We start from the raw sequence: 222,210 nt of genomic DNA on the forward strand, positions 1-222,210 counted from the left end.
TGGCGCTCCAGCAGGCGATGCTGCTGGCCGCCCTGTGGCCCCTGGTCCGGTCGGGCGGACGTTTGTTGTACTGCACCTGTTCGGTCTTCCGCGAAGAGGGGACGCACCAGATCGATGCGTTCCTTGCACACAACACCGACGCCCGTTTGCTGCCCTCGCCGGGGCATTTGCTGCCGCAAAGCGGGGGGATTGCCCGTGGCGTCCCGGACAATGCCTTGGGTGACCACGACGGATTTTTCTACGCCTTGCTCGAAAAGCAGCCGCGCTGAACGGCGGGGTTCGGTCTGGCTCGCCGCGCTGGCGGTCCTCGCCCTCCTTCTGGCGTGGATGCCGGCCCTGGCGCAGTCGCGCAGCGCCACGGTCAGCCAGCTCCGGCTCGAGCAGGCCGACGACGGTGTCTACCTCAGCGCCCAGGTGCAGTTCGAGCTGCCCGGGCTGGTCGAGGAGGTGCTCGACAAGGGGATCGCGATCTATTTCGTGGCCGACGCCGAGCTCTACCGGGAGCGCTGGTACTGGACCGACCTCAAGGTGGCGCAGGCCACGCGCCACATGCGGCTCGCCTACCAGCCGCTCACGCGCCGCTGGCGGCTCAACGTCTCTCCGGTGCCGATCACGAACGCGGGCTTCGGCGTTTCGCTGAACCAGAATTTCGACACCCTCGAGGATGCGCTCGAAGGCGTGCGGCGCGTGGGCCGGCTGCGGCTGGGCGACATCGCCGAGATCGGTGACGATCACGTGCATCCCGTGAGCTTCCGCTTCCGGCTCGACACCTCGCAGCTGCCGCGGCCCTTCCAGATCGGCGTGGTCGGCCAGGCCGACTGGAACATCTCGGCCGAGCGCAGCGCACGCCTGCCGCTGGAGAAGGCCAAGTGAGTACCGATCCACGCGGCGGCGCAGCAGGGGCGCCGCCACCGCGCCGCCGTTCCCGCGCCATGCGCTGGGCGATCGGGGTCGGCGCCTTCCTGGTCACGGCCATCGGCCTGGTGCTGATGTTCCTGCTCGCGCAGTCCACCAACAACCGTGCCTTCTACGAGGAGAACTACGCGCGTCTGTTCGGCATCAACGTGGTGGTCGCGGTGGTACTGCTGCTGGTGCTCGGATGGGTCGCGTTCCGGCTGCTGCGGCGCCTGCGCCAGGGCAAGTTCGGCAGCCGCCTCCTGATCAAGCTGGCCGCCATCTTCGCGCTCGTGGGCGTGGTGCCCGGCGCGCTGGTGTACCTCGTCTCCTACCAGTTCGTTGCGCGCTCGATCGAGAGCTGGTTCGACGTCAAGGTCGAAGGCGCGCTCGACGCCGGCCTGAACCTGGGCCGCGCCACGCTGGACTCGCTGTCCGACGACCTGGTGAGCAAGGTGCGCAGCGCGAGCAACCAGCTGGCCGAAGTGCCCGACGCGAGAGCGGGCCTGGTGCTCGAACGCATCCGCGACCAGCTCGGCGCCACCGACGTGGTGCTCTGGACCGGCAACGGCCAACTGGTGGCCGGCGCGGGCGCTTCCCGCTTCCAGCTCAATCCCGAACGGCCCACGCCGCAGCAGTTCCGTCAGGTGCGCGCCGACCGCGCGATCGCGCACATCGAAGGCCTCGACGAGACGCCCGCGCCCGGCGCCGCGCCGCCGCCGCCCGCCAGCGTGCGGGCGCTCGCGCTGGTGCAAAGGCCGGGCTTCGAATTCAACACCGAGCCGCGCTTCCTGCAGGTCACGCAGCCGCTGCCGCCGGCGGTGGTGGCCAACGCGCTGGCCGTGCAGGAAGCCAACCGCGAGTACCAGGAAAGAGCGCTGGCGCGCGAAGGGCTGCGCCGCATGTACATCGGCACGCTCACGCTGACGCTGTTCCTCGCCGTGTTCGGCGCGGTGCTGCTCGCGGTGCTGTTCGGCAACCAGCTCGCCCGCCCGCTCCTGGTGCTGGCCGAGGGCGTGCGGCAGGTGGCCGGTGGCGATCTGCGCCCCACCGCGGTACTGCAGGGCAAGGACGAGCTGGGTGGCCTCACGCGCTCCTTCGCCGTCATGACGCAGCAGCTGGCCGATGCGCGCGGCGCGGTCGAAAAGACCATGGGCGAACTCGATGCGGCGCGCGCCAACCTGCAGACCATCCTGGACAACCTGACCTCGGGCGTGATCGTGCTCGATCCCCAAGGCACCGTGCTGTCGACCAACCCCGGTGCCACGCGCGTGCTGCGCGCGCCGCTCGCGGCCTACGAAGGCCAGTTGCTGGCCGACGTGCCCGGCCTCGCCGAGTTCGGGCAGAGCGTGCAGCAGCAGTTCGACGAGTTCCAGGTCGAGCGCCTGCAGCACGGCCTCGACCACTGGCAGCATGCCTTCGAGCTGCATGCGAGCGGGGAGGGCATGTCGCAGGACGCCATCAACATCGTCGCGCGCGGCGCGGAGCTGCCGGGCGATGCCAGGCTCTTGGTGTTCGACGACATCTCCGAGATCGTGTCGGCCCAGCGTGCCCAGGCCTGGGGCGAGGTGGCGCGGCGCCTGGCGCACGAGATCAAGAACCCGCTGACGCCGATCCAGCTCTCGGCCGAGCGCCTCGAAATGAAGCTCACCGGCAAGGTCCCGCCGGCCGAGGAAGCGGTGCTCGCCAAGTCGGTCAAGACCATCGTCGACCAGGTGGACGCGATGAAGCGCCTGGTCAACGAATTCCGCGACTATGCGCGCCTGCCCGCGGCCGACCTGAAGCCGGTGGACCTCAATGCGCTGGTGGCCGACGTGTTGCAGCTCTATGGCGGGGAGAACGCGCCCATCGCGCTGCGCTCCGAACTGGACGAGCGCTGCCCGCCGATCCGCGGCGATGCGCAGCAGATCCGGCAGGTCGTTCACAACCTGTTGCAAAACGCGCAGGACGCGGCTGAGGCTGCCGCCAGCGGCAGCGAGCGGGCCGGCGAGGTCGTCATCCGCACGCGGCTCGGCGACTCGGGCCAGCGCGTGCGCCTCACGGTGCAGGACAACGGGCCGGGTTTCGCCGAGAACATCCTCAAGCGGGCCTTCGAGCCCTACGTCACGACCAAGACCAAGGGCACCGGGCTCGGCCTCGCGGTGGTCAAGAAAATCGCCGACGAGCACGGCGCCCGCATCGAACTTTCGAATCGCATCGTTGATGGGGCTGTGGCTGGCGCACAAGTCTCGTTATCATTCGCGCTGGCAGGCGAGGCGCAGGGAGCGCTCGCACACACCGAAGATTCGAGGTCGCCGTCCGCCTGAGCGCTCCTGCAGTGCGCGCGGGCCGGCAAGCGAGCCCTCTCTATCTACACAGGCGCACAACACAAGCATTCATGGCAAACATCCTCGTGGTCGACGACGAGCTGGGCATTCGGGACCTGCTCTTCGAAATTCTCAATGACGAAGGCCACAACGTGGAACTCGCCGAGAACGCGGCCGAAGCGCGCGCAGCACGGCAGCGCGCGCGCCCGGACCTGGTCCTGCTCGACATCTGGATGCCCGACACCGACGGCGTCACGCTGCTCAAGGAATGGTCCACCGCCGGTCTGCTGAGCATGCCGGTCGTCATGATGAGCGGGCACGCCACCATCGACACCGCGGTCGACGCCACGCGCATCGGCGCCTTTGCCTTCCTCGAAAAACCCATCACCTTGCAGAAGCTGCTGAAAGCGGTCGAGCAGGGACTTGCGCGCGAAAGCGCACGCCGCGCCGCGGCGAGCGTGGTGCCGGCCGCCGCCAACAATCTCTCCGCGGTGGTCACCACGATCGGCGAGAACGCGCTGGTTCCATCGGCGCCGCAAATACCTGCGGTCGACACCGGCCCGCAATCCACGCAGAGCTTCGACCTCGACCGTCCGCTGCGCGACGCGCGCGACGGATTCGAGAAAGCGTACTTCGAATTCCATCTCGCGATGGAGAACGGCTCGATGACGCGCGTGGCCGAGAAGACGGGCCTCGAACGCACCCACCTCTACCGCAAGCTCAAGCAACTTGGCGTCGACCTGTCGAGAGGCCGCCGAGGCACTGTATAATCGCGGGCTGCACACCAAGGCCCGGTAGCTCAGTTGAGTCACACAAGACCAACTGATCAGCCGCAAGTCGAGGCGTACATGGCCCGGTAGCTCAGTTGGTAGAGCAGCGGATTGAAAATCCGCGTGTCGGTGGTTCGATTCCGCCCCAGGCCACCACCCCCTCTTCTCGTACGATCCCAAGACAGCTCAAGAGTCCTTGTAAATCGAGGACTTAGCCTGAAAAGGCGGCTCAGGCGGTATCGTCAAATCCCACAGCGTCCCGTTTCTTGCGCAGCGAGAGCCTAAAGCATCAATGTTGTCTTGCGAAGCGCCGACGTGAACGCGCATTGGAGAGCAGTTGACGTCGCTGCGGCTGGCTGAACGCAGCAGCTAGGGTTCGGACCGTAGAGGGCCGTCGCGATTCCTGGGCCCACTGTCGTCGGGCAGCCATCGAAATTGGCTGGCTCAAAGCGTCATTGCAACGGGCCGGCTACCTGGGAGGGATGCGACACGGATTGCATCAATGGGCGGCGTTAAGCCGCGGACGCGTCTCCTCGCCCCACAGGTGTAGCGCAAGGCCCCGCGCAGCCGAAGAAGTACGAAAGCGTCGCGGTGTCGGTGGCCCGCAACCCGTTTGACGATCCCCAATCGTTGGACGACTCGGCGCTGCGGCCAGCGTTTTCAGTCAGGCGTCTTTGGCCGCGCGTTTGACAGTAGCCAGAAGAGCGCCGGCACCTATGAAGGTGAGACCTGATAGTCGGTTGAAGAGCTTGGCTCGCCCTTTGACCCGCAACCATGGCGCAACACGCGAGGCAAACGTGGCGTAGAACATGAGCCAGAACAGCTCGAAGCACACGAATGTGCCCCCGAGAAGCAGGAACTGCGGAAGCTGAGGCGCGGCCGGATCGATGAACTGAGGGAAGAACGCCGTGAAGAACAGCAATGCCTTCGGATTGCTCGCGCCGACCAGCAAACCCTTGACGTAGAGCGCCAGGCGGCTTGCTCGGCTAGCGACCTGGGACGGAAGGTCAAAACTCGATGTCGTGGACCGCAGCGTGCCGATGCCGATGTAGAGGAGGTAGCCGACGCCAAACCACTTGATCGCGTGGAACAGCGTCTCGGACGCGGCAAGCGCCGCGCCTACGCCGACGGCAGAGCACGTCATGATGCCGACCACCGCTGTGACGCTGCCGATGGCCGAAAAGAATGTGCGTCGCGCACCATGGTTGACTGCGTTGGTGACGCACATCAGGACGCTGGGGCCGGGCGTTACGGTCAGAACAAAGACAGCTGCGACATACAGCAACCATGTTTGGAGGGACATGCAGATTCCTAGCGAATGAAGAGGACTTCTCCGTCCCGAACTGGCCGCGATGCGGCAACCGGCATCGAAGTGCCACGATGCGACGTGCGAATTCTCGCCTCCTAAGACCGAACCGGGAAATTTCAGCGGGCTGCTGTTGCAGATCTACCGCGCGGCGCAGGAGCTGGCCAAGGCTGCGAGGTCTACTCGGCCGCGACATAGTCCGGGTACTGACGGCAGATCTCGTCCACCGCGCTGAGCGTGCCCGACAGGTGCTTGCGTAACGCGGCCTGGGCGGCGGTCGGGTCCTTCGCTTCGATGCCGCGCACGATGGCGCGGTGGTCGCGCAGGATCGCCTCGGTCTTGCCGGCAGTGGGCAAGTGCAGGAGGCGCAGCCGGTCCACGTGGCCCGAGACGCGGCCCACCAGCTCCCACAGGTCGGGCACGCCGCCGGCTTCGTACATCAGGCGATGGAAGGCGCGGTCGGCGCCGACGAAGTCGCCGTAGCGCTGTGCCGCCGACAGCGCTGCCTGCCGGGCGATGGTGGCCTTCATCTGCTCGACCAGCCCCGCGGGCGCGTCCAGCGCGAGCTGGTGTACCAACTCCAGCTCGATGGAGCGGCGCAGGAAATGCGCCTGGCGCGCCGCCGCGATGTCGATGCGGCTGACCAGCGTGGCGTGCTGCGGGAACACGTCCACCAGCCCTTCTTCACTGAGGCGCAGCAGCGCCTCGCGCACCGGCGTCTGGCTCACGCCGAAGTGGTCGGCCAGTTCCTGCCGCGCCAGCACGGTGCCGGGTGCCAGTTCCAGCGAGAGGATGGCGTCGCGCAGTTGCTCCAGCACCTGGGGCGCGGCCAGGCGGGTGCGGTCGAGTCGGATCTTGGGGAGGGCACTCATCGGGGTCGGATTGTGGCATTGACGTACTAATATATTAGTGTTTTAATCCCGTCGACGCGACCTGCGGTCCAAGAGACAACCCCCAATGAAACGCCCCTACGAATCCCTGCGCAGCGCCCGCTGGTTCGCGCCCGACGACTTCCGCTCCTTCGGCCACCGCTCGCGCGTGCTGCAGATGGGCTACAGCTATGCCGACTGGATGGGCAAGCCGGTGATCGCCATCGTCAACACCTGGAGCGATGCCAATCAGTGCCACGCGCATTTCAAGCAGCGGGTGGAGGACGTCAAGCGCGGCATCCTGCAGGCGGGCGGCTTCCCGCTGGAACTGCCGGCCATCTCGCTGTCGGAAAGCATGGTCAAGCCCACCACCATGCTCTACCGCAACTTCCTGGCGATGGAAACCGAAGAGCTGCTGCGCAGCCACCCGGTCGACGGCGCGGTGCTGATGGGCGGCTGCGACAAGACCACGCCCGGCCTCACGATGGGCGCGCTCAGCATGGGCATCCCCTTCATCTACCTGCCGGCCGGGCCCATGCTGCGCGGCAACTGGAAGGGCAAGGTGCTGGGCTCGGGCTCCGATGCCTTCAAGTACTGGGACGAGCGCCGCGCCGGCCGGCTCGGCGAGCAGGCCTGGGCCGAGATGGAGGCCGGCATCGCCCGCAGCCATGGCACCTGCATGACCATGGGCACGGCCGCCACCATGATGGGCATCGCCGAGGCGGTGGGCCTGAGCCTGCCGGGCGCCTCCAGCATTCCCGCGGCCGACGCCAACCACATCCGCATGAGCGCCGACTGCGGCCGCCGCATCGTCGAGATGGTGTGGGAAGACCTCACGCCCGCGAAGATGCTCACGCGCGCCAGCTTCGAGAACGGCATCGCCTGCGCGATGGCCATGGGCTGCAGCACCAACGCCATCGTGCACCTGATCGCGATGTCGCGCCGCGCCGGCCATGCGGTGAGCCTGGATGACTTCGATGCCTTCAGCCGCCGCGTGCCCGTCATCGCCAACATCCGGCCCAGCGGCGACGCCTACCTGATGGAGGACTTCTTCTACGCCGGCGGCCTGCCCGCGATGCTGGAGCGCATCCGCGGCCACCTGCACACCGAGGCGCTCACCGTCAACGGCCGCACCCTCGGCGAGAACATCGAAGGCGCCGAGGTCTATGACGACGATGTCATCCGTCCGCTCGCCAACCCCATCTATGCGGAAGGCGCACTCGCCGTGCTGCGCGGCAACCTGGCGCCCGACGGTGTGGTGATCAAGCCCAGCGCCTGCGCGCCCCACCTCCTGCAGCACAGCGGCCGCGCGCTGGTGTTCGACGACTACCCGGCGCTCAAGAAGGCGGTGGAGGACCCCGAACTCGACGTGACGGGCGACGACATCCTGGTGCTGCGCAACGCCGGCCCGCGCGGCGCCGGCATGCCGGAGTGGGGCATGCTGCCGATCCCGACCAAGCTGCTGAAGCAGGGCGTCAAGGACATGCTGCGCTTGTCCGATGCGCGCATGAGCGGCACCAGCTACGGCGGCTGCCTGCTGCACTGCTCGCCCGAGGCGGCCATCGGCGGCCCGCTGGCGCTGCTGAAGACCGGCGACCGCATCAGCGTGGACGTGCCGGCGCGGCGCATCCACCTTGAGGTCAGCGACGAGGAACTCGCGCTCCGCAAGGCCGGGTGGACGCCGCCGCCGCCGCGCTACGAGCGCGGCTACGGCTGGATGTTCGGCCGCCACATCAAACAGGCCAATGAAGGCTGCGACTTCGACTTCCTGGAAACCGGCTTCGGCAAGCCGGTGCCCGAGCCCGACATCTTCTGATCCGCCTTTAAACCCCACCTTCTTTCGAGAACGGAGACCCCACGTGAATCCCGCCACCCGCGAGCAGCTCATGAAGGTGAGCACCGCCACCCTGTGCACGGCCCTGTTCAAACGCGGCCTGCGCAACCAATTCATCCAGGACGTGCGACCGCTCAACCCGGCCTTGCCCAACATGGTGGGCGAGGCCTTCACGCTGCGCTACATGCCGGCGCGTGAAGACCTGAACCCGATCAGCGTCTTCCTCGACCGCAACCATCCGCAGCGCCAGGCGGTGGAGCAATGTCCCGAAGGCGCCGTGCTGGTGATCGACAGCCGCAAGGACGCGCGCGCCGCCTCGGCCGGCGGCATCCTGGTCACGCGGCTGATGAAGCGCGGCACCGCCGGCGTGGTGACCGACGGCGGCTTCCGCGACAGCCCCGACATTGCGAAGCTCGGGTTCCCGGCCTACCACTGCCGCCCCAGTGCGCCGACCAACCTCACGGTGCACCAGGCCATCGACATCAACGTGCCCATCGGCTGCGGCGACGCGCCGGTGTTTCCCGGTGACGTGATCGTGGGCGATGCCGAAGGCGTGATCGTCATCCCGGCCCACCTGGCCGACGAGATCGCCGCCGAAGCGATCGAGATGACGGCCTTCGAAGACTTCGTGCAGGAAAAGGTGCTCGAAGGCCGCTCCATCCTCGGCCTGTACCCGCCCACCGACGAACAGAGCCGCGCCGACTTCGCAGCCTGGCGCCAGGCCAAAGGCCGCTGAGGTCTTTTCCTTTTTTCACCCCCGAGGAGACAAACCATGCGCTTCACCCGCCGCGCCGCCGCGCTGCTTCTGGCCGCGCTCGCCCCTGTGGCCGCCTGGGCCCAGGCACCCGAATGGCCGGGCGCCAAGCCCATCGTCTACGTCGTGCCCTTCACGGCCGGCGGCTCCACCGACATCGTCGGCCGCACGCTGGCCCAGAAGCTGAGCGAAAGCCTCAAGCAATCGGTGGTGGTCGAGAACAAGCCCGGCCAGGCCGGCGGCATCGGTGCGGCCTACGTGGCCAAGGCCGCGCCCGACGGCTACACCCTCTTCGGCGGCACCATCAGCACGCATGCCATCAACGCCAGCCTCTACAAGAAGCTGCCCTACGACCCGATGAAGGACTTCGAGCCGGTCTCGCTGGTCGCGCGCCTGCCCAACGTGCTGATCGTCAACAGCCAGCTCGGCGTGAACTCGGTGGCCGAACTGGTGGCGCTCTTGAAAAAGGACGAGAGCAAGCGCAGCTTCGCGTCATCCGGCGCCGGCACCTCCACCCACCTGGCCGGCGAGATGTTCGCCGACCTGATCGGCGTGAAGCTCACCCATGTGCCGTATAAGGGCACGCCGCCGGCCATGACCGACGTGGCCGCGGGGCTGGTGCCCTTCATGTTTGATCAGGTGACGGCGGCGCTGCCGCTGGTCAAGAGCGGCAAGCTCAAGCTGCTGGCCGTGACCACCGGCAAGCGCATCGCGCTTGCGCCCGAGCTGCCGACCATGATCGAATCGGGCATTCCCGGCTTCGAGATGTCGTCGTGGCAGGCGGTGTACGCGCCCAAGGGCACACCCAAACCGATCGTGCAGCGCCTCAACGCCGAGATCGTCAAGGCGCTCAAGCAGCCCGACGTGCAGGCCAAGCTCTCGGACCAGCTGGCGATGGAAATCGTGGGCAGCACGCCGGAAGAACTGCGCGAGCACATGGCCCGCGAGATCCCGCGCTGGGCCGAACTGGTGAAGAAGTCCGGCGCGACCGCGGACTGATCCGAATCAACCGCGATCAGTGATCGTGGTGCAGGTAGGCCGCCTGCCGCGGCAGCCGCCAGCTCACGAAGAAGGCGATCGCCATCATCGCTGTCACGTACCAGAAGAAGCTCGATTCGTGGCCCAGCGACTTGAGGCCCAGGGCCACGTATTCGGCCGAGCCGCCGAAGATCGCGTTGGCCACCGCGTAGGCCAGGCCGACTCCGAGGGCGCGCACTTCGGGCGGGAACATCTCGGCCTTCACGATGCCGCTGATCGATGTGTAGAAGCTCACGATCGCCAGCGCCACGATGATCAGCACGAAGGCGAGCCCCGGGCTCGTCACGCTTTGCAGCGCAGTGAGGATCGGCACCGTGGCCAGCGCGCCGAGTCCACCGAACAGCAGCATGTTGTTGCGCCGGCCGATGCGGTCCGACAGCGCGCCGAAGACCGGCTGCATGCACATGTAGACGAAGAGGGCGCAGGTCATCACGTAGCTGGTGGTCTTGATCGGCAGGCCGACCGTGTTGACCAGGTACTTCTGCATGTAGGTGGTGAAGGTGTAGAAGATCAGCGAGCCGCCCGCGGTGAAGCCCAGCACCGTGAAGAAGGCCGCCTTGTGGTGGCGGAACAGGCCCGCGAGCGTGCCGGCCTCCTTGTTGCTGCGGCTCTCGGTGCTCGAAGTCTCGTGCAACTGCCGGCGCAGCTGCATCGCGACCACGGCGGTGATGGCGCCGATCACGAAGGGAATACGCCAGCCCCAGGCCTTGAGTTCGGCCTCGCTCAGCAGCTGTTCGAGAACCACGATCACCAGCACCGCGAGCAGCTGGCCGCCGATCAGCGTGACGTACTGGAAGGACGAGAAGAAGCCGCGCTGGCCGCGCAGCGCCACCTCGCTCATGTAGGTGGCGGTGGTGCCGTACTCGCCGCCGACCGAAAGTCCCTGAAACAGACGCGCGACCAGCAGCAGCGCTGGCGCCCAGGCGCCGATGCTGTCGTAGGTCGGCAGACAGGCGATCGCCAGCGAGCCCGCGCACATCATCGTGACGGAGATCACCATCGAGGTCTTGCGACCCTTGCGGTCCGCGATGCGGCCGAACAGCCAGCCGCCGATCGGCCGCATCAGGAAGCCGGCCGCGAAAACGCCCGCGGTGTTGAGCAGTTGCGCGGTGGGGTCGGATTTCGGGAAGAACGATGCCGCGAAGTAGATCGACGAGAACGCGTAGACGTAGAAGTCGAACCACTCGACCAGATTGCCTGAAGAGGCCCCGACGATGGCGAAGATGCGGTGGCGCTTTTCTTCGGCGGTGTAGTGCTGCGGCACCGTGGCGTCCGCGGCGATGCCCGAAGCGGGCGTGACTGCGCTCATGCGAGCCTCCGTGTCTTGGTGTGTTGTACGGGAGAACCCTCATGCTAAGGCCGCCGGCCACCCGGCATCGGCCAGACGCCGCGATGTCCCTAGAAATCGACCAGGCTCAGGCCGATGCTCAGCACGGTGCGCTTGCGGTTGTAGTCGACCAGCGTGTCGCCATAGCCGTGAAACAGCTGCGTGTGGAAGCGCAGGTTGCTCCTGCTCGAGTTGCCGAGGTCCTTGAGCCATTCGAGCCGCATCGAACCGCGCCCGCTCTCGCGCAGGTTGTTGCGCACCGTCAGCCCGAGCGTGTTGTAGGGGTTCAGATTCCAGCGGCCCGTGAGCTCGGCGCGGCCGATGTAGTTGGAGATGTCGGGGTTGTCGTCCTTCGCAGCATCCTCATGCAGGCGCTGCCACACGCGGCCGGTGAGGGTGAAGCGGTCGTCCAGCTCCATGCCGCCCATCAGGTAGACGCGGTTCCAGCTGCGCGAATAAGGCAGGCTCTGTCCGTTCGACTGGTGCACCAGGCCGAGGCCCGCATAGCGCCAGCGCCAGCCGCCCGCCAGCTGCACGTCGGTGGGATAGACATACATCAGTTCCGGCTCGTGGTCGGTGGTGCGGAAGGGCCGCGAGATCGCGCCGTTGAAGAGCTGCCAGGTGGACTGCTGGCTGTAGCCGAACCACAGCGAATCCTTCTTGACCGGATCGTTCAGCGTCAGCATGCCCTGGATCAGCTTGGTGCGCACCGAAAGCCCGATGCGCATCTCGTTGGCCTGGTAGGCGATGTCGCTGCCGTTGTGGCCGGCAGAGGGCGAGGTCGGCGTCTGCGGCTTGTCCTTGGCCGCCGAGGCGGACACGTTGAGCGGCCGGTAGGCGCGGAAGCTGAAGGTGCCGCAGTCGGTGCCATTCTCGAGTTCCCAGAAACGCGAGAGCGCGGAGTACTGGCGGTCGCGGCAGCCTTCTTCGGTGGCGACGGAGACCACGCGCGTGGCGGGCACGGCGGCGTCCACCGGCGCGGGCGGCTGCGTGTTGGCGAGCACGGGCGGCGCCGCCGGTACCGAGGCCGCGGGCAAGGTCTGCTGCTGGGCCCAGCGGTCGAAGCAGGCCAGCCGCGCCTCCTTACTGTCGGCGAGGCGCTGGCACTGCTGCCAGGTCAGCTGCGCTTCGGCCAGCGGGCTCTGCGGTCTCTCTGCAGGTTGCGCGTGCGCGCCTGCGATGCCGAGGCCGGCAAAGAGCGCCGCGAAAGTGGTGGTGCGTGTGTTCATCATTGCCAACTGCCCGTCTTGGTTAGTACAAAAGGACGTGTGCTGTCGTCGGCGGCGTTTCGCCAGGTTCCTTTGAACTCCTTGCCGCAGGATCCGGCCTGCAGCTCGCCGAGCCAGACGCCGCTGATCGCGCGGCCGTCCATCGATTCGTCGATGTTGAGTTGGCCCTCGTCGTCGATGTCGCCCGCGAGCTGCGCGACCGAGGGGCTTGCCGCGCCGCCGTCACGCGTGATGGTGCCGCGCACGCCGGCGTATTCAGGATGCTTGGCGAGTTGCAGCCGCGCGATGCCCGGCACGCCTTCGAAGCGTGCCTCCCATTGGCCATAGAGCGCCTCGACCGGCAGGTCGCGGCCGCTGGCGGGGCATGCCGGCTGGGCTCCGGCGCTGCCGGCGGCAATGCACAAAGCAGTGAGCAGCGCGTGGCACTTCATGGGGCTGCCGCGGCGGCCGCCGCTGCGGCAGCGTTGTCCTGGACCTTGCGCGCGAATTCGGCGCGCAGTGCCTTGAGTTTCTCGCGCGGGTCTTCCTTGATGGTCTTCTTGTCGAGCGCCATCTCGGCGATGAAGCGGCTCGGCTGCGCCGGCACCATCTCGCGGCCCTGCTTGCGTCGCTTGGTCCAGCTCACCGCCAGGCTGCGCTGCGCGCGCGTGATGCCCACGTACATCAGGCGGCGCTCTTCCTGCAGGCGCTGCAGCGTGTCCTCGCTGACCTTCTCCTGCCGGCCGCCGTCGTCGTCGAGCTTGAAGGGCAAGAGCCCCTCGGTCACGCCGATCAGCATCACGTGCGGCCATTCGAGGCCCTTGGCCGCATGCAGCGTGGAGAGCGTGACCACGTTCTGGTCCTTCTCCCGTTCGCTGATGGTGGAGAGCAGCGAGATGGTCTGCGCGACTTCGAGCAGGCTCTTGCGTTCGCTCTCGACCGTCGCTCCGGAGGCATCGTCGATCTGCCCGCCGCAGCGCTGCGACATCCAGTCGCAGAACTCGAGCACATTGGTCCAGCGGCTGGCCGCGGCCTGTTCGCTGTCCTCGCCGTCGTAGAGGTGCTTCTCGTAGTCGATCTCTTTCAGCCAGTCGGCCAGGAAGCTGCGCGCGTCCTCGGCGCCCATGGTGCGGCGCGCGCGGTATTCGAGGTCGTTGATGTAGCGGCCGAACTCGTGCAGGCCTTCCTGCGCGCGCTTCGGCATCACGCTCGGCAGCGAGGGCGAGAACAGGGCCTCGAACAGGCTCAGCTTGTACTGGCTCGCGAAGGTGCCCAGGCTGGCCAGCGTGGTGTGGCCGATGCCGCGCTTGGGCGTGGTCACGGCGCGCAGGAAGGCCGGGTCGTCGTCGTTGTTGACCCAGAGCCGGAACCAGCCGCACAGGTCCTTGATCTCGGCGCGGTCGAAGAAGCTCTGGCCGCCCGAAACCTTGTAGGGGATCTGCGCTTTGCGCAAGGCCTGCTCGAACACCCGGGCCTGGTGGTTGGCGCGGTAGAGGATCGCGAAATCGCGGAACTCCTTGTACTGCTGGCCTTGCGTGGTGGCGTCGCCGCCGCGCAGGCTCTGGATGCGCGCCACCGTGCGTTCGGCCTCGTGCGCCTCGCTGTCGGCATCGACCACGCGCACCGGCTCGCCCTCGCCGAGTTCGCTGAACAGCGTCTTCGGAAAGAGCTTGGGGTTCGGTCCGATCACGTTGTTGGCCGCGCGCAGGATCGCGCTGGTGCTGCGGTAGTTCTGCTCGAGCTTGATGACCTTGAGATTCGGGTAGTCGATCGGCAGCTTCTTCAGGTTGTCGAGCGTCGCGCCGCGCCAGCCGTAGATCGACTGGTCGTCGTCGCCCACCGCGGTGAAGCGCCCGCGCTCTCCTACCAGCGCCTTCAGCACCTCGTACTGCGTGGCGTTGGTGTCCTGGTATTCGTCGACCAGCACGTGGCCGAGCGCGGCCTGCCACTTGGCGCGCACCTCGTCATGCTGCTGCAGAAGCTTGAGCGGCATGCCGATGAGGTCATCGAAATCCACGCTCTGGTAGGCAGCGAGCCGCTCTTCGTAGCGCCCCATGATGCGCGCCGTGATGCGCTCGTTGTCGTCGGCAGCCTGGGCCTCGGCCTGGGCGGCATTGAGCCCCATGTTCTTCCACTTGCTGATGGTCCACTGCCAGATGCGCGCGGTCGCGGCGTCGGTGGTGCCGCCGGCGTCCTTCAGGATCTTCGTCACGTCGTCGCTGTCGAGGATGCTGAAGGCCGGCTTCAGGCCCAGCACGGCGCCGTCTTCGCGCATCATGCGCACGCCCAGCGCGTGGAAGGTGCACACCACCACATGCTTCGCGTCGCGTCCGATCAGCCCCTTGGCGCGCTCGCGCATCTCGGCTGCTGCCTTGTTGGTGAAGGTGATGGCCGCGATGCGCTTGGGCTCCAGCCCCGCCTGGATCAGGCGCGCGATCTTGTGCGTGATGACGCGCGTCTTGCCCGAACCCGCACCCGCGAGCACGAGGCAGGGACCGTGCATGTAGTTGACGGCTTCTTGTTGCGCGAGGTTGAGACCGGAGGACATGAGGCGAGGGGAAGGGGGCGCAAAGCGGGCAATGATACGGGGCGCCGTCGGGCGACCTCAGATGTATGGCGGTGTTAAACCCGTTCGCATTTGTGATCGGCGCCGCCGCATGAAGAAAACAAGACATCCGCTCACCATCGCCTTCTGGTCCGCGCTCGCCACGGTGGCGGCAACGCTGGTCGTGCTGAACTTCCTGCCCGGCGAAAAGAAGATCGAGCAGCACATCGAGCGCGAGTACAGCCTGCACGATGCGCAGTTCCGCCGTGCGATGGGCGTCCTGCTCGGGCCGCCGGTCACGGAGGGCAACCGGTTCGAGGCGCTGATCAACGGCGACCGGATCTTTCCGCCGATGCTCGCGGCCATCCGCGGCCATCCGCGGCGCGAAGAAGAGCGTCACCTTCGAGACCTACATCTACTGGTCCGGCGACATCGGCCGCGCCTTTGCCGATGCGCTGTCGGAACGCGCCCGCGCCGGCATCAAGGTGCATGTGCTGCTCGACTGGGTAGGCAGCCAGAAGATCGAGGAGAAGATTCTGCAATCGATGGAAGAAGCAGGCGTGGAGATCCGCAGGTTCCACAAGCCGAGCTGGTACGACATCGCGCGTTTCAACAACCGCACGCACCGCAAGCTGCTGGTGGTCGACGGCGTGGTGGGCTTCACCGGCGGCGTGGGCATCGCGCCCGAGTGGACCGGCAACGCGCAGGACCCCGACCATTGGCGCGACTCGCACTACAAGGTGGAAGGGCCGGTGGTCGCGCAGATGCAGGCCGTTTTCATGGACAACTGGATCAAGGTATCGGGCGAGGTGCTGCACGGCGAGCGCTACTTCCCGGCCATTGCGCTGCGCGGCGGCGGTGCGGCCCAGATGTTAAGCAGCTCGCCCTCGGGCGGCAGCGAGAGCATGCACCTGATGTACCTGCTGTCGATCGCGGCGGCCACCAGGACCATCGATCTCTCGAGCGCCTACTTCGTGCCCGACGATCTCGCGCGCGATGCCCTCATCGCCGCGGTGAAGCGCGGCGTGCGCGTGCGCATCATCACGCCCGGCCCGATCATGGACGCGCAGACCGTGCGCCGCGCGTCGCGCGCCGGATGGGGTCCGCTGCTCGAAGCCGGCGTGCAGATGAGCGAATACCAGCCGACCATGTACCACTGCAAGGTGATGGTGGTCGACGACCTGTTGGTGTCTGTCGGCTCGACCAACTTCGACAACCGTTCCTTGCGCCTCAACGACGAGGCCAACCTCAATATCTACGACGAGGCCTTCGCCCGGGCGCAGGTGGCGGTGTTCGAGGACGATCTCGCGAAGAGCAAGGCGGTGAGCTTCGCCCAGTGGCAGGACCGGCCATGGCGCGAGAAGTTGATGGAGCACCTGGCCGCGCTGCTGGGGCCGCAGCTCTGAGTACCGCGGCAACGACAATCGCCCGCGTGCTGCAGATCCTCTTCGTCACCATCCCCTTCTTCGCCTTGATCGCGGCCGGCTACGCAGCGGCTCGCACCGGTGCGCTGCCGCTCGCGGCAATTCCGGGGCTCAATGCCTTCGTGCTCTATTTCGCGCTGCCGTGCATGCTGTTTCGCTTCGGCGCTGCAGCGCCGATCGCGCAGCTGCTCGATGCCGGCGTGGCGCTGGTGTGGGGGGCGAGCGCGTTGATCGTGGTTGCAGCCACGGTGGCCCTGGCGCGCAGGCAGCGCATCGGTTGGAACGATGCGGCCTTCGGTGCGCTGGTGGCTGCGTTTCCGAACACGGGCTTCATGGGCGTGCCGCTGCTGGTCGCGATCCTCGGCACGCAGGCGGCGTCTCCGATGATCATCACGATCGCTTTCGATCTGGTCGTGACCTCTTCGCTGTGCATCGCGCTGTCGCGCCTGGCCGGCGCCGACGAGCACGGTGCGGCCAAGGCAGCCCGACAGGCCTTGCGCGGCATCGTGCAGAACCCGATGCCATGGGCCATCGTGCTCGGCGGGCTGGCATCGGCCACGCGCCTTGGGCTCCCGGCGCCGGTCGAACGCACGATCGCGATGCTAGCCGATGCCGCCTCGCCGGTGGCGCTGTTCACCATCGGCGCGGTACTGGCGCGCTCGTCGCTGCTGGCGCGCGAGCACCGGGCGAGCGCGCTCGTCGCCGCCGCGATGGGCAGCGCCTCGCAGCCGCTGCGAAAGGCGCCGCTTGCCGACGTGCTCTGCGTCGCGGCGATCAAGCTGCTGCTGCATCCCTTGCTGGTCTATGGCCTCGCGCGAGGCGCGATCGCGCTGGGCCTGCCGCTCGGCCAACCGGCGCTGATGGCGATCGTTCTGGTGGCCGCGCTGCCGAGCGCAAGCAACGTGTCGATGCTGGCCGAGCGCTTCGGTGCCGACAACGGGCGCATTGCGCGCGTCATTCTGTGGACCACCGTGGCAGCCTTCTTCAGCTTTCCCCTGGCGGTGAGATGGATGGCTAGTCGGGGCTAACTTCGGAAGCCCATTGCCGTCGGCAATCTCTGTTTCAGAATATTTCCTACAAGACGCCGTCACTCCTCGGTGGATAGTGTGAACTATTGCTTTTGACTAATGCTTAGGTTTGCATTCGCGCTGCTAAAGTGGCGCCAGATACCGGGGGAACGGCATGACGACTTTGACGCGCTGGGTGCTTTGGGTGGCGTGGCTCGCTACCGTCAGTTGGCTTTGGCTCGTGGGTGCGCTGGGCATCGGTAGTGCGCTCGCGACGGGCGCAGCGAGCCTTTTGCTGTTTGCATGGCCGGGTCATTCGCACCGGCGGCGCCGGTCGGAACTGCGCTATATCGAGATGGGCAAGCAGCCCGTGGGCCTGCCCTGAGCCGCACTCAGATGCTGTGCGGGTCCACGTCGACCAGCCAGCGGATCACGCCCTTGCCCTCGGGCTGCCGTCGCAGTCCGTGCAACAGCGGCTGCCAGGCCGCCAGCAGGCGCTGAAGCGCCGCGCGCGACGCGCTTTCGACCAGCATCTGCGCCCGCTCCACATTCGCCACGCGCTGGATCGCCAGCGGCACGGCCGGGTAGCGGGTCACGCGCTCGGCCCCTTCCAGCGCATCGGCCGCCTCGCTGGCGGCATTCAGAAAAGCCTGTGCCGCCTCCTGCGTCCGGGCGTCGGCCCGCAGCAACGCCTGGAAGGCGTAGGGCGGCATGCCGGCAGCGGCGCGCTCTTCGAGTTCGCGCTGGGCGAAAGCCGGGTAGTCGTGCCGGCGCAGCGCCGCGAACAGCGCATGCTGCGGATGGTGGGTCTGGATCCACATCTCGGCGGTCGCGCCCTGCGCTGAAAGATAGGCGGCGTCGCGTCCCGCGCGTCCCGCCGACTGCATCAGCAGGCTGAACAGCCGTTCCGGCGCGCGGAAATCACTCGAGAAGAGCGCGCCGTCGGGATTGACCGCGGCCACCAGCGTGATGCGCCGGAAGTCGTGGCCCTTGGCGATCATTTGCGTGCCCACCAGCACGTCGACCTCGCCCGCATGCACGGCGGCGAGCTGCGATTCGAGCGCGCCTTGGCGGCGCGTGCTGTCGGCGTCGATGCGCGCGATGCGCACCGCGCTGCCATCGGGCCGCTTCACGCTCGCGAACAGCTCGCCCAGGTGCTCCTCGAGGCGTTCCGTGCCGCGGCCCACCGGCGCGATGTCGGGGTTGCCGCAGGCCGGGCAGGCGCGCGGCACGCGCTCGGTGAAGCCGCAGTGGTGGCAGCGCAGCGTGCGGTCGATCTTGTGGAACACGCGGTAGGCGCTGCAGTGCGGGCATTCGCTCTTCCAGCCGCAGTCGCCGCAGGCCAGCACCGGCGCATAGCCGCGCCGATTGAGGAACACCATGCTTTGCTCGCCGCGCGCGATGCGCTGGCCGATGGCATCGAGCAGCGCGCCCGAAAGCACGGTCCTGGGCGGCTGCAGGTTCATGTCGACCAGCCGAACGGCGGGCAGCGCCACGGCGCCGATGCGCGAGGGCATGGCCAGCCGCAGATAGCGCCCGCCGGCATCCTCGCCCGCGGCCGGCCGGCTCTGGTGCCAGCTTTCGAGCGAGGGCGTGGCCGAGCCGAGCATCACCTTCGCGCCTTCGCGCTGGCCGCGCCACACCGCCAGGTCGCGCGCCGAGTAGCGCGCGCCTTCCTGCTGCTTGTAGCTGGGGTCGTGCTCCTCGTCGACCACGATCAACTTCAGCGCCGGCATCGACGCGAACACTGCCATGCGCGTGCCGAGCACGATGCGCGCTGCGCCGTTGTGCGCCGCGAGCCAGCTGGCCAGGCGCTGCGGATTCGTCATGCCGCTGTGCAACGAGACCACGGTGCCGTCGCCGAAGCGCTCCTTGAAACGTGCTTCGAGCTGCGGCGTGAGGTTGATCTCGGGCACCATCACCAGCGCTTGCGCGGAGGGCTCGCGCGCCAGCAGCGCCGCCACGGCCTGCAGGTAGATCTCGGTCTTGCCGCTGCCGGTGCTGCCGAACAGCAGGAAGGGGCCGGTCTCGGCATCGAAGCGGGCCAGTGCGTCGGCTTGCTCGGCAGACAGTGCCAGGCCGTCGGGCGCCGCGCCGGCGGCAGGGGAGTGCGCCGGCACGGCTTGGCGCTTGAGCCGCCGCGCCAGCTGCACCGCGCTCAGGTCGCGCAGCTGGGGCGGCAGCGCGGCCAGCGCAATCTCGCCGAGCGAGCGCTGGTAGTAGCGGGCGGCAAAGGCCACCAGGTCGCGCCAGGCATCGTTCAGCGGCGGCAACCCATCGAGCACGGCGGCGACGGGCTTGAGTTCCATGGCGGGCGCCGCGCCGTCCTCGAGCGCATGGACCGCCCATGCCACGCCCAGCACCTCGCGACGACCCAGCGGCACCCGCAGCAAGGACCCGATGGCCGGCGTTTCGGCGCTGGCGTAGCTCAGTACATCCCCTAATGCGCTGTGCGCAGGAGTCTGGACCGCGACGTCGATGCGCCAGTTCAAGGCGTGGTCCTGTTACGGCCGTTGGTTAAAGCAAGTTGTAGCAATGCGGCTTAAGTCGTTGATTTGCCTGCGCTTTGGAAGCCATCCAGAGTTTGTGTGGATAACTTTGTTGATATCCGGGCCCGACTCGCCGCCAGCCCTTGAAAATCAAGGCTCCGGCTGGAATGCCCGCAAAAAAAGCAAAGTTCAAAGTCCATATAAATCAATGACTTAGCGACGCCATCGCTTTAGGAGCAGGGATTTGCGGTCCAAAGATATTTTTGCGCAGCGCAGCAAGTGTTTTGTGCATAAGTCAGTCGGTCCTCACCCTTTCGACTTGACAAATGCGAATCGGTCGTTCTTAGGTACTTACAACCTATAACAGTCGCTTCAGACACGCAGCGCGCGCGATTGCGCATGCACCGCAGCGACCAGCGCCGCAACGTGATCGGGCGGCGTGAACTGGCTGATGCCGTGGCCCAGGTTGAAGATGTGGGTCGGCCCGGTCGAAGCGCGATCGGTGTGCGGCCGTCCGAAGCTCTGCAGCACCTTCGCCACCTCGGCCTCGATCTGCGCGGGCGCGGCGAACAGCACGTTGGGATCGATGTTGCCCTGCAGCGCCTTGGCCCCTGCACCTTCGCCCACGAGTGCGCGTGCGTGGCCGAGGTTGACGGTCCAGTCCAGGCCCAGCACCTCGCAGTCGAGCGCGCGCATGTCTTCGAGCCAGAGTCCGCCGCCCTTGGTGAAGACGATGCGCGGCACCGGCAGGCCGTCGGCACCTTCGCGCTTCAGCTGCGCGAGCACGCGCGCGGTGTAGGCCAGGCTGAAATCCTGGAAGGCGCCGTCGGCCAGCACGCCGCCCCAGCTGTCGAACACCATCACGGCCTGCGCGCCGGCGTCGATCTGCGCGTTGAGATACGCGGCCACGGCATCGGCATTCACCGCGAGCAGGCGGTGCATGAGATCGGGGCGGCTGTAGAGCAGGGTCTTGACCTGCCGATAGTCGCTCGATCCCGCCCCCTCGACCATGTAGCAGGCCAGCGTCCAGGGGCTGCCCGAGAAGCCGATCAGCGGCACCCGGCCATCGAGTGCGCGGCGGATCGATGCGACCGCGTCGAACACGTAGCGCAGCTTGGCCATGTCGGGCACTGCGAGCGCGCCGATCGCGGCTTCGTCGCGCACCGGCCGTGCGAAACGCGGCCCTTCGCCGGCCTCGAAGGAGAGGCCCAGGCCCATCGCATCGGGCACCGTGAGGATGTCGGAGAACAGGATCGCGGCATCAAGCGGATAGCGCTCGAGCGGCTGCAGCGTGACCTCGGTGGCGTAGTCCACGTTGGTGGCCAAGCCCATGAAGCTGCCGGCGCGGGCCCGCGTCGCCACGTATTCGGGCAGGTAGCGCCCGGCCTGGCGCATCAGCCAGACGGGGGTGTGATCGGTGGCCTGGCGCCAGCAGGCGCGCAGGAAAGTGTCGTTCTGAAGTGGCGCGAAAGGCATCCTGCGATTGTCGCAGGGCAGGCTCATTCGGCGGCGCGCCCGGCCTGCCCCAATGCCTGTGCGAGGAAGTCGACGAAGGCGCGCACGCGCGTCGAAAGCTGGTAGCGCTGTGGATAGACCGCGTAGATGTCGGCCCCGGGCGTGCGGTACTGGGGCAGCACCTGCACCAGGCGGCCGCTGCGCAGGTAGCGGTTGATGTCCCATTCCGCGCGCATCACGATGCCATGCCCGTCGAGCGCCCACCTGACCGCGATCTCGCCGTCGTTGGTCGTGAGGCTGCCGCGCGTCTTGATGGCCTCGGTGCGCTGGCGCGCGCCGCGGCCGGTGCTCAGGCGCCACAGGCCGTAGGCCTCGTCGCCCTGCCGGATGCCGATGCAGTTGTGACGCATCAGGTCGCGCGGCACTTTCGGCTGGCCGCAGCGCGCTAGGTAGGCGGGCGAGGCGCAGAGCAGGCGCTGGTTGGCCGCGATGCGCCGCGCGATGACGCGTGCGTCCGGCGGCTCGCCGAAGCGGATGCAGACGTCGAAGGCATCGTCGCTGAAGGGCGGCGGATTCACCGACAGCTGCAGCTGCACGTCGACCTCCGGATGGCTGCGCACGAAGCGCGAGATCACCGGCGCCACATGCGTGCGCCCGAAGCCCAGGGTCGCGTTCACGCGCAGCAGGCCCTTGGGGCTGCCTTTCGACTGGCTCAGCAGTTCGTCCAGGTCGGCGATCTCGTCGAGGATGCTGCGTGCGCGTTCGAGCAGCACCTCGCCCTCGGGCGTGAGGCTCATGCGGCGCGTGGTGCGGTTGACCAGCGTCACGCCCAGGCGGCCTTCCATCTGCGCCAGCCGCTTGCTGACGGCGGCCGTGCTGATCCCCAGGTCGCGGCCGGCCGCGCTGAGGCTGGGGGCGCTCGCCAGCGCCGAGAAGAAGCCGAGCTCGGCCGGTTGGATGCCGCTGGTCATGGGTATCGATTGTTGAACGCAGGTTAACGATGGCTTGAATCCAGGCCCGCATCGTAGAGCTGTCCGGCTCCTACAGTCAGCCCATCTTTTCAACAGGGGCTGACTCATGAAGACATACCGCATCGCCACCATTCCCGGCGACGGCATCGGCAAGGAAGTGATCCCGGCCGGCCGTCAGGTGATGGAAGCGCTGGCCGCCGCCTCGGGCGGCCAGCTGAACTTCGAGTTCGAGGATTTCGGCTGGGGCGGCGACTGGTTCCGCCAGCACGGCGTGATGATGCCGGACGACGGCTTGGCCGCACTGCGCGACAAGGACGCCATCCTGTTCGGCTCTGCCGGCGACCCGCACATCCCCGACCACGTCACACTGTGGGGCCTGCGCCTGAAGATCTGCCAGGGCTTCGACCAGTACGCCAACGTGCGGCCGACGCGCATCCTGCCGGGCATCGACGGGCCGCTCAAGCGCTGCACGCCCGAGCAGTTGAACTGGGTGATCGTGCGCGAGAACTCCGAGGGCGAGTACGCCGGCGTCGGCGGCCGCGTGCACCAGGGCCATCCGATCGAGGCCGCGACCGACGTCAGCATGATGACCCGCGCCGGCGTCGAGCGCATCATGCGCTTCGCCTTCCGGCTCGCCCAATCGCGCCCGCGCAAGCTGCTGACCGTGGTCACCAAGTCGAACGCGCAGCGCCATGCGATGGTGATGTGGGACGAGATCGCGGTGCAGATCGCAAAGGAGTTTCCCGATGTCACCTGGGACAAGGAACTGGTCGACGCCGCCACCGCGCGCATGGTCAACCGCCCCGCCACGCTCGACACCATCGTCGCCACCAACCTGCATGCCGACATCCTGAGCGACCTGGCGGCCGCGCTGGCCGGCAGCCTGGGCATCGCGCCCACCGGCAACATCGATCCCGAGCGCCGCTACCCCTCGATGTTCGAGCCGATCCACGGCTCCGCCTTCGACATCATGGGCAAGGGCCTGGCCAATCCGGTCGGCACCTTCTGGTCGGTCGTGATGCTGCTCGAACACCTGGGCGAGGCCGCGACCGCCGCGCGCCTGATGGAGGCGGTGGAGCATGTGACCGCCAACCCTGCGCTCCATACCCGCGATCTCGGCGGCAGCGCGACGACCGACGACGTGACCCGCGCCGTCTGCGGCCACATCGCCGCCGCGCAGGCGCAGCGCCGCGCGGCCTGAGAGAGCGCCGCCGAACACAACGACATGGAGACAGCATGAACTTCTTCTTCGAGCCCCGCCGCCGTCGCTTCGTGCAAGCCGGCGCCCTCGCATTCGGCCTGGCCTCCACGCTGGGGTCCACGCAGGCTTTTGCGCAGCAGCCCTGGCCCGCCAAGCCCATCAGTCTGATCGTGCCCTTCCCCTCGGGCGGCACCACCGACGTGCTGGCCCGCGCGCTGGCCGACCGGCTCTCGCAAAGCCTCGGCCAGCCCGTGGTGGTCGAGAGCAAGCCCGGCGCCGGTGCGACGCTGGGCGCCGACTTCGTGGCCAAGGCCAAGCCCGACGGCTACACGCTGCTGATGGGCGCGGTGCACCACACCATCGCGACCAGCGTCTACAAGAAGCTGCCCTACGATTTCCAGAAAGACTTGGCGCCCATCACCGTCGTGGCCATGGTGCCCAACGTGCTGGTGGTCAACGCCGCCAACACGCCGGCCAAAAACGTCGCCGAACTGGTGGCGCTCGCCAAGTCCGCGAAGGACAAGCTGGCCTACGGCTCCAACGGCAACGGCACCGCGCAACACCTGATCGGCACGCAGTTCCAGGCCAGCACCGGCGCCGAACTGCTGCACGTGCCCTACAAGGGCAGCGGCCCGCTCACCACCGACCTGCTCGGCGGCCAGGTGGCGATGTCCTTCGACACCATCACGCCGGTGCTGCAGCACATCAAGAGCGGCAAGCTGCGCGCGCTGGCCGTGACCACGGCGAAGCGCTCGTCGGTGCTGCCGGAGGTGCCCACCCTCGAGGAGGCCGGACTCAAGGGCTTCGACATCGGCACCTGGTTCGGCGTGCTGGCGCCGGCGGCCACGCCGAAGGACGTGGTGGCGCGCCTCAACGCGGAGATGGTGAAGATCATCCAGTCGCCGGACTTCGCCGAGCGCATGCAGGCCATCGGCGCGGAGCCGCTGGGCGGCAGCTCGCAGGAAATGGCAGGCCGGATCCGCGAGGAGACGGCGAAGTTCGCGAAGCTGGTGAAAGAAGGAAAGGTCGCGATCGATTAGGGCCTGAGCAGGCCCTTAGCGCCAGGGCGTTGCGCCCCTGGTGAGCCGCGAATGCTCGACCATGATGCAGCGGTCCTGCACCACTTCCAGCCCGGCCGAGCGACCCTTGGCCGCTGCTGCCTGATTGATGATGCCGAGCTGCATCCAGAGCGCCGGTGCGCCGATGGCGATGGCTTCGTCCATTACCGGCGGCACGTCTTCGGCCTGGCGAAACACGTTCACCAGGTCGATCTTCTCGTGCTTCGCGGCCTCTCTCAGCGTCGGATAGGCCTTCTCGCCGAAGACCTCGCGCGTGTTCGGGTTGACCGGCACGATCCGGAAGCCGCGCGCCTTCATGTATTGTGAGACGCCGTAGCTGGTGCGATGCGGGCTCGGCGAGAGGCCGACGACGGCGATGGTGCGCGTGCGCGCGAGCAGCGCTCCGATGTCGGTGGGTGGGGTTGCGTCTTTCATCGCGCCATTTTGCGGCGCGGCGCGCAACCGTACCGTGCTCAGGCCTTGTACTTGATCGAGCAGCCGTAGGGCTTGGTGGCCGCCGCGCTGATCGGCTTGCCGCCGAAGGCTTCGCCGAGCGCCTGGTTCACGTAGTTGGTGGCGCTCTTGATGTCCTCGGCGCGCGCCGACGCAATGCTGTCGATGCCGCCCGCGTACACCAGCACGCCCTTAGGATCGATGATGAAGAGATGCGGCGTGGTGCGCGCGGCGTAGGCGCGGCCGATCACGCCGTCTTCGTCCATCAGCACGGCCGTGGGCGCGGCCGACTGCTCCTTCATCCAGGCATCGAGTGCGGCCGGTTTCAGGTAGTCGCTGGCGGCACGCTCGGTCGAATTGAGCGACAGCCAGACCACGCCCTTGTCGGTGGCCGCCTTCTGGGTGGCAGGCATGTTGCCGCTGCCGTAGTGCTTGCGCACGAACGGGCAGCCCGGATTGGTCCATTCGAGCACCACGAACTTGCCGGCGAAATCCGACAGCCGGTGCTGCTTGCCGCTGGTGTCGACGGCGACGAAATCGGGCGCCTTCTGGCCCACGGCCGGCGCGGCCATGGCGTGGGTGCCCATGAGGAAAGTGGCGCCGAGCGCCACCGCGGCGGCCACCACGGCGCGGCGCGAGGCCCGGCTCAGGGCCGCGCGGGCATTGCGCGCGGCACGGTAGGAACGCGAGTCGGAGGATGACGATGAAGGCATGGTCAGCTTGAACTCCCAATCAATATATTCAACAACCGCCACAGCTTAGAGCGGTTTTCTCACCTGCTTGTGACAACCCGTAGAGACTCGGGGTCAAAGCGTCGCCAAGGCCGAGCGTACCTCTTCTTTGCTAAGGATTTCGGTCAGCACCACGGGCGCCTTGCCCGGCGCCTGCAGCACGTAGACCGGCACGCCGCTGCGCCCCAGCGCGGTCAGCGCGGCGGTGATCGCCGGATCGCGGCGCGTCCAGTCGGCGCGCAGCATGGCGACCTGTCTGGCATCGAACTCGGCCAGGAGCGCCGCATCGGCCAACGTGCTGCGCTTGTTGTACTGGCAGGTCACGCACCAGGCGGCCGTGAAGTCGATGAACACCGGCCGGCCGGCGGCCGCGAGTTCGCTCACGCGCGTCGCAGACCAGGGCTGCCAGCGGTCGCCGGTCGCGGCCACGGCCGGCGCCGCGCTGCGCATCACGTTGCCGCCGATGGCGCCCGCCAGCACCGCGGTGGCCGCGATCAGCAGGCTGGCCACCACGATGCGCGTGCGCCCGCGCAGCGTGAACGCCCAGACGATCGCCGCCAGGCACACCAGGAGGCCGAGCAGCGCGCCCGCGCCGTCGATACCGCTTTGCTGGCCCAGCACCCAGACCAGCCAGGCGACCGTGGCGAACATCGGAAAAGCGAGCAGCCGGCGCAGCGTGTTCATCCACGGTCCGGGTCGCGGCAGCAAGCGCGCCACCGCCGGCACGAAGCCCGCCGCCAGGTAGGGCAGGGCGAGGCCGAAGCCGAGCACCGCGAACATCAGCAGGGCCTGCGTGGCCGGCAGCCCGATCGCGAAGCCCAGCGAAGCGCCCATGAAAGGCGCCGAGCAAGGCGAGGCGATCACCACCGCGAGCACGCCCGACAGGAAGTCGTTGACCACCGGGTGCCGGGCCTGGGCGCCGCACAGCGAAGCCGGCGCCAGCATGCGGAACTCATAGACGCCCGCGAGGTTGAGCCCGATCAGCGTGAAAAGCGCGGCCAGCACGGCCACCACCGCCGGCGACTGGAGTTGGAAGCCCCAGCCCAGTTCGGCGCCGGCCGCGCGCAGCGCGAGCATCGCGCCGCCCAGCGCCAGGAAGGACAGCATCACGCCGGCCGTGTAGGCGACCGCGGCCATCCGGTGGCCGCTGTGGTCTTCGGCCTGGCGCGTGAAGCCCAGCACCTTGATCGCGAGCACCGGGAACACGCAAGGCATCAGGTTGAGCAGCAGGCCGCCGAGCAGCGCGCCCAGCAGCGCGGCGACAAAGCTGCCTGCCGTTTGCGGCAGGGGCGCCGCGGTGTTGGCTTCGAGCGCGGCCTGCAAAGCCGGCGAGACCTCCGCCCGCGGGGCCGTGGCCGGCCAGGTGCCGGCAACCGGCGCTTCGGCGCGCCAGGCAATGGGCTGGCCGGCTTGCCGGTCGGCCTCGGCCAGGGCGACCACCACCGGCATCGTCGTCGGGCTGGCGCTGCGCTGATCGGAGAGCGGCACGGTGGCGGTCCAGGCGTCGCCCTGCCAGGCCTGCGTCCAGTCCTTGCCCTGCACGGCCGCCGTGTGGATCACCTCGCCGGTCTCGGGGAAGAACTCCAGGGTCTTGCCGCGCGCCGCCGCCGGCAGGCCTTCGAGGCGGACCTGCAGCTTGTCGCCCTCGATGGCGATCGTGCCCGGCTTCGCGAGCGCGGCCGGCTGGGCGGCCAGAGCGGCGTCGAAGGCGCTCTTGTGCAGTGCGGTCGAGCCCTGCAGCGGCAGCTTGAGCAGGAACTCTCCGTCTTCTGGAATGCATTCCTTGCGGCAAACCAGCCAGGAGGCCTTGAGTTTGATGTCGAGCCCGTTGGCGCCGGCGAGGCTTGCGGCGGGCTTGAAGTCGGACGCCACGGTCAGCGGCACCGGCAGCAGCACCGTGCCTTCGTAGCCGTAGTTGGCCAGGGTGCCGATCGGGATCTTCTTCGGCACCGGCCACGCGATGTCGCCGTTGGAGATGCCGGCCGGCAGCGACCAGGCGAGCTCGGTCGGCAGGCCGGAGTCGCCGGCGTTCTTCCAGTAGGTGTGCCACTCGGGCTGGTGCGTGATCTGCAGGCCGACCCAGACCGGCGCGCCGGCGACGACGCCCTGCGGCGCATGGGCGATCAGTTCCGCCCGCACATGGGGCGTGGTGACGACGGGTCCGACCTTGGAAGCCAGCTGGCCCGCAGCCGGCAGGCAGGCCGCGAGAGTGGCGGCCAGGAAGGCCGCAAGACGAAGGGAGGGGAGAAATGCCATGCCGGTCAGTCGGAGCGCCCGCGCGGGGCGAAGTTCCGGGTGGCCCTCATGCGGCCCACCCCAGCACCACCCTGCGGGTGGTGGCGCTCTTCTTTTCGATCTTGGTCACGATGACCTGGCCGATCTCGCGTGTGTTCGCCACGTGGGTGCCGCCGCAGGGTTGGAAATCGATCTGTTCGGCATCCCCGATCCGGATGGTGCGGACCGTGCCCGTGCCGCGCGGCGGCTGCACGCTCATGCTCTTGACCAGCGCGGGATTGGCGTCGAGCTCGGCATCGGTGATGGCGCTCACGGCCAGCGGATGGCCGGCAGCGACCAGGCGCGCCAGGCCGGTCGTGAGCGCTTCCTTGTCCAGCGGATCGGTCATGTGGAAGTCCAGCCGCGCGTACTCGGGGGTGATCGAGCAGCCGTTGACCGGCTGCGGCACCAGGTGGCACAGCAGGTGGGTCGCGGTGTGGAAGCGCATGAGCTTGTGGCGGCGCTCCCAGTCGATGCGGGCCGTCACGGCATCGTCCGGCTTCAGCGTGCCCAGCAGTTCGGACTGGCCGGGCGCCGGCAGATGGACGATCTCGTCGGTCGCCCGGCCCTCGGCGTCTTTGCCCTTGCGCGTGTCGGCGATCGCCAGTTCGCGCCCGTCGGCCACCAGCAGGTGGCCGCTGTCGCCGGCCTGGCCGCCGCCCTGCGGATAGAACACCGTGCGGTCGAGCACGATGCCGGCTTCGTCGGCGCGCACGACGCGGGCCCGGCATTCGCGCAGGTAGGCGTCGGAGCGGAACAGGTCGTCGGTCATCGCCCGATGGTAGCGGCGCCACCGCGCCGGGGTGCACCCACGCCAGAAAGCGCCCACAACCGACAGCGGGAGCTTGCGCGATCCGGATGATTCGTGGCTGCATGGCCTGTAGTCGCCTGAAGGACATCCGACCCATGAAGCATTCCAAGCTTTCTTCGGCCGCTGCGCTGCTGGCCGCCGTCATGCTGCTCGCGGCTTGCGGGGAAACGGCCAAGCTGCCGCCCGAGGCCGGCATCGGCCCCACGCCGCAACTGCCCGCGCCCAACAAGACGCTGATCCCGACCGTCAACATCGCCCCGGCCACCGGCTGGACCGACACCGCCGGCCCGAGCGTGCCCAGCGGCTTCACCGTGACGGCGCTGGCCCGCGGGCTGGACCATCCGCGCTGGGTCTACCCGCTGCCCAACGGCGACGTGCTGGTGGTCGAGAGCAACAAGCCGCCGAAGCCGGAAGGCGCGAACGGCGGCGGCCTGATGGACATGATCAGGGGCGCGGTGATGGGTCAGATCATGAAGCGCGCCGGTGCCCAAGTGCCGAGCGCCAACCGCATCACCCTGCTGCGCGATGCCGACGGCGACGGCGCGGCGGAGGTGCGCCAGGTGTTCATGCAGAACCTGGTGTCTCCTTTCGGGGTCGCGCTGGTCGGCAACGAGCTCTTAATCGCCAACGCCGACGCGCTGGTCAAGGTGCCCTACGCCGAGGGTCAGACCTCGATCACGGCCGCCCCGACCAAGGTGACCGATCTGCCGGCCGGCATCAACCACCACTGGACCAAGAACGTGATCGCCAACCGCGAGGGCACCAAGCTCTACGTAACGGTCGGCTCCAACAGCAACATCGGCGAGAACAGCCTGGCGGCCGAAGAGGGCCGGGCCGCGATCTGGGAGGTCGACGTGAAGAGCGGCGAGAAGCGGTTGTTCGCCACGGGTCTGCGCAATCCCAACGGCATGGCCTGGGAACCGGAGACCAACGTGCTGTGGACGGTGGTGAACGAGCGCGACGAGATCGGCAGCGACCTGGTGCCCGACTACCTGAGCTCGGTGAAGGATGGCGCCTTCTACGGCTGGCCCTGGAGTTATTACGGCCGCCATGTCGATGTGCGGGTGACGCCGCCCCGGCCCGAGATGGTGGCCAAGGCCGTGGTGCCCGACTATGCGCTGGGCTCGCACGTCGCAGCGCTGGGCTTGGCCTTCTCCAACCCGCGCGGCATGCCGCCCGAGTTCGCCAACGGCGTGTTCATCGGCGAGCACGGCTCGTGGAACCGCAGGCCGCTGTCGGGCTACAAGGTGGTGTTCGTGCCCTTCAGCGGCGGCCGGCCCAGCGGGCCGCCGGTCGATTTCGTCACCGGCTTCCTGAGCGCCGACGAGAAGGCGCAGGGCCGTCCGGTCGGCGTGGCGCTCGACAAGAGCGGCGCGCTGCTGGTGGCCGACGATGTGGGCAACGCCGTCTGGCGCGTCGCGCGAGCGAAGTAGCTGCCTCTAGAAGCCCTGCAGCACCACCTTGCCCTGCGCCTTGCCGCTCTCGATCAGCGCATGGGCGCGGCGCAGGTTCGTCGCATTGATCGTGCCGAAGCTTTCGTTGGCCGTGGTGCGGATGCGGCCCGCATCGACCAGCGCGGCGACTTCGGCCAGCAGCTCGCCCTGGCGCGCGACGTCGGGGGTCTCGAACTTCGAGCGCGTGAACATCGACTCCCAGTGCAGCGAGATCGCCTTGCCCTTGAGCGGCATGGCATCGAACACCGCCATGTCGTCGATCACCGCGAGCTGGCCCTGGGGCTTCAGGCTTTCGACGATCTGCGCGTAGTGCTGCCCGGTCTGCGTCAGGCTGGCGACCATGTCGACTTCGCCGATGCCGGCAGCCTTGAGTTCGCCGGCGAGCGGCTTCGAGTGGTCGATCACCGCGTGTGCGCCCAGCGCCAGGCACCAGGCGCGCGTTTCGGCGCGCGAGGCGGTCGCGATGATGCGCAGCTGCGTGAGCTGGCGCGCCAGCTGGATGAGGATCGAGCCGACGCCGCCGGCGCCGCCGACGATCAGGAGCGTCTGCCCGGCGCCGCCGTTCTTCGGCACCCGGAGCCGGTCGAACAGCAGCTCGTAGGCGGTGATGGTGGTCAGCGGCAGGGCTGCGGCCTGCGCGTCGTCCAGGCGCTTCGGCGCGAGGGCTGCGATGCGTTCGTCTACCACATGCAGTTCGCTGTTGGTGCCGGGCCGGGTGATCGAGCCTGCGTAGTACACGCGGTCGCCCGGCTTGAAGCCCTTGACCGCCGCACCGACGGCCTCGACCGTGCCGGCCGCGTCCCAGCCCAGCACCTTCGCGTCGGCCGCCCCCGGCCGCGCGCCCTTGCGCACCTTGGTGTCGACCGGGTTCACGGAAATCGCCTTCACCCGCACCAGCAGGTCGCGCGCGCCGGGCGTGGGCTCGGGCAGGCTGAGGTCTTCGAGCGAGGCGGGATCGTCGATGGGGAGGGATTGGCGGTAGCCGACGGCTTTCATGGTGTGTCCTTGGAGGAATGGAATCGATGCGGTCGAATGTAGGCATCGCGGCCGGCTTTGATAAGCTGCCCGCAAAGCGCATCAGTTTCAAATGAAAATTGAAAATATCGCGGACCTCCACGTGCTGGTGCACACGGCGCGCGGCGGCACCCTCACGGCGGCGGCGCGCGCGCTGGGCATCACGCCCGCGGCGGCCAGTGCGACCTTGAAGCGGCTCGAGGCACAGCTCGGCGCACGCCTGTTCGAGCGCTCGACCCGCGCGATGCGGCTCACGCCGCAGGGCCAGACGCTGCTCGACTACGCCAGCCGCGCCTTCGAGCTGCTGGCCGAAGGCGAGTCGCTGGTGGCGGCCGATCGCGGCGCGCTGGTCGGCACGGTGCGCGTCGCCGCGCCTTCGGACCTCACGCGCAGTGCGCTTCTGCCCTGGTTCGACGACTTCCTCGATGCGCACCCGGGCCTGCAGCTCGCGCTCTCGGTCGGCGACCGGCCGCTCGACGTCACGCGCGACGAGGTCGACGTGGCGCTGCGCTACGGCGCGCTGGCCGATTCGCGTCCAGTGCCGTGCGCTTCGCCCGCCTACCTTCGCCGGCACCCAGCGCCGCAGGTGCCGCAGGACCTGCTGCAGCACAACTGCCTGACCTTCCATCGCAGCGGCCGGCGCCAGCGTGTCTGGCGCTTTGCGCGCAACGGCCAGTGGACCGAGGTGCGCGTCGACGGCGACCGCATCGTCGACGACGCCTCGCTCGCGCGCCAGTGGGCGCTCGCGGGCCGCGGCATCACGCTCAAGTCGGCGCTCGACGTGCAGCAGGACGAGGCCTCGGGTGCGCTGGTGCGGCTTCTGCCCGACTGGGACACCGAGCCCTATCCGCTGCACGCCCTGCTGCCCAACGGCCGCTTCGTGCCGGCGCGGGTGCGTTCGCTCATCGATTTCCTGGCGGCCAAGTTCGCGGCGCTGCCCTCGCACCACTAAGCTCGCACCACTAAGATTGCCTCATGACTGCCCTTGCCAGCCGCTTCTGGTCCCAACTCACGACACGCGATTTCGCCGCGCTCGATCCGGCCGCGACCGTCGCGGTGCTGCCCCTGGGCGCGACCGAGCAGCACGGCCCGCATCTGCCGCTGGGCGTGGACTCGACCCTGGTCGACGGCATCGTCGCCGCCGCGCTGCCGCTGCTGCCGGCCGAGCTGCCGGTGCTGTTCCTGCCGACCCAGCAGATTGGCCTGAGCCCCGAGCACGCGCGCTTTGCGGGCACGCTCACCCTGTCGGCTGAGACGCTGATCCGGCTCTGGAACGAGATCGGCGCCGGCGTCGCGCGTGCGGGCGTCAGGAAGCTGGTGCTTTTCAATGCGCACGGCGGACACACCGGCGCGATGGACATCGTCGCGCGCGAGCTACGTGCGGCGCACGGCCTCATCGTCTACAGCGCGAGCTGGTTCAACCTGCCGCTGGGCGATGCGGGCGCGCAGTTCAGCGCCGACGAACACCGTTTCGGCGTGCACGCCGGCGAGATCGAGACCTCGATGATGCTGGCCCTGGCGCCGGGGCAGGTGGCGATGCAGGCGGCGCGCGATTTCGGCTCCAGCTCGCGCCAGCGCGCGGCCGATTACCCGGTGCTCGGCAACGGCAGGAGCGCCAGGCTGGGCTGGGCCATGGAGGACTACAACCCCGCAGGTGCCGCCGGCAACGCCGCCGCGGCGACCGCAGAGAAAGGCCGCGCGGTGATCGACGCCGCGGCGCGCCAGCTCGCGGCACTGCTGGCCGAGGCGTCGCGCCTGCCGCTGTCGACCGCGCACACCGGGCCGTTGGGCTGAACAGCCTCAGCCGGCCACCGCCGGCCCGCCCGGCGCGGCTTCCTTGATCTTGATCGTGCCGTCGGGCCGCTCGCAGGTGCCGATGAGCAAGCCGCTGGCGACCGCATGCGCGCGCAGCGCATCTATCACCTCATCGCGCCCCGGGCTGGCCGAGAACGCGGGCGCGCTGGCCAGCGCGAAGAGCTGGAAGGCATAGCGGTGCACGCCGTGTCCCGGCGGCGGATCGGGCGGCAGCCAGGCGGCCTGGAGGTAGGAATTGCGGCCGGTGTGAACGCCGGTTCCCTCGTTGCCGGCACTGGCGATCGCGGCCTCGGGCAGGTTGCCGTCCTCCGCCGGAAGGCCGACCACGATCGCATGCACCAGCGGATGGGGCGTCGGCGAATCGGCGTCCTCGACCAGCAGCACCAGCGAAGCGGCGCCGGCCGGCACGCCGGTCCATTGCAGGGGCGGCGACAGGCCCTCGCCGTCGGCCGTGTAGCGCGGCGGCAGCGGCGCATGGTCGACGAAGGCCAGGCTGGCGACCGAGATCGAGGCCATGCCCTGGCGCAGCCCCAGGGTGTTGAAGGCGATCTCGTCGAGGCCGGCGCGCACGCCGTGCAGGGCGTGGCCGATGGCTTCGGGAAGTTTTTCGAGCATCCCGCCTGTATAGCTCGCGGGCGGCAGCAGGCGTGTAGGCAGGCTCCGCTATCATGAAACGGCGCTGCGCTCCCGCGGTCGCCTCTTCCCTCCCATTCCAATACCAAGGAAGCGTATGAGCATCGTCTGGACCATCCTGATCGGTTTCGTCGCGGGCCTCGTGGCGCGCGCCATCAAGCCCGGCGACGACTCGGCCGGCTTCATCGTGACCACCCTGATCGGCATCGCCGGCTCGCTGATCGCGACCTACCTCGGGCAGGCGATGGGCTGGTACACCGCGGGCCAGGGGGCCGGCTTCATCGCCTCGGTGGTCGGCGCGATCGTGCTGCTCTTCATCTGGGGCCTCGTCAAACGCAAGTGAGCGTGCCGGGCAGCGATGGCCCGCAAATCCAGGGCGCACCACCATGTCTACGTCGTCGAACTCGACGACCGGGTCTGGAACATCGCCCGCTTCCGGCGCGCCAACCCCGACTATCGGCTCGGCCAGCCCTTCGTCTACGTCGGCATGACGGGGCTGGATCCCGACGTACGCTTCGACAAGCACAAGGCCGGCATCCAGGCCAACGCCTTCGTGCGTGACTATGGGCTCAGGCTGTTGCCGGCCCTTTATGCGGTCTACAACCCGATGCCCTACGAGGCCGCGCGCGAGATGGAGGTCGAACTCGGCATCGCGTTGCGCGAAGCCGGCTATGGCGTCTGGCAAGCTTGAAATAAGCTCTCCCCCAGGCTTCGCGCACTGTGTGTCGCTACGCCAACCCCCTCACCGGGGGCAACACCAGCGGCCCGGCAAAGCCGGTTCCGCGGTGTTCCTGGAAGGGAGCTCGGGAACGCTTTGACGTGCAACGACAGGAGGCGCTATGGACGGTACGGCCTGCATCGTGATGACCACCGCCAGCACCGAGGACGAGGCGGAAGCGCTCGCCGCCGCGATCGTCGAGGCGGGCCTCGCGGCCTGCGTGCAGGTGCAGCGCGTGCGCAGCTTCTATGTCTGGCAGGGCACGCTGCACCGCGAGCCCGAATGGCTGCTTTTCATCAAGACCCTCGCCGCGCGCTATGTGGTGCTGGAAGCCTTCATCCGGGAACGCCACAGCTACGAAATGCCGGAGATCGTGCAGCTGCCGATCACGGCCGGGTCCGCGGACTACCTGCGCTGGCTCGCTGACGGCAGCGCGGGCGTCGCTCAGGCGTAGGTCACCCAGTCCGCCCAGGCGGGGCCGTCGAGGTGCGGCAGCGTGTTGTAGGTCACAAGCATGTGGCGCTTGGGCGTGAAGGCGAATTCGGTGACGGCGGTGTTGCGGATGCGCAGGTTCAGCTCGATGGTGGTCTCGGGGCTGGTGCCCAGCACGTGGCCGACCGCGGTGCTGATCGGGCCGCCGCTCGACACCACGAGGACCCGGGCGCCGTGGTGCTTGCCGCGCACGTGGTCCAGCGCGCTCGTCACCCCGGCCAGGAAGTCGACGTAGCTCGGCATCCCGGCCGGTGCCGTCCGGCCCTGCATCCAGGCACCCAGCCCGTCGCGCAGCAGCCGGAAGTGGTGGCGGTACTTCTCGGGTGAATCGGGCTTCTCGAGCTTCTCGGGATGGATGGTTGCAATGACCGCTTCGGCGTCGTACTCGTCGAGTCCCGGCCAGGGCAGCACGTCGTCGCGCGCGAGGCCCAATCCTTCGGCGATGCCTTCCCAGGTCTGGCGATGGCGTTTCAGGGTGCCGGTGATGACGGCATCGAACTGCATGCCGCGTTCGCGCCAGTACTCGCCCAGGCGCCGCGACTGCCGGTGGCCCAGTTCGCTCAGCTGGTCGTAGTCGGCCGCGCCGAAGCTGGCTTGTCCGTGGCGTACGAGAAAGAGGGTTCCCATGCGCGGAATTCTGCCGGCGCGCGCCGGAAAAGCGGGTCACTGCTGCGACCTTTCTGCGCTGGACGGGAGGGGCGATGGGCGCTGAAGTGTGAACTTTTTCATACAAATCATGTAATGAGTTGAATCACAAAGTTCTCATTCTGTAAGAATGCAAACTTTCGTTAACACCGATCGAGAGCCGCCGGTCCAGGGACGCCGCTTTCATAACAAGAGGACAGCAGAGCATGAACAAGTCATATCGGAGCGTCTGGAATCCCGCACTCGGGGCATGGGTCGCGGTGTCGGAAATCACGGCCGCGCGCGGCAAGCGCTCCGGCGGCCTGGGCAGCCTGCTGGTCGCGGCGGGCCTGAGCGTCCTGGCGGCATCCGGCGCCGCGCAGACCGTCGACTACAACGACGGCGACAACCTGGCGGCTGCGATCGACACGACGCCGTCGGACGTGACCCTCAACAGCCTCGGTGCGGGCACGGCCACGCAGAGCGGTGTCGTCAGCGGTACCAACGGCATCGTCAAGACCGGCGCCGGCATCATCGTCCTGGGCGCTTCCAACACGTACCAGGGCACCACGACGATCAATGCGGGCGCCTTGCAGGTGAATTCCGATGCCAACCTCGGCGCCGGCGGAGCCATCGCTTTCGGTGGCGGCACGCTGCGCCTGGGCGCCGACAACTTCTCGAGCGGCCGCGCGATCGTGCTCGGCGCCGCCGGCGGCACCGTCGATGTGGCCGGCACCCAAACCAATACGCTGAGCGGCCAGATCACGGGCAGCGGCGTGCTCACGCTGCGCAACACCGGCACCAATGCGCTAGGCAGCGAGACCCAGCGCCTGAGCATCGACAACGCCGCGAACAACTACACGGGCGGAACCGTCCTGCAGGGCAACGGGACGGCCGGCCGCCTCAATGTCTGGACGCACACGACGGGCTCCTTCGGCAGCGGCCCGATCACCATCCTCGAGAACGCCGAGCTGCGCTTCCAGGATGCCACCGCGAGCGCCGGCAACCTTGCCATCACGGTGCCGGTCGGCGTCAACACCAACGTCAACGGCAGCAACAGCGGCCTCCAGTTCCAGAACGGCGCGAACGCCGGCACGGCGACGATCACCAACAACGGTGCAGGCACCTATGTGCTGTTCGGCGGCGGAGGAGCCAGCGCGCAGCAGGCGACCCTCAACAACAACGGCGGCCGGCTGATCTTCCAGGAGAACAGCAACGGCGGCACCGCGACCCTCAACAACGGCGGCACGCTCCAGATGGCGAACACGGCGGACCTGAGCGGTGCCACCGTCGTCAATACCGGCCAGGTCTACGTCAACGACATCAGCGCGCCGGCGGCGGCGATAGGTTCCCTGTCGGGCTCGGGCAGTGTCGTACTCGGCACCGCCACGCTGCAAGTGGGGGCGCTGAACAAGAACGACACCATCAGCGGGGTGATCTCGAACACGGGCCCGGGCTCGCAGGACAAGAACGGGTCGCTCTACATCAATCCCGTGATGCTCGGCAACGGCGCCGTGGTCAAGGTCGGCGCCGGCACCCTGACGCTGACGGGCGACAACACCTACACCGGCGGCACCACCATCAGCGGCGGTGCCCTGCAGCTGGGGGCGGGCACCGCCAGCGGCAGCGTGCAAGGCAACATCGCCATCGGCAGCGGCGCTTCGCTGATCGTCAATCGCTCGGACAACATCACACTGACCAACGCGCTCAGCGGCAGTGGCTCGCTGGCGCAGAGCGGCCCCGGCACCACGACCATCGGCACGGCCAACACCTACAGCGGCGGCACCACGCTCAATGCCGGCGGGCTCACCATCACGGCCGTTGGCGCGCTGGGCACTGGCGCCGTGACGATCAACGGCGGCACTTTCGGCACGCAGGCCCAGCTGGACAACGCCGTCGTCGTGAACAACAGCTTCAATGTCGCGCCGGTCGCCTCCTCCACCTGGACCGGCCCGGTGACGCTGAATGCAGACGCCACGCTGACCCACGTCGCGCCGCTGGGCTCGATCGTGTTCGCGGGCAGCATCGGCGGTGCGCACGGCATCACGCTCGACGGGGTCGGCGGCGGCTGGAGCGGCTACGCGTACAACGCCGTCAATACCTACAGCGGCACGACCACGGTGCAGGGCAACGCCAACCTGCTGCTGGCAGCCGCGGGCACCGTGCCGGGCGACCTCGTCGTCAACGGCAACGGCAGCGTGCTCGTGAACGGCAACGGCCGCCTGGCGCCGACCGCGAACCTCACGGTCAATTCCACCGGCAATGTCGTCGCGGGGCAGCCCGTGTCCGGCGTCGAATTGCTCAACGCGACCCAGACCATCGCCCTGCTGAACGGCAGCGGCACGGTCGGGCTGAACAGCAGCGAGCTGACGGTCGGCGCCGGCAATTTCAGCGGCGCGATGTCGAACGGTGTCTTCATGCCAGGGCCGCCCCCCGGCGCTGGTTCGCTGGTCAAGGCCGGCACCGGTACCCTGACGCTCTCAGGCGCCAACACCTACACCGGCAGCACCACCGTCAGCGGCGGCACCTTGCGTGCCGGCGCGACCAACACCCTGAGCGCCGTATCGGCGCACAGCGTGGCAGCTGGCGCCACGCTCGACCTGGCGGGCTTCAGCCAGAGCATGGCCTCGCTCAACAACGATGGCACCGTCTCGCTGGTCGGCGCCACGCCCGGAACCACGCTGACGGTGAACGGCCCCTACGTCGGCAACAACGGCACCTTGCGCCTGGGCACCATGCTCGGCGCCAGCGGCCCGTCCGACCGGCTGGTGCTCGACGGCGCCACCGCCGTCGCCAGCGGCAGCACCACCTTGCAGATCACCAACCTCGGCGGCCTCGGCGGCCAGACCGTGGGCAGCGGCATCGAGGTGATCACCGCGCTGAACGGCGCAACCACCACGGCGCAGACGACCAAGAGCGCCTTTGCGCTCGGCGGAGCGGGCCACGTCGATGCCGGCGCCTTCGAGTACCGCCTGTACGCCGCCGATGCGAGCGGCGCCGGGGAGAACTGGTATCTGCGCTCGGAAGTCATTCCGCCGCCCCCTCCACCCCCGCCGCCCCCGCCACCGCCCCCGCCGCCCCCCGGCCCGCCGGCGCCTACGGCTCCACCTGCGCCTCCAGCTCCGCCGGCTCCCCCGGCGCCACCCGCTCCGGCGCCCGCGCCGGTACCGGTCACGGCCTACCGCGCCGAGGCCCCGATGCTCGCGGCCCTGCCGTCGCAGCTGCGCCGCACCGACCTCGCGATGATCGGCAGCCTGCGCAGCCGCCTCGGCGACGACGATGCGAGCGCGCGCGCGATCGCCAGCCTGACGCCGGTGGGCGGTGCGCTCTCGGCCGAGCGCCGCGCCTGGGCACGTGCCGTCTACAGCGATGTCGACATCCGCCAGTCGGGTGTCGTCAGCCCATCGACGCAGGGCCACGTCGCCGGCGTCCAGGCGGGCACCGATCTCTACGTCTCACAGCTCGGGGATTGGCACGCCGGTGTGTATGTCGGCACCCTCGACGGCGATGCCGACCTGAGCGGCTTCGCCAGCGGCGTCTATCGCCCGGTCGGCAGTACCGATCTGCGCGCCCGCTACCTCGGCGCCTACGCCTCATATGCCAACGCGACCGGCTTCTACGTCGACACCGTGCTGCAGTACGGCTCGCATCGCTTCACCATCCGTCCGCTCGGCGGCCTCGCGGCCTCGGGCAAGGGCAACAGCCTGACGGCCTCGGTCGAAGTCGGCCAGGCCTTTGCGCTCGGCGGCGGCTGGACGATCGAGCCGCAGGCGCAGCTGAGCTACCGCAAGGCGCGTGTCGACGACCTGGCGATCGCAGGCGCCCTGGTGCAGCAGGACGATTCCGGCAACTGGACCGCCGGCCTCGGCGTGCGCGTGAAGGGGGACATTTCCACCGCGGCCGGGCGGCTGCAGCCCTATGCACGCGTCGGCGTGGTTCGCGGCAGCGGCGGCAGCGATGTCGCGCGCTTCGTCAACGGCCCTTTCGTCACGCCCATCGGCAGCACGGGCAACTACACCTCGGTGGAACTGGCGGGCGGCGCCACGCTGTCGCTGAGCAGAACCGTGAGCCTGTACGGCGAAGTCGGCAAGGTCTTCAGCGCCGGCGGCGACACCAAGGTGAAATCGTCGATCCAGGGCGCGATCGGCGTGCGCGTGCGCTGGTAGCAAAGAAAACGCGGCGGGTGGAACTCGCGTGCGCCGGGCGGCTCGTACCGCCATGCGTGTCCTGACCACCTCCCCCGGTTCTCTTCCCCGGCGCACGGTCGCCGCCGCGCTGGTCGCAGCGCCCGCCCTCTGGCTCGGCGCGCGCGCGCAGCCGCAGGCGGCGCGCCTCGCCACGCCGTCGCAGACCGAAGGGCCGTTCTACCCCGTGCGCCTGCCGCAGGACGCGGACAACGACCTGCTGCGCAACGGCACGCTGAACTACCGCAGCGGCCAGCCGGCCTGGGTCGAGGGCAGCGTGACCGATCTGGCCGGCCGGCCGCTGCGTGGCGCCCAGGTCGAGATCTGGCAGTGCGACCAGGACGGCCACTATCACCACCCCGGCGACGGCGACCGCGCCGATGCCGCGTTCCAGGGCTTCGGCCGAGTGGCGGTCGATGCCGACGGCCGCTATCGCTTTCGCACCATCCGGCCCGTGGCCTACAGCGGCCGCACGCCCCACATCCATGTCAAGGTGAAGTTGGGCGCACGCGAGTTGCTGACGACGCAGCTCTATGTGGAGGGCGACCCCGGGAACGCGCGCGACTTCCTCTGGCGCAACCTGCCGGAGGCCTCGCGTGCCGCGATCACCGTGCCTTTCGAGCCGGCGGCGGATGGCGTGCGGGCGCGTTTTCCGATCGTCATCGCGGCCTGAGGCGGGCCGCTCTCAACGCTGCGACAGCACCTCGGCGAACATCGCGGCATCGACGTTGCCACCGGTCAGCGCAATGCCGACCGTCTTGTCCTGCCAGCGCGAGCGCTGCTGCATCGCGGCCGCCAAGGCCGCCGCGCCTGCGCCTTCGGCCACGTTGTGCGTGTCGGTGAACAGCGCGCGCATCGCCGCGGCCACTTCCTCGTCGCTCACCGCGACCACCTCGTCGGCCTCGCGCCGGATCACTGCCAGCGCCTCCGGCACCGGTGTGCGGCAGGCCATGCCGTCGGCCAGCCGCGTGCTGACGGGCGCCTCGATCGGACGGCCGGCACGGAATGAATCGAGGTACGCGGTCGCATGCGCCGACACCACGCCGACGAGCCGCGTCTTGACGCCGCAATGCGCACGCGCCGCCGCCGCGGCCGCGAAGCCGGAGCCCAGTCCGATCGGCACGAACAGCACCTCGGGCGGCGCATCGGCCAGCGCTTCGAAGAATTCCACATAGGCGGTCGCGACGCCGCGCACCAGCTCGCGGTGGAAGGAGGGCACGCGGTGCAGCCCGTCGCGCTCGGCCAGGTGCGCGGCATGCTCGCTCGCGGTCTGGAACTCGTCGCCGTGCTCGACCAGCGTGACGCCGAGCGCGCGCATGGCCGCGTTCTTCTCGACCGAGTTGCCGTGCGGCACCACGATGGTCGCCGCCAGGCCGTGGCGCCGCGCGGCGAAGCCGACCGACTGGCCGTGGTTGCCGCGCGTGGCGCTGATCACATGGCGCACCCCGGGCTCGTCGCGCGCCAGCGTCTCGAAGTAGGTGAGCCCGCCGCGCAGCTTGAAGGCGCCGGCCGGCGTGTGGTTTTCATGCTTGGTCCACACCGTGCAGCCCAGGCGCCCGGCCAGCAGCGGCCAGGCGTACTGCGGCGTCGGCGGCATCGCCGCGTAGACGGTGCGGCGCGCGGCGGCGATCTCTTCGCGTGTGAATCGCATCGGCTACTTGCGTTCCGGCAGCGCGATGCGCACCGCGAGCGCGGCCAGCACGCTGCCCATCACATAGCGCTGGGCGCGCAGCCAGCCTTCGCTTCGCGACAGGAAGGCCGTCAGGCGCGCGGCACTCAGCACCAGCAGCACGTTGACGGCACCGCTGACGCCGATCTGCACCGCGCCCAGCATCAGGCTCTGCAGCAGCACCGAGCCGCGCTCGGGATGCAGGAACTGCGGGAAGAAGGAGAGGTAGAACATCGCCACCTTGGGGTTCAGCAGATTGGTGACGAAGCCCATGCTGAAGAGCTTGGCCGGCGGATCGTCGGGCAGCAGCCGGGCCTCGAAAGGCGCGCTGCCGCCCGGCTTGACCGCCTGCCAGGCAAGCCACATCAGGTAGGCCGCGCCGGCCAAACGGATGGCGTCGAAGGCGAAGGGCACGGCGATCAGCAGCGCCGTCAGCCCCAGCGCCGCGGCCATCAGGTGCACCACGAAGCCCAGCAGCACGCCGGCCAGCGACATCAGTCCGGCCGCGCGGCCCTGGCACAGCGTGCGCGAGACGCAATAGATCATGTTCGGGCCGGGCGTCAGCACCAGCACCAGCGCGGCGAGCGCGAACAAGGCGAGTTCGGTGGAGCTCATCGGCATGTCAGATCCCCTCGGAGTCGAGCGTGACGGTGCCGCGCGGCGTATCGAACACCGCGCGGAGCCTGGGCGCGCCGGTGCTCACCGGCACGTTCGAAAGCCCGATGGCTTCCATCGCCGCGTCCAGGTCGCCGGCGCGCGGATGCGCGACGGTCAGCGAACGCAGCCTGACGCCGGAATCGGCCATGCCGTCGCTCGGATGCACCGGGCCCCATTCGATCAGCGTGGGCAGCGTGCCGTACATCAGGCGTTGGCCGTCGTCGCGCACCGTGATCTGCCATGCGAGCCGGCCGGCCGGCGTCTCGCGCGAGGCTTCGAGCACGCGGCCGCGGTCGATGCGCTGCCGCGCCAGGGCCTGCACGGCCGCGCCGGCATCGGGCACCTCGGCCACGAAGTGCACCAGCCGCGGCCCGCCGCGTGCCAGGCCGGCCTGCAGCTCGGCATCGTCGAGGTCGAACCAGCGATGGGTGCCGGCGGCCCGCGTCGGCCTGGCCTTGGGGTCGATCGCGATGATCTCGAGATAGGCGCGCGGGAATTTGACGGTCGCGATCTTCATCAGGCGGTTGTGTGTGCCCATCAGCGGATGCGCGCCGCCTGGGCCGGGCGCGATGCCGAAGGTGGCTTCGCACCACTGGACGCCTTCGTCGAGGTCGCCGGCGGCGATCACAAGGTGGTCGATGCGCGCTTGCACGAGGCCTCCTAGAGCGTGACCTTGCCGTCGATGCAGGTGACCGAGTCGCCGCCGATCCAGACCTGGCTTTCCGCGTCGCGCGACACATGGACGCGTCCTGCGCGGCCCAGGCACTGGCCTTGCGCCGCGAGGTAGCGTTCGGGCAGGTGCCCATCGGCGATCAGCCATTGCGCGAGGCTGGCGTTGAGGCTGCCCGTGACCGGATCTTCCTCGACGCCGATCGGCGCCGCGAAGGCGCGCACCTCGAGGCCGATGCCTTCGTCGTTCGAGCGCGCGAAGGCGCGCGCCTCGCGGTTGGAACGCGAGATCAGGGGCGAGGCTGCATCGTCTTGCGCCGCAGGGACGCCCGCCACGCCGACCTTCTGGCCGAGCTCCTTGAGCATGCGGTGGTCGGGCTTGAGCGCGAGCACGGTGTCCGCGTCGTCGAGCAGCAGGCCCAGCCACACCGGACCGTTGTCGAGCAGCTGCGCAGCCACGATCTGCTGCGACTTGAGGCCCAGCGCGGCGGCCACCTTGGCCAGCAGCGAGGGGCTCGGCGCGCTGCGCCTGAGCGGCGGCGCGGCGAAAACGAGGCGTTCGCCCTCGTGCCGGATCGGCACCAGGCCCGCGACGCACTGCTGGACGATGCGGCCTGCCGCCTTGGGCCGGCCGCCGGCCTGCAGCCAGGCATGGCAGCTTCCCAGCGTCGGGTGGCCGGCAAAGGGCAGCTCGCCGCCCGGCGTGAAGATGCGCACGCGGTAGTCGGCCGACGGCTCGGTCGGCGGCAGCAGGAAGGTGGTCTCTGAAAGGTTGGTCCACTTCGCGAAGCTCTGCATCGCGGCATCGTCGAGGCCGGTGGCGTCGAGCACCACCGCGAGGGGATTGCCGAGATAGGGCTTCGCCGTGAAGACGTCGACTTGCTTGAAGGGGCGGGTTTTCATGAGCTTCATTCCAGTGCGAGGTCGAGCACGCCGCGTGCGCCGGCGCGGCTGCGCAGATCGGCGAACCAGCGCTCGACATGCGGCCAGGCGGGCCGCGTGTATTCGGTCTGCGGCAGGCCGAACCAGCGGTGCGCTTCACAGCCCACCGGGATGTCGGCCATCGTGAATGCATCGCCGAGCATGAAGGCGCGCGTGGCGAGGTGCGCGTCGAGCAGCGCGAACAGCGGCTCGGTGGCATGCACCGAATGCGCGATCACGGCCGGGTCGCGCTGGCCCGAAGGCACGCGGACCCACTGCCTGAAGGCACCGGCGCTCACCGGATTCAGCGTGGTCTGCTGCCAGTCCATCCAGCGCTCGGCGTCGAAGCGTGCGGCCAGCGGCTCGGGATAGAGCTTGCCGGGCGAGTGCTTGGCGCAGAGGTAGCGCACGATCACGTTCGATTCCCAGAGCGTGACGCGGCCCTCGCCCTCGCCGTCGTCGATGGCCGGCACCAGCGCGTTCGGATTGAGCCTCAGGTATTCGGGCGTCTGGACGATGCCGAACTTGCCGCCGGCCTCGGTGCGCTGGAAATCGAGCCCGATCTCCTGCGCGCACCACACCACCTTGCGGACGTTGATGGAGCTGATGCGCCCCCAGATATTGAGCATGGTCAGAATCCCTTCGAGGGGCGGTCGATCAAGAGAAGACGAACGGCCAGCGCGATCATCACCGTGGCGAGCAGGCCGCGCTGGAAGCCGGCGGCGCCGCGCCGGCGCTGCAGCCAGCGGCCGATCTGTCCGCTGCAGGCACCCAGCACCGTGTTGAAGACGAGCCCGGCCAGCGAGAGCGCGACACCCAGCATCACCAGCTGCATCGGCACGCTGCCGCGCGCCGGGTCGACGAACTGCGGCAGGAAGACCATGAAGAACAGCAGCGCCTTCGGATTCACCAGGTTGTTGAGCCAGGCCATGCGCAGCACGCGCGCGAAGCCGGCGCGATCGGCGTGCGCCTGCAGGCGTGCATCGCCCGAGCGGAGCGCCTGCCAGGCGAGCCACAGCAGGTAGAGCGCGCCCGCATAGCGCAGCAGGTCGAAGGAGGGCGGCCATGCCGTCACCAGCGCGGTGACGCCGGTCGCGGCGCACAGGGTGTGGACCAGGTCCGCCGCCGCGATGCCGAGCCCGGCCGCGAAGCCGGCGCGCGGCCCCAGTGCGACGCCGTGCGAGAGCACGAAAGCCATGTTGGGCCCGGGCGAGAGGAACAGCGCCAGCACCGCCACCAGGAAGAGCGAGAGGGTCGCGAGGTCGATCATGGCGTGCGCGTCTCGAGGTAGGGCGTGATGTTCTTCATGGCGCGCGCGACATAGGCTTCTTTTTCGCCCACCGGCGCGACGTAGTGGAGCGCATCGGCCGCGGCCTCGGGGCCCTCGGTGCGCGCGATGATCCACGCAGCGAGATAGGGCGACGCGAGGCAGCCGCCCGCGGTCGCCACGTTGCCGGCCGCGAAGAAGGGCTGGTTCAGCACCTCGATGCCGGCCTCCTGCACCCAGGGCTTGGTCGTCAGGTCGGTGCAGGCCGGCACGGCGCCCAGCAGGCCCAGCTTGGCCAGCAGCAAGGTGCCCGAGCATTGCGCGCCGATCAGCTGGCGCGACGGGTCGAGCGTGAGCGCCGAGAGGATGGCCGGATCGGCCGCGATCTCGCGCGTTCGGATGCCGCTGCCGACGATCACGGCCTCGGCCTCGCAGGCATCCGCCAGGGATGCGCTGAGCTTCACCGTCACGCCGTTCATGGACGTGACCGAGGCGCTCGGCCCGGCCAGGCTGACGCGCCAGCCCGGCTTCTTGATCCGGTTGAGGACGCCGAGCGCGATCAGCGAGTCGAGCTCGTTGAACCCTTCGAAGGTGAGGATGGCGATGTGCATCGTCGTGCCTTGATTCGATGCCCGTTACACGGGACTGGCGGCGAGTTGGCGCTCGACCTCGGCAGCCGCGTTGTGCGCCAGCTGCTCGCGCACGGCCTCGCCCAGCGCGGTGATCGCGGTGTCGATCTCCTCGACGCTCGCGGTCACGAAGGACAGGCGCAGCGTACGCGGATCGCTGGCTCCCGCATAGAAGGGCGCCCCCGGCACGAAGGCCACGCCGCGTTCCACCGCCTTCGGCAGCAGCGCCACCGCGTCCATGCCCTCGGGCAGGCGCAGCCACAGGAACATGCCGCCGGCCGGCTTGTTGAACTCCACGCCCAGGCCCTTCATCTCGCGCGCCAGTGCGGTCAGCATCGCATCGCGCTGGCGCTTGTAGAGCGCGCGGATGGTCGGCACGTGGCGATCGAGGAAGCCCTCTTTCATCACTTCGGCCACCATGCGCTGGTTGAAGCCGGGGCTGTGCAGGTCGGCCGCCTGCTTGGCCTGCAGCAGCTTCGGGAAGATGGCCTTGGGCGCCACCATGAAGCCCAGCCGCAGGCCCGGCGCCAGCACCTTCGAGAAGGAGCCGAGGTAGACGCAGCCTTCGGGGTTGCGCGCGGTCAGCGGCAGCGGCGGGGCTTCGTCGAACCAGAGGTCGCCGTAGGGGTTGTCCTCGACGATCGGAAGCCCGGCCTTCGCGGCCGCGGCCGATACTGCGGCACGGCGCTCCTCGGTCATCGTGCGGCCGGTGGGGTTCTGGAAGTTGGGCAGCAGGTAGACGAAACGCGCGTCCTTCGCTTTTGCCACGAGGTCGTCGACCGACACGCCCTCGTCGTCGCTGGCCACGCTCACGGGCTCGGGCTCCATCGGCGAGAAAGCCTGTAGCGCGCCCAGGTAGGTGGGCGTCTCGACCAGCACGCGGCTGCCCGGATCGAGCAGCACCTTGGCGATCAGGTCCAGGCCCTGCTGCGAGCCGGTGGTGATCAGCACCTGCGCCGGATCGACCGGCCAGGGCAGCATCGCCGCGACCGCTTCGCGCAGCGGGGCGTAGCCTTCGCTGGCGGCGTACTGCAGCGCGGCCTGGCCGTCCTTGTGCAGCACTTCGGCGCAGGCCTCGGCGAAGGCGCTGATCGGGAAGGTCTTGGGCGAGGGCAGGCCGCCGGCCAGGCTGATGATGCCGGGGCGCTCGGTGACCTTGAGGATTTCACGGATCACCGAAGGGTTCATCTTTTCGGCGCGGGCGGCGAGTTTCCAGTTCATGTCGTTTCCTTGGATGTGCGAGTCGTTATCGTGATGCCGCTGCGAGCACGGCGGGCGTGCGCGGTTGCGAGAGCTTCTTGCCGGCCACCACGGTGGCCACCACCGCCCCCGCGAAGCCGAGGGTGACGATGTCGATCGGCTCGCCGAGCAGCGGCACCGCGGCGAGGATCGAGAGAAAGGGTTGCAGCAGCTGGGTCTGGCTCACGCGCAGCGCACCGCCCATCGCGAGGCCGCGGTACCAGGCGAAGAAGCCCATCCACATCGAGAATACGCCGACGTAGACGAAGCCGATCCAGGCCGAGACGGCCACCGGCTGCTCGGGCCACAACCACAGCGTGCCCGGCAGCGTGACGGGCAGCGCCATCACGCAGACCCAGCAGATCACGCGCTCCGCGCCCAGGGCTGTAGTGACCTGCGCGCCGTAGATGTAGCCCAGCGAGGCGGCGAACACCGCGCCGACCAGCAGCAGGTCGCCCCAGGCGAAGCCGAAGGCGGCGCCCTGGTCGCCCGCGCGCAGCACGGAGAACACGATCACCAGCGCGCTGCCTGCCAGCGCGCAGAGCCAGAAGCCGAGCCGCGCGCGCTGGTGCAGCACCCAGGCCGCGCAGGCTGCCGTGACCAGCGGCAGCAACGCCGTGACCACCGCCGCATGGCTCGCGCTGACCACGCGCAGCGCATAGGCCAGCAGCAGCGGGTAGCCGATCGCGTTGCCCAGCACGGCCATGCCAAGCGGCGTCCACTGATGGCGCTGCGGCAAGGGTGGCCGCGTGACGAGCAGGAAGATCGCCGACAGCACGCCGGCCAGCGCCGCGCGGCCCAGCGTCACGAACCAGGGCGAGAGCTGCGGCGCGTCCTGCGTGCCGGTGGCGAGCCGCGTCATCGGCAGCGTGACCGCGAAGAAGGCGACGCCCAGCACGCCGAGCCACATGCCCAGAGTCTCGTCCTTGATCTTCATACGCTCGCCATCCACCAGGCCGTGAGCACCAGCACGGCGGCCATGGCGCGGTTGAACCAGAGCAGCCGCTTTCCCTGGGCCAGCCAGTTGCGCAGCAGCGCGCCGGCCAGCGCATAGATGAAGTTGCTTGTGAAGGCATAGACCAGCATCACCGGCGCCACGATCGCAAGACGCTGCAGCGCATCGGCATGGCCGGCGATCCAGCCCGCCACCAGCGTCAGCGCCAGCAGCCAGGCCTTGATGTTGAGGAACTGCAGCAGCACGCCCTGCTTGAAGCCGACCGAGAGGCGCCGGCCGTCGGCCTGGCCCATCGTCGCGCTGCCGCTGAGTTTCCACGCCAGCCACAGCAGATAGGCGACGCCGAGCGCCTTGATGGCCCAGCGCAGCGACGGCGCGGCGAGCACCAGCGCGCCGATGCCGGCCGCGCACAGCAACAGCAGCAGGGTCCACCCCACCGGTACTGCAAAGACGAAACGCATCGCGCGCGGCAGGCCGCCGTTGGCGGCGAGCGTGGTCGACAGCGTGGTGTTCGGTCCGGGCGAGAAACTCATCGCCGTGGCCAACACCAGCAGCGCGGTGAATTCTTGCCAGTTCATGGGACACACTCTAAACTGAGGACCATTACAGTACCGATACAGATCGCCGGACAAGAGTCGAGCCTGTATCGGTCCAACGATCGACACAGAACACAGACGCGCATGCTGACACGGACCTCGACCCAGTCGCTGACGGAGCAACTCGCCGACCGTTTTTCCGAGCGCATTCGCACGCGCCTGCTGGCGCCCGGCGCGCGCCTGCCCTCGGTGCGCGAGTGCGCGCGACAACAGGGCGTGAGCCCGCACACGGTGGTCGCGGCCTATGACCAGTTGCTCGCGCAGGGCCTGGTCGAAGCCCGGCGCCAGCGTGGCTTCTATGTGCGCGACTCGATCGCGGCACAGGCCGGGCCGGCCTTGTCGACCATGGGCCCGATCTCCGAGCAGCCCGCCGCCAAGCCCGTGCCCGCCGATGCGAGCACCCTCATCCGCGGGATGTTCCATCGTCCCAGCGACAAGCCGCAGCCTGGCATGGGCGTGTTCCCGTCCGAATGGCTGGACTCGCCCTTCACGGCCGCTGCGGTGCGCCGCGTGACGAGCACCCGGGCGCTCAAGGATTTTTCGCTGCAGTACGGCGAGCCCGCGGGCGACAGCGGCCTGCGCCGCAGCCTGGCGACCAAGCTGGCGAACATCAACGTGCCGGCCGGGCCGGAACAGATCGTGACCACCGTCGGGGCGACGCACGCGCTCGACATCGTGAGCCGCACGCTGCTGCGCGCCGGCGACGCGGTGATGGTCGAGGAGCCCGGCTGGGCGCTGGAATTCGCGCGGCTCGAGGCGCTCGGCATGCGCATCCTGCCCGTGCCGCGCAAGGCCGAAGGGCCGGATCTCGAAGTGATGGAGCGTTACTGCGATGCTGGGAACGGCCACAAGCCCAAGCTCTTCGTGAGCGTGAGCGTGCTGCACAACCCGACCGGCTACAGCCTCACCCCGGGCAGCGCGCACCGCGTGCTGCAGCTGGCGAACAAGCACAACTTCCACATCGTCGAGGACGACACCTACAGCCATCTCGCGCCCGAGCATGCCACCCGGCTCAGCGCGCTCGACGGACTACAGCGCACCATCTACGTGAGCGGCTTCGCGAAGATCCTGGCGCCCAACTGGCGTATCGGCTTTCTCGCTGCCTCGCCGGCCTTGGTGGGGCGCATGCTCGAAACCAAGCTGCTCACGACCTTGACCACGCCCTCGCTGTTCGAGCGCGCGCTGGCGTGGTGTATCGACCAGGGGCAGTTGCGCCGGCATGCCGAGCGCATCCGGCTGCGGCTCGACGGCGCACGTGGACGTACTGTCAAGCTGGCGCTCGCAGCCGGCTGCACGCTGGCCTCGGAGCCGGCGGGGCTGTTCGGCTGGGTCGACACCGGTGTCGACACCGATGCGCTGACCCAGCGCATGCTCGACGAGGGCTATCTGCTGGCGCCGGGCTCGCTGTTCCATGCGCGGCGTCCGCCGAGCACCCTGATGCGGATCAACTTCGCGACGGCGCAGGACGCGACTTTTTGGAAGGTGTTCGCGCGGGTGAAGACGCAGCTCTGAAGCCGGGCGCCTCAGAGTAGCCGGTCCGGCGCGAACGGGCCGAACAGCTTCAACAACAGCCGCAAGCCGACACTGGCGTCGGGCTCGGTGGCGCTGTCCTTCAGTCCGCTGTTCTGCGGGGCACGCCATACGAGGCCGTTGTCGCCGCGCTCCACATGCCATGCGCCGTCGCGCATGGCAATCTCGATCTGGCCACTCGCGACGCGGCAGAGTTCGTCGCTGCGGATCAGGAGCGCGATCTCGGTGTTCTGCAGTTGCGAGCGCAGATCGAGGTTCATCGAACCGACCACCAGCAGCCGGCCGTCCATCACCAGCGCCTTGGAATGCAGCATCGAGCGTGATTCGCCGGGCTCGCTGCCAGCGGAGCCGAAAGCACTGCCGAGCCCAGCCTGTTCGCTGCGCATCTCGTACAGGCCGACGCCCATCGACAGCAGCTCTTCGCGGTGCCGCGCATAGCCCACATGGGCGACCGGCGCATCGTTGGAAGCCAGCGAGTTCGTCAGCACGCGGATCCGGACGCCGCGCGCGAGTGCCGCCGCGAAAGCCTGCTTCATGTCCTGCCCAGGCACGAAGTAGGGCGAGATGATGAGCAGCTCGCTCTTCGCCTGGCCGATCAGCTGCAGCAGGCCCTCGACCACCGTTTCGCCGTCGGCAGCCGTATCGGCTGCGGCCGTGAGCGAGCTGCCGCCGCGCGCTGCGGCCGAAGAAGGCCGTCGGCCTTGCTGCGTCACGACGAGGCCCGGTGCCTTCTCATTGCCGGGACTGCCGCGCGGCACATCCGCCGGGATCTTGGCCGGCTTGTCGACCAGCACCGCCGCGGGTGCCCAGACGAAGGTCGCGCTCGTCAGGTCCATCGGCTTCTCGTCCCAGGCGCGAGCGCGCCGTTCGGTCGCAGGCGCAGCATTGGGAGGGCGTGGCTCGCTATCCTTCTCCTGCGCCTTGGGCTCGGCGCGGATCTCGTTGCGAATCGCCTCGAGTTCTTCACGCGTCACCAGCGACTGCACCGGATAGGCGCGTTCGTTGTTCCAGTAGGCGTCGAAGCTTCGCGAAAGGTCTTGCACGACCGGCCCCGCGGCCAGCACATCGAGGTCGACGAAATTGCCCGCTTCGCCATTGCCGAAATAAGCATCGCCCAGGTTGCGCCCCCCGGTCACGCCGAGCACGTTGTCGGCGATGAAGAGCTTGTTGTGCATGCGCTGCTGGATGCGCGACGCATCGTCGAGCGCATTGAAGAGGCGGCCCAAGCTCGAGCCCCTCGCCCCCGCCAGCGGGTTGAACATCCGCATCTCGATGCTCGGCACGAAGGCCAGGCGCATCACCAGCGCGTTGCGCCCCGTGCTGTGAAAGTCGTCGAGAAGGATGCGCACGCGCACGCCGCGCTGTGCCGCATCGCGTACCGCCTGGAGCAACCGGTCGGTGCTGGCGTCGGCATGAATGGCGTAGTACTGCAGGTCGAGGGTCTTCTGTGCGCCTTCGGCCAGCGCGAGCCGGCTGCCGTAGGCGGCCGGCGGACCGTCGAGCAGCAGAAAGCCGGATTCGGAGCGGGCGCCGGCGGCGGTTCGGCGTTGCTGCACCAAGGCTGCGAGCGGGGTCCCGGCGGGCGAGGCCAGCGAAGTCGAAACCGGCCGTTGCACATCCTTGGGCAGTTCGGCGCAAGCCGGCAGTACCAGCGCAATGCCCACTGCCACGCACCAGCGGCGGGCGGATCGTCCGAGAGCGCGGAATGCGAACATGCAGCAATTGATGAGTTTGGGTAACTACATGTATAGCGCACCCGCGCCACGCCGCGCGTCGGACGAAAGCCCGGCTATCCCTGGCGCGCCGCGCCGAGTTCTTCCCAGCGCTCGAGCGCGGCCAGCAGTTCGTCGTCGATCTGCGCATGGCGCTCGCCCAGTTCGGCTGCGCGCGATGCCTCGTTGGCGTAGATGGCGCCGCCGTCGAGTTCGAGCATCTCCGTGATGCGCTTCTGTTCTTCTTCCAGGGCTGCGATCTGCGTGGGCAGTGTCTCGAGTTCGCGCTGCTCCTTGTAGCTGAGCTTCTTGCGGGGCGTCGCGCGCGGGGCGGCTTCGGCGGCGGGCGCCGCGGCCGCCGCCGCAGGGGCTGGAGCGGGCGCAGATGCGGCCGCTCTTTGGGCAGCGAACTCTCGTGCGCGCTTCGACTGGATCAGCCAGTCCTGCACGCTGCCTTCGTACTCGCGCCAGTGGCCGCCGCCTTCGAAGGCGATGGTGCTGGTCACCACGTTGTCGAGGAAGGTGCGGTCGTGGCTCACGAGGAAGACCGTGCCGTCGTAGTTCTGCAGCAAGTCTTCGAGCAGCTCCAGCGTGTCGATGTCGAGGTCGTTGGTCGGCTCGTCGAGCACCAGCACATTGGCCGGCCGCGCGAACAACCGCGCGAGCAGCAGGCGGTTGCGTTCCCCGCCGCTGAGCGAGCGCACCGGTGAATGCGCGCGCGCGGGCGAGAACAGGAAGTCTGCGAGGTAGCTCTTGACGTGCTTGCGCTGGTTGCCGATCTCGATCCACTCGCTTCCGGGGCTGATGAAGTCTTCCAGCGTGGCGTCGAGATCGAGCGCATCGCGCATCTGGTCGAAGTACGCCACCTGCAGGTTGGCGCCGCGGCGGATCTTGCCGCTGTCGGGCTCGAGTTCGCCGAGGATCAGCTTCAGCAACGTGGTCTTGCCGGCGCCGTTCGGGCCGATCAGGCCGACCTTGTCGCCGCGCAGGATGGTGCCGGTGAAGTTCCGGATGACGGTGTTCTCACCGAAGGCCTTGGAGGCTCCCGTGAGTTCCGCGACGATCTTTCCGCTCGACTGGCCGGAGGCGACGTCCATGTTCACGCTGCCGATCACTTCGCGCCTGGCCGCGCGGTTGGAGCGCAGCGCCTCGAGGCGGCTGATGCGGCTCTGGCTGCGCGTTCGGCGAGCTTCCACGCCCTTGCGGATCCATAGCTCTTCCTGTGCGAGCAGCTTGTCGGCCTTGGCGTTGATGACCGCTTCCTGGGCCAGCTGCTCTTCCTTCTGGATCAGGTACTGCTCGAAATTGCCCGGGTAGGAGCCGAGCTTTCCCCGATCGAGCTCCACGATGCGCGTGGCCACGCGGTTCAGGAAGCTGCGGTCATGCGTGATGGTGACGACGCTGCCCTTGAAGTCGATCAGCAGCTGTTCGAGCCATTCGATCGAATCGAGGTCGAGGTGGTTGGTGGGTTCGTCGAGCAGCAGCACGTGGGGAGCGGCCACGAGCGCCTGCGCCAGTGCCACACGCTTGCGGGTTCCGCCCGACAGTGCGCCGATGCGCGCGCTGCCGTCCAGATGCAGGCGATGGAGCGTCTCGTCGACGCGCTGCTCCCAGTTCCAGGCATCGAAGGCCTCGATCTGCGACTGCAGCGCGTCGAGGTCGAGTCCCGCGGCGCCGGACAGGTATTGGTCGCGAATGGCGATCACTTCTGCCAGCCCTGCGCTCGCCGCCGTGAAGACGTCGGCGTCCATGTCCAGCAGGGGCTCCTGCGCAACGTAGGCGACGCGCAGACCTTGTTGAAGCTGCAGCGTGCCGTCGTCGGGCTTTTCCAGCCCGCCCAGGATCTTGAGAAGAGAGGACTTGCCGGCGCCGTTGCGGCCGATCAGGCCGATGCGCTCCGATTCGATGAGTGAGAAGTCCGCGTGGTCGAGCAGCGGGACGTGGCCGAACGCGAGTTGCGCGTCGAGAAGTGTGATGAGTGCCATGTGACGCCGATTATCGGAGGACTGGCTTGCCGACCCGAAAACTTGGCATATACTCGTGGGCTCGGCTCAAAACGACCCGTTGCCTTGCTTCCAACGAAGCGCTGCGCAGGTCGATGAAGGCAAGAGCTTCGAGCGTGGCGGGTGGTTCAAAACCGTGTCATAATCGAAGGCTCCGCTCAAGACGGCGAGCAGCTTGGGATCCTGAAGGGATCCGAGGTGGCGAGGCTGGAGTGAGTGGGGTGGGGAAGGAAGAAGAGAAGATCAAAAATTCTTCCAAAAAGTTTGGCGGTTCTTTAAAAATCGTGTGATAATCTAAGGCTTCGCTGATCGCAGCGAAGTGAGTGCAAGATAGAAGATGTTTTGCACTGGGATCGTTAAAAACATACAGCCGATAAGCGTGGGCGTTTGAGGCGAGTGGCCAAGTTCTTCGGAACGAAGTCGCAAGACTTTAAACGCTCATGAGAATAGAAGTGAAGTTCACTTCAATTCCGTTTTTATGAGTTTGCCTCGAGAGAGGCGAAAAAATTCAAGATCGAACTATAGAGTTTGATCCTGGCTCAGATTGAACGCTGGCGGCATGCCTTACACATGCAAGTCGAACGGCAGCACGGGAGCAATCCTGGTGGCGAGTGGCGAACGGGTGAGTAATACATCGGAACGTGCCCAATCGTGGGGGATAACGCAGCGAAAGCTGTGCTAATACCGCATAAGATCTACGGATGAAAGCAGGGGACCGCAAGGCCTTGCGCGAATGGAGCGGCCGATGGCAGATTAGGTAGTTGGTGAGGTAAAGGCTCACCAAGCCTTCGATCTGTAGCTGGTCTGAGAGGACGACCAGCCACACTGGGACTGAGACACGGCCCAGACTCCTACGGGAGGCAGCAGTGGGGAATTTTGGACAATGGGCGCAAGCCTGATCCAGCCATGCCGCGTGCAGGATGAAGGCCTTCGGGTTGTAAACTGCTTTTGTACGGAACGAAAAGGTTCTTTCTAATAAAGAGAGCTCATGACGGTACCGTAAGAATAAGCACCGGCTAACTACGTGCCAGCAGCCGCGGTAATACGTAGGGTGCAAGCGTTAATCGGAATTACTGGGCGTAAAGCGTGCGCAGGCGGTGATGTAAGACAGTTGTGAAATCCCCGGGCTCAACCTGGGAACTGCATCTGTGACTGCATCGCTGGAGTACGGTAGAGGGGGATGGAATTCCGCGTGTAGCAGTGAAATGCGTAGATATGCGGAGGAACACCGATGGCGAAGGCAATCCCCTGGACCTGTACTGACGCTCATGCACGAAAGCGTGGGGAGCAAACAGGATTAGATACCCTGGTAGTCCACGCCCTAAACGATGTCAACTGGTTGTTGGGTCTTCACTGACTCAGTAACGAAGCTAACGCGTGAAGTTGACCGCCTGGGGAGTACGGCCGCAAGGTTGAAACTCAAAGGAATTGACGGGGACCCGCACAAGCGGTGGATGATGTGGTTTAATTCGATGCAACGCGAAAAACCTTACCCACCTTTGACATGTACGGAATTTGCCAGAGATGGCTTAGTGCTCGAAAGAGAACCGTAACACAGGTGCTGCATGGCTGTCGTCAGCTCGTGTCGTGAGATGTTGGGTTAAGTCCCGCAACGAGCGCAACCCTTGTCATTAGTTGCTACATTTAGTTGGGCACTCTAGTGAGACTGCCGGTGACAAACCGGAGGAAGGTGGGGATGACGTCAAGTCCTCATGGCCCTTATAGGTGGGGCTACACACGTCATACAATGGCTGGTACAAAGGGTTGCCAACCCGCGAGGGGGAGCTAATCCCATAAAACCAGTCGTAGTCCGGATCGCAGTCTGCAACTCGACTGCGTGAAGTCGGAATCGCTAGTAATCGTGGATCAGAATGTCACGGTGAATACGTTCCCGGGTCTTGTACACACCGCCCGTCACACCATGGGAGCGGGTTCTGCCAGAAGTAGTTAGCCTAACCGCAAGGAGGGCGATTACCACGGCAGGGTTCGTGACTGGGGTGAAGTCGTAACAAGGTAGCCGTATCGGAAGGTGCGGCTGGATCACCTCCTTTCTGGAAACAAGCCACTTAAATTGAACGCCCACACTTATCGGTTGTTGGAAGATGTCGAGTCTTCGACATGGGTCTGTAGCTCAGCTGGTTAGAGCACCGTCTTGATAAGGCGGGGGTCGTTGGTTCGAGCCCAACTAGACCCACCATTCCTTCCGATAGTCTCGTGAGGACCCGGGGGATTAGCTCAGCTGGGAGAGCACCTGCTTTGCAAGCAGGGGGTCGTCGGTTCGATCCCGTCATCCTCCACCATTCACCGGTAGTTTGAAATTCAACACCAAAGAGGCTTTGTGCGCGAGCATGAGGCTTCTTTGTTGTTGATCGAGATCTCTTGATCAATCGGCTGTTCTTTAAAAATTCATAGAGTCGAATCAGCGTTGCTGATGGAAACTGCACATTCGTAAAGGTTTAGTGCAGACCGTGCCATCAGCGACATGAATTTTTGATTGCGTCAAATGAACTTCAATTTCGAGTCAAATCGAAAGTATGAAGACGGCATAACGCGTCAGGTGAAAGACCTGACATATTCCTTGAAATGATTTTGGTTTCTGTGAAGAAACGTCAAAGTTATAGGGTCAAGTGAATAAGAGCACGTGGTGGATGCCTTGGCGATGATAGGCGACGAAGGACGTGATAGCCTGCGATAAGCTTCGGGGAGCTGGCAAATTAGCTTTGATCCGGAGATTTCCGAATGGGGAAACCCACCGAAAGGTATCGCATGATGAATACATAGTCATGCGAGGCGAACCGGGTGAACTGAAACATCTCAGTAGCTCGAGGAAAAGACATCAACCGAGATTCCGAAAGTAGTGGCGAGCGAAATCGGAAGAGCCTGTTAGTGATAGCACAAGACTTAACGGAACAGCTTGGAAAGGCTGGCCATAGCGGGTGATAGCCCCGTACGTGAAAAGACCTGTGTGGTACTGAGCTAACGACAAGTAGGGCGGGACACGAGAAATCCTGTCTGAATATGGGGGGACCATCCTCCAAGGCTAAATACTCATCATCGACCGATAGTGAACTAGTACCGTGAGGGAAAGGCGAAAAGAACCCCGGGAGGGGAGTGAAATAGATCCTGAAACCGCGTGCTTACAAAAAGTCGGAGCCTCGTAAGGGGTGACGGCGTACCTTTTGTATAATGGGTCAGCGACTTACATTCAGTGGCAAGGTTAACCGAATAGGGAAGCCGTAGAGAAATCGAGTCCGAATAGGGCGTCCAGTCGCTGGGTGTAGACCCGAAACCAAGTGATCTATCCATGGCCAGGATGAAGGTGCCGTAACAGGTACTGGAGGTCCGAACCGACTAGTGTTGCAAAACTAGCGGATGAGCTGTGGATAGGGGTGAAAGGCTAAACAAACTTGGAAATAGCTGGTTCTCTCCGAAAACTATTTAGGTAGTGCCTCAAGTATTACCGTCGGGGGTAGAGCACTGTTTTGGCTAGGGGGTCATGGCGACTTACCAAACCAAGGCAAACTCCGAATACCGACGAGTACAGCTTGGGAGACAGAGCACCGGGTGCTAACGTCCGGACTCAAGAGGGAAACAACCCAGACCGCCAGCTAAGGTCCCTAAAATTGGCTAAGTGGGAAACGAAGTGGGAAGGCTAAAACAGTCAGGATGTTGGCTTAGAAGCAGCCATCATTTAAAGAAAGCGTAATAGCTCACTGATCGAGTCGTCCTGCGCGGAAGATGTAACGGGGCTAAGCCAGTTACCGAAGCTGCGGATTTGCAATTTATTGCAAGTGGTAGGAGAGCGTTCTGTAAGCCTGTGAAGGTGCGTTGTAAAGCGTGCTGGAGGTATCAGAAGTGCGAATGCTGACATGAGTAGCGTTAAAGGGGGTGAAAAGCCCCCTCGCCGTAAGCGCAAGGTTTTCTACGCAACGTTCATCGGCGTAGAGTGAGTCGGCCCCTAAGGCGAGGCAGAGATGCGTAGCTGATGGGAAACAGGTCAATATTCCTGTACCGATGTGTAGTGCGATGTGGGGACGGATCTTAATAGGTCATCCGGGTGTTGGATATCCCGGTTTAGTTGGAAGTAGGCGATGGGTAGGCAAATCCGCCCGTCATATACCGAGGCCAACGATCGAGCCAGCTTGCTGGTGAAGTGACTGAACGAGGTTCCAGGAAAAGCCACTAAGCTTCAGCTACACACGACCGTACCGCAAACCGACACTGGTGCGCGAGATGAGTATTCTAAGGCGCTTGAGAGAACTCAGGAGAAGGAACTCGGCAAATTGACACCGTAACTTCGGAAGAAGGTGTGCCCTATTAGTGTGAAGTGAACAACGGAGCATGAATGGGTTGCAAAAAATCGGTGGCTGCGACTGTTTATTAAAAACACAGCACTCTGCAAACACGAAAGTGGACGTATAGGGTGTGACGCCTGCCCGGTGCTGGAAGATTAAATGATGGGGTGCAAGCTCTTGATTGAAGTCCCAGTAAACGGCGGCCGTAACTATAACGGTCCTAAGGTAGCGAAATTCCTTGTCGGGTAAGTTCCGACCTGCACGAATGGCGTAACGATGGCCACACTGTCTCCTCCTGAGACTCAGCGAAGTTGAAATGTTTGTGATGATGCAATCTCCCCGCGGAAAGACGGAAAGACCCCATGAACCTTTACTGTAGCTTTGTATTGGACTTTGAACAGATCTGTGTAGGATAGGTGGGAGGCTTTGAAGCAGGGTCGCTAGATCTTGTGGAGCCAACGTTGAAATACCACCCTGGTGTGTTTGAGGTTCTAACCTAGGTCCATTATCTGGATCGGGGACAGTGCATGGTAGGCAGTTTGACTGGGGCGGTCTCCTCCCAAAGCGTAACGGAGGAGTTCGAAGGTACGCTAGTTACGGTCGGACATCGTGACGATAGTGCAATGGCATAAGCGTGCTTAACTGCGAGACTGACAAGTCGAGCAGATGCGAAAGCAGGACATAGTGATCCGGTGGTTCTGTATGGAAGGGCCATCGCTCAACGGATAAAAGGTACTCTGGGGATAACAGGCTGATACCGCCCAAGAGTTCATATCGACGGCGGTGTTTGGCACCTCGATGTCGGCTCATCTCATCCTGGGGCTGTAGCCGGTCCCAAGGGTATGGCTGTTCGCCATTTAAAGAGGTACGTGAGCTGGGTTTAAAACGTCGTGAGACAGTTTGGTCCCTATCTTCCGTGGGCGCTGCAGATTTGAGGAAGCCTGCTCCTAGTACGAGAGGACCGGAGTGGACACACCTCTGGTGTATCGGTTGTCACGCCAGTGGCATTGCCGAGTAGCTAAGTGTGGAAGAGATAACCGCTGAAAGCATCTAAGCGGGAAACTCGTTTCAAGATGAGATCTGCCGGGGCCTCGAGCCCCCTGAAGAGTCGTTCAAGACCAGGACGTTGATAGGTCGGGTGTGGAAGCGCAGTAATGCGTTAAGCTAACCGATACTAATTGCTCGTGCGGCTTGACCCTATAACTTTGATCTACGATCAAGGTGTTATGCCAAGTTGACGCATTCAAAACACTCAAAGCTGATTCCAAACTCTATGAATTCGTTGTATTGACCCAGTCAATACAACAACCCTTTATGCCTGATGACCATAGCGAGGTGGTCCCACTCCTTCCCATCCCGAACAGGACAGTGAAACGCCTCAGCGCCGATGATAGTGCGGGTTCCCGTGTGAAAGTAGGTCATCGTCAGGCTCTTACAGCCCCAAAAAGCCCAACCAGAAATGGTTGGGCTTTTTGCTTTTGAGTATTCCAAAAGCAATGAATGGCTACTTGTTTCGGACTTCCGTCTCATCGGCAAAGGCGGCCCCGGCCTTGACCAATTCCGCAAGAACCTCAGCGCTCAACTCATCGAGGGACGACGAGGCAAAGAAGCGCGCACGAATGACATCGAAGTAAGGTGTGCTTCGAGCCCAGTTTTTCCATTCGTCGACGCTCGTCGTCTGCAGTTCCAGCAGCTTGAATTTCATGAGCACCTTGAGCGCATGTCGGGCGTGCTTGACGGGATCACGCGATAGAGCCTCAAGCCTGCGCCGCGCCAATGAAAGCGCTTCCGCCACCTCGCTGAAGACGCCCCCATGGCCCGGGATCACGCATACCGGATCCAGCGCTTCGATCAAGTCGAGGGTGGCAGCCACCTCATCGAAGGACGGCTCCCCTGCCAACTCGGGAAACACGATGCCGAAGCCGCTCTCCCAGAGCGCATCGGCCGAGATCAGGGTGCGTGAGCCGGGCTCGAACAGGATGATCGAATGCGGGTCGTGGCCCGGCGCGGCATGCACCTGCCAAGCCAGGTCACCCAACACCACATCCCGGCCCGGCGCCAGAAGACCGTCGAAGCGAAAGCGAGGGCACTGCTGCCCGGTCGCCCGATAGCTCAGCGCATCCTCATCCCAGATTTGCACCAGAGATGCCTCTCCCGGCGGAATGAAGGTACGCGCCATGGGATAACGCCGCTGCAGCGCCGCGTTGCCGCCGCAGTGGTCGCTGTGCAAATGCGTGTTCAGCACAAGGTCGAGCGGCCGGTCTCCGAGCGCGGCCTCGACCAGCGCCAGTGTCTGGCTGCAATGCGTCGCGTAGCCGGTGTCGACCAAGGCCGTCTCGTCACGGCCCACCAAGAGGATGTTGTTGGACGAAAGCCATCCGCGCTCAAAAACCTGGAGCTGCGCCGGCAGACCAGCGGCCGCGCTCAAGCCGTCGCGCCTGGTCGCAGCTGGCGCCGGAGGATCTTCCCGACATTCGTCTTTGGCAGACTCTCTCGAAACTCGATGTGCTTCGGACGCTTGTAGCCGGTCAGCTGATCATTGCAGTAGCGCATCACGGTCTCCTCGGTCAGCGAGTGATCCTTGCGGACGACGAAAACCTTGATCGCCTCGCCCTGCTTCTCGTCCGGCACCCCGATCGCCGCGCACTCGACAACGCCGGGGCACAGCGAGATGACATTTTCCAATTCGTTCGGGAACACGTTGAACCCGCTCACCAGAATCATGTCCTTCTTGCGATCGACGATTCGGCTGTAGCCGTCTTCCTGCATGACCGCGATGTCGCCGGTCCGCATGAAGCCGTCGGCGGTGAATGCCGCCGCGGTCTCGGCCGGCTGGTTGTAGTAGCCGGTCATGACGTTGGGTCCCTTGATGCACAACTCTCCCGCCTCTCCCGGGGGCAGCGAGCGGCCTTCGTCATCCTTGATCGCGATTTCAATGCTGGGCAGCGGCAACCCGATGGTTCCGGTGAACGCGGTGTTGGAGACCGGGTTGTTGGTCCCGATCGCGCAGGTCTCGCTCATGCCCCAGCCTTCGATCATCGGGCAGCCCGTGGCTTCGAACCACTTGCGGGCGGTGCCCTCGGAAGCCGCCATGCCACCGGCCTGCGAGACAAAGAGCGTCGAGAAGTCGATGGTCTTGAACTGCGGGTGCATCAGCAGGGCATTGAACAAGGTGTTCACCGCCGGCAGCATGTGGAAGGGTCGCTTCTTGAGCACGGCGATGAACTTGTCGAAGTCGCGCGGGTTGGGGATCAGCGTCAGGTGCGAGCCCTGGCGGATCGCGAGCAGGCACAGCGTCAGCGCGAAGATGTGATACAGCGGAAGCGCCGCAATGCTGTTGACCTTGGACCGATCGCCTGCCCGTTCCAGTGCGGGCGTGAACCAGGCTTCGGCCTGCAGCGTCGCGGCGACGATGTTGCGATGGGTCAGCACCGCGCCCTTCGACAGCCCCGTGGTTCCACCCGTGTATTGGAGGAAGGCGATCGAATCGAGCGTGCTGGGGTCCGGGGCCAGCGTACGCCCCTTGCCCTCGGCCATGACCTGGGGAAAGGGCGTGACGGTGCGCCCGTTGTCCAGCGGTAGCTTGTATGGCGGAACCATCTTGGCGAGATGCCGCACGGCCACCGTGATCCAGGTGCCGTAAAGGCCTCCGAGCAGATCGCCCATCGAGGCGACCACCACGTGCTTCAAGGGCGTCCGCTCGATCACCTGCTCGAGCGTCGCCGCGAAGTTCTCGAGGATGACGATCGCCGTCGCACCCGAATCCTTCAGCTGGTGTTCGAGCTCGCGCGCCGTATACAGCGGGTTGACGTTGACGCAGGTGTAGCCCGCGCGCAGCACGCCGCACATCGTGACGGCGAACTGCGGCACGTTGGGCAGCATGATGGCCACGCGCGCGCCGGGCTCCAAGCCACGCGACTGCAGCCATGCGCCCATCGCCTTCGACAGCGCGTCGAGTTCGCCATACGACATCCATCGTTCCATGCACACCGAAAACGGCCGCTCGGCGTAGCGCGTGAATGATTCGTCGAACAGCTGCCCCAGCGAGCGGTACTGCTCGGGATGGACTTCGTGCGGCACGCCGGCCGGGTAGTTCTTCAATATGGATGACTGCATGCGATCTCCTTTGGCGCGGATTGTCGAAGCGGGTCCGCCCTTGCCGCCAGCGGGCTTGTCCTAGGGTGGCGCCCGATCTGTCGCGCATGCGATAGTCGGCCGCATGGTTGCGCGTCTCCAGCAGTGTCTTGTGCTCGGCGGTCTTCTTGTCGCGATCGCCTGGGCGAGCTTCTGGTGGAGCCGGTCGCCGCTCGTGGCTGTGCTCAGCCTCATCGCGTTGACCTGCACCCACACGACCGTCCTTGCGATCGAGTTCGTGGCGAGCTACCGCATCAACGGCCGCGACCCTCTTCCCCGCGCCAGAGTGCCCCAGTGCATCAGGGCGTGGCTGGCCGAGAGCTGGCTCGCGCCTCGCGTTTTCTGCTGGTACCAGCCCTTTCATTCGCGTGCCGTGCCTGATCACCTGCCGGCCAACGGTCGAAGGGGCGTGGTGCTGGTCCACGGCTTTCTATGCAACCGCGGCTTCTGGAGCCCCTGGTTGCGCGAACTGCGCGCCGACGACCGTGCCTTCGTTGCGGTCGATCTCGAGCCTGTCCTCGGCTCGATCGACCACTATGCACAGACCATCGACGACGCCATCCTGCGGGTGACTGCAGCGACCTCCCTGCCGCCGATGCTGATCTGTCACAGCATGGGTGGCCTCGCCGCCCGAGCCTGGCTGCGCGACGCCGATCCAACGCGCGTGCACCGCATCGTCACCATCGGCGCGCCGCACCGCGGCACCTGGCTCGCGCGCTTCGGCCGCACGGTCAATGGGCGCCAGATGCGAGTGGGAGGCGATTGGATGCAGAAGATCGAAGGCGAGCGGGCCAGCACGCGGCAGGTTTCCTTCACCTGCTGGTACTCGAACTGCGACAACATCGTCTTTCCGACGTCGAACGCGACGCTGCCCGGCGCCGACAACCGTCTCGCCGACGGTCGTGCGCATGTGGAGATGGCCTTCGATTCCAGGTTGAGGCGCGAGACCCTGGCCCTGCTCGAGCGCTGAAGCGCGCCGGGAAAAAAAGCTAGGCCGTGGATTCGCCCGGCAGCAGCACGCCGGCCTCGATGTCGGGCTGCATCGCGAGTTCCTGGTAGAGCGGCGTGAAGTCAGGCGCCGTCAGCTCGAACAACTGCGCAAAGCTGTTGATGACGAAGTAGGTGCTCTGGTAGCTGTCGATCTTGTAGCGCGTGCGCATGGTGCGCAGCAGATCGAGCGGCAGCCGGTAGGGCTCAGGGCTGCGTACCGCGTGCCGCAGCTCGCCGACCGAGCTCAGGACGCCCGCGCCGTAGGCGCGCAAGCCGTCCGGCTGGCGAATGAGCCCGAACTCGACCGTGTACCAGTAGAGCCGCGCAAGCTTCTCGCCGGCGCCCAGCTCGTGCGCCTTGATGCCGCCCTGGCCGTAGCGCTGCACATAGTCGGCGAAGGTCGGATCAAAAAGCATCGGCACATGGCCGAACAGATCGTGGAACACGTCCGGCTCGACGATGTAGTCGAACTCCTCGGGCTTGCGGATCCAGTCCGTCACCGGGAACTTGCGGTTCGCGAGCAGCGTGAAGAAGGGCAACTCGGGGATGAGTCCGGGCACCGCGACGACTTCCCAGCGCGTCGCCTTGTAGAGCCGCTCGTTGATCTCCTCGAAGCGCGGAATGCGGTCCTTCACGCCGAGCGAAGGCAGCGACGCGATGAAGGCATCGCAGGCGAGGCCCGGCAACTGCGCGGCTTGGCGTTCATAGAGACGCCGGTAGGTGTCGTGGTCGGCCGGCGTGTAGCTGGCCCAGTCCTGCGGGCAGGTGTAGTCGGCGAGAACGGCGCCGCCGCGCGAATAGTCGCCGCGCGGCGGGCGCTCCGATTGACCGTAGACGGCGGGCATGACCGCACCTGTTGGCGTCTCCATGAAAAGCTCCGATGTTTCTTACTTGAGCCAGCGGTCCATCACGCGCTGGAACTCGCCGCCCGCTTGCGACAGGTGCAGCCATTGGTCGACATAGGCCTTGAAGGCCATGTCGTCGCGCGGCAGCATCCAGGCCATCTCGCCGTATTGCAGCGGCTTGTCGGGATTGACGGCGCACAGACCCGGCTTCAGCTTCTGCTGGGTGATGGCCTCGGCAGATTCGGTGACGAAGACGTCGGCGCGGTTCGCGAGCAGCTCGTCGAAGATCGTCACGTTCTCGCCGTGCATCGTGAGCTTGGCGCGCTTGAAGTTGGCGCGCGCGAAACGCTCGTTGCTGCCGCCCGGGTTGAAGATCACGCGCACTTCCGGCTTGTCGATGTCGGCGACGCTCTGGTACTTGGCGACGTCCGCGCAGCGTGCGATCGGCGTCTTGCCGTTGACCATGTAGGGCGCGCTGAAGAAGGCACGCTTCTGGCGCTCGGTCGTCACCGACACGCCGCCCACGGCCAGATCGCACTTGCCGGCCGCAAGATCGGGCAGCAGATTGGCCCAGGTCGTCTTGACCCATTCCGGCTTCGCATTGAGGCTGGTGCTGAAGCTGGCCATCAGGTCGACATCGATCCCTTCGTAGCTCGCATCCGGCTTCTGGAAGCTGAAGGGCTTGTAGTCGCCCGGCGTGCAGATGCGAAGCACGCCAGCCTTTTGCACCGCGTCGAGATGCGACGAGGCCGCGCCCGCACGCTGCTGCGGATTCATGGCGCAGCCGCCGAGGACGAGGACCGCGGCTGCGATCCATGACGAGCGAATCCAAAAGGTCTGACGCATTCCGCGCTCCTGTGTGTGATGGGGCGGCTATTGTGCGGCGGCCAGCACACCACGGCGCATCTGGTCGAGCTCGATGCTCTCGAACAGCGCCTTGAAGTTGCCGTTGCCGAAGCCGTCGTCGCCCTTGCGCTGGATGAACTCGAAGAAGATCGGGCCCAGCTGGTTCTCGCTGAAGATCTGCAGCAGCAGCGCGTCCTTCTTGCCGTCGATCAGGATCTTGCGCCTGTGCAGGTCCTCGACGTTTTCGCCGTGGCCCGGAATGCGCTTGTCCACCAGTTCGTAGTAGGTGTCGATGGTGTCGAGCAGCTTGACGCCGTTGGCGCGCAATGCGTCGACGGTCTTGTAGAGATTGTCCGAGCCCATTGCGATGTGCTGGATGCCTTCACCGTGGTAGAGGTCGAGGTACTCCTGGATCTGGCCGGCCTGTTCCTTGCCTTCCTCGTTGATCGGGATGCGGATCTTTCCGCACGGGCTGGTCATTGCCTTGCTCTTCACGCCCGTGACCTGGCCTTCGATGTCGAAGTACTTGACCTCCTTGAAGTTGAACAGGCGCTCGTAGAAGTCCGCCCACTCGTTCATGCGGCCGCGATGCACGTTGTGCGTCAGGTGGTCGATGTAGGTCAGACCGTTGCCCTCGGGCGCCAGCGCTTCGATCGCGCTGAGGCCGGGCAGGGCTTCGAAGTCGACGTCGTAGAAGCCGATGTTGCCGATGTCGCCGAACTGCGCGCCGTTCTTGCCGCGCCACCGGTCGACCAGGTAGATCAGGCTGTCGCCGATGCCCTTGATCGCCGGAATGTTGAGCTCGCCCGGACCGGCCTTGTCGGCAAAGCCCCAGGCGCCGAGCGCGATGGCGCGCTCATAGGCGGCCTTGGCGTCCTGCACGCGGAAGGCGATGGCGCAGACGCTGGGCCCGTGCTGGCGCGCGAAGCGCTGGGCAAAGGAGTCCGGCTCGGCGTTCACGATGAAATTGATCGTGCCCTGGCGGTACAGCAACACGTTCTTGTGACGGTGCTTGGCCACGGCCTTGAAGCCCATGCGCTCGAACACCTGGCCCATGGCGGCCGGATCGGGTGCGGCATATTCGATGAATTCGAAGCCATCGGTGCCCATGGGATTCTCCCAAGGGGTGAAGGCGGGGGCGTCGGCGGTGCTCATGGGCTTGTCTCCAATGGAAGGCGAGAGGATGGGAGGGCGGGATTCAGTGTCGCGCCGCGCATGCGCAGCGTCCGTGTTGAACTGTAAAAGCGCCAGTCATCATGATTTCAGCGTTATTGCGCCTGCTGTGCGGCTTAAACGCAAGAAAACTGCGAAAATACAGAAATGGACGCACTCGACAAGCAAGATCGTATTATCCTGCGCACCCTGCAGATTGACGGACACGCCACCTACGACCAACTGGCCGAAGAGGTGAGCCTCTCGCCCAGCGCCGTGCTGCGGCGGGTCAAGCGCCTGGAGGAAAGCCGCGTGATCGACCGCTATGTGGCGCTCGTGAAACCCGAAGCGGTCGGCCTGGGGCTCACGGCTTATCTCAATGTCCGGCTCGAAAAGCACACCGAGAGCCACAAGCGCAACCCCATGGACCTGTTCCGCGCCAGCGTCCAGACCTGGCCCGAGGTGGTCGAATGCGCCGCGCTGACGGGCGAAATGGACTACCTCCTGCGCGTGGTCGTCGCCGACATGGCGCACTACAGCCGTTTCATCATGGACACCTTGCTCAAGCACCCCAGCGTGCAGGACTGCAAGACCAGCTTCGTGCTCGACCGCGTCAAGGCGACCACTGCTGTGCCCGTGTAACAACATATTGGTTGCGTGCACCCCACGGGATTGGTATTCGTTTACCAATGACCTACTTTTTCGTCCCTATGGTCTTGTTGGTTAGGGGAAAACCCTTATATTGAATGCATGCTTACCGCCAAGGCACTCCTCAAAGCCTCGCTTGGCCTCGGCTCTTTCCTGAAAGCGCCGATGGTTGAGACCCAGCCACGCGCCGCCGCGCCCGCACCCGTCATGGTGCCGATCCGCTCGATCGGCCCACGCGAGCGCGACCGCATTGCGCAGCATCTTCTTGCTCTCAAGCCGCACGATCGCTACCTGCGTTTCGGCTATGCAGCCTCCGACGAGCAGGTCCAGCGCTATGTCGACGGCCTGGACTTCGACCGCGACGAGCTGTTCGGCATCTACAACCGTCGTCTCGACCTGATCGCGATGGCCCATCTCGCATTCGCCCCGGCAGACCAGCACAAGGATTGCGCCGAATTCGGCGTCTCGGTGGCCGAACATGCGCGCGGGCGCGGCTACGGGGCGCGGCTCTTCGAACGCGCGGTGGTGGTCGCGCGCAACGAAGGCGTCGGCATGCTGTTCATCCACGCGCTGAGCGAGAACGCCGCCATGCTCAAGATCGCGCGCAATGCCGGTGCGACCGTGGTGCGCAGCGGCTCCGAGTCCGAGGCGCACCTGCAACTGCCCGATGCGACCTTTGACAGCCGCATGAGCGAGATCGCGCTGGAACATTACGCCGAAGTCGATTTCCAACTCAAGACGCGTGCCAAGCAGTTCTGGGCTTTTCTCGCGAGCGTGCAGGAAATCCGCAGCGGCGTGCGCGCCGCCCGCGACCAGTCCTCGCCCTGAACGGGGCCATACCGGGGGAGGCACGTGCTTCTTCCGGTATCCTTGTGATCCCCCAACTCCGCCCTCCCGCAGTGGCCGACCCTCACCCTGAACGCGCGCCCGTCGAACGCGAAGACAAGCGCAGTTTTCTGCAGAAGCTCGCCGAATTCATCCATCCGGGCCCCGACTCGCGCGACGAGCTGATCGAAACGCTCGCCGATGCCGAGGACAACGATGTGATCGGCGCCGAATCGCGCGTGATGCTCGAAGGCGTGCTCCGCATGGCAGACATGACCGCCGGCGACGTGATGGTGGCGGCGCCGCGGATGGACCTGGTCAACATCGACGCGCCCTACGACGCGCTGCTGCACCTCGTGATCGACACCGCGCACTCGCGCTTTCCGGTGTACGAGGGGGAAAAAGAAAACATCATCGGCATCCTGCTCGCGAAAGACCTGCTCAAGCTGCAGCGCGCGCCGGGCCTGAACATCCGCGCGCTGCTGCGGCCCGCCACCTTCGTGCCCGAGAGCAAGGGCCTGAACGATCTGCTGCGCGAGTTCCGCGGCAACCGCAACCACCTCGCGATCGTGATCGACGAGTTCGGCCGCGTGGCAGGCCTCATCACCATCGAGGACGTGCTGGAGCAGATCGTCGGCGAGATCGAGGACGAGTTCGACATCGCAGAGGACGAGGGCGACATCTTCGGCCTGGCCGACCGCACCTACCGCGTCTCGGGCGACACGCCGATCGAGCGCGTGGCGGAGGCCTTCGGCATCGTCTTCGACGAAGAAGTGCTGAGCGAAGACTTCGACACCATCGGCGGCCTGATCGCGCACGAGATGGGCCATGTGCCCAAGCGCGGCGAGCACTATGCGCTGGGCGCCTTCGACTTCGTCGTGCTGCACACCAAGGGTGGCGCGGTGCGCTGGTTCAAGGTCTCGCCCGCACGCGGCGACGACGCGACCGATTGAAAACGCTTGCGCGCGCGCTGGGCTTCGGCATCGCGGGGCTCGCGCAGGCCGCGGCCATCGCGGCCCCCTGGAACGGACAGCCGCTCTGGTGGCTGCAGCTGATCTCGCTCGCGGCGCTGGCCTGGCAGCTCGATGCGCTGCGGGCTCGCACCAGCCCGCGCTCTTCGTGGCGCAGCGCAGCCTTCTACGGCTGGCTGTTCGCGACCGCCTGGCTCTGCGGCACTTTCTGGTGGCTCTTCATCTCGATGCACACCTACGGCGGCCTCGCTGCGCCGCTCGCTGCGCTGGCGGTGCTTGCGCTCTCTGCGGCGCTGGCGCTGTACTACGCCGCGGCCTGTGCCTTCTTCGTCGCGTTCGCACCGGCCAGCCGGGCGTACGCGGCCGCGCTGTTCGCGGCCCTGTGGACCCTGGCCGAGCTGTTGCGCAACAGCTTGTTCACCGGCTTTCCGTGGGGTGCCGGCGGCTACGCGCACGTCGACGGGCCGCTTGCCGCCTATGTGCCCTGGCTCGGCGTCTACGGCGTCGGCATGCTGGCCGCGGGCATCGCGACGCTGGCAGCCCTGTTGCTTCGCCATGCGCGCGGCCGCGCATTGGCGGCGCCGGTCGCCGTGGCGCTGGTGCTGCTTTGCGTGCCCGCTCTCATCGGCGCGGCACGCGGCGAAGCCGATGAGGCAGCACAGTCGCGCGGCCGCCTCGGCCTCGCGCTGCTGCAAGGCAACATCCCGCAGGACGAGAAATTCATTCCGGGCGGCGGCATCGCGACCGCGCTGAGCTGGTACGGCGAGCAGCTGCAGAGCGCGACCGCATCGCTCGTGATCACGCCCGAGACTGCGCTGCCTCTGCTGCCTTCGCAATTGCCGCCCGGTTATCTCGATGCGATCGCTGCGCGCTATGCGAACGGCAAGCAGGCCGCCATCGTGGGCCTGCCCTTGGGCGATGGCCGGCTCTACACCAACACCGTGCTGGGCTTCGGCCCGGGCCAGGGCACACCCTATCGCTACGACAAGCACCACCTCGTGCCCTTCGGCGAATTCATTCCGGGGATGTTCCGCTGGTTCACCGAGATGATGAGCATCCCGCTCGGCGACTTCAAGAGCGGCGGCCTCGCGCAGCCGCCCTTCGCGTGGCAGGGCCAGCGCATCGCGCCCAACATTTGCTATGAAGATCTGTTCGGCGACGAGATCGGCGCGAACTTCCGCGACGAAGCCAGCGCGCCCACCATGCTGCTCAACGTGAGCAACATCGCCTGGTTCGGCGACAGCATCGCGATCGACCAGCACCTGGCCATCTCGCGCATGCGTGCCCTCGAGTTCCAGCGGCCGATGGTGCGCGCCACCAACACCGGCGCCACCGTCGTCATCGACCACCGCGGCCGCGTCACGCATGCGCTGCCGCGGCTCACGCGCGGCGTGCTGGTGGCAGAGGTCGAAGGCCGCACCGGACTGACGCCCTATGCGATGTGGGTCTCGCGCTTCGGCCTCTGGCCGCTGTGGGGGCTGGCGCTGCTGATCGTGGCGGCGAAGCTGCTGCTCAGCCGGCGACAGGCCAGTCGCGCAACTTCCCGGGGTTGAGCAGGCCCTGCGGGTCGAAGCGCTTCTTCATTTCGATCACCTCGGGCGGCAGCGGACCGCCGGCCTTGCCGTCCTCGACGATGTTGACGTGCGGGTTGTTGATGTGCACGCCGCGCTCGCGGTGCAGGCGGATGATCTCGTCGAGCCGCTCCTCGGTCGTGAAGCGCACCAGCTGCAGCCCGCTGCAGGTCATCAGGCCTGCGGCAGTGCGCAGGAACTCCAGGTGCATCATGACCTCGCCCGCGAACAGCTGCTCCATCTCGGCGACTTGCTGCACATGCTGTCCCGGCGTGAAGCCGCTTTGCAGATAGGTCAGGTTCTTGTCGACCTTGAGGGCATGCAGCGTCGTGTGGTTCCAGGTGAACTCCATCAGCGTGCGGTTGCTCTTCTGCACCTCCTCGGCCGTCTTGCGGTAGCTCACCGTGCCGCCGTGCGCTTCAACGAGTTCCAGCATCGGCGCCTCGCAGGATTCGGCCACCAGAGAGAGCACCGCATGGCAGCCCTTCGGCAGATGCTCGGCCAGCTGCGCCAGGTGGTCCGGCACCGGGCTTCCGAAGAAGGCGACCTCGCGTTTGACGATCCCCGGTGCATGGGCGAGTGCATCGGCAAAGGCCAGCGCCTGGTCGAAGGACTCGAAGACGACCAGGCTCTCCAGCCACGGATGGGCCGGTGCCAGCCCCACCTCGAGCTCGAGCACCAGTCCGTTGGTGCCCCACAGGTGGTGCATGCGCAAGGCTTCCGCGCCGCGCAGCTCGACGACCTGCGGTTCGGCCTCGATCGTCATCGCGCGCAGGCCCAGCACGTTGCCGGTGGCGCCCAGCGGCCCGTAGTTGATCGAACCCACGCCGCCGAAGCCGCCGCCGAAGAGCCCGCCCAATGTCGCGCTGCGGTAGGTGGAGGGCACGCAGCGCAGTTCCTGGCCCGAAGGTCGCGTGTGCTTCTCGAGCTCGCCGAGCCGGATGCCCGCCTGTGCGCGCGCCACGCCGGGGCCCACCCATTTCATGGCGTTGTAGCCCGTCATGTCGAGCACCACGCCGCCTGCGAGCGGCGTGGTCTGGCCGTAGTTGCCGGTGCCGCTGCCGCGGATCGTGATCGGCACGCCGCGGCGCGCGCAGGCGCTCACCACCGCGCGGATCTCGTCTTCGGTGCGCGGGCGCACCACGGCATCCGCGCGCTTGTCTTTCAGCTGGCGCTGCAGCACCGGGCTGAACCACGAGAAGTCCTGCGAGAGCCGGGCGATGCGGCTCTCGTCGGTGATCCAGTCGAGTTCGGGCAGTTCCAGATGCAATTGCTCGATGGCGGATGCGGGCGCGTTCATGAAGAAATCAGTCTTGTGAAAGTTCGCTCGCGTGCCAGGAGCCGAGCGCGAGCTTGGTGAGCCAGGCCATCAGCACGAACAGCGCGACGCCGGTCAATGAAATCAGGAGCAAGGCTGCGAACATGCGCGGGATGTTGAGCTGGAAGCCGGCCTGCAGGATCTGGTAGGCCAGCCCCGCGCCGGAGCCGCCGGTGCCTGCCACGAATTCGGCCACGACGGCGCCGATCAGCGCCAGGCCGCTCGAGATGCGCAGCCCGCCGAAGAAGTAGGGCAGCGCGCTCGGAATGCGCAGGCGCACCAGCTGCTGCCAGCGCGTCGCACGGTTGAGCTTGAAGTAGCTTTGCAGGTCGGGCTCGACGCTGCGCAGGCCGAGCGTGGTGTTGCTGATGATCGGGAACAGCGCGACCAGCGCCGCGCAGACCACCATCGCCGCGGTCGGGTTCTTGACCCAGATGATGATGAGCGGCGCCACTGCGACGATCGGCGTCACCTGCAGCAGCACGGCATAGGGAAAGAGCGCGGTCTCGATGCGCTTGCTCTGCACGAAGAGGAAGGAGATCAGCACGCCCGCGATCGTGGCCGCCACGAAGGACAGGACGGTGATCTTCAGCGTGACGAGCAGCGCGTTTCCGAGCGGCACCCAGTCGGCGATGAGCGTCTTCATCATCAGGTAGGGCGAGGGCACGAGGTAGGGCGGCAGCTCCATGGCCGTGACCAACCCCTGCCACAGTGCGAGCAGCACCACGCCCACCAGCACCGGATACAGCACGCGCTGCGCGCGCGGCTGCTGCAGAAGAGGCAGCCGCGCGCTCAAACCGCGGACTCCTCGTGCGTGCCATTGCTGGCGCGCAGCAGGCTGTCCTGCAGCCGCTTCGCATAGCGACTGAACTGCGGCGAGACCATGAAGTCGGCGCTGCGCGGATAGGGCTCGTCGATCAGGACCTGCTCGACCACGCGGCCCGGCCGCGCCGCCATCATGATCACGCGGTTCGACAGGAACACCGCCTCGTGGATCGAGTGGGTGACGAAGATCACGGTCAACTTTTTCTTGCGCCAGAGGTCGAGCAGCTCGGCATCGAGCTTGTGGCGCGTGATCTCGTCCAGCGCGCCGAAGGGCTCGTCCATCAGCAGCAGGTCGGGCTGGGTCACCAGTCCGCGTGCGATCGACACGCGCATCTGCATGCCGCCGGAGAGCGCGCGCGGCAAAGCCTGCGCGAACTTGTCCAGGCCCACCAGCTCGAGCGCCTCCGCGACGCGGGCGTCGGCCTCCTTGCGCGGCACGCCGGCCAGATCCAGCGGCAGGCGCACGTTGCTGCGCACGCTGGCCCAGGGCATCAGCGTCGGCGACTGGAACACGAAGGCCATCTTGTGGGCGCAGCTGTGGAGCTCGGCCACCGGCTTGCGCCACAGCAGGAGGCGGCCGTCGCTCGGCTCCAGCATGCCGGCCACCATCTTGAGCAGCGTGCTCTTGCCGCAGCCCGAGGGGCCCAGCAGCGTGACGAACTCGCCTTCTGCGATGGCGAGGTCCACCGGCAGCAGCGCCTGAGTGCCGTTGGGGTAGGTCTTCTCCGCCGAGAGCACCTCGACCGCGGGCATGGCGGGTACAGCGGGTGCCGCGGGCGGCGCGAGGACGGCGGGCTCGATGCGATTCATGACGATGTCAGGGCAGGACCTTGGCGTCCTTCACGAACTCGGTCGTGTAGGTCTTCGCGATCTCGACCTTGGCCGGGTCGAGCAGCTTGGCGGCGACCAGGAAGTCGTAGCTCGCCTTGGCGCGCGCATCGGTGATCACGCCGATGCCCATCGTCGCGGCATCGCCGCCGGTGACCATGCCCATCTCCTTGAGCTTGGCGACGCTGTAGGCCAGCTGGTCGTCGGTCATGTTGGGGTTGTCCTTCTTGATCAGCACGTTGGCCGGCGCCGGGTCGGCCAGGTAGCTTTTCCAGCCCTCGGCCGAGGCCTTGACGAAGGCCGCCACCTGCTTGCTGCGCTCCTTCACGGTCTTGTCCATGCACGACACCGTGGTCGCGTAGGCCGGAAAGCCGTGGTCGCTGAACATCAGCACGGTGCTCTTCACGCCCGCCTTCTGGATCGCATAGGGCTCGGAGGTCAGATAGCCCTGCTGCGCGGTGTTCTTGTCGGCCACGAAGGGCTGGATGTTGAAGGTGTAGGGCCGCGTCTGTTCGTCGGTGAGGCCGAACTTGGCCTTCAGCCAGGGCCAGTAGCCGCGGTTGGCCTGCGAGCCGATCAGGATGGTCTTGCCCTTCAGGTCCTCGAACTTCTTGACGTCGGCGTGCGCGATCAGCACCTGCGGGTCCTTCTGGAAGAAAGCCGCCACGTTGACCACCGGCACGCCGCCTTCGCGCACCTGCATCATCTGGATGTCGCTCGAACCCATGATGCAGTCGGCCTGGCCGGCGGCCATCATCTGCGTGATGTTGACCTGCGGGCCGCCCATCTTGATGGTGACGTCCAGCCCGTACTTCTTGTAGATGCCCTGCGCGACCGCCTGGTAGAAGCCGCCATGCTCGGCCTGCGCATACCAGTTCGTCATGTAGGTGAACTTGTCCTGGGCTTGCGCCGGGGCGGCGACAGCGAAGGCGAGGGCGGCTGCGGCAGCCAGTTGACTGAAGCGGAAAGCAGGATGGTGGCGCATGGTGTGGACCTCTCTCGGTGGGGAAAAAAGAACGATGGAAACGGGCGCTCTATGCAAGTAGCGGGCCTCAGGCAATGGGCTGGACAGCGGACTGGATGAAGCCCTGCTGGTGCCCGCGCTCCCAGGTGGCTTCTTCGCGCACCACCCAGCGCAGCGCGTAGAGCTCGGTCAGCGCCTGCACCCAGCTCGCGGCGAGCGTGTCGAGGATCTCTTCGCCCTGTTCGCGCGTGGCGCTGGTGGGGTCGCCGATCACGCCACTCGGGCCGAAGTCGCGCGCGGTCCAGGCGCAGGCCGGGCGGCCGTCGGCCGACAGCAGCTTGATCGGGAAGGGCGGCGGAAAGTTGGCCGCGGCACGTTCCATGTGCACCGTGTCGGGCGCGAGCGCGAGCATCAGCGCGGTCTCGGAATGGCCGGCATGCATCGACAGCTTCTTTTCCTGTTCGCTGATTTGGCTGCTCGAGGCATTGGGCAGGCGCGAGACGCCGTGCGGCACGACCACGAAGTCGCCATGGCGCAGGCGCAGCTCGCGCGCGGCCATCTCCAGCACCTGCGGCTGGCCGCCGTGGCCGTTGGCGAACAGCAGCTTGCGAAAGCCGGCGCGGTAGACCGACTCGCCGATCTCGGTCACGGTCGAGAGCAAGGTGGTGCCGGTCAGCGTCATGGTGCCGGGAAAGTGAAGATGCTCTTCCGATTTGCCGTAGGTGATGGTCGGCAGAGCGAAGGCGCGCACCTCGGCCGGCAGGCGCTCGAGCGCCTTGCCCATCACGCCGGAGGAAATCACGCTGTCGACCGAACAGGGCAGGTGCGGCCCGTGCTGCTCGATCGCGCCGCAGGGCAGCACGATCACCGTGTTCTCGCGGTCGGGCAGCGCGTCGATCTCGGTCCAGCTCAGGTAGGGCAGGAAGCGGTGGGGCGGGATGTAGCCGTGGAGCATGGGGCGTCCTGTGTGGGAAGAGGGGGGTGTGCTCAGGCGAAGCGCGCCATCGCGTTGCCGACGCGCTGCATGAAGCGTTTCCGCTGGGGCTCGGTCGCCACGTTCATGTGGTAGTGCGCGTGGTAGTCGACGCGCGCCTGCCGGCCGGTGAGGCGCGGCATGTAGCGCGTCACGATCTTGCGCGGCGGGTCGCCCATGTACCAGGCCACCCAGCGCGGGCGGCCGTAGGTCACGACGGCCGAGATGCGCTTGATGTGCGTCAGCATCGGTTTCACGTTGGCCGGGTCGCTGAGGTCGAAGGCCACGCCCGGCATGAAGAGGCGGTCGAAGTAGCCCTTGAGCATCGCCGGCAGGCCGAAGCACCAAGTCGGAAAGCAGAACACGATGCCCTCGGCCCACTGGAGCCGCTCGATGTAGGGCCTGAGCGGCAACTGGTTGCTCGGCACCTCGTGGTAGCCCAGGCGCTCCTCGCGCGAGAGCACGGGATTGAAGCCTTCGGCGTAGAGATCGCAATCGTCCACCTCGTGCCCGGCCGCGCGCAGGTTGCGCAGCACTTCCTGGTGCAGGGCGGCGTGGAAGCTGGTTTCGACCGGGTGGCAGTAGACGACGAGCACGCGCATGGGTGTTTGACCGCTTAATCAGAGCAAGTGGTCAGCTTATGCAAGCGACATGCCAGCGGTCCCGCACCGAAAGAGGGAGTGGTCTTGCTCGTTGTGCCTTCCTTCGACAAGTGATACGGTCGAATTTCCGTCGTTCGCCTGAACGCACAACAAAGGAACATGCCGTGGGAGACCCGATGCGCCCGCTGCAACCTGGAGAACCCGCGCCCGAGTTCGCGCTTCCCGCGATCAATGTCGAAGGCGCAGTTTCTCTTGCCGGTCTGCGCGGCCGCCCCTTCCTGATCGGCTTCTTTCGCGGGCTGCACTGCCCGTTCTGCCGGCGGCAGGTGATGCAGCTCGGTGCCCTGCAGCCTGCGCTGCGCGCCATCGGGGTCGAGACCCTGGCCGTGATCAACACGCCGCTCGAACGCGCCCGGCTGTACTTCCGCTACCACCCGACGCCGATCATGCTTCTGAGCGACCCGGATTGCCGCACGCACCAGGCCTTCGGCGTGCCGCACATCGAATTCCTGCCCGAAGGCAGCAGCGAGCGGTCCGAATGGCCTTCGCGCGCGAGCATGGCGGAATTCGAAGCCGCGCGCATCAACCCGACCGGCGAGCTGCCGGAACCGACGCAGCCGATGGCAAGCAACGCCATCCTCAACGCCATGGACGGCTTCGAGCTCGACGAAGTCGATACTGCGATCCTCGCGAACCACGCCACTCAGCTCGCCGGCCACTTCCTGGTCGATGGAGCCGGCATCGTCGCGTGGGCACAGATCGAGGCGCTCGACGGGCCCAACAGCCTCAGCATCTTCCCGAGCGCGGCGCAGATCATCGCCGCCGCCGGCAGCCTGTGATGCTGACGAGGCGCGGCCATGGTCAAGGAAAGCAACCGGTGGATGGAAGCCTCGGATGTCATTCCGATGTTCCCCAGCCTGGTCTGGAAAATCCAGATCGAGGCCGGCTTGCGCGACGCGCTGGCACGAAGCATCCTCGCCGCGCTGGCGGACATGTGGCGCGGCCTGCCGCCGCTCGAAGCCGGCCGCGGCTCGCAGTCGGGGCAGGCCCTGCATGAACGCGAGGACTTTCGCGACCTGGTTTCGTGCGTCCGTCGCGGCGTCACGAGCATCCTGCGATTTCTGCGAATCGGCGATGCCGCCTTCGAGATCACGGCCTGCTGGGCCACCGTGCTGGCCAAGGGCGCCGCACACAAGATTCACAGCCACCCCAACAATTTCCTGAGCGGTGTCTACTACGTGTGCACCCCACCGGGCGCCGACGCCATCAACTTTCATGACCCGAGGCGTCAGACCGCCGTCATCAGGCCCCCGGTCGTGGAACTGACAGCTGACAACACCGACCAGGTGGTGGTCAAGGTGCGCAACGGAACGCTTCTGATGTTTCCCTCCTTCCTGGAGCACTCCGTCGATGCCAACCTGAGCGAAGAAGAACGAATCAGCGTCAGCTTCAACGTGATGTTCTCTTCGTTCACGCAGCAGTTGAGCAAGCCGCTCTGGTAACACCAACCGGGAGATCCTGATGGACGACGAGACACTCAACCTCAGCATTCGCAAGTTCCTCAAGATGGTCGGCGTCAGCTCGCAGCGCGAAATCGAGCAGGCGGTGGCGAAGGCCGTCGCCGCCGGCACCGGCGCCGAGACCTTTGCTGCCACCATGACCCTGGAGATCCCGGCGCTGGGGCTCAAGGTCGGGTTCGACGGCGACATCAAGCTGAATTGAGCATCCGCCGCCGGCGACCGCCGAGATGCACGACGCCGACAAGCTCGAAGCGGTGCTGCGCTACCACGAGTGCACCAAGCACCAGTTCCACCGCTATGCGCGCTCCGCCGGCACCCTGGATTGGGTGAACCAACCCAACCCGTTCCGCCGTTACGAGGGGGCGCCGCTCACGCAGTTGCCCATCCTTGGCGCGGACGAAGAGCCGGTGTCGCCTCGCTACCAGGAGATCTATCGTCGGGGCGCGGTGCCGAGCGCGCCGCTCATGGTCCGCTCGCTGTCGCGGCTGTTCGAGTACGCGCTTGCGCTGTCGGCCTGGAAGCAGGCGGGCGGCACGCGTTGGGCGCTGCGCAGCAACCCTTCGAGCGGCAACCTGCATCCCACCGAGGGCTACCTGCTGATCGGCGCGTGTCCCGGGCTGGCGCCGGCACCCGGCCTGTACCACTACGCGCCGAGAGAGCACGGTCTGGAACGGCGTGCCAACGCCTCTGCTGAGTGGTTCGCGCAGCTGATGCGAGAGTTTCCCCCAGAGGCCTTTCTGGTCGGACTCTCGTCCATCCACTGGCGCGAAGCGTGGAAGTACGGCGAACGCGCGTTCCGCTATTGCCAGCACGACGCGGGCCATGCCATCGGCACGCTTCGCATCGCAGCCGGGACCCTGGGATGGAGCGCTGTCGTGCTCCATGGCCTGGCCGATGAAAGCATCGAAGCCTTGCTGGGGCTGAATCGGGCCGAGGACTTCGCAGGCGCCGAGCGCGAACAGCCGGAGCTCGTCATGCTCGTCTGGCCGAACGAGGCGGCCGGGCGGTGGTGTGCAGGCGCGCAGCGCGCGTTGCCGCTCGGCCTGGATCCGCTGCTGGCGCGCGAGCTCACGAAGCAAGACTGGTGCGGAACGGCGAACCGACTCAGCCGCGACGACCCGGTCGACTGGGCCGTCATCGACGAGGTGACGCTCGCCTCACGCCAACCGACCGGCGAGCGCGATGGCTTGGACCTGTTCGACGCGCCAGCCCCGGCGCATCGAAGCGCAGCGTTCCCGATCGGGCCGTCGGCGGGCAGGATCATCCGCCAGCGGCGCAGCCTCCTCGCCTGCGACGGCCGGACCTCGATCACGGCCGAGCGCTTCTACGCCATGCTCGCGCGCGTGATGCCGCGCGTGGAACTGGAGGCGAACCGGCGGCCGTTGCCCTGGGATGCCATGGCCTGGGAGCCGCGCATCCACCTCGCCTTGTTCGTTCATCGGGTGGACGGGCTCGACCCGGGGCTGTACGTACTCGTCCGCGACCCGGCCAAACTGGACAAGCTGAAGCGCGCCATGCATCGGCACTTCGACTGGTCCAGGCCCCCTGGATGCCCGGCGGACCTTCCCCTTCACAGGCTGGAAAGCGGCGATGCGAGACAGCTCGCGACGCAAGTGAGCTGCTCGCAGGACATCGCGGGCGACGGGGTCTTTTCGCTCGGCATGATCGCCGAGTATCGGGACGCCTTGTTCACGCACGGCCCCTGGTTCTATCGCCCGCTCTTCTGGGAAACCGGGGTGATCGGGCAGGTGCTCTACCTGGAAGCCGAAGCGGCGGGCATCGGAGCCACGGGCATCGGCTGCTTCTTCGACGACCCGGTGCACCAGGTGTTCGGCTTCAGCGACCTGGAGTTCCAGTCGCTCTATCACTTCACGGTTGGCGGCCCGGTGCAGGACAGCCGGCTGACCACGCTGGCGCCCTACGGTGCGCATGCGCAGGACAAGAAGGACTAAGCCTTGATCCCGCAGCCGCCCAGCACGAAAGCCACCAGCTCGCGCGCGATCGGTTCGCGCTCGATCGGCGCATCCGGCGGCAGCCCGAGCATCACGCGCGTCTGCAGCGCGTAGTCGGCGTAGCTCTGCGTCATCGCCCAGATGTGCATCAAGAGCAGGCGCGCATCCAGCGGCCGCATCTGCCCGCGCGCGATCCAGCCGTTGATGATGTCGACCTTCTTTTGCGTCCAGGCGCGCGCGTTGGGCCAGTACCGCTCGAGGTTGCGGCCGCCGTCGAGCACTTCGCGCGTGAAGATGCGCGAGATCTCGGGGTTGTCGAAGGCGTGGTCGAGCTTCTTGCGGATGTAGTCGCCCAGCACGGCCCCCGGGTCGTTGGCATGCTCCTCGAAGGAGAACACCACCTTCCAGTCGTGCAGCACCTGCATCAGCAGTTCTTCGTAGAGCTCTTCCTTGCCGGCGATGTAGTAGTGCAGCTGGGGCTTGGTGAGGCCGGCGCGCGCCGCGATCGCCTGGGTCGAAGTGCCCTTCAGGCCATGCAGGCTGAATTCGGCGATGGCCGCGCTGCGGATCGCGGCCAGGATGCGTTCGCGCCCCGGCCGGGCACGCGACAGCGGGCCGTCCGGCGCCGGCATCTGCTGCGCCGCCACGGGCGCGGGGGAAAGGGTTGGGCTCGTCATCGCTTGGGCGGGCTGTGCCGCCGTGGCGATGGTAGCGCTTCGATCCGATCTCGCCCTCGGCGCGCTGCCGGGCGGCCTGCATCGTCGCATGCACACAAGGCATTTCAGGGCTGTGACGGCGTGGCACGCTTCCTGTATCGTCTCGCGGCTTCGTGAAATTAGTCACACCCCAACAGGAGCTTCCATGTTCTTCGCCCCACGTTTCCGCAGCTTCGCGGCGGCCACCGCGCTGGTCGCCGCCAGCGCCATCGCGCACGCCCAGCAATCCCTGCCCAACGTCGTGATCCTCGCGACCGGCGGCACCATCGCCGGCGCCGGCGCCTCGGCCGTCAACAGCGCCACCTATGCCGCCGCAAAGGTGCCGGTCGACAAGCTGATCGCCGGCCTGCCCGAGATCTCCAAGGTCGCCAACGTGCGCGGCGAGCAGGTGTTCCAGATCGCCTCGGAAAGCTTCACCAACGACAACCTGATGGTGCTGGCCAAGCGCGTTTCGGCTCTGTCGAAGCAGGCCGACGTCGACGGCGTCGTGATCACCCATGGCACCGACACGCTGGAGGAAACCGCCTACTTCCTGAATCTGGTGGTGCGCACGTCCAAGCCGATCATCGTGGTCGGCTCGATGCGCCCGGGTACGGCGCTCTCGGCCGACGGCGCGCTGAACCTGTTCGACGCCGTCAACGTTGCCGCCAGCAAGGATGCCGGCGGCAAGGGCGTGCTGGTGACGATGAACGACGAAATCCAGAGCGGCCGCGACGTCAGCAAGGTCGTCAACATCAAGACCGAGGCCTTCAAGAGCCAGTGGGGCCCGCTGGGCATGATCGTCGAAGGCAAGAACTACTGGTTCCGCGCGCCGGTCAAGCGCCACACGACGCAGTCGGAGTTCAACATCGACGAGATCACGGCGCTGCCCGCGGTCGACATCGTCTACGGCTACGGCAGCGTACCTGCCACCGCGATCGACGCGCTGGGCAAGAGCGGCGTGAAGGCGCTGATCCACGCCGGCACTGGCAACGGCTCGGTGGCCGACCGCATCGTGCCGGTGCTGCAGAAGCTGCGCGGCGACGGTGTGCAGATCATCCGCACCTCGCGCGTGTCCGACGGCTTCGTGATCCGCAACGCCGAGCAGCCCGACGACAAGTACGACTGGGTGGTCGCGCACGACCTGAAGCCGCAGAAGGCGCGCATCCTGGCAATGGTGGCCCTCACCAAGACCAACGATCCGAAGCAGCTCCAGCGCATCTTCTGGGAGTATTAGCCCACCCCCCGGGCTTCGCGCACTTCGTGTCGCTTCGCCAACCCCCTTCGAGGGGGCAACACCAGCGGCCCGGCAAAGCCGGTTCCGCGGTGTTCCGCGGAGGAAGGCGCGACACCTGGCTCCGCACAACCGGCCGCAGTGGCGCAAGCCCTGCGGCCGTTCCTGCGTCTGGGCGCTCTTAAAATGGCCGACTCGTCGCGTCGGAAGCCGCCTGCCTCCGACCGGCCACCAGGCCCACCATGCTGACCTTCCAACAAATCATCCTCAAGCTTCAGTCCTACTGGGACGCCCAGGGCTGCGCGCTGCTGCAGCCCTACGACATGGAGGTGGGCGCCGGCACCTCGCACACCGCCACCTTCCTGCGAGCGCTGGGCCCCGAGCCCTGGAAAGCTGCCTACGTGCAGCCGAGCCGCCGCCCCAAGGACGGCCGCTACGGCGAGAACCCGAACCGCCTGCAGCACTACTACCAGTACCAGGTCGTGCTGAAGCCGGCGCCGAGCAACATCCTCGAGCTCTACCTCGGCTCGCTCGAAGCGCTGGGCTTCGATCTCAAGAAGAACGACATCCGTTTCGTCGAGGACGATTGGGAGAACCCGACGCTCGGTGCCTGGGGCCTGGGCTGGGAGGTCTGGCTCAACGGCATGGAGGTGACGCAGTTCACCTACTTCCAGCAGGTCGGCGGCATCGACTGCAGGCCGATCACCGGCGAGATCACCTACGGGCTGGAGCGGCTCGCGATGTACCTGCAGGGCAAGGAAAGCATCTACGAACTGGAATGGGCGCCCGGCATCAGCTACGGCGACGTGTACCACCAGAACGAGGTCGAACAATCGACCTACAACTTCGAGCACAGCGACGCCGACTTCCTGTTCACCGCCTTCGCCGCGCACGAGAAGCAGGCGAAATACCTGATGGAACAAAAGCTTGCGCTGCCGGCCTACGAGCAGGTGCTCAAGGCGGCCCACAGCTTCAATCTGCTGGACGCGCGCGGCGCGATCAGCGTGACCGAACGCGCGGCCTATATCGGCCGCATCCGCAATCTCGCGCGCAGCGTCGCGCAGAGCTACTACGAAAGCCGCGAACGGCTCGGATTCCCGATGGCGCCGCGCGAATGGGTCGCTGAGATCTCGAAGAAGGCGGCCTGAGCGATGACTTCCAAGAACAACCTGCTCGTCGAACTCTTCGTCGAGGAACTTCCCCCCAGGGCGCTGAAGAAGCTCGGCGACGCCTTCGCCGGCGTGCTGCGCGACCAGCTGGTGGCCCAGGGCCTGGCCGATGCCGGCTCGGTGCTCACCGCCTACGCCTCGCCGAGGCGCCTCGCGGCGCACCTCACGAACATCCTGGGGCAGGCCGCCGACCGCGCGGTCTCGCAGAAGCTCATGCCGGTGACGGTGGGGCTCGATGCCTCCGGCAACGCGAGCCCCGCACTGCTCAAGCGCCTCGCCGCGCTGGGCGCCGACGCCTCGGCCGTGCCCGGCCTCAAGCACGCGATGGACGGCAAGGCCGAAGCCCTGTTCTTCGAAAGCACCGCCCGCGGCGCGACGCTGGCCGAGGGGCTGCAGAAGGCGCTGGCCGAGAGCATAGCCAAGCTGCCGATCCCCAAGGTCATGAGCTACCAGCTCGAGACCGGCTGCGAGCTGCCCGGCTGGAGCAGCGTGAGCTTCGTGCGTCCGGCCCACGGGCTGGTGGCGCTGCATGGCGACACGGTGGTTCCGGTCGAGGCGCTGGGCCTTTCGGCCGGGCGCGAAACGCATGGCCACCGCTTCGAGGCGCAGGTCGATCCGATCGTGCTGCGCGACGCCAACAGCTATGCGGTGCAGCTGGCCGACGAAGGCGCCGTGATCGCGGGCTTCGAGGCCCGCCGCTTCGAGATCGCCCGCCAGCTGGCCGAGGCGGCGTTGACGGTCGGCACCGGCTCGCAGCCGATCGACGACGACGCGCTGCTCGACGAAGTCACGGCGCTGGTCGAACGCCCCAACGTGCTGGTGTGCGAGTTCGAGCGCGAGTTCCTCGATGTGCCGCAGGAGTGCCTCATCCTCACGATGAAGGCCAACCAGAAGTACTTTCCGCTGCTCGACGCCGCGGGCCGGCTCACCCACAAGTTCCTGGTGGTCAGCAATATCCGGCCCGACGATGCCGGCGCGGTGATCGGCGGCAACGAGCGCGTGGTGCGCCCGCGGCTGGCCGACGCCAAGTTCTTCTTCGACCAGGACCGCAAGAAATCGCTGGCCTCGCGCGTCGAGTCGCTGGCCAAGGTGGTCTATCACAACAAGCTGGGCACCCAGGGCGAACGCGTGCAGCGCGTGATGCGCATCGCGCACGCCATCGGCGAGCAGCTGGGCGCCGCGTCGCACGACAGCACGCTAGCGCCGCATGCGGTGCAGGCCGCCCAGTTGGCCAAGGCCGACCTGGTGACCGACATGGTCGGCGAGTTCCCCGAGCTGCAGGGCACCATGGGCCGCTACTACGCGCTGCACGACGGGCTCGAGCCCGCGGTGGCCGATGCGGTCGAAGACCATTACAAGCCGCGCTTCGCGGGCGACGAGCTGCCGCGCAACCCCGTCGGCATCGTGGTCGCGCTGGCCGACAAGCTCGAGACCCTGGTGGGCATGTTCGGCATCGGCAACCTGCCCACCGGCGACCGCGATCCCTTCGCGCTGCGCCGTCATGCACTGGGCGTGATCCGCATGCTGATCGAGCGCCAGCTGCCGATCGAACTGCGCGCCTTGCTCGGCCAGGCCTTCGCCGCCTTCGCGCCGAAGGCGGGCGAAGCCGCGCTCGCCGACCCGACCGAGGCGCTTGAAGCTTTCCTCTACGACCGCCTGGCCGGCATCCTGCGCGAGCAGGGCGCCAGCGCCCAGGAGGTCGACGCCGTGCTGGCGCCCCAGCCGCAGCGCCTCGGCGAGGTGCCCAAGCTGCTGGCCGCCGTGCGCGCCTTCGCCGCGCTGCCCGAGGCGCCCGCGCTGGCGGCGGCCAACAAGCGCATCGGCAACATCCTCAAGAAGTCGCCCGAAGCCGATGCGCACGTGAGCGAGTTGCTGCTGCAGGAGCCGGCCGAAAAGGCGCTCCATGCCGCGATGCAGAAGGTCGTGCCCGTGGCCAATGCGCAGTTCGACGCCGGCGACTACACCGCCTCGCTGCAAACCCTGGCCGCGCTGCGCGAGCCGGTCGATGCCTTCTTCGACGGCGTGATGGTCAATGCCGAGCAGTCCGACCTGCGCCTCAACCGACTCGGCCTCCTGATGCTGCTGCATGCGGCGATGAACCGCGTGGCGCAGCTCGAGCGCCTCGCCACCTGATCGGCACGCCATGAAAATCGTCATCCTGGACCGCAACGGCACGCTCAACGTGCACCGCGAGGACTTCGTCAAGAGCGACATCGAGTGGACGCCGCTGCCCGGCGCGCTGGAGGCGGTCGCGCGGCTCAACCATGCGGGCTGGCATGTCGTGATCGCGTCCAATCAGTCCGGGCTCGGCCGCGGACTGTTCGACATGGCGTCGCTCAACGCGATGCACGCCAAGATGCACAAGATGCTGGCGGCGGTGGGCGGCCGCGTCGATGCGGTGTTCTATTGCCCGCACAGCCCCGACGAGGGCTGCGAGTGCCGCAAGCCCAAGCCGGGCCTGTTCCACCAGATCGGTGAGCGCTATGGCGTCGACCTGGCCCACGTGCCGGTTGCGGGCGACAGCCTGCGCGACATGCAGGCCGGCGCGGCCGCCGGCTGCGAGCCGCACCTGCTGCTGACCGGCATGGGCGCGGCCTGCCGCGGCGTGACGCCGTTGCCGCCCGAGTACCCGCCGAACACGCAGGTCCACGACGATCTGGCGGCTTTCGTCGACTTCCTGCTGGAACGCGAAGAGCAGCAGGCCACCCTGCAGGTGGCCGTCTGATGGCCTTCCTTCGCTCTCTCGTCCACGCGCTGTGGATGCTCGTCACGGTGATCCCCTGGGGCATCATCATGGTGGTCAGCTCGCTCTGGAAGCGCGGCATTCCGCTGTACTGGATGGCCGCGCGCTGGCTCGGCTGGGCCATCGGCGGCGCGCGGCTGCTGCTGGGCATCAAGACGCGCGTGAGCGGCATGGAGAACCTGCCGCAGGACAAGCTCGCCGGCTGCGTGCTGCTGGTCAAGCACCAGTCGACCTTCGAGACCTTCCTGATGCCCACGCTGATGCCGCATCCGCTGGCCTTCGTGTTCAAGAGGGAACTGATCTACGTGCCCTTCTTCGGCTGGGCCATGGCGCGGCTCGACATGATCCACATCGACCGCAGCCAGCGCACGCAGGCCTTCAACAAGGTCGTCGCGCGGGGCCGCGAGCTGCTGGCGCAGGGCATCTGGATCATCATGTTTCCCGAAGGCACGCGCATTCCGCGCGGCCGGCAGGGCGTCTACAAGACCGGCGGCACTCGGCTCGCGTGCGAGACCGGCGTGCCGGTGATCCCGATCGCCGTGACCTCGGCCAAGGTCTGGCCGCGCAAGGCCTTCATCAAGCGCCCGGGCGTGGTCGATGTCTCGATCGGTCCGGCCATTTCGAGCGTCGGGCGCCGGCCCGACGAGCTGATGCGCGAGGTCGAGGCCTGGATCGAGGGCGAGATGCGCCGGCTCGATCCCGAGGCCTACGTCTCGACCGAGACGGTTTCGGCCTGAGGCCCGGCCATGCGCAGCCTACTGCAGTTCACGCTCGACCTGTTCGACGAGCCTGCGCCGCCTGCGCCTGCGCCCGCCGTCGAACAAGCGCCGGCGGGCACCGTCTTCCCGCCTGCGATCCCGCTGGCCGATGCGATGAGCCCGGCCAGCTTCGTCCATCCGCGCGCCACGCGCGAGCTCGTGCTGGGCGACGCCCGCGTGGCCTATGAGTTCACGCGCGGCAAGCGCCGCACCATCGGCTTCGTGGTCGGTGCCGAGGGCCTGTCGGTGCGCGCGCCGCGCTGGGTGGCGCTGCGCGATGTCGATGCCGCGGTGAAGGAGAAGGCCGACTGGATCCTGCGCAAGCTGTCCGAGACGCAGCAGCGCCATGCGCGGCTGGAAGCGGCGCGCATCGAGTGGAAGGACGGCGTCAGCTTTCCCTTTCTCGGCGAGCCGGTGGTGGTGCGGCTCGATCCGCACCATGCCTTCGACGGCATCGGCGCCATGCTCGATGCGGGGGCGGGCGTTGCGCCGCACACGCTGCGCCTCGCGCTGGCGAACAACGCCAATCAGGCCCAGATCCGCGATGCCGCGCAAGCCTGGCTCATGCGCCAGGCGCGGCGCGTCTTCACCGAGCGGCTCGACCACTTTGCGCCCCGCCTCGGCGTGGCCTGGCGCAAGCTGGCGCTGTCGAACGCCTCCACGCGCTGGGGCAGCGCCAGCGCCGACGGCGCGATCCGGCTGCATTGGCGGCTGGTGCACTTCAAGATGTCGGTGATCGACTACGTGGTGGCGCACGAACTGAGCCACCTGCGCGTGATGGACCACAGCCCGCGCTTCTGGGAGACGGTGGAGAGCGTGCTGCCGGACTACGGCGCGCTGCGGCAGCAGCTCAAGGAGCACCCGGTTCCGACGTGGTGAACCGGGTGTCGTTCAGCGTGCGTGCGTGACGCCGCCGTCGACGACCAGCGTCGAGCCCATCACGTAATCGCCAGCGCGCGATGCGAGGTAGATCGCCGCAGCCGCCATGTCTTCCGGCTCGCCGATGCGTCCCGCCGGAATGTGCCCCTTGATCTCGTCGCCATGGTCGCGCGCGACCTTGTTCATGTCGGAAGCGAAGGCGCCCGGCGCGATCGCGCTGACGACGATGCGGTCCTGCGCGAGGCGCAGCGCCATGCGGCGCGTGAGCTGGATCAGCCCGGCCTTGCTGGCCGCGTACGAGTAGGTTTCCTGCGGATTGATCGAGATGCCGTCGATCGAGGCGATGTTGATGACCTTCGCCAGGTGGTCGGTAGCCGCCTTCTTGAGCATCGGCGTCAGCGCCTTGGTCAGGAAGAAGGGGGTCTTGAGGTTGAGGTCGACCACCTTGTCCCAGCCGCTTTCGGGGAACTCCTCGTAGGGCGCACCCCAGGCGGCGCCGGCGTTGTTGACCAGGATGTCGAGCGTGCCTTCGTGCTTGGCATAGGCGTCGACCAGGGCTTGCGCGCCCTCCAGCGTCGACACGTCGGCCGGCAGCGAGACGCAGTGGCCGAAGGCCGAGAGTTCCTTGGCCGTCTGGTCGCAGGCCGCGGCCTTGCGCGCCGAGATGTAGACGCGGGCGCCCTGCGCCAGGAAGCCTTCGGCGATCATGCGGCCGATGCCGCGCGAACCGCCGGTGATGAGGGCGCTGCGGCCCTCGAGCGAAAAGAGTCGGGTGGTGTCCATGCGCTGTGTCTCCTGAATATGCGCAGGAGCTTAGTGCGCACGGGCGCCGGCCGCCGTCACCTTGGTGCCAGCGGTTCCTCTTCGTCCAGCGCCAGCACCACCTCTTGCAGGGTGCGCGCGAGCCGGTCGCCGTCGAGCGGCTTGTGCAGGATGCGCGCCGCCACGCTCGAGAACTCGCGGAAGCGCATCGGCGCGGTCTCGCCGGTCACGATCACGGCCGGCAGATCCGGCTTCTTCTGGCGCAGTCTTTCGATCACGTCGAGGCCCGTCTCTTCGCGCAGGCGGTAGTCCACCACCATCACGTCGGGCTCGAAGCCCTCGGCCAGCGCCTGCTCGGCCTTGAGGCCGTTGGCGACGCCCTTCACCGACCAGCCCAGCTGGTGCAGATAGGTGCACATCGCGGACAGCACCTCGGCCTCGTCGTCGACCAGCAGCACGGCCAGGCGAGTGCCGTCGAAGGAACGCGCCAGCGAATTCGCCACCTCGGGGTGGGAGTCGTCCAACGGAACGGCAGGCGCGATATGGAGCTCGAAGGTGGTGCCGCGGCCCGGCTCGCTGTCCAGCTTGAGCTCGATCTTCAACAGGTCGGCCGTGCGGCGCACGATCGCGAGGCCGAGGCCCAGGCCCTGCGCGCGGTCCCGCGAGGGATTGCCGATCTGGTAGAACTCCTCGAACACCCGCTCGCGCTCGTTCTCCGGGATGCCGGGGCCGGTGTCGCTCACCCGCACCACGACCCGGCCGTCGGGCCCCGGCTGTGCCGACAGCGTCACGCCGCCGCTGGTGGTGAACTTGATGGCGTTGTTCACGAGGTTGCCGACGATGCGCATCAGCTGGTCGCCGTCGGTGAGGCCCCAGAGCGGCGCGTCGGGCGCCAGCACCTTCATGAAGAGGCCCTGCTGCGCCGCCAGCGCCGCATATTCGTCGCGCGAGGCGCGCAGCACGGCGCCGATGTCGTGCGGCGCGAACTTGGCTTCGATGGTGTGGGCGTCGAGGCGCGAGATGTCCAGCAGGCCGTCCAGGAGGCCGCTGCTCTGGCGCAGCGCGCTGCCGATGCCGCGGCTCACCTCTTTCAGGAGCGGATCGGTGGCGCGCCGGGCCAGGATGTCCAGCGTGGTCGCGTTGATCGAGAGCGCATGCAGCGGTTGGCGCAGATCGTGGCTGGCGGCCGCGAAGAAGCGCGTCTTGGCCTCGCTGGCGGCGGTGGCGCGGTCGCGCTCCTGGCGCACGGCTTCGGACAGAACCGCGTTGTCGTCGACCACATTCATGAGCTTGTGCAGCATGCGTCCCTGGTCTCTGACGGTGGCCAGCAGCATGAAATAGACGAGCACGATGCCGGCCCCGAACATGTAACCCACCGCCCCGCCGCGCCAGGCCCAGCCGCCGCCCAGGCACAAGAAGGTGAGCGTGCAGAAGCCCACGAAGGCGCGCTGCGAGCCCGCGACCGAGGCGGCGCCGATGGTGCAGCCGGCCATCAGCACCGCGGCCACCGCCAGCGGCGCGAAGTCTCCTGGCGCGAAGAAGGCGAAGGGAACGATGGCCGCGGTCGAGATGCCGTTGAGGTCGAAGCCGCGCAGCAGCCGCGGCAGGTACTGCAGCTGGGTCTCGGGTTCGGCGCGCTCCACTGCCAGACCCAGGCGCCAGCGGTACACCATCACGGCGCCGGTGAGGGCCAGCCAGATCCAGGGCCAGACCTGCACGCCCTGGCGCCAGACGATGAAGGCCACCAGGATGTAGCCCAGGTAGTTGAGCGGCAGGCGCCGCGAGTACTGCAGGATCAGCGCCAGCCGGCGCTCAAGAATGCGGCGCCCGATGCGTGCCTCGCGCGTGCTGCCGGCGAGCGGAATCGGCGCGGACGCGGTGTCAGTCAATGCGGATGCCCTCGCGCGATGCCTGGTAGGCGGCCTCGGTGCGGTTGCGCACGCCGAGCGCGGTGTAGACCGCGGTCAGGTGGGCCTTGACGGTGGACTCGGCGATGTTGAGCTGGCGTGCGATGAGCTTGTTGGGCAGGCCGCGCGCGGCTGCGCGGTAGACGTCCATCTGGCGCGCGGTGAGGCCTGCGAGCCGAGGGTCGTTGCCCGTGTTCGGCTGGGCTTCGACATCGGGCGGGGCCGCGTTGAGGGTTTCCAGCGGCAGGAAGATGCGTCCGGCCAGCACGTGCCGCAGCGCAGCGACCATCATTTCCGAGCTGTACTTCTTGGGAATGAAGCCGGCCGCGCCCAGGTCGACCGAGTTGCGGATCAGCGTGGCGTTGGTCTCGCCGGACAGCACCACGATGCGCGCCATGCAGCCCGCATCGCGCAGCCGGCGAATGGACTCTTCGCCATCGCAATCGGCCAGGTGCCAGTCGAGCAGCACCAGGTCGAACTCCGCGAGCTCCACCAGCTTCGCGGCATTCGTCATTTCGCCCGTGGTCTCCACGCGCAGCTCGGGAACCAGGACGCTCAGCAGGTTCTTCATGCCCTGCAAGAACATCACGTGGTCATCAATCATCAATACGTTCATCGGTACCTCTGGCCCGAGTATTCATCAGATTGAGGCCGGAATGAACGGGCTAAGACTTTGGTCGAAGCGGCAGTGAAAGCGCTCTTGCACTTTTGAATTCGCGCCGAATGCCGGTGACCGGATCGCGAAAGGCCAGCCCCTTGGCCAAGAGCTGCAGCGGCCGCTCGAAGTCTTCGTCGCCTTCGGGCAGAAGCTCGGGATAGAGCGCGTCGTTGCAGATCGGCATGCCGAGCGCTGCGCAGTGCACGCGCAGCTGATGCCTGCGTCCCGTGAGCGGCGCGAGAAGCAGGCGGGCCCAGCCCTCGCCGGCCTCCAGCAGCTCGAGGCGCGTCTCGGAGTTGGGCTCGCCGGGCACTTCCCGCATGCGCATGAAATGCGAATCGTCCACAAGGCGGCTGCGGCGCACGGCGGGCAGCGCCAGATCGCCATGCCAGGGTACGATGGCCTCGTAGTGCTTGGCGATCTCGCGCTCGGCGAACAGCGCGTGGTAGATGCCGCGGGTCGCGGGCTGGACCGAGAACAGCACCACGCCGGCGGTCTCGCGGTCGATGCGGTGCAGGGGCGCCAGGTCGTCGAGGCCCAGCTTGCGCTTCAGGCGCACGAGCAGGCTCTCCTGCACGTACTTGCCCACCGGCGTGACCGGCAGGAAATGGGGCTTGTCCACGGCCAGCAGCTGCTCGTCCTGGAACAGGATGACTTCGTCGAAAGGGATGCGGCGCTCCGTCTCGAGCGAGCGGTAGTAGTAGATGCGCAGCCGCGGCTGGTAGGGCCGCGTTTCGGTGACGGGCACGCCGTGCTCGTCGACCACTTCGCCCGAGCGCATGCGCGCTTCCCAGGTGGCGCGCGGGATGGCCGCGAAGCGCTGCACCAGGAACTCGGCGATGGTGGGCCAGGGGCCGGGCGGCAGCGCGACGCAGCTCGGGCCGACGCCGTCGCGGGTGGGCAGCGGCAGGGGAGCGGGCATGGCGGGTTCGCGCTCAGGCGGCTGCGAGGGCCAATGCGATCTCGGCGAAGGCCGGGCGCGCGGCGGGCTCGGGCTGCACGCAGCGTGCCTGAAGACCAGTCAGCAGTGCGAGCGCGGCATGGTCCTCGCCGTCGGCCGGCCGGGAGCGCGCCAGCAGCTCCGCCAGCAGATGGCCGAAGGCGCACACCTCGATGCGCTGCAGCGCCTGGGCCTGCGCGCCGTCGTCCAACGGCAGGAAGGAGGCGGCGCCGAAGTCGCCCAGGAGACAGTCGCCCTGGCCGTCCCACAGGATGTTGTGGGCGTAGAGATCGCCGTGCAGGATGCCGTGCGCATGCAGCTGTGCCGCGGCCGAGGCGATGCCGCGCGCCATGCGCAGCGCGGTCGGCACCGGCCAGCCGGCGGCATCGGCATAGACGTCGCGCGTGCAGGAAGCCAGGCTGGGCGGGCCGGCCAGGTTGGCGAAGCGCGGATCCACCAGCGCCAGCACGAGGCCGGGCGTGGCCTCGGGGTGGTTGCCGACCTGGCCCCGCACTGCTATCAGGTTGGGGTGCGCGCCGGCGGCGATGCAGGCCGCCATCTCGCTGTGAGGCCAGCCGTCGCTGGTGACGGCACCCTTGAACAGCTTGACTGCCACCGGTTGGATGCCACCGTCAGCCCCGGTCCAGTCCGCCTGATGAATCAGGCCGGAAGCGCCTTCACCGAGCTTGTGTTGCAGCGAGAGAGAGTTCCAGTCGATGGCCGGAATGGCCTCTGCGGCCAGCGCCGCCGCTTCGGCTCGATCGTCGAAGGGATTGCCCGCGAAAGCCAGCCACGAAAGCCGCGGCAGCGAGAGCAGCCATTCGGGCAGGGCATCGAGGCGGTTGGCCGAGATGCGCAGCAGCTCGAGCCCTTGGCAGGCGGCCATCTCGGCCGGCAGCGACTGCAGGCGGTTGCCGGCAAGCATCAGCTTCTGCAGCCGCGTGCAGCGGCCGATGGTGGGCGGCAGGGCCTCGATCTCGTTGTCCGTCAGGATCAGCCAGCGCAGCGACGCCGGCAGCGAGGCGGCCGGCACGCTGCGGATGCGATTGGCCTTGAAGCCCACCATATCGAGTTGCGCGCATTGCCCCACCGATTCGGGCAGACGCGTGAAGCGGTTGTTCGAGCAGAAGAGCACCCGCAGCCGGTGCAGCCGGCCCAGGTCGTCCGGCAGGGCGCTGAGCGCATTGCCCGAGAGATCGAGCACCTCCAGCGTGTCCGCCAGTTCGAAGATCTCGCGCGGGAACTCGGTGAGTCCGCACGCGAGGTCCAGCCGCCGGACACCGGCCAGCCGGCCCTCACGCAGCTGGGCCAGCGTGTTGTTCATGCGAACACGCCGAAGCGGTAGACGCCGTCCTCGCCCTTGCGGCGCTGCAGCAGCCCTTCGAACCACAAGAGGTGCAGGTGGGCCACCGTCTCGCCCATCGCAAAAGTCATCTGGTGCAGATCGAGCTGGCGCTTGAACAGGATCGGCAGGCCCTCGGCCGCGCTGTGCGGCTTCTGCGTGCAGGCCTCCAGCAGCTCGGCCAGGCGGTCGCGATGGTGCTCCTGCAACTGCTCGACGCGCCGGTGGATGCCGGTGAAGGGCTTGCCGTGCGAGGGCAGGCCCAGCGTGCCCGCAGGCAGGGTCTTGAACCGCTCGATGCTGTCGAGGAAGAGGCGCAGCGGATTGGCTTCGGGCTCGCCCGCATGCACGCTCACGTTGGTCGAGATGCGCGGCAGCATCATGTCGCCGCCGAGCAGCGCGCCAAGCTCCTCGCAATAGAGCGCGATGTGCTCGGGCGCGTGGCCGTAGCCGCTGATGCAGCGCCAGGCGCGCCCGCCGATCGAGACCGTGGCGCCGTCGAGCAGGCGCACGAAGCTGGCCGGCACCGCGGGCACCATGTTCGCGTAGTAGTTGCTGCGCGCGCGAATCTTGGCCACCGATTCGGGGTCGACCAGGCCGTGCGAGGCGAAGAAGTCCGCCGCCGCGTCGCCGCCGGCCAGCGTGTCGCCGGCGCTGGTGAGCACGCGCGCCACGTGGTAGTCGGTGGCGCTGATCCACAGCGGTGCGTTCCAGCGCTCGCACAGCCAGTCGGCCAGGCCGATGTGGTCGGGGTGCATGTGGGTCACGAGCACGCGCAGGATCGGCAGGCCTTCGAGCTGGGTGGTGAAGATTTGCTCCCACTGCGCCCGCGAGGCATCGTGGGCGATGCAGCAGTCCACCACCGTCCAGCCCTCGACGCCGTCGAGCGTGTCGCGCAAGAGCCAGAGGTTGATGTGGTCGAGCGCGAAGGGCAGCGCCATGCGGATCCAGCGCACGCCGGGCGCGACCTCGAAAGTCTCGCCCGGTGCAGGCAGCGTGTCGCCGAAGGGGTATTGGAGTTCGCGTTCGAGGAGGTTCATGTACGATTGACGTTAACGTAAACGTCATGGGGAAGAGCCATCATTGTAGGCAGTGCAGCCCGAATGTGCTGTCACCGCCGCAACCCCGCACCCGCATCATGCCTTCGCAGACTTTCACCATCGGCGAACTCGCCAGGGAATTCGACCTCACCACGCGGGCGATCCGCTTCTATGAGGACATGGGGCTGCTCGCCCCGGAGCGCGCCGGGCAGCAGCGCGTCTATACCGCGCGCGACCGTGCACGGCTGACGCTCACCCTGCGCGCCAAGCGGCTCGGCCTGAAGCTGACCGAGGCCAAGGAGATCCTTGACATGTACGACAGCCCGCGCGACACGGCCGCGCAGCTGCAGCGCTTTCTCGGCGTGCTCGGCAACCACCGCGCCCAGCTCGAGGCCCAGCTGGCCGAGCTGGAGACCAACCTCGCCGAGGTCCGCGCACAGGAAAAGCAGGCGCGCGCCGCGCTCGCGCGTGCCGTCAAACCCAAGGCCCGCTGAGGGCCCGATATTCACCCCAGTCACCGACAATGGACAACACCATGCCCGACAACCTCGATGACCTGTTCTCCCACAACCGCAGCTGGGCTGCGCGGATGGAGCGCGATCGCCCCGGCTTCTTCACCAGCCTGGTGAAGCAGCAGACCCCCAAGTACATGTGGATCGGCTGCTCCGACAGCCGCGTGCCCGCCAACCAGATCACCGGCCTCGAGCCGGGCGAAGTGTTCGTGCACCGCAACGTGGCCAACATCGTGGTGCACTCCGACCTCAACGCGCTGTCGGCGATCCAGTTCGCGGTCGAGCGCCTCAAGGTCCGGCACATCATGGTGGTCGGCCACTATGGCTGTTCGGGCGTGCAGGCCGCGCTCGAAGGCGCGCGCATCGGCATCGCCGACAACTGGATCCGCCACATCCAGGACGTGCGCGACCGGCACCGGGTCATGCTCGAAAGCCTGCCGGAAACCGTGCGCGCCGATGCGCTGTGCGAACTCAACGTGGCGGAGCAGGTGGTCAATGTGGCGGTCAGCACCGTCATGGTCGACGCCTGGAGCCGCAACCAGACGGTCACCATCCACGGCTGGGCCTTCGGCGTGCACGACGGGCTGCTCGAGGACCTGGGCATGACCGTCGACGGCTCCAAGCCGCTGGACAACCTGTACCGCGCAGCGGTGCAGCGCATTCGCTACAAGTGGAGCAAGCCGGGCGAAGCCGCCCAACCCGTTCCGGACGTGCTCAAGGAAACCGACTGAGACCATGTTCCCCCAGCGCCTCGACTCGCCGCTGGCCTACGACATCGCAAAGGCGATGCGCGACGGCTTCAACCGCCACTACCAGCTGTTCCGCGCCGAGTCGGCGCGCGCCAAGCACCGCTTCGAAACCGCCGACTGGCACGGCCAGCAGCGGGCGCAGCGCGAGCGCATCGAGTTCTACGATCTGCGGGTGAGCGAGGCGGTGGCGCGGCTCGAGAAGGAGTTCAAGGCCGGCGACCAGCCGATGGACGTCTGGCACCAGGTCAAGCTGCACTTCATCGGCCTCCTGGTCGACCACCACCAGCCCGAGCTGGCCGAGAGCTTCTTCAACTCGGTAACCACCAAGATCCTGCACCGCGCCTACTTCCAGAACGACTTCATCTTCGTGCGGCCGGCCATCAGCACCGAGTACATCGAGCCGCGCGATGCGCCCACCTACCGCGCCTACTACCCCGAGCGCGAGACGCTGGCCGACACCATCGAGCGCATGCTCGAGGACTACGCGCTGCAGGGCGGCTACGCCAACCTGAAGCGCGACGCCGAGCGCGTGGCGGCCGCCATTCTCGGGCGCTTCCACCAGGTCAAGCTGCGCGCCAACTTCCAGCTGCAGGTGCTGTCGGGCCTGTTCTACCGCAACAAGGGCGCCTACGTGGTCGGCAAGATCATCAACGGTTTCATCGAACTGCCCTTCGCGCTGCCGATCCTGCACGACAGCGCGGACAAGTTCTACATCGACGCGGCGCTCTTCGGCGAGGAAGACCTGCAGATGCTCTTCAGTTTCGCGCGCGCCTACTTCATGGTCGACATGGAAGTGCCCTCGGCCTATGTGCAGTTCCTGCGCTCGCTGATGCCGCGCAAGCCGCGCGCCGAGATCTACAACGCACTCGGGCTGGCCAAGCAGGGCAAGACGCTCTTCTACCGCGATTTCCTCTACCACCTCAACTACTCGAGCGACAGGTTCCGCATCGCGCCCGGCATCAAGGGCATGGTGATGCTGGTGTTCGACCTGCCGTCCTTCCCCTACGTGTTCAAGGTCATCAAGGACTTCTACCCGCCGCAGAAGGACACCACGCGCGAGCAGATCAAGGGTAAGTACATGCTGGTCAAGCAGCACGACCGCGTGGGCCGCATGGCCGACACGCTGGAGTACAGCGACGTCGGCTTCCCGCTCGACCGCTTCGAGCCCGAGCTGATCGAGGAGATCCAGAAATTCGCGCCCAGCCAGCTCGAGATCGGCGACCGCGACGGCAACGGGGAGATGGAGGTGGTGCTCAAGCACGTCTACATCGAGCGCCGCATGATCCCGCTCAACATCTACCTGCACGAAGCCCTCGACCAGATGGAGCATCCCGAGCATGCCAAGCGCGCGGGCAAGCAACTGGAGCATGCGGTCATCGAGTACGGCAATGCCATCAAGGACATGGTTGCGGCCAACATCTTTCCCGGCGACATGCTGTGGAAGAACTTCGGCGTCACGCGCGGCGGCAAGGTCGTGTTCTACGACTACGACGAGATCGAATACCTCACCGACTGCAACTTCCGCCGCGTGCCGACGCCGATCCACGAGGAAGACGAGATGAGCGGCGAGGTCTGGTACTCGGTCGGCCCGAAGGACGTGTTCCCCGAGACCTTCGGCCCCTTCCTGCTCGGCAACGAGGCGGTGCGCGAGGCCTTCATGGCCCACCATGCCGACCTGCTCGACGCCGCCTTCTGGCAAAGCCACAAGGAGCGCATCCAGGCCGGCCAGATGCTGGACGTTTTTCCCTACGACGAGGCGCAGCGGTTCATTCACGATGGCCATGCGCCTTACTTTTAGCTCGCCCCCAGGCTGCGCGCACTTCGTGTCGCTCCGCCAACCCCGAGAGTAGATTTTTGCTAGTGCACATTTTTCTAAAGGAGCAACTTCCATGACCGAATCCATCGTTATCGTCGGCGCCGCCCGCACCCCCATGGGCGGCTTCCAGGGCGACTTTTCTTCTCTCGCGGCGCACGACCTGGGCGGCGTGGCCATCAAGGCGGCCGTCGAGCGCGCGGGCATCGCGCCCGACGCGGTCGGCGAGGTGCTGTTCGGCAATTGCCTGATGGCCGGCCAGGGCCAGGCGCCGGCGCGCCAGGCGGCCTACAAGGGCGGCCTGCCCGACAGCGCCGGCGCCGTCACGCTCAGCAAGATGTGCGGCTCGGCCATGAAGGCCGCGATGCTCGCGCACGACCTGCTGCTCGCGGGCACGCACGAAGTCATGGTCGCGGGCGGCATGGAGAGCATGACCAACGCGCCCTACCTCATGCTCAAGGGCCGTGGCGGCTACCGCATGGGCCACGACCGCATCTTCGACCACATGATGCTCGACGGCCTCGAAGACGCCTACCAGCCCGGCCGCTCGATGGGCACCTTCGGCGAGGACTGCGCGGCCAAGTACAAGTTCACGCGCGAGCAGCAGGACGCCTTCGCGATCGCCAGCGTGGAGCGCGCCAAGGCCGCCACCACCTCGGGCGCCTTCAAGGCCGAGATCGCGCCGGTCACGGTCAAGGGTCGCGGCGGCGACACCGTGATCGAGATCGACGAGGGCCCCGGCAAGGTCAAGCTCGACAAGATCCCCACCCTCAAGCCGGCCTTCAAGAAAGAGGGCGGCACCATCACCGCGGCCTCGAGCTCGTCGATCAACGACGGCGCCGCCGCGCTGGTGATGATGACCGAGAGCACCGCCAAGAAGCTCGGCGCCAGGCCGATCGCGCGCCTCGTCGGCCATGCCACCCACGCTCAGCAGCCCGAATGGTTCTCGACCGCGCCCGTGGGCGCCGTGTCCAAGCTGTTCAAGAAGACCGGCTGGGGCGTGAAGGACGTCGACCTGTGGGAAGTCAACGAAGCCTTCGCCGTGGTGCCGATGGCGCTGATGCACGAGCTCGACGTCTCGCACCACATCGTCAACGTGCACGGCGGCGCCTGCGCGCTGGGCCACCCGATCGGCGCCAGCGGCGCGCGCATCATGGTCACGCTCATCCATGCGCTGCAGCAGAAAGGCAAGAAGCGCGGCGTGGCGACGCTGTGCATCGGCGGCGGCGAGGGCACGGCGGTCGCGCTCGAATTGGTCTGAGGCAAGAGCAGGCACGATAACTGCAGTTCAGACCGCAACGAAGGCGGCGGCCGTTGGAAAAAAGGCGCCGTCCATTCGATGCGCGACCTTTCCACGCTGGAGTTCTCTTTTCATGCCGTCTCCGATTTCGAAGGCTCAGTTCGACAAGCTTCGCGCACTGGTCGACCAAGGGCGCATCCATACGGCCTATGACTACCTCGCCGACCGCGGCTACTACTACGCGTGCTGGGCCGCCGGCGATGTCGACGACAGCCTGCCGCCCGAGGCACGGGGCCGCACGGTGCCCGGCCTGGGCCTGGAGGCCCGCCAGAAGCTGACGGACCACGAGCTCGCGCGCTTCCGAACCAGCATGGCAAAGGGCTATCTGGGCGCCTTGCGGGCCCAGTTCGAAAACGGGCCCTCCATCACGCGCGACGTCAGCGCGGAAGAGACCGCCGAGTTTCATGGTGAGGTCTTTCGAACTCACTTTCTCGGCATCAAGGACTGGACCCTCTGCGTTCCCTTCGAGCTGCAGGAAAAAGCCGGCGGCCTCGAAGCAGTCGAGCGCTACTGGGACGGCGTGCTGCGAACCGCCGCCAAGCTGAGTGCGCGAGCCATTGCGCGCTCGGCCGCGCTGATCGCCGCCTAGCGACAGGCACAGTGCGCGGTTGACATTTTTTTGCCATATCGCCGCGCGCTGTGACATTTCTTGTTCGGCGCGGGGGCGAGCCGTGTCGCATTGAGCGGTACCTAGAATGATGGGCTTGCCCACTCCTAGGAAACCCTGTTCATGCTTCCGGCCATTCCCCGCCACGCGCTCGCCGCACTGTTCGCCACCGCTTTCCTTGCCCCCGCCGCCTGGAGCCAGACGCGTGACGAGGCGCTTTTCAGCGCCGCCACCGCCGAGCAGCCGGCCGTCGTGAAGACGCTGGAGCGGCTGGTCAACATCGAGACCGGCACCGGCGACGCCGAGGGCATGGCCGCCGCGGGCAAGTACTTCGAGGATGAGCTCAAGGCGCTGGGCTTCACTGTCACGCGCAGCAAGTCGACCGGCATCGTGGTCGGCGACAACATCGTCGGCAAGCTGAAGGGCAAGGGCGGCAAGAACATCCTCCTGATGTCGCACATGGACACGGTCTACCTGAAGGGCATCCTGGCCAAGGCGCCCTTCCGCGTCGAAGGCAACAAGGCCTACGGCCCCGGCATCGCCGACGACAAGGGAGGCAACGCGGTCGTCCTGCACACGCTGAAGCTGCTCAAGGAGCGCGGCTTCCAGGATTTCGGCACGCTCACCGTGCTGTTCAACACCGACGAAGAGAAGGGCTCCTTCGGTTCGCGCGACCTGATCCAGGAAGAGGCCAGGGCGAGCGACTACGTGCTCTCCTTCGAGCCCACCGGCGCCGAAGCCGAGAAGCTCTCGCTCGGCACCTCGGGCATCGCCTACGTGCAGGTCAACATCAAGGGCAAGGCATCGCATGCGGGCGCGGCGCCCGAGCTCGGCGTCAATGCGCTGGTCGAGGCCTCCGACCTGGTGCTGCGCACCATGGACATCGACAACAAGGCGCAGAACCTGCGCTTCAACTGGACCATCGCGAAGGCCGGTGCGGTGTCGAACATCATTCCCGACAGCGCCAGCCTCAACGCCGACGTGCGCTATGCGCGCAACGAAGACCTGGAAGCCGCGATGAAGACGCTGGAAGAGCGCGCGCAGAAGAAAAAGCTGCCGAACTCCGAGATCAAGGTGCTGGCCACGCGCGGCCGTCCGGCCTTCAATGCCGGCGAAGGCGGCAAGAAGCTGGTCGACAAGGCGGTGGCCTACTACAAGGAAGCGGGCGGCACGCTCGGCGTGGAAGAGCGCACCGGCGGCGGCACCGACGCGGCCTACGCGGCGCTCTCGGGCAAGCCGGTGATCGAAAGCCTGGGCCTGCCGGGCTTCGGCTACCACAGCGATTCCGCCGAGTACGTGATGATCGACGCCATCCCGCGCCGCCTCTACATGGCCAGCAAGCTGATCATGGACCTCGGCGCATCGAAGTAAACAGGCAGGCAGGAGGGTCACCATGCTGCTCAACGCCGACCAGGAAGCGATCCGCGACGCGGTGCGCGATTTTGCGCAAGCCGAACTCTGGCCTCATGCCTCGCGCTGGGACCGCGAGCACAGCTTTCCCAAGGAAGCGCATGCAGGCCTGGCGGCGCTCGGCGCCTACGGCATCTGCGTGCCCGAGGAAGACGGCGGCGCCGGCCTCGACTACCTGACGCTCGCGCTGGTGCTGGAGGAAATCGCGGCCGGCGACGGCGGCACCAGCACCGCGATCAGCGTCACCAACTGCCCGGTCAACGCGATCCTCATGCGCTACGGCAATGCGCAGCAAAAGAAGAAGTGGCTGCAACCGCTGGCCCAAGGGCAGATGCTCGGCGCCTTCTGCCTGACCGAGCCGCAGGCCGGCAGCGATGCCTCGTCGCTGCGCAGCACGGCGCGCAAGGACGCGGACGGCTGGGTGATCGACGGCGTCAAGCAGTTCATCACCAGCGGCAAGAACGGCCAGGTCGCGATCGTGATCGCCGTCACCGACAAGGGCGCGGGCAAGCGCGGCATGAGCGCCTTCATCGTGCCCACCGACGCGTCGGGCTACACGGTCGCGCGGCTCGAGGACAAGCTGGGCCAGCATTCGAGCGACACCGCCCAGATCAACTTCGACGCCTGCCGCATCCCGGCGGAGAACCTGATCGGCCAGGAGGGCGAGGGCTACAAGATCGCGCTCGGCGCGCTCGAGGGCGGCCGCATCGGCATCGCCGCGCAGAGCGTGGGCATGGCGCGCAGCGCCTTCGAGGTGGCGCTGGCCTACGCCAAGGAGCGCCAGGCCTTCGGCGGCTCGATCTTCGAGCAGCAGGCCGTCGGCTTCCGGCTCGCGGAATGCGCGACCCAGCTCGAAGCCGCGCGCCAGTTGATCTGGCATGCGGCGAGCCTGCGCGACGCGGGCCGGCCCTGCCTCAAGGAGGCGGCGATGGCCAAGCTCTTCGCGAGCGAGATGGCCGAGCGCGTGTGCAGCGCGGCGATCCAGACGCTCGGAGGCTACGGCTACGTCAACGACTTCCCGCTGGAACGCATCTACCGCGACGTGCGCGTGTGCCAGATCTACGAAGGCACCTCCGACATCCAGAAACTCCTGATCCAGCGCGCCCTGGCTTGAACATGGCAGCTTCGCACTGTCGAAAGCTGTATGGCGCCTGCGGCCAGGTTCCCTGCCGATTGGCGGATTCACGCGCGCGCTGCGAACGACCAGACTGGTGCCAGTGGAAACGATGAGGAGCGCATCATGGCAACGGATCTCATGACTCTCGGCGTGCTTGGAATGGTCATGCTGGGCGGCTGGCTGATCGATCATGTGGGCCAGCAGGCCAAGGCGCGCCTCGCGCGCGCTCGGAAGCCGGTGCAACGCAGGCCCTAGCTCTGCTGTCATCGATCTGGATGACAGACAGGCGCCGCCCAGCGGCGCAACATGGCGGCCTCTCTCCTCGGAGCTCTCGCCATGTCTCATTCGAATTCCGCCCTGGCCCTTCGCGCAGCGGCCCTCTCGTGCATCGCGGGGCTCGGCCTGCAGACCCACGCGCAATCCGCGCCCCCGGACATCGCCACGCTGACCGCCAGCGAGGCCGCGCAGCGCCTCTGCGCCGGCTCGCTGACCAGCGAGCAGCTGGTCTCGGCCTACCTCGCGCAGGCCAGGGCCAAGCCGCAGCTCAATGCCTTCATCACGCTCGACGAGGCCGGCGCCCTCAAGGCCGCGCGCGCGGCCGACACCGCGCGCAAGCGCGGCGGCCCGTGCAAGCCGCTGGCCGGCGTGCCGGTGGTCATCAAGGACAACATCCAGGTCCAGGGCCTGCCCGCCACCACCGGCACACCGGCGTTGAAGGGTTTCGTGCCGTCGACGGATGCGCCCGTGGTCGCCAAGCTGCGCGCGGCGGGTGCGATCGTGCTGGGCAAGACCCACATGCATGAGCTGGCCTTCGGCGTGACGGGCTACAACCCCGCGTTCCAGAGCGGGCCCGAGGTCGGCGTGCGCAATGCCTATGACGCGACCCGCATCGCGGGCGGCTCCTCCTCGGGCAACGGCGCGGCGCTCGGTGCGCGCATGGCGCCGGCTGCGCTCGGCACCGACACCGGCGGCTCGGTGCGCATTCCCTGCGCCTTCAACGGATGCGCGGCGCTGCGTCCGACCGTGGGCCGTTATTCGCAGCAGGGCATCGCGCCGGTCTCGCACACGCGCGACACCGCCGGGCCGATGGCGCTGTCGGTGGCCGACCTGGCGCTGCTCGACGGAGCCATCGCCGGCGGCGCACCGTTGGTGCCGGCCGAGCTGAAGCGCGTGCGGCTCGGCGTGGTGCCGGCCTTCTTCGCGAACCTCGATGCCGACACCAAGGCCGCCACCGATGCGGCGCTGGCCAAGCTGCGCGCGGCAGGCGTCACGCTGGTGGACGTCGAGATGCCGAAGCTGATGGAGCTCAATGGCGCGGCCGGCTTCCCGATCGCGTTCTACGAGGCGCACGACGACATGGTGGCCTACCTCGCGAAGTACCGCACCGGCGTCGACATCCGACAGCTGGCCGCGGCCGCTGCCAGCCCCGATGTCAAGGGTGCCTTCGAAGGCCTCGTGATCCCGCGCAAGCTGCCGGCCCCCAACGGCGTGGTCGATGCCAAGCCTGCCTACGACAACGCTATCGCCAAGGCCCGGCCGGCGCTGCAGAAGCTCTACCGCGACACCTTCAAGGCGAACAGGCTCGATGCGCTCGTGTTTCCGACGGTGACGCGCGTCGCGCTAGCCGCCACGCCGGAGGCCAGCAGCCCGAAGAACTTCGGCGCGCTGATCCAGAACACCGACCCCGCCGGCAACGCCGGCATCCCCGGCCTGCAACTGCCCTCGGGCCTGGGCGCCACGAGCGGCCTGCCGATCGGGCTGGAATTCGATGGCCCGGCGGGAAGCGACCGCAAGCTGCTGGCTCTGGGGCTGGCGGTCGAAGGGGTGCTGGGCCGACTGCCGGCACCCACGAAGTAGTCAGCGATCGCTGCCGGGCGCGGTCCAGCCGGCCAGCGCCGAACGGCGCTCGATGCCGAGCTTGCCGAAGATGCGCCGCAGGTAGGTGCGCACCGTCGGCACGCCGACTTCCATGCGCCGCGCGATGTCCTTGTCGGTCAGACCCTCGCGCACCGCCCGTGCGACCTGCTGCTCGCGCGGGCTCAGCTGCGGCCACGCAGCAGCAGGCTTTGCGTCGACGCGCTGCGCGCGCTCCAGCGCGCCGGCGAAGGCCGGCTCGATCAGGTCCAGCAGCGCCTTCTCGTGCGCGCCGAAGTCGCCGCGTCCCCGGCAGCGCCAGATGCGCAGGTCGCCCAGCGCGCGCTCGCCATGGAAGGCGTGCAGGTTCATGCCCCAGTGCAGGCCGTCGCGCGAGAGGAAATCGTTGAAGAAGGGTGTGCGCATCAGCTCGCGCTGCGGCATCACTTCGGTCACGCGGGTGGCACGGCGGCGCGATTGCAGGACGAAGGTGATCGGATCATGGTGCTGGTGCCATTCGGCATAGCGGTCGAGATTGGCCGGGTCCATGTTGAGCGCCACCCGGCGGCCGAAGCTGCCGCTCTCGGCATCCCACACGAAGGAGGCGAACTGGTCGGCATGCAGCAGGTCGAGCAGTGCCCAGCCGATGCGCTCGCGGATCTCGCGTTCGCCCTGGCTTTCTGCGAGCAGCGCGAAGATGCCGCGCAGCGCGTGCTGTTCCGAAGCTCTCAGGTACATGGCCGCCTCCTCTTTGTGCCGAGCTTAGTGCGCGAGCAAGTGCCGCGCCATCCGTGGCGATTCAGGGTTTGCGAGAGGGTTTGCACAATGCGCGAGAATCTGTCCTTCCCTCATGTCCACTTCCTCTCCCAACTCCGCGCGCGTTCCCTGCCCCTGCGGACGCCGCGACCGCCGGGAGCTGCCGCTGCCCTATGCCCAGTGCTGCGGGCGCTACCTCGACGATTTCGAGCGCACGCCAGCGACGGACGCCGAATCGCTCATGCGTTCGCGCTACACGGCTTTCGTGCTCGAGCGGGCCGACTATTTGCTCGCTACCTGGCACGTGTCGACGCGCCCTGCGACGCTCGGCTTCGAGCCCGGCGTCAAATGGCTGGGCCTCGAGGTGCGCTCGCGTTCGGTGCTGGACGCCGACCATGCCGAGGTCGAGTTCGTCGCCCGCCAGCGCAGCAGCGCGGGCGTGGCGACCCGGCTGCACGAACGCAGCCGCTTCGTGCGCGAGGACGACGGCGCAGTCAGCCGCTGGTACTACCTCGACGGCGATCTGCGCTGAAGCCGCGGGGCAACTGAAAAATCTGTTGCCGCCGCGCGCGGCCTGCATTGCGCGCTAGCAATTCGATAGCGCGCGGCGCGCCATTGTGTCCAGAACGGAGACAGTCCGATTCCGTTTGGCCTATTTATCCGCGGCCGTTGTGCCCGCACACTCTCTTCCAGACTTCAACACAACCTGGACCAGAGGGCGACATGACCCGCAGCACGAGGATTCCGACCGCATACCGGCAGTGGCTTTGGGCCATGCTGGCGGCACCGGTCCTGGGCGCTGCGCTCTGGATGGCCTGCGCCCCGGCGGCACACGCCGGCGACGCCGCCGACATCACGCCTTTCTCGAGCGCGCGCGGTGCCGAAGCCCCTGCGCCGTGGCGCTTCACCACGCTGCCCAACAAGACGCCGACCCGCTTCGAGGTCGTGCAGCAGGATGGCCGCCGTGTCCTGAAGGTCGAAGCCGACCAGTCCTACGGCAACCTCGTGCATGCCACCCAGGTGCCGCTCGACGCCTCCACCACGCTGGCCTGGCGCTGGCGCGTCGACGACTTCGTGAAGGACGCCGACCTGCGCAAGCGCAGCGGCGACGACGGCGCGGCCAAGCTCTGCGTGTTCTTCGACTTCCCCACCGACCGGCTGTCCTTCGGCGAGCGCACGCGCCTGGCGCTGGCACGGCGCACCACGGGCGAGCAGGTGCCCAGCGAAGCGCTGTGCTACGTATGGGACAACAAGGAAGCCAAGGGCAGCACGCTCGTGAACGCCTTCACCCAGCGCATGCGCATGGTGGTGCTCGAGTCGGGGCCGGCCGCCACGCCGGGCACATGGGCGAGCGAGCGCCGCAACCTGTTGACCGACTACCGGCGCGTCTTCGGCGACGAGGCCGGCGACACCATGCCCGACGTGGTCGCGGTCGCGATCTCGGCCGACGCGGACAACACGCAGGGCCACGGGCTGGCCTATTTTTCCGACATCGATCTGCGCAGCATCGCGCCCACGCGCAGCGCCGGAGGCTTTGCGGCGGGGCGTCCCGTGCCCGGGGAATAGCGGATGGACGATCTCGTCACGCTCCTCTCGGCCCAGGGTGCCGCCGTGGTGTTCTTCGCCACGCTGGCGACCCGCCTCGGCGCGCCGGTGCCGGCCGCGCCCTTTCTCGTCATCGCCGGCGGATTGTCGGTCGGCGGGCAGGTGTCATTCGCCGCCGTGCTGGCGGCCGCCCTGGTCGGCAACATCCTCGGCGACGGCGCCTGGTTCCTGGCCGGGCGCCGCTGGGGCTACCGCGTGATGCGCCTCCTGTGCCGCATCTCGCTGTCGGCCGACTCCTGCGTACGGCGCAGCGAGGCCATCCTCGGCCGCTGGGGCGGGCTGTCGCTGATCGCGGCCAAGTTCGTGCCCGGCGTGTCGGTGGTCGCGCCGCCGATGGCGGGCGCCTTGGGCATGTCGAACACGCGCTTCCTGTCCTACGAGACCGTGGCCGCGCTGATCTGGACGCTGGGCTTCCTCCTGCTGGGCCGCATCTTCCACGCGGCGATCCAGGACGTGCTGGCGGTGCTGTCCAGCGTCGGCCTCACGGCTGCGGCTGTCGGCACGCTGGTGCTCGTCGCTTTCGTCGCCTGGCGCTATCGCCGGCGCCGCATCGCGCTCGCTGCCGACGACATCGAGCATATCGAGGCCGGCGCGCTGCGCGAAGCCTTCGCGGCCGGTGCCCGCCCGACGCTGATCGACGTGCGCTCCGCCGAGGGACGCGCGCTGGATCCGCGCGCGATTCCGGGCGCCATCGGCATCGCGCTGCGCGAGCTCCCCGTCGAGCTGGCTGCCTTTGCCGACGGGCGCGAACTCATCGTGTTCTGCGACTGCCCCAACGACGAGTCCGCCATCGCTGCCGCGCGCGTGCTGATGAAGGCCGGTTTGCCGCGCGTGCGCGTGCTCGCCGGCGGGCTCTCGGCCTGGAGCGCCGCCGCCGCGATCGAGGTCGATGAAGAGGCACTGCCGGCCGGCGCGCCGGACATCGCCGCACATCCCGCTTGATCCCTGCCGCGAACGAGGCCTAGAATCGGTCCCGCTCCGGGGTGCACGCAGATGTGTGCTGAGATGGCCAAACGCCGAACCCGCGAACTTGATCTGGTTCATACCAGCGTAAGAAGAGCTGCGACTCCCCGGCCCCGGACATTCTTTTTTCCGCCGTGCCGATCCTGGAGCGATCGCGGAGCACCCGTCCAACGAACCGGAGTGCCCCGCATGAATGCCCCTGACAAGTTCGCCTCGCTGCTCACGCTGACGCGCGAGCCCTTTCCTGCCTCGACCAAGAGCGCCATCGCCGGCAGCCGGCCCGACCTGCGCGTGCCTGTGCGCGACGTGCTGCTCACCAACGGCGAGCAGGTGTCGCTCTACGACACCTCGGGCCCGTACTCGGACCCTTCGGCCGAGATCGACGTGCGCCAGGGCCTGCCCGGCGTGCGCGGCGCCTGGATCGCCGAGCGCGGCGACACCGAAAGCTATCAAGGCCGCACCCACCAGATGCTCGACGACGGCGCCACCCATGCCGACCGCGATGCGCAGCGCCTGGCCGAGCTGCGCGCCGCCGCCTCGGGGCTGCAGCGCACGCCGCTGCGTGCCAAGTCCGGCATGAACGTGAGCCAGATGCACTATGCGCGCCGCGGCATCGTCACGCCCGAGATGGAATACGTGGCGCTGCGCGAGAACGGCAAGCGCGAATGGATGGCCGAGTACCTGGCCGACGCGGCGCGCGAGAAGCGCCTGGCCGGCAACCCGATGGGCGCGCGGATCCCGAAGATCATCACGCCCGAGTTCGTGCGCGACGAGGTGGCGCGCGGCCGCGCCATCATCCCGGCCAACATCAACCATCCGGAAGTCGAGCCGATGGCGATCGGGCGCAACTTCCTGGTCAAGATCAACGCCAACATCGGCAACTCGGCCGTCACTTCCAGCATCGAGGAAGAGGTGGAAAAACTGGTGTGGGCGATCCGCTGGGGCGCCGACAACGTGATGGACCTGTCCACCGGCCGCAACATCCACACCACGCGCGACTGGATCGTGCGCAACAGCCCGGTGCCCATCGGCACGGTGCCGATCTACCAGGCGCTCGAGAAGGTCGGCGGCGTGGCGGAAGACCTCACGTGGGAGATCTACCGCGACACGCTGATCGAGCAGGCCGAGCAGGGCGTGGACTACTTCACCATCCATGCCGGGCTGCGCCTGCCCTTCATCCATCTCACGGCCGATCGCCGCACCGGCATCGTCTCGCGCGGCGGCTCGATCATGGCCAAGTGGTGCATCGCGCACCACCAGGAGAGCTTCCTCTACACGCGTTTCGAGGAGATCTGCGAGATCATGAAGGCCTACGACGTGAGCTTCTCGCTCGGCGACGGCCTGCGTCCCGGCTGCGCCGCGGACGCCAACGACGAGGCCCAGTTCGCCGAGCTGCGCACGCTGGGCGAGCTCACGCAGATCGCGTGGAAGCATGACGTGCAGACCATGATCGAGGGCCCCGGCCACGTGCCCATGCACATGATCCAGGCCAACATGGACGAGCAGCTGAAGCACTGCCACGAGGCGCCTTTCTACACGCTTGGCCCGCTGACCATCGACATCGCGCCGGGCTACGACCACATCGCGAGCGCGATCGGCGCCGCCATGATCGGCTGGGCCGGCACCGCGATGCTGTGCTACGTCACGCCCAAGGAGCACCTGGGCCTGCCGGACCGCGACGACGTGAAGCAGGGCATCATCGCGTACAAGATCGCGGCCCACGCAGCCGACGTGGCCAAGGGCCATCCGGGCGCGCGGGCGCGCGACGACGCGCTCAGCAAGGCGCGCTTCGAGTTCCGCTGGCAGGACCAGTTCAACCTCGGCCTGGACCCCGACACCGCGCGCGAATTCCACGACGAGACCTTGCCCAAGGACTCGAGCAAGGTGGCGCATTTCTGCTCGATGTGCGGCCCGAAGTTCTGCTCGATGAAGATCACGCAGGAGGTGCGCGAGTACGCGGCGCAGCGCGGCATCGACGAGGCGAAGGCCCTGGACGAGGGCATGGCGGGCAAGTCGGCCGAGTTCAAGGCCGGCGGGGGCGAGATCTACATCCCGATCCAGGCGCGTTGAGCCGGGAAGGCAGAGGGTGGTTGATACCATCGCCCCATGCCTTCCATCCCCTTCGACGCCGTCCTCTTCGACTGCGACGGCGTCCTCGTCGACTCCGAACCCATCACCAACCGCGTGCTCGCCGAGATGCTCGGCGAGCTCGGCTGGCAGCTCACGGTGGAAGAGTCGATGCGCCTTTTCACCGGCAAGGCGGTGAAGGACGAGGCCGCGCTGATCGAGGCCAACACCGGCTTCGCCATCACGCCCGAATGGCTGCACGGCTTTCGCGGCCGCCGCAACGAGGCGCTCGAACGCGAGTTGGTCGCGATCCCCAACGCGGCCGGCGCGGTGCGCGCGCTGCACGCGGCGTTCGACGGGCGCATCGCCTGCGCTTCGGGCGCCGACCGCCACAAGGTGGAGTTGCAGCTCGACAAGATCGGCATCCTCGACTGCTTCGCCGGCCGGATCTTCAGCGGCCACGAGATGCCGCGCTCCAAGCCCGCGCCCGACGTGTACCTGGCCGCTGCCGCGGCGCTGGGCGTCGATCCGGCGCGCTGCGCGGTGGTCGAGGACACGGTGACCGGCGCGACGGCCGGCGTCGCCGCGGGCGCCACCGTGTTCGGCTACAGCCCTTCCGATCTCGGCCACAGCGGGCCGGAGGCGCTGCTGGCCGTTGGCGTGACGCAGGTGTTCAGCGACATGGCGCAGCTGCCGGCGCTGCTGGCCGCCCGCGAGCGCTGAGCGGAAAAGAAAAACTTCAGTTCGCGCGCTGCGTGGCGGCCTTGGCCATCGCGGCAAGGGCCTGCGTCATGGCCTGGGCGCGTGCCGACCAGAAACGGGCGATCAGCTTGTCGGCGTTCTCGACCACCGCGGGATGGATGCGCGAGCGGCCCGAGGTGGCGGCGAATTCGACCAGGGCCGCGTATTCGGAGGTGTCGGTGTCGGGAGTGTGCATGCCTCGATCCTAGGGCGGGAGGGCTCGCGCCTTGAGCGCAGGTGCGAGCGCAGCGATGAACTTTGTCACGGATCATCCTCGCGAGGCAAGCCTGCGACCGGCCTCCGATGCGCCGCCGCGACGAAATGCGCCGGGTGTTACACCTGCCCAGGTCCGGAACGCACGGGAAAAGCTTTTTTCGTTGCGAAATCCCACCGCCAGCGCAATCTGCTTGATCGGCCGCTCGGTGCGGCGCAGCTGCTCGGCCGCCTGCTCGTGCCGCACTTCGTCCTTCAGCGCCTGCAGCGACACGCCTTCTTCCTGCAGCTGGCGATGCAGCGTACGGGCCGACAGGTTCAGGATCGCAGCCAGCGCCTCGGCCGTGGCCGCCTCCCTGCCGCGCGTGCGCAACAGCTCGCGCACGCGCTGGCCCAGCAGCCGGTCACGGCGGTACTGCAGCACGGTGAGCGGCAGCGCGCGCCGCAGCATGGTGCGCAGCGCCTGCTCGTCGCGCTGCAGCGGCAGGGCCAGGTAGCGCTCGTCGAAGCTGTAGCTGGCAGCCTCGGCGCCGAAGCGCAGCTCGCCGCCGAACATCAGCGGATAGGCATCGCGGTGCGGCGGCGCCTCGAAGGGAAAGCTGGCCTCGCGCAGCGAGACCCGCGAATCGATGACCCAGGAGGCATAGCCGTGCAGGAAGCGCAGGTTCGACACCAGGCAGAACTCGCGCAGCTCGCCGAGCGCGGCGTGCTCCCGGATCAACACCGTCGCCACGCCGCCGGCCACCTTCAGTTCGAGCGCGATGTCCTCGGTCAGGAGCCGGTGGTGCCGGCACCAGCGCTTGATGGCAACCCCGAGGTTGGGTGAGTTCAGCGAGGCGCGGCACAGCATGCCGTAGGTGCCCCAGGGCAGGCGGCGGCCGAACCAGCCGAGCGCCTCGTCGTCGAGCTCCTGCATCGCGAAACCCGACAGAACCTCGAACTGTGCGGCCGTCACGCGGGCCTGGGCATTCTTCAGATCGCGCGGCGCAATCTGTGCCACTTCCAGGGCCCGGGACGGGTCCATGCCGTAGCGCTCGTAGCCCAGCACGATCGCTCGCACGAAGGCCATTGGCGTGGCGGCGCGGACGGCCGGTTTGAAGAGGGAAGACGACATGGAAGAACGCGATCTCGATGACGCAATATGCAACCATTGTGGCGCCAATTGCAACGGCAGGGGGCGTAAGCTGCGGCTTCCCGCGCGGGATTTCCGGCGCGAGCCACACCGCCTGAGAGGAGACAACCCCATGCATGACCCCGGCCTGAACTTCGACCTGGGCGAGACCATCGATTCGCTGCGCGATGCGATCCAGAACTTCGCCGCCAACGAGATCGCGCCGCGCGCGGCCGACATCGATCGCGAAAACCTGTTCCCCCACGACCTCTGGAAGAAGCTCGGCGAGCTCGGCCTGCACGGCATGACGGTGAAGGAGGAATACGGCGGCACCGAGCTCGGCTATCTTGCCCACATCGTGGCGATGGAAGAGGTGTCGCGGGCCTCGGCCTCGGTCGGTCTCTCCTACGGCGCGCACTCCAACCTGTGCGTGAACCAGATCCACCGCAACGGCAGCGAAGCGCAGAAGAAGAAATACCTGCCGAAGCTGGTGAGCGGCGAGCACGTGGGTGCGCTCGCGATGAGCGAGCCCAACGCCGGCTCCGACGTGGTCAGCATGAAGCTGCGCGCCGAGAAGAAGGGCGACCGCTACGTGCTCAACGGCGGCAAGATGTGGATCACCAATGGCGGCGACGCCGACACGCTGGTGATCTACGCCAAGACGGAGCCCGAGATGGGCGCGCGCGGCATGACCGCCTTCATCGTCGAGAAGGGTTTCAATGGCTTCTCGGCCGGCACCAAGCTCGACAAGCTCGGCATGCGCGGCTCCAACACCTACCCGCTCTACTTCGACAACTGCGAAGTGCCCGAAGAAAACGTGCTGGGCGGCGAGGGCGCCGGTGCCAAGGTGCTGATGAGCGGCCTCGACTACGAGCGCGCGGTGCTCTCCGGCGGCCCGCTCGGCATCATGGCCGCCTGCATGGACGCGGTGCTGCCTTTCGTGCACGAGCGCAAGCAGTTCGGCCAGAGCATCGGCGAGTTCCAGCTCATGCAGGGCAAACTGGCCGACATGTACTCGACCTGGCAGGCCACGCGGGCCTACGTGTATGCGGTGGGCAAGGCCTGCGACCGCAACGACCATGCGCGCACCTTCCGCAAGGACGCCGCGGGCGCGATCCTCTATTCGGCCGAAAAGGCCACCTGGATGGCCGGCGAGGCGATCCAGGCGCTGGGCGGCGTGGGCTACACCAACGAGTTCCCGGTGGGGCGGCTGTGGCGCGATGCCAAGCTCTACGAGATCGGCGCCGGCACCAGCGAAATCCGCCGCATGCTGATCGGCCGCGAACTGTTTGCCGAAACCGCCTGAAGGAGTTCTTCATGACCGTCACGCGCAGCCTGGCGAAGGGCGCCACCGACGTGCCGCTGATCGAGCAGACCATCGGCGATTTCTTCGACGACATGGCGGCGCGGCAGGGCGAGCGCGACGCGCTGGTCAGCATGCACGAGAACAAGCGCCTGAGCTACCTCGAACTGCAGCGTGAGTCGAATCGCCTGGCCAGCGCGCTGCTCGGCCTGGGGCTCGCGCCCGGCGACCGCGTCGGCATCTGGTCGCACAACAACGCGCCCTGGGTGCTGATGCAGATCGCCACCGCCAAGGTCGGCATCATCCTGGTCAACATCAATCCGGCCTACCGCACCGCCGAGCTCGAGTACGCGCTCAACAAGGTGGCGTGCGGGGCGCTGGTCACGATGCCGCAGTTCAAGACCAGCGACTACCTCGGCATGCTGCGGGAACTGGGCCCGCAGCGCCTCCCGCTGCTGAAGCACATCGCGTGGATCGACAAGGAAGGCGCCGGCGACGAGGTGCCGGCTGCGCAACGCTTCTCCGCGCTGCTGGCGAGCGGCAACCCCGACGATCCGCGCATCGCGCAGATCGGCCGGACGCTCAAGGCCAGCGATCCGGTCAACATCCAGTTCACCAGCGGCACCACCGGCTTCCCCAAGGGCGCGACGCTGACCCACCGCAACATCCTCAACAACGGCTTCTTCATCGGCGAATGCATGAAGCTCACGCCGGAAGACCGGCTGTGCATCCCGGTGCCGCTCTACCACTGCTTCGGCATGGTGCTCGGCAATCTGGCCTGTCTGACGCACGGCTCGACCATCGTCTATCCGAACGACGGCTTCGACCCGCTCACCGTGATGCAGACGGTGCAGGCCGAGCGCTGCACCGGCCTGCACGGCGTGCCCACGATGTTCATCGCCGAACTCGACCATCCGCGCTTCAAGGAGTTCGACCTCAGCACGCTGCGCACCGGCATCATGGCCGGCTCGCCGTGTCCGACCGAGGTGATGAAGCGCGTGGTCGACCAGATGCATCTGCGCGAGATCACCATTGCCTACGGCATGACCGAGACCAGCCCGGTGAGCTGCCAGAGTTCGACCGACACGCCGCTCGAGAAGCGCGTCTCGACCGTGGGCACGGTGCAGCCGCACATCGAGATCAAGATCATCGACCCGGAAACGGGCGAGATCGTCAAGCCCGGCGTCTCGGGCGAGTTCTGCACGCGCGGCTATTCCGTCATGCACGGCTACTGGGAAGACGAGGAGAAGACGCACGAAGCCATCGATGCCGAAGGCTGGATGCACACGGGCGACCTCGCCACCATGGATGCCGAGGGCTACGTCAACATCGTCGGCCGCATCAAGGACCTGGTGATCCGCGGCGGCGAGAACATCTACCCGCGCGAGATCGAGGAATTCCTCTACCGCCATCCGAAGGTGCAGGACGTGCAGGTGGTCGGCCTGCCCGACAAGAAGTACGGCGAAGAGCTCTGTGCCTGGATCATTCCCAAGCCGGGCCAGGCGCTGAAGGCTGATGAGGTGCGCGACTTCTGCAAGGGCCAGATCGCGCACTACAAGGTGCCGAAGTACATCCAGTTCGTCACCGAGTTCCCGATGACGGTGACGGGCAAGATTCAGAAATTCAAGATCCGCGAAGCGATGAAACACCAGCTCGGCCTGGACGAAGAAAAAACCGCATGAGCAAACTCGAAACGAAATTGAACTCGCGCTCGGCCGATTTCCAGGCCAACGCCACCGCGATGCGCGCACTGGTCGACGACCTGCACGCGCAGTTCGCCAAGGTCCAGGCCGGCGGCGGCGAGGCCGCGCGCAGCAAGCACACGGCGCGCGGCAAGCTGCTGCCGCGCGATCGCGTCGCGCAGCTGCTCGACCCCGGCACGCCCTTTCTCGAAGTCGCGCCGCTCGCGGCGCATGCGATGTACCACGGCGCGGCGCCCGGCGCGGGGCTGATCGCCGGCATCGGCCGCGTGAGCGGCGTCGACTGCATGATCGTGTGCAACGACGCGACGGTGAAGGGCGGCACCTACTATCCCGTCACCGTCAAGAAGCACCTGCGCGCGCAGGAGATCGCCGAGCAGAACCGCCTGCCCTGCATCTACCTGGTCGATTCGGGCGGCGCCAACCTGCCGAACCAGGACGAGGTGTTCCCCGACCGCGATCACTTCGGCCGCATCTTCTACAACCAGGCCAACATGAGCGCGCAAGGCATCGCGCAGATCGCGGTGGTCATGGGCTCGTGCACGGCCGGCGGCGCCTACGTGCCGGCGATGAGCGACGAGTCGATCATCGTCAAGAACCAGGGCACCATCTTCCTGGGCGGCCCGCCGCTCGTGAAGGCGGCCACCGGCGAGGTGGTCACCGCCGAAGACCTGGGCGGCGGCGACGTGCACACGCGGCTGTCGGGCGTGGCCGACCATCTGGCGCAGAACGACCTGCATGCGCTGGCACTGGCGCGCTCGGCGGTGGCGAACTTGAATCGCGCCGTTCGCACTGAGCCTGTCGAAGTGCCGGTGCAGGCTTCGACCCTTCGTCAAGCTCAGGACAGGCCAGGCTCAGCCCGAACGGGTGGGGACTCAGCCCGAACGGGTTCAAGAGAACCCGCCTTCCCCCCCGACGAGCTCTACGGTGTGATCCCCACCGACACCCGCAAGCCCTTCGACGTGCGCGAGATCATCGCGCGCATCGTCGACGGCAGCGAGTTCCACGAGTTCAAGTCGCGCTTCGGCGCAACGCTGGTCTGCGGCTTCGCCGAGATCGAGGGCATGCCGGTGGGCATCGTCGCCAACAACGGCATCCTGTTCTCCGAATCGGCGCAGAAGGGCGCGCACTTCATCGAGCTGTGCTGCCAGCGCAAGATCCCGCTGGTGTTCCTGCAGAACATCACCGGCTTCATGGTCGGGCGCAAGTACGAGAACGAAGGCATCGCGCGCCACGGCGCCAAGATGGTGACGGCGGTGGCCACCGCCAACGTGCCCAAGTTCACCGTCATCATCGGCGGCAGCTTCGGCGCCGGCAACTACGGCATGTGCGGCCGCGCCTACTCGCCGCGCTTCCTCTGGATGTGGCCCAACGCGCGCATCAGCGTGATGGGCGGCGAGCAGGCCGCGAGCGTGCTGGCCACCGTCAAGCGCGACGGCATCGAGGCCAAGGGCGGGCAGTGGAGCGCGGAGGAGGAGGAGGCCTTCAAGTCGCCGATCCGCCAGCAGTACGAGGCGCAGGGCCATCCCTATTACGCGACGGCGCGGCTGTGGGACGACGGCATCATCGACCCTGCCGACACGCGCCGCGTGCTGGCGCTGGGCCTGGCGGCCGCGCGCAACGCGCCGATTCCCGAGCCGAAGTTCGGCATCTTCCGCATGTGAGGCAGAGGCCCCCATGTCGCTTCCGAACTACTTCGCGAGCCTGGGCCGCTACCACGTGTGGGCCACGCACACGCTGCTCGACGCCAATCTGAAAGGGCTGTCCGATGCCGACTGGCATCGCGACTGCGGCCTCTTCTTCCGCTCGGTCCATCGCACGGTCAACCACCTGCTGGTGGCCGACAACATCTGGTACGCGCGCTTCGCCGAAGGCCGTTCGCCGCGCATCCCGCTCGACACCGAGCTGCACGCCGAGCGCGCCGCGCTGTGCGAGGCGCTGGGTGCAGCGGTGACGCGCTGGAGCCCGTGGCTCGAGACGCTCGCGCCCGAGCGCTACGACGGCGAGCTGGTCTACACGCGCAACAACGGCGAAGAGGTGCGCATTCCTTTTGCGCCGGCGCTCGGCCACGTGTTCAACCACGCGACCCATCACCGCGGCCAGCTGACGGCCGCGCTGACGGCCATGGTCCAGCCGGGCCCTGAGATCGACTGGGTCTATCTGCTGCAACAGGAAGCAAAAGGATGAACCCACCCCCCGAGGCTTCGCGCACTTCGTGTCGCTACGCCAACCCCCTTGCAGGGGGCAGCACCAGCGGCCCGGCAAAGCCGGTTCCGCGGTGTTTCCCGAATGGGCTTCGGCCTGCTCGCCAAATGCGCCTGAGGAACTGACATGACCGACTTCACCACGCTCGAACTCGAGATCGAAGGCGCCGTCGCGCGCATCTGGCTCAACCGGCCGGAGCTGCGCAATGCCTTCGACGATGTCGTCATCCGCGAGCTCGGCGAAGCCTTCTCGCAGGCGAGCGCCGCGGCCGACGTGCGCGTGATCGTGCTCGGCGCCAACGGCCCGGCCTTCTGCGCCGGCGCGAACCTCAACTGGATGCGCCGCGCGGCCGACTTCACGCACGAGCAGAACATGGCCGATGCGGGCGGTCTGGCCGCGATGCTGCGCACCATCCATGAGAGCCCGAAGCCGGTGATCGCGCGCGTGCAGGGCGACGTCTACGCGGGCGGCATGGGGCTGGTCGCCGCCTGCGATGTCGCGGTGTCGGTCGACACGGCCTGGTACTGCCTGAGCGAAGTCAAGATCGGCCTGATTCCAGCGACCATCAGTCCCTATGTGCTCCGCGCGATGGGCACGCGCGCGGCGCAGCGTTACTTCCTCACGGCGGAGCGCTTCACCGCGGCCGAAGCGCATCGCATCGGCTTCGTGCATGAGGTGGTGGCAGCCGACGCGCTCGATGCCAAGGTGGCCGAGCTGGTGAAGGCCTTCACCGGCGCCAGTCCGGCGGCGGTGCGCGCCTGCAAGCAGTTGATCGCCGACGTGGCAGGCCGCGAGATCGACGACGCGTTGATCGCGAAGACCGTGCAGGGGATCGCCGACATCCGTGCCAGCGAGGAAGGCCGCGAGGGCGTGCAGGCCTTCCTGCAGAAGCGCAAGCCTTCCTGGCTCGGCGGGCAAAAATGACTTCGCTCGACCTGCCGCAACTGCTCGCGCTGGCCGCCGCCATCGGCTGGGCCAGCGGCATTCGGCTCTACCTGGTCGTGCTGTTGACCGGACTGGCCGGCTACCTCGGCTGGGTGCCGCTGCCGGGCGGATTGCAGCTGCTCGCGCATCCGGTGGTCATTGCGGCCAGCGGCTTCATGGTCTTCGTCGAGTTCTTCGCCGACAAGATCCCGGGCCTCGATTCGCTGTGGGACATGGTGCACACGGCCATCCGCATTCCGGCCGGCGCGGCGCTCGCGGCCAGCGTCTTCGGCACCGACCATGCGGTGATGGCGATCGTGGCCGCGCTGCTGGGCGGCGGCTTCGCGGCGACGGCGCATGCGGCCAAGGCCACCACGCGCGCCGCCATCAACACCTCGCCCGAACCCTTCAGCAATGTCGGCGCCTCGCTGGTCGAAGACAGCATGGTGCCGGCCGGCCTTTGGTTGGCCGTGGCGCATCCGCTGGTGTTCGCGGTGCTCTTCATCGCCGTGCTCGTGCTCAGCGTGTGGCTGATCCGAAAGAGCTGGCGCTTCCTCAAGGCGCTGTTCGGACGCGTGGCGCGCATCTTCAGCGGACGGCCGGATCCTGGCGTCGTATCCGCATTCCATTTCAAGAAAAATTCCCCGGAAGACACTCCTCATGTTTAAGAAGATTCTCATTGCCAACCGCGGGGACCAGCCGCGAAGCGGCGCAGCGGCGAAGCCAAATCGCATGGCACGCGTAGCGTGCGGAGGCGAATTCACCGCGGAGACGCAGCATGTTTAAGAAGATCCTCATTGCCAACCGCGGGGAAATCGCCTGCCGCGTGGCCGCGACGGCGCGTCGCATGGCGATCCGCACGGTCGCCGTGTACTCGGACGCCGACGCCCATGCCAATCACGTGCGCGCGTGCGACGAGGCCATCCATCTCGGCGGCAGCGCGCCGAAGGACAGCTACCTGCGCTGGGAAAAGATCCTCGAAGCCGCCAAGGCCAGCGGCGCGCAGGCGGTGCACCCGGGCTACGGCTTCCTGAGCGAGAACGAGGAGTTCGCGCAGGCCTGCGCCGATGCCGGTCTGGTCTTCATCGGCCCGCCGCCCTCGGCCATCAAGGCCATGGGCCTGAAGGCCGAGTCCAAGCAACTGATGGAAAAGGCCGGCGTGCCGCTGGTGCCCGGCTACCACGGCAGCGACCAGGATCCGGCGCTGCTGCAGCGCGAGGCCGACCGCATCGGCTACCCGGTGCTGATCAAGGCCAGCGCCGGCGGTGGCGGCAAGGGCATGCGCGTGGTCGAGAGGGCAGTCGACTTCGCGCCCGCACTGGCTTCGTGCCGGCGCGAGGCCATCAACAGCTTCGGCGACGACGCGGTGCTGATCGAGAAGTACGTGCAGCGGCCGCGCCACATCGAGATCCAGGTGTTCGGCGACACGCAGGGCAACTACGTCTACCTGTTCGAGCGCGATTGCTCGGTGCAGCGGCGGCACCAGAAGGTGCTGGAAGAGGCGCCGGCGCCGGGCATGACGGAGGCCATGCGCAAGCAGATGGGCGAGGCGGCGGTGGCGGCGGCGCGCGCGGTGAAGTACGTGGGCGCGGGCACCGTCGAGTTCATCGTCGAGCAGCGCGGCGATGGTGAGATGAACTTTTTCTTCATGGAGATGAACACGCGGCTGCAGGTGGAGCATCCGGTGACCGAAGCGATCACCGGGCTCGACCTGGTCGAATGGCAGTTGCGTGTGGCCTCCGGCGAAGCGCTGCCGCTGGCGCAGGATCAATTGCAGATCCACGGCCATGCGATCGAGGCGCGCATCTGCGCCGAGAACCCGGACAACAACTTCCTGCCCGCCACCGGCACGCTGCACGTCTACCGCAAGCCGCAGGCCACGGCCTTCCAGCGCAGCCGGGTTCGCATCGACGACGGCGTGCGCGAAGGCGGCCTGATCTCGCCTTTCTACGACTCGATGATCGCCAAGCTGATCGTGCATGGCGCCACGCGCGAGGAGGCGCTGGCCCGGCTGGACGCGGCGCTGGCGCAAACGCACATCGTCGGCGTGGCGACCAATGTGCAGTTCCTGCGCGGCATCCTCTGCACCGACTCCTTTGCCCACGCGAAGCTCGACACCGCGCTGATCGAGCGCGAACGCGCGGTGCTGTTCGACCAGGAGGCGCTGGGCCTGCCGCTGGCGGCCGCGGCATCGATCGCGCACACCTTGCTCGAAGAGGGCGCGAGCGCCTCGGCCGACCCTTTCAGCCGCCGCGACGGCTGGCAATCGCACGGCATCGCGCTGCGGCCCTTCGCCTTCGAGTTCCGCGGCGAGCCGCAGACAGCCGAGCTGAGCTACCTGCACGATGGCGCGCTGATGCTGCGCGTCGGCGAGGTGTCGGGCCCGCTGGTGATCGGCCGCTTCCCCACGGGCGAGCTCGAAGTCCAGTTCAACGGCCAGCGCCACACCCTGGACGTCTACGAAGACCAGGACACGGCCTACATCTTCGCAGCGCACGGCGCCACGCGGATCGTCGCCATCGACCGCCTGGCCCATGCCGGCGACGTGCAGGCCGAGGGTGGCCGGCTCACCGCGCCGATGCCCGGCAAGGTCGTGTCCTTCGCGGTCAAGGCCGGCGACAAGGTCAGCCGCGGCCAGCCGCTGGCGGTGATGGAGGCGATGAAGATGGAGCACACGATCGCGGCGCCGGCGGACGGCACCGTGGAGGAGCTGCTCTATGCGCCGGGCGACCAGGTCACGGAAGGTGCCGAGCTGCTGCGGATCGCGGCTTGAGCCACTCCCTCTCCGTTCGGGTTGAGCCTGTCGAAGCCGGGGCCGGCACTTCGACCCTTCGACAAGCTCAGGACAGGCCAAGCTCAGTGCGAACGGGGATGGAATGCGGAACAGCGAAAATCCTCCAAATGCGAATCACCGTCTGCCTCACCGACAACCGCCCCGATGCATGGATCGAGGGCCTGCGTGCTGCACTGCCGGGCGCCGAAGTGGAGAACTGGCGCCCGGGCACGCCACAAGCCGACCACGCCGTGGTCTGGGCACCGCCGCAAGCCTTCATCGACGAGCAGCCGAAGCTGCGCGGCATCTTCAACATCGGCGCCGGCGTCGATGCGCTGCTCAAGCTGAAGCTGCCGCCCGAAGCCCAGGTGGTGCGGCTCGACGATGCCGGCATGTCGGTGCAGATGGCCGAGTACGTCTGCCATGCGCTGATCCGGCATTTCCGCGAGTTCGACATCTACGAGGCCGACGCGCGCGAAGGCCGCTGGAGTTTCCGCAAGCCGCGCGAGCGCGAGGACTTCGCGGTCGGCGTGATGGGGCTCGGCGTACTGGGCGAGCGCGTCGCGAAGGCTGTTGCGCAGTTCGAGTTCCCGGTCAACGGCTGGAGCCGTTCGTCCAAGGCCATCGAGGGCCTGCGCTGCTTTGCCGGCGAGGTGGAGTTCAACGCCTTCCTGGGCGCGAGCCGCGTGCTGGTCAACCTCCTGCCGCTGACGGAGGCGACGCGCGGCATCCTGAACCGCGAGAACCTGTCGCGCCTGAACGGCGGCGGGCCGGGCGGCTACTTGATCAACGTGGCGCGCGGCGCGCACCTGGTGGAGTCCGACCTGATACCGCTGCTCGACAGCGGCCAGCTGGCCGGCGCCACGCTCGACGTGTTCGAGGTCGAGCCGCTGCCCACCGAGCATCCCTTCTGGCGCCATCCGAAGATCACGGTGACGCCGCACGGTTCCGCGCGCACCGTGCGCGAGGCCTCGATCGCCCAGATCGCCGACAAGATCCGGGCGGTCGAGAAGGGAGAGCCCATTGCGGGCGTGGTCGGGCGTGAGCGCGGATACTGATTCGCTCCACGAGAGGCAAGCATGAAACTTCCATCCAAAGTCAAGATCGTCGACGTCGGTCCGCGCGACGGCCTGCAGAACGAAAAGCAGCCGGTATCGGCCGAGATCAAGATCGGCCTGGTGCACCGCCTTCAGGACGCCGGCCTGAAGGAGATCGAGGTCACCAGCTTCGTGAGTCCCAAGTGGGTGCCGCAGATGGCCGACAACGCCGAAGTCATGCACGGCCTCCGCCGCAAGCCGGGCGTGCGCTACTCGGTGCTGACGCCGAACATGAAGGGCTTCGAGGCCGCGATCGCGGCGCCGCGCGAGGAATGGCCCGACGAGATCGTGGTCTTCGGCGCCGCCAGCGAAGCCTTCAGCCAGAAGAACATCAACTGCTCGATCGCCGAGAGCATCGAGCGCTTCCGGCCCGTCGTCGAGGCGGCGCGCGAGAAGGGCATTTACGTGCGCGGCGCGATGTCGTGCACGGTGGGCTGCCCCTACGAGGGCGAGATTGCGCCCTCGCGCGTCGACATGCTGGCCGGGCTCATGAAGAACATCGGCGTGCAGCACGTCGGCGTGGCCGACACCATCGGCGTCGGCACGCCGGTGAAGGTGCAGCGCGCGCTCGAGGCGACGCTGAAGCATTACGGCGTGGACGATGTCTCCGGCCACTACCACGACACCTACGGCCAGGCGCTCTCCAACACGCTCGCGAGCCTGGAGATGGGCGTGTGGCAGTTCGATACCTCGGTGGGCGGGCTCGGCGGCTGTCCTTTTGCCAAGGGCGCGACCGGCAATGTCGCGACCGAGGATGTGGTCTACATGCTGCACGGCATGGATATCGCGACCGGCATCGAACTCGATCTGCTGATCGATGCCGGCGTCTACATCAACGAGGCGCTGGGGCGCGAGCCGAACTCGCGGGTGTCGAAGGCCATCCGCATCAAGAGGGCCAATTGATGTGCGGCGCTGAACTGACTTCGCTTCCAGACGGCGTCCAGCGCGTCGCGCGCCTGCTGCAGGACAGGGGCCATCCCCACGCGCCGCAGATGCTCGACGATGCCTGCCGCACGGCGCAGCAGGCGGCCGATGCGCTGGGCATCGCAGTGGGGCAGATCGCCAAGAGCATCGTGTTCCGCCGCAAGAGCGACGACACGGCGGTGCTGGTCGTGACCTCGGGCGACAAGCGCGTGGACGAGAAGAAGGTGGAGGCGCTGGTCGGCAAGCTGGGCCGTGCCGACGCCGATTTCGTCAAGAGCACAACAGGCTTCTCGATCGGCGGCGTCTCGCCCTTCGCGCATGCCATGCCGCCGGTCATGCTGATCGACCGCGAGCTGTTCCGCTTCGAGGACGTCTGGGCCGCGGCCGGCCATCCGCATGCGGTGGTGCGGCTGCGCCCGCACGATCTCGAAGGGTTGACCGGCGCACCGGTCGCGGACGTGGTGTGAGCTCGATGTCCGCGCAAGCCGTTCCATCGCCTTGCACCTCGGTGTGCCGCATGAATGCACAGAGCGGGCTGTGCGAGGGCTGCTTCCGTACGCTCGACGAGATCGCGGGCTGGAGCCGCATGGACGACGCGGCCAAAGAGGCCGTCTGGCTGCGCATCGAAGAGCGCAAGGCGGCCCACCCCGACGAAGCGGAATGCCCATGAAGCACATCACTTTCCATCTCGACTTCATCTCGCCCTACGCCTACCTGGCCTTCGAGCATCTGCCGCGGGCGCTCGAGGGGCTGAGCTACAGCGTGGCCTACCGGCCGGTGCTGCTCGGCGCGCTGCTCAAGCACCATGGCCAGCTCGGCCCGGCCGAGATCCCCGCCAAGCGGGCCTGGACCTACCGCCATGTGCTGTGGCTGGGTCAAGCGAACGGCATCGCGATCGAGATGCCGGCTTCGCACCCCTACAACCCGCTGCCGCATCTGCGCCTCGCGCTGGCCACCACGCCGGACGGCGACATCAACCGCCATGTGGCCGAAACCATCTTCCGTGACGTCTGGCAGGGCGGCGGCGAAGCGAGCGATGCCACGCGTTTGGCCGCGCTCGCCGCGCGCTTGAAGCAGGTGCGCGACGGCGCAGGCGACGAAGTTAAGGACCAGCTCAAGACCAACACCGACGAAGCCGTGGCAAGCGGCGTGTTCGGCGTGCCGGCTTACGCGGTCGACGGGCGCCTGTTCTGGGGCTTCGACGGCCTCGCGATGCTGCGCGCCTACCTCGCCGGCGATGCCTGGTTCGCAGGCCCGCAGTGGGACGGTGCCGACCAAAGGCCTTCGCTGCTGCGCCGCAATCGCTGAGTTTCTTACAAGCTGAAACGTACGCTTCGGGTTTCACCTTAAACCGTCAGCGTCGATTCAGTTTGGCGAAAGCCCTGGGTCAGTCGCCGCCCCAAGAATCGCCCTAGGTCCCACGCCGTGGGCCGAATTCCTAGGAGACGACCAAATGGCAGCCACACTTGATTCACGGGGAAGGCCGATGCCCGTACCCCGGCCCATGTCCTCGGAGGAGAAGAAAGTCATCTTCGCCTCTTCGCTCGGCACCGTGTTCGAGTGGTACGACTTCTATCTCTACGGTTCGCTCGCGGCGATCATCGCCAAGCAGTTCTTCAGCGGCCTGGATGCGGGCGCGGCCTTCATCTTCGCGCTCTTGGCCTTCGCGGCGGGCTTCCTGGTGCGGCCCTTCGGCGCCATCGTGTTCGGCCGTCTCGGCGACATGATCGGGCGCAAGTACACCTTCCTGGTGACCATCCTGATCATGGGCTTGTCGACCTTCATCGTCGGCCTGCTGCCCAGCTACGCGACCATCGGCGTCGCGGCGCCGGTGATCCTGATTGCGCTGCGCATGCTGCAAGGCCTCGCGCTCGGCGGCGAGTACGGCGGTGCTGCCACCTACGTGGCCGAGCACTCGCCGCACGGCAAGCGCGGCGCCTACACCTCGTGGATCCAGACCACGGCCACGCTGGGCCTGTTCCTGAGCTTGCTGGTCATCCTCGGTGTGCGCACCTGGATCGGCGAACAGGCCTTCAGCGACTGGGGCTGGCGCATTCCGTTCCTGGTTTCGATCGCGCTGCTGGCCATCTCGGTGTGGATCCGGCTCTCGCTCTCCGAGTCGCCGGCCTTCCAGAAGATGAAGGCCGAGGGCAAGACCTCGAAGGCGCCGCTGACCGAATCCTTCGGGCAGTGGAAGAACCTCAAGATCGTGATCCTGGCACTCGTCGGCCTCACCGCCGGCCAGGCCGTGGTCTGGTACTCGGGCCAGTTCTATGCGCTCTTCTTCCTGACGCAGCAGCTCAAGGTGGACGGCATCACGGCCAACCTGATGATTGCCGCATCGCTCCTGATCGGCACGCCCTTCTTCGTGGTGTTCGGCACGCTGTCCGACAAGATCGGCCGCAAGCCCATCATCATGGCCGGCTGCCTGCTGGCCGTCGTCACCTACTTCCCGGTCTTCAAGATGCTGGCCGAAGCGGCCAACCCGGACCTGGCCAGGGCGCAGGCGACCGCTGCCGTGACGGTGACCGCCGATCCCGCGACCTGCTCCTTCCAGGGCAATCCGGTCGCGCGCGAAATCGACTTCAGAAGCTCGTGCGACATTGCCAAGCGCTACCTGGCGCAGAACTCGGTGAGCTACGAGAACGTCGCAGGTGCGCCGGGCTCGAAGGCGATCGTCAAGATCGGCGACAAGACCGTCGAAGCGCCGACCGGCACCGTGGTGAGCTCGAAGTTCGACGAGGCCTCCACCAAGAGCATCGCAGCGTTCAAGAAGAGCATCGGCGATGACCTGAAGGCCGCGGGCTACCCGTCCAAGGCCGACCCCGCCAAGATGAACAAGGTGGTGATCGTCGCCATCCTGACCTACCTCGTGATCCTGGTCACGATGGTCTACGGCCCGATCGCCGCCATGCTGGTGGAACTGTTCCCGACACGCATTCGCTACACCTCGATGAGCCTGCCGTACCACATCGGCAACGGCTGGTTCGGCGGTCTGCTGCCGCCCATCTCCTTCGCGATCGTGGCCAGCACCGGCAACATGTTCAACGGCTTGTGGTATCCGATCGTGATTGCCGCCATGACCCTGGTCATCGGCACGCTCTTCATCCGCGAGACGAAAGACGTCGACATCTACGCCAACGACTGAAATCGGAGGGCTCCGGCCCTCTGTTCAACAAAGGGGCTTCGCGCCGGAACGGCACGAGGCCCTTTTCTTGAACATTCAGGAGACTCAACCCATGTGGAAACTCGCCGTCGGCTTCGTCATCTTCGCCGCCATTGCCCTGTTCGTGATCATGCAAGCGGGGGACAAGGTCGACATGTCGGGTGAGAAGCACGGCGGCGACACGATGCATGCGCCGGAGCCGGCCGCGCCGGCGGCCAGCGCGCCGAAGTAAGCGGCTTCAGCGTTTGAACTTTCCGTCGCTGATGATGGACAGATCGGCGAAATCGATCCCCGAGTGGTCCTGCGGCGAGTAGCTCACCTCCAGGCCGCCGCCCAGGTCGAGGTTGCGGATGCTCTCCAGCGCGGCGAGCACCTTGGCGCGGGTCGGCTTCGGGCCGGCGCGGCGCAGCGCCTCGACCAGCACCTTGGCCGAGGCGAAGCCTTCCAGGGCGGCCGGCGAAAGCTCGTTCTGCCCCTTGGCGCGCGCCAGCGCCAGCGCTTCCTTGACCATCGGATGGCCGATCGAGCGTTCGTTGGGGAACACCTGCGCCACGATCACGCCGCGGCTCGCTTCGCCAAGTTGCTTGATGAAGCCCGATGAGGCGTTGTTGGACAGCGTGACGACCTGGGCCGCCGAGCCCGCCGCGCGCAGCGCCTTGACGCCTTCGACCACCGCGGTGCCGGAGCCGATCCACACCACGGCCTGCGCATTGGCGGCCGTGATCTTCGGCACGATGGCCGCGTAGTCGGGCTTGTCGCGGTCGGCCGTCACCGTCGCGGCCGGCGTCGCCTTGGCCTTGTTGAAGCCGTTCATGGCACCTTCGAGCGCGTCCTGGCCGAAGGAGTCGGTCACATGCACCACCGCAATCCGGCTCACGCCGATGGTGAGCAGGTGCGCCACGGCCTTCTCTGCCTCGCGCTGGTAGGTCGAGCGCACGTTGAACACGTGCTTCTGCACCGGCTTGTGCAGCACCATGGCGCCGGTGGAGGGGCCGATCAGCGCCACGTCGTTCTTGTCGAGCCACGGGATGATGGCCTGCGAATGCGGCGTGCCGCGGCTCATGAACAGCGCCACCACCTTCTTTTCCTCGATCAGCACGCGTGCGTTCTCGCTCGCCCGCTTGACGTCGAAGCCGTCGTCCATGCGCAGCACCTCGATCTTTTCGCCGCCGATGCCGCCCTGAGCATTGGCCGCATCGATCACCAGCTGCGCGCCGGCGATCGTCTCGTTGACGCTGGCGGCGACCGAGCCCGTCATGCCGGCCGTCTGGCCGATCAGGATCTGCGCCGAAGCGCTCATGGTGCCGAGCGCCAGCACGACGGCTGTGCAAAGCACGCGCATCTTGTTCATGGAGGATCCTTAGAGAGGAGTGGGAGCGGAGAAAGGCAAGGGCACTATTTGTTACCAAATGTCGCTTAGCCCTTATTCGGGAAAACCCCTGCCTCTCGACCGGCCATGTGCAGCTTTGCACGAAGCCCGCGCCGGCTTCCTAGAATGTCTGCCCCACCCCCAAGGCACTCATGACACAGGGCTCCATCCGGATTCGCGGTGCACGCCAGCACAATCTCCAAAACCTCGACCTCGACATTCGCACCGGCGAGATGACGGTGGTCACCGGCCCGAGCGGTTCGGGCAAATCGAGCCTGGTGTTCGACACGCTCTATGCCGAGGGCCAGCGCCGCTATGTCGAGACCTTCTCGGCCTATGCACGGCAGTTTCTCGACCGCATGGACAAGCCGGCGGTCGACAAGGTGGAGGGCGTGCCGCCCGCCATCGCGATCGATCAGACGAACCCCGTGCGTTCTTCGCGCTCGACCGTCGGCACGATGACCGAGCTCAACGATCACCTCAAGCTGCTGTTCGCGCGCGCAGCCCAGCTGTTCGACCGCGAGACCGCGCTGCCGGTGCGCCACGACTCGCCTGACACCATCTATGCCGAGCTTGCTTCGCGCGCGGCCGCGGCCGGCGATCCGCGCGTGGTGCTGACCTTCCCGGTCGAACTGCCGGCCGGCACCACGGCCGATGAGGTCACGCAGTGGCTGTCGGCCAGCGGCTTCACGCGCGTGCAGAGCGAGCGCGAGATCGCCACGCCGACCGGGCCGCGCAAGGTGCTGGACGTGGTGGCCGATCGCTTCCGCATGGCCGGCGCGGAAAGAGCGCGGGTGATCGAGGCGATCGAGGTCGCGCTCAAGCGCGGCAGCGGGCGGCTCACGGTCTACGCGCTGTCCGCAGACGAAGGTGCGGCGCCGGAGATCTGGAAATTCTCGACCGGCCTGCACTGCCCCGAAAGCGACATCCGCTACGGCGACCCGATCCCGTCGATGTTCTCCTTCAACTCGGCCGTGGGCGCCTGCGAGATGTGCCGCGGCTTCGGCCGCGTGATCGGCGTCGACCTCGGCCTCGTGATTCCGAACGACAAGCTCACGCTGCGCGCCGGCGCCATCAAGACCATCCAGACGCCGGCCTGGAAGGAAGCGCAGGACGACCTGATGCGCCATGCCGAGGCGGCCGGCATTCCGCGCGACACGCCGTGGAACAAGCTCACGCCCGAGCAGCAGGCCTGGGTGATCGAGGGCTCGCCCAACTGGAAGGGCAAGTGGAACCAGCAGTGGTATGGCGTGCGCCGCTTCTTCGGCTACCTGGAGAGCAAGGCCTACAAGATGCACATCCGCGTGCTCTTGTCCAAGTACCGCAGCTATACGCCGTGCCCGACTTGCGCGGGCGCGCGTCTCAAGCTCGATAGCCTGTTGTGGCGTATCGGCACGAAGGAAGATGCCGACGCGGTGCTCGAACCCTCGAAGCGCTTCATGCCGGTCGGCGTGAAGTGGTCGCGCGAGCAGCTGGAGGCGCTGCCGGGGTTGTGCCTGCATGACCTGATGCTGCTGCCGATCGAGCGGCTGCGGCGCCTGTTCGACGGCATCGAGAGCCATGGCAACAGCAGCACCGTCAGCGACGGCGACGTGCAAGCGCTCAAGCTGCTCTTCGAAGAAATCACCACGCGGCTGCGCTACCTGCACGACGTCGGCATCGGCTACCTCACGCTCGACCGCCAGAGCCGCACGCTCAGCGGCGGCGAGGTGCAGCGCATCAACCTCACGACCGCGCTCGGCACCTCGCTGGTCAACACGCTGTTCGTGCTCGACGAGCCCAGCATCGGCCTGCATCCGCGCGACATGAACCGCATCACCGAGGCCATGCTGCGCCTACGCGACGCCGGCAACACGCTGGTGGTGGTGGAGCACGACCCGGCCGTGATGCTGGCCGCCGACCGCGTCATCGACATGGGCCCCGGCCCCGGCGTGCGCGGCGGGCAGATCGTGTTCGACGGCAGCACCGACGCCCTGCGCGACGCCGAGACGCTGACCGGCCAGTACCTCGGCGGGCGCAAGCAGATCGGCATGGGCTTCCGCCGCATGGTGAGCGAGAACACGCCGCGCCTCATTCTCGAAGGCGTGCGCGAGCACAACCTGCAGAACATCACGGTCGAGCTGCCGCTCTCGCGGCTGGTCTGCATCACCGGCGTCAGCGGCTCGGGCAAGTCGACCCTGATCCAGGACGTGCTGGCGCCCGCGCTGATGCGCCACTTCGGCAAGGCGACCGAATCGCCCGGCGCGCACGACCGCATGCTCGGCGCCGATCATTTGAGCGACGTGGTCTTCGTCGACCAGTCGCCGATCGGCAAGACGGCGCGCTCCAATCCCGCGAGCTACGTCGGCGCCTGGGACGCGATCCGCGAGATCTTTGCCACCGCGGCGCTCTCGCGCCAGCGCGGCTACACCGCATCGAAGTTCAGCTTCAACAGCGGCGACGGGCGCTGCCCGATCTGCGGCGGCTCGGGCTTCGAGCACGTGGAGATGCAGTTCCTCTCCGACGTCTACCTGCGCTGCCCCGACTGCGACGGCAAGCGCTATCGGCCCGAGATCCTGGAGGTGAGGATCGAGCGCGCGGAGCGCAGCTTCAACGTGGCCGACGTGCTCGAGCTCACGGTGGCCGAGGCCGCCGCCATCTTCACGAACGACCGCGAGGTGCTGCGCGTGCTGCAGCCGATCGCCGACGTGGGCCTGGACTATGTCAAGCTCGGCCAGCCCGTGCCCACGCTCAGCGGCGGCGAAGCCCAGCGCCTCAAGCTCGCCGGCTTCCTCGCCGAGGCGGCCAAGAACGGCAGCGCCAGCAAGCAGCCGCTGGCGCGCAAGGGCACGCTGTTCCTGTTCGACGAGCCGACCACCGGCCTGCACTTCGACGACATCGCGCGCCTGATGCGCGCGCTGCGCAAGCTGCTCGACGCCGGCCATTCGCTGGTGGTGATCGAGCACAACCTCGACGTCATCCGCGCCAGCGACTGGCTGATCGACCTCGGCCCCGAGGGCGGCGAGGGCGGCGGCCAGGTGGTGGCGGTTGGCACGCCCGAGCAGGTGCGCGAGAACCGCGCCTCGTTCACCGGCGCCGCGCTGCTCGACTACGACCTGGCCGTCGGTCCCGGCGCCTACAAGGTGGCGGAGCGGGCGGCGCGCTCTTATGCGGCGCGCGCGAAGCCGGCGTCCGGCCGCGACGCGGTCCAGATCGTCAACGCGCGCGAGCACAACCTCAAGAACCTGTCGGTCGACATTCCGCGCGGCAAGTTCAGCGTGGTCACCGGCGTCAGCGGCTCGGGCAAGTCCACGTTGGCTTTCGACATCCTCTTCAACGAGGGCCAGCGCCGGTACCTCGAATCGCTCAACGCCTATGCGCGCAGCATCGTGCAGCCGGCCGGCCGGCCGGAGGTGGATGCGGTCTACGGCATTCCGCCGACGGTCGCGATCGAGCAGCGCCTCTCGCGCGGCGGCCGCAAGAGCACCGTAGGCACCACCACCGAGGTCTGGCACTTCCTGCGCCTGCTCTACGTCAAGCTCGGCATCCAGCACTGCATCCACGACGGCGCCGCGGTCCAGCCGCAGACGCCCGACAGCATCGCGGCGCAACTGCTCAAGAACTTCAAGGGCCAGCACATCGGCCTGATGGCGCCGTTGGTGAGCAACCGCAAGGGCGTCTACACCGAGCTGGCCGACTGGGCGCGCCCGCGCGGCTACACGCACCTGCGGGTGGACGGCGAGTTCCTGCCCACCGCCGGTTTTCCTCGCATCGACCGCTTCAAGGAGCACAGCATCGAGCTGCCGGTGGCCAGCCTCGATGTGCTGCCTTCGGAAGAGACCGCACTGCGCCAGGCGCTGGCCAAGGCGCTCGAACACGGCAAGGGCGTGGTGCAGGTGCTGAGCGATCTCACCGGCCTGCGCGGCGCCATGATGGCCAACGCGCCGACCGGCGGCATCGGCCGCACGCACGTGTTCTCCACGCTGCGCGCCTGTCCGGTCTGCAGCACCAGCTATGCGGAGCTCGATCCACGCCTCTTCTCCTACAACAGCAAGCACGGCTGGTGCCCCGACTGCGTGGGCACCGGCGTCAAGCTCACCAAGGAACAGCGCAAGGTCTACGACGACTCGGTGATGGCCGACGACCAGAAGGGGCGCGAGCAGACCTTTGCGGAGCCCGAGGCCGAGGACGTGGGCGACGTGGTGTGCCCGACTTGCGAGGGGACGCGGCTGAATGCGACGGCGCGGGCGGTATTGTTTGGCGGCGGGCGTGCCCCTCACCCCAACCCTCTCCCCAACGGGGAGAGGGAGCCGAAGCCCGCACTGCTCCCTCTCCCGCTTGCGGGAGAGGGCTGGGGTGAGGGCGGTATCGGCATCACCCAGCTCGCGCGCATGAGCGTCACCGACATCCGCATCTGGTTCGAGCAACTGGCATTGACCGGTCGCCAGGCGGAAATCGCGCGTGACCTGGTGCCGGAGATCAAGAGCCGCCTCGAATTCCTCGAAGAGGTGGGCCTCGGCTACCTCACGCTCGACCGCGGCGCGCCGACGCTTTCCGGCGGCGAGGCGCAGCGCATCCGCCTCGCGGCGCAGCTCGGCAGCAATCTGCAGGGCGTGTGCTACGTGCTCGACGAGCCCACCATCGGACTGCACGCGCGCGACAACCAGATCCTGCTGGACGCGCTGCACAAGCTGGGCGACAAGGGCAACACGCTGGTGGTGGTGGAGCACGACGAAGACACCATCCGCCGCGCCGACCACATCATCGACATCGGCCCCAGCGCTGGCAAGCGCGGCGGCCGGCTGGTCGCCGAGGGCTCGGTCGCCGACCTCGAGCGCGCGGGCGATTCGCAGACCGGGCGTTATCTGCGCGATGCGATCAAGCATCCGCTGCAGCCGCGCCGTCCGGTGCCGGCGCCCGAGCCCGGCGCGCCCGGCTGGCTCAGCGTGCGCGGCGCCGACCTGCACAACCTGCAGGAAGTCACGGTCTCGCTGCCGCTGCATCGGCTGGTCGCGGTGACGGGCGTCAGCGGCTCCGGCAAGTCGACGCTGGCGCGCGACGTGCTGCTGGCCAACGTGTACGCGGTCGTGGTCCAGCGCATGACCAAGGCCGGCCGCGATGCCGACGCCGCAGGCAAGCGCCCGGCCTGGGCGGGCTGCAAGGGCGTCGAGGGCTACGAGACCATCGACCGCGTGCTGGAGGTCGACCAGACGCCGATCGGCAAGACGCCGCGCAGCTGCCCGGCCACCTACATCGGCTTCTGGGACACCATCCGCAAGCTCTTCGCCGACACGCTGGAGGCCAAGGCGCGCGGCTACGGGCCGGCGCGCTTCAGCTTCAACACCGGAGAAGGCCGCTGCCCTGGCTGCGATGGCGCCGGCGTGCGCACCATCGAGATGAGCTTCCTGCCCGACGTCAAGGTGCCTTGCGAGGTCTGCCACGGCGCGCGCTTCAATCCCGAGACACTGGCCGTGAGCTGGCGCGGCAAGAGCATCGGCGATGTGCTGCAGATGGAGGTCGACGAGGCGGTCGAGTTCTTCGCCGCCATGCCCAACATCAGCCATCCGCTGCAGCTGCTCAAGGACGTGGGGCTCGGCTACCTCACGCTGGGCCAGCCTTCGCCGACGCTTTCCGGCGGCGAGGCCCAGCGCATCAAGCTCGTGACGGAGCTCAGCAAGGTGCGCGACGATGTCACGCGCCGCGGCAACAAGGCGCCGCACACGCTCTACGTGCTCGACGAGCCGACCGTCGGCCTGCACATGGCCGATGTCGAGAAGCTGATCCACGTGCTGCATCGGCTGGTGAACGGTGACCACAGCGTGGTGGTGATCGAGCACGACCTCGACGTGATCGCCGAGGCCGACTGGCTGATCGACCTCGGCCCCGAAGGCGGCAACGGCGGCGGGCGCGTGGTCGCCGCGGCGCCGCCCGAGGAGGTGGTGAAGCTGCGTACGCACACCGGCGTGGCGCTGGCGCCGGTGCTGGCGCGCGGGGCCGGCCGGCATGAGGTGCTGAAGCTGCCTGTGCCACCTGTGCCACCTGTGCCGGTGCAGCCGGCCGTGCCGGTCCGGGCGCGCAAGGAAGCCTGATGCTCACCGTCTACAACGACCAGCACGTGCTGCACCACGGCAAGGTGGAGATGTTCCGCGGCGAGCTGGTGCCTTGCTTCGAGGTGCCGGCGCGTGCGGACTACGTGCTGCGGGAACTGAAGGAGCGTGGGCTCGGCCCGATCGAAGGCCCTGCCGAGTTCGACGACGCGGCCATCGCGCGCGTCCATGCGCCGCGCTATCTCGAATTCCTTGCAGGCGCCTGGGACGAATGGGTCGCGCTAGATCCTGCCAATGCGGCCCGCGATGCGCTGCCGTCGTACTGGCCGATCCGTACCTTTCGCTCCGACGTGCTGCCGGCGAGCTTCCCGGCGCGCCTGGGCTTGTTCTCGTACGACTCGGGCTCGCCGCTCACTGCAGGCACCTGGACGGCGGCGCGGGCCGGTGCCGGCTGTGCGCTCTCCGCCGCGGCGCATGTGCTGCGCGGCGAGCGCGCCGCCTTCGCGCTCACGCGTCCGCCGGGCCATCACGCGGGCGCCGACTTCTTCGGCGGCTACTGCTTCCTCAACAACGCGGCGATCGCGGCGCAGGCGCTGCGCGACGCCGGCGTCGAACGGGTCGCGGTGCTGGACATCGACTACCACCACGGCAACGGCACGCAAGCCATCTTCTACGAGCGCGCCGACGTGCAGTTCACCAGCATCCACGGCGACCCGCACACCGAGTACCCCTACTACCTGGGCTATGCCGACGAAGAGGGCGTGGGCGCGGGGCTGGGTTTCAACCGCAACCTGCCGCTTGCGCGCGGCACCGGCTTCGCGCGCTGGCGCGAGGCGCTGCAGAGCGCGCTGCGCGGCATCGTGGACTTCCGGGCGGGCGCGCTGGTCGTGTCGCTCGGGCTCGATACCTTCGAGGGCGATCCGATCGCCGGCTTCAAGCTCGCCACGCCCGACTACCTGCGCATCGGCGAAGACTTGGCGCACGCCGGCCTGCCGACCGTGTTCGTGTTCGAGGGCGGCTATGCGGTCGCCGAGGTCGGTACCAACGCGGTCAATGTGCTCGACGGCTTCATGCAGCGCGCCGGCTGAACGGCGGCGCTGACGCCTGCGCGACGCGCCCCGGGGTGAAACCCGATTGCCCTCGCGAGGCGCGCGCTGCCAAATGGCTGCCCCTGCAATCCGGAGCCCGTCTCATGTTTCGTCGTTCTCTCTTGTGCCTCGCCCTGCTCGGCTTCGCGGCCACCGCCGCCCATGCGCAGGCCTTCCCGAGCAGGCCCATCAAGCTGGTGATTGCCTTCCCCGCGGGCGGCCCGACCGACATCACGATGCGGCAGCTGGCCGAGAACGCCTCGAAGATCATCGGCCAGCAGGTCGTGGTCGAGAACAAGCCCGGCGCCGGCGGCACGCTGCCCGCGCAGGCGCTGCAGACCGCGCCTGCCGACGGCTACACCATCGCCCAGATCCCGCTCGGCGTGTTCCGCCTGCCCTACACGACCAAGATCAACTGGGACCCGGTCAAGGACATCAGCTACGTCATCAACGTCACCGGCTACGCCTTCGGCATCGTCGTGCCGGCCGACAGTCCGTTCAAGACATGGAAGGACTTCGTCGCCTATGCCAAGGCCAATCCCGGCAGGCTGACCTATGGCTCGACCGGCAACCTGACCAGCCCCCACCTCACGACCGAGCTGATCGCGCAGAAGGCCGGCATCGAGCTGCAGCACGTGCCCTACAAGGGCAGCGCCGACCTGATGCTCGCCGTGCTCAGCGGCCAGCTGATGGCTGCGGCCGACAGTACCGGCTTCGCGCCGCAGGTGGAGGCAGGCAAGCTGCGTGTGCTCAACACCTGGGGCGAAAAGCGACTGGCCAAGTTCCCCGATGCGCCGACGCTGAAGGAGCTGGGCCTGGACATCGTGCAGAACTCGCCCTTCGGCATCGGCGCGCCCAAGAGTACGCCGCCCGAGGTGGTGAAGAAGCTGCACGACGCCTTCAAGCAGGCGATGGAAGAGCCCAGCTACGTCGCATCGCTGGGCCGCTACGACATGCTGCCCATCTACATGAGCTCGGCCGACTACACGAAGTTCGCCCAGACCACCTTCACGCGCGAGAAGGCACTGATCGAGAAGCTGGGGCTCGCCAAGCCGCAGTGAGCGCCCCGTGACCGAATCGCTGCACGTCGTCTGCCCGCATTGCCACACGACCAACCGCGTGCGCAGTGCGCAGCTGGGGAGCGCGCCCGACTGCGGCAAATGCCACCGGCCGCTGTTCGTCGGCCACTCCACGGCGTTGGACGAAGCCGCCTTCGACCGCCATCTCGGCCGCAACGAGATCCCGATGCTGGTCGATTTCTGGGCGCCGTGGTGCGGCCCCTGCATCCAGATGGCACCCGCCTTCGAGCAGGCCGCCGCCCGGCTCGAGCCGCAGTTCCGCCTGGCCAAGGTCGACACCGAAGCTGTGCCGGCGCTGGGCGCGCGCTTCGGCATCCGCAGCATTCCCACCTTGGCGCTGTTCAGCGGCGGGCGCGAGATTGCGCGGCAGGCGGGCGCGATGGGTAGCGCCGACATCGTCCGCTGGGCGCAGGCGCAGCTTCGCTAGGCCGCTTCAGCGGCTGTCGAGCAGCGCGGCCGCCACTTGCGCGAAACCGGCGCCGCGCTCGCCGGCGCTGATGTAGCGCGGCAGCGTCGTCAGCTGCGGCTCGAAGCGGCGGATGTTGGCCACGCCCACGCTGTGCGGGAAGCGCTCGAACATCAGCACGTCGTTGGTCGAGTCGCCCACGTAGACCCAGCGATCGAGCTCGGCGCCCAGGTCGCGGCCGAAGAGCTCGCGCACGATCCAGCAGGCGCCGACCCACTTGTTGTGGTCGCCGAACCAGCCGTTGATGTGGATCGAGCTCACCGTCGCGTTCATGCCTTCGGCGCGCATGATCTGCACCGCCTGCGCGATCTGCGCTTCGCCCAGGTGCGCGAATTCGCTGTGGTCGATTGCGATGTCGGTCTCGCGGCCCGGCGAGTCGGTGGCGCGCCTGGCGCCCGACACTTCGCGCTCGACGCGCGCCAGGGCCTGCTGCATGCGTGCGAAGTTGGCGCTGCGCGTCGCGGCATCCTGGCGGTAGCGTTTGTCGAGCGCACCCGACGGTGAAGCCGCGAGCGCCACCGCGCCGTTCTCTGCAACGATCGCATCGACCGGCCAGACCGGCGCGAAGGGCTCGCTCCAGCCCACGGAACGGCCGGTGATCGCGATCACCGGCAGGCCAGCCGCCTTCAGGTCGTGCAGCGCCTGCAGCGCATCGGACGTGATGGCGCCCTCGGTGGTCAGCGTGTCGTCGATGTCGGTAAGGACGCCTGCGATTTGCTGGCGATCTTCAGTGGGCCATGCGCTCAGTGGGAGCATCAACCGGCCGTTTGAAGTGCAAGCCCCGCATGCTCGCGCAGCGGATGGAAATGGATCTTCGGGAAGCGCTCCTGCGCCAGCCGCACGTCGTAGGGTGAGGTGCAGAGGTAAGCCAGCGTGTTCGCTGCGTCGAGTGCCATGCGCGCCGGGTAGGCGTCGGTGAAGGCTCGCAGCTCGGCCGGCGTGTCGGCCGTGATCCAGCGCGCGCCGGTGTATTGGCAGCCTTCCAGCCGCACGTCGGCGTCGTATTCGGTCTTCAGGCGATGCTGCACCACTTCGAACTGCAGCTGCCCCACGGCGCCCAGCAGCATCGGCCCGCCGACCTCGGGCCGGAACACCTGGATCGCGCCTTCCTCGCCGAGCTGGGCCAGGCCCTGCTGCAGCTGCTTGGTGCGCAGCGGGTTCTTGAGAATCACGGTCATGAAGAGCTCGGGCGCGAAGAAGGGCAGGCCGGTGAACTGCAGCGAGGCGCCGTCGGTGATGGTGTCGCCCAACTGCACACCCCCGTGGGTGGTGAAGCCGACGATGTCGCCCGCATAGGCCTCTTCCACCGCCTCGCGGCGCTGGCTCATGAAGGTCACGACGCTGGTGGGGCGCAGCTCCTTCGCGGTGCGCTGCACCTTGAGCTTCATGCCCGGCGTGTACTTGCCCGAGGCCATGCGCACAAAGGCGATGCGGTCGCGGTGATTGGCGTCCATGTTGGCCTGCACCTTGAAAACGACGCCGGCGAAGTCCTTGTCTTCTGGCTGGATCTCCTTGACCACCGGCTGCCGGTTGACCAGCGTGGTGCTGGTGCGCGGCTGCGGCGGCGGCGCGAGGTCGACCAGCGCGTCGAGCACTTCCATCACGCCGAAGTTGTTGACGCCGGAGCCGAAGAACACCGGCGTCTGCTTGCCGGCGAGGAAGGCCACGCGGTCCCAGGTGGGCGAGGCGCCGGTGGCGAGCTCCATGCTCTCCATGGCGGTGTCGAACTCGTGACCGAAGCGCTTCTGCAGCGCTTCGCGCTCGGCCAGCGGCATGGCTTCGAAGTCCTGCGGCAGCCGTTCGCTGCCCGACTCGAACACCGTCATCGCCTGCGTGCGCAGGTTCACGATGCCGCCGAAGCTCTTGCCCTGGCCCACCGGCCAGGTCATCGGCACGCAGGGCATGCCGAGTTCGCGCTCGATCTCGTCGAGCAGCTCCAGCGGCTCGCGCACCTCGCGGTCCATCTTGTTGACGAAGGTGATGATGGGCGTGTCGCGCTGGCGGCAGACCTCGATCAGGCGGCGCGTCTGCGCTTCGACGCCGTTGGCCGCGTCGATCACCATCAGGGCCGAGTCGACCGCGGTCAGCACGCGGTAGGTGTCTTCGGAGAAGTCCTTGTGGCCCGGCGTATCGAGCAGGTTGATCACGTGCTCGCGGTAGAGCATCTGCATCACCGAGCTGGCCACCGAGATGCCGCGCTGCTTCTCGATCTCCATCCAGTCGGAGGTGGCGTGGCGCGAGGCCTTGCGCGCCTTCACCGAACCGGCGATCTGGATCGCGCCGGAGAACAGCAGCAGCTTCTCGGTCAGCGTGGTCTTGCCGGCGTCGGGGTGGGAAATGATCGCGAAGGTGCGGCGGCGGCGGGTTTCGGAGGCGAAGGTCATGGGGGTGAACGCGGAGCGCGCTCACGGGCGCGGGCTGCTGGCGGCAAAGCCCGCAATTTTAACGAGCCGTCACATCGGCGGCGTGAAGCCATTGCGCCCGACCAGCATGCGCAGCGCGGTGGGCTTGCCTTCCTTCACCTGCGCGGTGATCACCACCTTGGCGCCCGGCACCACCAGGGCCGCCTGGTCCGTATTGCCCGGCTTGAAGGTCACGACCGGCGTGCCGCGCGGCACGATGACGGTCTGCTCGCCGTCCTTGTACTTGAGCAGCAGCTTGTGGCCGCCCGGCGCTGAGGACGGCGCCGCTTCGAGCTGCGCCACGGTGGCGTTGGTCATCGTGCTCTGGGGCATCAGGTCCCAGGGGCGAAAGCCTTCGCCGGTCCCGCGCGCGGCCTCCGGAAACACAAGCACTTCCACGGCGCGCTGCGTGCCGTCGGGTTGCGGCACGGCGCCGGCGCCGACGAAGCTGCCCGGCTTGATGTCGGCCAGCGTGAGCGGAATGACTTCGGAGACGTTCATGTCGGCAGGGCGCACCATCGTGACGGTTTCGCCGCTGCGGTCCTTCACGGTCAGCGAATTCGCATCGGCACGCGCGATGACGCCGCGCACGCGCACGGTTTCCTGCGCCGCCGCCGCGGCGGACAAGGCAATCACGAACGATGCGGCAAAGAGCTTGACTTTGAACATGATGATGGGGCCGCGAGGGCGGCGGTTGGGGGGCGTTGCAGTCTAGGCCGATCCGCAAATCGCCGCTGGCGACGGAAAAGCGGCACGCGCTAAAATGCCGCTTCCGAGGAGCGTTGCAGCGCCGCCAGGCGTGAGGCTCGGACCCCTTCGCAACCACGCTCACCCGCTGTTCTCGCGGTGAGTCTCGTCCCCCGAACACAGCGGCATCATTCAAACTTGTTTTGGAGTCCACATGAGCGCCGTTCTCAAGTCCACCGCCGACCAGGCCATCGCCGATATCTCCCTTGCCGCCTGGGGCCGCAAGGAAATCCGCATCGCGGAAACCGAAATGCCCGGCCTGATGGCCATCCGCGAAGAATTCGCCAAGAGCCAGCCCCTGAAGGGCGCACGCATCACCGGCTCACTGCACATGACGATCCAGACCGCAGTGCTGATCGAAACCCTGCAGGCGCTGGGCGCCACCGTGCGCTGGGCCTCGTGCAACATCTTCTCGACGCAAGACCATGCCGCCGCCGCCATCGCGGCCACCAACACGCCGGTGTTCGCGATCAAGGGCGAGTCGCTCGAAGATTACTGGGACTACACCCACCGCATCTTCGACTTCGGTCCCAAGGGCTCGGCCGGCGAAGGCCCGAACATGATTCTTGACGACGGCGGCGACGCCACGCTCTTGATGCACCTGGGCCAGAAGGCCGAAAAGGACCAGAGCGTGCTGGCCAACCCGACCAGCGACGAGGAGCGCATCCTCTACGCGGCGATCAAGGCCAAGCTGGCCGTCGACGCGACCTGGTACACGCGCAAGTCGGCCGAGATCATCGGCGTAACCGAAGAGACCACCACCGGCGTGCACCGCCTGAACGAGATGAGCGCCAAGGGCACGCTGCTGTTCCGCGCCATCAACGTGAACGACTCGGTGACCAAGAGCAAGTTCGACAACCTCTACGGCTGCCGCGAATCGCTGGTGGACGGCATCAAGCGCGCCACCGACGTGATGATCGCCGGCAAGGTCGCCTGCGTGGCCGGTTACGGCGACGTGGGCAAGGGCTCGGCCCAGGCCCTGCGCGCGCTGAGCGCTCAGGTGTGGGTGACCGAGATCGACCCGATCAACGCGCTGCAGGCCGCGATGGAAGGCTACAAGGTCGTCACCATGGAGTACGCCGCCGACAAGGCCGACATCTTCGTGACCACCACCGGCAACCGCGACGTGATCCGCCACGAGCACATGGCCGCGATGAAGGACCAGGCGATCGTCTGCAACATCGGCCACTTCGACAACGAGATCGCCGTCGCCTCGCTCGAGAAGTACGAGTGGGAAGAGATCAAGCCGCAGGTCGACCACATCACCTTCCCGGACGGCAAGAAGATCATTCTGCTGGCCAAGGGCCGCCTCGTGAACCTGGGCTGCGGCACGGGCCATCCGAGCTTCGTGATGTCCTCGTCCTTCGCCAACCAGACCATCGCCCAGATCGAGCTCTTCACCAAGCCCGATGCCTACCAGGCCGGCAAGGTCTACGTGCTGCCCAAGCACCTCGACGAGAAGGTGGCGCGCCTGCACCTGAAGAAGGTCGGCGCGATGCTGACCGAGCTGACCGACGAACAGGCCGCCTACATCGGCGTGGACAAGAACGGCCCTTACAAGCCGGACACCTACCGCTATTGAGCGGAGCGCGTGCGCGCCGATCAGTTGCTCGTCGAACGCGGCCTGGCCGCCTCGCGCTCGCAGGCCGTGCGGCTGATCGCGGGCGGCCTGCGCTGGCGCGACGGCACGACCTGGCGCGTGGTCGGCAAGAACCGCGACGAGGTGCCGGAGACGGCCGAACTCGAGCTCGTCGATGCGGCCGAGGCGCGCTACGTCTCGCGCGGCGGGCTCAAGCTCGAAGGCGCGCTCGCTGCGAGCGGCATCGACGTGCAGCGCAAGCGCTGCCTCGACGTCGGCCAGTCGACCGGCGGCTTCACCGACTGCCTGCTGCAGCGCGGCGCCGCGCATGTGGTGGGCGTGGACGTGGGCCATGGCCAGCTGCATGCACGGATACGCGAGGATGCGCGCGTGACCGCCGTCGAAGGCGTCAATGCGCGCACGCTCGACGCGTCCGCCTGGGCCGATGCTTCGCCCGACTACACGCATTTCGATCTGATCGTCGGCGATCTCTCGTTCATCTCGCTCACGCTGGTGCTGCCCGCGCTGATACCGCTTCTCACACCGGCCGGTGAACTTCTGATGCTGGTCAAGCCTCAATTCGAGTTGCAGCCGGGACAGGTCGGCAAGGGCGGCATCGTGCGCGATGTGGCGCTTTTTGCAGTGGTCGAACAGCGCCTGCGCACGGCGTGCGCGGAGCTCGGCCTGCGCGTTGCAGCGTGGTTCGACAGCCCGATCACGGGCGGCGACGGCAACCGCGAATTCTTCATCCATGCCGTTCGTGCGAACGGCGAACCAGGAGCCGGCCGTGCGCCTTCCGTTGAGCTTTGAATTCTTTCCGCCGAAGACGCCCGAAGGCGCGGCCAAGCTGCGCACCGTGCGCCAGCAGCTCTACGTGCGGCAGCCCGAGTTCTGCTCGGTGACCTACGGCGCCGGCGGCTCGACGCACGAGGGCACCTTCGGCACGGTGCGCGAGATCCTCGGCGAAGGTGTCGATGCCGCCTGCCATTTCTCCTGCATCGGCGCCACCCGCAGCACGGTGCGCGAGCAGCTGGCGGAGCTCAAGGCCATGGGCGTCAAGCGCCTGGTCGCGCTGCGCGGTGACCTGCCGAGCGGCTACGGCATGGGCGGCGAGTTCCACTATGCGAGCGATCTCGTCGCCTTCATCCGCGAAGAGACCGGCCGCGATTTCCATATCGAGGTCGCCTGCTATCCCGAAGTGCATCCGCAGGCACGCTCGCCCGAAGCGGACTTGCAGGCCTTCGCGGCCAAGATGCATGCGGGCGCCGACTCGGCGATCACGCAGTACTTCTTCAGCCCCGAGGCCTACTTCCGCTTCGTCGACGAGGCACGCAAGCTGGGGCTCGCGGCGCCGATCGTGCCGGGCATCATGCCGATCACGAGCTCGACCCAGCTGATGCGCTTCTCGGATGCCTGCGGCGCCGAGATCCCGCGCTGGATCCGGCTGCGGCTGCAGGGCTTCGGCGACGACATGGCCTCGATCAAGGCCTTCGGTCTCGACGTGGTGACCGAGCTCTGCGCGCGCCTCGCCAGCGGCGGCGCGCCGGCGATGCACTTCTACACGATGAACCAGTCGGTGGCGACGCTCGCGTTGCTGGAGCGGCTGGGCTGGGACGAATGAGGTCGCGCCGCCTCGCCGGACGGCTGGCGCTCGTCGCCGCCGCCGTCTGGCTGGCGGGTTGCACCACGCCGCGCTCGTCCTCGCCCGGCGAGGGCGCGCAGGGATTGCGGCCGCTGGCGCGGCAGCCCGCGCTGCCGCCCGGCGCGCCGCCGCGTTCGCAGGTGCCTTCGGCGCGCTATGACCTCGCGGGGCCGGGTGCCGACGAATTGCCGGACGACGGCGCACCGGGCGACGCGGGCCCGCGCGAAATCTTCGAGCGCGGCGGCGCTTCCTGGTACGGCATCCAGTTCCACCAGCGCAAGACCGCGAACGGCGAGCGCTTCGACATGACGGAGCTGACGGCCGCGCACAAGACGCTGCCCTTCAACACCCGCGTCTGCGTGCGCAGCCTGGTGAACGGGCGCGAGGTGCTGGTCCGCATCAACGACCGCGGGCCGTATGCCTCGGGCCGCATCATCGACCTGAGCCGTGCCGCGGCCGAATCGATCGGCATGCTGGGGATGGGCATCAAGCAGGTTGCGTTGTCGATCATGGACAAGAACGGCGCGCGCTGTGCCGGCGCGGTGGTCGAGGCGAATGGGGCAGCGGACGTGGCGCCGGCTGCCGAAGCGCCTGCCAAGAAGCCTCCTGCGGCCAGACGAAGCCGCGAAGTGCCGCCGCGCCAGCGGCGCTGAAGCGCGTCGCGGCAGTCGGCTCAGCCGCCGCTCTCGAGCGAGGAAGCCGCGTGGCGATCCTGGCCGAGGCGCTGCGCCATCTGCGGCAGCGCGGGCTCGAGCAGCGCCTTCAGCGTGTAGGGCGGATTGATCAGGAACATGCCGCTCGCCGGCAGGCCCGGCCGGTGCGTGGAACCCGACGCGTCGGTGACGATCTTGCTCGACTTGACCGTCAGCGTCGCATGCAGCCAGGACTTGCCGGCCTTGGTGGCCAGCGTCTTGAGCCGGCGCGGCAGGTCGTGCGCCTCGGGCCGCGGAATGATCGGATACCACACGGCATAGGTGCCGGTCGCGAAGCGCTTGAGCGCCGCGGTCACGAAATCGAGCACGCGCGCATAGTCGCTCTTGATCTCGTAGCTCGGGTCGCACAGCACCAGCGCGCGGCGCGAGGGCGGCGGCAGGAACTTGGTCGCGCTGCCGAAACCGTCGTCGCGCAGCACCGCGATCTGGCGCCCGGCCTCGAGCTGCGCGATGTTGGCGTCGAGGGTGCGCGCATCGGTCGGGTGCAGCTCGAAGAGCTTGAGCTTGTCGTGCTCGCGCAGCAGGTGGTGCGTGATGAAGGGCGAGCCGGGGTAGATGCGCGCGCCGCCCTTGGGGTTGAAGTCGCGGACCACTTCGAGGTAGCGCGCGAGCGCATCGGGCAGCGGTGCCGCGGCCGCGTCTTTCGCCTCCGAAAGGAGGCGCAGCACGCCCTCGGCGGCCTCGCCGCTGGTGCCCGCGTAGTCGCCGTCGAGCCGGTAGAGGCCGGCACCTGCGTGCGTGTCGACCACCGTCAGGGCCGCCTCTTTTTCGAGCAGGTGGTCGAGCGTGGCAATCAGCACCGTGTGCTTGAGCACGTCGGCGTGGTTGCCGGCATGGAAGGCGTGGCGGTAGCTGAACATGAGAAATAGTGCCTGGAAGATGAACGGGGGAACGCTAGACTCACGCGCCGTAACATTGAATTACAAGAGGGGTCGAGGATGCGAGGAGCAAGCTGGCGATTCTGGGGCCTGTGCGTGGGCGCAGCCGTTCTGTCTATTTTGACGGGCTGCGCCTCGGTCACGCACGGCACCACGCAGACCGTGAAGATCGAGACGCTCACCCCGGGCGGACAGACGGTCGAAGGCGCGGAATGCAGGCTTTCCAACGACAAGGGGGAGGCCCTCGGGCTGTCCGGACAGAGCGTGCCCGTGCGGCGCTCGGGCGGCAATCTTTCGATCCACTGCACGCAGGCGGGACAGGCGCCAGCCGTCGGATCGGCCGTTTCACGCGTGAATGCGGGCATGGTGGGCAACGTCCTCATCGGCGGTGCAATCGGCGCCGCGATCGATGTGGGGACCGGCTCGGGTTTCAACTATCCGAGCTGGATGCAACTCGTCTTCGGCGAGGAGCGCACCTTCGACCGCAGCACGCAGCAGGGCGACCAGCCCGTGGCGGGGGTGACCGTGGGCACGACGACCCCGCTTGCCGCCGCCAAGCCCCCCGTGACCGGCACTGTGGTGGCGAAGAAGGATCCCGGCGGCAGCAGCGCCCAAGGCGCTCGCCCGGCGGTGCCCGAGCCGGCTGGTGCGGTTCCCGCATCCGCTGCACGGGTCTCGATGGACGACCTCAACGCCTTGCTGCCGGCCAAGCCATGACGATGGCAATGAAGAATTCGTTGCGCTGGACCTCGCTGCTCATCGCAGGCGGCTTGGCCACCGGCGGCGCGCAGGCGCTGGAACCCGACGCGCTGTTCGAAAAAGTCTCGCCCGGCGTCTGGACCGTGCGCACCTTCGATGCCCAGGAGCGCCCGCTGCGCGGCGGCAGCGCTGTGGTGGTCGCGCCCGGCCGCCTGGTCACCAATTGCCACGTACTGGCCAAGGCGAGCAGCTTCGTGATTCGGCAAGACAACGTCACCTACGGCGCGACGCTCGAATATCCGGACGTCGAGCGGGACTTGTGCCAGATCAAGGTTGCCAACTTCCGCGTGGCGCCGTTGCAGATCGCACCGGCCGGCGCGGCGCGCGTGGGACAGCGGGTGTATGCCATCGGCAGTCCGCGCGGCTTCGAGAACACCCTCGGCGAGGGGATCCTGTCGGGCCTGCGCGGCGGCGATGCTGCCGACGCCCGCTTGCTGCAGACCACAGCGCCGATCTCTCCCGGCTCGAGCGGCGGCGGGTTGTTCGACGGCGAGGGGCGCCTGGTCGGCATCACGACTTTCGGCGTGCGCGAAGCCGGCAGCCTCAACTTCGCGGTGCCGGCCGACTTCGTCGCGGAAATCCCCGCCCGGGCGCAGGCTGCGATGGCGCGCCGCGCCGAGGGCGGCGACGGCGCGATGGGCCCGCGCGGGTTGACCGATCCCCTTCGTCCCGGCAATGCGCTCGAATATGTACGCACGGACCGACTGACCGGAAACCGTGCTTCGGTCGTCTACCGGCTGGATCGCATCACGGGCGACGAACTGTTCTTCAACATGGGCGGCCGGATCGAGAAGGCGGACGGACGGGTCGTGACAGTCGCTTCTCCGGCCGGCGGGTACTTCGATTCGTCTTCGCCGCCGGGCGGATGGGGTCGCAAGGACATCAAGCCAGGCATGCGCTGGCACCTAGACTATGTCGCGACCACGGGCGAGAAGTGGCGGCACGAACTGGATGCCGTCGTCGTCGGCGAACGATCGATGCGCGTGGACGGAACGGAAGTCCGGGCCGTCCAGATCGCGTACACGGGATGGATCTATGCCTCGTACGGCACCGGCGCCTCCCTGGTCGGGACGCCGTTCGAGGCCACGGCCTGGTACGCCCGCGAGCTGGGCCGCGTCGTGCGCTTCGAGGCTCAGCATCGGCGCGGCAATTCGAGCAGCACGAGCGAATCGATCGAACTCGTTCGCGTGATTCGCTAGGGCGCCGGGGCCCCGGATTTGCCCGGCTGGCTCGATTCTTCGTATAATCGCGGGCTTCGCAGCGCTTTTGTGGCCCCGCGGCGAAGCTTCAAAACCCCACCTAAGAGATTCCCGCCAGAGGAACGCCGACCGTGGAAAAGGGCCCGCCAAACCTTCCTTTGCAGGAAAACTCATGACCAAAACGTTCAGCGCCAAGCCCGCTGACGTGACGCACGAGTGGTTTGTGATTGACGCGACCGACAAGGTCCTCGGACGAGTAGCCAGCGAAGTTGCTCTCCGTTTGCGCGGCAAACACAAGGCCATTTACACGCCTCACGTCGATACCGGTGACTTCATTGTCATCATCAACGCAGCCCAGCTGCGCGTCACCGGCGCCAAGCCGCTTGACAAGGTGTACTACCGCCACTCGGGCTACCCGGGCGGCATCACGGCCACCAACTTCCGCGACATGCAAGCCAAGCATCCGGGCCGCGCCCTGGAAAAGGCCGTCAAGGGCATGCTGCCCAAGGGCCCGCTCGGCTACGCAATGATCAAGAAACTCAAGGTGTACGGCGGCGCAGAGCACCCGCATACCGCCCAACAGCCCAAAGTGCTGGAACTGTAAGGAGCCTTGAGAATGATTGGTGAATGGAACAATGGCACCGGCCGTCGCAAATCGAGCGTCGCCCGCGTGTTTCTGAAAAAAGGCACCGGCAAGATCACGGTCAACGGCAAAGACATCCAGGATTTCTTTGGCCGCGAAACGTCGATCATGATCGCCAAGCAACCGCTCTTCTTGACCAACAACGTCGAAACCTTCGACATCATGGTCAACGTGGCGGGTGGCGGCGAATCGGGCCAGGCCGGCGCGACGCGCCACGGCATCACCCGTGCGCTGATCGACTACGACGCGACGCTCAAGCCGGTGTTGAGCCAGGCCGGCTTCGTGACGCGCGATGCGCGTGAAGTCGAGCGCAAGAAGGTCGGTCTGCATTCCGCACGCCGTCGCAAGCAGTTCTCGAAGCGCTGATCGCCTTTTGGGCTTATCGCTCGCACTGTCAAAGAGCCGCCTTCGGGCGGCTTTTTGCTGATTGCAGTAGCATCACTCTCATTGGCCGCACGTTCGGCCTCCACAGGAGTTCTCCCACATGAGTGCCGTTGCCGAAAACATCCAGACCCAGATGCCCGAGCCGATCATCTTCACGGACAGTGCGGCCGCCAAGGTGGCTGACCTGATCGCAGAAGAGGGCAACCCCGACCTCAAGCTGCGCGTGTTCGTGCAGGGCGGCGGCTGCTCCGGCTTCCAGTACGGTTTCACCTTCGATGAAATCACCAACGAGGACGACACGACCATGACCAAGAACGGCGTGTCGCTCCTGATCGACGCCATGAGCTACCAGTACCTGGTCGGTGCCGAGATCGACTACAAGGAAGATCTGCAGGGCGCCCAGTTCGTGATCAAGAACCCGAACGCCACCAGCACCTGCGGCTGCGGATCGAGCTTCTCGGCCTGATGCAGTAACCCTCCGCCAACGAGCCGCCTTCGGGCGGCTTTTTGCTGCCCGAGGTTTTCCAGGCCGTCAGGCCGGGTAGATGGCGCCGAGCACGCGTGCGCCGCGGGCGCCGGTCACGCTGGCGAGGTTGCCCGATTCGCCGCGCATCGTGCTGCGCGCCAGCCAGGCAAAGGCCGCAGCCTCGACCTGCTGGGGCGGCAGGCCGCGGTCGGCGGAGGAGACCACCTTCACGGTGGGCAGCAGCGCCTGCAGGCGGGCCAGGAGGTGGTGATTGAGCGCGCCCCCACCGCAGACGATCAGCAGCTCGCTGCCGGCGCCATGGCGCTGCAGATCCGCGGCGCAGACCGTAGCGGTCAGCTCGGCCAGGGTCGCCTGCACGTCGGCCGGCGCGGCCGCCGAGGTGCCCAGATGCGAGGCCAGCCAGGTCGGGTTGAACAGGTCCCGCCCGGTACTCTTGGGCGGCGCCTTGGCGAAGTAGGCGTCGGACCGAAGACGCGAGAGCAGGTCGGGCAGCACCCGGCCGCTGGCAGCCCACTGGCCGGCATGATCGAAGGGCTGGCCGTTGTGGCTCTGGCACCAGTGGTCGAGCAGCGCGTTGCCCGGCCCGCAATCGAAGCCGAGCACCGTGCCGCTGCCGGCCGGCAGCAGGCTCAGATTGGAGATTCCGCCGATGTTCAGCACGGCGACGGCCTGGTCGTCGCGCGCGAACAGCGCCCGATGAAAAGCGGGCACCAGCGGCGCGCCTTGGCCACCGGCTGCGAGGTCGCGGCTGCGGAAATCGGCCACCACCCGGATGCCCGTGAGCTCCGCGATCAGCGAGGGATTGTTGATCTGCAGCGTGTAGCCGACGTCGTCGAACTCGCCCGGCCGGTGGCGCACCGTCTGGCCGTGCGCACCGATGGCCGTCACGGCCTCGGCGGCGGTGCCGGTATCGGCCAGCAACTGCTGCACCACGCTCGCGTAAATCCTTGCGAGCTCATTGCCGGCCAGTGCGGCTCGGTGCAATTCGTTGTCGCCGCCCAGCGCATTGAGCGCCTCCAGCTCGGCGCGCAGAGAAACGGGAAAGCTGGCGGTGGCGTGTGCCCGCACTGCGATGCGTCCTTCCGAAAAGTCGGCCAGGACGCCGTCGACACCGTCGAGCGAAGTGCCGGACATCAGGCCGATGAAGAGTTCTTCAGCCATCGCCGGGAGCGAAAAACGCCTAGTCTGCGCTGGCCTGGACGACCGAGAAGGCGGCAGCCAGTTCCGTACGCGTAGCGCCGGCAAGGCGCTCGAAGGCCGGCCGCGCCGCCGCGCTGATCGGCACGCCGCCATCCTGCTGGGCGATGGTGGCCGGATCCTGGTATTCGCCATTCACCCGGAACTCGAAGTGCAGGTGCGGACCGGTGGCCCAGCCGGTGGAGCCGACCGCGCCAACGGTCTGGCCCTGGCTCAGGCTCTGGCCGACCTTGACGTCGATGCGGCTCAGATGCGCATAGGCCGTCTGCTGGTGGTTGCGGTGATTCACGATCACGATGTTGCCGTAGCCGCTCTGCGTGCCTGCGAATTCCACCGTGCCGTCGCCCACGCTGCGCACGGTCGTCCCGGTGGGCGCGGCATAGTCGATGCCGTTGTGCTGGCGCCAGCTGTTGAGGATGGGGTGCATGCGCATCGCGAAGCCGCTCGACACGCGAGAGAACTCGACCGGCGAGTTCAGGTACGCGCGACGCAGGCTCTCGCCGTTGGGACGGTAGTAACCGCCCTTTTGCCCGGGCTCCTGGAACCACAATGCCTGGTGCAGCTTGCCGTTGCTCTCGAACTCGGCCGACAGCACACGGCCGCTGCGCAGCGTCTGCCCGTCGGCATCGAAGGTTTCGTAGACGACGGCGAAGCGGTCGCCCTTGCGCAGCGAGCGGAAATCGACGTCGCCCGAGAAGATGTCGGCCAGCTGGCTCGCCACGGAATCGGGGATGCGTGCATCGTCGGTGGCCGCAAAGAGCGAGCTGCGAACGATGCCGCTGGCCAGCCGGCTGCCTGGGGTCAGGGCGTCGGTTTCGGTGCGCACGCGGTAGCCGGCGCCGATCTTTTCGACCACCAGGCGCTTGAAGCCGCCGTCGCCGTCGGGAATCCAGCGGGCGCTGAGTTTTTGCAAGGTGTTTTCTTGCGTGGCCTCGGCGGTCACGGTGCGGCCGACGCGGCTAAACAGGGCCATGCGAGCCTCGGCATTGCCGCGCACGAAGGCGGCTGCTGCGGCGTCGTCGATGCCCAGTCGGCGCAGCAGCGCTTCGGCCGTGTCGCTCGAACGGGTGATTTCGGTACGGAACAGCGTGAAACCGTGGGTATCGAGCGCTTCCACCTGGTCGGCGAAGGAGCGTGGGGTGACGGCTTCGAACACTTGCTTGACGGGCAACTCGGACGCATCGGGGCCGAGCGAGGCGACGGCGAAGGCACCGCCGCCGGCGGACAGCAGCAGCGCGGCGATGGCCGCCGTGATCTGCCTCGGGTACGTCCGGAATGTATAGGCCACGCGGGAAGCAAGCGCCTCCTCGGCGGCAAGAATGCCGTTGATCAAACTTCGAATTCCAGCTCAGGTTCAGCAAATCCGCGCTGCAAAGACCGTGTCGGACGGGCGGCAGGACGGTGCGGAAAAAAAGCGCCGCTTAGAATCCGGCGCTTGAAAAGTCGGGCTGAGTATAGCTTCGGCCATAGTCAAATCAGCCAAAAAGCGCCATGAACCCCGATTTTGTTACAACCGCAAGCCTGTCCGATGGTGTAGGACGCGCCCTTGAAGTTTCACTTCGTGGGGTCGACGAATTGCTGCCCCAGGATGAGTGGGTGAAGAAGCTCCAGCGCGCCGAGGCGACCGGCAAGCCGTTGCGGATCAAGCTGGGCCTGGACCCGACGGCGCCCGACATCCATATCGGCCACACGGTGGTGCTCAACAAGATGCGCCAGCTGCAGGACCTCGGCCACACCGTGATCTTCCTGATCGGCGACTTCACCACCACCATCGGCGACCCCTCCGGCCGCAACAGCACCCGGCCGCCGCTCACGCGCGAGCAGATCGAGGCCAACGCCCAGACCTACTACCGGCAGGCCAGTCTGGTGCTGGACCCCTCGAAGACCGAAATTCGTTACAACTCCGAGTGGAGCGACCCGCTGGGTGCGCGCGGGATGATCCAGCTGGCGGCCAAGTACACCGTGGCGCGGATGATGGAGCGCGACGACTTCAGCAAGCGCTTCAAGGCCGGCCAGTCGATCTCGGTGCATGAGTTCCTCTATCCGCTGATGCAGGGCTACGACTCGGTGGCGCTCAAGTCCGACCTCGAACTGGGCGGCACCGACCAGAAGTTCAATCTACTGGTCGGCAGACATCTCCAACAAGAATACGGCCAAGAGCCGCAGTGCATACTCACTATGCCGCTGCTGGAGGGGCTCGATGGCGTCGAGAAGATGTCGAAGAGCAAGAACAACTACATCGGCATCAGCGAGGACGCCAACACCATGTTCGCCAAGGTGCTGTCGATCTCGGACACGCTGATGTGGCGCTGGTACACCTTGCTGAGCTTCCGCTCGCTGGCCGAGATCGCGGCGCTCAAGGCCGAGGTCGAGGGCGGCCGCAATCCGAAGGATGCCAAGGTCGCGCTCGCCAAGGAGATCACGGCGCGCTTCCACAGCCAGGCGGCGGCCGAGGCGGCCGAGCAGGATTTCATCAACCGCAGCAAGGGCGGCGTGCCGGACGAGATTCCGGAGGTGGCGCTGTCGGGCGCGCCGCTGGGCATCGCCCAGGTGCTCAAGCAGGCGGGGCTGGCGGCCTCGACCTCCGAAGGCAACCGGCTCATCGATGGCGGCGGCGTGCGGGTCGATTCGAGCGTGGTGAGCGACAAGGGACTCAAGCTGGCTGCGGGCAGCTATGTCGTGCAGGTCGGCAAGCGCAAATTCGCGCGCGTCAGCTTGAGCTGAGCCGGAGCCTGTTCTTCAGCGCACTGGGGACCTGAAATACGCCGTTTAGTGCGGGACCGGGGGTGGCAGCAGCTCGAAGAGCAACTTGTGTTCGGCTTGCACCCGGGCCGGATCGGCCTGATCGACCACCGGCGCGCCACGCGTGGCGGTCGTGGCGCGCTGATAAGGTTTCGAGAGCGTCTCTTCGAAGTCATTGTTGCTGCGCACGACCAGGGCCGACGAGCTGCCGTCGGCTTGCGGCAACAACACAACCCGCGTGGACGAGGACGAGGGCGATGTGCTGGAGCAGGCCGCCAGCAGCGTAGCCGACAGGACGACAACGACAAGCCCGGGGAAAAGGCGAGACGTGTTCACTGCTGCGCGTCCGCCTGCACGATGAAGTCCGTGCCGCGGATGCCGATGGTGGCGGTCTGCGTCTCGATCCGCACGGCGTCGGGCTGGGTCTTGCCGATCAGGCCGGTCACCATGCGCAGCGATCCGCGGAGCAGCGAAACCAGCAAGCCGCCGTCGCGCGTGGCCGGATCGAAATGGAACTGCTTGAGGTCGAGCCGCGATGAGGGCCCCACCACCATCGTCGTGCCGTCGCGCAGCACCAGGCTGGCGGCCGAGTCGGCCTCGGTGACGATGCGGTCGATCGGTGCGATAGCGTCGCCGGCGTGCGCCGGACGCGCGGTGCCGTCGGTGTTGAGAAGCTGAACGCTGCCGCGCACCGACTTCAGGATGCCGGCATGCTCCGCGGCCGGCGCCTGGGCCAGAGCGCCGGCGCTGGCGAGCAGAAGCAGACCGCACAAGCTCATGGCCAAGCGTTTCTTCATGAGCACTCCTGTCCGGGTTTCTTGTTCCTGCACATGGTAAGCGAGGCCGAGCACCGCGGCCGTGCCACGATAATTCGCCACCTTTCTGCGGCGATGTCTCGTTTTCCCTTGTCCACCACCGACCGTTCTTCGTCTCCGGCCGCGTTGAGCCCGCAGTTGCTGCTGCGCGCCTCGATCGCCGTCGCGCTGATCACGATCGTGCTCAAGGGTGCGGCCGGCTGGCTGACGAACTCCATGGGCCTGATCTCGGACGCCATGGAGTCCTTCGTGAACCTGGCCAGCGCGATGTTCGCGCTCGCGATGGTCACGATCGCCGCGCGGCCGGCCGACGAAGACCATCCCTATGGCCATCACAAGGCCGAATATTTCTCGTCGGGCTTCGAAGGCATCCTGATCATCGGCGCGGCCATCGCCATCCTCTGGGCGGCGGTGCTGCGGCTGCTCTCGCCCGAGCCGTTGGACAAGCTGGGCTGGGGCCTGGCGCTGTCGATCCTCAGTTCGGGCTTCAATGCCGCATTGGCTTTCGCGCTGTTTCGCGCGGCGCGCGTGCACCGCTCCATCGCACTGGAGGCCGATGGGAGGCACCTGCTGGCCGATGTCTGGACCTCGGCCGCGGTCGTGATCGGCATCGCCGCGGTCGGCCTCACGGGCTGGCTCTGGCTCGATCCGCTGCTCGCGATCGGCGTGGCGCTGAACATCGCGCGCGAAGGGGTGAAACTGGTGTGGCGTTCGTCGCAGGGGCTGATGGACGAGGCGCTCGACCCCGCGTCGCAGGCGCTGCTGCACGCCACGCTGGAAAGCTTTGCCGCCAGCGTGCCCGAGGGCGCGCAGCTTCGCTTCGACGACATCGCGACGCGCCGTGCCGGCCAGCGCCGCTTTGCCGACCTGCACATGCACGTGCCCGGCGACTGGTCGCTCGAGCGCGCAGCGGCCTTGCGCGATGCGCTCGAGCAGGCGCTGATGGACGCGGTGCCCGGCCTGCGCGTGACCATCCAGCTGCTGCCGCTGGGCATGGAAGCGCGCGCCACGCAGATCGAGGACGACGCATGAAGGCGCTGCTCCAGCGCGTGGCCGAAGCGCGCGTCGACATCGGCGGCCGCACCGTCGGCGCCATCGATGCCGGCCTGCTCGTGCTGCTCTGCGCGGAGCGCGGCGACGGCGATGCCTTGGCCGATCGCCTGCTCGCGAAGATCCTGAAGTTGCGCATCTTCTCGGACGAGGCCGGCAAGATGAACCGCAGCGTGCAGGACATCGGCGGCGGCCTGCTGGTGGTGAGCCAGTTCACGCTGGCGGCCGATGTGAGCGGCGGCAACCGCCCGAGCTTCACGCAGGCGGCGCCGCCCGACGAGGGGCGCCGGCTCTACGAGTACTTCGTGGCCCGGGCGCGCGACGCGCATCCGGTGGTGGCCACCGGCGAGTTCGGCGCCGACATGCAGGTGCGGCTGGTGAACGACGGGCCGGTCACGATTCCGCTGCAGATATCGCCGTGAGCTTCAGTAGGGGTTCTTGATGCCGAGCCGCGCGAGGATCTCGATCTCTCGCGCCTCCATCGCCTCGGCGTCGGCCTCGCCAGTCTCGTGGTCCCAGCCCTGCGCATGCAGCGTGCCGTGCACCAGCAGGTGCGCATAGTGCGCGGCCAGTGTCTTGCGCTGTTCCTTCGCTTCACGCGCAACCACCGGCGCGCAGAGCACCAGGTCCGCCATCACGACCGGGCTTTGCGCATAGTCGAAGGTCAGCACGTTGGTCGCGTAGTCCTTGCCGCGGAATTCGCGGTTGAGCTGCTGGCCTTCCTCGGCATCGACGATGCGCACGGTGATCTCGCCGTCGGCATCGAGCGCATGGCGGATCCAGCGCGCGACCTGGTGGCGCGGCAGCGCGGCGCGGTGGCGCGCCGCGTCGCGAAAGCGCGCGAACTGCAGCGACAGCGACAAGGCGGCGAGCGCCATCTCAGCGGCTCGCAGCGCGCTTGCGCGCACCGTCGTAGGCATCGACGATCCGCGCCACCAGTGGATGCCGCACCACGTCGGCGCTGGTGAAGTGCGTGATGGCGATGCCGTTGACGCGCCTGAGCACGCGTTCGGCATCGATCAGGCCACTCAGTTGCTCCTTGGGCAGGTCGATCTGGCTCACGTCACCGGTCACCACCGCCTTGGCGCCGAAGCCGATGCGCGTCAGGAACATCTTCATCTGCTCGGGCGTGGTGTTCTGCGCCTCGTCGAGGATCACGAAGGCATTGTTGAGCGTGCGGCCGCGCATGAAGGCAAGCGGCGCGATCTCCAGCGTGTTGCGCTCGAAGGCCTTCTGCACGCGATCGAAACCCATCAGGTCGTAGAGCGCGTCGTACAAGGGCCGCAGGTAGGGGTCGACCTTCTGCGTGAGGTCGCCGGGCAAAAAGCCGAGCCGTTCGCCGGCTTCCACCGCCGGCCGCGTGAGCACGATGCGCTGCACCGCGCTGCGCTCCAGCGCATCGACCGCGCAAGCCACGGCGAGGTAGGTCTTGCCGGTGCCGGCGGGGCCGATGCCGATCGTGATGTCGTGGTTGGCGATGTTGTCGAGGTAGACGCTCTGGTTGGGCGTGCGAGCACGCAGGTCGGCGCGGCGCGTGGCCAGCGTCACCGCGCCGTCGTCGGCCTCGGTCATCGAGCTGTCGCCCGCCACCGTGAGCTGCACCACCGCCGCATCGATCGGGCGCTGGGCGATCTCGTAGAGCGCCTGCAGCACGTCCATCGCGCGCTGTGCGTTGAGCTTGGGCCCCTCGATCTTGAACTGCTCGTGCCGGTGCGCGATCTTGACGTTGAGCGCCTCCTCGATACGCCGCAGGTGCGCGTCGAGCGGCCCGCAGAGGTGCCCCAGGCGCGTGTTGTTGGGCGGGGCGAAGGTGTGTCGCAGAATCACGCGGATTTCATTTCAAAGCGAGAAGGGCACCCATGATAGGCAAACTCACCGGCATCCTGGCCGAACGCAATCCGCCGCAGGTGGTGGTGGACTGCAACGGCGTCGGCTACGAGGTCGACGTGCCGATGAGCACCTTCTACAACCTGCCTTCCACCGGCGAACGCGTTTCGCTGCTCACGCATTTCGTGGTGCGCGAGGATGCGCAGGTGCTCTACGGCTTCGGCAGCGCCGACGAGCGCGCCACTTTTCGCCAGCTCATCAAGATCTCGGGTGTCGGACCGCGCATGGCGCTGGGCGTGCTGTCCGGCCTCAGCGTCGCCGAGCTCGCGCAGGCCATCACCCTGCAGGACGCGGGGCGGCTGGTGAAGATTCCCGGCATCGGCAAGAAGACCGCCGAGCGGCTCTTGCTCGAACTCAAGGGCAAGATGGGCGCCGACATCGGCGCGCCTGCGCATGCGGCGACCGATGCGCAGGCCGACATCCTGCAAGCGCTGGTCGCGCTGGGCTACAGCGACAAGGAGGCCGCCGCCTCGCTCAAGGCCTTGCCGAAGGATGTGGCGGTGGGCGAAGGAATCAAGCTGGCGCTGAAGGCGCTGGCGAAGTAGCGTTCAGGCGTGGATCTTCTCGTGGCGCGCCAGCATCGCCACGAACTGCGCGAGTCGGCGTTCGCGCGTCTCTGCTTTCTTGGCAGTCTGTAGGCGCCACAGAATTGCATAGCGGTTGGCGCCATCCAGCGTCTCGAAGAAGGCGGCCGCGTGGCGATCGGCGTCGAGCGCGGCCTTCAGATCGGGCGGGATGGCGGACGTGCGTGCGCCGTCGTAGGCCGCTTCCCAGCGACCGTCCTTCTTCGCCCGATCGATCTGCGCCTTGCCGGCCGGCCGCATGCGCTTCTCCTTCACCAGCGTCATGGCCTTGTCGCGATTGATCTTCGACCAGACGCTCCTGGGCGACCTCGGCGTGAAGCGCTGCAGCCAGAAGCTGTCGTCATCGGCCTTCTTCCGGCCATCGATCCAACCCTGGCAAAGCGCTTCCTCGACCGCTTCGGCATAGCTCACCGAGCGCTCGCTGCTGTCCTTCTTCGCGAGGCGCAGCCACACGCCCGCCGATGTGGCGTGATGGGTGGCGAGCCACTTCTTCCATTGCGCCGCAGTCTCGAAAAATAGTGACGCCTCTTCGGATGCCGTCATGGAACCCACCAGTAGCGCAGTGCGTGGAAGTAGATCGGCGCCGCGAAGATCACCGAGTCGAGCCGGTCGAGCATGCCGCCGTGCCCTTCGATCATCGTGCCCCAGTCCTTGACGCCGCGGTCGCGCTTGATGGCCGACATCACCAGGCCGCCGAAGAAGCCCATCACGCAGATGGTCAGCGCCATCAGCGCCGCCTGCCAGGGATTGAAGGGCGTGGCCCAGTAGAGCGCAGCGCCGAGCGCGGTGGCGCTGGCCACGCCGCCGATCAGGCCTTCCCAGGTTTTCGAGGGCGAGAGCTCGGGCGCCACCTTGCGCCGGCCGAAGAGCTTGCCCCAGACGTACTGCAGAACGTCGCTGCCCTGCACCACGATCACGAGAAAGGCGATCAACAGCAGGTTGCGGCCTTCGAAGCCGGGGATCTGCAAGGTCAACAGCGCCGGCACGTGGCTGATGCAGAACACGCAGACCATCAGCCCCCACTGCACCTTGGACGTGCGCTCGAGGAAGCGCTTGGTGTCGCCGCCGACCGCGGCGAGGATCGGCAGCACCAGGAAGGCGTAGACCGGGATGAAGATCGAGTAGAGCCCGTACCACTCGATCCAGATCAGGAAGTACTGCACCGGCAGCGCGACGAAGAAGGCGAGCGCGATCGCATGGTGGTCGCCGCGCCGCGTATAGGCCAGGCTCATGAATTCGCGCAGCGCGTAGAACGAGATCAGGTAGAACAGCAGGATCACGCCGCCCTTGCCGAACGCGAAAGCGATGCCGATCACCGCGACCATCACCCACCATGCGTTGACGCGCGAGTTCAGGTTGTCGATCACCGAATGGGGCTGGCCCTGCGCCACGCGCCATTTGAGCAGCGCGCCGATGGCCGAGGCGAGGATCAGCACGCCGGCGACGCCGCCGAAGAGCGTGAGCGTGGTCTCGGTGGAGGCAGAGATGTTCATGATGGCGAGATCTCTTCCGCGCGGTCGTACTCGGGCCGCAGATCGAGCATCGCCGCGCGCGCCCGCGCGATGAACGCGTTCTTGTCTTCGTCTTCGGCCAGGTTGATCGGCGTGCCGTAGCGCACGCTGCAGGCGAGCGGAATCGGCACCAGCGTGCCCTTGGGCAGCACGCGCTTGAGGTTTTCGATCCAAACCGGCACCAGCCGCACCTGAGGACAGGCGCGGGCCAGGTGGTAGAGCCCGCTCTTGAGCGGCAGCAGCACCTCCTCGCCGATGTTGCGCGTGCCTTCGGGAAACATGATCAGCGAGTCGCCCGAGCGCAGCGCCTCGGTCATCTGGTCGACCGGGTTGGCCGCTTCGCCGCCGGCGGCGCTGCCGTCGCGGCGGATCATCAATGCGTTGAACACGTCGCGGCCGATGAAGCGGCGCAGCGGCGAGGCGTCCCAGTAATCCTGCCCGGCCACCGGCCGTGTGAGCGCGCGCAGGTCCGGCGGCAGCGTGGCCCACAGCAGCACGAAGTCGCCATGGCTGGTGTGGTTGGCGAAGTAGAGCGTCTGCTCGGCCTTCGGGCTGGTGCCGGCCCAGATGGCGCGCACGCCGGTCAGGAGCTTGGCGAAGACGACGATCAGCCAGGCCGAGACGACGGCCGCCGCCTTGCGCAGCCCGCCCGATTCGGAAGAACTCATGACAACTCCTCGGGATTCATGCGTGGCCTCAGCGCCAATCCTGCATCGCGAGCGCCATCGCGAAGACGATGGTCTGCGCGATGACCGCGATGCCGTGGCGCTGCACCAGTTGGCGAGTGCCGAGCACGCGATCGGTCAGCGGGCGCGAGCCGTCGCCACCGCGCCGCAGGCCGAGCTGTTCGAGCGCGCGGTCCATCGAGGGCAGCGACGCGATCGTCGCTTTCGCGAGCCCGTCGAACAGGGTTGCGTCGAACCGCAGGCGTAGCGCGAGGTAGCGCTCCGGCAGTCCGATCAACGCGACGGCCGCGTAGGCGATCCAGGCGGCCGAGCCCAGCGAGCGCCCCGTCAGAGCCAGCACCAGACCAGAGATGAAGGAAAGGGCAAGGCCCCAAAAGGCGAGCGCGTCGCTGGCGCGCAGCAATCCGGCCGTGGCCGTGCACAGTGCGCGGTCGTTGTCGTCATTCATCGCGTGTCTTTCCCGAGGTGGCCAGTTGATCGAGCGCGGCGAGCCAGGCCGGGCGCAGCACGATCTGCGGGCGCGCGCGGCGCACCGCATCGTGCGCGAGCGCCATGGTGCCGGCGGCGCCGTGAACGCCGAGCCAGCCGATCACCGAGGCCGCGCTGCGCGAGAAGCCGAGCGCGCAGCAGACCCACACCGCCTGGCCGCTGCGGCGCTGGCCCTCGATGACGGCGACGGCGCGTTGCAGCCGCAGTGCCGTCGGTACCGTGAGATCGAGCATCGGCACGCAGCGCGCGCCGGGCACCGGCAGCATCTGCAGTTCGGCACAGAGGCTCAGAAGCCGCGGCCGTCCCGCGGCCTCCCACTCGGCGCGCGTCGGCAGGCGGCCGAGCCGCAGGCCCGGCGCCACTTCGACCGAGGCGGGCAGCCGCCGTGTCCAGAGCCACGCGTTGACGACGGCGCCCAGGCGGTAGGGCGCGAACAGCCAGCGCGCGGCCCAGTGCATGCGGCCGTGGTGGTCCATCTGGAAGCCGCGCGCGTCCAGGCCTGCGTAGTTCAGCGCCACCAGCGCGAGCGACAAGGCCGGCCACATCAGCCAGAGCGCGGCACCGCGCAGGCCGAGCGCCGCGGCGAAGAAGAGCAGCGCACCCGCGGCATAGAAGCCGGCCAGCTTCCAGCGTTGCGGGTCGCGCGCGAGCCGCCAGGCGCGCGGCATCGCCAGCACGCGTTCGAGGGGCCAGAGCCAGACGCAGACCAGGCCCAGCAGCGCGCCGGTCGGAATGTCGATGAAGTGGTGCTGCCAGGTGGTGAGCACCGAGGCGCAGATCGCAAAGGCCCAGACATGCAGCAGCGCGCGTGCCCAGCGCGCATGGATCAGGCGCCGGTACCAGTCCCACAGGATCACGGCCAGCGCGATGTGCAACGAGGGCGCCTGGTTGAAGGGCTGGTCGAAGCCGCGCAGCGCGTCGAAAAGGAAGGCCGGCGCGCCCTCGACCGCCGGCTGGCCGAAGCTGAAGCGCAGCGGCCAGAGGATGAAGCAGCTGACCGCAAGAACCTGCGCTGTCAGCAGCCGCGCTGCATGTCGATCCAGCGTATGGCGGTCGCTCGCGAGAAAGAGCGACAGCGCATAGAAGGCATTGATGGTCCAGTACGGAAAGATGGTCCAGGGCCAGAAGGGCACGCCCCGCTCCCACTCGAACACCAGCACCGGCACCGGCACATGCGCGCGTGTTGCGGCCCACCAGTTGGCGAAGCCGTAGGTGGCATAGAACAGCGGACCGAGCAGCGCCAGCCAGGCGGCGGCGCGCTTCCAGGCCCGTGGTCCGCGCGAGGGTTTCATGGACCGGTGCGTACGGCCAGCGAGACCGTGAAGATGCCCCATTCGTCGATGCGCTGGTCGATCTTGCGAAAGCCTGCCGCTTCGACCAGCTGGTCCATCTCGGCCTGCGTGCGCCGTCGCATCACCCAGGCATCGCCCTGGCGGTGGCTGGTGAGGGCGCGCGCGATCATCTCCAGTTGGGGGTGCCATGGCTGGCCTGTGTAGACCAGGTAGCCGCCGTCTTCCACCGCGTCGCCGACGCCGGCCAGCGAGCGGCTCACCATCTCGTTGTCGGGGAAGAGTTCGTAGAGGCCCGAGACCACCGCCAGCGTGGGCCGCGGCACCACGCTCGCGAGACTCAGGCGGTCGAAGGCATCGGCCTGGACGAACTGCGCGACATCTTCCAGGCCCTTCTCGGCGATCAGCGCGCGGCCGTCGTGCACGTTGATGTCGCTGTAGTCGCGCAAGAGGATCGAGCCGGCCTTGACCGGACTGGCCTGCACCGCGTCGAGCACGTAGCGGCCGTGGCCGGCGGCAATGTCCATCAGGCGCACTTCGCGGTGCTGCTCGGCCAGTCGTTCCATCGCTTCGCAGAGCAGCTCTTCGACATGGACCTTGCGCTGCCGGATGCCGCGCCAGCCGATGGAATTCAAGTAGGTTCTGTCGATGGAGCGGCCGATCGGCCCGGCGCCTCGGGGCTCGTTGCGGTAGACATAGTCGAGCGTGCTGCCCGAATCGAAACCCGTCTCGTGCCCCAGCTTCACGCCGCGCGACAGCAGGCCGCCGAAGCGCAGGCTTCCACGGGTGATCGCCCAGTAGGCTCCGCGCGGCGACAGGGCGGGCAGCGGCTCGGCGAGCGCGCGCGATTCATTGGCGGTCTCGCCGCTCAGGTGGGCCGAGCGCAGGTCGACGGGTTGCGGCGCCTCGTCGAACAGGCGCAGGATGAATTCGCGGATCGCCTGCACCGCGGGCGCGCGGTCTTTCTCGCCCAGCGTGTCGTGGAAGAAGCCGGGCAACTCCAACTTGGTCTTGATCGCACTACCGAGCCGATCGAAGAACAGGTGCTGCGGCTTGTGATGCACCACCCAGTCGGCGCCGGAGATCAGCAGATGCACGGGAAGCGTGATCGCATTGGCATCCGCCACCACGCGATCGGCCGCCTCGTAAAGGCCCAGCAGGATGTTGACCGCGATCGGCCGCGAGATCAGCGGATCGCTTTCGTAGCTCGCGATGCGTTCGGGGTCGTGCGTGAGGAACTTCGCCTTCACGTAGCTGTTGACGAAGAACAGCCCGCGCAGCTTGTGCATGAGCCCGAGGCCGGCCCGCGCGAAGGGGACGTAAAGCTTGACCTTGAAGGCCGGCGAAGCCAGCGTGAGCCCGCGCACCCGGGGCGCATAGTCGTGCGCCCAGGTCGCGACCAGCACCGCGCCCACGCTCTGCGCGATCACGTGGATGTCCTCGGGCGGCACGCCATGCGCGCTGGCGATGTGCTGGACGAAGGTCTGCACGTCGCGCACCGAGGTCGCGAAGCTCGGGCTGTAGCCGCGCTGGCCCGGGGACTTGCCGTGGCCGCGCGCATCCCAGGCGAAGAAATCGAAGTCCGGCAGATCGAGCTCGTCGACCAAATGCGCCATGCGTGCGCCGTGCTCGTGGCCGCGGTGGAACAGCACGATGGCGCCGCGCCGCGCGCTGCCCGTCGCCGGCCAGTGCCGGTAGAACAGCGACACGTCGTCGTGGGTGCTGAAGTGGTGTTCGTGTGGCACGCGGGCGTCGGTCATTCGGATTTCTCGTCTCAGGTGCGGGTTGCGGCGCCGGCTTCGGCCAGCGCGCGGCGGATGCGGTTGACGATGGTCCAGGCCACCAGCACCGCGACGATCGGCATGAGCCATGCACTCCATACCGGCAGCGGTCCGCCGAGCGCGATGTAGAGGCCGAGCGCACCGAACACGAAGGCCCGGTCGCTCTTGCCGAGCGGACCGTCGTAGCGGCGCGAGGCGCCCACCGTCGGGCCCAGCGCGCCGGTGAACTCGCTCAAGCCCGCCAGCACGATCACGACGCCGACCCAGAAGGGGCTGAACGGTGCGACCAGCGCGAAGGGCAGGTAGAGCGCCGCATCGGAGAGCACGTCGGTCAGCTCGTTGAGAAAGGCGCCGAGCGCGCTCTGCTGGTTGTGCTCGCGCGCCAGCATGCCGTCGATCGCGTTGAAGGCCATGCGCAGGAACATCCAGAGCGGGATCAGCGCGAAGGCGGCCGGAGAGGGCGTGGCGAAGAAGAGCCAGAGGCCGAGCGCGACCGAGATCGCGCAGGCCGCCACGGTGACCTGGTTGGCCGTGACGCCCATGGCGTGCAGGCGCACGACCAGCGGCCGCAGCAGGGCCTGGAATCGCGGCTTCAGTTCGTAGATCGACACGCTTCTCGTACCCTCCTCGGTCGCGCATTCTGCACGAGGCATCCGTCTCGGAGGCCCCGGTGCTGCACTCGGATGGCCGTTCGGCCGACTAAACTGTTCCTTCAGCCTACCGCCCATGACCATCCAGACCGACGATTTCGCTCCGGCCCCGCAACGCGTGGTCTCCGCCGCGCCCGCCTCGCCCAACGAAGAGGCGATCGAGCGCGCCCTGCGGCCCAAATTGCTCGACGAGTACGTCGGCCAGGCCAAGGTGCGCGAGCAGCTCGAGATCTTCATCGGCGCCGCCCGCCACCGCGCCGAGGCGCTCGACCACGTGCTGCTCTTCGGCCCGCCGGGCCTCGGCAAGACCACGCTCTCTCACATCATCGCGGCCGAGCTCGGCGTGAACCTGCGCCAGACCTCGGGCCCGGTGCTCGAGAAGCCCAAGGATCTGGCGGCGCTCCTCACCAACCTCGAGCGCAACGACGTGCTCTTCATCGACGAGATTCACCGCCTCTCGCCGGTGGTCGAGGAAATCCTCTACCCGGCGCTGGAGGACTACCAGATCGACATCATGATCGGCGAGGGCCCGGCGGCGCGCAGCATCAAGCTCGACCTGCAGCCCTTCACGCTGGTCGGCGCCACCACGCGCGCCGGCATGCTGACCAATCCGCTGCGCGATCGCTTCGGCATCGTCGCGCGGCTGGAGTTCTACACGGCCGAGGAACTGGCGCGCATCGTGCGCCGCAGCGCCGGTTTGCTGGCCGTGCCGATGGACGAGGCCGGCGGCCTCGAGATCGCACGTCGCTCGCGCGGCACGCCGCGCATCGCCAACCGCCTGCTGCGCCGCGTGCGCGACTATGCGCAGGTCAAGGGCGACGGCCGCATCACCGAAGACCTGGCCCACAAGGCGCTGGCCATGCTCGATGTCGACCCGCAGGGCTTCGACCTGATGGACCGCAAGCTGCTGGAGGCCGTCATCCACCGCTTCGACGGCGGTCCGGTCGGGCTGGACAACATCGCGGCCAGCATCGGCGAGGAGGCCGGTACCATCGAGGACGTGATCGAGCCCTACCTGATCCAGCAGGGCTACCTGCAGCGCACGCCGCGCGGGCGCATCGCCACGCTGGCCGCGTACCGGCATCTGGGCGTCGCGGCGCCGCAGCGCGACGGCGATATGTTCGGCAACTGAGGGTCTTTTTTCATGCATACGCACGATCTCAGCGGGTGGCAGCACGAACACCGATTCCAGGGCGACAGCCATGCCGCCGAACGCAGCACGCGGCTCGTGATGTGGATCACGGCCGCCGCCATGCTGCTGGAAATCGGCGCCGGCTGGTGGTTCAACTCGATGGCGCTCTTGGCCGACGGCTGGCACATGAGTTCGCACGCCGTGGCCATCGGGCTCAGCGCCTTCGCCTATGCGGCGGCGCGGCGCTATGCCGGCGACCGGCGCTTCGCCTTCGGTACCTGGAAGATCGAAGTGCTGGGTGGCTTTGCGAGTGCGCTGTTCCTGCTCGGCGTCGCGGTGCTGATGGTGGTGGGTTCGCTCGAGCGGCTGTGGTCGCCCGTTGCGATCCACTACAAGGAAGCGATCGTCGTGGCCGTGCTGGGGCTGCTGGTCAACCTGCTTTGCGCGCGGCTGCTCGGTGGTGCGCATCACCACCACGACCACGCCCATCACGACCACGCGCACGATCACGGCCATGACCTGAACCTGCGCTCCGCCTACCTGCACGTCGTGGCCGACGCCGCGACCTCGGTGCTCGCCATCGTCGCGCTCGCCGGCGGCTGGCTCTACGGCTGGGCCTGGCTCGATCCGCTGATGGGCATCGTCGGTGCCGTGCTGGTCGCGAGCTGGGCGCGGGGATTGCTTGTCGAAACCGGCAAGGTGCTGCTCGACCGCGAGATGGACCATCCGGTGGTCGACGAGATCCGCGAGGGCGTGGAGCAGGGCTTGGCGGATTCGGAAACGCGCGTGGCCGATCTGCACGTGTGGCGCGTCGGCCAGGGCGCCTATGCGTGCGCATTGAGCGTTGTCACGCATTCGTCAACGCTGACGCCCGATGACGTTCGTGCGACCTTTTCGATGCACGAAGAAATCAGGCACTCGACCATCGAGATTCACCGCTGCGCGGCTGGATGACAGCGCCGCCGTGGCGCATTTGCACTGTCATTGAAGCTTCACCGCGCCGCCACGGCGCCGTCATCCGCGCTGGCGACGATGACGACCCATGCAACGCGATGACGCCTTTCTTAGTGCATGGCGCAACACGGCCGACCTGTCCTCCTCCGTGGAAGACGAGGAAGTCACGCGTCCTCCCCAACGCTATCGCACCCTCTGGATTTCCGACCTGCACCTGGGCACGCCCGGCTGCCAGGCGAAGGCGCTGCTCGACTTCCTGAAGCACACCGAGTGCGAGACCCTGTTCCTGGTCGGCGACATCATCGACGGCTGGCAGCTGCGCCGCCACTGGTACTGGCCGCAGCCGCACAACGATGTGATCCAAAAGCTGCTGCGCAAGGCGCGCAAGGGCACGCGCGTGATCTTCATTCCGGGCAACCACGACGAGTTCGCGCGCAAGTACCTGCATCACAACTTCGGCGGCATCGACGTGGCCGACGAATGGATCCACGAGACGGCTGACGGCCGCAAGCTCTGGATCATGCACGGCGACCTGTTCGATGGCGTGATCCAGTGCGCGAAGTGGCTGGCCCACGTGGGAGACTCGCTCTACGAGTTCACGCTCAAGCTGAACCGGTATCTCAACTCGCTGCGTGCGCGCCTGGGGTTGCCTTACTGGTCGCTGTCCAAGTACCTGAAGCAGAAGGTCAAGCGCGCGGTCAGCTATGTCGGCGACTTCGAGAACGCGGTGGCGCGCGAGGCCCGCAAGCGCGGCGTGCAGGGCGTGGTCTGCGGGCACATCCACCATGCCGAGCTGCGCGACATCGATGGCATCCTCTACGCCAACGACGGCGACTGGGTCGAGAGCCTCACGGCGCTGGCCGAGCATGCCGACGGCAGGCTCGAAATCCTGCACTGGGCAGAGCACATGCCGGTCGCGACCCGGGCCGGGCGGGCCGCTTCCCGGCGCGAGCCGGCGCACGCATGACGCGCGCGCCATCGACTTCCTCGCGCCACCCGGCCCAGCGAACCGTCGACCTCGTCTACTTCGACGCCGGCGGCGGGCACCGTGCCTCCGCGTTGGCGCTCGAGGCGGCTATCCAGCGCGAGGGCTTGCCCTGGACCGTGCGCCTGGTCAATCTGCGCGAAGTGCTGGATCCGAAGGACAGCTTTCGCAAGCTGACCGGCATGGACCCGGAGGACGTCTACAACAAGCGGCTCGCGCGCGGCTGGACGATCGGGCTCGCGCACGAGCTCAAGGTGCTGCAGGCCGTGATTCGCTGGGCCAAGCCGAAGCTGGTGCGCCCGTTGCAGCAGCACTGGCTGGCGACCGAGCCGGACATGGTGGTGTCGTTGATTCCGAACTTCAACCGGCCGCTCTACGAGTCGGTCGCCTCGGCGCTGCCGGGCGTGCCCTACGTGACGGTGCTGACCGATCTGGCCGATCACCCGCCGCACTTCTGGATCGAGAAAGGGCAGGACCAGCATTTCGTCTGCGGCTCGGAACGCGCCGTGCAGCAGGCGCGTGAAGCGGGCTACACGGATGATCGCATCCATGCGACCTCGGGAATGATGATCCGTTCGGCCTTCTACGAGACAGAGTCCGTCGATCGGGCTGCCGAGCGCCGCCGCCTGGGGCTGGACCCCGATCGCCCAACCGGCCTGGTGCTCTTCGGCGGGCAAGGCTCCAAGGCCATGCTCGGCATCGCGAAGCGCCTGCCCGACACCCAGCTCATCCTGGCCTGCGGCCACAACGAAGCGCTCGCCAAAGCCTTGCGCGCACAACCGGCGCGCGCGCCGCGGCTGGTGCTGGGTTTCACGCCCGACGTCGCCCGCTACATGCAACTGGCCGACTTCTTCATCGGCAAGCCCGGCCCGGGCAGTGTCAGCGAGGCGGTGCAACTGCATCTGCCGGTGATCGTGGTGTGCAACAGCTGGACCTTGCCGCAGGAGCGCTACAACGCCCAATGGGTGCGCGAGCATGGGGTAGGCCTGGTATGCGCGAGCTATGCCAAGGTGCCCGGCGCGGTGGACGAACTGGTCCGCGATCTGGAGAACTACCGCACCGCGACCCACAAGATGCACAACCGCGCAGTGTTCGAGCTGCCGGGAATCCTGCAGGGCATCCTGACACGCGCCGAAGCACCCGCCGGCGGTGAAGAATCGATCTCGGGGCTGGCGCTCGGCGCTCAGTGACCGAGCAGGCGCCGGAGCGCCTCGACCACCGCCGCACCCAATGCCACGGCGCACGCGAAGCCGGCCCACGTTGGGACGCGGCGAACCGGCTCGTGCGTCAGATGCGCCCGGTTGAGCGGCGCAAGGGAGGAGTAGTCGGACTCGTCCTCTGGCTCGTCTGGAGCATCATTGCCACGGAGTTTCATGTAGCACATTATGGCTACAGGCGAGTGCGATGTATGTGAGAAAAGTAGTACTTGTTGCTGACTTTTTGTGCTGAACACTAGAGCTTTGGTTTGCAAAAACAGTTAGGCTCACGGTCGTCGAAGCCAGCCATCAGGCTGGACGGCGAAACCGGGGGAATTGACTGTGAAGAAATCGTGGGTCGCGGTCGCCGGCCTGGCGACGCTGGTGCTGTGCATGACGGGCTGCAAGGGCAGCGGTGCGCCCGCTGCGCAGCCTCAGGACAGCAATGGCAATGCTTCCGCCTCGCCGTCCTCGTCCGCCTCGGCTGATGCTGCTGCGACGCGGCGGCAGAACGACAAGACCTCCGAATTCCTCAGCGCCTGGCGCCCCAAGAACTAGGGGCGCCTCTACTCGCGCGATGCCAGCCGATCGCGCACCGCGGTCACGTGGTCGCCCACCTTGGACAGCGCGTCCTGCAGCTCGGTCTCGCTGCAGCGAAGCTGCTGGCACCAGTACTGCAGCTCGACGGGGTCGAGGGCATTGACCCGGCCGGGGTCCAGCGGCTTGAAATGACTCAGATCGTCGGGCATGGCGACTCCTCGTAGGCGATGTGCGGCCTGACTTTTTAGGCTCGCGCGCGGCGCTTGGCAAGGCAATAAAAAAAGCCCGCTACCGATGCGATAGCGGGCTTTTCGTGGCGGGTTTGGTGGCTCTTCACGGACTCGAACCGCGGACCTGTGGATTATGATTCCATCGCTCTAACCGACTGAGCTAAAGAGCCGAGCCCGAGATTATAGCCGGCTCTACGGCCTTCAGCCGGCCTTCGGGAGTTTCGCCAGTTCCTCCGTCACCAGCCGCACGATCAGCCGGTCCAGCGTCTGCACCGAATAGTTGCTCACGTCGTGCACCGTCTCGCGGCCGGGCCCGCTGGCGGGGTTGCTTGCCTCCCTGTAGGTCAGGAACACGAAGCGGCCACCGGTGTACTGCGCGATCTGGCGCTGCACGTACTCCCCCTGCTTGTCGAGCCCGCTCGCGCCCACGCTGAACACCTTGATGCCCTTGCCGAGCGCGGCCATCATGTCGTCGTCGTATTGCGGACCGCCGTAGTCGAGGTGCGGCGGCGCGTCGGCCAGCAGCACCACCAGGCGGGTCGCGCCGGTGCCGCGCCAGCTCAGCCGGTGCACGGTCTCGTGCAGCGCCTCGTTCATCGCCTCGGGGTAGTCGCCCCCGGCGGCGGCCTGCAGCGCATCGAGCACCGTCTGGAAAGCGCCCAGGTCGTTGGTGAAGTCGTGCCGGCGCACGAGGAAGGCGTCGCCGCGGTCGCGGTAGGCCACCAGCCCGAAGCAGGTGTCGGGCCGGCTCGGCAGTTGCGCCACCTCGTTGGCGATGGTGCGCAGCGTGCTCTTGAGCTTGCCGATCTCGTCGCCCATCGAACCGGTGGCATCGATCAGGAAGACCAGGTCCAGGCGCGCGCGCTGCGCGACAGCGGCCGTATTCAGCACCAGCTCGACCGCGCTTTTCTGCCCGCGGCGCAGGAAGGTCGTGCCCTGCTGGCCGTACTTGCGCACAGCCACTTCGTACACCTGGCTGCCCGAGGGATCGAAGGCGTTGGGATGCAGCCAGGCGCGGCCGGCCGCGTCGGTGCGGGCCCACATGGCGGCGCCGTTCGCGGCCTGCACCGCGACCTCGGCATCGGGCACGGCCATGCCGCGTGCGTTGCGCACCTGTAGCAGGTAGCGCTCGCTCACATCGCGCTCGCGATGCGCCACCTGGGTGCGCTGGCGGAACTGAAGGTAGGCCGAGAAGTCGGCGTTGTCGTCGACCATGCCGGCGCTGACCACCTGCTGTTGCGGCCGGGGGCGTTGAATGGGTTGCGCGCTGGGCGCCGGCGGTGCAAAGCGCGGCGCCTCGGCTTCGGCGACCAGTGCCTCCCTGGCTGCGCCGGCAGCGGGAGCCGCAGGCGCCGGCATGGCGACCGCGGCATCGGATGCCGCCTCGCCCGGCGCGCTACGCTTCGACTTGGCTTCGCGACTCAGAGATGGGCGGGCCTCGCCGTAAACGGCGGGCGCCTCGTCGCGCCGTGCGTCCTGCCCCGTGCGGCCCGGCGTCTCGTAGGTCTGCACCGGCCTCGCGCAATGGGTGGCCGAGGGCGCCTCGAAATTCGGCACCGTGCGCGTGACCACGTTCCCCGGCCACTGCGGCGAAGGGAAGTTTGCGGGTTCGGGCTGCGGCGCCGGCGTGGGCCAGCGCGCGGCGCCGGGTGCGAGTTCGGTGGCGCTGCAGGCGCTCAAGAGAAGCTGGGCGCACAGCAGTGCGACGAGCGGGCGTCGAAGGAGGGAAAGGCGGGTGGTCATCAGCAGCTCCGGGTTGTGGATGCAGGCTGATACGGCGGGGCGGCGTCGGTCGGGTTAAGTCCCGACGATATTTTTTGAGGGGGTGCTAACCCCGAACGGCGGCGCAGTCCGTAGAACGTGAGGTGAAAATCTGCCGATGCTTGCCCCCTCTGTTGCGAACGCCGCCCTCCACGACGCCATGCCGGACGATCAGCTGATGCTCGCCTACGCAGGCGGCGACGCAAGCGCCTTCGACACGCTCTATGCCCGCCACGAAAGCGCGCTGTTCCGCTTCGTCCGGCGCCTGCTCGGCGTGCGGCTCGCGGCCGAAGTCGACGAGGTGTTCCAGGACACCTGGATGCGCATCATCGCGGCGCGCGAGAGCTTCTCGCCGCAGGGCGCGACTTGGCGCACCTGGGCCTTCACGATCGCGCACAACCTGGCGATGGACCGGCTGCGCCTGAGCGGCCGCGAGGTGTCCTTCTATGCCCACGACGAAGACGGCGACGGGCTCGAGGCCGCGCAGCTGTTCAGCCGCGGCCTGCTGAGCGATGGCGGCACGGCTTCCGCTGCCGCGCACCCATCGGCCGAAGAGCTCGCGTTCTGGCGCGCCGCTGGCCGCCGCCTGCTGGCCTGCCTCGACGAGTTGCCGGACGACCAGCGCGCCGCCTTCCTGCTGCACCACGAAGACGGCTTCACGGTGGAAGCGCTGGCCGACACGCTCGGCGTCGGCTTCGAGACCGTTCGCAGCCGGCTGCGCTATGGCTTGAAGAAGCTGCGCGGGTGCATGGAGCGCTATCTGTCGGTGCTGGAGCTTCGGGCATGAGCACGGACAACGATCTTCAAGACGACGCCCTGCGGCGCGCGTTGGCGCATGCACCGGACCACACTTCGGTGCCCCATTGGCGGCTGCGCAAGGCGATCCTGGAGCGGGCGCACGACGCCGTAGCGCCGGCTTCCATCACGCACGCGCGGGAGCCGCAGGCGCGGCCGTGGTGGCAACGCCTGGTGGGCTTGGGCGGCGGCTCGCGCATGCCATGGAACGCGGCTTTCGCCACCGTGCTGGTCGCGACGCTGGTGACCGTGCTCTGGCAGCGCGAGCCGGTGCCGGGCGCGCGGCCCGACGGGGAGGCGAGGGTCGCTGCGCAGGCGCCGCGCGTCGAGGCACCTGCCGCGCCTGCTGTGCCCGCTCCGCCGGCTTCGACCGAGCCTGCGCCGCCGACCGAATCGGCTTCCGTTCCGTCATCGGCACCGCCTGCACCTGTGCTGGAGGCACCGGCAGCACCCGCGCCGCCGCCGGCACTGGCGCGCCCTCAGGCCGATGAAGCCGAGTCCAAGAAGAAGGAAACACCCCAAGCACCTGCTGCGCAGTCCGCACCGCCTGCCCCGGCCGCGCCCGTCGTGCCGGCCGAACCTTCGGCTGACGCGGCGGCACGTCCCGCGCCGCGGGATTCCCTCGCCGCCCGAGCCCGTCGCGAAGAAGAAGCCGCGGCCAAACAAGCCTTTGCGCCTCCGGCGAGCCCGCCGGCCGGGCTCGTCGCACCGGGCGATGCGGCCGGTGCCGCACGCGCGGCACGCCCTGCGTCTCCGACTGTGCGAACCGAGGCGACGGAGCCGCCCACCTTCGCGGCGCTTTCGCAATGGAATCGCATCACGATCGCACAGCGCGGCGGCGCAAGCCGCAGCCTGTCGCGCGCCGAAGCGCTCGATCTCAATGCGCTGCTGGGATCGGCCGCCATCACGGCGGTCGGCGGACAGCCGTTGGTGTCCACGCCTGAATGGCGCATCTCGCTCGAACGCAACGGCGAGGTGCTGGCGGTGTTCGAAGTCGCGCGCGGCCAAGTGCGCTGGCGCGAAGGCCGTGCGCTGCCGGCCACCGGCGCGCCGTCGGCGCCGGCGCTGGCCGCCTTGAACGAGGCCCTGCGCAACGCGGTGCAGGCGCCGGAGGCCGCAGCGCAACCCGAGGCCGGGCCGCCGCCGGCAGCGCCGCGCTAAGGCCGCCTTACTGGTGCTTGAACGCGGCCTTGCGCTTGTTCACGAAGGCGTCCATGCCTTCCTTCTGGTCGGCAGTGGCGAAGAGCGCGTGGAACAGGCGGCGCTCGAACATCACGCCGTCCGCGAGGCTGCTCTCGAAGGCGCGGTTGACCGACTCCTTGGCCGCCATCACCGCGACCTGCGAGAAGTCGGCGATCACCAGCGCGGCGCCCAGCGCCTCGTCCATGAGCTTGTCGTAGGGCACGACGCGGCTCACCAGCCCGGAGCGCTCGGCCTCGGCGGCGTCCATCATGCGGCCGGTCAGGGCCATGTCCATCGCCTTGGCCTTGCCCACCGCGCGCGGCAGGCGCTGCGTGCCGCCGGCGCCCGGGATCACGCCGAGCTTGATCTCGGGCTGGCCGAACTTCGCGTTGTCGGCCGCGATGATGAAGTCGCACATCATCGCGAGCTCGCAGCCGCCGCCGAGCGCGAAGCCGCTCACGGCCGCGATCACCGGCTTGCGCACGCTGCGGATGGTTTCCCAGTTGCGCGTGATGTAGTCGCCCTTGTAGACGTCGGTGAAGCTGTAAGTGGCCATGGCGCCGATGTCGGCGCCCGCGGCGAAGGCACGCTCGCTGCCGGTGACGATGATGCAGCCGATCGCCTCGTCGGCGTCGAAGGCCTTGAGCGCATTGCCGAGCTCGGTCATCAGCGCATCGTTGAGCGCGTTCAGCGCCTTGGGGCGGTTCAGCGTCACGATGCCGATCTTGCCGGCCTCGGTGCGGACTTCGATGTTCTCGTAGCTCATGCGGGTCTCCTTGAAACGAACAGAGGGGAAGGTCTTACTGCGGATCGAGCCAGCGCGTCAATTTGGCCGGGTCCTGCGCGGCGAGGCGCCAGGTCGTCACGTCGCCAGGCAGCGTGAGCGGCAGGCGCAGCAGCCGCCGGTCGCGCGCGACGAGTGCCGTGATCTTCTTCAGCGGCCCGAGATAAAGCGCCAAGTCATCGAGCTTGCCGAGCCGCCAGCCCTGCGCCTTGTGGCCCTTGGAGGCGCCGAGCTCGATGCCGATCCATTCGTCGTTGGCCGAGAAGCCGGCCTGCTCGGCCGCGCCGCCGCGCAGCACCATCTTGACTTGCACGCTGCCGTTCGCCTCGGCCACGCGCAGGCCGAGTTCCTGCGCCCGCTGCGCAGGGTCTTCGAGCGCGACGACGCCGTGGCTGCGCAGCAGATCGGCCAGGGGCAGTTCCTCGGTCGAGTGGACCCAGCTCGCGATCTCCTCGACGAAGGAGCGCCCACCAACGGCTTCGAGCGCGGCGGCGAAGGCGGCTTCGTCGATCGGTCCGCCGCTGCTTTTCTTCCACAAGAGCCGCATCACCTCGTCGAGCGAGCCCTTGCCTTCGGCGCGCAGCGTGAGGTCGAAGCACAGCGCCACCAGCGCGCCCTTGGTGTAGTAGCTGATCGTGGTGTTGGCCGTCTGCTCGTCTTGCCGGTAGTACTTGATCCAGGCATCGAAGCTCGCGGCGGCCACCGACTGCACCAGCCGGCCCGGCGCCTGCAGCACTTGGTTGATGGTCTTGTTGACGAGGCGCAGGTAGCCGGTGTCGTCGATGCGGCCGGCGCGGCGCAGCAGCAGGTCGTCGTAGTAGCTGGTGAAGCCCTCGAACAGCCACAGCAGGTGGGTGTAGTTCTCCTGTCCGTAGTCGTAGCGCGCGAACTCGGCGGGTCGCAGGCGCTTCACGTTCCAGGTGTGGAAGTACTCGTGGCTGATCAGCCCGAGCAGCGTGGTGTAGCCCTCGGGCTGTTTCTTGACGGCGAGCTGGGGCAGGTCGCGGCGGGTGCAGATCAGCGCCGTCGAGTGCCGGTGCTCGAGGCCGCCGTAGCCGTCATCCACCGCGTTGAGCATGAAGACGTAGCGGTCATGCGGCGGCTTGGACCCGCCGCGCTTGCCGACCTTGTCGCCGTGCCAGAAGCGCATCTGCGTCTCGCAGATGGCACGCGTGTCGGCGATCAGCCGTTCGCCGTCGAAAGAAGCGGGCGCGCCTGCGACCACGAAGCGATGCGGCACGCCGCAGGCCTCGAACTCGGCGCTCCAGAACATGCCCATCTCGACCGGGCTGTCGGCCAGCTCGTCATAGTCGGCGGCGAGGTAGCTGCCGAAGCCCCGGCGGTCGACCTTGGCGGGCTTCAGCGCCGTCGCGCACGACCAGCGCTCGCCCGGCGCCAAGAGCGGCGGCGCCAGCACCTCGATCGCGTGCGGCCCATCAGTCTGGCCTTCGACGCGAAGGCACAGGCTGGTTCCGTTGAAGAAGCCGCGGTCGCGATCGAGCCACGCGGTGCGCACCGAGTTGTCGTAGGCGCAGACCTGGTAGCGCAGCACCAGGGGCTTGCCCGGCGCGCAATCGATCTGCCAGCTGTGCTTGTCGAGTTGCTGCAGGGCCCGCTTGCGCCGACCCTGCGATGCCTGCAACTGCTGCAGGTTCTTCGCGAATTCGCGCACCAGGTAGCTGCCCGGAATCCAGACCGGCAATGCGACGCGCTGCTGCGCGGCAGGCCGCTCGATGGTCAGCGTGACGGCGAACAGGTGCGCGTTGCGGTCCGCGCATTCGACGCGGTAGTGGATGGCCGGCGCCGCCATCAGTTGGCAGCGGCGAGTTGTTTTTCGACCTGTTCGGCCGGGATCGCGCCCGGCGCGCGCGTGCCGTTGCTAAAGATCAGCGTGGGCGTGCCGGTGATGTTGTATTTCTGGCCGAACTCGCGGTTGCGGTTGAGCGCGCTGGTGTCGCATTCGGCGGTCTCGGGCGCGACGCCGCGCACCATCCAGTCGGTCCAGGCACGGGCCTTGTCCTTGGCGCACCAGATGTTGCGCGACTTCACGACCGAGTCCGGCCCCAGCACCGGATAGAGAAAGAGATGGATGGTCACGTTGTCGACCTTGGTCAGGTCGCGCTCGAACTGCTTGCAGTAGCCGCAGTTCGGATCCTCGAACACCGCCAGCTTGCGCTTGCCGTTGCCGCGCACGATCTTGAAGGCATCCTTCACGGGCAGTTTGTCGAAAGCGACCTCGCTGAGTTTCTCGACCCGCTCTTCGGTGAGGTTGCGGCGCGCCTTCACGTCGATCAGGTTGCCCTGCAACAGGTAGTTGCCCTGCTCGTCGGTGTAGTAGATCTCGAAGCCGTTGATGCGCACCTCGTAGAGGCCGGGCATCGGCGACTTGGTGATCTCGTCGATCTTCGCGAACTGCGGAATGCGCGCAGCGAGGTTCTGGCGGATCTCGGCCTCGCCGGCGCTGGCGCTGGCGCTCAGGGTGCTGACCAGAGTCAGCGCGGCAAAAAGGGCAGGAGCGAATTTCATGGTGTTGTTTCTTCCGGCGGAATTCAGTGCAGGCCCATGGCCTGCTTCGCGATCCAGTTCTTGACGAGCCGCGTGCGGTCGAAGCCGCGCATGCCCCAGTTGCGAAGCGCCGGCAACGGATCGGCGCTGTGCGCGAAGAGTTGCTGCAGGCCGTCGGTGGCCAGACTCATGGAGAGCACGTCGGTGCGGCGGGCCCGCTCGTAGCGGCGCAGCAGCCGGGCATCGCCCACGCTGCGCCAGTAGTCGCGGTCCTTGATCACGTTGGCCAACGCTGCGGCATCGGCCAGACCCAGGTTCAAGCCCTGGCCTGCAAGCGGATGCACCGTGTGCGCGGCATCGCCCGCGAGCGCCCAGGAACTGCCGTCGGCGAACTGGCCGGTCCAGCGGTCGGCGATGGCGCGCTGCAGCGGCCAGGCCGCGCGCTCGCTGGTGAGCCGCAGCGCACCGAGCGCACCGTGGCTGGCGTCGTGCAGCGCGGTGTTGAACTCGTCGGCCGTCTGTGCCAGCAGGGCCGGCGCGCGCAGCTGGTCGACCGACCACACCAGCGCGAGCTGCCTGTCGCCGAGCGGCAGCAGCGCGAACACTTCGCCCTTGTCGTTGAACCATTGGCGCGCGGCGCCGTCGTGCGGCTCTTCGGCCTGGAGCCGCGCCGCGATCGCGTGTTGCGGATAGCGCGTCACTTCGTAGCGCACGCCCAATGTTTCGCGCGTGGCGCTGATGCGGCCTTCGCAGACCACCGTCAGCGGCGCCGGCACGGGCTCGGCGACGATCTCGATGCGCGGCTGGAAGCGCACCGCGTCGCTCAACTGCTGCTCGAGCGCGGGGACATCGACGATCCAGGCCAGCGCCTCGACCTTCTGCCGCGCGGCATGGAACTGCACGCGGCCGCCTTCGTCGCCGTAGACCAGCATCTCGCGCACCGGCGTGGCATGCGCCGCATCGGGCCAGCCGCGCAGCGATTCGAGCAGCGCCTTCGAGGCCGCATTGAGCGCGTAGGCGCGCACATCCTGCCCCGCGGGGGCCGCGGCCGGCGCCACCAGCGCCACGCGAACGCGTTCGCGCGCCAAAAGCAGCGCGAGCGTGCGGCCGACGATGCCGGCGCCGCGAATGCAAACCTCGGGTGGAAGAGCCATCGGGGCATTGTAGGAGCCTGCCTTTCCCGGCGGGCGTCGTGCGGGACAATCACCGGCTTCAGCCCAAGGACCTCCACGTGACTGCCTCCGACTTCGACCTCCAAGCCACCATCGCCCGCCTGTTCGTCTACCCGATCAAGTCCTGCGCCGGCGTCGAGCTCCCCGAGGCGCTGCTGATCGAGACCGGCCTGGAGTTCGACCGCGCCTGGATGGTGGTCGACGAGAACGGCGAGTTCGTCACCCAGCGCCAGCTGCCGCGCATGGCGCTGATCCGGCCGCAGATGAAGCATTCCGAGATGGTGCTGCGCGCACCCGGCATGCTGGCGCTGCACATCGCCTTCGACCGCGTCGAAGCGCCGGTGCGCGTGCGCGTGTGGAAGGACGAGGTGCCGGCCTACGACATGGGCGACATCGCGGCCCAATGGTTCAGCGACTTCCTCTCGCAGCCGGGCCGGCCGCAGAAGCTGCGCTTGGTGCGCTTCGATCCCGAGCACCAGCGGCTGTCGAGCCTCCAATGGACCGGCGATATCGAGGCACCCAACCAGTTCGCCGACGGCTATCCGCTGCTGGTGGTCAGCGAGGGCTCGCTGGCCGAGCTCAACGCGCGGCTGGCCGCGGCCGGCCACGGCGCCGTCGGGATCGAGCGCTTCCGACCCAACGTCGTGCTCGCCGGCATCGAGGCGCACGACGAGGACCGCGTCGACACGCTGTACATCGCGACCGCCGAGGGCGAGGCGCAACTTCGACCGGTGAAGCCCTGCTCGCGCTGCTCGATCCCCGACATCGACCCGGCCACGGCCGAAAGCAGCCCCGAAGTGGGCGACATGCTGCGGACCTACCGCGCCGACGCCCGCGTCGACGGCGCCATCACCTTCGGCATGAATGCGATCGTGCTGCAGGGCGTGGAGCACATGCTGAAGCGCGGCCAGACGGTAGTCGCAAACCTGCGCTTCGACTGAAGCGAGGCCGGGCGCCTAAAATCCCCGGTTCCCCAAAGCATTCTGAAAGCCCCGCCATGAGTCTCCAGTGCGGCATCGTCGGCCTGCCCAACGTCGGCAAGTCCACCCTTTTCAACGCGCTGACCAAGGCAGGCATCGCGGCCGAGAACTATCCTTTCTGCACCATCGAGCCGAACGTCGGCGTGGTCGAAGTGCCCGATCCGCGGCTCGCCCAGTTGAGCGAGATCGTGAAGCCCGAGCGCATCGTGCCGGCCATCGTCGAGTTCGTCGACATCGCGGGCCTGGTGGCCGGCGCCAGCAAGGGCGAAGGCCTGGGCAACCAGTTCCTCGCGCACATCCGCGAAACCGACGCCATCGTCAATGTGGTGCGCTGCTTCGAGGACGACAACGTGATCCACGTTGCGGGCAAGGTCGACCCCATCTCCGACATCGAGGTGATCCAGACCGAGCTGTGCCTGGCCGACCTGGCCACGGTCGAGAAGGCGCTGCACCGCCACACCAAGACCGCGCGCTCGGGCGACAAGGAGGCGATCAAGCTGGTCGCGCTGCTGGAGAAATGCCAGGCCGCGCTGAACGAGAACAAGCCGGTGCGCGCGATCGAGTTCAGCAAGGAAGACAAGCCCTTGATCAAGCAGTTCTCGCTGATCACCGCCAAGCCCGCGATGTTCGTCGGCAACGTGGCCGAGGACGGCTTCGAGAACAACCCCTTCCTCGACCGGCTGCGCGAATACGCCACCGCGCAGAACGCGCCCGTGGTCGCCATCTGCGCCAAGATCGAAGCCGAGCTGGCCGACATGGACGAAGAAGACAAGAAGATGTTCCTTGCCGAGATCGGCCAGGAAGAGCCGGGCCTCAATCGCCTGATCCGCGCGGCTTACACGCTGCTGGGCCTGCAGACCTACTTCACCGCCGGCGTGAAGGAAGTGCGCGCGTGGACCATCCACGTCGGCGACACCGGCCCGCAGGCGGCCGGCGTGATCCACACCGATTTCGAGAAGGGCTACATCCGCGCCCAGACCATCGCCTTCAACGACTTCATCGCCTTCAAGGGCGAGCAGGGGTCGAAGGATGCCGGGAAGATGCGGGCGGAAGGCAAGGAGTACGTGGTCAAGGACGGGGATGTGATGAACTTCCTGTTCAGCTCCTGACCCGTTCGCACTTCAGCTCGCCATGATCACAGTCCACCACCTCAACAACTCCCGTTCGCAACGCGTACTCTGGCTGCTCGAAGAACTCGAGCTCCCCTACGAGATCGTTCACTATCAGCGCGATCCCAAGACCATGCTCGCGCCGCCCACCTTGCGCGCGGTGCATCCGCTGGGCAAGTCGCCGGTGGTGACGACCGACGAAGGCCTCACGCTCGCGGAGTCGGGTGCGGTCGTCGAGACGCTGATCGAGCGCTACGGCAATGGCCGCCTCGCGCCGGCGGCGGGCACGACCGAAGCGCTGCGCTACCGCTACTGGCTGCACTACGCCGAAGGCTCGGCGATGCCGCCGCTCCTGCTGAAGCTGATGTTCGACCAGATCGAGAAGGCGAAGATGCCCTTCTTCGCCAAGCCGATCGCGAAGGCGATCGCGGGCAAGGCCAAGGCCGCCTTCATCATGCCGAACATCAAGAGCCATCTGGATTTCATGGAAGGCGAACTCGGCAAGAGCAAATGGTTTGCCGGCAATGCGTTTTCGGGCGCCGACATCCAGATGAGTTTTCCGGTGGAAGCCGCGTTGGCGCGCGGCGGGCTCGACGCGTCGCGGCCCAAGCTCATGGCTTATCTGGAGCGCATCCATACACGGCCGGCCTACATGCGCGCGCTCGAGCGTGGCGGGCCGTACGGGCTCTTGACCTGATGGCGCGGCCGCCTCAATTTGGCCAGATGTAGAGAAGGGCAATCGTCATCGTGACATAGCGCGCGAACTTGCCGATCGCCATGTAGATCACGCAAGGCCAGAACGAGAGCCGGAGCCAGCCCGCGACCGCGCAGAGCGGATCGCCGACGATCGGCAGCCAGGCCAGCAGACAAGCCTTGGGCCCCAGGTGTTCCAGCCAGCCGAGCACACGCAGATGGTGCTTGGAGTGCGAATACTTGTCGGCCACCTTGTGTGCGCCGTAGCCGATCCACCAGTCCACGATGCCGCCCAAGGTGTTGCCGATCGTCGCGACGCCGACCGCGGACCAGAACATTTCGGGATTGAGCTTGAGCAGTCCGAACAGCACCGGCTCGGAGCCGACCGGCAACAGGGTCGCCGACACGAAGGCAGCAACGAAGAGGGTGCTGAGCCCGAATTGCGGCAGCGCAAGAAGCGCAAAGAGTGAGTCGAGCCAGGCTTGCATGTGCGCCGGAGTATAGAAAGGCGCGGTGTTATGCAGCGTCGGCGTATACGCTGTCCGCGTGCGCGATGAAACTCGATGAAATCGCAAATCGTTTCAGCGCCTCTCGCTTCGCGCCGCTACAATCGTGCCTCATTTTTCAGCAGCCAGGCGCGTGCCAACTTTCCCTCCATGACCCTGCAGATCGGTAACATCGCGCTGGAAAACCGGCTGTTCGTTGCGCCCATGGCGGGCGTCACCGACCGGCCCTTCCGCATGCTGTGCCGCGAACTCGGTGCGGGCTACGCGGTGAGCGAGATGGTCACTTCGCGCAAGGAGCTGTGGGGTTCGCTCAAGACCTCGCGCCGCGCGAACCACGATGGCGAACCGGGCCCCATTGCGGTGCAGATCGCCGGCACCGATGCAGCCATGATGGCCGAGGCGGCGCAATACAACATCGAGCGCGGCGCCCAGATCATCGACATCAATATGGGCTGCCCGGCCAAGAAGGTCTGCAACAAGTGGGCCGGGTCGGCGCTGATGCGCGACGAGCCGCTGGCGCTCGAGATCGTCGAGGCGGTGGTCCGTGCTGCGATGCCGCACAAGGTCCCGGTCACGCTCAAGATGCGCACCGGCTGGAGCGAAGACCATCGCAACGCGGTGGCGCTGGCGCGCCGCTTCGAAGCGGCCGGCGTGCAGATGCTCACGGTGCACGGCCGCACGCGCGAGCAGGGCTACAAGGGCCAGGCCGAATACGACACCATTGCGGCCGTCAAGGCGGCCGTGCGCGTGCCGGTGGTCGCCAACGGCGACGTCGACTCGCCCGAGAAAGCGCGTGAAGTGTTCGCACTCACTGGCGCCGACGCCGTGATGGTGGGCCGCGCCGCGCAGGGACGGCCGTGGATCTTTCGCGAGATCGCGCACTTCCTCGCGACCGGAACGCAGCTCGCGCCGCCGCTCGTGGCCGAGGTGCGCCGCCTCATGCTCGACCATCTGCAGCAGCACTACGCGCTCTATGGCGACTACAGCGGTGTTCGCACCGCGCGCAAACACATCGGCTGGTACGTCCGCACGCTGCCCGGCGGCGAGGAATTCAGGGGCCGGATGAACACCATCGAGGACTGCGACGCGCAACTCGCCGCGGTGGCCGATTTTTTCGACACGCTGGCCGCACGGATGGATCGCATTCCGGTCGCCGATGACGCGCAAGCGCAAAGGGATGAGCAGGCAGCCGAAGTGCCTGCATGAATTGAAGAACAGAAGAAGAGAAGAGGGCCATGAGCAAGAAACATATCGAAGACTGCGTGCGCAACAGTCTGGACAGTTATTTCCGTGACCTGCGCGGCACCGAACCCGACGGCATGTACGAGATGCTGGTGCGCGTGGTGGAGAAACCCTTGCTCGACGTCGTGATGACGCGGGCCGAAGGCAACCAGTCCAAGGCCGCGCAGTGGTTGGGCCTGAATCGCAACACGCTTCGAAAAAAGCTGGTCGAACACAAACTCCTGAAGTAGTCCTTGATGAATGCACTGATTTCCGTTTCCGACAAGACCGGCATCCTCGAATTCGCGCAGGCGCTCCACGCGCTGGACATCCGCCTGTTCTCGACCGGCGGCACCGCCAAGCTGCTGGCCGATGCCGGCCTGCCGGTGACCGAAGTGGCCGAGCTCACCGGCTTTCCCGAGATGCTCGACGGCCGCGTGAAGACGCTGCATCCCAAGGTGCATGGCGGCCTGCTGGCGCGGCGCGACGTGCCGGCGCACATGGCGGCGCTGAAGGCGCACGGCATCGACACCATCGACCTGTTGGTGGTCAACCTCTATCCCTTCGAAGCCACGGTGGCCAAACCCGGCTGCACCTTGGAGGACGCGATCGAGAACATCGACATCGGCGGCCCGGCCATGGTGCGCAGCGCGGCGAAGAACTGGAAGGACGTCGGCGTGCTGACCGACGCGGCGCAATACCCGCAGGCACTGGCCGAGCTCAAGGCCGACGGCAAGCTCAGCGACAAGACCAGGTTCGCCTTCTCCGTCGCCGCCTTCAACCGCATCAGTCAGTACGACGGCGCGATCAGCGACTACCTCTCGGGCATTCAGGGCGACGGCAGCCATGCGCTCTTCCCGGCGCAGAGCAACGGCCGCTTCATCAAGCTGCAGGACCTGCGCTACGGCGAGAACCCGCACCAGCAGGCCGCGTTCTACCGCGACCTGTACCCCGCGCCCGGTTCGCTGGTCACGGCGAAGCAGCTGCAGGGCAAGGAGCTCAGCTACAACAACATCGCCGATGCCGATGCGGCCTGGGAGTGCGCGAAGAGCTTCGACACGCCGGCATGCGTGATCGTCAAGCATGCCAACCCCTGCGGCGTTGCCGTGGGCAAGGATGCACACGAGGCTTACGCCAAGGCCTTCAAGACGGATCCGACCTCGGCCTTCGGCGGCATCATCGCCTTCAACCGGCCGGTGGACCGTGCCGCGGCCGAAGCTGTGAGCAAGCAGTTCGTCGAAGTGCTGATGGCGCCGGGCTATGCGCCGGAGGCGCTCGAGGTGTTCAAGAGCAAGGTCAATGTGCGCATCCTGGAGATCGCGCTGCCGCCGGGCGGCACCAGCGACTGGGACAACGGCCGCAACGCGGTGGACGTGAAGCGCATCGGTTCTGGCCTCCTGATGCAGACCGCCGACAACCGCGAGCTCTCGATCGACGAGCTCAAGGTGGTGAGCAAGAAGCAACCCACGCCGCAGCAGCTGCAGGATCTTCTGTTCGCATGGAAGGTCGCGAAGTTCGTCAAGAGCAACGCGATCGTGTTCTGCGCCGACGGCATGACCATGGGTGTCGGCGCCGGCCAGATGAGCCGGCTCGATTCGGCGCGCATCGCGAGCATCAAGGCGCAGCACGCGGGCTTGTCGCTGCAAGGCACGGCGGTCGCGAGCGACGCCTTCTTTCCGTTCCGCGACGGGCTCGACGTGGTGGTCGATGCCGGCGCGAGTTGCGTGATCCAGCCCGGCGGCTCGATGCGCGATCAGGAGGTGATCGATGCCGCGGACGAACGCGGCGTGGTCATGGTGCTGTCAGGCGTGCGCCATTTCAGGCACTAGAGGGCCTGTTAGCAGGCCCTAGGCTCCGAAGCGGTACTTGAGCTGGAAGCTCATCGCGCCGTAGAGGCGGTTCCTGATGTTGGGAACGATGGCGATGTTGAGCCCCCAGTTCTTGCCTTCGATGGCCGCGGTCGGGATCAGCGCCGGAAACCAGCCGCCGTTGTTGGACCGCGGGTAGCCGTCGAAGGCGCCGACCACGGCGCCGAACTTCACGCCATGGAACTCCAAGGGCATGACGTATAGCCCGACGTAATGCGAGCGCTCGCGGTCGCTGTTGCGGAACAGGCCGGCGGTGAGCGAGTAGGTCTCGTCGAGCGGCCATTCGATGCCGAGGCCGGGGTTGCCGTCCGCCAGCCCCTTGTCGCGGTCGAAGTGATGGGAGTAGAAGCCGGCGTTGAACCAGGCCTTGCCGATATCGGCCTGCGCGAAGGCCAGGCCGGGCGCGAGGACCAGCCAGGGCAGCAAGCTGCGGAGTCTCATGCGCGCAGCGTCTTGAAGATTTGGCGCGCCGCCTCGACGGTTGCGGCAATGTCTTCGTCGCTGTGGGCCGCGCTCACGAAGCCGGCCTCGTACAGCGCCGGCGCTATGTAGACGCCGCGGTCGAGCAGGCCGTGGAACAGGGCATTGAATTTCGTGTTGTCGGTGGTCATGACCGTGCTGTAGTTCTGCGGCAGCGCATCGAGCAGGAAGAAGCCGAACATGCCGCCTTCGCTGTCGGCGCTGAAGGCGATGCCTTCCGCCGCGGCGGCCGACTTCAGCCCGTCGACCAGCGTACGGGTCTTGTGTGACAGCGCGTCGAAGAAGCCGGGCCTGGCCACTTCCTTCAATGTCGCGAGGCCGCAGGCCGTGGCCACCGGGTTGCCGGAGAGCGTGCCGGCCTGGTACACGGGCCCGAGCGGCGCGAGCTGTTCCATGATCGCGCGCGGCCCGCCGAAGGCCGCGAGCGGCATGCCGCCGCCGATCACCTTGCCCAGCACCGTGAGGTCGGGCGTGATGCCCAGCACGCCCTGGGCGCCCTGCAGGCCGACGCGGAAGCCGGTCATGACCTCGTCGAACACCAGCAGCGCGCCGTGCTTCGTGCAGAGCTCGCGGCAGCGCTGGGCGAAGGCGGCGCTCGCGCGCACGAAGTTCATGTTGCCGGCGATCGCCTCGATCATCAGGCAGGCGATCTCGTGGCCATGCAGCGTGAAGGCTTCCTCGAGCTGCGCGAGGTTGTTGTATTCGAGGACCAGCGTGTGCTGCACCACCTCGGGCGGCACGCCGGCCGAGGTCGGGTTGCCGAAGGTCGCGAGGCCCGAGCCGGCCTTGACCAGCAGCGCATCGGCGTGACCGTGGTAGCAGCCTTCGAACTTGATGATGTGCTTGCGCCCGGTCGCGCCGCGCGCCAGGCGCAGCGCGCTCATCGCGGCTTCGGTGCCGGAGCTCACGAGGCGCACCATCTCCATCGACGGCACGAGTGCCAGGATGGCTTCGGCGAGTTCGATCTCGCGCTCGGTCGGTGCGCCGAAGGAGAAGCCCTCTGTCACGGCGCGCTGTACCGCATCGACCACTGCGGGATGGCCGTGGCCCAGGATCATCGGTCCCCAGGAGCCGATGTAGTCGATGTAGCGCTGGTCCGCGGCATCCCAGAAGTAGGCGCCCTGCGCGCGCTTGACAAAGCGCGGCGTGCCGCCGACGGCCCTGAAGGCGCGCACGGGCGAGTTGACCCCGCCTGGAATCACGGCGCGGGCGCGCTCGAAGAGGATGTCGTTCTTGTCGGTGGCGTGTGGCATCAGTGGCGAGTGTCGTGTGGAGGCAGGGCAAAGTCAGTGGGAGAGGCGGGATCGTCGTCGTTGTCTTCATCGTCCTCGGGCTGAGCCCAGAACAGGCGATCGGGCAGCACGTGGCCCATGCCGGGGCGGAAGCCGGCATCGAGACAGCGGTCCATGTAGCTCAGCGCTTCGGTGGTGGCCGCGACCAGGTCGGTGCCGCTGGCGAGCAGCGCGGCCAGCGCGGCGGAGAGCGTGTCGCCCGCGCCGGCGAACACGGCATCGAGGCGCTCGTACTTCTCGCTCGCTAGCACCGACTGCGGCGATGCCAGCACGTTGTCGATGAACTGATCGGGCAGGACCAGCCCGGTCACCAGCGTGTAGGGCACGCCGACTTCGCCGGCCGCCTTGGCGATGTCGCGCGCGGTGGGCGGGCGCTCGCCGGCCCAGTCCGGCAGCAGCCATCGCCACAACGTGCTGTGGTTGCCGACCAGCACGGTCGTCTGCGGCAGCACGAGCTCGCGAAACGCATCGAGATAGGCCTCGATCTGCGTGTCTTCCCACCAGGAGAGGTTGGGCATGTAGGCGACCACCGGCACTTCGGGATAGTCCGTCGCGGTCTCGGCCACGGTGCTGAGGTTCTCGGGCGAGCCGACGAAGCCCACCTTGATGAGCTGGACCTCCACGTCTTCGAGAATGGCACGCGCCTGTTCGGCGACGGCCTCCTCATCGAAGGTGAAGTGATCGAAAATTTCAGCGGTGTCGCGCGCGTAGGCGCCGGTCACGACCGGCAGCATGTGGGCGCCGACTGATGCCATGGCCAGGGCATCGCAGCCCAGGCCGCCGGCTCCGCTCGGATCGCTCGCGTTGAAGACCAGCACGCACGGCGGATTCAACTCGCTTTCGGCGGTTTCATCGTTCGGGGGGTCGGTAAGATCGCTCACTTTGCGGTCGTGCTCTGGTGGTAGTAGGAAAGTTGTCATACGCCACAGGGCTCACCAGATGGTGGCATATCTGAGACGCTTGTCACGGGTTTTGTTGATACGTTTGGATACGATCGTTGCATTCTATGAACAGGGACTTTAAGCTGCGATGAATACGAAAACCTGGATGTGCCTGATTTGCGGGTGGATCTACGACGAAGCGGTGGGAGTGCCAGAAGATGGTATTGCGCCCGGCACGGCATGGGCAGATGTTCCGATGAACTGGACCTGTCCCGAATGCGGGGCGCGCAAGGAAGACTTCGAAATGGTTGAAATCTGAAGCATGGCATAGGGCGTGCTTCTTTGCGTCCCTCGTCGAGGGCGTTGCGGTCATCGGGGTATTAAAGGAGCGTGCGAATGAGCGCGAATGGATCGGGTTACAAGGTGCTCGTCATCGACGACAGCAACACCATTCGGCGCAGCGCCGAGATCTTCCTCAAGCAGGGAGGCCACGAGGTCCTGCTGGCCGAAGACGGGTTCGACGCATTGTCGAAAGTCAATGATCACAAGCCGCACCTCATCTTCTGCGACATCCTCATGCCGCGCCTCGACGGTTATCAGACCTGCGCCATCATCAAGCGCAACGCCCATTTTTCCAATGTCCCGGTCGTGATGCTCTCCTCCAAGGATGGCGTGTTCGACAAGGCGCGCGGCCGCATGGTCGGCTCGCAGGACTATCTCACCAAACCCTTCACCAAAGACCAACTGCTCCAGGCTGTGCAGCAGTTCGGCATCGTTTCGCAGGAAGTGCAGTAATGGCTATTCGCAAGGTACTCGTGGTCGACGATTCCAAGACGGAATTGATCTTTCTCACCGAACTTCTTCAAAAGAACGGCTTTTCGGTGAAAACCGCCGAGAATGCCGAGGACGCGATGCGCCGGCTCGAGGAGGAGCAGCCCGACCTGATCCTCATGGACATTGTGATGCCGGGCCAGAACGGCTTCCAGCTCACGCGCGCGATCGCCCGCAATCCGCAATACGCATCGGTGCCGATCATCATGTGCACGAGCAAGAACCAGGAAACCGATCGCCTCTGGGGCATGCGCCAGGGTGCCCGCGACTACATCGTGAAGCCGGTCAATGCCGCCGAGCTGATGGCAAAGATCAGCGCGCTCGCCTGATCCGACAGTTTTCCGTACATGGCCAACCGCGACGCTCTCCGCGCATTCCAGTCCCGGCTTGCCAGCCGCCTGCAGGCGGCGCGCACCTCGGGCGTTTCCGCTTCGTGGCTCGCCGTGGAGGCGGGCGAGTCGAAGTACCTGTTTCCGCTCGGCCACGCCGGCGAGATTTTTCCGTGGACGCCCCCGCAGGCCGTGCCGTACACCGAGCCTTGGTTCCTGGGCGTTGCCAACCTGCGCGGCGGGCTGTACGGCATCGTGCAGCTTTCCACTTTCGCCTCGGGCTCGGCCGCCGCACCCGTGCAGAGCGAAGCGGCGCGCGCCCAATCACGCCTCGTTGCACTCAACGAGATGCTTGAAGTCAATTGCGCCTTGCTGATCGACCGGCTGGTCGGTCTGCGCGGCGTCGAAGCCTTCACCGAATCGCAGGCCCCGGATGGCGACGCCCCGGCCTGGCTGGGACATTCGTACACCGACGCCGCCGGCGGGCGCTGGCAGGAAATCAACCTGCAGGCGCTATCCCAGCAACCTCAATTTTTGAGCATCGGCGCCTGAGCGGAACGCTTGGCACCGATCACTACCTGAAGGACCGACCGTGAGCTCGATCGCCGACAAGTTCAAGAAATTCCTGCCTGCGGGCGACAACGGCACCCTGCGCGTCGACAGCGCTTCGACACTGTCGCTCGACAGCGTCGAAACGCTGCAGCCGCCCGAAGAGAAAACGGTGCGCATCCGACGCGATTCGGCGCCCGAGCCGACGCCGGACGCGGTCCTCGCCATGGACGCCGCCAACGACCAGGCGCCGGCCGGCAGCCTCGATGAACCGGCGCAGGCCGAAACACGGGGTGCGGTTCCGCCGGGGCCCGCGGGCGCGGTGCGCTCGCTGCGCTCGAACCCGGCGCGCCAGCAGCGCGTGCTCGCGATCGTGCTCGCGACCGTGGTGCTGTTGCTGCTGCTCGTCGCCGGCTCCGCCATCCTGCGCGCCGAACGGCTGGCGCAACAGGTCGCGGCCACCGGCCAGTCGCTGATGCAGTCGCAGCGTCTCGCCAAGTCGGTCTCGCAGGCGCTGGTGGGCAACGTTCCCGCCTTCGCGGAAGTCAAGGACAGCTCGGATGACCTCACGCGGCGCGTGCAGGGCCTGGCGAACGGCGACGATTCGCTCAAGCTGGAGCGCGTGGGCGGCCAGTACGACGCCGAGCTCGGCAAGATCACGCCGCTGGTCGAGCGCGCGGACAAGAGCGCCAAGGCCGTGCTGGCCCAGCAGCAGATCCTGACGCAAGTCGGTAACGCGCTGCGCGACATCAATCGCCAGTCTTCGGATCTGCTCGAAATGACCGAGACCGTGGCCTCGCTCAAGATGCAGCAGAACGCCAGCCTGCCGGAGATCTCGGCCGCCGGCCAGCTGGTGATGCTGACACAGCGCATCGGCAAGTCGGCCAACGAGTTCCTCACGGTCGAAGGCGTGAGCCCCGACGCCGTGTTCCTGCTCGGCAAGGACCTGAATACCTTCCAGGAAGTCACGCGCGGCCTGCTCGAGGGCAATGCCCAGCAGCGCCTGCCCGGCTCGCGCGATCCGCAGACGCGCCAGCAGCTCGAGGCCATCCTCAAGACCTACGAACAGACGCGCACGAAAGCCGGCGCCATTCTGGGCAACCTCCAGGGCCTGGTCGCCGCGCGCGAAGCGCAGGCCGCCATCCTGGCCGACAGCGAACCGCTGCGCACCTCGCTCGGCGACCTGCAGGACAAGCTCTCTGCCCGCACCGGCCTCGGCGCCGGCACGGTGGTGATGCTGTTCGTGCTGTCGCTGGCCGCGTTGGCGCTGGCCGGTGCGATCGGTTTCGTGCAGGTGCGCGAAGGCCGCGAACGTGCGCTGGCTGCCGAGCGCGAACGTCTCGCTGCCGAGCGCGCGAGCGAAGACGCGGGCCGCGTCAATGCCGCCAACCAGGCGGCCATTTTGCGGCTCATGAACGAACTGCAAACGGTGGCCGAAGGCGATCTGACGCAGGAAGCCACGGTGACCGAAGACATCACGGGCGCCATCGCCGACTCGGTGAACTACACGGTGGAAGAACTTCGCCTGCTGGTGGGCAACGTGCAGAACACGGCCACGCGCGTGGCGCAGACGACGTCGCAGGTGGAAAGCACCTCGACCGAGCTGCTCGCTGCCTCGACCGAACAGCTGCGCGAGATTCGCGAAACCGGCCAGTCGGTGCTGACGATGGCTGAGCGAATCAACGGCGTGTCCTCGCAAGCGCAAGAGTCGGCCACGGTGGCGCGCCAGTCGCTGGAAGCCGCTTCCTCCGGCCTGCAGGCCGTGCAGAACGCGATCGGCGGCATGAACTCGATCCGCGACCAGATCCAGGAAACCTCCAAGCGCATCAAGCGCCTCGGCGAATCCTCGCAGGAGATTGGTGAAATCACCGAGCTGATCTCGGACATTACCGAACAGACCAACGTGCTGGCGCTCAACGCCGCCATCCAGGCCGCGTCGGCCGGCGAGGCCGGCCGCGGCTTCTCGGTGGTGGCGGAAGAAGTGCAGCGACTGGCCGAACGCTCGGCGGACGCCACGCGTCAGATCTCGGCGCTTGTGAAGGCCATTCAGACCGACACGCAGGATGCGGTCGGCGCCATGGAGCGCTCCACGCAGGGTGTGGTGGAAGGGGCCAAGCTCTCCGACAACGCCGGTACCGCGCTGTCCGAGATCGACCGCGTGTCGCGCCGCCTCGCCGAGCTGATCGAGCAGATCTCGCAGTCCGCGTCCCGCGAGGCCGATTCGGCCAACGTCGTGGCAGCCAACATCCAGCACATTTTCGCCGTGACGGAGCAGACCGGCGAAGGTACGCGCACCACCGCGCAGCAGGTCCGCGAGCTCTCGCACATGGCCGAGGAACTGCGCCAGTCGGTGTCACGTTTCAAGATTGTCTGAACGCCGAGCGCAGAACGTGTCGATTCAAAGCCCTGCCACCGCCCCAGTAGCTGGCAACGCGCCAGCCACCGAAGATCTCGGGCCGCTGGCCTGGGTGCTCGGAGAAATCCAGAAGTCGCTCGACAACGTCAGCAAGACGCTGCGGCGCTTTGCCCGCGAGGCCGGCAGCGCCCCGGAGACCGACACCACGCCGCTGCGCTTGGCGCGGCAGCAGCTGCACCAAGCCGTCGGTGCGCTGCAGATGGTGGGCCATACGGCGCCGGCGCTGGTGCTGGGCGCGATGGAGTTCGCGGTCCAGAGCTTCATCACGGAGCCGGCGCGCTGCACCGAAGCCGCCGTCCACAAGATCGACCGCGCGGGCTTCGCCGCCACCGATTTCCTCAATGCGCTGCTGGCGGGCAAGACCGTGTCCTCGGTCGCGCTGTTCCCCCAGTACCGCGACGTGCTGGAACTGGTCGGCAACGAACGCGTCCACCCGGCCGACCTGTGGAGCATGAGCTGGCGCTGGGTCGAGATCAAGCCGGCGCCGACGCAGACCGCGCTGGTGTACGACCCGGCGGTCCGCTCCAAGCTCGACCGCGAAGTGCTCAAGATCGTCAAGAGCGGCGACGACCATGCCGCGCGGCGCCTTCAGGCCTTGTGCCTGGGCCTGGGGCGCGGCGCCTCGGTGCCGCGCGTCGCCAGTTTCTGGACCCTCGCGGCCGGCTTCTTCGAAGCCCTGGCGCTGTCGCTGATTCCGACCGATGCCCATGTGAAGCGCGCGGCCTCGCGCGTGCTGCTGCAGTACGCCACCCTGGCGCGCGGCGACAACACGGTGTCGGACCGCCTCGGCCAGGACCTGCTGTTCTTCTGCGCGCAAGCCGTGCCCGGCCCGCGCGACGAAGCCGCCACGCTGCGCGCGGTGCGCGTCGCCTGGGGCGTGGCCAACGAGCAGAAGGTCGACTACGCGATCGAACAATTCGGCCGCTTCGACCCGCTGGCACTCGCGCAGGCACGCAAGCGCATCGAGGCCGCCAAGGAAATGTGGTCGGCGCTCTCGGGCGGCGACGTTTCGCGCACGCGGCAGGTGGCCGACACCTTCGCCCAGCTCGGCGAATCGCTGCAGAAGCTGCATCCGCCGAGCCTGCCGATGGTGCAGGCCCTGAACAATGCGGTCGACGCCTCGCTGCGTTCGGGCAAGCCGCCGGCCACCGAGCTGGCGATGGAAGTCGCGACCTCGGTCCTCTATCTCGAAGCCGCCTTCGAAGATCTCGATCCGCACGACCGGCAATTGACGGCCCGCACGGTGCAACTGGCCGGCCGCATCGAACGCGTGCGCGAAGGCGGCCGTTCGGAACCGCTCGAGCCGTGGATGGAGGAGCTCTATCGCCGCGTGAGCGACCGCCAGACCATGGGCACGGTGGTCGGCGAACTGCGCGCCCACCTGAGCGAACTCGAGAAGTCGCTCGACCAGTTCTTCCGCCGCCCGGGCGACAAGAGCGTGCTGCGTACGGTACCGACCCAGCTGCTGCAGATGCGCGGCGTGTTCTCGGTGCTCGGCCTCGACCAGGCCGCGCAGACCGTGCAGCGCATGCGCGAGAACGTCGACCAACTGCTGGCCGAGGAAGCCGCCGCCACCGAAGCCAGCGATTTCGATGCGCTCGGCAACAACCTCGGCGCGCTGGGCTTCCTGATCGACATGCTCGGCTACCAGCCGGCGCTGGCCAAGCGCCTGTTCGTGTTCGACAGCGAAGCCGGCGAACTCAAGCCGCTGATGGGCCGCCAGGCCAACGACACCGCCGAGCCCGAAGCGACGGCGCCGGTTTCCTTTGCCTCCGCATCGGGACCCGTCTCGGTCACCGACACCGTGCTGAGCGTCGAGGAAGTCGATGCGCAGATCGCGGCCAAGCTCGCCGCGCTGGCCGGCCCGACCCGCAAGGCGCCTTCGCCGATCGAGGAATTCAGCAAGGCCACCGCGAGCTGGACCGCCAAGATCACCGGCCCCGCACCGCTGGAGGCCCTGCCCGACACCGAAGTGACGGAGCTCGAGGAAGACGATCTCCAGAACATCTTCCTCGACGAGGCCCGCGAGGTGTTGCACAACGGCCTGGCTGCCGTGTCGGCGCTCGGCGCGCAGCCGGACGACAACGGCGAGCTGACCGTGCTGCGGCGCGCCTTCCACACCCTCAAGGGCAGCTCGCGCATGGTCGGGCTGATGGATTTCGGCGAGGCTGCCTGGTCCTTCGAGCAGGTGCTCAACACCTGGCTGGCCGACCAGCGTCCGGCTACGCCCGAATTGCTTGCCGGCACCAAGCGCGCACTGACGGACTTCGCCAAGTGGGTCGAAGCCATCGCTGCCAACGAGCCGCACGGCTGGCAATCCGCACCCTTCCGCAGCGTGGCGGAAGCCTTGCGCACGGGTGAGCCGATCGCGCCGCCGGCGCGCGTGGCCGATGCCGAAGCCCTGGTGGCAGCGGCGCGCCACATCGCGGCCGAAGAAACGATGGCCGAGGCCAAGGCTGCGCCCGACGCGCAGCCCGAACCGCTGGCCCTGCCGGAACTGCCCGAGCTCGAACTCGACATGGCGCCGATGGCTTTCGAGGCGCCGAGCGAGGCCGCGCCGGAGCCGGTGCCTCCTTTCGCCACCACCTCCGCCGACGACTTCGCCTCGACCGATTTCCTCGATTTCGAAGCCAAGCCGGCCCCTGCGCTGGAAGAGCCCGTGCCGCCGGCCGAGCTCGAAGAAATCGACTTCCTCGAAACCGCGCACGTCTCGATCGAGCCGGCGCTGGCGCTGCCGGCCGAGCCCGTCTTCGAGGCTCCTGCCTCGATCCCGGCCCCCGTGGCGGAACCCGAGCCGACGCCGGAGCCGGCACAGGCGCTGCACGTCGAGCCTGAAGCCATGCCGGAGCCCGAAGCCCCGGCGGTCGCCGAGGAGGCGCTGGAAGAACTGCCGCAAGCGCTGCAAGCAGAACCCGAGGCGGTTGCGGCAAGCGCAGAGCCCGAAGCCGAGCCCGAGCGTCCGGCCGCACCGAGCGCCGACGACCAGGTCAAGGTGATCGGCCCGCTTCGCATCGGCATCGCGCTCTACAACGTCTATCTCAACGAAGCCGACGAATGGTCGCGCCAGCTGGCCATCGAGGTCGGCGAGTGGGCGCTCGAATCGCACGAACGCGTGTCGGACTCGACCATCGGGCTCGCCCATTCGCTCGCCGGCAGTTCCGCGACCGTGGGCTTCCAGGGCCTGTCGGACATGGCGCGCTCGATCGAGGCGGCGCTGCAGCATCTGCACATGCAGGGCCGCGGCACGCCCGCGCAGGGCGCCGTGCTGGTGACGGCGGCCGAAGAGTTGCGGCGCCTGCTGCACCAGTTCGCCGCCGGCTTCCTGCACGAGCCCGCCCAAGAAACCATGCGCGCGCTGCGCGATGTCGCCGCCTCGCCGATGCCGCTAGACATGGGCGAAGCGGCGATCGGGTCCGCAGCCTCGTTGCGCTTCGCCGTGGCCGATGTGGCGCTCGACGATTCCGAGGACGCGATCGACGTCACCGACGTGATCGACGTCGACCTGTTCCCGATCTTCGAGGAAGAGGCGGCCGAACTGCTGCCTCAGCTCGGCACGGCATTGCGCGAGTGGTCGCAGCATCCCGACGATCCGGCGCCCCGCGCCTCCACGCTGCGCACCTTGCACACGCTCAAGGGCAGTGCCCGGCTGGCCGGCGCCATGCGACTGGGCGAACGTGCCCACCGCATGGAATCCGAGATCGAGGCGATCAGCGCCGAGGGTGCGGACCGCCAGGCGATCGAGCACTTGCTGACCCGCTTCGACACGCTGCAGGCCACCTTCGACGGGCTGCGTGCCGCCGACGACGCCATCCAGACCGAGCTGGTGCAGCGGGTGGTCGCTGCCGCTCCGGCAGCGCCCGCCGTATCGGCCGCAGCAGAAGCGCGAGCCGACACGGCCGAGCCGAAGGCAGGTACGCCCGAGCCGGTACCCGTCGCCGAGGCCGATACAGCGCGCCGCGCGGTGGCGCTGCCCTCGCCGTCCGCGCTCACGCCGCTGCGCACCATCTCGAGCCAGGCAGTGCGCATTCGCACCCACCTGCTCGACCGCCTGGTGGCACAGGCCGGCGAGGTCATCATCACGCGCTCGCGGCTCGAGGCCGAACTGGGCCAGTTGCGCAGCTCGCTGGGCGACCTCACCGGCAACCTGGACCGCCTGCGCCAGCAGCTGCGCGACATCGAGGTCCAGGCCGAAAGCCAGATGCAATCGCGCCTGGCGCAGGCCAAGGACTCGCAGCAGGGCTTCGACCCGCTCGAGTTCGACCGCTTCACGCGCGTGCAGGAACTCACGCGCATGATGGCCGAGTCGGTCAACGACGTGGCGACTGTCCAGCGCACGCTCCAGAAGACCGTGCAGGCGACCGAAGACGACCTCAGCGCGCAGGCGCGCCAGACGCGCGAACTCCAGCGCGGGCTGCTGCGCACGCGCATGGTGGAGTTCGAAGGCATTTCCGAGCGTCTCTATCGCGTGGTGCGGCAGGCCTCCAAGGACACCGGCAAGCAGGTGCGCCTGGACATCGTCGGCGGCTCGATCGAGATGGACCGGGGCGTGCTGGACCGCATGACGCCCGCCTTCGAGCATCTGCTGCGCAACTGCGTCGCGCACGGCATCGAGGACGTGGCGGCGCGCGAGAAGGCCGGCAAGGATGCCAGCGGCCTGATCGTCATCGAACTGCACCACGAGGGCAACGACGTCTCGGTGAGCTTCCGCGACGACGGCGCGGGCCTCAACCACAAGCGCATCGTCGAGCGCGCGCAGTCCCTGGGTCTGATCGCCCAAGGCCAGAAGCTCAGCGAAGACGAGGCCGCCGAACTGATCTTCCAGCCCGGCTTCTCGACAGCCGAGCAGGTGTCGGAGCTGGCCGGCCGTGGTATCGGCATGGACGTGGTGCGCGCGCAGATCGCGGCGCTCGGCGGCCGCATCGAAACCCAGAGCAAGCCGGGCGAGGGCACCAGCTTCAAGCTCGTGCTGCCGCTGACCACCGCCGTGACCCACGTGGTCATGCTGCGCACCGGCGCCACCTCGATCGGCGTGCCGTCCAACCTGGTGGAACTGGTTCAGCGCGCCAGCGGCTCCGAACTCGAAACCGCGTACCTCAACCAGCGCTATGCCTTCGCCGGCGAGCAGGTGCCTTTCTTCTGGGCCGGCGCATTGCTGCAGTCCTCGGCGCGCAGCGACCGCGCAATCGGCAAGACCAACACCATCGTCATGGTGCGCAGCGCGCAGCAGCGCGTGGCGCTGCACGTGGACGAAGTGCTGGGCAACCAGGAAGTCGTGGTCAAGAACCTCGGGCCGCAGCTCTCGCGGCTGCCGGGCATGGCTGGCATCTCGGTGCTGGCTTCCGGTGCGGTGGCGATGATCTACAACCCCGTCGCGCTGGCCGCGGTGCATGGCGAGAAAGCGCGCCAGCTTCAGGCCAAGGGCGCAGCGGCGTCGTCGTCGTCGCAGGGCGTGCGCAGCGCAGAACCCGCGCTGCCCCAGCCGGCGCCGCAGATTCCGCTGGTGCTGGTGGTCGACGACTCGATCACGGTGCGGCGCGTCACGCAGCGCTTGCTGCAGCGCGAAGGCTACCGCGTGTCGCTGGCGGCCGACGGCCTGCAGGCGCTCGAACGCCTGCAGCAGGAACGGCCGGCCGTGGTGCTGTCCGACATCGAGATGCCGCGCATGGACGGCTTCGACCTCGCGCGCAACATCCGCGCCGACGAGTCGCTGGCCGGCCTGCCGATCATCATGATCACCTCGCGCATCGCCGAGAAACACCGCGATCACGCGCGTGCGCTGGGCGTCAACCACTACCTCGGCAAGCCCTACTCCGAAGAAGAGCTGCTGCGGCTGGTGCGCAGCTACACCAGCGCCGAGGTGCCGGTGGCGATGGCGGCTTGAGCCGGATGGGGCAGGGCCCTCAGGCGCCGCCCTTTTTCTTGTCGAGCGCCTGGCGCACCACCCCATAGCGCTGCAGCGTCCGCTCCCGCGCTTCGGCGTGGTCGACGATCGGCTTCGGATAGTTCTCGCCCAGCTTCACCCCGGCCGCTTCCAGCTCCAGCGGCTTGGCGGTCCATGGCGCGTGGATCGCCGCGTTGGGCAGCTTCGCGAGCTGCGGCAGGTAGCGGCGGATGAACTTGCCTTCGGGGTCGAAGCGCTCGCTTTGCGTCACGGGATTGAAGATCCGGAAGTAGGGCTGCGCATCGCAGCCGCTGGAGCTCGCCCACTGCCAGCCGCCGTTGTTCGACGACAGCTCGAAGTCGTTGAGGTGCAGCGCGAAGTAGCGCTCGCCGCGCCGCCAGTCCAGCCCGAGGTCCTTGCACAGAAAGCTGGCCGCCACCATGCGCAGCCGGTTGTGCATGTAGCCGCTCTGGTTGATCTGCGCCATCGCGGCGTCGACCAGCGGGTAGCCGGTCTGGCCCTGGCACCAGGCGTCGAACAGCAGGTCGGCGTGCTTGCCGTGATGCCACTGGATCTTGTCGTACTCCGGCCTGAAGCTGCGCGACTCGCCGCCCTCGGCCACATGCGGACGGTGGGCCAGGATCTGGAAATAGAAGTCGCGCCAGATCAGCTCGCCGAGCCAGGTCGCGGCGCCCGCGCCGCCCTGCTGCGAGAGCTGGTGCGCCATGCCCGCGAGCTGCCGGATCGAGACCGTGCCGAAGCGCAGGTGGACGCCCAGGTAGCTGGGGCCGCGCACCGCGGGGTAGTCGCGCGCCGTGTCGTAGCGGTCGATTCGCTGGAAGAAGTCGCCCACCAGTGCGGCGGCGCCCTGGCTGCCGGTCGGGATGTCGAGCTCGGCCAGATTGCTGGGCTCGAAGCCGATCTCCGCCAGTGTCGGCACCGGCGCGCTGAATTTCTCCGGCGCAGGCGCGAGCGCATCGGCGTAGCCGCGCACGGGGTAGGGCTTCAGATAGAAGGCATCGACCTTGGCCAGCCAGGCGCGCCTGTAGGGCGTGAATACCGTGTAAGGCTGGCCGGTCTGGGTCAGCAGCTCGTCGCGTTCGAAGACGGCCTGGTCCTTGTGGGTGTGGAAGGCGATGCCGGCATTGGCGAGCGCGCCGAAAACCTTGGCGTCGCGCGCGAGGGCGTCGGGCTCGTCGTCGCGGTTCGCGAACACGGCCTGCACATCCAGCGCGCGCGCCAGCGGCGCGATTTCGTCCTCGGCCACCGCGTGGCGCACGATCAGCCCGCCGCCCAGCGCGCGCAGCTCGGCATCGAGCCCGACCAGCGATTCGCGGATGAATTCCACGCGCCGGTCCACGCGCGGCAGCGCATCGAGGATCGCGCGGTCGAAGACAAACGCGCAGACCACTTGCCGGCAATTGCGCAGCGCGTGGTAGAGCGCCGCGTTGTCGTCCACCCGGAGGTCGCGGCGGAACCACATCAGGCCCTTGGGATAGCTTTTGTCGACGGCCAGTAAAATCGGCGGCATGGCCTCCGATTCTGCCCCGATGAACCTCACGCATCACTTCCTGATTGCGATGCCGGGGCTGGAAGACAAGGCCTTCAGCCGCAGCGTGGTCTACCTCTGCGAACACAGCGAGCGCGGCGCGCTCGGCCTGGTGATCAACAAGCCCAGCGACATCAATCTCAAGGTGCTGTTCGAGAAGATCGAGCTCCACCTCTCGCGCCCCGAGCTCGGCAGCGCGCCCGTGTTCCAGGGCGGCCCGGTGCAGACCGAGCGCGGCTTCGTGCTGCATGAGCCGGTGTTCTCCGATGCCGAGAGGCCCAACGAATCCGTCTACGCCTCGACCATGACCATTCCCGGCGGGCTGGAGATGACCACTTCCAAGGACGTGCTGGAGGCCCTGGCCACCGGCGCCGGCCCGCGCAAGGTGCTGGTCTCGCTCGGCTACGCGGCCTGGGGCGAGGGCCAGCTCGAATCCGAACTGGCCGAGAACAGCTGGCTCACGGTGGTTGCCGACCCGGCGGTGATCTTCGACACGCCGATCGAGCAGCGCTACGACCGGGCCCTGTCGCTGCTGGGCCTCGAGGCCTGGACGCTGTCGCCCGACGCGGGGCATGCGTGAGGGTTTTGGCGATGCCTGACAGCGCTGCCCCTCCTGCTTCCGTTCCCTCCCATTTCCAAAGCTTCCTGGCCTTCGACTTCGGGCAGAAGCGCACCGGTGTCGCGAGCGGCAACCGGCTGTTGAAGAGCGCCACGCCGCAAGCCACCATCAAGGCCGAGGGCGACGCACGCTTTGCCCAGGTCGAAGCCCGCATCCGCGAGTGGCAGCCCGACGCTCTGGTGGTCGGCGTTCCCTACCACCCCGACGGCGCGCCGCACGACAACACCCGGGCCGCCCAGCGCTTCGCCCGCCAGCTGAGAGGCCGCTTCGGGCTGCCCGTCTACGAGGTCGACGAGCGCTACAGCACAACCGCGGCGCTGGCCTCGGGTGCGCGCGATGCCGATGCCGCGTCGGCCTGCATCATTCTTGAACAGTTCCTGAGGAGCCTTCCGTGAACTCCATTCCCGACGCCGAAGCGCTCTACCTCGAGCTGCTGCGCGGCGTGAAATCCCTGATGCGGCCCGACACCCGCCCGGTCGGCATCACCTCCGGCGGTGCCTGGCTGGTCGAGCGGCTGCAGAAAGACTTGGGGCTGCCGGGCGCGCCCGGCACCATCTCCTCGGCCATGCACCGCGACGACTTCGCGCGCCGGGGCCTGGCCGCGAGCGCGCAGACCCATCTGCCCTTCGACGTCAATGGCGCCGACGTGCTGCTGCTCGACGACGTGCTCTACACCGGCCGCACCCTGCGCGCGGTGCTCAACGAGCTGTTCGACTTCGGCCGGCCAGCCTGCGTGCGGCTGGCGGTGCTGGTCGACCGCGGCGGGCGCGAGCTGCCGGTGGCGGCCGACTTCGCCGCGGCCAAGCTCGAGCTACCCGCCGAGCAATCGCTCGCCCTCGCGCATGACGACAAAGGCGTATTCAGCTTCAAAGTGGAAAAAGCCTGATGCTCTATAAACGCAACCCCCAACTCAACAAGAACGGCGAGCTGATCCACCTGCTCTCGATCGAGGGTCTGCCGAAGGACATCGTCACCCACATCCTCGACACCGCCGCCAACTTCACCAGCGTGAGCGATCGCGAGGTGAAGAAGGTGCCGCTTCTGCGCGGCAAGAGCGTGTTCAACCTCTTCTTCGAGAACTCGACCCGCACCCGCACCACCTTCGAGATCGCGGCCAAGCGGCTGTCGGCCGACGTCATCAACCTCGACATCGCGCGCTCGTCGGCGACCAAGGGCGAATCGCTGCTCGACACCATCGCCAACCTGAGCGCGATGGCGGCCGACCTGTTCGTGGTGCGCCACAGCGAATCGGGTGCGCCCTACCTGATCGCGCAACATGTCGCCCCGCACGTGCACGTGGTGAATGCCGGCGACGGCCGCCACGCGCACCCGACGCAGGGGCTGCTCGACATGTACACGATCCGCCACTACAAGAAGGACTTTTCCAACCTCACGGTGGCGATCGTCGGCGACGTGCTGCACTCGCGCGTGGCGCGCTCCGACATCCACGGCCTCACCACGCTGGGCTGCGCCGAGGTGCGCGTGGTCGGCCCCAAGACGCTGGTGCCGGGCGATATGGCGCAGATGGGCGTGCGCGTGTGCCACACGCTCGAGGAAGGCATCAAGGACTGCGACGTGATCATCATGCTGCGGCTGCAGAACGAGCGCATGAGCGGCGCGCTGCTGCCTTCGTCGCAGGAATTCTTCAAGACCTACGGCCTCACGCCCGAGAAGCTGCAGCTCGCCAAGCCCGATGCGATCGTGATGCATCCGGGGCCGATCAACCGCGGCGTCGAGATCGACTCGGCCGTGGTCGACGGCCGGCAGAGCGTGATCCTGCCGCAGGTCACATTCGGCATCGCGGTGCGCATGGCCGTGATGAGCATCGTCGCCGGAAACGAAGCATGAAAATCCTGATCACCAATGGGCGCGTCATCGATCCTGCGTCGGGCATCGACCGCCAGGCCGACGTGGCCATCGCCGACGGCAAGGTGCTCGCCATCGGCAGCACACCCGCCGACTTCCGCGCCGACCGCACGCTCGATGCCCAGGGCTGCCTCGTCGTGCCCGGCCTGGTCGACCTGGCCGCGCGGCTGCGCGAACCCGGCTACGAGCACGAAGGCATGCTCGAAAGCGAGATGGCCGCGGCGGTGGCCGGCGGCGTCACCAGCCTGGTCTGCCCGCCCGACACCGACCCCGTGCTCGACGAGCCCGGCCTGGTCGAGATGCTCAAGTTCCGCGCCGAGAAGATGCAGAGCGCGCGCCTGTTCCCGCTCGGCGCGCTCACGCGCGGCCTCGCCGGTGAAGTGCTCACCGAAATGGCCGAGCTCACCGAGGCCGGTTGCATCGGCTTCGGCCAGGCCGACATCCCGCTGGGCAACACGCAGGTGCTGCAGCGCGCGTTGCTCTACGCCAGCACCTTCGGCTACACCGTGTGGCTGCGCCCGCAGGACCGCGACCTGGGCAAGGGCGTGGCCGCCAGCGGCCCGCTTGCCACGCGGCTCGGCTTGGCCGGCGTGCCGGTCGCGGCCGAAACGATCGCGATCTTCACCATCGTCGAACTCATGCGCAGCACCGGCGCGCGCGTGCACCTGTGCCGCCTGTCGAGCGCGGCCGGCGTGGCCCTGGTGCGCGCCGCCAAGGCCGAAGGCCTGCCGCTCAGCTGCGACGTCAGCATCAACTCGCTGCACCTGGCCGACACCGACATCGGCTACTTCGACAGCCGCGCGCGGCTCAACCCGCCGCTGCGCCAGCAGCGCGACCGCGATGCGCTTTCCGCCGGGCTGGCCGACGGCACCATCGACGCGCTGGTGTCCGACCACACGCCGGTGGAGGCCGATGCCAAGACCCTGCCTTTCGCCGAAAGCGAGCCGGGCGCGACGGGGCTCGAACTGCTGCTGCCGCTGGCCTTGCAATGGGGCGAGCAGAGCGGCGCCGGACTGGCGCGCGCGATCGAGGTCGTGAGCGCGGCGCCGGCAAAGCTGATCGGCGTCGAGGAAGCGGGCCGGCTGTCGCCGGGCCTGGCCGCCGACCTCTGCGTCGTCGATCCCGCGCTCGAATGGCAGGTACGGCCCGAGGCGCTGCGCAGCCAGGGCAAGCACACGCCCTTCGGCGGCTACGCGCTGCGCGGGCAGGCGCGCTTCACGCTGGTGGGCGGACGGCTGGTCCACGGCTGACCGGGGGAACACCGCGCGATGCAGGCCCTGTCCGCCTTCCTGAAGCTGGTGCGCGCCCTGGCTCACGCGCATGTCGGCTGGTGGACCATCCGCAGCCAATTCCACAAGCTCTCGCCCGCGGAGCGCGAGCAGCGCGTGCAGCAGTGGGCCGAGCGCATGCTGACCCTGATGGGCATCCGCCTCGTGGTGCAGGGCACGCCGCCGACCCACGGGCCGGTGCTGATGGTGAGCAACCACCTCTCGTGGCTCGACATCCTCGCCATCCACGCGGCGCGCCACGTGCGTTTCGTCTCCAAGGCGAACGTGCAGTACTGGCCGCTGATCGGCACGCTGTCGAACGGTGCCGGCTCTCTGTATATCGAGCGCGAACGCCGCCGCGATGCGCTGCGCGTGGTGCACCACATGACCGAGGCGCTGAAGAACGGCGACCTGATCGCGGTGTTCCCCGAGGGCACCACCAGCGACGGCAGCAGCGTGCTGCCCTTCCACGCCAACCTGCTGCAGGCTGCCATCTCCTCGGGCGCGCCGGTGCAGCCCATCGCGCTGCGTTTTGCCGATGCCGTCACCGGCGAAACCAGCCAGGCGCCGCGCTACATCGACGACGACAACCTGGCCAGCTCGCTGTGGCAGGTGCTGAAGGCGCCGCCGCTGCTGGCGATCGTGCGCTTCGGCGAGCCCCAGCCTGCCTGGGGCCGCGATCGCCGCGCCTGGGCGCTTTCGCTGCATGCCGACGTGCAGGCGCTGCGCCGCCAGACGCACTGAGCAGCCAGCAAAAAAACAGCGCCCCGTTGGGCGCTGTGCAACGGCGCCGTAGCGCCGGGAGGAGGAACTGAATGTGCAAGCAGGTTAGCCGTCGCCCCCCTCCCGCCCTGCCGGAGAAGGCAATGCGCGCACGTGGGCGTTGGCCTACAGGGCGCTACATCACCGTGGCGTGCGGATGCAGCGGATGGGCCAGCGTGTCGGCGATCAGGCGCAGCGCGTGGTCGCACGCCTCCCGCGACATCGGCCCGCCGAGGCAGATGCGCACCGCCTCCGGCGGGGTGCCGTCGGTGGAGAAGGCCGCGCTGGCGACCACGCCGACGTTCTGCGTGCGCAGGTAGGAAGCGAACTCGACCGGGCTCCAGGCGGAGGAAAGCGGCAGCCACAGATGGAAGCCCTCGCTCTGCGCGGCGATGCCGTGCGCGCCCAGGTGCCGGCTGGCCAGGGCCTGCCGGACGGTGGACTCGGCGCGGATGGCCTGCAGCATGGCGTCGGCCGTGCCGTCTTCCACCCACAGCGTGGTCAGCGCGTTCGTGATGGGCGATGACATCACGGTGGTCGCGCGCATCGCGCCGGCCAGCCGCTGCGACTGCCGCGCGCCGGGGGAGCGCACGTAGGCGCTGCGCAGGCCCGCGCCCAGGGTCTTCGAGAAACCGGTGATGTAGTAGGTCAGTTCCGGCGCCAGGGTGGCGATGGCGGGCGGCACCTGCCGCGGCAGCATCGCGTAGGCGTCGTCCTCGATGATCGGAATGGCGTAGCGCAGCGCGATGTCGGCCAGCGCCTCGCGGCGTGCGCGCGACATGGTGGCCGTGGTCGGGTTGTTGAGGGTGGGGTTGCAGTACAGCGCCTTCGGTCGCAGCGTCTTGCAGGCATGCTCGAAGGACTCGCCCATCGGCCCCTCCTCGTCGAGCGGCAGGGCATGCAGCTGGATGCCGAGCTGGGTCGCGATCGCCTTCACGCCGGGGTAGGTCAGCGCTTCCACGCAGATCAGCTCGCCCGGTCGCGCGAGCTGCGAGAACAGCGCGGTGAGCACGCTGTGGATGCCGGGGCACACGAGGATCTGGTCCAGCCGGCAATCGGGAACGCGGGGCCGGATCCACTGCATGCCGGCTTCGCGGTCGCGCGCCGTGCCGCCGAAGTCCTGATAGCGCAGCAGTTCGTACATGCCGGCTTCGGTCATGACGCGGCCGGCGCTCTCGCTCATTCGTTCCAACAGCGCCGCATCCTGCGGCTCGGGCGGCAGGTTCATCGTCATTTCGGCGCCGCCACCGCCGCGCAGTGGAAGGCTCGGGCTGCCGCCGCGGATGAAGGTGCCGGTGCCCGAGCGCGAATCGATCAGCCCGCGCTTGCGCGCCTCTGCATAGCCGCGTGCAACGGTCGTGTAGTTGAGATGCAGATCGGCCGCCAGGTCGCGCAGCGTGGGCAGCTTGTCGCGCGCGATCAGGCGGCCGGTGCGGATGTCGTCGGCGATCAGGTCGGCCAGCAGCAGGTAGGCCGGCTTGTTGCTGCTCTCCAGGCGCCTTTGCCATTGCTGGGTGGTCTTGCTCATGGGGTGGTTGATCGCATGGGTTGATTGCATGGGCGCAGCACATTCGACGCATGAAGCGTGCCGGGCTTCTCTGGCCCGGATGCATTGATCGCGTGCATGCAGGTCCATTGATCGGGTGCATTGATTGCATGGCGGGTGCCTCAATCGAGTGCAAAAGCGGCCACCTGAACCTCGTCCGGCGGCCCTTTGGCGGGCCTAGGAATTTTTTTTCCGGGCCCCAGGCCGCACCGCTTCTCGTTGATCGCGACTTGATCGCAAACAGGCCGCCGGCCAGTGGCACAGAGCGTGCGAAATCGAAGGGCGCGCAACCCACCGATCAACGTCTTTTCCTCTACCGGAGTACCTCATGCCCAAAGTCCTCAAACCCGCGAACGCCGCCGGCGAACACCTCGTCGACTACGAAGAAAAAGTCTTCGAAGACGTGAAGGCCGAAGCGGGCGAGAAAGCGCTCGTCACCTTCCACACGGTCGCCTTCGAAGGCTCGATCGGCTTCGTCAACCTGCTGCAGGCCACGCGCCTCAAGCGCAAGGGCTTCGAGACTTCCATCCTGCTGTACGGCCCCGGCGTCACGCTGGGCGTGCAGCGCGGCTTTCCGACGCTCGGCGACGAAGCTTTTCCGGGCCACCAGAACTTCAACAAGCAGATCACCAAGTTCATGGAAGAGGGCGGCAAGGTCTACGCCTGCCGCTTCGCGCTGCAGGCGCTGTACGGCCATGGCGAAGGCGCGCTGATCCCGGGCATCACGCCGATCAATCCGCTCGACGTGCTCGACATCATCCTGCTGCATCGCAAGGCCAACGCCTTTATTTTGGACACCTGGACGCTGTGAACCGGGGCGCTGCCATGTCGACACCACGCATCGTCCGGGCCGCTGCGATTCAGATCGCGCCCGATTTCGAGAACCCCGACCGCACAGTCAACAAGGTCTGCGAGGCCATCGACGAAGCCGCGGCCAGAGGCGCGCAGCTCGCGGTCTTCCCCGAGACCTTCGTGCCCTACTACCCGTACTTCTCCTTCGTGCAGCCGCCGGTACAGCAGGGCCCGGCCCATCTGCGGCTGATGGAGCGGGCGGTCGTGGTGCCGGGCCCGGTGACGGACGCGGTGGCCGAACGGGCCAGGGCGCGCGGCGTGGTCGTGGTGCTGGGCGTGAACGAGCGCGACCACGGCAGCCTCTACAACACGCAGCTCGTCTTCGACGCCGACGGCCGCCTTGCGCTCAAGCGCCGCAAGATCACGCCGACTTACCACGAACGCATGATCTGGGGCCAGGGCGACGGCGCCGGGCTCAAGGTGGTCGACACGCGGGTCGGCCGCGTCGGCGCGCTGGCCTGCTGGGAGCACTACAACCCGCTGGCGCGCTACAGCCTGATGGCGCAGCACGAAGAGATCCACTGCGCGCAGTTCCCCGGCTCGCTGGTCGGGCCGATCTTCGCGGAGCAGATGGAGGTCACGATCCGCCATCACGCCCTGGAGTCGGGCTGCTTCGTGGTCAATGCCACGGGCTGGTTGGCCGACGAACAGATCCGCGCCGTCACGCCCGACGAAGGCCTGCAGAAGGCGCTGCGCGGCGGCTGCCACACGGCCATTGTCTCGCCCGAAGGCAAGCACCTGGCGCCGCCGCTCACCGAGGGCGAGGGCATGGTGATCGCCGATCTCGACATGGCCTTGATTGCCAAGCGCAAGCGAATGATGGATTCGGTCGGCCACTACGCGCGGCCCGAGCTCCTTAGCCTGGCGCTGAACGACCGCCCCGCCACGACCACGCAGCCCATGCACGGCACGCCCGCATCGGGCACTTCATCCAACGACACCGGGAGCACCCGCCATGACCACGAGCGAAACCCCATCGAGCCGGCAACTGATGACCGAGCTGCAGTCCTTCGGCTTGCGGCTGGCTGATCCGGGCGCCGGCGCGGCCAGCCGCCGCGGCGGCGCGGGGCCGTCGGACCACAAGGCCGTCACAGTCGACGGCCACACGATCATGGTGCCGGTCCACACCTCGAGCGCGTGGAACTCGCCGTTCACGGCGCAGGCGCCGGATGCGGAAGGCCGCAGCACCCTCACGCGCGGCAGCATCCCGATCGCGCGCATCAGCTTTCCGAAGCAGCCGCGCTTCTATGCCATGCAGACCTTCGACGGCGTGCCGTACTCGCACATCGCGACGCTGCACGGCTCGGACGTGCTGGCCACCACCGTGCTGCAGACCTGCATCCGCTACGAGAGCCGGAAGAAGAGCTGCAAGTTCTGTGCGATCGGCCAGTCGCTCGCGGCGGGACGGACCATCGCGCGCAAGACGCCCGAACAGCTGGCCGAGGTCGCGCGCGCCGCGGTGCTGCTCGATGGCGTCAAGCACATGGTGCTGACCACCGGAACGCCGAACGCCACCGACCGCGGCGCGCAGATCCTCTGCGAGAGCGCCTTCGCGATCAAGGCGGCGGTGGACATTCCGATCCAGGGCCAGTGCGAGCCGCCCGACGACGACCAGTGGTTCCATCGCATGAAGGCCGCGGGCATCGACTCGCTGGGCATGCACCTCGAAGTGGTGACGCCCGAAGTGCGCGAGCGCGTGATGCCTGGCAAGGCCAGCGTGCCGGTCGCGCGCTACATGAGCGCCTTCGAGGCGGCGGTCGGCGTGTTCGGCCGGGGGCAGGTCAGCACCTACATCCTGGCCGGGCTGGGCGACACGCGCGAAGCGATCCTGGAGATCTGCGACCGCCTGCTCGTGCTCGGCGTCTATCCCTTCGTGGTGCCCTTCGTGCCGATCAGCGGGACGCCGCTGGAAGACCATCCTGCGCCCTCGCCGGAGTTCATGAAATCGATCCTGCAATCGCTCGGCCGCAGCTTGGGCGAAGCCAATCTCCGGTCCAGCGACATCAAGGCCGGCTGCGGCAAGTGCGGCGCCTGCTCGTCGCTGTCGGTCTACGAAAGCTGAACATGCCCTGCATCCTCGATGACGTCGTCGAACCGGCCTTGCAGTACGCGCCGGTCGAGTTCCTCGTGCGCGAGGCCGCGCAGGCCTGGGAGCGCGACGAGGCGCATGCCTTGCGCCGCGCCGTCTTCTGCATCGAGCAAGGCATCTTCGCCGGCGACGACCGCGATGCGATCGATGCGCAGGCCCAGCTGCTGGTGGCCATGTCCTGCCTCGGCGGCATGCCCGACCAGGTGGTGGGCACGGTGCGCATCCACGAAGCGGCGCCGGGCCTCTGGTGGGGCTCGCGGCTGGCGGTGCATCCCTCGTTCCGCAGCCAGGGGCACCTGGGCGCGACGCTGATCCGGCTGGCCGTGTCGCGCGCGCATGCGCAGGGCTGCGAGACTTTTCTTGCGCATGTGCAGTCGCAGAACGTGGCGCTCTTCCACAAGCTGCACTGGCGCTCGCTCGGCGAACTGGCCATCCACGGTCGGCCGCACACCGAGATGCAGGCGGAGCTGGATTTCTATCCGCCTTGCCACGATGCCGTGAGCGGTTTCGTGTCGCGTCGCAAGGGCACCGAATGACAAGCCTGGCCGAGATCGTTGCCGAGCTGCGCGCGAGCCGCGGCTTCGCGCACAAGCGCGATATCTCCGATATCGTGTCGGCGCTCGGCCAGGCGCTGCCGGGCGGCGCTGCCGACCTGTCGCAGGTGGTGCCGCTGGGCGACGACTGCGCGGCCATTCCCGACGGCCAGGGCGGCTATCTGCTCTTCGCCATCGAAGGCCTGGTCGAGGACTTCATCGAATGCATGCCCTGGTTCGCGGGCTACTGCGCGGTGATGGTCAACGTGAGCGACATCTACGCGATGGGCGGCCGGCCGACGGCTGTCGTCGATGCGCTCTGGAGCGCCGGCATGGACCCGGCGGACCAGATGCTCAAGGGCATGGCCGAGGCCTCGGCGAAATACGCGGCGCCGATCGTCGGCGGCCACAGCAACAATCGCAGCACGCGCCCGCAATTGGCGGTGGCGATCCTGGGCCGCGCGCGGAAGCTGCTGACCAGCTTCTCCGCGCGCCCCGGCGACCAGCTCGTGATGGCCGTCGATCTGCGCGGCGCCTACGAGGAGCCCTTCCCCTACTGGAACGCATCGACCCGCGCCCCGGCCGCGCGGCTGCGCGGCGATCTGGAGCTGCTGCCGCAGCTGGCGGAAGCGGGCCTTTGCGATGCCGCCAAGGACATCAGCATGGCCGGTGCCGTGGGCACGGCGCTGATGCTGCTCGAATGCTCGCAGGCCGGCGCAGTGATCGACCTGGACGCTATGCCGCGTCCCGCCGGCGTGCCCCTGCTGCGCTGGCTGAGCTCCTTCCCCAGTTACGGCTTCATCCTCAGCGTGCGCCCCGAGAAGCTTGCCGGCGTGCTGGCCCGCTTTGCCGCGCGCGACCTCGCCTGTGCCGTGGTGGGCGACGTCAGCGACACGCGCACGCTGGTGCTCAAGCAGGGCGCCGAGCGCGAACTGTTCTGGGACCTGAACCGCGACGCCTTCATCTGCGAGGCTGCCGATGCGCAGGTGCTCCATGCGTGACGAAGGCCGCACGCAGGCGCCGCTGAAGATCGGCCTGCTCACGCATTCGGTCAACCCGCGCGGCGGCGTGGTGCACACGATCGAGCTCGCCCATGCCCTGCACGCTGCCGGCCACCAGGTCACGGTGATGGCGCCGGCCGCACCGGGCCAGAACTTCTTCCGGCCCGTGCGTTGCGCCACCGAACTGGTGCCGGTCGCCGGCGCGTCGCGCAACATGGTGGAGATGGTCGGCCAGCGCATCGAGGCCTATGTCTCGCACCTCTCGGCCTTGCTGCAGCACACCCGCTTCGACGTGCTTCACTGCCACGACGGCATCGGCGGCAACGCGCTGGCCACCCTGCGCGAACGCGGACTGATCGACGGCTTCGTGCGCACCGTGCACCATCTCGACGATTTCGCTGACGCGCAGCTGATGCGCTGGCAGCAGCGCTCGGTCACCGAAGCCAGCCAGGTGTTCTGCCTGAGCCGTCAGTGGCACGAGGTGCTGGCGAAGCAGCACGGCATCGACGCATCGGAGGTATGGAACGGCATCGACACCCGGCGCTTCACGCCCGTGCCCGAAGCGGGCGATGCGGCGCTGGCGCGCAGGCTCGGCATTCGCACGGATGCGCCGGTGCTGCTCGCCGTGGGCGGCGTCGAGGAACGCAAGAACACGCTGCGCCTGCTGCAGGCCTTCATCCGGCTGCGCGCCACGCGGCCCGATCTCCAGCTCGTGGTGGCCGGCGGCGCGAGCCTGCTGGACCACGCGAAGTACGCGCACGACTTCGCCGCGCTGGTGCGGGCCGCCGAGCTGCCGACCGGCCCTCTTCAGCCGCTCCTGATCACCGGCCCGCTGGCCGATGCCGAGATGCCCGGCCTCTACCGGCTGGCCGACGCGGTGGCGATGCCCTCGGTGCGCGAAGGCTTCGGCCTGGTCGTGCTCGAGGCGCTGGCCAGCGGCGTGCCGGTCGTGGTCTCGCGCATCGCGCCCTTCACCGAGTATCTGGACGCGGAGGACTGCAGCTGGGCCGATCCCCTCGACCCGGAATCCATCGCCCGCGCGATCGCGGCCGCATTGGACAGTGCATCACCCGATCGGATTGCCCGGTCCTCGGAACGTCTTGCCCGCCGTTTCAGTTGGGCCACGAGCGCAGAGCGCCATGTCGCGCTCTACCGACGCCGTTGAAGGGAGAAACACCATGCCCGTCATGCATTTCAACGTGCGCTGGCCCGACCAGAGCGAAACGCGCTGCTATTCGCCTTCGCTCGTGGTGCAGGACTACCTGATCACCGGCCAGCGCTACGCGCTCGGCGATTTCGTGGCCCGCGTGCGCGAGGCGCTGGTCATCGCTTCCGAGCGGGTGCGCGCCAAGTACGGCTTCGCCTGTTCGCAGGCGATGGACCAGCTGGCCGAGATCGAGGCCATCGCCCTGCGCTTCGGCGACGAGCCCGATGCGCAGGTCACCGTGATCGCCTTCGATTGACTTCTCTTCGCCTCCTTTTCGAGATGCCCCACATGCCCACCACTTCAAGCACCCACTACAGCGTCATCATCGTCGGCGGCGGCCAGGCCGGCCTCGCGATGAGTCACTGCCTGCAGCAGCGCGCCATCGACCACCTGGTGATCGAGAAGCGCAGCCTGGTCCACACTTGGCGCACGCAGCGCTGGGATTCCTTCTGCCTGGTCACGCCCAACTGGCAGTGCAATCTGCCCGGCTGGTCCTACACCGGCAGCGATCCGCACGGCTTCATGGTCAAGGACGAGCTCAATGCCTGGCTGGCCGGCTTCGTCGAGCAGGTGCAGGCGCCCGCGCTCGAAGGCGTGAGCGTCGACAAGGTCTCGCGCGCCGGCGAGGCGGATCGTTTCACGGTCGAGACCAGCGCCGGCCGCTTCACCGCCGACCAGGTGGTGGTGGCCTCCGGCGGCTACCACAAGCCGGTGGTGCCGCGCATGGCCGAGCGCCTGCCCTCGTCGGTGGTGCAGTACCACTCGGCGCAGTACCGCAATCCGGCGCAGCTGCCCGAGGGCGCGGTGCTGGTGGTGGGTTGCGGGCAGTCGGGCGCGCAGATCGCCGAAGACCTGCACCTCGCCGGCCGCAAGGTGTTCCTGGCCACCGGCAATGCGCCGCGCTGCGCGCGCTTCTACCGCGGCAAGGACGTGGTCGACTGGCTGGCCGACATGAACTACTACGACATGCCGGTCACCGAGCATCCGCTGCGCGAAGGCGTGCGCGACAACACCAACCACTACGTGACCGGCCGCGACGGCGGGCGCGACATCGACCTGCGCCGCTTCGCGCTGGAGGGCATGGAGCTCTACGGGCTGTTGACCGGGCTCGACGGCGACCTGCTGCAGTTCCAGCCCAACCTGCGCGAGCACCTGGATCATGCGGACCAGGTCTTCAACAGCATCAATGCGTCGATCGACAAGTTCATCGCCGGCAACGGCATCGATGCGCCGCCGGGCGTTCCTTACGTGCCGGTGTGGGAGCCCGCCGAGGAACGGGCCGCGCTGAGCCTGCGCGCGTCGGGCATCACGAGCGTGCTGTGGTGCATCGGCTTCCTGCCCGACTTCGCCTGGGTCGACGCGCCGGTGTTCAACGGGCGCGGCGAGCCGATGCACCTGCGCGGCGTGACGCAGCAGGCCGGGCTCTATTTCCTCGGACTGCCGTGGCTGCACACCTGGGGCTCGGGTCGTTTCTCCGGCGTGGCGCGCGATGCGCTCTACCTGGCCGAGCAGATCGAAGCCCTGCAGCGCGGGCGCGCGAGCACGCCGCTCGCGGCCGAAGCGCTCGCCTGAAGCGAAGAAGCCTCAGGCCAGCGCGGCCGGCCGGGGCAGCAGCCCGAGGAAGTGATCGAGCATCTGGAAGTGGTCGTCCAGGAACTGCTCTTCGCGCGCGCACAGTTCGCCGATCGGCACCCACTCGACGGCCTCGGCGTCGTCGTCCGCGCGCACCGCCGGCAGCTCGCGATCGCCCAGATCGAAGAAATGCCCGTGGGTGATGGTGCGGCCGCGCTGGCTGCGATCGGGGCGGTCGAAGACCTCGGTGCTGGCCAGGCAGGCGAGCAGCGTGGCGGCCGGAAGATCGAGGTGCGTTTCTTCCTCGAGTTCGCGCAGCGCGGACTGCAGCGTGGTCTCGCGCTGTTCGAGAAAGCCGCCCGGCACCGCGGCCAGGCCCTTGCCCGGCGCATGGCCGCGGCGGATCAGCAGCGCGTGGTCGCGGCATTTCACGACGCAATCGACCGTGACCAGCACCACCGGGTAAGGCGATGCGGCCCATGACTCGTCGTGCTGTCGGAGGATCTCCCACTCCTGCGCAAGCTGGCCGAACAGCGGCGCGGCCATCCATGCGCGCAGGAAGGCGAGAGTGCTCGCCGGCACGGCGCGGGCCAGCGTTTGCGGCGCGTCCTTCGCGTTGCCGAAGATCGCGGCGCGCACCGCGTTCGCACTCGCGGTGTGAACGCGCTCCACCGCTTGCAGCGTCCAGCCTTCGAAGCCGTGGAGGTAGTCGCGCGTGGCGTCCTTGACGTGGCCGATCAGCACGGTCGACGAGGGCAGGGATGCACCTTGCGCGGAGAGCGCCGCATCGATCTCCTGCCGCACCTCGGCGAACCAGCGCTCGTCGTCGAAGTGGTCACGCATCGGCACGAAGAGCACGCGCTCGCGGTCGGCCCCCGGCAGTGCAAGGCGGATCATCTCCGCGCGCTCCTGCCAGCTGAAGGGGTTCTTCGGCGAACGCGCCTGGAAGGCGGAGCCGATCACCACCGCCACGCGCGGCGCCGCTTCGAGCGCCTTCTTCAGCAGGGCCTGGTGGGCGTTGTGGAAGGGCTGGAAGCGGCCGATGAGGACGGCGAGGTCGTGTGCTGCGGGGTGGGCGGTCATGAGCGAATTCTGGCAGCCGCTGCTGTCGCCTCCGCGGTGCCCCGGTGCATTGCAGCCATGTGCGTCATGACAAAGCGCCTATGGAGCCATGAATACTTAAGGCGTACTCTTAGATGCAATAGCCAGCGCGCCCTTGTCGGATGAGGCGATACGGCCGAACTGGGGTTGGAAAGGACAAAGCGACATGGGGTCACCAGCAGAGATGTGCAAGAGACTTCAACGGTTGTTTGCCTGGATGTTCCTGCTGGCGACGATCTCGCTGTCCAGCTTGGTCGGGGTTGAGATTGTCTTTCCACCTCCGCCCATAGCCCCTCCGCCAGAGCGTTCACTCTTGGATCTCCTCGAGTTCGATCTGCCCGACCCGCAGCTGCTGGCTGTCGTTGTGGCGCTGGTCGTGGAAGTTGCGTCATTCGCCGGCCTGACCATCACGACGCTGCTGGATTGGCTGGACATTCGCCACCACCGCTCTGCCTAGTCGGCAAGTGCCCCTCGACAGGCTTCGGGCCGGTTAGAGACCCCCTCGGATTCGCTTAGCCGATGACGGAATCGGTTCGCTCGCCTCACGGTCAATGTCACTGCACAGCGCCTCGTCAAGGACGGGCGCCTCCCCGTGGAGCAGTCGTGTTCGGGCCGCAAGCACTACAGCCTTGTGCACGGCCTCCGGCAAGGTGCGTCCGTTCAGATAGTCGGCGATCAAGGCTTCGGCGGCTGCAAAGAAAAGGGACATGGCATATCTCCCCCGGCCCCTGTGGGCGCAGCACTGAGTAGACCTCAGCGGCGAGCGCCTCGCCGATCCGGCGTGCCAGTTTCACCCCGGCCGTCAGGACCGCTCAAGGCCGTCCTGAAGCTTGGTGAAGGCGCCCCACAGCCTCTTACAGACGAGGGTCGCTACTCAAGAAAGCTGGCCCGTATCTGGTCCCCTGCGGTCCCATCTTCGGTGCCATAGCCATCGCCGAGCGCAGCGCACTCGGTGACTACACATTCAGCAAAGGTCCGCACAGCGGGCGGGACCGGTTCACCAGCCTTCAGGAGGCCAGCCATCACAGCCAGCTCTTCGAAAACCTCGGCGGGATCTCGATTTGGTTCCATGATCGAATATTAGGTCGCAGCCGCGATGGCTTCCACAGGTGAATGACCTTAAAAAGGAAGTTCACGTGCTCCCCAGTGGCTCGACGCGCCCTTGGAGAATTGGTAGGCGGCTTCCTAAGCCCGGCTTAAGTTTGCCGCCCTACGCTTGGAACTGACAGTCAGTCGGCGCTGGTAGAGGTTGCTTCGGCGCCCGCCCTTGACGGGCGGTTCCTCGATGCCGGCGGCTGTCGCGAATTCCAACGCGCGGGCACAAAAAAGCCCGCCTGTCGGCCACCCGAATGCGCACGCTTCGTAGGCTTGCGTGGCCACGAACTGCGAGGGCATCAGACCAAGCGACTCAGCTTCACTTGCACGCGGGGCGTCGCCCCGCGCTTGTCCCGGCCGTCAAACGATATCAATCAAATCAACAACTTACTGGTGCCCTCGACAGGAATCGAACCTGTATCTGAGTCTTAGGAGGACCCCGTTCTATCCATTGAACTACGAGGACGAAGGCGATGGCGACTTTACCAGTTCAGTCGTACTTCACCGTGTAGATCAGGTCGATCCCGCTCTGCTGGCCGGCTTGGCCGCGCAGGGTCAGGCGGCGGGTCAGGTCGTAGAAGATGAACAGCGAGCCGAGGGTGCCCGAGATGCTGCGCTCGTAGGTGACGTAGAAATCCTGGGAGATGCGCTTGCCCACCGTGACGGCCGATTCGCGCAGGTCGCCGCCGCTGCCCGGGCCCTTGAAGCCGATTTCGTCGAGGCCGAAGCGGCTCGCGAGCCCGCCGCCGGTGCCGCCCTTGCCGAGCCCGCCCAGCAAGGCCAGCGCGGCCTGCTGCAGCAGCACCGATTCGCCGCCGCTGGTGGCCGAGGCGCGGCCCAGCACCACCCACGACAGCGTCTCCGCGTCCGACAGCGTGGGCTCGGAATACAGCCGCACGCGTGGCGTCTGTGCGGTGCCGCTGATCTGGACGCCGGCGCGCTGCGAGATGTTGGGCCGGATCGCGAGGATGTCGAGTGCCGGATTGTCGAAGGGGCCGTTGAAGCGCGCCACGCCGGTTTCCACGTCCAGCCGCTGGCCGTAGGCGCCGTACTGGCCCTTGACGGTCCTGACCTCGCCCGTGATGCGCGGCGGCGCGTTCAACGCGGTGCTGCGGATGTCGAGCTTGCCCTCCAGCCGCGTGGTGAGGCCGCGCCCCTGCACCGCGAAATCGTTGCCGAGATCGAAGTTGACCGCGATGTCGGGCGGCTTCGCGGTCTGCGCCTTGGCCACCTGCGCATCGTCGCGCACCGCCTGGCGCCGGGTGGCTTCGGCGGCCTCGCGGTCCTTGGCGGCCGAGCGCACCACCACGTCGCTGCCGAGGCCGGGCGCGGTCTCGTCGGGCAGGATGACGACGGCGCGGTCGGTCTTGAGGTTGCCGCGCACGCTGAACTGGCCGCCGTCGAGCCGCGCTTGCAGGTCGCCCGAGAGCGTGACCTGGCGGTCGCTGCGCACCAGCATGCGCAGCGCGCGCAGCTGGGCCTGCATGGCCATGCGGATGCCGGTGCCGGCGGCCGGCGCCGCGCCCCAGCTGAGCTCGCCGCGCGCCGAGAGCGTGCCGCCATCGCTCGCGGCCTCGCTGGCCGCAGTGCTGAGGTTGCCGCTCTGGCCCGGGATGCGCGCGCTGCTGCCGGTGCCGCCCTTGAGCGTGAACTCCGTGATCTCGATGCGCTCGCCGGTGAGCGTCGCGCGCAGGCGCCCGTCGCGCAGGTCCAGCCCCTCGACCAGCGCGCGCAGCGCGAGCTTGTCGGCGCCGAGCGTGCCGTTCCAGCGCGGCAGCGCGCGATTGCCAGAGAGTGCGGCGTCGGCCTCCAGCGTGCCGGCCACGCGCCAGCCCGGCGGCGCCAGCATCGACCAGACGCCGAGATTGGGCAGGCGCGCCGTCACGCGGCCGGCCAGCGGCGCATCGGCCGCCCATTGCCAGCCGCCCGCGCGCTGCTGCACGCGCGTGCTGGCTTCGGCGTTGATCTGGCCGGCGCGCTCGCTGTCCCAGGCCAGGCCGGCGCGCACGGTATCGCCCTCGGCATCGAGCTGCAGCTCGGCGTGGCGCAGGCCGGCCGGCGTGCTCTGGCCGTCGCCGGCCGCGTTCATGCCGCGTTCGCTCGCGCTGCCGGTGCCGCGGCTCGTGATGCGCGTGACCAGCGCGGCCTCGCCGGCCTGCACGCGGATGTCGCCGCTTTCGCGCCTGAGCCGGGCGCGCGCGCGCAGCGCATCGCCGGCATCGATGTCCCAGTCGCCGTTGAACAGCAGGTCGCCGCTGATGCCGACCTCGGCCAGCGCGGCGCCACCGCCCAGCGCCTCGGCCCAGGCCATCGGCAGGCCCTGCAGGCGGCCCTTCGATTGCAGGCGGAAGGCGCGGTTGGAGGCGCCGCCGCTGTGGCTGTAGCGCAGGGGTTCCCACTCGATGCGCACGGTGCCGGGCGCCGGTCCGCGCAGCGTGGCGGCCGCGGCGGAGGCCTCCACGTCGAGGCGGTCAGCCGTGCCGCTGCGCAGGGTGGCGCTGACGGCGCGGCTCAGCTCCACGGTCCAGGGGCCGGTGCTGGCGGCGGCGCTGTCCTGCATCTGCGCGCGCAAGCTGGCGACCGCGACGCGCCACTGCTTCGCCCGCTCCAGGCCGCCGCTGGCGCGCGTGTCGAGCGTGAACTTCTGCGTGCCGCTGCGGGCCTCGCCCTTCAAGTCCAGCGTGGCCTGCGCCAGGCTGCCGGCGAGTTCGGCGCGCAGCTCGCGCAGCAGCACGGTGGTCGCGGGCCCGTTGGCGGGCGGCGCCAGACGCAGGTCCAGGCGCGGCACGGACAGGTTGGCTTTCAGCGTGGGCTCGGCCGAGCCGCGCGGCGCCGGTTCGCTGGCGTTCTGCAGGCGCCGCTGCACGGCTTGCCAGCCGCCTTGCCAACTGGCATCGAGCCGCGCGCTGCCTTGCGCCGTCATGCCTGCGAACACGGCCGAGAGCCCGGGCAGGCGCTCGACCCAGGCCTGCAGCGCGGCCGCATCGTCGACCTGGGCCTTGATCTCGCCGCCGCCGCTGGCCGGCGCGATGCGGCCTTGCACCTGGGCGCCGCCGCCCGGCATCGCGAGCTTCAAGTCGCCGCTCGCGGCCTGGTCTGCGACGCGCACCTGCAGCTTGCCTTCGACGCTGGCGTTCGATGCCTCGATGCGCAGCGTGCGCAGCTCCAGCACCTGCGCCTGCCACTGGCCGCGCGCCAGCGCGCGGTCGAGGCGCAGGCCTTCCATCGCCTTGCTGCCGGCGCCGCCCTCGGCCTGCAGCGCCACGTCGAATATCAGCGCTTCGCCGCGCTGCTCGGCATTGATGCTGCCGCTCACCGGTGCGCCGGCAAGCTCGGTATGCAGCGCGCCGGGACGCACGCTGCGCACCTTCGCGCGCGCTTGCCACGGCGCGGGTGCGGGGCTCCAGCGGCCCTCGGCCTCGATGCGGCCGCCGCCGGCGCGCACGGTCGCCTGGGGCAGGGTCCAGGTCGTGCCGTCGAAGCTGGCGCGCGCCTCGATCCGCTCGACGGGCAGCTTGCCGGTGTCCCAGGGGCCGGGCTCGGCGTTGCGGATGTCGGCGCTGGCCTGCCAGACCGTGGCGGCGCCTGTGCTGCCAGCGTCGGGGCCGGCCTCGACCTTGCCGCTCAGCAGCGTGGCCGGCGCCTCGGGCCACAGGCGGGCCAAGTCGACGTTCTGCAGATCGGCCTTGGCGTCGATCACGGGCTGCGGCAGCCAGGGCGCGATGTGGGCGTCGAGCTGCGCCTGCATCGGCGCCGCCGTGCTGTCTTCGGCCGGCTTCAGTTGCGCCGCCACCGCGAGCCGCGCATCGGCGCCGGCGAGCGTGCCTTTCACCGTCGCCTGGGCCAGCACGTCGATGCCGCGGTCCTCGGCCAGCGGGGCGCGCACCCGGCCGTCGAGCGCGGCATCGATTGCCATCGGCGCCGGACCCTGCAGCTTGACGCGCGCGCTGTAGTGGCCGTCGGCGATGTCCACGCCGCTCACCTCGAGTTGATGCTCGGCGCCGGCATAGCGGTAGCTGCCGGCCAGCTGGGTGGCCTGCAGCGCGGGCGGGCCGACCCAGCGCAGTTCGTCGATGCGGAAGGGCAGCTCGACCTCGACCGGCAGCACGATCTGCTCCAGGGGCTCGAGCGGCTTGTCGTCGACCGGGCCGCGACGCTCGATGAGCAGCTGCGCCGCATGCACTTCGCCGAGCTGCACCTTGCGCTTCAGCAGCGGCGCCAACTGCCAGCCGATCTTCGCCTCGTGCACTTCCACCGCCAGCGCTTCGCTCTGCCAGCGCAGCCAGCCGATGCGCCCGCCCGCGCGCAGCGAGCCCGTGACTTCGCGGCTTTCCAGTGTCTGGCCCGCGGGCAGGTAGCGCGCGGCGCGCGCGAGTGCGAAGGCCAGCGATTCGTTCGAGCCCAGCCACCACCAGGCGCCGGCCGTGAGCCCCGCCACCAGCACGACCAGGCCGAGGAGGCTCCAGGCCAGTGCGCGCAGCGCACGGCGGCCGAGCGAGCGCTTCGGCGACGGGGCGGGGGACTGCGTCTGTTCCTGCATTTCAGAAGGTGAAGCCCAGCCGCAGGTGCAGCCTGAATCTCTTCGTGTCCACGCCGTAGGCCAGGTCGGCCTGCACCGGTCCCACCGGGCTGCGCCAGCGCGCGCCCACGCCGACGCCGACCTTGGCCTTGAGTTCGCCGGGCTTGTCGGCCACGGCACCGGCATCGACGAACACCGTGCTCTCCCATTCGGTCATCTTTCCGCGATAGACGAAGGGGCGCTGCCATTCGACGCTGGCGACCCCGAGGTAGCGGCCGGCGACGATCTGGCCGTCGCTGCGCACGGTGCCGATCTGGCGGTAGCTGTAGCCGCGCACCGTGGTGTCGCCGCCGGTCAGGTACATCAGCGTGGAGGGGATCTGCGCGCGATCCTGGGCCACCACGGCGCCGGCCTCGGCGCGCAGCTGGATGCGGCCGCTGCGGGCCTGAGTCCCGTCGTCGCTCTTCACGGTGCCGAGCGGCACGATGCCGAGCCAGCGCCCGTAGACGCGCGTGAAGGGCAGGTGCTCGCCGGTCAGCGTGTAGCCGAGGCCGAGCTCCAGCGCCAGGCCGTGGCCGCGCGTCGGTGCGCCTGCGTTGTCGAAGTAGCGGCCGGTCCAGCCCCAGTTGACGCTCAGCGCCGAGGCCGACGGCGGTGCGGCGATGCCGCGGTTCTGCGTGTAGTCGTACTGCAGGAAGTAGTTGAAGTCGATGTGGTCGCCGGCTTTGCTGCGTCCGCCGCGCAGCCGGCCGCTGTCGACCTTGTAGCTGCCGGAGGTTTCGTTCTTCAGCAGACCCGAGCCGAACAAGCGCCACCCCTTGTCGTCGGGGATCGCGTTCCACTCGGTGCCCAGCGACTTGGTTTCGCGGTCCACCGAGAGCTTGGAGACGGCGCGCCAGCCGAGCAGCGGCATGCGGTTGTGGATGTGGTCGATCGACAGCCGCGGCCCGCTGTCGGTGGTGAAGCCGACGCCCAGCACCACTTTCTGCAGCGGCGCTTCGCGCAATTGGGCGATGACCGGCGCCCACAGCGGGTTGGTGCCGTCGGTGTCGAGGGTCAGGAAGACGGAGTCGTAGTAGCCGCTGCTCGCGAGGCGCTGCTGCGCATCGAGCAGCTTCTGCTGGTCGTAGTCGCTGCCGGTGGGTATGCGCGCGATCCGGCGCGTGCCGTCGGCGTCGTAGCGCTCGCTACCGCGCACGTCCAGCGGGCCGAAGCGGTAGGCCGGGCCAGACTGGTAGTTGAGGCTGAGCTTGGCCTCGCTGCGGTCGGCGTCGATTTCGGCGCGGCTCGCGCTGATGCTGCCGGTGGGGAAACGCTTGGCCGTCAGACTGCGCAGCGTGGCGGCCTTGGCGTTGTCCCAGGCCAGCTGGGTGAAGGGTTGGCCGGCGCGCAGCGGCCAGTCGGTGCGGATCGTGTCGCGCTGGGTCTCGGCCGCGGCGTCGCTCTCGATCGGCCCGCCGAAGCCGATCTGCACGTTGGCGACGCGCGTGAGTTCGCCGGGCTCGACCGTGATCGTCACCTCGCGCGGCGCCTTGGCTTCAGGCGTTTCGCGCAGTTCCAGCGTGAGCGTGGGCGTGAAGTAGCCGAGGGTGCCGAGCAGCTCGCGCGCGTTCCCTTCGGCGGCCACCATCAGGCGCGAGAGTTCGGCCGCGCCGAGGTCGTCGAGCTGGCGGTAGCGCTGGATTTCGAGGTGGCGCACGAGGTAGTCGCGCACCGTGTCGGGCGCCTTCACCTCCACCGTGAACGCATCGCGCCGCGATGCCGGCCTGTCGCTGCTGGTTACCGGGCTCGCGGCAGTTTCCGCCGGCTCGCTCTTCGGCAGCAGGCTGCACCCTTGCAACAGAAGGGTGCCTGCACAAAAGAACGCCGGCATCCACGCCGGCGCGAGAGAGCGAACCACCCTGAGCATGCGGCCATTTTGACAGCATGCGCAGGGCGCCCTCGACGGGCGGGGGAGCGCGGGGCTCCTTTTTCAGGCGCGCCCGCTGACCTTTCGCGCCAGCAGCCAGACCACAGGCGGCGTCAGCATGCGGGCCAGCGCCTTGACGCGGTCGACGCGGTGCGTCTTCATGAAGACCGAGGCCGATTCGTCGCCGTGCTGCTTGCCGGCGAGCGGGCTGGTGTAGTAGTAGGCGGCGACCGAACGGCGCGGCCGGCCGTCCGGCGCCTGCAGCGGCTTGGTGTGGCCGTGGTAGCTCGCGGGGCCGTGCGGCAGCACGATGGTGCGGCCGAACTCGGGCTGCACGGTGGTCACGCAGCGGTCCTGCTTCTTGTCCCAGAGTTCGAGCCCGGAACCCCAGGCCGGGTCCCATCCCTTGTTGAGGTAGGTGATGAAGACCATCTCGTTCTTCAGCCCCAGATGCCGGTGGCGGTTGAAGTCGCGGTGCACGGCGAAGGTTGCGCCGGTCCTGCTTTCGTGCAGCCCGCCGCCGAATAGCTTGGGATCGGGCAGCAGGTAGTCGACGCCGCTGAGCGACGACAGCCAGTCGATGAACCAGCCCGAATTGATGATGTCGAAGTACAGCTGCGAGGCCGGGCCCAGCGCCACGCCGAGCACCGAGCGCCGCGTCGATTCGTACTGGGTCTTGATGTCGGCCCAGCCGCCGCCGGGAAGCATGTCGAACTCTTCGGCCACGAGCTCCAGCAGGGTCGGGTGGAAGATGTTCTCGAGAACCAGGTGCGGGAACGGCGAGGCGGCCAGCAACTTCTGGTGCAGGCGTTCGCGCTGCTCGGGTGCAAAAAGCGAGCGGTCGACGAGCTCGGCACGCGGCAGGCGCACGCCGCGGATGCTGATGAAATCGGCCGGTGGCTGGAATCGCGCTTCCAGCAATGCGCCGGCCAAAGGCTGCTCGAGTACCGGGGAGTCCAGCGGAAAAGAAAGCACGGCAGACATGGCACACCTCCTGCGGACGCAGCGTCAACAAAACGCCATATTTGAATCCTTAGGTGTTAACTGTAACCTGAGGTCTCAACGCTGTGACAACTTTTTTACGCGTTTGCGGCCCTACGGATGGCCTATCCCGCCGCGTGCTTGCTGCGTGCGGTGGGCTATTTTGACAGCAGCCGCATGGCCTCTTCGAGGCCCTTGAGAGTAAGCGGATACATGCGATGCGACACGAGTTGTTGCATCACGGCAATGCTTTGCCGGTATTGCCACACGCCCTGCGGCTCCGGGTTGATCCATGCGAACTTCGGGAAGGCGTGGGTCAGGCGCTGGATCCACTCGGCGCCGGCTTCCTCGTTGTTGTATTCGACGCTGCCGCCCGGCTGCAGGATCTCGTAGGGGCTCATGGTGGCGTCGCCGACGAAGACCAGCTTGTAGTCCTTGTTGTACTTGCGAATGATGTCCCAGGTCGCGAACTTCTCGGAGAAGCGGCGCCGGTTGTTCTTCCACATGAAGTCGTAGACGCAGTTGTGGAAGTAATAGAACTCGAGGTGCTTGAACTCGGTCTTGACGGCCGAGAACAGCTCTTCGACGCGCTGGATGTGCTCGTCCATCGTGCCGCCCACGTCCATCAAGAGCAGCACCTTGACGTTGTTGTGGCGCTCGGGCCGCATCTTGATGTCGAGGTAGCCGGCGTTGGCCGCCGTCGAGCGGATCGTGTCGTCGAGGTCCAGCTCGTCCTCGTGGCCCTCGCGCGCGAACTTGCGCAGCCGCCTGAGCGCGATCTTGATGTTGCGCGTGCCGAGTTCCTGGCTGTCGTCGTAGTCCTTGTAGGCGCGCTGGTCCCACACCTTGACCGCGCTCTTGTTCTTGCCCGCGCCGCCGATGCGGACGCCCTGCGGGTTGTAGCCGCCGTGGCCGAAGGGCGAGGTGCCGCCGGTGCCGATCCACTTGCTGCCGCCTTCGTGGCGCTCCTTCTGCTCCTCGAAGCGCTTCTTGAGCGTTTCCATGAGCTCGTCCCAGCCCATCTTCTCGATCTTGGCTTTCTCCTCGGCCGTGAACTCGCGCTCCAGCGTCTTGCGCAGCCAGTCGAGCGGCACTTCCTTGGTGAAGTCGGTCACCAGGTCGACGCCCTTGAAGTAGGCGGCGAAGGCGCGGTCGAACTTGTCGTAGTGCTTCTCGTCCTTCACCAGCGCGGTGCGCGAGAGGTAGTAGAAGTCGTCGAGGCCGAAGGCATCGTCGGAGTTCGGGCCGACCACGTCGGCCTGCAGCGCTTCGAGCAGGGTCAGGTATTCCTTGACCGAGACCGGCAGCTTGGCCGAGCGCAGGGTGTAGAAGAAGTCGATCAGCATGGCGCATCACTCCTTGGGTTCGGGACGCGGCTTGTCCAGCAGATAGAGCAACTGGGCGCACACCTCGGGCCACTCGCCCGATCGCAGGCTGTACATCACCGTATCGCGGATCGTGCCGTCGCGGCGTAGGGCATGGCCGCGGATCACGCCGTCCTTCCTGGCGCCGAGGCGTTCGATGGCGCGCTGCGACGCGTGATTGAAATTGTCCGTGCGCCAGCCGACAACGTGGCAGCCGAGGGTATCGAAGGCGTGCGTCATCATCAGCAGCTTGCAGGTGGTGTTGACGTGCGTGCGCTGGCAGCGCTTGGCGTACCACGTGTACCCGATCTCGACGCGCTTCACCGCGGGCAGGATGTCGTGATAGCTCGTCGAGCCGAGCACGGCGCCGCTCGCTTCGTCGGTCACCGCGAAGGCGAAGCGGTTGCCGGCCTCGCGCATCTGCAGTGCGCTCTCGATGTAGCCGCGCGTGTCCTGCGGCTCGGGCACCGAGGTGACGCGGATCTTCCACAGCTCGCCGTCGGCCGCTGCGGCGCGCAGGCCTTCTTCGTGCGCCAGCGCGAGCGGCACCAGCGCGATGCCGCGCGAGCTGAGCGTGACTGGCTCGACAAACCCCATCGTCAACTCCTCGGAGAGCCGTATTTGCGCGTGTACCAGGCGCGCGCGATCTGCACGCCGCCACCGCCGCCGAGGCCGATCAGCAGGATGCCGGCAATGGCGCTGTTGCTGTAGCCGCCGTTGCCCAGGGCGTCGAAGCCGAGCGCGAGGCCGAGCCAGCGGCCCAGGAGCGCGCCAACGACGAACATGACCGCCTGTGCCACGCCAAGCAGCAGCAACTGGCGGGTGGGTTGGCGGTCTTCGCTCATCGGTTGTGGCGTTGCATGAAGACGAGCTTCTCGAACAGCGTCACGTCCTGCTCGTTCTTGAGCAGCGCGCCCACCAACGGCGGCACCGCGACCTTGTCGTCCTTGCTCTGCAGCGCCTCGAGCGGAATGTCTTCGGCCACCAGCAGCTTGAGCCAGTCGAGCAGCTCGGAGGTCGAAGGCTTCTTCTTCAGGCCCGGCAGGTTGCGCACGTCGTAGAAGGTCTTCATGGCCGAGGCCAGCAACTCCTGCTTGAGGCCGGGGAAATGCACCGCGACGATGCTCTTCATCGTGTCGGCATCGGGGAACTTGATGTAGTGGAAGAAGCAGCGGCGCAGGAAGGCGTCGGGCAGCTCCTTCTCGTTGTTGGAGGTGATGAAGACCACCGGCCGGTGCTTGGCGCGGATCAGCTCGCGCGTCTCGTAGCAGTAGAACTCCATGCGGTCGATCTCGCGCAGCAGGTCGTTCGGGAATTCGATGTCGGCTTTGTCGATCTCGTCGATCAGCAGCGCCACTGGCTCGTCGGAGGTGAAGGCCTGCCACAGCACACCCTTGACGATGTAGTTGTGGATGTCCTTCACGCGTGCGTCGCCCAGCTGCGAATCGCGCAGCCGGCTCACCGCGTCGTATTCGTAGAGGCCCTGCTGGGCCTTGGTGGTCGACTTGATGTGCCACTGGAGCAGCGGCAGGTCGAGTGCCTGCGCCACTTCTTCCGCGAGCATCGTCTTGCCGGTGCCGGGTTCGCCCTTGACGAGCAGCGGGCGCTTGAGCGTGATGGCGGCGTTGACCGCGAGCATCAGATCCTGTGTGGCGACGTAGTTGTCGGAACCCTTGAATTTCATGAGTGGCGTGGAGCAGGGTGGATGAAATGACACATCATTCAACTGCGACGCGCAACGCCCGGTGCTTCACGCATGGGGCCGCAGAGGACCCCCGCATATAATCAAAAGTTGATCTGAAATCTGTATCTCCACGAGATTGTGCGCGCAAAATGAACAAGTTGTTGACCACGATGTTTGCCTTCGCTGTCGCTTGCGTGACGGTCTCGGCCCAAGCTCAGAAGATCACGGGCAATGCCGAAAACGGCTCGAAGAAAGTGGCGATGTGCGTGGGCTGCCACGGCATCATCGGCTACCAGGCCAGCTTCCCTGAGATCCACAAGGTCCCGATGATCGCGGGCCAGAGCGCCACCTACATCGCCTCGGCGCTCACAGCCTACAAGGGCGGCGACCGCAAGCACCCGACCATGCGCGCCATCGCCGACACGCTGAGCGAGCAGGACATCGCCGACCTCGCCGTCTATTACAGCCAGCTCGGCGTGCACGAAGGCGACGCGCCGCCGGCCACCGCCGTCAAGCAGCCGAGCGAACGCGTGCAGGCCCTCATCTCGCGCGACAAGGACAACGCCTGCACCAAGTGCCACGGCGTCAACTTCAACACCCCGAACGACGGCACGGTGGCCAAGCTGGCGGGTCAGCATGCCGACTACCTCTACGTGGCGCTGAGGTCCTACAAGGTCGACAAGAACCTGCAGATCGGCCGCTCCAACGGCGTGATGAGCGGCCAGGCCAAGAAGTTCAGCAATGCCGAACTCAAGGAACTGGCCAGCTACATCAGCTCGCTGCCGGGCGAATTGAAGACGGTGCCGGAATCGCGCATCCACCGGGCCAAATAAGAAGCGCACACCACAGAAGGACAAAGCCCGCTTTCAAGCGGGCTTTGTTTTTGTCCAGCCTCTCGGGCTTTTTTGTTGTCAGCCGTCGTTCATACATCGAAGAAGACGGTCTCTTGCGGGCCTTGCATGTGGATGTCGAAGCGATAGGTCACGGCCCCGCCCGTCTCGCTGCGCTCGGCGACGAGCGTCTTCCTGCGCTCGGCCGGTACGCTCGCAAGCACCTTGTCCTCCGCATTGGCCTTCGCCTCATCGCTGAAATAGATGCGTGTGAAGGCGTGCAGCAGCATGCCGCGCATCAGCACGATCACGTTGATGCGCGGCGCTTCGCCCGCCGTCTCGGCGCCGGGCTTGACGGTGTGGAAGACGAAGCGGTTCTGAGGATCGGTGCCGGTGCCGGCGCGGCCGAAGGCACGGAAGCCGATGGCCTGCGCATCCTCGACCGACTTCGGATAGGCGCCGGTGCCGTCGACCTGGCTGATCTCGACCAGCGCGTCGTTGATGGGCTTGCCGTCGCCGTCGATCACGCGGCCCTCGATCCGGATGCGTTCGCCGCGCGCGCCATCGAGCGCGAGCACTGCGTCGAAAGGCTGGTCGAAGTCGTAGCCGTACTGGGTGGCCGTGAGGCCGTAGGCGAAGTAGGGGCCGACCGTCTGCGAAGGGGTCTGGCCGAAATTGGTTTCGAGTGCGCTCATCATGGTGCGTGTCTCCTGGCTCAACGGGTTTCGAAGGGCGTTTCGTCGGCGCCGCGCAGCACGATGTCGAACACGTAGCCGAGCGCATAGCCGTCCTCCGTGACGTCGAGGCTGAAGTCCGAGACCAGTCGGTTGCGCGCCTTCTCCGGCGTGCCGGTGATCATGGGGTCGTACTGCATCAGCGGATCGCCGGGGAAGTACATCTGCGTCACGAGGCGACTCGCGAAGTGCTCGCCGAACAGCGACAGGTGGATGTGCTGCGGCCGCCATGCATTGGGATGGTTGCCCCAGGGGTAGGCGCCCGGCTTGATGGTGAGGAAGCGGTAGCGGCCCTCGTTGTCGGTCAGGCAGCGGCCGGCGCCGAGGAAGTTCGGGTCCAGCGGCGCGTCGTGCTGGTCGACCTTGTGCACGTAGCGGCCGGCCGCGTTGGCCTGCCACAGCTCGACCAGCGTGTTGCGCACCGGGCGGCGGCGCTCGTCGAGCACCTGGCCGGTGAGGATCATGCGTTCGCCCAGCGGCTCGCCGTTCTTGCGCGCGTTGCGCGTCAGGTCGTGGTCGAGCTCGCCGATGCTGCTGTGGCCGTACACCGGCTGGCGCAGTTCGCCGAGCGAGGCTTTCAGCGGAATCAGCGGCTGCAGCGGCCCGCGCTTCGCGGTCGACTTGTAGCCGGAATAAACGTAGGAGGGATGGCTGGGCCAGTCGCGCGGCGTGAGTGTGGTCATGGGCTTGTCTCCGGGATCGTGGGGATGAACCCGACTCTATTCATGCGCATTGCTGATGTAAATTGACGTCTTGGCGATTTTTCATAACCAACAGTAATTCGATGGCGGCCAGTTCCGAAGCCTTCGTCCGTGGCGTCCAGCTGCGGCACCTGCGCTGCCTGGTGGCGGTGGCGCAGGAACGCCATCTGGCGCGGGCGGCCGAGCGCCTGGCGCTGAGCCAGCCGGCGGTA

The 222,210-nt window shown here is 67.5% G+C and carries 205 protein-coding genes, 5 tRNA genes, 3 rRNA genes, 1 pseudogene and 2 riboswitches (2 of these 216 cut by a window edge); of the genes and pseudogenes, 123 read left to right on the forward strand and 91 right to left on the reverse strand.

The annotated features are described in order from the left end of the window. The 5 genes from rsmB to ACSQ9I_RS04170 all read left to right on the forward strand — a co-directional run. On the forward strand, nt 1–269 hold the end of the coding sequence (gene rsmB / locus ACSQ9I_RS04150) for a 16S rRNA (cytosine(967)-C(5))-methyltransferase RsmB (RefSeq protein ID WP_244504094.1). Its footprint begins 1,090 nt before the window's first position; 269 of the gene's 1,359 nt are visible here — the last part of the coding sequence; its start codon lies off the left edge, out of view; it ends in the stop codon at nt 267–269. Nucleotides 270–327: 58 nt separating this feature from the next. After that, nucleotides 328–873 (forward strand): DUF4390 domain-containing protein, encoded by a 546-nt coding sequence (locus tag ACSQ9I_RS04155; protein WP_436295420.1) that lies wholly within the window; start codon nt 328–330, stop codon nt 871–873. 59 nt (nt 874–932) lie between these two features. Beyond that, nucleotides 933–3,200 carry an ATP-binding protein gene (locus ACSQ9I_RS04160; RefSeq protein ID WP_436315711.1) on the forward strand — a complete coding sequence of 756 codons (2,268 nt, stop codon included), beginning with the start codon at nt 933–935 and terminating at the stop codon, nt 3,198–3,200. Between the two features lie 71 nt (nt 3,201–3,271). Continuing rightward, entirely contained in the window at nt 3,272–3,970 is a 699-nt protein-coding gene (locus tag ACSQ9I_RS04165) for a response regulator (protein WP_436302783.1), read from the forward strand. Nucleotides 3,971–4,050: 80 nt separating this feature from the next. After that, nucleotides 4,051–4,126: transfer RNA gene (locus ACSQ9I_RS04170), tRNA-Phe, on the forward strand. A 508-nt stretch (nt 4,127–4,634) separates the two neighbouring features. Here the strand turns inward: ACSQ9I_RS04170 and ACSQ9I_RS04175 are convergent. Beyond that, nucleotides 4,635–5,273: a LysE family translocator gene (locus ACSQ9I_RS04175; RefSeq protein ID WP_436312366.1), complete on the reverse strand. Its 639-nt coding sequence runs from the start codon at nt 5,271–5,273 to the stop codon at nt 4,635–4,637. A 182-nt stretch (nt 5,274–5,455) separates the two neighbouring features. Further along, nucleotides 5,456–6,148 carry a GntR family transcriptional regulator gene (locus ACSQ9I_RS04180; protein WP_436302786.1) on the reverse strand — a complete coding sequence of 231 codons (693 nt, stop codon included), beginning with the start codon at nt 6,146–6,148 and terminating at the stop codon, nt 5,456–5,458. Nucleotides 6,149–6,233: 85 nt separating this feature from the next. Between ACSQ9I_RS04180 and araD the strand changes: the two genes are divergently transcribed. From araD to ACSQ9I_RS04195, 3 genes are read left to right on the forward strand one after another with little or no spacing between them, the layout of a single operon-like run. Next, nucleotides 6,234–7,961, forward strand: a complete 1,728-nt coding sequence (gene araD / locus ACSQ9I_RS04185; RefSeq protein WP_436312367.1) for an L-arabinonate dehydratase — start codon at nt 6,234–6,236, stop codon at nt 7,959–7,961. A 43-nt stretch (nt 7,962–8,004) separates the two neighbouring features. Next, entirely contained in the window at nt 8,005–8,715 is a 711-nt protein-coding gene (locus tag ACSQ9I_RS04190) for a ribonuclease activity regulator RraA (protein WP_436302788.1), read from the forward strand. Between the two features lie 36 nt (nt 8,716–8,751). After that, nucleotides 8,752–9,732, forward strand: coding sequence for a Bug family tripartite tricarboxylate transporter substrate binding protein (locus tag ACSQ9I_RS04195; RefSeq protein ID WP_436295422.1), 981 nt, complete (start codon nt 8,752–8,754; stop codon nt 9,730–9,732). Between the two features lie 16 nt (nt 9,733–9,748). Here the strand turns inward: ACSQ9I_RS04195 and ACSQ9I_RS04200 are convergent, their stop codons facing one another. The 4 genes from ACSQ9I_RS04200 to ACSQ9I_RS04215 form a co-directional block, all read right to left on the reverse strand. After that, entirely contained in the window at nt 9,749–11,080 is a 1,332-nt protein-coding gene (locus ACSQ9I_RS04200; RefSeq protein WP_093111315.1) for an MFS family transporter, read from the reverse strand. Nucleotides 11,081–11,169: 89 nt separating this feature from the next. After that, the gene (locus ACSQ9I_RS04205) at nt 11,170–12,327 is read right to left on the reverse strand and encodes a phospholipase A (protein WP_436295424.1); all 1,158 of its coding nucleotides are present in this window, start codon (nt 12,325–12,327) and stop codon (nt 11,170–11,172) included. Beyond that, entirely contained in the window at nt 12,327–12,758 is a 432-nt protein-coding gene (locus ACSQ9I_RS04210) for a hypothetical protein (protein WP_093111319.1), read from the reverse strand. Before ACSQ9I_RS04210 ends, ACSQ9I_RS04205 begins: the two co-directional genes overlap by 1 nt. Continuing rightward, a complete protein-coding gene (locus tag ACSQ9I_RS04215) occupies nt 12,755–14,854 on the reverse strand; it encodes an ATP-dependent helicase (protein ID WP_093111321.1) in 2,100 nt (699 codons plus the stop codon). Before ACSQ9I_RS04215 ends, ACSQ9I_RS04210 begins: the two co-directional genes overlap by 4 nt. A gap of 109 nt (nt 14,855–14,963) precedes the next feature. Between ACSQ9I_RS04215 and ACSQ9I_RS04220 the strand changes: the two are divergent. The 3 genes and pseudogenes from ACSQ9I_RS04220 (at nt 14,964) to ACSQ9I_RS04230 (ending at nt 17,667) form a co-directional block, all read left to right on the forward strand. After that, a pseudogene (locus ACSQ9I_RS04220) lies at nt 14,964–16,257 on the forward strand (phospholipase D-like domain-containing protein). 26 nt (nt 16,258–16,283) lie between these two features. Continuing rightward, nucleotides 16,284–17,303: an AEC family transporter gene (locus tag ACSQ9I_RS04225; RefSeq protein WP_436312368.1), complete on the forward strand. Its 1,020-nt coding sequence runs from the start codon at nt 16,284–16,286 to the stop codon at nt 17,301–17,303. Between the two features lie 154 nt (nt 17,304–17,457). Further along, nucleotides 17,458–17,667, forward strand: coding sequence for a hypothetical protein (locus ACSQ9I_RS04230; protein WP_093111325.1), 210 nt, complete (start codon nt 17,458–17,460; stop codon nt 17,665–17,667). 7 nt (nt 17,668–17,674) lie between these two features. On the opposite strand, the gene ACSQ9I_RS04235 is transcribed toward ACSQ9I_RS04230, so the two are convergent. From ACSQ9I_RS04235 to ACSQ9I_RS04245, 3 genes are all read right to left on the reverse strand, one after another. After that, entirely contained in the window at nt 17,675–19,774 is a 2,100-nt protein-coding gene (locus ACSQ9I_RS04235; RefSeq protein WP_436312369.1) for a primosomal protein N', read from the reverse strand. Nucleotides 19,775–20,143: 369 nt separating this feature from the next. Next, nucleotides 20,144–21,247 carry a uroporphyrinogen decarboxylase gene (gene hemE, locus ACSQ9I_RS04240; RefSeq protein WP_436295427.1) on the reverse strand — a complete coding sequence of 368 codons (1,104 nt, stop codon included), beginning with the start codon at nt 21,245–21,247 and terminating at the stop codon, nt 20,144–20,146. A 23-nt stretch (nt 21,248–21,270) separates the two neighbouring features. Next, nucleotides 21,271–22,197, reverse strand: a complete 927-nt coding sequence (locus ACSQ9I_RS04245; protein ID WP_436295428.1) for a LysR family transcriptional regulator — start codon at nt 22,195–22,197, stop codon at nt 21,271–21,273. Nucleotides 22,198–22,303: 106 nt separating this feature from the next. Between ACSQ9I_RS04245 and ACSQ9I_RS04250 the strand changes: the two genes are divergently transcribed. Together ACSQ9I_RS04250 and ACSQ9I_RS04255 are read left to right on the forward strand one after the other, a co-directional pair. Further along, entirely contained in the window at nt 22,304–23,398 is a 1,095-nt protein-coding gene (locus tag ACSQ9I_RS04250) for a tartrate dehydrogenase (protein ID WP_436302794.1), read from the forward strand. A 35-nt stretch (nt 23,399–23,433) separates the two neighbouring features. After that, a complete protein-coding gene (locus ACSQ9I_RS04255; protein ID WP_436312370.1) occupies nt 23,434–24,438 on the forward strand; it encodes a Bug family tripartite tricarboxylate transporter substrate binding protein in 1,005 nt (334 codons plus the stop codon). Nucleotides 24,439–24,453: 15 nt separating this feature from the next. On the opposite strand, the gene ACSQ9I_RS04260 is transcribed toward ACSQ9I_RS04255, so the two are convergent. From ACSQ9I_RS04260 to ACSQ9I_RS04275, 4 genes are all read right to left on the reverse strand, one after another. Continuing rightward, nucleotides 24,454–24,891, reverse strand: a complete 438-nt coding sequence (locus ACSQ9I_RS04260) for a CoA-binding protein (RefSeq protein ID WP_436312371.1) — start codon at nt 24,889–24,891, stop codon at nt 24,454–24,456. A gap of 38 nt (nt 24,892–24,929) precedes the next feature. Continuing rightward, nucleotides 24,930–25,622: a redoxin domain-containing protein gene (locus ACSQ9I_RS04265; RefSeq protein WP_436312372.1), complete on the reverse strand. Its 693-nt coding sequence runs from the start codon at nt 25,620–25,622 to the stop codon at nt 24,930–24,932. 93 nt (nt 25,623–25,715) lie between these two features. Continuing rightward, a complete protein-coding gene (locus tag ACSQ9I_RS04270; RefSeq protein ID WP_436312373.1) occupies nt 25,716–27,896 on the reverse strand; it encodes a protein-disulfide reductase DsbD family protein in 2,181 nt (726 codons plus the stop codon). 46 nt (nt 27,897–27,942) lie between these two features. Then, the gene (locus tag ACSQ9I_RS04275; RefSeq protein ID WP_436295433.1) at nt 27,943–28,686 is read right to left on the reverse strand and encodes an alanyl-tRNA editing protein; all 744 of its coding nucleotides are present in this window, start codon (nt 28,684–28,686) and stop codon (nt 27,943–27,945) included. Nucleotides 28,687–28,820: 134 nt separating this feature from the next. Here ACSQ9I_RS04275 and ACSQ9I_RS04280 point away from each other — a divergent pair, with 134 nt between their 5' ends. Next, nucleotides 28,821–30,158, forward strand: a complete 1,338-nt coding sequence (locus tag ACSQ9I_RS04280; protein ID WP_436312374.1) for a PQQ-dependent sugar dehydrogenase — start codon at nt 28,821–28,823, stop codon at nt 30,156–30,158. Between the two features lie 6 nt (nt 30,159–30,164). On the opposite strand, the gene ACSQ9I_RS04285 is transcribed toward ACSQ9I_RS04280, so the two are convergent. Then, complete coding sequence (locus ACSQ9I_RS04285) at nt 30,165–31,175, reverse strand: zinc-binding alcohol dehydrogenase family protein (RefSeq protein ID WP_436312375.1); 1,011 nt, start codon at nt 31,173–31,175, stop codon at nt 30,165–30,167. 91 nt (nt 31,176–31,266) lie between these two features. Here ACSQ9I_RS04285 and ACSQ9I_RS04290 point away from each other — a divergent pair, with 91 nt between their 5' ends. Together ACSQ9I_RS04290 and ACSQ9I_RS04295 are read left to right on the forward strand one after the other, a co-directional pair. Further along, nucleotides 31,267–32,145 carry a LysR family transcriptional regulator gene (locus ACSQ9I_RS04290; protein ID WP_436312376.1) on the forward strand — a complete coding sequence of 293 codons (879 nt, stop codon included), beginning with the start codon at nt 31,267–31,269 and terminating at the stop codon, nt 32,143–32,145. 23 nt (nt 32,146–32,168) lie between these two features. Further along, nucleotides 32,169–32,987, forward strand: coding sequence for a creatininase family protein (locus ACSQ9I_RS04295; RefSeq protein WP_093111349.1), 819 nt, complete (start codon nt 32,169–32,171; stop codon nt 32,985–32,987). A 6-nt stretch (nt 32,988–32,993) separates the two neighbouring features. Here ACSQ9I_RS04295 and ACSQ9I_RS04300 read toward each other — a convergent pair whose 3' ends face one another. Next, a complete protein-coding gene (locus tag ACSQ9I_RS04300) occupies nt 32,994–33,623 on the reverse strand; it encodes a YbhB/YbcL family Raf kinase inhibitor-like protein (RefSeq protein WP_436312377.1) in 630 nt (209 codons plus the stop codon). Between the two features lie 115 nt (nt 33,624–33,738). Between ACSQ9I_RS04300 and ACSQ9I_RS04305 the strand changes: the two genes are divergently transcribed. The 3 genes from ACSQ9I_RS04305 (at nt 33,739) to cutA (ending at nt 34,813) form a co-directional block, all read left to right on the forward strand. Beyond that, nucleotides 33,739–33,984 (forward strand): GlsB/YeaQ/YmgE family stress response membrane protein, encoded by a 246-nt coding sequence (locus ACSQ9I_RS04305; RefSeq protein WP_093111353.1) that lies wholly within the window; start codon nt 33,739–33,741, stop codon nt 33,982–33,984. A gap of 15 nt (nt 33,985–33,999) precedes the next feature. Continuing rightward, on the forward strand, nt 34,000–34,332 hold the full coding sequence (locus ACSQ9I_RS04310; RefSeq protein ID WP_093111355.1) for a hypothetical protein: 333 nt from the start codon (nt 34,000–34,002) through the stop codon (nt 34,330–34,332). Nucleotides 34,333–34,480: 148 nt separating this feature from the next. Beyond that, complete coding sequence (cutA, locus tag ACSQ9I_RS04315; RefSeq protein ID WP_093111357.1) at nt 34,481–34,813, forward strand: divalent-cation tolerance protein CutA; 333 nt, start codon at nt 34,481–34,483, stop codon at nt 34,811–34,813. Here the strand turns inward: cutA and ACSQ9I_RS04320 are convergent. Beyond that, on the reverse strand, nt 34,804–35,478 hold the full coding sequence (locus ACSQ9I_RS04320; protein WP_436312378.1) for a histidine phosphatase family protein: 675 nt from the start codon (nt 35,476–35,478) through the stop codon (nt 34,804–34,806). The two genes, cutA and ACSQ9I_RS04320, sit on opposite strands and share 10 nt — an antisense overlap. A 224-nt stretch (nt 35,479–35,702) precedes the next feature. Here ACSQ9I_RS04320 and ACSQ9I_RS04325 point away from each other — a divergent pair, with 224 nt between their 5' ends. Next, entirely contained in the window at nt 35,703–39,641 is a 3,939-nt protein-coding gene (locus tag ACSQ9I_RS04325; protein WP_436312379.1) for an autotransporter outer membrane beta-barrel domain-containing protein, read from the forward strand. Nucleotides 39,642–39,693: 52 nt separating this feature from the next. Next, nucleotides 39,694–40,332, forward strand: coding sequence for an intradiol ring-cleavage dioxygenase (locus ACSQ9I_RS04330; protein WP_436312380.1), 639 nt, complete (start codon nt 39,694–39,696; stop codon nt 40,330–40,332). Nucleotides 40,333–40,344: 12 nt separating this feature from the next. On the opposite strand, the gene ACSQ9I_RS04335 is transcribed toward ACSQ9I_RS04330, so the two are convergent. From ACSQ9I_RS04335 to ACSQ9I_RS04380, 10 genes are read right to left on the reverse strand one after another with little or no spacing between them, the layout of a single operon-like run. Continuing rightward, a complete protein-coding gene (locus ACSQ9I_RS04335) occupies nt 40,345–41,310 on the reverse strand; it encodes a threonine dehydratase (protein WP_436312381.1) in 966 nt (321 codons plus the stop codon). 3 nt (nt 41,311–41,313) lie between these two features. Continuing rightward, nucleotides 41,314–41,949 (reverse strand): LysE family translocator, encoded by a 636-nt coding sequence (locus tag ACSQ9I_RS04340; protein WP_436312382.1) that lies wholly within the window; start codon nt 41,947–41,949, stop codon nt 41,314–41,316. Nucleotide 41,950: 1 nt separating this feature from the next. After that, the gene (locus ACSQ9I_RS04345) at nt 41,951–42,637 is read right to left on the reverse strand and encodes a VOC family protein (protein ID WP_436312383.1); all 687 of its coding nucleotides are present in this window, start codon (nt 42,635–42,637) and stop codon (nt 41,951–41,953) included. A gap of 8 nt (nt 42,638–42,645) precedes the next feature. Further along, a complete protein-coding gene (locus ACSQ9I_RS04350) occupies nt 42,646–43,557 on the reverse strand; it encodes a PhzF family phenazine biosynthesis protein (protein ID WP_436312384.1) in 912 nt (303 codons plus the stop codon). 5 nt (nt 43,558–43,562) lie between these two features. Continuing rightward, complete coding sequence (locus ACSQ9I_RS04355; RefSeq protein WP_436295442.1) at nt 43,563–44,204, reverse strand: glutathione S-transferase family protein; 642 nt, start codon at nt 44,202–44,204, stop codon at nt 43,563–43,565. 2 nt (nt 44,205–44,206) lie between these two features. After that, the gene (locus ACSQ9I_RS04360; RefSeq protein WP_436312385.1) at nt 44,207–44,845 is read right to left on the reverse strand and encodes a LysE family translocator; all 639 of its coding nucleotides are present in this window, start codon (nt 44,843–44,845) and stop codon (nt 44,207–44,209) included. Then, nucleotides 44,842–45,453: a DJ-1/PfpI family protein gene (locus tag ACSQ9I_RS04365; RefSeq protein ID WP_093111377.1), complete on the reverse strand. Its 612-nt coding sequence runs from the start codon at nt 45,451–45,453 to the stop codon at nt 44,842–44,844. Before ACSQ9I_RS04365 ends, ACSQ9I_RS04360 begins: the two co-directional genes overlap by 4 nt. 24 nt (nt 45,454–45,477) lie before the next feature. After that, nucleotides 45,478–46,692, reverse strand: a complete 1,215-nt coding sequence (locus ACSQ9I_RS04370; RefSeq protein WP_093111379.1) for a PLP-dependent aminotransferase family protein — start codon at nt 46,690–46,692, stop codon at nt 45,478–45,480. Nucleotides 46,693–46,717: 25 nt separating this feature from the next. Beyond that, on the reverse strand, nt 46,718–47,647 hold the full coding sequence (locus ACSQ9I_RS04375; RefSeq protein ID WP_436312386.1) for a DMT family transporter: 930 nt from the start codon (nt 47,645–47,647) through the stop codon (nt 46,718–46,720). After that, a complete protein-coding gene (locus ACSQ9I_RS04380; RefSeq protein ID WP_093111383.1) occupies nt 47,644–48,243 on the reverse strand; it encodes a LysE family translocator in 600 nt (199 codons plus the stop codon). The genes ACSQ9I_RS04375 and ACSQ9I_RS04380 overlap by 4 nt, the downstream gene beginning before the upstream one ends. A gap of 102 nt (nt 48,244–48,345) precedes the next feature. Here ACSQ9I_RS04380 and ACSQ9I_RS04385 point away from each other — a divergent pair, with 102 nt between their 5' ends. Beyond that, nucleotides 48,346–49,773, forward strand: a complete 1,428-nt coding sequence (locus ACSQ9I_RS04385) for a PLP-dependent aminotransferase family protein (protein WP_436302811.1) — start codon at nt 48,346–48,348, stop codon at nt 49,771–49,773. Between the two features lie 11 nt (nt 49,774–49,784). Here ACSQ9I_RS04385 and ACSQ9I_RS04390 read toward each other — a convergent pair whose 3' ends face one another. Both ACSQ9I_RS04390 and ACSQ9I_RS04395 read right to left on the reverse strand, forming a co-directional pair. Continuing rightward, entirely contained in the window at nt 49,785–51,506 is a 1,722-nt protein-coding gene (locus tag ACSQ9I_RS04390) for a phospholipase D family protein (protein ID WP_436312387.1), read from the reverse strand. Between the two features lie 74 nt (nt 51,507–51,580). Beyond that, entirely contained in the window at nt 51,581–53,488 is a 1,908-nt protein-coding gene (locus ACSQ9I_RS04395; RefSeq protein WP_436312388.1) for an ATP-binding cassette domain-containing protein, read from the reverse strand. A gap of 534 nt (nt 53,489–54,022) precedes the next feature. Between ACSQ9I_RS04395 and ACSQ9I_RS04400 the strand changes: the two genes are divergently transcribed. From ACSQ9I_RS04400 to rrf, 5 genes are all read left to right on the forward strand, one after another. Next, nucleotides 54,023–55,557, forward strand: a 16S ribosomal RNA gene (locus ACSQ9I_RS04400). Nucleotides 55,558–55,626: 69 nt separating this feature from the next. Next, nucleotides 55,627–55,703, forward strand: a tRNA-Ile gene (locus ACSQ9I_RS04405). Between the two features lie 27 nt (nt 55,704–55,730). Continuing rightward, nucleotides 55,731–55,806: transfer RNA gene (locus ACSQ9I_RS04410), tRNA-Ala, on the forward strand. Between the two features lie 321 nt (nt 55,807–56,127). Beyond that, nucleotides 56,128–59,000: ribosomal RNA gene (locus ACSQ9I_RS04415) — 23S ribosomal RNA — on the forward strand. Between the two features lie 118 nt (nt 59,001–59,118). Beyond that, nucleotides 59,119–59,231: ribosomal RNA gene (rrf, locus tag ACSQ9I_RS04420) — 5S ribosomal RNA — on the forward strand. Together the 16S, 23S and 5S rRNA genes with 2 tRNA genes alongside form the textbook arrangement of a ribosomal RNA operon. A 74-nt stretch (nt 59,232–59,305) precedes the next feature. Here rrf and ACSQ9I_RS04425 read toward each other — a convergent pair. Both ACSQ9I_RS04425 and ACSQ9I_RS04430 read right to left on the reverse strand, forming a co-directional pair. Then, the gene (locus ACSQ9I_RS04425) at nt 59,306–60,229 is read right to left on the reverse strand and encodes an MBL fold metallo-hydrolase (protein ID WP_436312389.1); all 924 of its coding nucleotides are present in this window, start codon (nt 60,227–60,229) and stop codon (nt 59,306–59,308) included. Next, nucleotides 60,226–61,917 carry an AMP-binding protein gene (locus ACSQ9I_RS04430; RefSeq protein WP_436312390.1) on the reverse strand — a complete coding sequence of 564 codons (1,692 nt, stop codon included), beginning with the start codon at nt 61,915–61,917 and terminating at the stop codon, nt 60,226–60,228. The genes ACSQ9I_RS04425 and ACSQ9I_RS04430 overlap by 4 nt, the downstream gene beginning before the upstream one ends. Nucleotides 61,918–62,020: 103 nt before the next feature. On the opposite strand from ACSQ9I_RS04430, the gene ACSQ9I_RS04435 reads away from it, so the two are divergent. Beyond that, the gene (locus tag ACSQ9I_RS04435) at nt 62,021–62,905 is read left to right on the forward strand and encodes an esterase/lipase family protein (protein ID WP_436312391.1); all 885 of its coding nucleotides are present in this window, start codon (nt 62,021–62,023) and stop codon (nt 62,903–62,905) included. 19 nt (nt 62,906–62,924) lie between these two features. Here the strand turns inward: ACSQ9I_RS04435 and phhA are convergent, their stop codons facing one another. From phhA to hppD, 3 genes are read right to left on the reverse strand one after another with little or no spacing between them, the layout of a single operon-like run. After that, nucleotides 62,925–63,794, reverse strand: a complete 870-nt coding sequence (gene phhA / locus ACSQ9I_RS04440) for a phenylalanine 4-monooxygenase (protein WP_436312392.1) — start codon at nt 63,792–63,794, stop codon at nt 62,925–62,927. An 18-nt stretch (nt 63,795–63,812) separates the two neighbouring features. Continuing rightward, the gene (locus tag ACSQ9I_RS04445; RefSeq protein WP_093109450.1) at nt 63,813–64,616 is read right to left on the reverse strand and encodes a transporter substrate-binding domain-containing protein; all 804 of its coding nucleotides are present in this window, start codon (nt 64,614–64,616) and stop codon (nt 63,813–63,815) included. Between the two features lie 27 nt (nt 64,617–64,643). Continuing rightward, nucleotides 64,644–65,771, reverse strand: coding sequence for a 4-hydroxyphenylpyruvate dioxygenase (hppD, locus tag ACSQ9I_RS04450; protein WP_436312393.1), 1,128 nt, complete (start codon nt 65,769–65,771; stop codon nt 64,644–64,646). Nucleotides 65,772–65,936: 165 nt separating this feature from the next. On the opposite strand from hppD, the gene ACSQ9I_RS04455 reads away from it, so the two are divergent. From ACSQ9I_RS04455 to lnt, 4 genes are all read left to right on the forward strand, one after another. Then, nucleotides 65,937–66,410 carry an Lrp/AsnC family transcriptional regulator gene (locus tag ACSQ9I_RS04455; RefSeq protein ID WP_093109452.1) on the forward strand — a complete coding sequence of 158 codons (474 nt, stop codon included), beginning with the start codon at nt 65,937–65,939 and terminating at the stop codon, nt 66,408–66,410. Between the two features lie 108 nt (nt 66,411–66,518). Then, on the forward strand, nt 66,519–67,244 hold the full coding sequence (locus ACSQ9I_RS04460; RefSeq protein WP_436293819.1) for a GNAT family N-acetyltransferase: 726 nt from the start codon (nt 66,519–66,521) through the stop codon (nt 67,242–67,244). A 71-nt stretch (nt 67,245–67,315) separates the two neighbouring features. Beyond that, a complete protein-coding gene (locus tag ACSQ9I_RS04465; protein ID WP_093109454.1) occupies nt 67,316–68,194 on the forward strand; it encodes an HlyC/CorC family transporter in 879 nt (292 codons plus the stop codon). Next, complete coding sequence (gene lnt, locus ACSQ9I_RS04470; protein ID WP_436312394.1) at nt 68,191–69,765, forward strand: apolipoprotein N-acyltransferase; 1,575 nt, start codon at nt 68,191–68,193, stop codon at nt 69,763–69,765. Before ACSQ9I_RS04465 ends, lnt begins: the two co-directional genes overlap by 4 nt. Here the strand turns inward: lnt and ACSQ9I_RS04475 are convergent. The 6 genes from ACSQ9I_RS04475 to ACSQ9I_RS04500 all read right to left on the reverse strand — a co-directional run bounded on the left by ACSQ9I_RS04475 (nt 69,725) and on the right by ACSQ9I_RS04500 (nt 75,293). After that, on the reverse strand, nt 69,725–71,083 hold the full coding sequence (locus ACSQ9I_RS04475; protein WP_436312395.1) for an FAD-binding oxidoreductase: 1,359 nt from the start codon (nt 71,081–71,083) through the stop codon (nt 69,725–69,727). The genes lnt and ACSQ9I_RS04475 overlap by 41 nt on opposite strands. Before the next feature lie 7 nt (nt 71,084–71,090). Further along, nucleotides 71,091–71,897, reverse strand: coding sequence for an ABC transporter permease (locus ACSQ9I_RS04480; RefSeq protein WP_093109457.1), 807 nt, complete (start codon nt 71,895–71,897; stop codon nt 71,091–71,093). Continuing rightward, entirely contained in the window at nt 71,894–72,736 is an 843-nt protein-coding gene (locus tag ACSQ9I_RS04485; RefSeq protein WP_093109458.1) for an ABC transporter ATP-binding protein, read from the reverse strand. Before ACSQ9I_RS04485 ends, ACSQ9I_RS04480 begins: the two co-directional genes overlap by 4 nt. A gap of 7 nt (nt 72,737–72,743) precedes the next feature. Further along, nucleotides 72,744–73,739, reverse strand: coding sequence for an ABC transporter substrate-binding protein (locus ACSQ9I_RS04490; protein WP_436312396.1), 996 nt, complete (start codon nt 73,737–73,739; stop codon nt 72,744–72,746). A gap of 67 nt (nt 73,740–73,806) precedes the next feature. Further along, a complete protein-coding gene (locus tag ACSQ9I_RS04495) occupies nt 73,807–74,673 on the reverse strand; it encodes a creatininase family protein (protein ID WP_436312397.1) in 867 nt (288 codons plus the stop codon). A 32-nt stretch (nt 74,674–74,705) separates the two neighbouring features. Next, nucleotides 74,706–75,293 (reverse strand): NAD(P)H-dependent oxidoreductase, encoded by a 588-nt coding sequence (locus ACSQ9I_RS04500; protein ID WP_436312398.1) that lies wholly within the window; start codon nt 75,291–75,293, stop codon nt 74,706–74,708. Between the two features lie 176 nt (nt 75,294–75,469). Here ACSQ9I_RS04500 and ACSQ9I_RS04505 point away from each other — a divergent pair, with 176 nt between their 5' ends. From ACSQ9I_RS04505 to ACSQ9I_RS04520, 4 genes are read left to right on the forward strand one after another with little or no spacing between them, the layout of a single operon-like run. Next, entirely contained in the window at nt 75,470–76,132 is a 663-nt protein-coding gene (locus ACSQ9I_RS04505) for a redoxin domain-containing protein (protein ID WP_436312399.1), read from the forward strand. Nucleotides 76,133–76,150: 18 nt separating this feature from the next. Further along, nucleotides 76,151–76,795: a 2OG-Fe(II) oxygenase family protein gene (locus tag ACSQ9I_RS04510; protein ID WP_436312400.1), complete on the forward strand. Its 645-nt coding sequence runs from the start codon at nt 76,151–76,153 to the stop codon at nt 76,793–76,795. 19 nt (nt 76,796–76,814) lie between these two features. Then, complete coding sequence (locus ACSQ9I_RS04515; protein WP_093109463.1) at nt 76,815–77,015, forward strand: DUF6494 family protein; 201 nt, start codon at nt 76,815–76,817, stop codon at nt 77,013–77,015. A gap of 25 nt (nt 77,016–77,040) precedes the next feature. Further along, nucleotides 77,041–78,765 carry a SagB/ThcOx family dehydrogenase gene (locus ACSQ9I_RS04520; RefSeq protein WP_436312401.1) on the forward strand — a complete coding sequence of 575 codons (1,725 nt, stop codon included), beginning with the start codon at nt 77,041–77,043 and terminating at the stop codon, nt 78,763–78,765. Here ACSQ9I_RS04520 and ACSQ9I_RS04525 read toward each other — a convergent pair. Then, a complete protein-coding gene (locus tag ACSQ9I_RS04525) occupies nt 78,762–79,397 on the reverse strand; it encodes a TetR family transcriptional regulator C-terminal domain-containing protein (RefSeq protein ID WP_093109600.1) in 636 nt (211 codons plus the stop codon). The two genes, ACSQ9I_RS04520 and ACSQ9I_RS04525, sit on opposite strands and share 4 nt — an antisense overlap. Before the next feature lie 229 nt (nt 79,398–79,626). On the opposite strand from ACSQ9I_RS04525, the gene ACSQ9I_RS04530 reads away from it, so the two are divergent. The 6 genes from ACSQ9I_RS04530 (at nt 79,627) to ACSQ9I_RS04555 (ending at nt 86,243) form a co-directional block, all read left to right on the forward strand. Next, entirely contained in the window at nt 79,627–80,697 is a 1,071-nt protein-coding gene (locus tag ACSQ9I_RS04530; protein ID WP_436312402.1) for an asparaginase, read from the forward strand. A 239-nt stretch (nt 80,698–80,936) separates the two neighbouring features. Further along, complete coding sequence (glyQ, locus tag ACSQ9I_RS04535) at nt 80,937–81,842, forward strand: glycine--tRNA ligase subunit alpha (RefSeq protein WP_093109466.1); 906 nt, start codon at nt 80,937–80,939, stop codon at nt 81,840–81,842. A gap of 3 nt (nt 81,843–81,845) precedes the next feature. Continuing rightward, nucleotides 81,846–83,996, forward strand: coding sequence for a glycine--tRNA ligase subunit beta (gene glyS, locus ACSQ9I_RS04540; RefSeq protein ID WP_436312403.1), 2,151 nt, complete (start codon nt 81,846–81,848; stop codon nt 83,994–83,996). 10 nt (nt 83,997–84,006) lie between these two features. Continuing rightward, complete coding sequence (gene gmhB, locus ACSQ9I_RS04545; RefSeq protein ID WP_093109468.1) at nt 84,007–84,588, forward strand: D-glycero-beta-D-manno-heptose 1,7-bisphosphate 7-phosphatase; 582 nt, start codon at nt 84,007–84,009, stop codon at nt 84,586–84,588. Continuing rightward, the gene (locus ACSQ9I_RS04550; RefSeq protein WP_093109469.1) at nt 84,588–85,343 is read left to right on the forward strand and encodes a lysophospholipid acyltransferase family protein; all 756 of its coding nucleotides are present in this window, start codon (nt 84,588–84,590) and stop codon (nt 85,341–85,343) included. Before gmhB ends, ACSQ9I_RS04550 begins: the two co-directional genes overlap by 1 nt. 9 nt (nt 85,344–85,352) lie before the next feature. Next, nucleotides 85,353–86,243: a M48 family metallopeptidase gene (locus ACSQ9I_RS04555; RefSeq protein ID WP_093109470.1), complete on the forward strand. Its 891-nt coding sequence runs from the start codon at nt 85,353–85,355 to the stop codon at nt 86,241–86,243. A 12-nt stretch (nt 86,244–86,255) separates the two neighbouring features. Here the strand turns inward: ACSQ9I_RS04555 and ACSQ9I_RS04560 are convergent, their stop codons facing one another. The 6 genes from ACSQ9I_RS04560 to ACSQ9I_RS04585 all read right to left on the reverse strand — a co-directional run bounded on the left by ACSQ9I_RS04560 (nt 86,256) and on the right by ACSQ9I_RS04585 (nt 92,892). After that, entirely contained in the window at nt 86,256–87,026 is a 771-nt protein-coding gene (locus ACSQ9I_RS04560; protein ID WP_093109471.1) for an SDR family oxidoreductase, read from the reverse strand. 56 nt (nt 87,027–87,082) lie between these two features. Beyond that, complete coding sequence (locus ACSQ9I_RS04565) at nt 87,083–88,894, reverse strand: ATP-binding response regulator (protein WP_436312404.1); 1,812 nt, start codon at nt 88,892–88,894, stop codon at nt 87,083–87,085. Further along, nucleotides 88,887–89,516 carry a response regulator gene (locus ACSQ9I_RS04570; protein ID WP_436308545.1) on the reverse strand — a complete coding sequence of 210 codons (630 nt, stop codon included), beginning with the start codon at nt 89,514–89,516 and terminating at the stop codon, nt 88,887–88,889. The genes ACSQ9I_RS04565 and ACSQ9I_RS04570 overlap by 8 nt, the downstream gene beginning before the upstream one ends. Before the next feature lie 61 nt (nt 89,517–89,577). Then, a complete protein-coding gene (locus ACSQ9I_RS04575; protein ID WP_436312405.1) occupies nt 89,578–90,492 on the reverse strand; it encodes a pseudouridine synthase in 915 nt (304 codons plus the stop codon). Between the two features lie 13 nt (nt 90,493–90,505). Then, nucleotides 90,506–91,834 (reverse strand): leucine-rich repeat-containing protein kinase family protein, encoded by a 1,329-nt coding sequence (locus ACSQ9I_RS04580; protein WP_436312406.1) that lies wholly within the window; start codon nt 91,832–91,834, stop codon nt 90,506–90,508. Next, nucleotides 91,831–92,892 (reverse strand): MBL fold metallo-hydrolase, encoded by a 1,062-nt coding sequence (locus ACSQ9I_RS04585; protein WP_436302838.1) that lies wholly within the window; start codon nt 92,890–92,892, stop codon nt 91,831–91,833. Before ACSQ9I_RS04585 ends, ACSQ9I_RS04580 begins: the two co-directional genes overlap by 4 nt. 98 nt (nt 92,893–92,990) lie before the next feature. Here ACSQ9I_RS04585 and ACSQ9I_RS04590 point away from each other — a divergent pair, with 98 nt between their 5' ends. The 9 genes from ACSQ9I_RS04590 (at nt 92,991) to iaaH (ending at nt 102,257) form a co-directional block, all read left to right on the forward strand. After that, nucleotides 92,991–93,386 (forward strand): MerR family transcriptional regulator, encoded by a 396-nt coding sequence (locus tag ACSQ9I_RS04590; RefSeq protein ID WP_093109477.1) that lies wholly within the window; start codon nt 92,991–92,993, stop codon nt 93,384–93,386. Between the two features lie 41 nt (nt 93,387–93,427). Then, nucleotides 93,428–94,135, forward strand: a complete 708-nt coding sequence (gene can / locus ACSQ9I_RS04595; RefSeq protein WP_093109601.1) for a carbonate dehydratase — start codon at nt 93,428–93,430, stop codon at nt 94,133–94,135. 4 nt (nt 94,136–94,139) lie between these two features. Then, on the forward strand, nt 94,140–95,951 hold the full coding sequence (aceK, locus tag ACSQ9I_RS04600; RefSeq protein ID WP_436312407.1) for a bifunctional isocitrate dehydrogenase kinase/phosphatase: 1,812 nt from the start codon (nt 94,140–94,142) through the stop codon (nt 95,949–95,951). A 91-nt stretch (nt 95,952–96,042) separates the two neighbouring features. Further along, on the forward strand, nt 96,043–97,227 hold the full coding sequence (locus ACSQ9I_RS04605) for an acetyl-CoA C-acyltransferase (protein ID WP_436312408.1): 1,185 nt from the start codon (nt 96,043–96,045) through the stop codon (nt 97,225–97,227). Nucleotides 97,228–97,339: 112 nt separating this feature from the next. Continuing rightward, nucleotides 97,340–97,855 (forward strand): hypothetical protein, encoded by a 516-nt coding sequence (locus ACSQ9I_RS04610; RefSeq protein WP_436302841.1) that lies wholly within the window; start codon nt 97,340–97,342, stop codon nt 97,853–97,855. Nucleotides 97,856–97,996: 141 nt separating this feature from the next. Beyond that, complete coding sequence (locus tag ACSQ9I_RS04615) at nt 97,997–99,244, forward strand: glutamate carboxypeptidase (RefSeq protein WP_436312409.1); 1,248 nt, start codon at nt 97,997–97,999, stop codon at nt 99,242–99,244. A gap of 22 nt (nt 99,245–99,266) precedes the next feature. Further along, nucleotides 99,267–100,397 (forward strand): acyl-CoA dehydrogenase family protein, encoded by a 1,131-nt coding sequence (locus tag ACSQ9I_RS04620; protein ID WP_436312410.1) that lies wholly within the window; start codon nt 99,267–99,269, stop codon nt 100,395–100,397. Between the two features lie 126 nt (nt 100,398–100,523). After that, the gene (locus ACSQ9I_RS04625) at nt 100,524–100,655 is read left to right on the forward strand and encodes a hypothetical protein (RefSeq protein WP_280142657.1); all 132 of its coding nucleotides are present in this window, start codon (nt 100,524–100,526) and stop codon (nt 100,653–100,655) included. Between the two features lie 81 nt (nt 100,656–100,736). Then, nucleotides 100,737–102,257, forward strand: coding sequence for an indoleacetamide hydrolase (gene iaaH, locus ACSQ9I_RS04630; RefSeq protein WP_436312411.1), 1,521 nt, complete (start codon nt 100,737–100,739; stop codon nt 102,255–102,257). Here the strand turns inward: iaaH and ACSQ9I_RS04635 are convergent, their stop codons facing one another. Continuing rightward, nucleotides 102,258–102,992 carry a response regulator transcription factor gene (locus ACSQ9I_RS04635; RefSeq protein WP_436312412.1) on the reverse strand — a complete coding sequence of 245 codons (735 nt, stop codon included), beginning with the start codon at nt 102,990–102,992 and terminating at the stop codon, nt 102,258–102,260. 112 nt (nt 102,993–103,104) lie between these two features. Between ACSQ9I_RS04635 and ACSQ9I_RS04640 the strand changes: the two genes are divergently transcribed. From ACSQ9I_RS04640 to ACSQ9I_RS04660, 5 genes are all read left to right on the forward strand, one after another. Then, nucleotides 103,105–103,542, forward strand: a complete 438-nt coding sequence (locus tag ACSQ9I_RS04640) for a YchJ family protein (protein WP_436293802.1) — start codon at nt 103,105–103,107, stop codon at nt 103,540–103,542. A 191-nt stretch (nt 103,543–103,733) separates the two neighbouring features. Further along, entirely contained in the window at nt 103,734–104,576 is an 843-nt protein-coding gene (locus ACSQ9I_RS04645) for a DUF3047 domain-containing protein (RefSeq protein ID WP_436312413.1), read from the forward strand. 3 nt (nt 104,577–104,579) lie between these two features. Continuing rightward, nucleotides 104,580–105,557, forward strand: coding sequence for a rhodanese-like domain-containing protein (locus ACSQ9I_RS04650; protein WP_436312414.1), 978 nt, complete (start codon nt 104,580–104,582; stop codon nt 105,555–105,557). A 27-nt stretch (nt 105,558–105,584) separates the two neighbouring features. Next, nucleotides 105,585–105,689, forward strand: a riboswitch (TPP riboswitch). A 78-nt stretch (nt 105,690–105,767) separates the two neighbouring features. Further along, nucleotides 105,768–107,648 (forward strand): phosphomethylpyrimidine synthase ThiC, encoded by a 1,881-nt coding sequence (gene thiC / locus ACSQ9I_RS04655; protein ID WP_093109489.1) that lies wholly within the window; start codon nt 105,768–105,770, stop codon nt 107,646–107,648. A gap of 36 nt (nt 107,649–107,684) precedes the next feature. Further along, entirely contained in the window at nt 107,685–108,368 is a 684-nt protein-coding gene (locus tag ACSQ9I_RS04660) for an HAD family hydrolase (RefSeq protein ID WP_093109490.1), read from the forward strand. Nucleotides 108,369–108,384: 16 nt separating this feature from the next. Here the strand turns inward: ACSQ9I_RS04660 and ACSQ9I_RS04665 are convergent, their stop codons facing one another. Together ACSQ9I_RS04665 and ACSQ9I_RS04670 are read right to left on the reverse strand one after the other, a co-directional pair. Further along, on the reverse strand, nt 108,385–108,582 hold the full coding sequence (locus ACSQ9I_RS04665; protein WP_436302847.1) for a hypothetical protein: 198 nt from the start codon (nt 108,580–108,582) through the stop codon (nt 108,385–108,387). 72 nt (nt 108,583–108,654) lie between these two features. Next, entirely contained in the window at nt 108,655–109,713 is a 1,059-nt protein-coding gene (locus ACSQ9I_RS04670) for an AraC family transcriptional regulator (protein WP_436312415.1), read from the reverse strand. 130 nt (nt 109,714–109,843) lie between these two features. Between ACSQ9I_RS04670 and ACSQ9I_RS04675 the strand changes: the two genes are divergently transcribed. The 14 genes from ACSQ9I_RS04675 to ACSQ9I_RS04740 all read left to right on the forward strand — a co-directional run bounded on the left by ACSQ9I_RS04675 (nt 109,844) and on the right by ACSQ9I_RS04740 (nt 124,034). Next, the gene (locus ACSQ9I_RS04675) at nt 109,844–111,016 is read left to right on the forward strand and encodes an isovaleryl-CoA dehydrogenase (protein WP_436312416.1); all 1,173 of its coding nucleotides are present in this window, start codon (nt 109,844–109,846) and stop codon (nt 111,014–111,016) included. 11 nt (nt 111,017–111,027) lie between these two features. After that, the gene (locus ACSQ9I_RS04680; protein ID WP_436312417.1) at nt 111,028–112,695 is read left to right on the forward strand and encodes an AMP-binding protein; all 1,668 of its coding nucleotides are present in this window, start codon (nt 111,028–111,030) and stop codon (nt 112,693–112,695) included. After that, a complete protein-coding gene (locus tag ACSQ9I_RS04685; RefSeq protein ID WP_436312418.1) occupies nt 112,692–114,377 on the forward strand; it encodes a carboxyl transferase domain-containing protein in 1,686 nt (561 codons plus the stop codon). Before ACSQ9I_RS04680 ends, ACSQ9I_RS04685 begins: the two co-directional genes overlap by 4 nt. A 13-nt stretch (nt 114,378–114,390) precedes the next feature. Then, nucleotides 114,391–114,900, forward strand: coding sequence for a DinB family protein (locus tag ACSQ9I_RS04690; RefSeq protein WP_436312419.1), 510 nt, complete (start codon nt 114,391–114,393; stop codon nt 114,898–114,900). 144 nt (nt 114,901–115,044) lie between these two features. Beyond that, the gene (locus ACSQ9I_RS04695) at nt 115,045–115,842 is read left to right on the forward strand and encodes an enoyl-CoA hydratase/isomerase family protein (protein ID WP_093109497.1); all 798 of its coding nucleotides are present in this window, start codon (nt 115,045–115,047) and stop codon (nt 115,840–115,842) included. Next, nucleotides 115,839–116,510: a DUF4126 domain-containing protein gene (locus ACSQ9I_RS04700; protein WP_436312420.1), complete on the forward strand. Its 672-nt coding sequence runs from the start codon at nt 115,839–115,841 to the stop codon at nt 116,508–116,510. The genes ACSQ9I_RS04695 and ACSQ9I_RS04700 overlap by 4 nt, the downstream gene beginning before the upstream one ends. Before the next feature lie 110 nt (nt 116,511–116,620). Further along, the gene (locus ACSQ9I_RS04705; protein WP_436312421.1) at nt 116,621–118,615 is read left to right on the forward strand and encodes an acetyl/propionyl/methylcrotonyl-CoA carboxylase subunit alpha; all 1,995 of its coding nucleotides are present in this window, start codon (nt 116,621–116,623) and stop codon (nt 118,613–118,615) included. Between the two features lie 128 nt (nt 118,616–118,743). Continuing rightward, nucleotides 118,744–119,673 (forward strand): 2-hydroxyacid dehydrogenase, encoded by a 930-nt coding sequence (locus ACSQ9I_RS04710; RefSeq protein WP_436312422.1) that lies wholly within the window; start codon nt 118,744–118,746, stop codon nt 119,671–119,673. 21 nt (nt 119,674–119,694) lie between these two features. Then, entirely contained in the window at nt 119,695–120,615 is a 921-nt protein-coding gene (locus tag ACSQ9I_RS04715) for a hydroxymethylglutaryl-CoA lyase (protein ID WP_436293793.1), read from the forward strand. Beyond that, the gene (locus tag ACSQ9I_RS04720; RefSeq protein WP_093109502.1) at nt 120,615–121,103 is read left to right on the forward strand and encodes a YbaK/EbsC family protein; all 489 of its coding nucleotides are present in this window, start codon (nt 120,615–120,617) and stop codon (nt 121,101–121,103) included. Before ACSQ9I_RS04715 ends, ACSQ9I_RS04720 begins: the two co-directional genes overlap by 1 nt. 5 nt (nt 121,104–121,108) lie before the next feature. Continuing rightward, nucleotides 121,109–121,306, forward strand: coding sequence for a DUF1289 domain-containing protein (locus ACSQ9I_RS04725; RefSeq protein WP_436302855.1), 198 nt, complete (start codon nt 121,109–121,111; stop codon nt 121,304–121,306). After that, a complete protein-coding gene (locus ACSQ9I_RS04730; RefSeq protein WP_436312423.1) occupies nt 121,303–121,944 on the forward strand; it encodes a 2-hydroxychromene-2-carboxylate isomerase in 642 nt (213 codons plus the stop codon). The genes ACSQ9I_RS04725 and ACSQ9I_RS04730 overlap by 4 nt, the downstream gene beginning before the upstream one ends. Before the next feature lie 145 nt (nt 121,945–122,089). Next, nucleotides 122,090–123,784 carry an MFS transporter gene (locus tag ACSQ9I_RS04735; RefSeq protein ID WP_093109503.1) on the forward strand — a complete coding sequence of 565 codons (1,695 nt, stop codon included), beginning with the start codon at nt 122,090–122,092 and terminating at the stop codon, nt 123,782–123,784. 91 nt (nt 123,785–123,875) lie between these two features. After that, complete coding sequence (locus tag ACSQ9I_RS04740; RefSeq protein ID WP_170855687.1) at nt 123,876–124,034, forward strand: hypothetical protein; 159 nt, start codon at nt 123,876–123,878, stop codon at nt 124,032–124,034. 6 nt (nt 124,035–124,040) lie between these two features. Here ACSQ9I_RS04740 and ACSQ9I_RS04745 read toward each other — a convergent pair whose 3' ends face one another. After that, nucleotides 124,041–125,153 carry an ABC transporter substrate-binding protein gene (locus ACSQ9I_RS04745; protein ID WP_436302857.1) on the reverse strand — a complete coding sequence of 371 codons (1,113 nt, stop codon included), beginning with the start codon at nt 125,151–125,153 and terminating at the stop codon, nt 124,041–124,043. Nucleotides 125,154–125,323: 170 nt separating this feature from the next. Here ACSQ9I_RS04745 and uvrA point away from each other — a divergent pair, with 170 nt between their 5' ends. The 4 genes from uvrA (at nt 125,324) to trxC (ending at nt 133,791) form a co-directional block, all read left to right on the forward strand. Then, on the forward strand, nt 125,324–131,239 hold the full coding sequence (uvrA, locus tag ACSQ9I_RS04750) for an excinuclease ABC subunit UvrA (protein WP_436312424.1): 5,916 nt from the start codon (nt 125,324–125,326) through the stop codon (nt 131,237–131,239). Then, nucleotides 131,239–132,285, forward strand: a complete 1,047-nt coding sequence (locus tag ACSQ9I_RS04755; protein ID WP_436293787.1) for a histone deacetylase family protein — start codon at nt 131,239–131,241, stop codon at nt 132,283–132,285. Before uvrA ends, ACSQ9I_RS04755 begins: the two co-directional genes overlap by 1 nt. Nucleotides 132,286–132,389: 104 nt before the next feature. After that, entirely contained in the window at nt 132,390–133,346 is a 957-nt protein-coding gene (locus tag ACSQ9I_RS04760; RefSeq protein ID WP_093109506.1) for a tripartite tricarboxylate transporter substrate binding protein, read from the forward strand. A 7-nt stretch (nt 133,347–133,353) separates the two neighbouring features. Further along, nucleotides 133,354–133,791: a thioredoxin TrxC gene (gene trxC, locus ACSQ9I_RS04765; RefSeq protein ID WP_436312425.1), complete on the forward strand. Its 438-nt coding sequence runs from the start codon at nt 133,354–133,356 to the stop codon at nt 133,789–133,791. A gap of 6 nt (nt 133,792–133,797) precedes the next feature. On the opposite strand, the gene ACSQ9I_RS04770 is transcribed toward trxC, so the two are convergent. The 3 genes from ACSQ9I_RS04770 to ACSQ9I_RS04780 form a co-directional block, all read right to left on the reverse strand. Continuing rightward, nucleotides 133,798–134,586: an HAD-IIB family hydrolase gene (locus tag ACSQ9I_RS04770; RefSeq protein ID WP_436293785.1), complete on the reverse strand. Its 789-nt coding sequence runs from the start codon at nt 134,584–134,586 to the stop codon at nt 133,798–133,800. Next, on the reverse strand, nt 134,586–136,214 hold the full coding sequence (locus ACSQ9I_RS04775; RefSeq protein ID WP_436302861.1) for a peptide chain release factor 3: 1,629 nt from the start codon (nt 136,212–136,214) through the stop codon (nt 134,586–134,588). Before ACSQ9I_RS04775 ends, ACSQ9I_RS04770 begins: the two co-directional genes overlap by 1 nt. A 69-nt stretch (nt 136,215–136,283) precedes the next feature. Further along, on the reverse strand, nt 136,284–136,901 hold the full coding sequence (locus ACSQ9I_RS04780) for a hypothetical protein (RefSeq protein ID WP_436312426.1): 618 nt from the start codon (nt 136,899–136,901) through the stop codon (nt 136,284–136,286). Between the two features lie 100 nt (nt 136,902–137,001). Next, a riboswitch (S-adenosyl-L-homocysteine riboswitch) is annotated at nt 137,002–137,069 on the forward strand. 64 nt (nt 137,070–137,133) lie between these two features. Between ACSQ9I_RS04780 and ahcY the strand changes: the two genes are divergently transcribed. From ahcY to ACSQ9I_RS04800, 4 genes are read left to right on the forward strand one after another with little or no spacing between them, the layout of a single operon-like run. Next, nucleotides 137,134–138,561 carry an adenosylhomocysteinase gene (ahcY, locus tag ACSQ9I_RS04785; protein ID WP_436312427.1) on the forward strand — a complete coding sequence of 476 codons (1,428 nt, stop codon included), beginning with the start codon at nt 137,134–137,136 and terminating at the stop codon, nt 138,559–138,561. Nucleotides 138,562–138,570: 9 nt separating this feature from the next. Then, a complete protein-coding gene (locus tag ACSQ9I_RS04790; RefSeq protein WP_436312428.1) occupies nt 138,571–139,368 on the forward strand; it encodes a TlyA family RNA methyltransferase in 798 nt (265 codons plus the stop codon). Further along, nucleotides 139,346–140,179, forward strand: coding sequence for a methylenetetrahydrofolate reductase [NAD(P)H] (gene metF, locus ACSQ9I_RS04795; RefSeq protein WP_093109604.1), 834 nt, complete (start codon nt 139,346–139,348; stop codon nt 140,177–140,179). Before ACSQ9I_RS04790 ends, metF begins: the two co-directional genes overlap by 23 nt. Continuing rightward, nucleotides 140,176–140,853: a septal ring lytic transglycosylase RlpA family protein gene (locus ACSQ9I_RS04800; RefSeq protein ID WP_436302863.1), complete on the forward strand. Its 678-nt coding sequence runs from the start codon at nt 140,176–140,178 to the stop codon at nt 140,851–140,853. Before metF ends, ACSQ9I_RS04800 begins: the two co-directional genes overlap by 4 nt. A gap of 20 nt (nt 140,854–140,873) precedes the next feature. Here ACSQ9I_RS04800 and ACSQ9I_RS04805 read toward each other — a convergent pair whose 3' ends face one another. Beyond that, complete coding sequence (locus ACSQ9I_RS04805; protein ID WP_436312429.1) at nt 140,874–141,773, reverse strand: 23S rRNA (adenine(2030)-N(6))-methyltransferase RlmJ; 900 nt, start codon at nt 141,771–141,773, stop codon at nt 140,874–140,876. Between the two features lie 114 nt (nt 141,774–141,887). Between ACSQ9I_RS04805 and ACSQ9I_RS04810 the strand changes: the two genes are divergently transcribed. The 5 genes from ACSQ9I_RS04810 to erpA all read left to right on the forward strand — a co-directional run bounded on the left by ACSQ9I_RS04810 (nt 141,888) and on the right by erpA (nt 145,242). Next, complete coding sequence (locus ACSQ9I_RS04810) at nt 141,888–142,508, forward strand: hypothetical protein (protein ID WP_436312430.1); 621 nt, start codon at nt 141,888–141,890, stop codon at nt 142,506–142,508. Nucleotides 142,509–142,516: 8 nt separating this feature from the next. Continuing rightward, nucleotides 142,517–143,749, forward strand: coding sequence for a S1C family serine protease (locus tag ACSQ9I_RS04815; protein ID WP_436312431.1), 1,233 nt, complete (start codon nt 142,517–142,519; stop codon nt 143,747–143,749). 172 nt (nt 143,750–143,921) lie between these two features. Next, nucleotides 143,922–144,353, forward strand: a complete 432-nt coding sequence (rplM, locus tag ACSQ9I_RS04820; RefSeq protein WP_028249522.1) for a 50S ribosomal protein L13 — start codon at nt 143,922–143,924, stop codon at nt 144,351–144,353. Nucleotides 144,354–144,365: 12 nt separating this feature from the next. After that, entirely contained in the window at nt 144,366–144,758 is a 393-nt protein-coding gene (rpsI, locus tag ACSQ9I_RS04825) for a 30S ribosomal protein S9 (RefSeq protein WP_093109516.1), read from the forward strand. A 118-nt stretch (nt 144,759–144,876) separates the two neighbouring features. Further along, nucleotides 144,877–145,242 (forward strand): iron-sulfur cluster insertion protein ErpA, encoded by a 366-nt coding sequence (erpA, locus tag ACSQ9I_RS04830; protein ID WP_019656358.1) that lies wholly within the window; start codon nt 144,877–144,879, stop codon nt 145,240–145,242. A gap of 66 nt (nt 145,243–145,308) precedes the next feature. On the opposite strand, the gene ACSQ9I_RS04835 is transcribed toward erpA, so the two are convergent. Both ACSQ9I_RS04835 and ACSQ9I_RS04840 read right to left on the reverse strand, forming a co-directional pair. After that, nucleotides 145,309–146,424, reverse strand: coding sequence for an anhydro-N-acetylmuramic acid kinase (locus ACSQ9I_RS04835; RefSeq protein ID WP_093109517.1), 1,116 nt, complete (start codon nt 146,422–146,424; stop codon nt 145,309–145,311). 19 nt (nt 146,425–146,443) lie between these two features. Beyond that, the gene (locus tag ACSQ9I_RS04840; protein WP_436302868.1) at nt 146,444–147,793 is read right to left on the reverse strand and encodes a peptidoglycan DD-metalloendopeptidase family protein; all 1,350 of its coding nucleotides are present in this window, start codon (nt 147,791–147,793) and stop codon (nt 146,444–146,446) included. A gap of 158 nt (nt 147,794–147,951) precedes the next feature. On the opposite strand from ACSQ9I_RS04840, the gene tyrS reads away from it, so the two are divergent. After that, nucleotides 147,952–149,184: a tyrosine--tRNA ligase gene (tyrS, locus tag ACSQ9I_RS04845; RefSeq protein WP_436302869.1), complete on the forward strand. Its 1,233-nt coding sequence runs from the start codon at nt 147,952–147,954 to the stop codon at nt 149,182–149,184. 45 nt (nt 149,185–149,229) lie between these two features. Here the strand turns inward: tyrS and ACSQ9I_RS04850 are convergent, their stop codons facing one another. Both ACSQ9I_RS04850 and ACSQ9I_RS04855 read right to left on the reverse strand, forming a co-directional pair. After that, nucleotides 149,230–149,538 (reverse strand): hypothetical protein, encoded by a 309-nt coding sequence (locus ACSQ9I_RS04850; RefSeq protein WP_436312432.1) that lies wholly within the window; start codon nt 149,536–149,538, stop codon nt 149,230–149,232. Then, complete coding sequence (locus ACSQ9I_RS04855) at nt 149,535–149,999, reverse strand: FecR family protein (RefSeq protein ID WP_436293776.1); 465 nt, start codon at nt 149,997–149,999, stop codon at nt 149,535–149,537. Before ACSQ9I_RS04855 ends, ACSQ9I_RS04850 begins: the two co-directional genes overlap by 4 nt. 93 nt (nt 150,000–150,092) lie before the next feature. Here ACSQ9I_RS04855 and ACSQ9I_RS04860 point away from each other — a divergent pair, with 93 nt between their 5' ends. Further along, a complete protein-coding gene (locus ACSQ9I_RS04860; RefSeq protein ID WP_093109521.1) occupies nt 150,093–151,049 on the forward strand; it encodes a cation diffusion facilitator family transporter in 957 nt (318 codons plus the stop codon). After that, complete coding sequence (dtd, locus tag ACSQ9I_RS04865; protein WP_093109522.1) at nt 151,046–151,489, forward strand: D-aminoacyl-tRNA deacylase; 444 nt, start codon at nt 151,046–151,048, stop codon at nt 151,487–151,489. The genes ACSQ9I_RS04860 and dtd overlap by 4 nt, the downstream gene beginning before the upstream one ends. 3 nt (nt 151,490–151,492) lie before the next feature. Here dtd and ybeY read toward each other — a convergent pair whose 3' ends face one another. Then, the gene (ybeY, locus tag ACSQ9I_RS04870) at nt 151,493–151,945 is read right to left on the reverse strand and encodes an rRNA maturation RNase YbeY (RefSeq protein WP_093109523.1); all 453 of its coding nucleotides are present in this window, start codon (nt 151,943–151,945) and stop codon (nt 151,493–151,495) included. 1 nt (nt 151,946) lies between these two features. Beyond that, nucleotides 151,947–152,894, reverse strand: a complete 948-nt coding sequence (locus ACSQ9I_RS04875; protein WP_436302870.1) for a PhoH family protein — start codon at nt 152,892–152,894, stop codon at nt 151,947–151,949. Between the two features lie 32 nt (nt 152,895–152,926). Here ACSQ9I_RS04875 and ruvA point away from each other — a divergent pair, with 32 nt between their 5' ends. Continuing rightward, entirely contained in the window at nt 152,927–153,499 is a 573-nt protein-coding gene (ruvA, locus tag ACSQ9I_RS04880) for a Holliday junction branch migration protein RuvA (RefSeq protein WP_436312433.1), read from the forward strand. Nucleotides 153,500–153,502: 3 nt separating this feature from the next. On the opposite strand, the gene ACSQ9I_RS04885 is transcribed toward ruvA, so the two are convergent. The 7 genes from ACSQ9I_RS04885 to ACSQ9I_RS04915 are packed head-to-tail and all read right to left on the reverse strand — an operon-like array spanning nt 153,503 to nt 159,905. After that, entirely contained in the window at nt 153,503–154,081 is a 579-nt protein-coding gene (locus ACSQ9I_RS04885; RefSeq protein ID WP_436312434.1) for a YdeI/OmpD-associated family protein, read from the reverse strand. Next, nucleotides 154,078–155,031: a phosphatidate cytidylyltransferase gene (locus ACSQ9I_RS04890; protein WP_436312435.1), complete on the reverse strand. Its 954-nt coding sequence runs from the start codon at nt 155,029–155,031 to the stop codon at nt 154,078–154,080. The genes ACSQ9I_RS04885 and ACSQ9I_RS04890 overlap by 4 nt, the downstream gene beginning before the upstream one ends. Further along, nucleotides 155,028–155,717, reverse strand: a complete 690-nt coding sequence (locus ACSQ9I_RS04895) for a lysophospholipid acyltransferase family protein (RefSeq protein ID WP_436312436.1) — start codon at nt 155,715–155,717, stop codon at nt 155,028–155,030. Before ACSQ9I_RS04895 ends, ACSQ9I_RS04890 begins: the two co-directional genes overlap by 4 nt. 28 nt (nt 155,718–155,745) lie before the next feature. Next, nucleotides 155,746–156,183, reverse strand: a complete 438-nt coding sequence (locus ACSQ9I_RS04900) for a hypothetical protein (RefSeq protein WP_436312437.1) — start codon at nt 156,181–156,183, stop codon at nt 155,746–155,748. After that, a complete protein-coding gene (locus ACSQ9I_RS04905; protein ID WP_436312438.1) occupies nt 156,176–157,516 on the reverse strand; it encodes a phosphatase PAP2/dual specificity phosphatase family protein in 1,341 nt (446 codons plus the stop codon). The genes ACSQ9I_RS04900 and ACSQ9I_RS04905 overlap by 8 nt, the downstream gene beginning before the upstream one ends. Next, entirely contained in the window at nt 157,513–159,273 is a 1,761-nt protein-coding gene (locus ACSQ9I_RS04910) for a bifunctional alpha/beta hydrolase/class I SAM-dependent methyltransferase (protein ID WP_436312439.1), read from the reverse strand. Before ACSQ9I_RS04910 ends, ACSQ9I_RS04905 begins: the two co-directional genes overlap by 4 nt. Nucleotides 159,274–159,287: 14 nt before the next feature. Beyond that, nucleotides 159,288–159,905, reverse strand: a complete 618-nt coding sequence (locus ACSQ9I_RS04915) for a CDP-alcohol phosphatidyltransferase family protein (protein WP_436312440.1) — start codon at nt 159,903–159,905, stop codon at nt 159,288–159,290. 115 nt (nt 159,906–160,020) lie between these two features. On the opposite strand from ACSQ9I_RS04915, the gene ruvB reads away from it, so the two are divergent. The 5 genes from ruvB (at nt 160,021) to ACSQ9I_RS04940 (ending at nt 164,769) form a co-directional block, all read left to right on the forward strand. Then, on the forward strand, nt 160,021–161,076 hold the full coding sequence (gene ruvB / locus ACSQ9I_RS04920) for a Holliday junction branch migration DNA helicase RuvB (RefSeq protein ID WP_093109533.1): 1,056 nt from the start codon (nt 160,021–160,023) through the stop codon (nt 161,074–161,076). 12 nt (nt 161,077–161,088) lie between these two features. Then, complete coding sequence (dmeF, locus tag ACSQ9I_RS04925) at nt 161,089–162,030, forward strand: CDF family Co(II)/Ni(II) efflux transporter DmeF (RefSeq protein WP_436302876.1); 942 nt, start codon at nt 161,089–161,091, stop codon at nt 162,028–162,030. An 88-nt stretch (nt 162,031–162,118) separates the two neighbouring features. After that, nucleotides 162,119–162,997, forward strand: coding sequence for a UDP-2,3-diacylglucosamine diphosphatase (locus tag ACSQ9I_RS04930; protein ID WP_436312441.1), 879 nt, complete (start codon nt 162,119–162,121; stop codon nt 162,995–162,997). Further along, complete coding sequence (locus ACSQ9I_RS04935; RefSeq protein WP_436312442.1) at nt 162,994–164,205, forward strand: glycosyltransferase; 1,212 nt, start codon at nt 162,994–162,996, stop codon at nt 164,203–164,205. The genes ACSQ9I_RS04930 and ACSQ9I_RS04935 overlap by 4 nt, the downstream gene beginning before the upstream one ends. Before the next feature lie 348 nt (nt 164,206–164,553). Further along, entirely contained in the window at nt 164,554–164,769 is a 216-nt protein-coding gene (locus ACSQ9I_RS04940; protein ID WP_436312443.1) for a hypothetical protein, read from the forward strand. A gap of 8 nt (nt 164,770–164,777) precedes the next feature. Here ACSQ9I_RS04940 and ACSQ9I_RS04945 read toward each other — a convergent pair whose 3' ends face one another. The 3 genes from ACSQ9I_RS04945 to ACSQ9I_RS04955 all read right to left on the reverse strand — a co-directional run bounded on the left by ACSQ9I_RS04945 (nt 164,778) and on the right by ACSQ9I_RS04955 (nt 166,724). Beyond that, nucleotides 164,778–164,960: a DUF3606 domain-containing protein gene (locus tag ACSQ9I_RS04945; RefSeq protein WP_093109539.1), complete on the reverse strand. Its 183-nt coding sequence runs from the start codon at nt 164,958–164,960 to the stop codon at nt 164,778–164,780. A 114-nt stretch (nt 164,961–165,074) separates the two neighbouring features. Continuing rightward, nucleotides 165,075–165,151: transfer RNA gene (locus ACSQ9I_RS04950), tRNA-Met, on the reverse strand. A gap of 31 nt (nt 165,152–165,182) precedes the next feature. Then, complete coding sequence (locus ACSQ9I_RS04955) at nt 165,183–166,724, reverse strand: VWA domain-containing protein (RefSeq protein ID WP_436312444.1); 1,542 nt, start codon at nt 166,722–166,724, stop codon at nt 165,183–165,185. Nucleotides 166,725–166,860: 136 nt separating this feature from the next. Here ACSQ9I_RS04955 and ACSQ9I_RS04960 point away from each other — a divergent pair, with 136 nt between their 5' ends. Beyond that, complete coding sequence (locus ACSQ9I_RS04960) at nt 166,861–167,529, forward strand: sigma-70 family RNA polymerase sigma factor (RefSeq protein WP_436302882.1); 669 nt, start codon at nt 166,861–166,863, stop codon at nt 167,527–167,529. Further along, nucleotides 167,526–168,698, forward strand: coding sequence for a hypothetical protein (locus ACSQ9I_RS04965; RefSeq protein ID WP_436302883.1), 1,173 nt, complete (start codon nt 167,526–167,528; stop codon nt 168,696–168,698). Before ACSQ9I_RS04960 ends, ACSQ9I_RS04965 begins: the two co-directional genes overlap by 4 nt. Before the next feature lie 7 nt (nt 168,699–168,705). Here ACSQ9I_RS04965 and ACSQ9I_RS04970 read toward each other — a convergent pair whose 3' ends face one another. Genes ACSQ9I_RS04970 through ACSQ9I_RS04985 form a run of 4 tightly spaced genes read right to left on the reverse strand, consistent with a single transcriptional unit; the run spans nt 168,706 to nt 173,162 of the window. Further along, entirely contained in the window at nt 168,706–169,485 is a 780-nt protein-coding gene (locus ACSQ9I_RS04970) for an enoyl-CoA hydratase (protein ID WP_436312445.1), read from the reverse strand. Between the two features lie 34 nt (nt 169,486–169,519). Continuing rightward, nucleotides 169,520–171,313 carry a M61 family metallopeptidase gene (locus tag ACSQ9I_RS04975; RefSeq protein WP_436312446.1) on the reverse strand — a complete coding sequence of 598 codons (1,794 nt, stop codon included), beginning with the start codon at nt 171,311–171,313 and terminating at the stop codon, nt 169,520–169,522. Beyond that, complete coding sequence (locus tag ACSQ9I_RS04980; RefSeq protein ID WP_436312447.1) at nt 171,313–172,029, reverse strand: DsbC family protein; 717 nt, start codon at nt 172,027–172,029, stop codon at nt 171,313–171,315. The genes ACSQ9I_RS04975 and ACSQ9I_RS04980 overlap by 1 nt, the downstream gene beginning before the upstream one ends. Nucleotides 172,030–172,052: 23 nt before the next feature. Next, nucleotides 172,053–173,162, reverse strand: coding sequence for an FAD-dependent monooxygenase (locus ACSQ9I_RS04985; RefSeq protein ID WP_436302887.1), 1,110 nt, complete (start codon nt 173,160–173,162; stop codon nt 172,053–172,055). A 77-nt stretch (nt 173,163–173,239) separates the two neighbouring features. On the opposite strand from ACSQ9I_RS04985, the gene ACSQ9I_RS04990 reads away from it, so the two are divergent. From ACSQ9I_RS04990 to ACSQ9I_RS05000, 3 genes are read left to right on the forward strand one after another with little or no spacing between them, the layout of a single operon-like run. Then, the gene (locus ACSQ9I_RS04990; RefSeq protein WP_093109547.1) at nt 173,240–174,121 is read left to right on the forward strand and encodes an MOSC domain-containing protein; all 882 of its coding nucleotides are present in this window, start codon (nt 173,240–173,242) and stop codon (nt 174,119–174,121) included. A gap of 56 nt (nt 174,122–174,177) precedes the next feature. Beyond that, complete coding sequence (ychF, locus tag ACSQ9I_RS04995; RefSeq protein WP_436312448.1) at nt 174,178–175,269, forward strand: redox-regulated ATPase YchF; 1,092 nt, start codon at nt 174,178–174,180, stop codon at nt 175,267–175,269. 22 nt (nt 175,270–175,291) lie between these two features. Further along, nucleotides 175,292–175,966, forward strand: a complete 675-nt coding sequence (locus ACSQ9I_RS05000; RefSeq protein ID WP_436302888.1) for a glutathione S-transferase — start codon at nt 175,292–175,294, stop codon at nt 175,964–175,966. 13 nt (nt 175,967–175,979) lie between these two features. Here ACSQ9I_RS05000 and ACSQ9I_RS05005 read toward each other — a convergent pair whose 3' ends face one another. Next, a complete protein-coding gene (locus tag ACSQ9I_RS05005) occupies nt 175,980–176,450 on the reverse strand; it encodes a YqaA family protein (RefSeq protein ID WP_093109550.1) in 471 nt (156 codons plus the stop codon). A 168-nt stretch (nt 176,451–176,618) separates the two neighbouring features. On the opposite strand from ACSQ9I_RS05005, the gene dusB reads away from it, so the two are divergent. The 3 genes from dusB to purH are packed head-to-tail and all read left to right on the forward strand — an operon-like array spanning nt 176,619 to nt 179,518. Continuing rightward, nucleotides 176,619–177,674 (forward strand): tRNA dihydrouridine synthase DusB, encoded by a 1,056-nt coding sequence (gene dusB, locus ACSQ9I_RS05010; protein ID WP_436293759.1) that lies wholly within the window; start codon nt 176,619–176,621, stop codon nt 177,672–177,674. Between the two features lie 29 nt (nt 177,675–177,703). Continuing rightward, the gene (locus ACSQ9I_RS05015; protein ID WP_028259705.1) at nt 177,704–177,940 is read left to right on the forward strand and encodes a Fis family transcriptional regulator; all 237 of its coding nucleotides are present in this window, start codon (nt 177,704–177,706) and stop codon (nt 177,938–177,940) included. Nucleotides 177,941–177,946: 6 nt separating this feature from the next. Next, nucleotides 177,947–179,518: a bifunctional phosphoribosylaminoimidazolecarboxamide formyltransferase/IMP cyclohydrolase gene (gene purH / locus ACSQ9I_RS05020; protein ID WP_436312449.1), complete on the forward strand. Its 1,572-nt coding sequence runs from the start codon at nt 177,947–177,949 to the stop codon at nt 179,516–179,518. 18 nt (nt 179,519–179,536) lie between these two features. Here the strand turns inward: purH and ACSQ9I_RS05025 are convergent, their stop codons facing one another. The 3 genes from ACSQ9I_RS05025 to thiD are packed head-to-tail and all read right to left on the reverse strand — an operon-like array spanning nt 179,537 to nt 182,249. After that, nucleotides 179,537–179,998 (reverse strand): hypothetical protein, encoded by a 462-nt coding sequence (locus ACSQ9I_RS05025; RefSeq protein ID WP_436312450.1) that lies wholly within the window; start codon nt 179,996–179,998, stop codon nt 179,537–179,539. Then, nucleotides 179,995–181,290: a glutamate-1-semialdehyde 2,1-aminomutase gene (gene hemL, locus ACSQ9I_RS05030; protein ID WP_436312451.1), complete on the reverse strand. Its 1,296-nt coding sequence runs from the start codon at nt 181,288–181,290 to the stop codon at nt 179,995–179,997. The genes ACSQ9I_RS05025 and hemL overlap by 4 nt, the downstream gene beginning before the upstream one ends. After that, on the reverse strand, nt 181,290–182,249 hold the full coding sequence (gene thiD / locus ACSQ9I_RS05035; RefSeq protein ID WP_093109553.1) for a bifunctional hydroxymethylpyrimidine kinase/phosphomethylpyrimidine kinase: 960 nt from the start codon (nt 182,247–182,249) through the stop codon (nt 181,290–181,292). The genes hemL and thiD overlap by 1 nt, the downstream gene beginning before the upstream one ends. Before the next feature lie 109 nt (nt 182,250–182,358). On the opposite strand from thiD, the gene ACSQ9I_RS05040 reads away from it, so the two are divergent. The 6 genes from ACSQ9I_RS05040 to ACSQ9I_RS05065 all read left to right on the forward strand — a co-directional run bounded on the left by ACSQ9I_RS05040 (nt 182,359) and on the right by ACSQ9I_RS05065 (nt 192,216). Further along, the gene (locus ACSQ9I_RS05040) at nt 182,359–182,529 is read left to right on the forward strand and encodes a rubredoxin (RefSeq protein ID WP_093109554.1); all 171 of its coding nucleotides are present in this window, start codon (nt 182,359–182,361) and stop codon (nt 182,527–182,529) included. A gap of 77 nt (nt 182,530–182,606) precedes the next feature. Further along, a complete protein-coding gene (locus ACSQ9I_RS05045) occupies nt 182,607–183,005 on the forward strand; it encodes a response regulator (protein ID WP_093109555.1) in 399 nt (132 codons plus the stop codon). Continuing rightward, nucleotides 183,005–183,370: a response regulator gene (locus ACSQ9I_RS05050; RefSeq protein ID WP_093109556.1), complete on the forward strand. Its 366-nt coding sequence runs from the start codon at nt 183,005–183,007 to the stop codon at nt 183,368–183,370. Before ACSQ9I_RS05045 ends, ACSQ9I_RS05050 begins: the two co-directional genes overlap by 1 nt. Nucleotides 183,371–183,388: 18 nt before the next feature. Then, on the forward strand, nt 183,389–183,922 hold the full coding sequence (locus ACSQ9I_RS05055; protein ID WP_093109557.1) for a chemotaxis protein CheW: 534 nt from the start codon (nt 183,389–183,391) through the stop codon (nt 183,920–183,922). Nucleotides 183,923–184,091: 169 nt separating this feature from the next. After that, nucleotides 184,092–186,293 carry a methyl-accepting chemotaxis protein gene (locus ACSQ9I_RS05060; protein ID WP_436315712.1) on the forward strand — a complete coding sequence of 734 codons (2,202 nt, stop codon included), beginning with the start codon at nt 184,092–184,094 and terminating at the stop codon, nt 186,291–186,293. Nucleotides 186,294–186,309: 16 nt separating this feature from the next. Beyond that, nucleotides 186,310–192,216: an Hpt domain-containing protein gene (locus ACSQ9I_RS05065; RefSeq protein ID WP_436312452.1), complete on the forward strand. Its 5,907-nt coding sequence runs from the start codon at nt 186,310–186,312 to the stop codon at nt 192,214–192,216. Between the two features lie 19 nt (nt 192,217–192,235). On the opposite strand, the gene ACSQ9I_RS05070 is transcribed toward ACSQ9I_RS05065, so the two are convergent. Continuing rightward, a complete protein-coding gene (locus ACSQ9I_RS05070; protein ID WP_436312453.1) occupies nt 192,236–193,747 on the reverse strand; it encodes a cryptochrome/photolyase family protein in 1,512 nt (503 codons plus the stop codon). Between ACSQ9I_RS05070 and ACSQ9I_RS05075 the strand changes: the two genes are divergently transcribed. The 6 genes from ACSQ9I_RS05075 to ACSQ9I_RS05100 are packed head-to-tail and all read left to right on the forward strand — an operon-like array spanning nt 193,746 to nt 198,262. Then, a complete protein-coding gene (locus tag ACSQ9I_RS05075) occupies nt 193,746–194,345 on the forward strand; it encodes a YqgE/AlgH family protein (RefSeq protein WP_093109560.1) in 600 nt (199 codons plus the stop codon). The two genes, ACSQ9I_RS05070 and ACSQ9I_RS05075, sit on opposite strands and share 2 nt — an antisense overlap. 11 nt (nt 194,346–194,356) lie before the next feature. After that, nucleotides 194,357–194,779: a Holliday junction resolvase RuvX gene (ruvX, locus tag ACSQ9I_RS05080; RefSeq protein ID WP_436312454.1), complete on the forward strand. Its 423-nt coding sequence runs from the start codon at nt 194,357–194,359 to the stop codon at nt 194,777–194,779. Continuing rightward, nucleotides 194,776–195,270: a bifunctional pyr operon transcriptional regulator/uracil phosphoribosyltransferase PyrR gene (pyrR, locus tag ACSQ9I_RS05085; protein WP_093109561.1), complete on the forward strand. Its 495-nt coding sequence runs from the start codon at nt 194,776–194,778 to the stop codon at nt 195,268–195,270. The genes ruvX and pyrR overlap by 4 nt, the downstream gene beginning before the upstream one ends. Further along, the gene (locus ACSQ9I_RS05090; protein ID WP_093109562.1) at nt 195,270–196,232 is read left to right on the forward strand and encodes an aspartate carbamoyltransferase catalytic subunit; all 963 of its coding nucleotides are present in this window, start codon (nt 195,270–195,272) and stop codon (nt 196,230–196,232) included. Before pyrR ends, ACSQ9I_RS05090 begins: the two co-directional genes overlap by 1 nt. Further along, a complete protein-coding gene (locus ACSQ9I_RS05095; protein WP_436293752.1) occupies nt 196,229–197,500 on the forward strand; it encodes a dihydroorotase in 1,272 nt (423 codons plus the stop codon). The genes ACSQ9I_RS05090 and ACSQ9I_RS05095 overlap by 4 nt, the downstream gene beginning before the upstream one ends. 18 nt (nt 197,501–197,518) lie before the next feature. Then, nucleotides 197,519–198,262, forward strand: coding sequence for a lysophospholipid acyltransferase family protein (locus tag ACSQ9I_RS05100; protein WP_436312455.1), 744 nt, complete (start codon nt 197,519–197,521; stop codon nt 198,260–198,262). A 154-nt stretch (nt 198,263–198,416) separates the two neighbouring features. Here ACSQ9I_RS05100 and ACSQ9I_RS05105 read toward each other — a convergent pair whose 3' ends face one another. Continuing rightward, nucleotides 198,417–199,808: a PLP-dependent aminotransferase family protein gene (locus ACSQ9I_RS05105; protein ID WP_436312456.1), complete on the reverse strand. Its 1,392-nt coding sequence runs from the start codon at nt 199,806–199,808 to the stop codon at nt 198,417–198,419. 346 nt (nt 199,809–200,154) lie between these two features. Between ACSQ9I_RS05105 and ACSQ9I_RS05110 the strand changes: the two genes are divergently transcribed. Genes ACSQ9I_RS05110 through ACSQ9I_RS05145 form a run of 8 tightly spaced genes read left to right on the forward strand, consistent with a single transcriptional unit; the run spans nt 200,155 to nt 207,080 of the window. Then, complete coding sequence (locus ACSQ9I_RS05110; RefSeq protein WP_436293751.1) at nt 200,155–200,637, forward strand: MSMEG_0572/Sll0783 family nitrogen starvation response protein; 483 nt, start codon at nt 200,155–200,157, stop codon at nt 200,635–200,637. A gap of 14 nt (nt 200,638–200,651) precedes the next feature. Next, nucleotides 200,652–201,707: a Nit6803 family nitrilase gene (locus ACSQ9I_RS05115; RefSeq protein ID WP_436312457.1), complete on the forward strand. Its 1,056-nt coding sequence runs from the start codon at nt 200,652–200,654 to the stop codon at nt 201,705–201,707. Beyond that, nucleotides 201,670–202,740 (forward strand): MSMEG_0568 family radical SAM protein, encoded by a 1,071-nt coding sequence (locus tag ACSQ9I_RS05120; RefSeq protein WP_436306256.1) that lies wholly within the window; start codon nt 201,670–201,672, stop codon nt 202,738–202,740. Before ACSQ9I_RS05115 ends, ACSQ9I_RS05120 begins: the two co-directional genes overlap by 38 nt. 2 nt (nt 202,741–202,742) lie before the next feature. Further along, entirely contained in the window at nt 202,743–203,303 is a 561-nt protein-coding gene (locus tag ACSQ9I_RS05125; protein ID WP_436312458.1) for an MSMEG_0567/Sll0786 family nitrogen starvation N-acetyltransferase, read from the forward strand. Further along, the gene (locus ACSQ9I_RS05130; protein ID WP_436312459.1) at nt 203,300–204,301 is read left to right on the forward strand and encodes a sll0787 family AIR synthase-like protein; all 1,002 of its coding nucleotides are present in this window, start codon (nt 203,300–203,302) and stop codon (nt 204,299–204,301) included. The genes ACSQ9I_RS05125 and ACSQ9I_RS05130 overlap by 4 nt, the downstream gene beginning before the upstream one ends. Continuing rightward, nucleotides 204,294–205,466, forward strand: a complete 1,173-nt coding sequence (locus ACSQ9I_RS05135) for an MSMEG_0565 family glycosyltransferase (RefSeq protein ID WP_436312460.1) — start codon at nt 204,294–204,296, stop codon at nt 205,464–205,466. Before ACSQ9I_RS05130 ends, ACSQ9I_RS05135 begins: the two co-directional genes overlap by 8 nt. A gap of 13 nt (nt 205,467–205,479) precedes the next feature. Further along, the gene (locus ACSQ9I_RS05140; RefSeq protein ID WP_436312461.1) at nt 205,480–205,764 is read left to right on the forward strand and encodes an MSMEG_0570 family nitrogen starvation response protein; all 285 of its coding nucleotides are present in this window, start codon (nt 205,480–205,482) and stop codon (nt 205,762–205,764) included. 32 nt (nt 205,765–205,796) lie between these two features. Then, nucleotides 205,797–207,080, forward strand: coding sequence for an MSMEG_0569 family flavin-dependent oxidoreductase (locus ACSQ9I_RS05145; RefSeq protein ID WP_436312462.1), 1,284 nt, complete (start codon nt 205,797–205,799; stop codon nt 207,078–207,080). A gap of 12 nt (nt 207,081–207,092) precedes the next feature. Here the strand turns inward: ACSQ9I_RS05145 and ACSQ9I_RS05150 are convergent, their stop codons facing one another. Next, on the reverse strand, nt 207,093–208,163 hold the full coding sequence (locus tag ACSQ9I_RS05150) for an NUDIX domain-containing protein (protein ID WP_093109574.1): 1,071 nt from the start codon (nt 208,161–208,163) through the stop codon (nt 207,093–207,095). A 331-nt stretch (nt 208,164–208,494) separates the two neighbouring features. On the opposite strand from ACSQ9I_RS05150, the gene ACSQ9I_RS05155 reads away from it, so the two are divergent. Continuing rightward, a complete protein-coding gene (locus ACSQ9I_RS05155) occupies nt 208,495–208,638 on the forward strand; it encodes a hypothetical protein (RefSeq protein WP_436308561.1) in 144 nt (47 codons plus the stop codon). Between the two features lie 1,029 nt (nt 208,639–209,667). On the opposite strand, the gene ACSQ9I_RS05160 is transcribed toward ACSQ9I_RS05155, so the two are convergent. The 8 genes from ACSQ9I_RS05160 to ACSQ9I_RS05195 all read right to left on the reverse strand — a co-directional run bounded on the left by ACSQ9I_RS05160 (nt 209,668) and on the right by ACSQ9I_RS05195 (nt 219,733). Then, a tRNA-Arg gene (locus tag ACSQ9I_RS05160) sits at nt 209,668–209,742 on the reverse strand. Nucleotides 209,743–209,766: 24 nt separating this feature from the next. Beyond that, on the reverse strand, nt 209,767–213,816 hold the full coding sequence (locus ACSQ9I_RS05165; protein ID WP_436312463.1) for a translocation/assembly module TamB domain-containing protein: 4,050 nt from the start codon (nt 213,814–213,816) through the stop codon (nt 209,767–209,769). A 1-nt stretch (nt 213,817) separates the two neighbouring features. Then, nucleotides 213,818–215,704: an autotransporter assembly complex protein TamA gene (locus ACSQ9I_RS05170; protein WP_436312464.1), complete on the reverse strand. Its 1,887-nt coding sequence runs from the start codon at nt 215,702–215,704 to the stop codon at nt 213,818–213,820. A gap of 63 nt (nt 215,705–215,767) precedes the next feature. Then, a complete protein-coding gene (locus ACSQ9I_RS05175; protein ID WP_436312465.1) occupies nt 215,768–216,688 on the reverse strand; it encodes a 2OG-Fe(II) oxygenase in 921 nt (306 codons plus the stop codon). Nucleotides 216,689–216,843: 155 nt separating this feature from the next. Beyond that, complete coding sequence (locus tag ACSQ9I_RS05180; RefSeq protein ID WP_436302907.1) at nt 216,844–218,031, reverse strand: vWA domain-containing protein; 1,188 nt, start codon at nt 218,029–218,031, stop codon at nt 216,844–216,846. A 6-nt stretch (nt 218,032–218,037) separates the two neighbouring features. Beyond that, nucleotides 218,038–218,646, reverse strand: a complete 609-nt coding sequence (locus ACSQ9I_RS05185; RefSeq protein WP_436312466.1) for a GNAT family N-acetyltransferase — start codon at nt 218,644–218,646, stop codon at nt 218,038–218,040. 2 nt (nt 218,647–218,648) lie between these two features. Then, complete coding sequence (locus ACSQ9I_RS05190; protein ID WP_436302908.1) at nt 218,649–218,894, reverse strand: hypothetical protein; 246 nt, start codon at nt 218,892–218,894, stop codon at nt 218,649–218,651. Continuing rightward, nucleotides 218,891–219,733: an AAA family ATPase gene (locus ACSQ9I_RS05195; protein ID WP_093109583.1), complete on the reverse strand. Its 843-nt coding sequence runs from the start codon at nt 219,731–219,733 to the stop codon at nt 218,891–218,893. Before ACSQ9I_RS05195 ends, ACSQ9I_RS05190 begins: the two co-directional genes overlap by 4 nt. Nucleotides 219,734–219,882: 149 nt before the next feature. Here ACSQ9I_RS05195 and ACSQ9I_RS05200 point away from each other — a divergent pair, with 149 nt between their 5' ends. Further along, nucleotides 219,883–220,566 (forward strand): c-type cytochrome, encoded by a 684-nt coding sequence (locus ACSQ9I_RS05200; protein ID WP_436312467.1) that lies wholly within the window; start codon nt 219,883–219,885, stop codon nt 220,564–220,566. A gap of 89 nt (nt 220,567–220,655) precedes the next feature. Here ACSQ9I_RS05200 and pcaG read toward each other — a convergent pair whose 3' ends face one another. Then, nucleotides 220,656–221,261 (reverse strand): protocatechuate 3,4-dioxygenase subunit alpha, encoded by a 606-nt coding sequence (pcaG, locus tag ACSQ9I_RS05205; RefSeq protein ID WP_436312468.1) that lies wholly within the window; start codon nt 221,259–221,261, stop codon nt 220,656–220,658. A gap of 17 nt (nt 221,262–221,278) precedes the next feature. Beyond that, nucleotides 221,279–221,980 carry a protocatechuate 3,4-dioxygenase subunit beta gene (gene pcaH / locus ACSQ9I_RS05210; RefSeq protein ID WP_093109586.1) on the reverse strand — a complete coding sequence of 234 codons (702 nt, stop codon included), beginning with the start codon at nt 221,978–221,980 and terminating at the stop codon, nt 221,279–221,281. Between the two features lie 101 nt (nt 221,981–222,081). On the opposite strand from pcaH, the gene ACSQ9I_RS05215 reads away from it, so the two are divergent. Continuing rightward, nucleotides 222,082–222,210, forward strand: the beginning of a protein-coding gene (locus ACSQ9I_RS05215; protein WP_436312469.1) for a LysR substrate-binding domain-containing protein. Its footprint extends 831 nt past the window's final position; the window shows 129 of its 960 coding nt (coding positions 1–129); its start codon is at nt 222,082–222,084; the stop codon falls past the right edge of the window.

The organism is Variovorax sp. LjRoot84 (assembly GCF_964254305.1).
Classification (GTDB): Bacteria; Pseudomonadota; Gammaproteobacteria; order Burkholderiales; family Burkholderiaceae_C; genus Variovorax.

What these genes read in the sequence shown, in the direction of transcription:
- ACSQ9I_RS04155 (WP_436295420.1), top strand. Translation starts at nt 328, where the DNA reads ATGCCGGCCCTGGCGCAGTCGCGCAGCGCCACGGTCAGCCAGCTCCGG.
- ACSQ9I_RS04160 (WP_436315711.1), top strand. Translation starts at nt 933, where the DNA reads ATGCGCTGGGCGATCGGGGTCGGCGCCTTCCTGGTCACGGCCATCGGC.
- ACSQ9I_RS04165 (WP_436302783.1), top strand. Translation starts at nt 3,272, where the DNA reads ATGGCAAACATCCTCGTGGTCGACGACGAGCTGGGCATTCGGGACCTG.
- ACSQ9I_RS04175 (WP_436312366.1), bottom strand. Translation starts at nt 5,273, where the DNA reads ATGTCCCTCCAAACATGGTTGCTGTATGTCGCAGCTGTCTTTGTTCTG.
- ACSQ9I_RS04180 (WP_436302786.1), bottom strand. Translation starts at nt 6,148, where the DNA reads ATGAGTGCCCTCCCCAAGATCCGACTCGACCGCACCCGCCTGGCCGCG.
- araD (WP_436312367.1), top strand. Translation starts at nt 6,234, where the DNA reads ATGAAACGCCCCTACGAATCCCTGCGCAGCGCCCGCTGGTTCGCGCCC.
- ACSQ9I_RS04195 (WP_436295422.1), top strand. Translation starts at nt 8,752, where the DNA reads ATGCGCTTCACCCGCCGCGCCGCCGCGCTGCTTCTGGCCGCGCTCGCC.
- ACSQ9I_RS04200 (WP_093111315.1), bottom strand. Translation starts at nt 11,080, where the DNA reads ATGAGCGCAGTCACGCCCGCTTCGGGCATCGCCGCGGACGCCACGGTG.
- ACSQ9I_RS04205 (WP_436295424.1), bottom strand. Translation starts at nt 12,327, where the DNA reads ATGAACACACGCACCACCACTTTCGCGGCGCTCTTTGCCGGCCTCGGC.
- ACSQ9I_RS04210 (WP_093111319.1), bottom strand. Translation starts at nt 12,758, where the DNA reads ATGAAGTGCCACGCGCTGCTCACTGCTTTGTGCATTGCCGCCGGCAGC.
- ACSQ9I_RS04215 (WP_093111321.1), bottom strand. Translation starts at nt 14,854, where the DNA reads ATGTCCTCCGGTCTCAACCTCGCGCAACAAGAAGCCGTCAACTACATG.
- ACSQ9I_RS04230 (WP_093111325.1), top strand. Translation starts at nt 17,458, where the DNA reads ATGACGACTTTGACGCGCTGGGTGCTTTGGGTGGCGTGGCTCGCTACC.
- hemE (WP_436295427.1), bottom strand. Translation starts at nt 21,247, where the DNA reads ATGCCTTTCGCGCCACTTCAGAACGACACTTTCCTGCGCGCCTGCTGG.
- ACSQ9I_RS04245 (WP_436295428.1), bottom strand. Translation starts at nt 22,197, where the DNA reads ATGACCAGCGGCATCCAACCGGCCGAGCTCGGCTTCTTCTCGGCGCTG.
- ACSQ9I_RS04250 (WP_436302794.1), top strand. Translation starts at nt 22,304, where the DNA reads ATGAAGACATACCGCATCGCCACCATTCCCGGCGACGGCATCGGCAAG.
- ACSQ9I_RS04255 (WP_436312370.1), top strand. Translation starts at nt 23,434, where the DNA reads ATGAACTTCTTCTTCGAGCCCCGCCGCCGTCGCTTCGTGCAAGCCGGC.
- ACSQ9I_RS04260 (WP_436312371.1), bottom strand. Translation starts at nt 24,891, where the DNA reads ATGAAAGACGCAACCCCACCCACCGACATCGGAGCGCTGCTCGCGCGC.
- ACSQ9I_RS04265 (WP_436312372.1), bottom strand. Translation starts at nt 25,622, where the DNA reads ATGCCTTCATCGTCATCCTCCGACTCGCGTTCCTACCGTGCCGCGCGC.
- ACSQ9I_RS04270 (WP_436312373.1), bottom strand. Translation starts at nt 27,896, where the DNA reads ATGGCATTTCTCCCCTCCCTTCGTCTTGCGGCCTTCCTGGCCGCCACT.
- ACSQ9I_RS04275 (WP_436295433.1), bottom strand. Translation starts at nt 28,686, where the DNA reads ATGACCGACGACCTGTTCCGCTCCGACGCCTACCTGCGCGAATGCCGG.
- ACSQ9I_RS04280 (WP_436312374.1), top strand. Translation starts at nt 28,821, where the DNA reads ATGAAGCATTCCAAGCTTTCTTCGGCCGCTGCGCTGCTGGCCGCCGTC.
- ACSQ9I_RS04285 (WP_436312375.1), bottom strand. Translation starts at nt 31,175, where the DNA reads ATGAAAGCCGTCGGCTACCGCCAATCCCTCCCCATCGACGATCCCGCC.
- ACSQ9I_RS04290 (WP_436312376.1), top strand. Translation starts at nt 31,267, where the DNA reads ATGAAAATTGAAAATATCGCGGACCTCCACGTGCTGGTGCACACGGCG.
- ACSQ9I_RS04295 (WP_093111349.1), top strand. Translation starts at nt 32,169, where the DNA reads ATGACTGCCCTTGCCAGCCGCTTCTGGTCCCAACTCACGACACGCGAT.
- ACSQ9I_RS04300 (WP_436312377.1), bottom strand. Translation starts at nt 33,623, where the DNA reads ATGCTCGAAAAACTTCCCGAAGCCATCGGCCACGCCCTGCACGGCGTG.
- ACSQ9I_RS04305 (WP_093111353.1), top strand. Translation starts at nt 33,739, where the DNA reads ATGAGCATCGTCTGGACCATCCTGATCGGTTTCGTCGCGGGCCTCGTG.
- ACSQ9I_RS04310 (WP_093111355.1), top strand. Translation starts at nt 34,000, where the DNA reads ATGGCCCGCAAATCCAGGGCGCACCACCATGTCTACGTCGTCGAACTC.
- cutA (WP_093111357.1), top strand. Translation starts at nt 34,481, where the DNA reads ATGGACGGTACGGCCTGCATCGTGATGACCACCGCCAGCACCGAGGAC.
- ACSQ9I_RS04320 (WP_436312378.1), bottom strand. Translation starts at nt 35,478, where the DNA reads ATGGGAACCCTCTTTCTCGTACGCCACGGACAAGCCAGCTTCGGCGCG.
- ACSQ9I_RS04325 (WP_436312379.1), top strand. Translation starts at nt 35,703, where the DNA reads ATGAACAAGTCATATCGGAGCGTCTGGAATCCCGCACTCGGGGCATGG.
- ACSQ9I_RS04330 (WP_436312380.1), top strand. Translation starts at nt 39,694, where the DNA reads ATGCGTGTCCTGACCACCTCCCCCGGTTCTCTTCCCCGGCGCACGGTC.
- ACSQ9I_RS04335 (WP_436312381.1), bottom strand. Translation starts at nt 41,310, where the DNA reads ATGCGATTCACACGCGAAGAGATCGCCGCCGCGCGCCGCACCGTCTAC.
- ACSQ9I_RS04340 (WP_436312382.1), bottom strand. Translation starts at nt 41,949, where the DNA reads ATGCCGATGAGCTCCACCGAACTCGCCTTGTTCGCGCTCGCCGCGCTG.
- ACSQ9I_RS04350 (WP_436312384.1), bottom strand. Translation starts at nt 43,557, where the DNA reads ATGAAAACCCGCCCCTTCAAGCAAGTCGACGTCTTCACGGCGAAGCCC.
- ACSQ9I_RS04355 (WP_436295442.1), bottom strand. Translation starts at nt 44,204, where the DNA reads ATGCTCAATATCTGGGGGCGCATCAGCTCCATCAACGTCCGCAAGGTG.
- ACSQ9I_RS04360 (WP_436312385.1), bottom strand. Translation starts at nt 44,845, where the DNA reads ATGATCGACCTCGCGACCCTCTCGCTCTTCCTGGTGGCGGTGCTGGCG.
- ACSQ9I_RS04365 (WP_093111377.1), bottom strand. Translation starts at nt 45,453, where the DNA reads ATGCACATCGCCATCCTCACCTTCGAAGGGTTCAACGAGCTCGACTCG.
- ACSQ9I_RS04370 (WP_093111379.1), bottom strand. Translation starts at nt 46,692, where the DNA reads ATGAACTGGAAACTCGCCGCCCGCGCCGAAAAGATGAACCCTTCGGTG.
- ACSQ9I_RS04375 (WP_436312386.1), bottom strand. Translation starts at nt 47,647, where the DNA reads ATGAAGATCAAGGACGAGACTCTGGGCATGTGGCTCGGCGTGCTGGGC.
- ACSQ9I_RS04380 (WP_093111383.1), bottom strand. Translation starts at nt 48,243, where the DNA reads ATGAACTGGCAAGAATTCACCGCGCTGCTGGTGTTGGCCACGGCGATG.
- ACSQ9I_RS04385 (WP_436302811.1), top strand. Translation starts at nt 48,346, where the DNA reads ATGCTGACACGGACCTCGACCCAGTCGCTGACGGAGCAACTCGCCGAC.
- ACSQ9I_RS04390 (WP_436312387.1), bottom strand. Translation starts at nt 51,506, where the DNA reads ATGTTCGCATTCCGCGCTCTCGGACGATCCGCCCGCCGCTGGTGCGTG.
- ACSQ9I_RS04395 (WP_436312388.1), bottom strand. Translation starts at nt 53,488, where the DNA reads ATGGCACTCATCACACTTCTCGACGCGCAACTCGCGTTCGGCCACGTC.
- ACSQ9I_RS04430 (WP_436312390.1), bottom strand. Translation starts at nt 61,917, where the DNA reads ATGCAGTCATCCATATTGAAGAACTACCCGGCCGGCGTGCCGCACGAA.
- ACSQ9I_RS04435 (WP_436312391.1), top strand. Translation starts at nt 62,021, where the DNA reads ATGGTTGCGCGTCTCCAGCAGTGTCTTGTGCTCGGCGGTCTTCTTGTC.
- phhA (WP_436312392.1), bottom strand. Translation starts at nt 63,794, where the DNA reads ATGGAGACGCCAACAGGTGCGGTCATGCCCGCCGTCTACGGTCAATCG.
- ACSQ9I_RS04445 (WP_093109450.1), bottom strand. Translation starts at nt 64,616, where the DNA reads ATGCGTCAGACCTTTTGGATTCGCTCGTCATGGATCGCAGCCGCGGTC.
- hppD (WP_436312393.1), bottom strand. Translation starts at nt 65,771, where the DNA reads ATGAGCACCGCCGACGCCCCCGCCTTCACCCCTTGGGAGAATCCCATG.
- ACSQ9I_RS04455 (WP_093109452.1), top strand. Translation starts at nt 65,937, where the DNA reads ATGGACGCACTCGACAAGCAAGATCGTATTATCCTGCGCACCCTGCAG.
- ACSQ9I_RS04460 (WP_436293819.1), top strand. Translation starts at nt 66,519, where the DNA reads ATGCTTACCGCCAAGGCACTCCTCAAAGCCTCGCTTGGCCTCGGCTCT.
- ACSQ9I_RS04475 (WP_436312395.1), bottom strand. Translation starts at nt 71,083, where the DNA reads ATGAACGCGCCCGCATCCGCCATCGAGCAATTGCATCTGGAACTGCCC.
- ACSQ9I_RS04485 (WP_093109458.1), bottom strand. Translation starts at nt 72,736, where the DNA reads ATGAATCGCATCGAGCCCGCCGTCCTCGCGCCGCCCGCGGCACCCGCT.
- ACSQ9I_RS04490 (WP_436312396.1), bottom strand. Translation starts at nt 73,739, where the DNA reads ATGCGCCACCATCCTGCTTTCCGCTTCAGTCAACTGGCTGCCGCAGCC.
- ACSQ9I_RS04495 (WP_436312397.1), bottom strand. Translation starts at nt 74,673, where the DNA reads ATGCTCCACGGCTACATCCCGCCCCACCGCTTCCTGCCCTACCTGAGC.
- ACSQ9I_RS04500 (WP_436312398.1), bottom strand. Translation starts at nt 75,293, where the DNA reads ATGCGCGTGCTCGTCGTCTACTGCCACCCGGTCGAAACCAGCTTCCAC.
- ACSQ9I_RS04505 (WP_436312399.1), top strand. Translation starts at nt 75,470, where the DNA reads ATGCGCCCGCTGCAACCTGGAGAACCCGCGCCCGAGTTCGCGCTTCCC.
- ACSQ9I_RS04510 (WP_436312400.1), top strand. Translation starts at nt 76,151, where the DNA reads ATGGTCAAGGAAAGCAACCGGTGGATGGAAGCCTCGGATGTCATTCCG.
- ACSQ9I_RS04515 (WP_093109463.1), top strand. Translation starts at nt 76,815, where the DNA reads ATGGACGACGAGACACTCAACCTCAGCATTCGCAAGTTCCTCAAGATG.
- ACSQ9I_RS04520 (WP_436312401.1), top strand. Translation starts at nt 77,041, where the DNA reads ATGCACGACGCCGACAAGCTCGAAGCGGTGCTGCGCTACCACGAGTGC.
- ACSQ9I_RS04525 (WP_093109600.1), bottom strand. Translation starts at nt 79,397, where the DNA reads ATGCCGGCGCCGGACGGCCCGCTGTCGCGTGCCCGGCCGGGGCGCGAA.
- ACSQ9I_RS04530 (WP_436312402.1), top strand. Translation starts at nt 79,627, where the DNA reads ATGTTCTTCGCCCCACGTTTCCGCAGCTTCGCGGCGGCCACCGCGCTG.
- glyQ (WP_093109466.1), top strand. Translation starts at nt 80,937, where the DNA reads ATGCTGACCTTCCAACAAATCATCCTCAAGCTTCAGTCCTACTGGGAC.
- glyS (WP_436312403.1), top strand. Translation starts at nt 81,846, where the DNA reads ATGACTTCCAAGAACAACCTGCTCGTCGAACTCTTCGTCGAGGAACTT.
- gmhB (WP_093109468.1), top strand. Translation starts at nt 84,007, where the DNA reads ATGAAAATCGTCATCCTGGACCGCAACGGCACGCTCAACGTGCACCGC.
- ACSQ9I_RS04550 (WP_093109469.1), top strand. Translation starts at nt 84,588, where the DNA reads ATGGCCTTCCTTCGCTCTCTCGTCCACGCGCTGTGGATGCTCGTCACG.
- ACSQ9I_RS04555 (WP_093109470.1), top strand. Translation starts at nt 85,353, where the DNA reads ATGCGCAGCCTACTGCAGTTCACGCTCGACCTGTTCGACGAGCCTGCG.
- ACSQ9I_RS04560 (WP_093109471.1), bottom strand. Translation starts at nt 87,026, where the DNA reads ATGGACACCACCCGACTCTTTTCGCTCGAGGGCCGCAGCGCCCTCATC.
- ACSQ9I_RS04570 (WP_436308545.1), bottom strand. Translation starts at nt 89,516, where the DNA reads ATGATTGATGACCACGTGATGTTCTTGCAGGGCATGAAGAACCTGCTG.
- ACSQ9I_RS04575 (WP_436312405.1), bottom strand. Translation starts at nt 90,492, where the DNA reads ATGCCCGCTCCCCTGCCGCTGCCCACCCGCGACGGCGTCGGCCCGAGC.
- ACSQ9I_RS04580 (WP_436312406.1), bottom strand. Translation starts at nt 91,834, where the DNA reads ATGAACAACACGCTGGCCCAGCTGCGTGAGGGCCGGCTGGCCGGTGTC.
- ACSQ9I_RS04585 (WP_436302838.1), bottom strand. Translation starts at nt 92,892, where the DNA reads ATGAACCTCCTCGAACGCGAACTCCAATACCCCTTCGGCGACACGCTG.
- ACSQ9I_RS04590 (WP_093109477.1), top strand. Translation starts at nt 92,991, where the DNA reads ATGCCTTCGCAGACTTTCACCATCGGCGAACTCGCCAGGGAATTCGAC.
- can (WP_093109601.1), top strand. Translation starts at nt 93,428, where the DNA reads ATGCCCGACAACCTCGATGACCTGTTCTCCCACAACCGCAGCTGGGCT.
- aceK (WP_436312407.1), top strand. Translation starts at nt 94,140, where the DNA reads ATGTTCCCCCAGCGCCTCGACTCGCCGCTGGCCTACGACATCGCAAAG.
- ACSQ9I_RS04605 (WP_436312408.1), top strand. Translation starts at nt 96,043, where the DNA reads ATGACCGAATCCATCGTTATCGTCGGCGCCGCCCGCACCCCCATGGGC.
- ACSQ9I_RS04610 (WP_436302841.1), top strand. Translation starts at nt 97,340, where the DNA reads ATGCCGTCTCCGATTTCGAAGGCTCAGTTCGACAAGCTTCGCGCACTG.
- ACSQ9I_RS04615 (WP_436312409.1), top strand. Translation starts at nt 97,997, where the DNA reads ATGCTTCCGGCCATTCCCCGCCACGCGCTCGCCGCACTGTTCGCCACC.
- ACSQ9I_RS04620 (WP_436312410.1), top strand. Translation starts at nt 99,267, where the DNA reads ATGCTGCTCAACGCCGACCAGGAAGCGATCCGCGACGCGGTGCGCGAT.
- ACSQ9I_RS04625 (WP_280142657.1), top strand. Translation starts at nt 100,524, where the DNA reads ATGGCAACGGATCTCATGACTCTCGGCGTGCTTGGAATGGTCATGCTG.
- iaaH (WP_436312411.1), top strand. Translation starts at nt 100,737, where the DNA reads ATGTCTCATTCGAATTCCGCCCTGGCCCTTCGCGCAGCGGCCCTCTCG.
- ACSQ9I_RS04635 (WP_436312412.1), bottom strand. Translation starts at nt 102,992, where the DNA reads ATGTACCTGAGAGCTTCGGAACAGCACGCGCTGCGCGGCATCTTCGCG.
- ACSQ9I_RS04640 (WP_436293802.1), top strand. Translation starts at nt 103,105, where the DNA reads ATGTCCACTTCCTCTCCCAACTCCGCGCGCGTTCCCTGCCCCTGCGGA.
- ACSQ9I_RS04645 (WP_436312413.1), top strand. Translation starts at nt 103,734, where the DNA reads ATGACCCGCAGCACGAGGATTCCGACCGCATACCGGCAGTGGCTTTGG.
- ACSQ9I_RS04650 (WP_436312414.1), top strand. Translation starts at nt 104,580, where the DNA reads ATGGACGATCTCGTCACGCTCCTCTCGGCCCAGGGTGCCGCCGTGGTG.
- thiC (WP_093109489.1), top strand. Translation starts at nt 105,768, where the DNA reads ATGAATGCCCCTGACAAGTTCGCCTCGCTGCTCACGCTGACGCGCGAG.
- ACSQ9I_RS04660 (WP_093109490.1), top strand. Translation starts at nt 107,685, where the DNA reads ATGCCTTCCATCCCCTTCGACGCCGTCCTCTTCGACTGCGACGGCGTC.
- ACSQ9I_RS04665 (WP_436302847.1), bottom strand. Translation starts at nt 108,582, where the DNA reads ATGCACACTCCCGACACCGACACCTCCGAATACGCGGCCCTGGTCGAA.
- ACSQ9I_RS04670 (WP_436312415.1), bottom strand. Translation starts at nt 109,713, where the DNA reads ATGTCGTCTTCCCTCTTCAAACCGGCCGTCCGCGCCGCCACGCCAATG.
- ACSQ9I_RS04675 (WP_436312416.1), top strand. Translation starts at nt 109,844, where the DNA reads ATGCATGACCCCGGCCTGAACTTCGACCTGGGCGAGACCATCGATTCG.
- ACSQ9I_RS04680 (WP_436312417.1), top strand. Translation starts at nt 111,028, where the DNA reads ATGACCGTCACGCGCAGCCTGGCGAAGGGCGCCACCGACGTGCCGCTG.
- ACSQ9I_RS04685 (WP_436312418.1), top strand. Translation starts at nt 112,692, where the DNA reads ATGAGCAAACTCGAAACGAAATTGAACTCGCGCTCGGCCGATTTCCAG.
- ACSQ9I_RS04690 (WP_436312419.1), top strand. Translation starts at nt 114,391, where the DNA reads ATGTCGCTTCCGAACTACTTCGCGAGCCTGGGCCGCTACCACGTGTGG.
- ACSQ9I_RS04695 (WP_093109497.1), top strand. Translation starts at nt 115,045, where the DNA reads ATGACCGACTTCACCACGCTCGAACTCGAGATCGAAGGCGCCGTCGCG.
- ACSQ9I_RS04700 (WP_436312420.1), top strand. Translation starts at nt 115,839, where the DNA reads ATGACTTCGCTCGACCTGCCGCAACTGCTCGCGCTGGCCGCCGCCATC.
- ACSQ9I_RS04705 (WP_436312421.1), top strand. Translation starts at nt 116,621, where the DNA reads ATGTTTAAGAAGATCCTCATTGCCAACCGCGGGGAAATCGCCTGCCGC.
- ACSQ9I_RS04710 (WP_436312422.1), top strand. Translation starts at nt 118,744, where the DNA reads ATGCGAATCACCGTCTGCCTCACCGACAACCGCCCCGATGCATGGATC.
- ACSQ9I_RS04715 (WP_436293793.1), top strand. Translation starts at nt 119,695, where the DNA reads ATGAAACTTCCATCCAAAGTCAAGATCGTCGACGTCGGTCCGCGCGAC.
- ACSQ9I_RS04720 (WP_093109502.1), top strand. Translation starts at nt 120,615, where the DNA reads ATGTGCGGCGCTGAACTGACTTCGCTTCCAGACGGCGTCCAGCGCGTC.
- ACSQ9I_RS04725 (WP_436302855.1), top strand. Translation starts at nt 121,109, where the DNA reads ATGTCCGCGCAAGCCGTTCCATCGCCTTGCACCTCGGTGTGCCGCATG.
- ACSQ9I_RS04730 (WP_436312423.1), top strand. Translation starts at nt 121,303, where the DNA reads ATGAAGCACATCACTTTCCATCTCGACTTCATCTCGCCCTACGCCTAC.
- ACSQ9I_RS04735 (WP_093109503.1), top strand. Translation starts at nt 122,090, where the DNA reads ATGGCAGCCACACTTGATTCACGGGGAAGGCCGATGCCCGTACCCCGG.
- ACSQ9I_RS04740 (WP_170855687.1), top strand. Translation starts at nt 123,876, where the DNA reads ATGTGGAAACTCGCCGTCGGCTTCGTCATCTTCGCCGCCATTGCCCTG.
- ACSQ9I_RS04745 (WP_436302857.1), bottom strand. Translation starts at nt 125,153, where the DNA reads ATGAACAAGATGCGCGTGCTTTGCACAGCCGTCGTGCTGGCGCTCGGC.
- uvrA (WP_436312424.1), top strand. Translation starts at nt 125,324, where the DNA reads ATGACACAGGGCTCCATCCGGATTCGCGGTGCACGCCAGCACAATCTC.
- ACSQ9I_RS04755 (WP_436293787.1), top strand. Translation starts at nt 131,239, where the DNA reads ATGCTCACCGTCTACAACGACCAGCACGTGCTGCACCACGGCAAGGTG.
- ACSQ9I_RS04760 (WP_093109506.1), top strand. Translation starts at nt 132,390, where the DNA reads ATGTTTCGTCGTTCTCTCTTGTGCCTCGCCCTGCTCGGCTTCGCGGCC.
- ACSQ9I_RS04770 (WP_436293785.1), bottom strand. Translation starts at nt 134,586, where the DNA reads ATGCTCCCACTGAGCGCATGGCCCACTGAAGATCGCCAGCAAATCGCA.
- ACSQ9I_RS04775 (WP_436302861.1), bottom strand. Translation starts at nt 136,214, where the DNA reads ATGACCTTCGCCTCCGAAACCCGCCGCCGCCGCACCTTCGCGATCATT.
- ACSQ9I_RS04780 (WP_436312426.1), bottom strand. Translation starts at nt 136,901, where the DNA reads ATGTTCAAAGTCAAGCTCTTTGCCGCATCGTTCGTGATTGCCTTGTCC.
- ahcY (WP_436312427.1), top strand. Translation starts at nt 137,134, where the DNA reads ATGAGCGCCGTTCTCAAGTCCACCGCCGACCAGGCCATCGCCGATATC.
- ACSQ9I_RS04800 (WP_436302863.1), top strand. Translation starts at nt 140,176, where the DNA reads ATGAGGTCGCGCCGCCTCGCCGGACGGCTGGCGCTCGTCGCCGCCGCC.
- ACSQ9I_RS04805 (WP_436312429.1), bottom strand. Translation starts at nt 141,773, where the DNA reads ATGTTCAGCTACCGCCACGCCTTCCATGCCGGCAACCACGCCGACGTG.
- ACSQ9I_RS04815 (WP_436312431.1), top strand. Translation starts at nt 142,517, where the DNA reads ATGAAGAATTCGTTGCGCTGGACCTCGCTGCTCATCGCAGGCGGCTTG.
- rplM (WP_028249522.1), top strand. Translation starts at nt 143,922, where the DNA reads ATGACCAAAACGTTCAGCGCCAAGCCCGCTGACGTGACGCACGAGTGG.
- rpsI (WP_093109516.1), top strand. Translation starts at nt 144,366, where the DNA reads ATGATTGGTGAATGGAACAATGGCACCGGCCGTCGCAAATCGAGCGTC.
- erpA (WP_019656358.1), top strand. Translation starts at nt 144,877, where the DNA reads ATGAGTGCCGTTGCCGAAAACATCCAGACCCAGATGCCCGAGCCGATC.
- ACSQ9I_RS04835 (WP_093109517.1), bottom strand. Translation starts at nt 146,424, where the DNA reads ATGGCTGAAGAACTCTTCATCGGCCTGATGTCCGGCACTTCGCTCGAC.
- tyrS (WP_436302869.1), top strand. Translation starts at nt 147,952, where the DNA reads ATGAACCCCGATTTTGTTACAACCGCAAGCCTGTCCGATGGTGTAGGA.
- ACSQ9I_RS04855 (WP_436293776.1), bottom strand. Translation starts at nt 149,999, where the DNA reads ATGAAGAAACGCTTGGCCATGAGCTTGTGCGGTCTGCTTCTGCTCGCC.
- ACSQ9I_RS04860 (WP_093109521.1), top strand. Translation starts at nt 150,093, where the DNA reads ATGTCTCGTTTTCCCTTGTCCACCACCGACCGTTCTTCGTCTCCGGCC.
- dtd (WP_093109522.1), top strand. Translation starts at nt 151,046, where the DNA reads ATGAAGGCGCTGCTCCAGCGCGTGGCCGAAGCGCGCGTCGACATCGGC.
- ybeY (WP_093109523.1), bottom strand. Translation starts at nt 151,945, where the DNA reads ATGGCGCTCGCCGCCTTGTCGCTGTCGCTGCAGTTCGCGCGCTTTCGC.
- ruvA (WP_436312433.1), top strand. Translation starts at nt 152,927, where the DNA reads ATGATAGGCAAACTCACCGGCATCCTGGCCGAACGCAATCCGCCGCAG.
- ACSQ9I_RS04885 (WP_436312434.1), bottom strand. Translation starts at nt 154,081, where the DNA reads ATGACGGCATCCGAAGAGGCGTCACTATTTTTCGAGACTGCGGCGCAA.
- ACSQ9I_RS04890 (WP_436312435.1), bottom strand. Translation starts at nt 155,031, where the DNA reads ATGAACATCTCTGCCTCCACCGAGACCACGCTCACGCTCTTCGGCGGC.
- ACSQ9I_RS04895 (WP_436312436.1), bottom strand. Translation starts at nt 155,717, where the DNA reads ATGAGTTCTTCCGAATCGGGCGGGCTGCGCAAGGCGGCGGCCGTCGTC.
- ACSQ9I_RS04900 (WP_436312437.1), bottom strand. Translation starts at nt 156,183, where the DNA reads ATGAATGACGACAACGACCGCGCACTGTGCACGGCCACGGCCGGATTG.
- ACSQ9I_RS04905 (WP_436312438.1), bottom strand. Translation starts at nt 157,516, where the DNA reads ATGAAACCCTCGCGCGGACCACGGGCCTGGAAGCGCGCCGCCGCCTGG.
- ACSQ9I_RS04910 (WP_436312439.1), bottom strand. Translation starts at nt 159,273, where the DNA reads ATGACCGACGCCCGCGTGCCACACGAACACCACTTCAGCACCCACGAC.
- ruvB (WP_093109533.1), top strand. Translation starts at nt 160,021, where the DNA reads ATGACCATCCAGACCGACGATTTCGCTCCGGCCCCGCAACGCGTGGTC.
- dmeF (WP_436302876.1), top strand. Translation starts at nt 161,089, where the DNA reads ATGCATACGCACGATCTCAGCGGGTGGCAGCACGAACACCGATTCCAG.
- ACSQ9I_RS04930 (WP_436312441.1), top strand. Translation starts at nt 162,119, where the DNA reads ATGCAACGCGATGACGCCTTTCTTAGTGCATGGCGCAACACGGCCGAC.
- ACSQ9I_RS04935 (WP_436312442.1), top strand. Translation starts at nt 162,994, where the DNA reads ATGACGCGCGCGCCATCGACTTCCTCGCGCCACCCGGCCCAGCGAACC.
- ACSQ9I_RS04945 (WP_093109539.1), bottom strand. Translation starts at nt 164,960, where the DNA reads ATGCCCGACGATCTGAGTCATTTCAAGCCGCTGGACCCCGGCCGGGTC.
- ACSQ9I_RS04955 (WP_436312444.1), bottom strand. Translation starts at nt 166,724, where the DNA reads ATGACCACCCGCCTTTCCCTCCTTCGACGCCCGCTCGTCGCACTGCTG.
- ACSQ9I_RS04960 (WP_436302882.1), top strand. Translation starts at nt 166,861, where the DNA reads ATGCTTGCCCCCTCTGTTGCGAACGCCGCCCTCCACGACGCCATGCCG.
- ACSQ9I_RS04965 (WP_436302883.1), top strand. Translation starts at nt 167,526, where the DNA reads ATGAGCACGGACAACGATCTTCAAGACGACGCCCTGCGGCGCGCGTTG.
- ACSQ9I_RS04970 (WP_436312445.1), bottom strand. Translation starts at nt 169,485, where the DNA reads ATGAGCTACGAGAACATCGAAGTCCGCACCGAGGCCGGCAAGATCGGC.
- ACSQ9I_RS04975 (WP_436312446.1), bottom strand. Translation starts at nt 171,313, where the DNA reads ATGGCGGCGCCGGCCATCCACTACCGCGTCGAATGCGCGGACCGCAAC.
- ACSQ9I_RS04980 (WP_436312447.1), bottom strand. Translation starts at nt 172,029, where the DNA reads ATGAAATTCGCTCCTGCCCTTTTTGCCGCGCTGACTCTGGTCAGCACC.
- ACSQ9I_RS04985 (WP_436302887.1), bottom strand. Translation starts at nt 173,162, where the DNA reads ATGGCTCTTCCACCCGAGGTTTGCATTCGCGGCGCCGGCATCGTCGGC.
- ychF (WP_436312448.1), top strand. Translation starts at nt 174,178, where the DNA reads ATGAGTCTCCAGTGCGGCATCGTCGGCCTGCCCAACGTCGGCAAGTCC.
- ACSQ9I_RS05000 (WP_436302888.1), top strand. Translation starts at nt 175,292, where the DNA reads ATGATCACAGTCCACCACCTCAACAACTCCCGTTCGCAACGCGTACTC.
- ACSQ9I_RS05005 (WP_093109550.1), bottom strand. Translation starts at nt 176,450, where the DNA reads ATGCAAGCCTGGCTCGACTCACTCTTTGCGCTTCTTGCGCTGCCGCAA.
- dusB (WP_436293759.1), top strand. Translation starts at nt 176,619, where the DNA reads ATGACCCTGCAGATCGGTAACATCGCGCTGGAAAACCGGCTGTTCGTT.
- ACSQ9I_RS05015 (WP_028259705.1), top strand. Translation starts at nt 177,704, where the DNA reads ATGAGCAAGAAACATATCGAAGACTGCGTGCGCAACAGTCTGGACAGT.
- purH (WP_436312449.1), top strand. Translation starts at nt 177,947, where the DNA reads ATGAATGCACTGATTTCCGTTTCCGACAAGACCGGCATCCTCGAATTC.
- ACSQ9I_RS05025 (WP_436312450.1), bottom strand. Translation starts at nt 179,998, where the DNA reads ATGAGACTCCGCAGCTTGCTGCCCTGGCTGGTCCTCGCGCCCGGCCTG.
- hemL (WP_436312451.1), bottom strand. Translation starts at nt 181,290, where the DNA reads ATGCCACACGCCACCGACAAGAACGACATCCTCTTCGAGCGCGCCCGC.
- thiD (WP_093109553.1), bottom strand. Translation starts at nt 182,249, where the DNA reads ATGACAACTTTCCTACTACCACCAGAGCACGACCGCAAAGTGAGCGAT.
- ACSQ9I_RS05040 (WP_093109554.1), top strand. Translation starts at nt 182,359, where the DNA reads ATGAATACGAAAACCTGGATGTGCCTGATTTGCGGGTGGATCTACGAC.
- ACSQ9I_RS05045 (WP_093109555.1), top strand. Translation starts at nt 182,607, where the DNA reads ATGAGCGCGAATGGATCGGGTTACAAGGTGCTCGTCATCGACGACAGC.
- ACSQ9I_RS05050 (WP_093109556.1), top strand. Translation starts at nt 183,005, where the DNA reads ATGGCTATTCGCAAGGTACTCGTGGTCGACGATTCCAAGACGGAATTG.
- ACSQ9I_RS05055 (WP_093109557.1), top strand. Translation starts at nt 183,389, where the DNA reads ATGGCCAACCGCGACGCTCTCCGCGCATTCCAGTCCCGGCTTGCCAGC.
- ACSQ9I_RS05075 (WP_093109560.1), top strand. Translation starts at nt 193,746, where the DNA reads ATGGCCTCCGATTCTGCCCCGATGAACCTCACGCATCACTTCCTGATT.
- ACSQ9I_RS05070 (WP_436312453.1), bottom strand. Translation starts at nt 193,747, where the DNA reads ATGCCGCCGATTTTACTGGCCGTCGACAAAAGCTATCCCAAGGGCCTG.
- ruvX (WP_436312454.1), top strand. Translation starts at nt 194,357, where the DNA reads ATGCCTGACAGCGCTGCCCCTCCTGCTTCCGTTCCCTCCCATTTCCAA.
- ACSQ9I_RS05090 (WP_093109562.1), top strand. Translation starts at nt 195,270, where the DNA reads ATGCTCTATAAACGCAACCCCCAACTCAACAAGAACGGCGAGCTGATC.
- ACSQ9I_RS05095 (WP_436293752.1), top strand. Translation starts at nt 196,229, where the DNA reads ATGAAAATCCTGATCACCAATGGGCGCGTCATCGATCCTGCGTCGGGC.
- ACSQ9I_RS05100 (WP_436312455.1), top strand. Translation starts at nt 197,519, where the DNA reads ATGCAGGCCCTGTCCGCCTTCCTGAAGCTGGTGCGCGCCCTGGCTCAC.
- ACSQ9I_RS05105 (WP_436312456.1), bottom strand. Translation starts at nt 199,808, where the DNA reads ATGAGCAAGACCACCCAGCAATGGCAAAGGCGCCTGGAGAGCAGCAAC.
- ACSQ9I_RS05110 (WP_436293751.1), top strand. Translation starts at nt 200,155, where the DNA reads ATGCCCAAAGTCCTCAAACCCGCGAACGCCGCCGGCGAACACCTCGTC.
- ACSQ9I_RS05115 (WP_436312457.1), top strand. Translation starts at nt 200,652, where the DNA reads ATGTCGACACCACGCATCGTCCGGGCCGCTGCGATTCAGATCGCGCCC.
- ACSQ9I_RS05120 (WP_436306256.1), top strand. Translation starts at nt 201,670, where the DNA reads ATGACCGAGCTGCAGTCCTTCGGCTTGCGGCTGGCTGATCCGGGCGCC.
- ACSQ9I_RS05125 (WP_436312458.1), top strand. Translation starts at nt 202,743, where the DNA reads ATGCCCTGCATCCTCGATGACGTCGTCGAACCGGCCTTGCAGTACGCG.
- ACSQ9I_RS05130 (WP_436312459.1), top strand. Translation starts at nt 203,300, where the DNA reads ATGACAAGCCTGGCCGAGATCGTTGCCGAGCTGCGCGCGAGCCGCGGC.
- ACSQ9I_RS05135 (WP_436312460.1), top strand. Translation starts at nt 204,294, where the DNA reads ATGCGTGACGAAGGCCGCACGCAGGCGCCGCTGAAGATCGGCCTGCTC.
- ACSQ9I_RS05140 (WP_436312461.1), top strand. Translation starts at nt 205,480, where the DNA reads ATGCCCGTCATGCATTTCAACGTGCGCTGGCCCGACCAGAGCGAAACG.
- ACSQ9I_RS05145 (WP_436312462.1), top strand. Translation starts at nt 205,797, where the DNA reads ATGCCCACCACTTCAAGCACCCACTACAGCGTCATCATCGTCGGCGGC.
- ACSQ9I_RS05150 (WP_093109574.1), bottom strand. Translation starts at nt 208,163, where the DNA reads ATGACCGCCCACCCCGCAGCACACGACCTCGCCGTCCTCATCGGCCGC.
- ACSQ9I_RS05165 (WP_436312463.1), bottom strand. Translation starts at nt 213,816, where the DNA reads ATGCAGGAACAGACGCAGTCCCCCGCCCCGTCGCCGAAGCGCTCGCTC.
- ACSQ9I_RS05170 (WP_436312464.1), bottom strand. Translation starts at nt 215,704, where the DNA reads ATGCTCAGGGTGGTTCGCTCTCTCGCGCCGGCGTGGATGCCGGCGTTC.
- ACSQ9I_RS05175 (WP_436312465.1), bottom strand. Translation starts at nt 216,688, where the DNA reads ATGTCTGCCGTGCTTTCTTTTCCGCTGGACTCCCCGGTACTCGAGCAG.
- ACSQ9I_RS05180 (WP_436302907.1), bottom strand. Translation starts at nt 218,031, where the DNA reads ATGCTGATCGACTTCTTCTACACCCTGCGCTCGGCCAAGCTGCCGGTC.
- ACSQ9I_RS05185 (WP_436312466.1), bottom strand. Translation starts at nt 218,646, where the DNA reads ATGGGGTTTGTCGAGCCAGTCACGCTCAGCTCGCGCGGCATCGCGCTG.
- ACSQ9I_RS05190 (WP_436302908.1), bottom strand. Translation starts at nt 218,894, where the DNA reads ATGAGCGAAGACCGCCAACCCACCCGCCAGTTGCTGCTGCTTGGCGTG.
- ACSQ9I_RS05195 (WP_093109583.1), bottom strand. Translation starts at nt 219,733, where the DNA reads ATGAAATTCAAGGGTTCCGACAACTACGTCGCCACACAGGATCTGATG.
- ACSQ9I_RS05200 (WP_436312467.1), top strand. Translation starts at nt 219,883, where the DNA reads ATGAACAAGTTGTTGACCACGATGTTTGCCTTCGCTGTCGCTTGCGTG.
- pcaG (WP_436312468.1), bottom strand. Translation starts at nt 221,261, where the DNA reads ATGATGAGCGCACTCGAAACCAATTTCGGCCAGACCCCTTCGCAGACG.
- pcaH (WP_093109586.1), bottom strand. Translation starts at nt 221,980, where the DNA reads ATGACCACACTCACGCCGCGCGACTGGCCCAGCCATCCCTCCTACGTT.